Origin of the sequence: Gordonia otitidis, assembly GCF_020735545.1 — a bacterium.
Lineage (GTDB): Bacteria > Actinomycetota > Actinomycetes > Mycobacteriales > Mycobacteriaceae > Gordonia > Gordonia otitidis.
The window spans coordinates 3,915,452-4,146,137 of record NZ_CP085974.1 but is presented as its reverse complement, the minus strand read 5'-3'; the positions used below and the strand labels follow the sequence as shown (position 1 = coordinate 4,146,137).

Below are 230,686 nucleotides of genomic sequence, written 5' to 3'. Positions count from 1 at the left end.
GGCGATCAGCAAGAGTCGCAAGCACATCCGCAAGGCGCAACGCACGCTCGCCGAGTTGCCGGAGGGTTCACACGAATGGGCAGAACAGCTGCACGTCATCCGTAAGCGCGCCAAACGTCTGCGCTACAGCACCGACGCTGCCGAACCTCTGCAGAAGAAGAAGTACACGAAGGTCTCCAAGATGGCCAAGGAGATACAGTCAGCGCTCGGCGACTACAACGACTCGCGCATCAATCGTGCCCGACTCGCCGAACTCGCAGCATCCGGTGAACTGTCCGGCATGGACTTGTTCGTACTCGGCCGCATCGACGCACGTGAGCAAGCCGACGCCCACCGGGCGATCGCTGCCTACCGCGAGGCATCCAAAGACCTGTAGCCCCGCACTACCTCTGCTGCGCCCGCGTTCCCCTGATGCGGCGCCATACCTCGTGCGGCGCAGCCGCTGCCGAGGCTAGGTCAGTGTGCCTGTGTCTCCGCGCCGACCGGCGCGAAGCGAACGGTCCGCGACGTGGGGTCGGCCTCGGTGACCACGACCTCGACGCGTGTGGCAGCGGCGAGATCTCCGTCGCAGTCGGCGAGAATCGGCGGGTCGGCGATGAAGATCTTGGCACGCTTCTTCGGCTGGGCTCCCGCCAGGACGACCGCGTCGAAGTGCTCGCCGAGTCGATCGGCGAGGATGACCGCTTCGGCGAGGTCGATGCTCTCCCTGTCCGCCGACGACCCGAGCGAATCCGCCGACCGCAGTATGCCGGGCAGCACCGGCAGTGCACGTGACACCCATTCGGGCACAGGAGTTCCCGACGTGACGGCCAGACACACCTCGGTGGCGAACCGGTCCCCGAGCCGCCGCAGTGGCGCGGTCACGTGTGCGTAGACGCCACCGATGGCCGAATGCACCATGTCGTCGCGGCTGGGCGCAGTGGTCGAGGGCGCGGTGGTCGAGGGCGCGGTGGTCGTGGCCGCGTCGTCGACGCCGAGCGCACGGTATCCCGCGCCCCGCATCAGCGAGCTTGCGCGCGACATCAGCGCCAGGGTCTCCGGCTGGTCGACGGGCAGCTCCGCGAGGAACTGCCCGGGTGTCAGACCCTGTGGCCACTGCACGCCGAGGGCGTCGGCGGTCGCCCTGAGTTGCTCGACCGCATCGACAGGAGCGGGCGGCAGTGTGCGCAGCAGACCGACACCCGCGTCCGCCATGATCGTTCCCGCACACATCCCGGTCAGCAACGACACCTGCGAATTCCACATCTCGGCGGGTGTGCGGGCGGCCAGCGCCAGCACCCACCCGTCGTCGGTGCGAGCGACCTCCTGGTCGGGCAGATCCAATTCGATCGCCCCGCGCGCCAACGCAACTCGACGGCGTAGCTCGGCGAATGCCGGTAGAGCGGAGATCGACGGATGCAGCGTGCGGGCCGCGGCGTCGGCCGACACTCCCGCATAGTCGAGTCGCGCGATCGATTCCACGAGCGCCCGACCCACCCCGACGTCGGTGACCTCGCCGTCGGGGGCGACCCGGATGCTCCACAGCACCGCGGGGCGCGCCACACCGGGCAGCAGCGAGCCCGATCCCTCCGACAGCACTCGCGGGTGCAGTGGCACCGAACCGTCCGGGAAGTAGATGGTCGCACCGCGACGTCGACTCTCGGCATCGAGCGCGCGTTCTGGCAGGACGAGGGCCGCAACGTCGGCGATCGCATAGTGGACGAGGAAACCGTCGCCGTCGAACGACAGCGCAACGGCTTGGTCGAGATCCATCGAGCCGGGCGGATCGATGGTGACCAGCGGGATGTCGCGCCGATCCACGCGGTCCGCCGCGTACGCATCGACAGCATGTTCCGCCTCGTCGAGCGCCGCGGCACCGTAGTCCTCGCAGATCCCGAGTTCGGTGCGGACCGACTCGAAATCGATGTCCGGGGCGGAGAATCTGCGCTGCACGCTTCCGACACTATCGGCGCGACGATACTCATGGTGGCGCTCGTCCATCCCCGCACGTCGACCGGGCACGCCTTGCCGCCGACCGTGCACTCTCTGCCGCCGACCGTGCACTGCCGCGCGTCCACTGTGCGTTCGAGTCGTGCCTGCCGGCGGGCTAAACTACATGGGCGAACGAGTCGGCCGGGCGGCCGCGGCGAGCGGAACGGCCAGTCACTGGAGATGCCGCTCGCCGAGGAAAGTCCGGACTCCGCAGAGCAGGGTGGTTGTCAACGGCAACCCGGGGTGACCCGCGGGACAGTGCCACAGAGAACAGACCGCCGACCGAGGTCGGTAAGGGTGAAACGGTGCGGTAAGAGCGCACCAGCGACGTGGGTGACCATGTCGGCTTGGTAAACCCCACCCGGAGCAAGGCCGAAGCACGGACCGACAGGTGCGTGTGCACGGATGATCGAGGGCTGCTCGCCCGAGTCCGTGGGTTGGCTGCTCGAGGCACCCGGCGACGGTGTGTCCAGATGGATGGTCGCCGCCGACGTCATGTCGGCACAGGATCCGGCTTACACGCCGACTCGTTCGCCCTCGGCCGGGGTCACCCCAGGTGCGCGGTCTCGTTGACCGAACGCACCACCGATCCGCCGTCGGGATAGAACTCGGTCACCGACACCGATGCGAGATCGAGGTGGAGGTGGAACAACAGTTCGGGACCCACTGTGAGGGCGTGCTGCAGCAGGGTCTTGATGGGAGTCACGTGCGACACCACGATCACGGTCTGGCCCGGATATCGGTGAAGCAGTTGGTCTTTCGCCGCGATCACTCGTTGGGCAACCTGGGTGAAACTCTCGCCGTCCGGCGCCGGAACGTCGGGATCACCGAGCCAGCGTGCGTGGATCTCGGGGTCGCGAGCTGCAGCCTCGCTGAACGTCAGCCCCTCCCAGCCACCGAAGTCGGTCTCGATGAATCCGGGCTCGACCGTCACCTCACCGCCGATCCGGTCGACGACGGCCTGCGCGGTCTGGCGTGCACGCTCGAGCGGCGAGCTGACGACGGCCGCGACTCCGGTCTCGGCCGCGATCCGCGAGGCCGCGCCCAACGCCTGCCGCTCCCCCAGTTCCGTGAGCCGGGGATTGCCCCGACCCGAGTAGCGTCGCTCCACCGACAGCGGTGTCTGGCCGTGGCGCAGCAGCACCACGCGCGTGGGGTCTGTTCGCTGCCCCTGCCACGACGGTGCGGTCGGCGTCGCCGCCCCGGTGGTGGCCCTGGTCTGCCCCACCGACGTCACAGCCCCGATTCGTTGGTGCGGACCAACACGGCCCCGCACTCCTCGCAGCGGACGACGTCGTCGGCCGCGGCAGCAGCGATCGACGCGAGGGTGCCGCGATCGAGCTCCATTCGACACGCTCCGCAGCGTCGGGCCCGGAGCAAACCGGCCCCGACCTTGCCTGCGGACCGCTGACGGTCGTAGATGGCGAGGAGTTCTGCGGGCACGTCGCCTGCGATCGCATCGCGCCGCGTCGCGGCGACCTCGCGGTCTGCGTCGATGGTCGCGGAGGCGTCGTCGCGCCGTTTCCGGGCGTCGGCGAGCTGATCCTCGAGGTGTTGGACTGTCGCCGACGCGCGCTGCCGTTCGGATTCGACGGCCTCCTGCCGCTCCATGATGCCGAGAAGATCGTCCTCGAGCATTGCGCGACGTCGTCCGAGACTGGCGAGTTCGTGCTGCAGCTCCGACAAGGCCTTGGGCGCCAGCCCGCCGCCTTCGAGCAGCGCCGAATCCTTGCGTTCGCGGTCGGCCATCCCGGTGACCTCGCTGTCGACGCGCCGGTACTCGCGGGTGAGGTCTTCTGCCGAGATGTCGGCACGCACCAGATCGTCGCGAGTCGAGTCGATCTTGGTGGTGAGCTCGGCGATCTCGACGTCCTCGGGAAGCGACCGCCCCCGATGGTCGACGCGGGCCAGTACGGCATCGGCATCGGCAAGGTCGAGCAGTAGTCGCTGCGCTGACGGATCGGCCTTCACGCGGCGTCGACTTTCATGGGGCCTCCTCGGTACACAGGTTCGGTCAACGGTACGCGGTGACCACGGTGGTTCAGCAATCCGCATGCACCGTGAACGGGTCGGTGGGGGTGGCGAAGACCTCGACGTCCAGCGCGAGCTCAGCCGACAGCAGTTCGGCAACCTGTGTGCACCACGGGAACTCGGTGGCCCAGTGTCCGGCGTCGACCAGCACGGGTCCGCCCACGCGCAGCGCTTCGTCGACGGGGTGATGCCGCAGGTCGCCGGTGAGATAGAGGTCGACGCCGAGACCCCGCACGGTGTCGAGCAGCGAGTCACCCGCGCCGCCGCACACCGCGATCGTCTCGACGACACGGTCGGGGTCGCCGGTCGCGCGAACGCCCCACGGCGACCGCAGCGCGCCCGCCGCCCGTGTCACGAACCGCCCCACTGTCGAAGGTGTGGCGAGTCTGCCCACCCTCCCGAGACCTGTGTCGGCGTCGATGGGTGCCTCGGCGAGGATGTCGAAGGCCGGTTCCTCGTAGGGGTGTGCGGCGCGGAGTGCGCCGAGCACCGATCGTCGCAATCGTCGCTCCGCGACCATCTCCACCCGCGCCTCGTCGACGTGCGTTCGTTCGCCGAGCGAGCCGATCGTCGGATTGGCGGCACCCCGCGCCTCGAACTGCCCGACCCCCACCACCGACCACGCGCAGTCGCGGTACTCGCCGATGGCTCCGGCGCCCGCGGCGAACATCGCCTCGCTGACCTGCTCGGCACTGCCCTCGGGCACCATGACCACCCATTTGTCCATGGGCGGCATGGGGGCGGGATCCACCGGCGACGTGTCGATCACCCCGAGCACCTCCGCGAGCGCGTCCGATACACCCGGCCGCGCGCTGTCGGCGTTGGTGTGCGCGGTGAACAGGGCCGTGTGCGAGCGGATGAGCCGGTGCAGCACACGCCCTTTGGCGGTGTCGGCGGCTACCGTGTCGACACCGCGCAGCAGCAACGGGTGGTGGGCGACGACGATGTCGACGTCCGTCGCGATCGCCGCGTCGACCACCGCGTCGGTGACGTCCACACAGATCAGCGCGCGACCGACCGGTTCGGTGCGGTCGCCGCAGACGAGACCGACCGAATCCCACGATTCGGCCAGCGATGGCGGATAGACGGCGTCGAGTAGATCGGTCACCGTTCCGACCGACGTCGTGCTCGGGGTCGACACGCGCGGGGTGTGATCATCGTCGGTCATCGTCGAGTTCCTTTCGAGCGCGGATCAATGCATCGACCATCAGTCCGACTGTGGCGTCGTCACGCACCGCGAGCCGCAGGTGGTCGGTGCTCAGGCCGACGAAGTTGGCGCAGCTGCGGACGCCGAATCCGGCTGCGCGTAGCGCCTTCTTGACAGCGATCGCCCCCGGGATGTCGATGAGGACGAAGGGAGCGGCGGGGCCGGTGCACACCTCGATTCCTGCGAGGGCGAGTCGGTCGACCATGGCGGCACGGTCGGCGGCGACGACCCGCGCCGCGTCGTCGCAGAAGCGTTGACCCGCGGGCCCGACGCACTGGGTGAGCGCCACCAGCGAGGGAGTCGACAACGGCCACGGCCGACGTCCCCTGTTCAGCCGCGCGACGATCCCCGGCGCAGCGAGCAGGTATCCGGCGCGCAGCCCTGCGAGGCCGAAAGTCTTTGTGATGCTGCGGATCACGACGAGGTCGTCGCCGCGGTCGGATGCCAGTGATTCCGGTTCACGCTCACCGGTTTCCGGATCGAGGGTGAGATCGGCGAACGCCTCGTCGACGACGAGGATTCGGCCGGGTCTGCGCATCGCGTCGAGCGCGGCTCTGCTGTGCAGCACCGACGTCGGGTTGGTCGGGTTGCCGACGACGACGAGATCGGCGTCGTCGGGGATGCGCGTGCCGATGTCGTCCGGATCGATACGCCACGGCGGCGCCAACTCGATCTGTGTGATGCGGATTCCCGCTGCGCGCAGCGCGAGCTCGGGTTCGGTGAAGGACGGCTGCACGAGGGCGGCGTGGCGAATACCGAGTCGCGGCAACATCTCGAATCCATCGGCCGCGCCCGCGAGCAGGAGCACCTCGTCGCGCTCGCGCCGATGGAGTGCGCAGATCGCCTCGAGCGCCGCATCCGTGTCAGCGGCACTCGGATAGGACGCGAGCCGCGAGCAGGCCTCCTCCAGCGCTGTGCGCACGAAATCCGGCGTCCCGCCGCGCACATTGACCGCGAAGTCGACGAGTCCGCGTTCCACGTCGGCGTCTCCGTGCCGGCCGGGGCGGTACACGTTGTCGTCCGGAATCGACTCTGCTGTCATGACTGTCGAGCCTAACCGCCCGGTGCCGGGGTCCCCTGTGGTGCGCGGCAACGCCCGTCCACCCGTGCATGGGGGCATCTCCGCGCGCCCGCGGTCGACCGCACATGTAACGATGGAGATGTGACACACCCGGCAGATCCGCGTGATTCGCGGACCCTCCTGTTGTTCGACCTCGATGGCACCATCACCGACAGTTTCTCCGGCATCGTCAACAGCTTTCGGCACGCTCTTGCCGCGGTCGACGCACCGGAACCACCTGACGACGTGGTCGCGGGGGTTGCGGGGCCACCGATGATCGACACGCTGCTCGGTCTCGGGCTCGACCGGGAGACCGCGGACGAGGCGATGCGGGCCTACCGCGCGCGCTATACCGACGTCGGGTGGCTCGAGAACTCCGTCTTCCCGCACATGAACGAGTTGATCGACGATCTCGCGGCAGCGGGCCGCACGATGACCGTAGCGACGTCGAAGAACGAGAACACCGCACGCGCCATTCTCGAGCACTTCGGACTCGCCGATCGCTTCACCGCGATCTGCGGTGCAAGCGACGACGGCTCGCGCCGCAGCAAGGCCGATGTGATCGCGTGGGCGCTCCGGCAATCAGGAATCAGTCCATCGCCCGAGAGCGGTCTGCCCGACCACCCCGTGGTCATGATCGGCGACCGCTCGCACGACGTCGAGGGCGCGGAGAGCTTCGGAATTCCGACAGTCTTCGTCTCGTGGGGTTACGCTCGGGCGGGGGAAGGGGACGCTGCCACGTGGCGCGTCGATTCTGTCGTCGATCTGCGTGAGGTCTTGGGTGTCTGATCAACTACATGTTTGTTTCGTGTGCACCGGTAACATCTGTCGCTCCCCGATGGCCCAGAACATCTTCCGGTCGGCCATCGACGACGCCGGGCTCTCCGAGCAGGTGCGCGTGACCAGCCGCGGCACGAGCAGTTGGCATGTCGGCGAACCGGCGGACAATCGCGCACGCACCGAGTTGCTCGGTCACGGCTACTCCGACGCACACACCGCGGCCCAGCTCGCACCCGACGACTTCGACGCCGACCTGCTCGTCGCCATGGATTCGGGCCATGCCAGAGATCTCGAACGCAAACGGCTCGGCGATCGTGTCCGTCTGCTGCGCAGCTTCGACCCTGATGCGGGCGACGACCTCGACGTCGCCGATCCGTACTACGGCACCCAGGATGATTTCGCCCTCACCCGCCAACAGATCGAGGCCGCTGTGCCCGGCATGTTGGCGTGGGTCACCGAACGCCTGGACGACCGGCCGTGAGCACCGCACCGGCGACGACCACCGACCCGTCGTGGGTGTGATCAGAAAAGGCGACCAGCACGACATCCAGCCGCGTCAGCTCGGTACCGTTGATGCATGCGCGTTCTGCGGACATTCCTGCGACCTGGGTGGATAGCCCTGGCGGTCGTGGTCGTGGCATTCGCGGCGCTGTGCTTCTCCATCCTCGCCCCGTGGCAGTTGGGCAAGAACAGCAGAACCAGTGAGCGCAACCATCTCATCGAGCAGGCCGTGTCGATAGCACCGGTGCCACTGGCCTCGGTCGCACCTGCCGGCAGCGGATTCCGGTCCGACACAGAGTGGCGTGAAGTGCACATCACCGGGACGTTCCTCACCGACCAACAGGCGCTCGTCCGGTTGCGCTCGGTCGACGAGCGTCCGGCGATCGAGGTCCTCACGCCCTTCCGGGTCGCGGGGTCGGACAGGGTGCTCGTCATCGACCGCGGGTACGTGCGGCCCGAGCAAGGTCAGACGCCCGCCGTTCCGGCACCGCCCGCGGGGCAGGTGACGATCGACGGTCGGATCAGGGCGAGCGAGGGCACGACGCCGGGGCGCGGTGCGGCAACGGTCGACGGCGCCCTGTCGATGTACACGATCGATCCCACCGAGCTGTCGCGTGCCACGACGACGGCGATGGATCCGTTCTACATCCAGATCTCGCCGAACCAACCGGGGGCGCTCGGCGAGATACCGCTGCCCCAGCTCGACTCCGGCCCCTACCTGTCGTATGGGCTGCAGTGGCTCGCGTTCGGCATCATGGCTCCGCTGGGAGCTGGTTACTTCATCTACGCCGAGGTGAGGCAACGTCGACGTGCACGTGCCGGTACGGCCGTCACGCCCCAGACCGCATCGTCGGCCACCGCCACCCGCGCCGACTCCGCAGAGGCGGCCGAGACGGCGTCGGCTCGCGCGGCGTCGATCACGTCGGCGGCCACCTCCGACCGCGCTGCTCGCCGGAAACGGCTGCGGGCCGAGCTGCGCGGCGACACCATCGCCGACGACGCCGTCGACCACGACTCGTCGCGGATCGGGTTGGGTCCTGACACCGATCACGCACCGGACGACGTGCGTGACAAACTCACGCAGCGCTACGGCGGATAGCGTCGCGGCGTGCGCGCACCACGCCGATCACGAACGCCACCACCACGGAGGACACCAGCGCACCGTCCTGCACGCGATGGGACAGGCGCGTCGTCGAATACAGGTCGGCGACCTCGGGAACGCGACCGTCGCCCAGTGTGGGGCGGTCTTCGACACCGTGCGGGTACACGGTCAGACCGCCGAGTCGCAGACCGAGTGCACCGGCAAACGACGATTCGACGACCCCGGCGTTCGGACTCGGGTGGGCCGCGGCGTCGCGCTGCCACGCGCGTCTCGCGCCGACACGGTCGGGTCCCAGCAGAATGATCAGCACGGCGGCCAGGCGAGCCGGCACGACGTTGGCGAGATCGTCGAGCCGTGCCGACGCCCAGCCGAAGCGTCGATATCTGTCGTTGCGGTAACCGACCATCGAGTCGAGTGTGTTGATGGTTCGATACGCGATCAGCCCCGGCACACCTGCTACCGCACCCCAGCACAACGGCGCCACGGCGGCATCCGAGGTGTTCTCGGCGATCGATTCGACTGCGGCGCGCACGATTCCGGCGGTGTCGAGTGCCTCGGGATCACGCCCGCACAGGCTGGGTACGAGAGCGCGAGCGGCATCGACGTCGCCGGCGGACAGACTGTGGGCCACCTCGAGCCCGACACGGTTGAGCGTGGTGCCGCCGAGCACCGACCACGTGGTCGCGGCAACGAGCGCAATGCGCAGCGTCGACGAGTCGCAGCGCCTCGCCAACCGATCGGCACCTGACCCCGCGCCCGTCGCCGCACAGATCGACGTCAGGGCGAACACCACGCCCGCCGCCGTCGAATCGGCGTACCCACGCCGCTCGAGCCCGCCGATCATGCGGCCGAGGCCGGCAACCGGATGCCACCGGCGCGGGTCGCCGAGCGCACGGTCGAGAACGTAGCCGAGCCCGAGTCCCAGCGGTACGTCGAGCGTCGCGGACCGGGGGCGTCGGAGCTGACCGATTCGCGTGAGGGGCCTGGGTCGGACGGCGAGCACCGCGCGATCGTATCGTCAGGGCATGGCCAAGCCGCGCCCGACGCCCGCCCCGGGCAGCCACCCGATCGACACCGGCACCGCCGAAGTGATCACCGACCCGATCTCCGGCGGCTGGTTGCTCCTGATCAACGGAACGCACAGCTCACACATCCATCCCGACGACCCGCTGGCTCTCGACTTCGAGTACCTCCGCCAGATGGCCGCGGTGATCGACGACCGATATCCCGACACCTCGACGCAGCTGCGGGTTCTGCACCTCGGCGGTGCCGCATGCGCACTCCCCCGCACGCTGGCCGCCCGCTATCCGCGAGCGAGGCAGGTCGCCGTGGAAGTCGACGCCGAACTGGCCCGCCTGGTGCGCGAATGGTTCGACCTTCCGCGCGCACCGCTGCTGCGCATCCGTGTCGGGGACGCGCGCGCGGTGACCGAGTCGCTGACAGAAGGCTCGCGCGATGTGGTCGTCCGGGACGCGTTCTCCGATGCGCGTACGCCGTCACATCTGACGACGGTCGAGTTCGTCGGCGCGGTCAAGCGGGTGCTCACACCCGGCGGGCTCTATCTCGCCAATTGTGGCGATGCCAGCACCCTCGAGCTGGTGCGGGCCGATGCCGCTGCGGTCGCCGAGGTCTTCGCTCACGTGATGCTGATCGCCGACCCGTCGATGCTCAAGGGTCGACGCACAGGCAACGTCGTCGTGGTGGGCAGCGACGACGATCTCGGCCCCTCTGCGGCATTGGTCCGCACGCTACTCAGCGATCCACTGCCTGCGAGAACGATTGCTGGTAGCGAAGCACGGCGGTTCGGACGCGGAAGATACCTTCATGATCCCGAATGATGTGCGCCACGGCACACCAGATGTGTGGCCGATACCCTCGGAATCGACTGTTTGAATGACAGTTTGTTGCGCACCGAGAATCGTCGAATGTGCGATCCCGAAGACGTATCGAACATGAGTTCGCCAGGTCAGATCACGTAGTCGAGTCGGTCGATCACGGCCTTGGCAAGGGCTTCGTCGCCGGTGACCTCGACAGCGCCGGGATCGGCGTCGCGGCGTCCTCCCACGAGTCGCGCCAGCTCGACACCGTCGACGCGCAGGGTCAGGTCCGCCGCGTCGTCCCCGTCAGCGAACGACTCGACGAGCGTTGCGCGTCCATCCACAGCGATCCGTACGTCACGAGGCGCGAGCCCGGTGATCTCGAATCGGACGGTGCTGCCCGCCGGCGCCGACGCCCGCTTGCCCACCACGAACGGGAGCGATGAGGAGATCTCCTCGAGCGCCGCGTCCGCAGACGCCGGATCGGTCGGAGTGGAGCCGTCTGCGAGGGCGTCGCGCAGATCGATCTCGTGTATCCAGCAGTCGAACACGCGGATGCGCATGAAACGTCCGTAGGTGTCCGGCCCGGCAGGTGTGATGGCGTCCGCCTCGAACTCCTCCGGCGACATCGCCGTCAGCGCGGCGGTCCGTGTTTCGATGATGTCGTCGAGCGCGGCGAGCACCTCCGGGCGCGGGCGGGTCCGGAAGTGGTCGGCCCAGCGTTCGTTGAGTTCACCGATCGGATTCTTGACGTGTTCCCGATCGGCGATGTCGTCGGCGGCCACCACATCGCGACCGTCGAGCATGCTCTCGGTGCCGATGATGTGGGCGACGATGTCGGCATTGGTCCAGCCCGGCAGCACCGACGGCGCTGACCATTGTTCGTCGGTCAGCTGCCCCGCGAGTGCGCGAAGCACAGACCATTCCGCGATCAGCGCGGACGTGATCGCGTCCTTGTCGACGACTGTGTGTGCCATGTGTTCACCTTCCGGTGTCTCGGTCGTGCGCCTGTCTCGGCTGTGCGTCTGTCTCGGTTCTCGAGCGTGTCGGTCTTCGGCAGGTCCGGCGGGTCGGTCAGCGCACCGGCTGGGTACAGCTCGCAGGCGCGGCTGCCAGTGAGCACCACTGGGCGGGCCGAGTCGGACGGTACGCCGCCCCTACCCCGTTGTGTGCGGTGACCTCCCGATAGGCGGCCACCGCGTCGGTAGGTTGCCGACGCAGCGTCGGATCCGTCTTGACGTCGACGGTGTACAAGCCGAATCGCGGTGTGTACGAACCCCATTCGTAGTTGTCGGTGAGGCTCCAGTAGTTGAACCCCATGACCGGGTATCCCTCGGCATATGCCCGCGTGACCCAGTACACGAGGTCGCGTAGGTGATCGCCGCGGCGGTAGCCGTCACGCCGCGGTCCACCGTTCTCGGTCGGCATGCCCGTTTCGACTACATAGAGCGGTGTGCCCGGGAAGCGGCGCGCGAGGTCGCGCAACGAGTAGTAGATGCCGTCGGCGGATAGTGGGGCCTTCCACGGCTTTCCGGTTGCGGCGTTGATCGCGCCGAGGTCGGTGACCGAGGCCGAGTAGTAGTAGTCGAGCCCGATGAAGTCCAGTGACGAACGCACCAGGTCGACGAACGCGGCGTCGAGGATCGGTTCGACCGTCGGGACGTAGGCGATGTTCGTCGACACCAGGGCACCGGGCTGCCGTTGGTGGATGTATCGGTAGATCGACGTGTGCACCTCGACGAGCCTGTCCCGCATGGCCGCACTCGCCGTCGCGGGTAGTCCGCCCATGCGTACCTCGTTCAGGATGTAGACCTCAGGCTCGTTGATCGTGATCCACAGCGGGTCGTATCGCGCATACCGGTCGACGACGAATCGCGCGTTGTGCAACCACGCCGTCGGGGTCGAGGCAGCGGCCCACCCGCCACGCGCGGCGATCCAGCCCGGATAGACCCAGTGGTCGAGTGTGATCATCGGGCGCATGCCTGCACTCACGATCGCGGCGATCATGTCGTCGTAGTAGGCGAGTTCGCGGCGGTCGATCACCCCCGGCCTCGGTTCGATGCGCGCCCATTCGACCGAGACGCGATAGACCCTCACGCCGAGAGACCTCGCGAGCGCGATGTCGGAGCGATAGCGGTGGCGGAAGTCGACGGACGAGCCCACGGCGTCATCTGTCTTACCCGCGGCCACGTACCTGCTCCAGTTGCTGTCGGGAAGCCGGCCTCCCGCGTGCAGACCCCCGGGGTCCATCCCCTCAGACTGGAAACCCGACGACGACACACCCCACAGGAACCCCGGCGGGAGACCCCGGGAGCTCACGTGCCCCGACGGCGCTGCGTCCGCCCGCGCGGGGAGCACGAAAGCGGCGGCGAGGGCGACGAGCGCGGCGACGACGACCGCCGCCACTGGCGTGGATGCCCTGGTCTGGTGCCGACTCGGGGTCGGATTGGGCGCGGACCCGGCGTCGTACGCATCACCCGACATGGGCCAAGCATCGCAAATGTAGACGCGACGTACCGCCGATTCGCCGCGAGTGTACGGGGATCGGCGCGGTCACGTCACCGTCGACGGCCGCACCCACTATTCTTGCCGGGTGCCGCGATCAGCCCGACGCCGTGCCAGGCGCACCTTGTCCTCCACCGTTGTCGGTGTCCTGACCGGGGTCCTCTGCGTCCTCGTCGCCTCGCTTCTCGCGGCCCCTCCTGCCGCGCACGGCGCGCCGCCGCAGCGGCAGGTGGCCGAACTCACAGGCTGCGCGGCCACCGACCGGCTCGGCCAGGGAACGTCGAGGCACACGACACGCGTCGACGGCGTCGAACGGAGTTACAGCGTCAACGTTCCGGCCGGGTACTCGGGACGGTCACGCTATCCCTTGATCCTGGCCTTCCACGGTCACGCCGAGCCTGCGGCGACGTTCGCCCGGTTCACGCGCCTGGCATCTCTTCCCGCGATCGTCGTCTATCCGGACGGGCTGCGCGGCACCGACGACCTCGTCTCCTGGCAGGGCGCGCCGTATTCGTCGCCCCGCGCCGACGACATCGCGTTCACGAGGACGATCCTGCGGGAGGTGCGCGCTGCTGCGTGCGTGGACCCGCACCGCACATATGCTGCCGGTCGGTCGAACGGCGGTGGGTTCGTCGCCATGCTCGCCTGCCGCATGTCCGGCGACTTCGCCGCGTACGCGGTCGTGAGTGGAGCGTTCTACGACATCGGACGACCGGATTGTGCCGGCGCCCCGCCCGCGTCGATCATCAATTTTCACGGGACGGCTGACCAGACGATCCATTACGACGGCGGCGTCCGCCACGGCGGCGCCTACCTGCCGGTGATGGACTGGCTGTCGGGCTGGGCGGGCCGTGACGGCTGTGTGGGGACGCCGCTCGAATTCCCCGCGACCAGGTACGTCACCCGTGTCGACTGGCCGTTCTGTGCCGCGTCGGGTCACGAGATCACCCACTACCGCGTCAACGGTGGCGCACACGTGTGGCCCGGCTCCACGGGAAGTCCCTCCGAGAGCGGATACATGAGCAATTCGCTGTCGGCTACGTCGCTGATCTGGCAGTTCTTCACCCGACACACCGCCTGATCCCACGCGGTGGCGATTGCGGACCGTAATTGTCCGCGAAGCGCGCGACAATGAGCACATGCTCGATTCGTCGGCTCGCCTCCTCCAACTGTTGTCCCTGCTCCAGCTGCGTCGGGAGTGGTCTGGCGACGACCTCGCGCAACGCCTGAACATCACGACGCGGACGGTGCGCCGCGACGTCGACAAGCTGCGCGACCTCGGATATCCGGTCGACTCGACGGTTGGCGTGGGAGGCGGCTACCGGTTGGGACCGGGAGCGGAGATGCCTCCGCTGCTGCTCGACGACCAAGAGGTCCTCGCTGTCGCACTGGGTCTCAATGCCATCACCAGCGCCGCGGTCAGCGACATGACGGAAGCCTCCGCCGGAGCGCTCGCCAAGTTGCGACAGGTGATGCCCTCACGTCTGCGCCACCGCCTCGACGCCCTCACCCTCGATTCTTTGCCCTTGGGACGCAACGACACGGAGGTGGCCGCGGGTGTGCTGTCCGACATCGCGACAGCATGCCATCGCGCCGAGCACCTCCGCTTCGACTATCAGCGCCGCGACGGCATCGTCAGTCGCCGGGAGGTGGAGCCATACCGTCTGGTGCGCAAGGGTTCTCGGTGGTATCTGGTGTCCTGGGATCCCGATCGCGACGACTGGCGCTCGTTTCGTGTTGACCGGATGACGGTGAAGACCCCCAACGGAGCGCGCTTCGTACCCCGCGAACTGCCGGAAGGAGGCGCTGCCGCGTACCTGGCACGCAGTCTCGGCGCGGCTTATCGGGCAGCGACCGCGCGTGTCCGGGTGCACGCACCGCTCGACGTCGTCGAGCCGATGGTCGACGACGCCTGGGGCACAATAGAATTCGGCGACCAATCGAGTTGTGATCTCACCCTGTACAGCACGTCGCTCACCTCCATCGCCCGCTGGCTGCATGCGTTCGACGCAGACTTCTCCGTTCTCGAGCCCCCCGCGCTGCGTGACGAGTGTCGCGCAGTCGCGCAGCGACACCTGCACCTGGCCGAGCGCTATCGCCGCGCCTGAGGCCGCTCGGCGTGCCCTCCCATCGACGCACAGATCACCGTGATGTTCTCGTGACCACGCAATCACGAGTGGGCCACGTCCTGCGGCGCTCGCTATCGTTGCGCAAATGCGGCTATTGGTAACCGGCGCCACGGGATACGTCGGCTCACGACTCGTTCAAGCACTTCTCGACGAAGGCCACGACGTCGTCGTCGCGTCGCGCTCACCGAAGCGACTGGCGCAGTACGGATGGGCTGACGAGGTGAGCGCCGTCGACATGGACGTCAACGACGCCGACTCGGTGCGCGCCGCCCTCGACGCCGCGAGCTCGGACGGGCAGCCGGTCGATGCGATCTACTACCTCGTACACGGCATCGGGCAGGCCGATTTCGCCGACGGCGACCGTGCGGCAGCGCGCAATGTCGCTCAGGCGGCACGCAACCTCGGCGTGAAGCGCATCATCTACCTCGGCGGTTTCGTACCCGACGGTGACGAGATGTCGGCACATCTGCGCAGCCGCGCCGACGTCGGTGAAGGGCTCGCCATCGACGACGGCGCAGAACTCGTGTGGTTGCGCGCGGCGGTCATCCTCGGCGCCGGCTCGACGTCGTTCGAGATCCTGCGTTACCTCGCCGACCGCTTTCCGGTGATTCCCGAGCCGGGGTGGATGGACAATCCGATGGACCCGATCTCCATCCGCGACGTGATCCACTACCTCGTCGCCGCAGCCGACCCCTCGCTTCCCGCCGGTTCGTATGACATCGCGGGCCCCGATACCGGGGTCTATCGCTCGATTCTCGACGAGTACCTGCGCGCGATCCGGATGCCACGTGCGCGCATCCCGCTCCCGTCGATCCCCACGCGGCTGGCAGGTAAGGTCGGGGGCATCGTCACTCCCGCCCCGGCATCTCTCACCGAAGAGCTGGTCACCTCCCTGCGCTACCCGATGCGTGCCTCAGAGCACCGCATCCAGGAGTTCGTGCCCGCTCCCGCGGGCGGACTGACGCCCATGCGTGAGGCCATCCGCTCGGCCGTCGGTTCCCCGTATCCGCGCCCGGTCTCGGAACTGGCCGATCTGCACCACCTCGCCGACACCGATCCCGACTGGGCAGGCGGAGACTGGTTACGCGCGCGCCGCACAGCCGTCGGCGCTCTCGTGGGAGTGGTCGGGACGGCCGCGGGTGTCGCGCTCATCGGTCGCCGCATACTCGGACGACTTCTCACCTGATGGCGACGACGTCCCTGCCGCCGTCGGTGGCGCGGCTCCGCGACGCCGTCTCCGTCGACCGCAACATCGACGCTCCGCTGTACTCGACTCGACGTCGTCTCGGCGTACTGGCCTTCGTTCTCCTCGGCGCCGCCCTGCTCGGGGTGTCGCTGTCGGTCACCCCCGGCGATACCGCGTTCTACCCGCTCACACTCGGCCTCGCCGCGACCTGGATCGTCGGCGCCGTGGTCACCGGCCCGCTCCCCGCCGGTCGGTTCTCCCTCGACCGCTCCGCGGGATCGGTGTCCAACGCGGTCTGGCTCGGGGTGATCGCCGGAGCCGCGCTGGGTGCGGTCTTCGTCGTCGGCGCTTTCCTCACCCGCCTGATCCCCCCGCTCAGCGATCTCGTCAGCCAGGTCCTCGCGTTCGCCGACTACGGCAGCATCGGCGTCGTCACGGCGATCACCCTCATCAACGGTGCAGCCGAGGAACTGTTCTTCCGTGGCGCCGTGTACTCGGCCGTACGGCCCTACCATCCCATCCTCGTGTCGACGGTCGTCTACGTCATCGCGACACTGGCCAGCGGAAACGTGATGCTCGGGTTCGCGGCCATACTGCTCGGCAGCCTGTGCGCGGTGCTGCGCCGCTGCACGGGCGGCATCGTCGCGCCGGTCTGCACCCATGTCGTGTGGTCGACGATCGTGCTGTTCGCACTGCCGCCGATCTTCAACTGAGTATGCGACGCAACCGATCGGGACTGACGTCACCGGGCAGCGAGCACATGTGGGTCGCAGACCATCGGTACCGCCGCGGTTTGGGTTCCGACCCACCGACCGGCTAGATTCGTGTGTTGACGCGCGGCCTCGATGGTGACGCGTCGAGCGCGTATAGCTCAGCGGTAGAGCTCTGGTCTTACACACCAGCGGTCAGGGGTTCGAATCCCTTTGCGCGCACTCACCTCTCCCTTCCCCCGCATAGGAATTCCCGCGCACCACGAAGATTGTCGGTGGCGCCTGATACGTTTCGCTCATGCTGAACAGACGCGGTTCCCGTCGTATCGACTTCGTGTGGCCCGTCGCGGTGACCGTTGCCGTGGCCGGGACCTTACTGCCCGCCGCCGAGGCCGGGACCGCCTGGGCTGCGCCGGCACCAGCCGCCCCCTCACAGGTCGCGGCCTCGAGTGCATGGACGACGCTCGACACTCTCCAGGTGAAGGGACGCGCACCGAAGACCGGGTACTCGCGTTCGCAGTTCGGACAGGCATGGTCCGACGACGTCACGGTCGCCGATGGGCACAACGGCTGCGATACCCGCAACGACATCCTCCGACGAGACCTGACCGACGTCGTACTCAAACCGAACACCCACGGCTGCGTCGTGATGTCCGGCACGCTCGACGATCCGTACACGGGCACGTCGATACCGTTCACGCGGGGCGCCAGCACGTCGTCGAAGGTGCAGATCGACCATGTCGTGGCGCTGTCCGACGCGTGGCAGAAGGGCGCGCAACAACTCTCGGCTGAGCAGCGTCGGAATCTGGCGAACGATCCGCGCAATCTGCAGGCCACCGACGGGCCGACCAATCAGGCCAAGGGGGCAGGCGACGCAGCGACGTGGCTGCCACCGAACAAGGCGTACCGATGCACCTACGTCGAGCGGCAGATCCAGGTCAAGGCCGTCTATCACCTCTGGGTGACTGCGGCCGAGAAACAGGCGATGATCCGCATCCTGTCGAACTGTGATGCACCCGATGCCGCTCCCGTCACCCCAGCGCCGCGGCCAATCGTCCCGGCTCCCCAGCAGTCGCAACCGGGGCCGTCGAGCGTGGCATATGCGAACTGCTCACAGGCACGCGCCGCGGGCGCCGCGCCGCTTCGTCGCGGGCAGCCCGGGTACTCGACGCGCCTCGACCGTGACGGCGACGGCATCGCGTGCGAGTGAGCTCGCACACCAGCTGAGCGCACAGGCCGCTCCGTCAGCGATTGACGCTCGACGACCGCTCGACTCAACTCGGCGCGTCGAGGTTCATGTCGTCGGGATGCATACCGACCCGCTCACCACTGTCGAGCGATGCGATCCGCTCCATGTCCTCGTCGTCGAGTTCGAAATCGAACACGCTGATGTTCTGCTTGATCCGGTCGTCATGCACCGACTTGGGGATCACGATCAGGCCTGACCTGATGTGCCACGCGATGACGATCTGGGCGGGTGAGCGCCCGTATTTGGCGGCGATGTCGCCGATGGTCGGATTGGACAAGACCGTGTTGGGTTTGGAATTCGGCCCCCACCCCGATCCGGACGTTCCACCGAGCGGACTCCAGGACTCGATCGCAATTCCGTGCTCCCCCGCGAACTCCCGGAGTTCACGCTGCTGCAGGTGCGGGTGCAGTTCCACCTGGTCGACAGCGGGGAGCACCCCACCTCGATCGATGAGCGCCTGCAGGTGGTGCGGTTCGAAGTTGCACACCCCGATCGAATGCGCTTTGCCGTCGGCGAGGATCTTCTCCATCGCGTCCCAGGTTCGCATCAGCTGATCTCGGTCCTGCAGCGGCCAGTGGATCAGATACAAGTCGACGTAGTCGGTGCCCAGCGTCCGCAGGCTGGTGTCGACGGCCGCGAGCGCGCGCTCGTAGCCGTGGTCGGCGTTCCACAGTTTGGTCGTGAGGAACACGTCCGCCCGCAGCACCGACGACGACGCGATACCTTCTCCGACACCCGACTCGTTCCCGTAGGCCGCCGCCGTGTCGATATGCCGATAGTGGGCCTCGTCGATCGCGAAACGGACCGCCTGCTCCGCCTCGTCCGACGTCGCCTGCCATACGCCCAACCCGAGCTGCGGGATCTCGACACCTGAATTGAGTTCGATCAGAGGAGCGCTCATGTGTCCGGTGTACCAGAGACCACTCCGGCACAGCGGGCCTTCGTCGCGGCGCAACCTGCGAGCACCACGACCAAGGCCGGTCTGACGTATCGTCACCGTCAGCGACATCTGCACGCGCGCCTGCCACCGCGCTCATTCGACGAGAAGGGATCCCGATGACCGGGACCATCCGACCCGGGGACCCGTCGACACTCGGAGCAACCGTCACCGACCGGGGCACCAACTTCGCGGTGAGCTCAGGCGGAGATGCGGTGTGGCTCTGCCTCTTCGACGACGCCGGTGCGGAGACACGCCTCGCGCTTCCCGGGCGCGAGGTCGATGTATGGCACGGGTTCGTCGAGGGTGTGCGCGCAGGGACCCGCTATGGGTTCCGGGTCGACGGTCCCTTTGCACCCGACCGTGGGCTGCGCTACACCCCGACCAAGCTCCTCCTCGATCCCTATGCCCGGCGCATCGTCGGCGGGGTGGAGTACTGCGACGCAGTCCTCGACCACGACGTCGACGCCCCCGCGATGCCCAGCACGCTCGACTCGGCCCCGTTCGTCCCGCGCAGCGTCGTCGTCGATCCGCTCCCACCCGGCCCGCGTCGCCGGCCCGCAGTGACTGCGGGTCCGCGACGGCCGGCGTCCGAACTGGTGATCTACGAGCTGCACGTACGCGGATTCACCATGACGCACCCGGACATACCCGACGATCTGCGAGGTACGTTCGCCGGGCTCGCACATCCCGCGGCGATCGACTACCTCTGCTCGCTCGGCGTGAATGCGGTCGAACTCCTGCCCGTACATCGCAGCGTTGCCGAACCCGAACTCGTCTCGCACCATCTGACGAACTACTGGGGTTACAACACCATCGGCTTCTTCGCACCGCACAACGACTACTCGGCCGCCGAACGCGCAGGGCGCGGTGCCGAGACGGTCGCCGAGTTCCGCGACATGGTCGACGCCCTGCACGATGGCGGGATCGAGGTGATCCTCGACATCGTCTACAACCACACCGCCGAGGGCGACGGCTCGGGCCCGACCCTGTGCCACCGCGGACTCGACAATCGCGCGTACTACGTCCTCGACCCCGAGGACGGTTCGTACGTCGACACCACCGGATGCCGCAACTCCGTTGCGGTGACCCATCCGACCACGTTGCGTATGATCACTGACTCGCTGCGCTACTGGGTGTCGCTGGGAGTCGACGGCTTCCGGTTCGACCTCGCACCGACGCTTGCCCGGCGCGGGGTCGAGCACGATGGCGGCACCTTCGACCCGGCGGCGACGTTCCTGCGGGTGCTCGGCCAGGATGAGATCCTGTCCCGGGTGCGGTTGATCGCGGAGCCGTGGGATGTGGGCCGCAACGACAGTCACCAACTCGGAGCGTTCGGTCAAGAGTGGGGCGAGTGGAACGACCGCTACCGCGACTGCGTTCGTGACTACTGGCGCAGCCACGAGGGCATGCTCGCCCCTCTGGCCCGTCGCCTGACCGGCTCGGCCGACGTGTTCGGTGGCCGCACCCATGACCCACACATAGTTGACCGACGCCGCGCGGCGTCGGTCAACTATGTGACATCGCACGACGGCTTCACGCTGCGCGACCTCGTCTCCTACGACCGTAAACACAACGAGGCCAACGGTTTCCACAACTCCGACGGCACTGACGACAATCGATCGTGGAACTGCGGTGCCGAGGGACCGACCAGCGACCCCGCGATCGTCGAGTTGCGCCGTCGGCAAGCACGCGCGATGCTCGCAACCCTGTTGCTCTCCGCAGGCACACCGATGCTGCTCGGCGGGGACGAACGCGGACGCACCCAACGCGGCAACAACAACCCCTACTGCCAGGACAACGAGATCAGCTGGTTCGACTGGACCTCGGGCGACGAGAACCTGATCGCTTTCACACGCGACCTCATCGCGCTGCGCCACGGGCACAGTGCGCTGTGCAGAGCAGCGGTCGCACGCGCCGACACTCCCGACTGGTTCACACCCGACGGCACGGCGATGACCGACGACGACTGGCGGGACCCGCGCGCGCGAGCGCTCGTGTGGGCGGTCGCACCACCCGAATCCTCGGGCGCGACGAGAACTCTGGCCGACAACCTCTTCGTCGTACTGTTCAACGGCTGGTGGCACGGAATCGACGTGACCCTCGCACCCCATCTCGCACAACACCGGTGGAGCGTCGTCGTCGACACCTTCGCTCCCGACGACCCGTCAACCCTCGTCGCCGGGCGGTGTCACGTGCGAGCACGATCGGTCGTCGTCCTGCGCAGCGCCACCTCGTAGTGAAGCGGGCGCGGCGCGGGTCACTGAGTAGCGACCGCGCCGAGTGCAATCTCCCAATGGGATTCGGTTCTCGCCTCACCGGGTCCGACGATGTCGCAGAACACGATTCGGCCGTCGCGCCCGACGAGGAACGTACCGCGCTGCGCGAACCCGCGTTTCTCGTCGAACACCCCGTAGGCCCGTGCGATCTCGCCATGTGGCCAGAAGTCGGACAGGATCGGGAACAGAAAGCCCTGCGCCGCCGACCACACCTTGTGGGTCGGTGGTGGTCCGACCGAGATAGTGACGACAGCGACGTCGTCGTTGACGAAACGGTGATAGTGGTCGCGGATGAACCCGAGCTCACCCTGACAGGTGCCGGTGAATGCGAGTGGGAAGAAGACGATCAACACCTGACGGTCGCCGAGCAACTGCGACAGACGGACCCGCTGGTTGTTCTGGTCGCGTAGCTCGAAATCCGGTGCGAGAGAGCCGACCGACAACACGCAGTGCGATCGCTGGGACGACAGGTCGGCGACCGATGAATCCGAGGCACGAGTAACCGTCGACACCTCGGGGGTCGAGTCGTCGCTCATGCCCGCTTTCCGGGCCGGGCCTTCGGTTGCACCAGTCGCGAACCCGACCACTCACCAAGACTCACGACGTTGGTCTGTGTGAGTCCCGCTGTCGGGGCGGCCTCGGCGATGTCACTCGGATCGACGTACCCGGGATTGCCGGTCTTGGGTGACACGACCCAGACGTACCCCTCGTCGGAGAGCGGTGTGATGGCGTCCATCAGGCGATCCACCAGATCGCCGTCGTCGTCCCGCCACCACAGCCATACGACGTCGACCACGTCGATCGCATCCTCATCGAGCATCTCGGCGTCGATCGCGTCCTCGATATCGGCGCGCAGATCGTCGTCGGTGTCCTCGTCCCAACCGAGCTCCTGCACCACCATTCCGGGCGCGAACCCGAGTTTCTGGGCGTTGCTGCCCTCGGAGCCATTGCCCCCTGTGGCGGCTACCACCGCGTGTCGACCTCCTACGGGTACGTTGTCAGATCTTATTGCGCTTCTCAGCTTAGGGGACAGCGTAATGGACCTCAGTGCAACACGAGGAGACTCCACGCACCAACATCGACACGTTCGACGCACGTGGTGACACTCACCGGGTTGGTGTGGGCGACGGCGCGCTCGGAGTCTGGCGATTCGGGTCACTCGGCGAGCTCGATGACGGCGTCTGGACGGCGGAGGTCGCAGGCGGCGCGGGCAGGTAGGTGCGGCACACGTCGAGAACCGATCTCCTGTCATCGGTCCACGTCGTCGATGCCGCATTGAGTCCTGCGGTCTGACGACGCCCGATCACATCCCCCAGGGCGCCACTACTCGCAACGAACGACGCGACGACGCCTGCCAGATCATCCGGCACCTCGGCGGTCTGTTTCGGTCGGACCATGTCCGTTCCCGCGATGAGCGCGGCACGGGCCCTGTCGCCGAGATCGCCGATCTTGTCGTAGGACTGCTTCGCGTTCAACCCCGCGATGAACGCGTTGTACCCGCGCAGCATCACCACCATCGCCTTCGTCGACTCGCCGCAGAGTTCGGCACCCGCCTTCGCCGATTGCGCCGCCCGCGACGTCGACAGTTCTGATTGGTAGGCCGCCGCCTCGCCCGGGCCCGGTCCGGCACTGCCCTGCACAGAAGAACAGCCCTGCAGGATCAGCAGCGTCGTCGCCGCGATCAACGTCAGAGACATCCCCGTCGCACGGGCGATCGGCCCACGAGGGGCCTCTGTCGGACCACGCCGACCCCGTCTGTGTCCCGCGCCGATCATCCGTCGCGCCGTTCGTCTCGTCATGTCTCCCCTACGGCCGTTCCCCCGACGCCGCTCCACCTTCTGGCACCAAACACCGAAACGCTACCGCAGGTGGGAAGCGAATCCCCCACACGACAGTGGGTGACCGGTGCCAATACACGTGACATGGGGCACGATGTGAGGTGGACGATGGAGTCTGCACACACCCAACGCACCTCGTCGCCAATTGTCGTCATGCCGAGCACCACCGTGTCCCGGCCGAACGTAGGAGTGGGCATCACCGTGACCGAACAGGCAGCCAGCACCGACAGCACCGGCGTCCCGAGCGCGACCGAAGCCGCGCCGACCGACCGGCCAGAGTCGAACCAGCAGGGCAGCCAGCAGAACGCCGGGGTACGCGTCATCCGTGAAGGCGTCGCGTCGTATCTTCCCGACAACGACCCCGAGGAAACCAGCGAATGGCTGGAGTCATTCGACAAGCTCGTCGAGGAACAAGGTCCTGCACGCGCGCGCTACCTGATGCTCCGCCTACTCGAACGCGCGGGTGAGAACCGAGTATCGATTCCGGCGCTGACCTCGACCGACTACGTCAACACCATCGCGACCGAGAACGAGCCGTACTTCCCCGGTGACGAGGAGATCGAGCGACGGTTCCGCAACTACATTCGCTGGAACGCCGCGATCATGGTGCATCGGGCGCAGCGGCCGGGCGTGGGCGTCGGCGGTCACATCTCGACGTACGCATCGTCGGCGTCGCTCTACGAGGTGGGTTACAACCACTTCTTCCGCGGACTCGACCATCCCGGTGGCGGCGACCAGGTCTTCATCCAGGGACATGCATCGCCCGGGATCTACGCGCGCGCCTTCCTGGTCGGCAGGATCAGTGCCGACCGCTTGGACGGCTTCCGCCAGGAACACAGTCACGCAGGCCTCGGCGGCGGGTTGCCCTCGTATCCGCACCCCCGTCTCATGCCCGACTTCTGGCAGTTCCCGACCGTCTCCATGGGCCTGGGTCCGATGAACGCCATCTACCAGGCTCGTTTCAACCAGTATCTGCACCACCGCGGCATCAAGGACACCTCCGACCAGCATGTCTGGGCATTCCTCGGCGACGGTGAGATGGACGAGCCGGAGTCGCGCGGGCTCCTGCAGCTGGCCGCCACCAATGCGCTGGACAACCTCACCTTCGTGGTCAACTGCAATCTGCAGCGACTCGACGGTCCCGTGCGCGGCAACGGCAAGATCATCCAGGAACTCGAGTCGTTCTTCCGCGGTGCGGGATGGAATGTCATCAAGGTCGTATGGGGCCGCGAGTGGGATGCGCTGTTCCACAACGACAAGGACGGCGCGCTGGTCAATCTGATGAATGCGACCGCAGACGGCGACTTCCAGACATTCCGCGCCAACGACGGCGCCTACATCCGCGAGCACTTCTTCAACCGTGATCCCCGCACCAAGGAACTGGTCAAAGACTGGTCCGACGATCAGATCTGGAATCTCCACCGCGGCGGACACGACTACCGCAAGGTGTACGCCGCCTACGCGGCAGCGATGGCGCACAAGGGCCAACCGACCGTCATCCTCGCGCACACGATCAAGGGCTACACGCTCGGTCCGCACTTCGAGGGCCGTAACGCCACCCACCAGATGAAGAAGCTGACCCTCGACGATCTCAAGGCGTTCCGCGACCACACCGAGATCCCGATCAGCGACGAAACACTCGAAGCCGATCCCTACCTGCCGCCGTACTACACGCCGGGATCCGACGCACCCGAGATCGAGTACATGATCGAGCGACGAAACGCGCTCGGCGGGTTCATGCCCAACCGACACACAGCGCCGAAGGCACTCAAGGCCGATACCGGACGGATGCTGCAGACGATGGCCAAGGGATCGGGCAAGCAGCAGGTCGCCACCACGATGGCACTGGTCCGTGTTTTCAAAGATCTGTTGCGCGACAAAGAGATCGGTGGCCGAATCGTGCCGATCATCCCGGATGAGGCGCGTACGTTCGGGATGGACTCCTGGTTCCCGACACTGAAGATCTACAACCCGTTCGGCCAGCTCTACACCTCGGTCGACGCCGACCTGATGCTCGCCTACCGGGAGAGCCCAGAAGGTCAGATCCTGCACGAGGGCATCAACGAGGCCGGATCGGCGGCGTCGTTCACTGCTGTCGGCACGTCGTATGCAACGCACAACGAGCCGATGATCCCGCTGTACATCTTCTATTCGATGTTCGGTTTCCAGCGCACCGGCGACAGCTTCTGGGCGGCGGCCGATCAGATGGCCCGCGGGTTCATCATCGGCGCGACGGCGGGCCGTACGACGCTGACCGGCGAGGGACTCCAACACGCCGACGGGCATTCCCCGCTACTCGCGGCCACGAACCCCGGGGTGGTCTCCTACGATCCGGCGTTCGCCTACGAGCTCGCGCACATCGTCGACGACGGCTTGCGCCGGATGTACGGCGAGGAACCGGAGAACATCTACTACTACCTGACGGTCTACAACGAGCCGATCTCGCAGCCGGCACAACCCGAGAACCTCGACGTCGCCGGCGTGCTCAAGGGCATCTACCTCTACCAGCAGGCGCCGTCGGACAAGAGTCTCTACGCCAACATCCTGGTCTCGGGCGTGACGATGCCCGACGCATTGAAGGCCGCTCAGCTCCTGGCCGACGAGTGGGGGGTCGGAGCGAATGTCTACTCCGTGACGTCGTGGGGAGAACTGGCCCGCGACGGCATCGCGTTCGACCGCAACGTCGTTCGCGAACCCGGCGTCACGCACCCGCAGCCGTACCTGACCGAGGTGCTTGCAGATACCGTCGGCCCGTCGATCGCGGTAAGTGACTACATGCGCGGCGTCCAGGAGCAGATCCGCGCTTACGTGCCAGGGACCTATCTGACACTCGGCACGGACGGATTCGGATTCTCCGACACGCGGCCGGCAGCACGTCGGGTGTTCAACGTCGATGCCGAGTCGATCGTGGTCGCGACCCTGGTCGGGCTGGCGCGTGACGGCAACATACCGTTCTCGACGGCCGCGCAAGCCGCGGACAAGTACCAGATCACCGACGTCCACGCGGCCGCAGTGTCCTACGCCGACACCGGTAGCGCCTGAGCGTCGCCTGCCTCGACGGCGGACAACCCGTCCGCCGTCGGGGGCCGACATCACCGCGGGCGGTGACTACATTGAGAATGTGTCCGAGCCCAGCATGACGCCCCCGCCCGCCGATGTGTTCGGCGCGCGGGGTGCTCATGTGCCCGCGCCGGCAACCGTCCACGACGCCCTACCCGACACGCTGCTGCGTCGCGTCAAGCAATACAGCGGACGACTGGCCACCGAGGCCGTGCACTCCATGGCCGACCAATTGCCGTACTTCTCCGATCTCGACGCCGCGCAGCGCGCGAGTGTGCAGTTGGTCGTTCAAACCGCAGTCGTGAACTTCGTGGAGTGGATTCAGGACCCGGAAGGCAACGTCAAATTCACGGTGCAGGCGTTCCAGGTGGTCCCGCAGGATCTCGCCCGACGTATCTCGCTGCTGCAGACCGTCGAGATGGTCCGCGTGGCGATGGAATTCTTCGAGAAGTGGCTACCGTTGCTCGCCCGCAACGATGCGCAGCTGCGCGCGCTGACCGAATCGGTGCTGCGCTACGGGCGTGAGATCGGCTTCGCTGCCGCGTCCATCTACGCGTCGGCCGCCGAATCCCGAGGTGCCTGGGATTCGCGGCTCGAAGCGCTCGTCGTCGACGCTGTCGTCCGCGGTGACAGCGGACCTCAGCTGATGTCGCGCGCGGCGGCGCTCAACTGGGATTCGGATGCACCCGCGACAGTCATCATCGGGGCACCACCGCCCGAACAGAACGTGTCGGTGCCCCTCGCGATCCACAACACCGCGAAGCAGTACGACCGTGCAGCACTCTCGGTGGTGCAGGGATCGATGCTGGTTGCGATCGTCAGCGGTCCGATCGTCACGAGCGACGACTTCGGGTTGGCACTCCTCGGCCATTTCGCCGACGCTCCCGTGGTGATCGGCCCCACGATGCCCAATCTCACTGCCGCCCACGCGAGCGCCACCGAGGCCATGGCGGCGATGGCGGCGGTGGACGGTTGGCCGAACGCTCCCCGTCCGGTGCACAGCGTCGAGTTGCTGCCGGAACGGGCGCTCAACGGTGACCACTCGGCGATCACTGCGCTCATCGACACGCTCGTCCGACCGCTTGCCAAGGGCGGCCCTACTTTGGCGACCACACTCGAGACCTATCTCGATGCGGGCGGGTCGGTTGAAGCGTGCGCACGCGAACTGTTCATTCATCCAAATACTGTTCGCTATCGACTCAAGAAGATCGCCGAACTGACCGGACGTGATCCAACACACTCCCGAGATGGCTATGTACTTCGCATAGCAGCGACAGTAGGTCGTTTGACACACTTCAAGAACGAAACGTCGTCACGAGCCACATGAGAAACACTGTTAACAGGACTCCCGTACCGTTTTCGCAGGCAGATGCCATATGGGCACATTTGTGTAACGAATCTCAGAGTGGTGACGATGGGATAGCCACTCAGGTCACCATTGTGGGAACCCTACAAAATCTGCCGTGAAGGTTCATTGGCCTCGACACCCACACTTCCGCCACAAAAGGTGTTCTCTGGTCACGTGCTTTCCTTGCTAGCGCCCGGACAGGGCTCACAGACACCCGGCATGCTGACTCCTTGGCTGGAGCTTCCCGGCGCGCGTGACCAGCTGGCCATCTGGTCCAAACTGGCAGGACTCGACCTCGAGCGCCTGGGCACGACGGCCACTGCGGACGAGATCACCGATACCTCCGTCACCCAGCCGCTGGTCGTGGCGAGCGCGCTCCTCGCGTACAACGAGTACGCCAAGAGCCGCGAGTTGTCCGCCGACGCAGTGGTCGCAGGCCACTCGGTCGGCGAACTCGCCGCAGCGGCCATCACCGGCGTCATCACGTTCGACGAGGCGGTCACGCTGGCCGCGGTCCGCGGCGCGGAGATGGCCAAGGCGTGCTCGCTCCAACCGACCACGATGGCAGCGGTTCTCGGCGGAGACGAGCAGGAGGTGCTCGCTCGTCTCGACGAGCTCGACCTGGTGCCTGCGAACCGCAACGCCGTGGGCCAGATCGTCGCCGCGGGCGACGTCGCGGCGATCGACGAACTCATCGCGAACCCTCCGGAGAAGGCGCGGACGCGCAAGCTCGCCGTGGCCGGCGCGTTCCACACGCGATTCATGGCGCCTGCCCGCGACGCCGTCGCCAAGGCTGCCGAGTCCATCACTCCGGGTGATCCCACCCGTACCCTGCTGTCGAATTCGGACGGACAGCCGGTCACCACAGGCGCTGAAGCACTGCACAAACTGGTCGAGCAGGTGACCTCACCGGTGCGGTGGGATCTGTGCTCGGCGTACCTCCGGGAAGCGGGCACCGACAGCATCGTCGAGCTGACCCCGGCGGGGACTCTGGTCGGCATCGCCAAGCGCGAACTCAAGGGCGTTCCGTCCGTCGCGCTCAAGGTGCCAGCCGACCTCGACAAGATCTAGAGCTTGGATAGCGGTCGCGCTCACCCCGCGACCCCCGGAAACCGGATTGACCGGTGGTCCAAACACCTGCGGGCCGACGCTCGCGGTGTTCCGGAGTCATTCACATTCACCAGTACAACGAAGGGAACCACACAGTGGCTGCCACCCAGGAACAACTCATCGCCGGCATCGCCGAGATCATCGAAGAGGTCACCGGCATCGAGCCGTCCGAGGTGACCATGGAGAAGTCGTTCGTCGACGACCTCGACATCGACTCGCTGTCGATGGTCGAGATCGCCGTGCAGACCGAGGACAAGTACGGCGTGAAGATCCCCGACGAGGATCTCGCCGGACTGCGCACCGTCGGTGACGCCGTCTCGTACATCCAGAAGCTGGAGTCCGAGAACCCCGAAGCTGCCGCAGCGATCCAGGCCCAGGTCGAGGCGGATCAGAAAGCCGGCTCGTGACCTCATCGCTCCGCGACTACTCCACGCTGGGGGGCAACTTCCCCAGCGTGGTGGTCACGTCGATGGTTGCGTCGACCTCCCTCGGTGAGGACCTCGATTCGACCTGGAAAGGTCTCCTCGCAGGCGAGACGGGCATTCGGCAACTCACGGACGATTTCGTCACGAAGTACGGTGAGCTCCCCTGCCGCGTCGGTGGCCGCATGGTCAAGGACCCCGCAGAAGAGGTGACCCGGGTCGAGGCCCGCCGCATGGCCTACGTCGAGCGGATCGCTCACGTGATGAGTAAGCGGCTCTGGGCGCAGGCAGGCGAGCCCGAGGTCGATCCCGACCGCCTGGCGGTCGTCATCGGCACCGGCCAGGGTGGCGGCGACGCCATGGTCGACGCCGTCAAGGCGATTGAGCAGTCGGGCAACTACCGCAAGGTCTCCCCGCTGGCCGTCTCGATGGCGATGCCGAACGGTCCCGCTGCAGTTGTCGGTCTCAACGTCGGCGCCCGCGCCGGTGTCATCACCCCGGTCTCGGCGTGCTCGTCGGGGGCCGAGGCGATTGCCCACGCGTGGCGGCACATCGTGCTCGGCGATGCCGACATGGTGGTCACCGGCGGCGTCGAAGGCCACATCGATGCGATCCCGATCGCGGCTTTCTCGATGATGCGCGCGATGAGCACCCGCAACGACGACCCCGCAGCAGCGTCGCGCCCGTTCGACAAAGATCGTGACGGCTTCGTCTTCGGCGAAGCCGCGGCGATGCTGATCGTCGAGCGTGAAGACCACGCCAGGGCACGCGGGGCGCACATCCACGCACGCATCCTGGGCTCGGGTATCACGTCCGACGGATTCCATCTGGTCGCACCCGACCCGAGCGGTCAGGGCAACGCTCGAGCCATGGCCCGTGCAATCCAGACGGCGGGGCTGCAACCCTCCGACATCACCCACATCAACGCTCACGCCACCTCGACCCCCATCGGCGACACCGCCGAAGCTGCGGGGATCGCTGCGGCGGTCGGCAATCACGCCGCCATCTATGCGCCGAAGTCCGCGCTCGGTCACTCGATCGGTGCGGTTGGTGCGCTGGAGTCGGTGCTGACCATCAAGAGCGTGGAAGAGGGCGTGATCCCGCCGACGCTGAACCTGGAGAACCTCGATCCCGAGTGCGGCGACATCGACGTCGTGCACGGCGAGGCACGTTATGGGCAGATCGACTACGCCCTGAACAACTCGTTCGGATTCGGTGGCCACAACGTGGCGCTCGCCATCGGGCGTTACTGATCACCACTCCGACGACCGCGACGTCGACGACGACCATGTCCCAGCCGGCATTCCCGTCGTCGACGTCGCGGCCGGTCTTCCCGGCACCGCGGCAGTAGGAGACATCGATGACCACACTGGCCCCGATCACCGGCCACCAGGACTCCGTCGATCCACGCGATCCGATGCTGCGCCTGACCAACTTCTTCGACGAGGGCACTCTCACGCTGCTCCATCCGCGTGACACGTCCGGCGTCCAGGCCGCCATCGGCCTCGTCCACGGCGTCCGTACGGTCTCCTACTGCACCGACGGCACCGTCATGGGCGGAGCGATGGGCATCGTCGGGTGCGCGCACATCGTCAACGCCATCGACACCGCGATCGCCGAACAGGCTCCCGTCGTGGGTATCTGGCACTCGGGTGGGGCTCGCCTCGCCGAAGGCGTGGAGGCATTGCACGCTGTCGGCGGCGTGTTCGAGGCCATGGTCCGAGCGTCGGGTTATGTTCCGCAGATCTCGGTAGTCGTCGGGTTCGCGGCGGGCGGGGCCGCCTACGGACCCGCGCTCACCGACGTGGTGATCATGGCGCCGGAGGGTCGCGTTTTCGTGACCGGCCCGGACGTCGTCCGCAGCGTGACCGGCGAATCCGTCGACATGGAGTCCCTCGGCGGACCACGTACCCACGGCAAGAAGTCGGGCGTCAGTCACATCACCGCCGACTCCGAGTCCGATGCGTACTGGCGCGCACGACGACTCGTCTCGACGTTCGGCAAGCAAGGACTCTTCGATCGTGACCTGGCAGAGGCGGGCGATTCCGACCTACAGGCCCTGCTACCAGAATCACCGCGACGCGCCTACGACGTCCACCCCATCGTCCACGCACTCCTCGACACGCAGCGTGCTGCCGACGGCGATACAGAGATCTCGAGTTTCGAAGAGCTGCAAGCCAAGTGGGCTCCCAACATCGTCGTCGGCTTCGGCAGACTCTCCGGACGCAGCGTCGGCGTCGTCGCGAACAACCCGCTGCGCATGGGCGGCTGCCTGAACTCCGAGAGTGCCGAGAAGGCCGCTCGATTCGTACGTCTCTGCGACGCCTTCGGCATCCCGCTCGTCGTCATCACCGACGTTCCCGGCTACCTTCCGGGCGTCGGTCAGGAATGGAACGGCGTGGTTCGACGCGGCGCAAAACTGTTGCACGCGTTCGCCGAATGCTCGGTCCCCCGCGTGACCCTGGTGACACGCAAGATCTACGGCGGCGCCTACATCGCGATGAACTCGCGCTCACTCGGCGCTACCGCAGTCTTCGCGTGGCCGGGTTCCGAGGTCGCGGTCATGGGCGCCAAGGCCGCCGTCGGCATCCTGCACAAGAAGGCTCTCGCAGCCGCTCCCGAAGACGAACGCGACGCACTCCACGACAGGCTCGCCGTCGAGCACGAACAGATCGCGGGCGGACTCGACCGCGCCCAGTCGATCGGTGTGGTCGACGAGGTCATCGACCCCGCCAAGACGAGGAGCATCATCACACAGGCCCTCGCGACGGCACCTGCTCGGCGCGGACGCCACAAGAACATCCCGCTCTAGTCTCGGCTCGCCCGTCGCGCCGACGGGCGGCGCACCCCTCGAACACGATTCGGCCCCGGCAGTGATCTGCCGGGGCCGAATCCGGTGTCGGGGTTGGTGATCGGAGGTTGCTCACCAACCGCCGTGTGGAGTCAACCGACGCGTTGCGTCAGCCAGGTCACTTCTGCCCCCGCACCGCCCATGCGGTAGGCCTCGAGTGCGTCGTCCCAGGCGGTACCGAGCGCGGCTTCGAGCTCACCCGCGAGTCCCGCGCTGTCCGGCTGGGCCTCGATGAGTGAGCGCAGTTGCATCTCGCCGATGATCACATCACCGTTGGCGCTCGTCGATCCCCGCCACAAGCCCAGACCGGGTACATAACTGAAGCGTTCTCCGTCGACGCCCTCACTGGGATTCTCGGTCACCTCGAAGCGCAGCGACGACCACTCGCGAAGGGCGTTCGCCAGGCGCGCAGCAGTGCCGACCGGTCCCGTCCAGTCAACGGTCGCCCGTTGCATGCCGGGGTCGGCTTCTTGCGCGGACCACTTCAAGTTGGCCCGCGCATTCAGGGTTGACGACAGAGCCCACTCCACGTGCGGGCACAGCGCAGCCTGCGCTGAGTGGATGTACACCACTCCGGTCGTCATGTCCGCAAACTGGTTCAGATTGCGCACCTTGTTCACCTCCGTTGTCGACGAGGAACGTCTTCCCCAACACACCTCACGACAGCGGATATCACACTCGTGTTGTTTATTGTGCCTGATGTTGTACGTGTTGCGCTAGTTTCCGGAGATGATTGATGTGAATTACTGATTCACAACTTTGGCCGTCGGCGCATCGGCGGACGTCTCACTCGTCGGCGACGAGAGTGTCAACAATCGTGTCGTTGAACTCCGTCCACAGCGGTTTCGCCCACGCACCGAATGGCCGGTCGGTCAGTACGACGCACGCGGCAGCCAGTTCCGGATCGACCCACAAGTAAGTACCCGACTGGCCGAAGTGACCGAAGGTCGACGGCGAGTTGCGTGTTCCGGTCCAGTGCGGCGACTTGTGCGCGCGGATCTCGAAGCCCAGTCCCCAATCGTTCGGCCTGTGCTTGCCGTATCCGGGTACGAAACCGTCGATCCCCGGGAACCACACCGAGTGCGCGCTCTCGGCGAGTTCCGCCGAGAGCAGGCGCGGTTGTAAGAGATCTGCCGCAAAAACGGCGAGGTCGTCGACGCTCGATCGCGCACCGTGCCCAGCGGGTCCGTCGAGCGTCGTCGACGAGAGTCCGAGCGGCGCACAGACCGCCTCGGCCAGGTAGTCGGCGAAGGGGATGTCCGTTGCCGTTTCGACGACCTCGGCGAGCACCTCGAACCCGGCGCTGGAGTAGATGCGCTTATCCCCCACCGGGGCCTCGACCTCACGCTTGTCGAACGCGAGCCCTGACGCATGGGCGAGGAGATGCGCGATGGTCGCACCGGGAGGGCCCGCGGCGTCGTCGAGTTCGACGGCCCCCTCCTCGACGGCAACGAGAATCGCCTCGGCCACCAGAAGCTTGGTGACCGAGGCGAGTTCGAAGACCTGAGCGGTGTCGCCGTGTGCGACCACTCCGTCCGTGGTGATGATCGCGGCGGCGACATTGTCGACCGGCCAGGAGTCGAGGGCGTCGAGAACACTCACGACATCCCACGTTACCGTTGCGTCGAGTTCAGTGGTCCTCGTCGGTGTAGCGGATGACGCCGCGAATGTTCTTGCCGTCGAGCATGTCCTGGTAGCCCTGGTTGATCTGGTCGAGTCGGTACTGCCGGGTGATCATGTCGTCGATGTTGAGCTTGCCGATCTTGTACATCGAAAGAAGTTGCGGGATGTCGAGTTTCGGGTTCGCGCCACCGAAGATGGTGCCCTGCAGGTTCTTCTGCAGCAGGGTGAGCATCGACAGGTTCAGCGTCACGTCCGTCTCGAGCATGTTGCCCATGCCGGTCAGCACACACGTACCCGCTTTGGCGGTGATACCCATCCAGCTGTCGACGTCCTTGCCGTGTACCTCACCGACGGTGACGATGACCTTCTGGCACATGGCACCGTGCGTGGTCTCGGCGATCGCGCCCGCGGCCTCCTCGATCGACGCGAAGGCGGCGGTCGCACCGAACTTCAGCGCCTGTTCGCGCTTCCACTCGACCGGATCGATCGCGAAGACGTTGCGCGCGCCCGCTATCACCGCACCCTGCAGTGCCGCGGTTCCGACACCGCCGACACCGACGATTGCCACGTCCTCGCCCGGGCGCACGTCGCCGCTGCGGGTGGCCGATCCGTAGCCGGTGGGGATACCGCACCCGACCAGCGCCGCCACCTCGAACGGAACGTCCTTGTCGATCTTCACCACCGACGCCTCGTGCACCACCATGTACGGAGCGAACGTACCGAGGAGCGTCATCGGATAGACGTTCTCACCCTTCGCCGTGTGGATACGGAACGTGTTGTCGGAGACTGCTTCTCCCTGCAGGAGCATGGCGCCGAAGTCGCACAGGTTCGCCAGACCCGATCGACACGACGGACACTTGCCGCACGACGGGATGAACGAGAGGACCACGTGGTCGCCGACCTCGAAGTCGGTCACGCCCTCGCCGAGCTCCTCGATGACGCCCGCACCCTCGTGACCGCCGAGGATCGGGAAGCCCGCCATCGGGATGCCACCGGTCATGAGGTGATGGTCGGAGTGACACATCCCGGCTGCTTCCATCCGGATCTTGATCTCGTGCGCTTTGGGATCGCCGATCTCGATCTCCTCGATCTCCCACGGCTGGTTGAGTTCCCGCAGCAGCGCACCCTTGGTCTTCATTCATGTCCTCCGCTTGTCGTCGTACACGCCGGGTCTGTGCCTCCGTGATGAGGCCACCCGAGCGCCCTCCTGAGACGATAGTCACTTTTCGTCGAAAATGAAACGTGTTCTACTTTTGTTCGACGATCAGTCCGCCAGTCCCGCGTCTTTGCTTCCGTACGTCTCGCGTAGGCGGGGTTTGACGACCTTGCCACCCGCGTTTCGAGGCAATTCCTCGACGAGCACGATGTCCTTCGGCTGCTTGAACCTCGCGAGGTTCTCGTCGAGATATGGTCCGAGTTCGTCGAGAGTCAGGTCGGCTCCGTCGACGGTCACCACCACCGCGACCGGGACCTCGCCCCACTTCGGGTCCGCTCTGCCGATCACCGCGGCCTCGGCGATCCTGGGGTGGCCGTAGAGCACGTTCTCGACCTCTGCGCAGTACACGTTCTCTCCACCGGAGATGATCATGTCCTTGGCCCGGTCGACCACGTAGAGGAAACCCTCATCGTCGCGTCGAACGAGGTCACCGGAGTGGAACCAGCCCCCGCGGAAGGCGTCCTCGGTGCCCTGCGGGTTCTGCCAGTACCCGAGCATCATGTTCGATCCGCGGTACACGATCTCGCCGACCTCCCCGTCGGGCACGTCGTTCATCATCGGATCGACGACGCGCGCGGTGACCGCAGGCACCACCCTGCCGATCGACCCGAGTTTGCGCAGCGCGTCAACGCCGTCGAGCACACACGTGATCGGCGACATCTCGGTTTGTCCGAACACTGCGACGTTCAACGCATCCGGAAACGTCTCGTTCATCGCCCTCAGTACAGTGTCCGATGCGGGTGCCGCGCCCCAACTGATGACGCGGAACTTCACGTCGCGCGGTTTCGCCTGTTGCGCGGCGCAGACCGCCTGCCACTGCGCGGGCACGAGGAAGATCGACGTGATGCCCTCCCGCTCACACATGTCGAGCATCGCATCGGGGTCGAACGCCCCGAGCGGATGGATGACCGACGTCGCACCCATGTAGAACAGCGGCGCCATGGCACCGATACCCGCGATGTGGAACAGCGGCGCGACGCCGGCGCCGATGTCGGCACGATTCGTGCGCAGCGCCTGCAGACAGGTGAGCGCCTGCGACTGCATGTTCGTGTGGGTGAGCATGGCGCCCTTGGGTTTTCCCGTGGTGCCCGAGGTATACATGATCAGCGCCACGGTCTCTTCGGGGATGTCGATCTCGGGCAGGTCCGCCGCGTCCTCGGCGACGAGGTCGGCGTAGTCAAGATGTGACTCGTTGTCCGAGCCGCCGACGACGATCACCTGGTCGACGTCTCCGGTTGCGGCGATGACCGCGTCGGCCAGTGGCGCCAGCATCGTCTCCGTCACGATCGTGCGAGCACCGCTGTCGGTCACCAGGTAGGCCACCTCGGCCGGACTCATCCTGACGTTCACCGGCACGGGGATCGCGCCGATGATGTTGGCGCCGAGGATGGCTTCGACGTACTCGGTTCTGTTGAGTAGCACCATCAGCACTCTGTCGCCGAAACCCACTCCCCGACGACTCAGCGCCGCAGCGAACGCGCGGGTGCGCTCGTCGAGCTGCTTCCACGTCGTCGTCTCGCCCATGAATTTCAGTGCTGGGGCGTCGGGCTGCATCAGTGCGTGCCGCCGGACCTGGTTGTTCCAATGGTTGCGGCGAGACCGCAGTGGTTCGGTGCTGAGATCTTGCCCGGAGTCAACGGTCGCGGTCATGGATACTCTCCTCGGTTTCTCGACGTCAGTGACGGCGTGTGGTGGTGAACGCGGCGATGGCCGCCTGGAATTCGTCGGATTGCAGCAGTAGGGTCTGCCCGTCGGTCTCGCGTTCGAGTGTCGCCTCGAACCCCGCCAGGGTGTTGGCGTCGAGTGCGGTCTTGGCCAGTCGCAACGCCTGGCTCGAGCTCTGCGCGAAGCGCGCGGAGACGGCGGCGATCTCCGCGTCGAGAGCGGTTCTGTCGTCGACGAGTCCACTGATCAACCCGGCATCGAAAGCTTCTGTCGCGGGCAGCCTTTCCCCGAGCAGGACAAGTCTGTTGGCGCGCGCGCGACCGACAGCGGCCGCCACCGTCTGCGTGGCACCACCGTCTGGCATGAGACCGATGTTGGTGAACGCCAGAAGGAAGTACGAACGCCTGGTGGCGATGATGAGATCGGACGCGAAGGCCAACGACGCTCCGATTCCGACGGCGGCGCCGTCGACCGAGGCGACCACCGGAACCGCCACGGAGCGCACCGCGCGGGCCAGCGTCGACCCGCCGCCGATCACCGACGCGGCACTGCTCTCGTCGATCCCTCCGTTCTTGGCCGAGTCCGCAGCGATGTCGCGGATGTCGGCGCCGGTGCTGAAGTTCCCACCCGCGCCGTCGATGATCACCGCTCGGACGTCCGCTGCCGCGCATCGGGTGGTCAGGAAATCGACGAGGGCAGCAGCCGCCGTGCCGTTGAGCGCGTTCATCCGTTCCGCGCGATCAATGGTGACGCGGGCGATGCCGCGATCATCGACCTCGGTCACGATGCCGGTGCCCGTCGTGTGATCAGACGCCGCGACCGAAGCCGCCGGGGTATCAGACATGGGCCGCTCCCTCGGTGGCACAGCGTCGGGCTGTCGAGTGATCCATGCCGCAACCATACCTGCACATGAGATGTGCACCACAGGAATCGCAATTAACTTACGGTTCTCTCACACAGTCACAGCCAGCGGTTTTAGACGATTTCACCATTTACTCTCTGGCGAATACGCGGTCGCTCTACTCTGGACCGATGAGCAGTCAGCCCGCGAGTGACGACGTTGCACCGCCGCGTCGACGACCCGCCGACCGTCGGGCACTGATACTGCGGACCGCGGCGACGGAGTTCAGCGATCGCGGCTACCACGCCGTGCGCCTCGAGGAGATCGCCGAGCTCGTCGGAATCTCCACTCCCGCGCTCTACCGCCACTTCCCGACGAAATATGCACTGTTCGCCGAAACCACCGCACTCCTCGCCGAAGCACTCACCGACGCACTCGACGCAGCCGACGATGACCTCGAGTCGGCACTGACCGCCCTCGCACAGTCCGCCATCGATCACCGCAGAACCGGCGGCCTCTACCGGTGGGACCAGCGTTTCCTACGTGGCGACGACGCCGCGACCGTGAGATCGGTTCTGGTCGACCAGCACCGACGCATCCGTGCGGCACTTCTCGAACTGCGGCCCGACACTCCCCGACCACACGCAGACGTCGTGGCAGCCGCGATGATCAGCGTCGTCGCGAGTCCGACGACACATCGCACAACACTGCCCGACCGCGACATCCGCCGACTGCTCGTGGCAACCGCGCTCTCGCTGGCCGACGTTCCTCCGACGGCCGCCGCCGGCCCAACGGTCAGCACCGCACCATCGGGCCTCGCACCGGCATCCAAGCGTGAACTCGTGCTTGCCGAATCGATCTCGTTGTTCGCCGCCAAAGGCTTCGGCGAGGTCACCATCGACGAGATCGCCGCCGCTGCCGGAATCCCCGCATCGGGTGTCTACCGGCACTTCGACGGCAAGTCCGCGATCTTGTCGGCGGCCTTCTGGCGCGCATCCGACCGCGTCAGCGCGGCAAACTCCGAAGCACTGGCGGCAGCGACAACCAGTCGAGCCGCGCTCGCGGAGCTCGTCGACAGGTACGTGCGACTCTTCTTGCGCGACAACGCACTTCAGTCGTTGTATCTGAGCGAGATCGGACACCTCCCGCCATCGGAACGCAGCGCACTGCGTCGACAACAACGCGCCAACGTCGACGAATGGGCCGCGTGGGTCACACGTGATCGCGGTGATGCCATCAGCCGTGCGCAGGCGCGTTTTCTGGTTCACGCGGCGCTCGGTGTCACCTCCGACCTGCTGCGACTCCCGCGGTCGCCGTCGGCCGAGCAGGTCATCGATCTGTGCTGCGCAATTCTCATCGGCCCGCAGCGGACGTGACTCCCGCGCGGTTCGTCGCAGGACCGCTCACACGGTTGCGAGGTCGTCGAGCAACCACGTGCCGTTGCGCTTGGCGAGGGTGATCTCGACACGCGACTGGTACGGGATACCGTCGGGCACCTGCGCCGCGATCTCTGACGACTTGACCGTCTGGTCCAACGCCACCAGAACCACCGCACGCTCGGCGCTCATCGATTCGATACCTGCGCGCTGCGCCTTCGCTGTCGACACGCCCTTGGCGTTGGAGTTCCCCTTGCGCGCATCCTGCGATGACGCGATGTAGGTCTTACCGAATTCGGGTGTGGAGATCTCGGTGATCCGCCGATCGAGGTCGGCGTAATTCGACGGGTCGTAGGTGGTCAGTTCGACGGCGTAGCGGCGCGCGGTGTCGAGCACCGTGGCACGGTCGGCGTCCGACGGCCCGGCGTTCGCCGCCCGATCGTCGGCCCGCACGTACAGGTAGGCCAGCCCCCCGGTCGAGATCGCGAGAGCAACCACCAACACCCCCAGGATCCCGACCAGCGTCCGCCCACGGACAAGCCTCCGCGCTCGTCCCGTCGCGCCGACGTCGTTCGTCGTGTCGAGTCTGCGGGGCACGCGGTCGGCCGCCTCGGCACGCAGTTTCTCGCGCCTGCCGCGATTGGCAGCAAGGAATTCCTCACCGTCGAGTGGCGTGACGTCGGCGTCGGCGTCGGACCGTGAACGCGACTGGTGATGGCCCGCCGGCGACTCGATCACTTCGTCTGCGGGGCGCGTCTGCTCGGCCTGCACGTCGTCAGAGGGGACACGCGATTTGGGCATGGCAACCAATGTAGCCACCGGTGGTGTGTCCCAGACCACCGGTCGAAATATCAAATATATGACCGTGTGTAAGGATGGTCACATCCCAGCCCGTTCCCCAGCGAGAGGACACCAGTGAAGTTCACAGAGGAACAACAGGCATTCGCGACGTCGGTCGCCGATTTCTGCCAGCGCGAACTCGGTACCCGTGAGCAGCGCAATCGCTACACCAGAAGCGGACGAGAGCTCCACTCCCGCGAGCTCTATCAGAAGATGGCCGACGTGGGTTGGACTGGCATCATGCTGCCGGAGACCTACGGCGGGTCCGGCGCGGGCAACGTCGAGATGTGCATCCTGCTCGAAGAGGCGATGCGCGGCATGGCGCCCATCGGCGGCATCGGACCCACCTTCATCACGGCACTGGCCTACAACCGCTTCGCCGACGATCAACTCAAGAAGGAGGTCCTCACCGGCGTCGTCAACGGAGATGCACTCTCGATCTCGATGTCGGAACCCGAGGCGGGCTCCGACGTCGCGAATCTCACCTGCCGTGCGGAAAAGGTCGACGGCGGATGGATCATCAACGGTCAGAAGACCTGGTGTTCCAATGCGCACTTCGCGCGGTCGATCCTGCTGATCGCCCGCACCTCGAACACCGGCAAGAAGCACGAGGGCATCACGCAGTTCCACATCCCCGCCGACACACCGGGTTTGGTCATCAAAGGTATCGACACGCTCGGCGGCCGCGAGGTCAACGACCTGTACTTCACGGACTGTCGAGTACCCGACTCCGCGGTCGTCGGCGAGGTCGGCAATGGTTGGAATCAACTGATGGCCGGACTCAACACCGAGCGTCTGATCCTCGCTGCCATGCAACTGGGCGTGGCAGAGCGGTCGTTCGCCGACACGCTGGCTTTCATCACCGAGCGCAAGCAGTTCGGGCGTCCCATCGGCTCGTTCCAGGCACTGCGGCACCGCATGGCCGATCTCGCCACGGAGATCGAGTGCACCAGACAACTCGTCTACTCGGTGGCACAACTCGCCGACGACAGCCCCACCAAGCTCCTCCCCCGCGAAGCGTCGATGGCGAAGCTCAAGGCCACCGAGACCTCGAAACGCATGACCATCGACGCCATGCAGATGATGGGAGGCTACGGTTACGCAACCGAATTCGACGCCGAGCGCTTGATGCGCGGCGCGATCATCTCGACGGTCTACGGTGGCACGAATGAGATCCAGCGCGACATCATCGGCAAGACCTTCGGACTCTGACGGGTCGAGGGCGTCGCGTCGGATCCCGCGGCGCCCTCAACTGTCCGAAGAAGTGGCCGCCCACATTCGGCACCGCATCATGACCGCCGACATCCGACCCGGCGACTTCATCAGACTCGACGACGTCGCAGCCGAGTTGGGTGTGAGTGTCACCCCGGTACGAGAAGCGCTGTTGACTCTCCGCGGCGAGGGCATGGTCGACCTCGAGCCGCACCGCGGCTACCGCGTGGGTCCACTCGATCGAGTCGACGTCGACGATCTGTTCTGGTTGCAGGGCGAGATCGCGGTCCGACTCGCGCTTCGCACCGCGGCAGCGGTGACACCCGCCGACCTCGACGAACTCCAGTGGTGGATCCGACAACTCCGCGCAGCCGTCGAGGCAGGGGACGAGCAGCGGGTGATGGAGGCCGAGTTCGAATTCCACCGCACCCACAACGTCATCGCCGGCGGCACCAAGTTGGCGTGGTTTCTACTCGCGGCCACGCGGTACACACCGGCGCGGCTCTACGCGAACGACCCCGAGTGGGGCAACACCGCCGTCGACAGCCATGAGCGGCTGGTCGACGCCTACCGGCGCGGCGACGTCGATGAGGCCGTGACGCAAACGCGTCGCCAATTCACCGACGGCGCAGCGCGCTTGACGCACCACCTCGAGCGGAGCGGTATCTGGACCGCTCCCGCCTCAGACCGAACCCAAATCTGAGGCTACCCACTGTTGCGGTCGGACGACGACCTTTGTCTGCGCACCGTGATCGGACGTGGCGAATTCGACGTAGCCCGCCACTTTCTCGGCGGGCAGATATCGTGTCGCCATCTCGACGAGATCGTCCTTCGTGCCGTCGACATAGTCGATGACAGGCCCCGACACCGCGGCGTAGGCGATTGTCGGCGAGACAACTTCCGCCATCATCGTGCAGCGTCCGGCCTCGCGAAGCAGCGTGATCTTGCGCGACTCCGCACCGGTCAGAAACCACAGATCGCCGCCGGGCTCGTACTGATACCAGATCGGCACCACGAGTGGCGCCCGGTCCGGGCCCGCCTCGACCGAAAGCGCGCCGATATGCGGCTGCGCGAGGAATGCCTGCCGTTGTTCACTGTTCATCGCCATGATCGCGAGAGTAGTTGCGACTCCCGACGCATGTCGGCGACTCAGTGCGCGAGTTTCAAACCGACGACCGACGCGACAATGAGGAAGATCAGTCCGATCTTGAGCAACGACGCCGATTCCGTGCCGGTCACCATCGCATAAGTGACCGTCAGCGCGGCGCCGATGCCCACCCAAATCGCATATGCGGTACCGGTCGGCAACTCGCGCAATGCAAATGCAAGACCAGCCATCGAACCGAATAACGCCACCGCGAAAATGATGGTCGGAACGACCTGTGTGAAGCCGTGGGATTTACCGAGCGCAGTTGCCCACACCGCTTCGAGAACCCCAGAAATGATCAGTACGATCCACGACACGAGACGTCAAACCTCCGAGCGCCGTCTTGTCGCTGGCCGGGTACGGCGCGCCTCGTCCGGATGTCACCATTGACACCAAAAATTGTAGCAAATCTTGTATTCCCAGATGTCGGCGTACGCGGCCGCACCATTGGGGCACGGCCGGTTTCCGCTCGCCGAAGACGGAGCGTTACCCAGATGAACTGTATTACCCAGATGAACTGTCTTACTCCGATGAACTTCCGCGACTCACACCGATCACTCCGGCGCCGACGAGAACGACCACCAGGCCGACGATCGTGTAGAGCCAGGCCGCAACTCCGCCACCGTAGTTCGCGATGTCGCCGATCCCCGCCGCAGCGAAGATAAGGCCCATCGCGATCGCCAGTCCGGGCAGAACATAGAAAAGTGGTGAATGCGACGACATGGTGTCGACCTCCTGACGTGTCTTCTTCGGATGAGACGCCTCTACACACGACGTTAGGAGTTGCTTGACCATCCAGAAAGGGTCTTTCGTCCAGAAGGCCCGCGAATCCGCGGGTATGTCACAGATGTTTCGTCGCACTTCCCGGCAATGCCCGAAATATCCTTCTGATGGACGAGAGATGTGAGAGTATTCGCCACAGATTCGTAGAATTCTCCCCTTTGCCGAACCCCACCGGCGAGTCAGAGGACTTAGACATGAGACGACCCGCTCTCCTCGTCGCCGGAGTCACGTCGGCGCTTCTCTGGCTGACCGGTTGTGCCGGCGCCGATTCGACCGGGCCCGCGTACTCTTCGTCTGCGTCCTCTTCGGCTGCGTCGAGCAGCGCGCCCGGCGCCTCGCGATCCGTTACCACCACAACGGTCGAGGTGCCGCAGACAACCCCTGATGCTCCGCAACAGGCAGCAGGACCGGCGATCGGTGATGCGTGTATCGGAGCCGACATAGGCCGTCGCGCCGTCGACGCCAACGGCACCGCGATCGTGTGTGACAACTATGAGTGGACCGTCGACAACGGGCAGACTCCGCGACATCCTTGGGCCGACGACCAGACACAATCACCGACACCGACAGCTCAGTGCAACGACGGAGCCGTGATCAATGACGGCGGAGGCAATTACACGACGTGTGAGAACGGGCAGTGGAGGTCGGTGAGACCGACCTACGATCCGAACTCCGCTGACGGTTACGGTCCCAACCAGCCCCTGCCACCGCTGTGCGTCCGGTTTCCGGACCAGTACACGTGCTGAGAGAGCACTGATCGTCTGGACCATGCACGCCGTGGTGCTCCCGACAGCAGCAGAGGCGGTCCCGATTGCCTCGGGGCCGCCTCTGAACTGCTACTTCTCTGCTCCCCCAACTGGACTCGAACCAGTTTGCCCGGTGTGATGCTTTTGTAGGGGTGACCTCAGGAATTAGCTCTTTACCTGCGGTCATGGCTGACAGTACATGTGGAAAACTGCGGAGGCAAGCGGAACGTGATGTAAGTTCTTATTGCACGATTGTTGCACGAGAACAAGGGGCGGGATGGCGAAGCCGAGACGACAGCGACGCGAGTTCGGGGCAATTCGCAAGCTCCCCAGTGGTCGCCATCAAGCCCACTACACCGGCCCCGATGGTGCCAAGCACACCGCTCCGCACACGTTCGCCGCGAAGGTCGACGCCGAAGCTTGGTTGACCGACCGTCGCCGAGAGATCGATCGTGGGCTCTGGAACCCCGCCACCGCAGACCAGGCAGAGTCACCGATGTTCGAGCCTTACGCCGACGACTGGCTACGTACGCGCCTAGTGCGTGGCCGCCCCTTGAAGATCCGCACCCGCGACCACTACCGCAGCCTGCTCGACCTCCATGTGCTGCCAACGTTCAAGGCCAAGCGCCTCGACGAGATAACGCCTGCCGACGTCCGCAAGTGGCACGACCAACTACTCCCAGACGCCCCGACCATGCGCGCACACGCCTACTCACTCCTGCGCACCATCATGACGAGCGCCTACAACGCCGAACTGATCACAGCGAATCCTTGTCGCGTCGAAGGCGCGGGATCGTCACGACGTCGATCGCGCACGGTCCCGGCCACCATCGACGAGCTCCAGACCATCGTCAACGCGATGCCTGCGCGCTACCAGCTCATGACGTTGTTCGCCGCCTGGTGCGCGCTGCGCTTCGGTGAGCTCATCGAAATTAGACGCCGCGACGTCACACTCGAGTACGAGGCGGACGAGGACACGGGCGAACGACGCCTCGTGGCCGGCGCGGTGTCGGTGACCCGCGGCGCCGTGTGGGACGCCGAGAAGAGCGCCTACGTTGCCCAAGACTCGGCGAAGTCCGAAGCTGGTACCCGGACCGTCCACGTTCCCCCGCACGTGCTTGGAGCAGTCGAGACACACCTCAACGAGCACACCGGGCCGAAGCAGGATGCACTGCTCTTTCCTGCGCCGAAAGGCGGGTATCTCACTCCCACAACGCTTTACAGCTACTTCTATCCAGCACGCGACGCTGCGAAGCGCAGCGACCTTCGGTTTCACGACTTGAGGCACACCGGTGCCGTCCTCGCGGCTGCAACTGGCGCCACCCTGGCGGAACTACAGGCACGCCTTGGGCATTCGACGGTATCGGCGGCGATGAGATATCAGCACGCCTCCAGAGGGCGCGATAAGAAGATCGCCGAAGCACTTTCCAGGATGATCGGCGACACTCCGAGCGAATGACTTGCGACAGACGGAATCTCATGCTGTTCTATAAGAGTGACGTGGAAGCACACGGAACAAACAATCGAACATCGAAGCTAGGTCAGATTCACCCTGGAGGTTAATCGGACCGAACGGCGTCGGAGGCCGCCGATATAGGCCCCTCTCCTGAAAGACCCTGGTGGTCGAACAGACGTGATCGGAGAGCGTCGAGTAACCGCACTGCAAGCAGATCTTGCGTGAGGTTTCTCGGTGTTCTCCATTTTCGTCTCTGGAGGTTCTGGTGGCCAAAACCACCCTGCCCCGACGTTGGGCAACAATCAACGTCGCCGCCGACTATCTCGGCGTCACCGACCGCACTATTCGCCAAATGATCGCGGATGGCCGAATCTGCGGATACCGCAACGGGCGCAGAGTCATTCGAATCGATCTCAACGAGGTCGACGCCTCGATGAAGCCTTTCGGTGGTGCCGCATGAGCAGCCCCGACTACACACACCTTGAGCAGCAAGCCGACCTACTCGATACCGAGTACCAGGCGGACGAGATCGGCGGCGATGTCGAGTGATCGCAAAGCGAAACCCCGCTGCGGCTGGCAACCGCAACGGGGCTCAAAAATCCTGGCGAATGGACTATCTCAATAATAAACCAGACGCCCGCACCACGTCACGCACTGCGGACGAGATCTACGAACAAGCCGTCGTCGAAGCTGCCTCAGAGCTGGGCTTCACCGTGTCATTGCCCTGCCGAGTTTGTGGGCACCCGCTGACCGATCCGAAGAGCGTGGCTGTCCAGGTCGGTCCCCGCTGCCGAAGCAAAGCGGGAGGTCGGCTGTGAACTACGACGAAGCAAATGCGCTGCGGTACCAACTCCTCGACGTCGAACTCCCTGAAGGTGTCGACCGTGCCCGATACCACTCGCTACTCACCTGCGGTGTGCTCTGCTGCCTTCAACAAGGACTAGACGCCATCGAGGAACGAAGGCTCGCACTCAAGGAAGCCGCCCGCGAGGTCTCTCAGGCCGCGGACTGGGCGGCAGTCGCACAACGGGTTCGTAACCGAGACAGCGCAATCCGCTCAGGTGCATACGTGGAGCGGGTGGTCTCGTGAACGGAGACATAGTGCTTGGAGACATAGTGCTCAAGAAGATCGAGACTTTTGTGTCACGCTTTGTGTCATACCCCTCGGAGGCGGCGCTCGTCGCGCACGTGCTCTGGATCGCGCATACGTGGTTGATTGACAAGTGGGAGTCGACCCCGCGGCTCGCGTTCCTGAGTCCTGAACCGGGTAGCGGGAAATCTCGTGCGCTGGAAGTCACCGAACCTCTGGTTCCGCGCCCGGTACACGCCGTGAACACAACTCCTGCTTACCTTTTCCGCAAGGTCGCCGATGAGGGTGGCAAGCCCACCATCCTCTACGACGAGGTCGACACTGTCTTTGGTCCCCGCGCCAAGGACAACGAGGACATTCGCGGCATGTTGAATGCCGGTCACCGCAAAGGCGCCACAGCAGGTCGCTGCGTGATCCGCGGGAAGAATGTCGAGACCGAAGAGCTCGAGGCTTACTGCGCTGTTGCTCTCGCTGGCCTCGACGATCTACCCGACACGATCATGACCCGTTCGGTGGTCGTGCGGATGCGTCGTCGAGCTCCGGGCGAGAAGGTCGAGCCGTGGCGGCTGCGGATCAACGGACCCGAGGCTGCCGAGCTCGCTGACGAGATCCACGGGTGGACAGCCAGTGTCGCCCAGCAGGCAGTGGATGCGTGGCCTGAGATGCCGGACGGTGTCGAGGACCGAAACGCTGATGTGTGGGAGGCCTTGTTGGCTGTCGCTGACCTTGCCGGTGGTGACTGGCCTGAGCGGGCACGGGTAGCGGCGGTAACACTGGTAACGGCTTCGCAGGATCGCACCCCCAGCCTTGGTGTGATGCTCCTTCGCGACCTACGCGCCGTCTTCGGCGACACCGATCGGATGTCAACCGAGAGCATTTTGACTGCCCTCAACGACCTCGATGAGTCTCCGTGGTCCACGATTCGTCGGGGTGATCCACTCGACGCCCGCGGCCTTGCAAACAGGTTGGGCAAGTACGGGATCAAACCCCACTTGTACAAGATAGAAAACTCCCCGATCCGCGGTTACTCCGCAGCATCGTTGGCGGACTCGTGGGAAAGGTACCTACCCCAGGTAGGGCCGGATGAATCCGTTACTGCCGTTACTCCCGCTACCTCGGTAACGGAGGTAACGCCGGTAACGCAGGAACCCCGGCCTCCCCAGTGCGCCATCTGCCGTTTCCCAATGACCCTCGCCGACGACATCGCCGCGGGCCTCCACCTCTCATGCAAGAAGGATTAATCATGCAATCACCGAACCTCGCGACCGACATGCTGATTCACGCCGCGCTCGAGACAGTCGACACCCACGCCTGGACGATCGATGTCCTCTCTGATCATGGCGTCTGCGACCAGCACCCTGACGAGACGGACGCGCTTGCCAGCACTGTCGCCGATCTCCAGCGCGCAACATTCGAGTTCACTCATTACAGCGATGGCCGGGTCATCCGCGCGACCGAGATGGTCGACAACCACGTTCACATCAGCCACATCTTCGCGGCTGTGCCGGAGCATCGCGGCGAACGGCTGCTGTTCACCGATCGACGACCACACGACCCCGGCACACCCGACCGGGGGCATTACAGGGTCTACGTCGACGACGCCGCGGCGCGGCTGCGCGTGGAGGTTTTTGGCCCGCTGGAGGCGATGTGAAGTGCCAACGCTGCGGTGGTCCGTGCCGCGCCCACGCCGGAAGCGTGCATGGCTGGACGTGCCGAGCCTGCCTCCAGAAGTACATCGACAAGCAGCCGGACCCACCACGCCGACGAATCAACGCCGCCCAATCGGAGGAACAGAAGTGAACGAATCAGATCGCGAGCAGTACCGACTCGCCGCGAATCGGGCCGCGACACTCCTCGCCGCAGCCTCCCGACACGACGACCTCGGACCCGTCATCAATGACCTGAACATCGCGCCCGAAGAGGTCGGCACCCTCCTGTTGTTCCTCGCGACGACATGCTGGGAGTACATGTTGAAGGCGTCGCCGAACTATGACATCGCGGCGTTGAAAGTGGAAGCGATACGCCGTCTAGGTGCGCCGTGATCCCTGACCGGCACGAGGGGTCGGCGAGGTATGCCATCGCGTGTTTTGTGCGTGAGCGCGTTCTCGCCGGCCGCTCGGTTCCTTCGGAGGTCGTCGCTCTCGACGAGTGGTTACGCACACACCCCATGTCATGTAGCGGACACGAAACTGTCTCCGCCACAGCTGATCTGGACATGATGACCTCAGCAGAAGCAGCCGACATCCTCGGCACCACACAACGCCATATGGCGCGCCTGGCACCCACCCTCGGCGGCGTCAAACGCTCCAACCGGTGGTGGATACCGCGCCGAGAGATCGAAAGAAGAGGGCATGGCGACATCGAAAGCGTTACTCGCAGTTGAGCAGTCGCTCGCCTCCCTCGACGAGCCGGACTGGAAAGCGTTCGTCGCGGCAGTGCGCGGCGACGACGCCACCTTCGCAGCCTTCGTCGCACGCCTCCGACCACCCGAACCCACCTACCCAGCGAACTGGACACCCCGAAAGGGCTAGCAATGGACATCAACATCAGCACCCCCGGCGAACTCAGCGAACTCGTCACCGCACTCGGCGGCACCATGCCCGACGAGCTCAACGCCATCGCCGACACCATCAAGCAAGTGCGGAACTGGCACGGCCCCGACACCTTCGACATCTCGGTAGCAGCACGCACCGGAGCACTCACCAGCGACACCGCCGTAGACCTGCTCGACCAAGCCGTCAGGCAACCGACCATCGAGCCCACAACCGTCCGCGCGCAGGCAGTTCACGGGCTGCTACAACGCTATTCAATCCTCGTCGCCGGTAGCGCTGGCGATTCGATCATCGAGTCCGTTCGACCTGCATTCACCGAAGCATCCGCAGCCATCGCCGAAGCTGCGAATCTTGTGCTACCGAACGCCACCGCAGCGGACCTCTCCGAGGCCGACGACGACTACATCGCCGCCTGGCGCGCTCTCGGTGAACACCGCGGCACCCTCGACAAAGTCGGCGCACTCATCGAACTTCTCGCAGTCACCGGATTCAACGTTCTCGGCGGACTCCAGCCGTGGCACACGCCACGAGCACGGGAGGCTGCGTTCTTCGCAGGCGAAACCCGGTGGCTGCTCGACGTTGGTCGCGCTCTCACACTTCCGAACGGAAGCGGTGGACCACGTGGTGGCAAGTGGCACCAAATCAGTTCGGCCCTCGTGCTCAACACAGTCACCGAAGCCCGCCTCATCCTCGCCGAAGCACAACGCGAACGAGAAGAAACCCAGGCCAAAGAACGCGCCACCATCTACTCCTGAAAGGAACCACGATCATGGCGAACGAAACCAAACCACTCTTCCGCCCAGGAGCCAGCGTCACCATTCGCGCCACCACCGCACTCAGCGGTGGACGACTCGTCGCAATCGCATCCGCCTATGACGGGAACTTCCCCACCAAACTGTGTCCCGCAGGCGCCAAACCATTCGGCGTCGCAACCGCCGACATCGCCTCCGGCGCACTCGGAACCGCACTCCGCGAGGGCATCATCCCACTCATCGCAGGAGCCAGCATCACCGCGGGAACCCAAGTCGAATCAGATGCACAAGGCCGAGTCATACCCCTCAACACTGGTATCCCAGTGGGCACAGCAGTCGAGGCGGGCACAACTGGACTACCCGTCGCAGTAGCCCTCGACGTCTGATGACCTGCGTGGCGTCAGCGCCCGCAGTCCGCTGACACCACGCACCGGCTGGCCCTGACACGCAGACCCAGGAGGTCGTCAGGGCCAGCCACAACCAACCACCGACAAGGAGAAGCGATGCCATCCCACAACTGGGGCGCAGGTGATCCCCGCACCAGCACAGCGAACTGGCGGCGACTCCGACGCGCAGTCATCGTCCGTGACGGCAACCGCTGCGCCCAATGCGGTGCAGACGGACGCATCCACCGCTTGGACCTCGACCACATCATCAACGTCAAACGTGGAGGCCAAGACACCCTCGACAACGCGCGACTGCTCTGCCACGCCTGCCACAAACCCAAGACCCAAGCCGAAGCACGCGCAGGAATCGCCGCACGCAAAGCGCGTCTCCGACTCCCCACCGAGCCACACCCCGGAGCAGGCGCATGGGGCTGGTGCACGAGTAGGTGACATCTGATCTGGCTTGCCCTGCCGGGCGGCCTGGAAGGATGCCAGCTGTGCCCAAGCCCTATCCCCAGGAGTTCCGCGACGACGTTGTCCGCGTCGCCCAGAACCGTGAAGACGGTGTGACTCTCGAACAGATCGCTGCCGACTTCGGTATCCACCCGATGACCCTGAACAAGTGGATCCGCAAGGCCGACGTGGAGGCCGGGATCAAGCCCGGCACCACGTCGGCCGAATCGCGTGAGCTGCGCGAGGCCAAGCGGCGTGTGCGCCTGCTTGAACAGGAGAACGAGGTCTTACGCCGGGCGGCGGCGTACCTGTCCCAAGCGAATCTGCCGGGAAAAGGTGGTACCCGCTCGTGAGTGAGCTGGCCGCTGACGGCATCCCCGTCACGGTGGCGTGTCGGGTACTCAAGATCGCTCGCCAGCCCTACTACCGGTGGCGCAAGAACCCGATCACCGACGCCGAGCTCGCCGAGGCGTACCGGGCCAACGCCCTGTTCGACGCCCACCGCGAAGACCCGGAGTTCGGCTACCGCTACCTCGCCGACGAGGCCGAAGCCGCAGGCGAGAAGATGTGCCGGCGGACGGCGTGGCGGATCTGCTCCGCCGGCGGCTGGACCAGCACCATCAGCAAGAGAGGCCGCGGCAAGCACCGCAAGGCCGGCCCGCCTGTACACGACGATCTCGTCAAGAGAGACTTCACCGCGCCCGGCCCCAACGAGCTGTGGCTGACCGACATCACCGAGCACTGGACGGCCGAGGGCAAGCTGTACCTGTGCGCGATCAAGGACGTCTACTCGGGCCGGATCGTCGGGTACTCGATCGACTCGAGAATGAAGTCCCGCCTGGCCGTGGCCGCCCTGAACAGCGCTGTCGCCAGGCGAGGGGACGTGGCCGGCTGCGTTCTGCACAGCGATAGAGGGTCTCAATTTCGTTCGAAGAAGATGCAGAAGGCCATCACCCGGCACGGCATGCTCGGGTCGATGGGCAGGGTCGGTGCGTGTGGTGACAACGCGGCGATGGAGAGCTTCTTCTCGCTGCTACAGAACAACGTCCTCGACCGTCGATCCTGGGCCACCAGAGACGAGCTCCGGGCCGCCATCGTGCACTGGATCGAACGGACCTACCACCGCCGCAGACGACAGGACCGCCTCGGCAGATTGACCCCCATTGAATTCGAGACCATCATCAACCACGAGGCCCCTCAGGCCGCGTGACTAACCCTGTCACCTATCCGTGCACCAGGCCCCACCATCTGCGTGCGCCGTTTCGCTTGGTTTGGGGGTCTTGTGATGGGTAGCGAGTATCCGGATGCGTGGAGGCCTGCTGCGGGTCATCCGGGGGCTGAGAAGAAGGATCGGGCGCCTAGGACGGGTGGTGGTGAGCGGATTCCGTGGGATGTGGCGTCGCCGTCTGCGTATCCGTCGTCGTGGCCGGAAGCTCGTGAGCGGGTGGAGCTTTCCTCGGAGAGCGTTGAGGAGGACTGACCGTGGCAACGTATAACGCTGGCTCAGCATCGATCGACATTCATGGTGATACGTCGAATCTGGCGACGGAGATCAAGGAGAAGCTCGAACGCATCAAGGTTGAGTACGACATTGACGTCGGTGCTGACCTGACTGGGTTTCGTGCTCGTATGGATGAGTTGCGGGCCGAGACACGTGACATCGAGATCGGTGTTGATGTGGATGACGCTGCTGCTCGTGCACGGTTGGATGAGTTGTCTCGGGATCGACGTGTTCGTATCGATGTCGATGGTTCCGGGTTGCGGGGTGTGGCGTCGGGTGCGGATGACGCGAACCGTGGGTTGTCGGCGATGGCTGCGATCAAGTTCGGTGCACTCGCGGTCGGCATCGCCGCGCTCACTCCTGCGCTGCTCGGTGTGGCGGGCGCTGCTGCGGGCGCGGGTGCGGCGATTGGTGCGATCGGTGCCGCGGGCCTGATTGGTTCGTCAGGGATTATCGGCGCTTTCAAGGCTGCGAACACCGAGGCTGCGGGGGCCGGTAAGGCTGCAGAGGATGCCGCTGACCGTGTTGCTTCGGCACAGGAGAAGGTGCGGGATGCTGTCGATCAGGTGGCGAATGCGCACCGTGATGTGGCGGACGCACAGCAGGGTGTGGTGGAGGCTGAGCGGAAGGCTGCTGATGCTCAACGGGATTTGAATGACTCGTATCAGGAGGCGACCCGCTACTTGCGGGACATGAACGACCAGCTTGCGGATGCGGAGATTTCGCAGGAGCGCGCCGAGATTGCTTTGGCGCGTGCTCGTGGGGATCAGGCAAAGACTGCTGTTGATCCGAAGGCGACGGGTCTGGATCGTGCCGAGGCGGCGTTGAATGTGCGTGAGGCGCAGCAGCGTTTGGATGAGGCGAAGTCGCGGACGGCGGATCAGCGGACGGATACTGCTGCGGCGAATGCGAAGGGTGTCGGTAACTCCGACATCGTGAATGCGGCGCACGACAAGCTATCCGAGGCTGATCGTGGTGTGGTTGATGCGCGGAATGGTTTGGTGGAGGCCAATCAGCGTCTGGCGGATTCGAACCGCAATCTCGCTGATGCGCAACGGGATCTCGCGAAGGCTGCCATTGAAACTGGTGCCGGCGCTGGTGGGGTGGACAAGTTTGCGGAGGCGATGGCGAAGCTGTCGCCGAACGCACGTGACTTTGTGACCCAGATACGTGCGCTTGGTCCGGCGTGGAATCAGATGAAGACGACGGTCCAGGACCGCCTGTTTGAGGGGTTGGGGGCGTCGGTCACCCAGTTCGCGAACCAGAATCTGGGTGGGTTGCAGTCGTCATTGACGCAGGTCGCCGGGTACATGAACTCAACGTTCAAGTCCACTTTGTCGTCGCTGTCGGGTGTGTTCGCCCAGTTGTCGGCGAATGGCACGATGCAGCAGTTCATTTCGGGTATCGGTGGCGCCCTGTCGGGGATGGCGCCGATGATTGCCGGGTTCACGTCGGCGATGATTCAGATGGGCGCTGCGGTGGGTCCGTCTATGGGTCCGCTGTTTGCGTCGTTGGGGCAGTTCGCTCAGACGGTGGCTCCCGCGTTGGGGGGTGTGGGTGCGCAGTTGGCGCAGACGTTGACGACGATTATGCCGACGTTGGCGCAGTTCATTTCGGCTCTCGCGACCGGGCTGCAGCCTGTGCTGCCGGTGCTGGGGCAGTTGCTGCAGTCGATGATGGCGGCGTTGATTCCGGCCATCCCGGCACTGTCGCAGTCGGCGCAGGTCATCGGGGGTGCTCTGGCGACGGGGTTGAAGTTGATAGCTCCACTGCTGCCCGTCATTGCTCAGTATTTGCCGCAGATCATTGCGGGCATCATCGCGTTCAAGGGATTGCAGACCCTGGCGAGTGCAGTGACGACCATTCAGCAGATGGCTGAGGCGTTGAAGCTGGTGAAGGTGGCGACGGCAGCGTGGAGCGCTGTCCAGTGGGTGCTGAACGCAGCGTTGAACGCCAACCCGATCGGTCTGATTGTGATCGCGATTGCAGCACTGGCGGCGGGAATCATCTACGCGTACAAGCACTCTGAGACCTTCCGCAACATCGTCCAATCGGTGTGGGAGGGCATTCAGACCGCGATTTCGTTCGCCTGGAACAACGTCATCAAGCCCGTCATCGACGGTTTGGTTCAAGGCTTTCAGTGGGTGTGGCAGAAGGCTCAGGAAATGGGCGGGTTTGTTGCCCAGGTGTGGGAAACCTTCAAGAACGGGATTACGGCGGCAAAGGACTGGGTAGGAGCACGGGTTGGTGACATCGTCAACTTCTTCACGGGTCTACCGCAGCGCATCACAAACGCCGTGTCAGGCGCGTGGGATGGGTTGAAGAACGCGTTCAAGGGCGCCATCAACTGGATCATTCAGGCGTGGAACGACTTCCACATCTCCATGCATATCCCCGATAGCATTCCGCTCATTGGCGGCAAGGGCGTCGACATCGAAACTCCCGACTTGCCGCTCCTTAAGGCTGCGGGTGGTGCGATCTCGGGTCCGGGTGGTCCTCGCGACGACCTGATACCCGCCATGCTGTCTAACGGCGAGTACGTGATTCAGGCTGCAGCGGTCTCGAAGTACGGTGTCGGATTCTTCGACCGAGTGAACGCACGACGATTTGCCGATGGTGGCGCAGTCACCGATGAGACGTATGGTTTGCCGACTGGCACGAACACGGGCGGCTATGGCAGTGGTGGCGATATTTTCCCTGCGTGGGTGCATTCGCTCGAGAGTCATGGTGTTAAGCCGTCGACCTATCCGGGGCATCAGGAGTCTGACCGCAATGAGGCGGGTTATGCGCCGAATCCGAATCACCTGAATCGTGGTATTGACTGGTCGGGCACTCAGGATGCGATGCAGAAGTTTGCCGAGTATCTATTCAGTGTCGCACCGAACTCGCCAACCCTTGAGCAGATCATCTGGCAAAACCCGAACACTGGGCAGAAGATCGGCTGGCATGGTCGTCAGCCGGACACTGATGGTTCGTACTTCGCGTCCGACTATCCGGGCCATCAAGACCATGTGCACACCCGCTTCAGTGGCCCGCTGAATGCGAAGCCAAAGCCGAACCCGTTCGACAAGAACCCGAACGCCATCGGATCAGCGACAGATCCGAGCTGGTCGGGTACTGGTGTGCCGCAAGTCGACCAGCTTAACCAGCAGTCGGGGAGAGGTGCCTCTCCCGAGTATGCGCCTGATGCGTCGTCGTCGGGGAAGAAGGACTATCCGACGTCGTTCTCCGGGTGGGCCGGGTTTATGGCGCAGCAACTGATTGCTGGGCAGGTCAAGGACGCGTTCGATATGTTCGGTGTCAACGATTCTCCCGGCTGGTTGAAGACAGCGACCGATATTGGATCGACAGTTCAGTCGAATGTGGACCAACAGAAGATGTCTGGCATCAGTGGCGCACTGGTGTCGTGGGAGACCCCCGAGGCTCGCGACAAGCGGCTGAAGGCGTTCTCCGATAAGCAGGCCGCAGAGAAGCAAGCGCAGCAGGGATCGGCGGCGCAGTCCACCACTGCTGCGCCGATCACTGATGCGGCGGCGACGAATGTTCAGCCCACCTATGACCTGCCGACGCCCGACCCGAACGCGAAAGCTGGTGTGCAGTATCAGCAGCCCGTTGTTCCGGCGATGCCGACGAACACCCCCGAGGGCGGTATTGCTGCGGGGTCTCCCGGTGGCAAGGAAGCGTTTTGGGCTGAGTGGGTGAAGCGTGGCTGGACAGGTAACCAGTGGTTGGACACATTGCGTCTCTACAACGGCGAATCATCTTGGGATGCGAATGCGCAGAATCCGGGGTCTACGGCGTTCGGTATCCCACAGTTCCTGGATTCGACGTGGGCAACCGTGGGCGAGTCGAAGTCGCCTGATCCGAAGGTGCAGGCCCGTGCGGCGGCGAAATACATTGCGGGGCGTCCCGATTACGGCAATCCGTCGAAGGCGTGGGAGTTGTGGCAGTCACGGTCCCCACACTGGTACCACAGCGGTGGTGAGGTTTACGGCCACGGTGATATTCCTTCCTGGCTGGAAGGTGGCGAGTACGTGGTGCAACGCGAAGCCGCCCAGGCGAATCTGCCGATCCTTGAGTCGATCAACGCTCGCAGGCCGCTGCCGTCGATCCGGCAGCAGGCTCCTGCGAACGCTGGCGGCTACCGCGATCACGTCGAGTACCACGTGTCGACAGCTCGAGTGGAGGACGCGTTCAACGAAGCACGCCGGCAGGAGAACCGACGCGCAATGGCAACCATCGGGAGGTACTAGGGGGGGTGTCACCGACGATGGACACCCTGCGGGTGGCCGCGCGTTGAACCCCATCCCGTTCGACCCACGACAACCATGCCCCTATCGCGTCCGGCCACGACTCCTAGCACCGTGCCCGATGGGCAGGTGTGATCGTCATGGCACCGCGTCTCGGTTCGCGAGGTCGGGACTGGTGGCCTCAGAGCACGGCTGAGGACTGGGCTACGTGCTGACCGCTGGTTTTCGTCGGGCTGGTCGGAGACGACGGGCACGCGGTTGGAGTGGTTGCGTGCGCTGAATGCCCTTGCCGGGAGTCGAACCCGGCAACCGTGGTGATGATGAACACGGTTGAGCCGTTAGGGCAGTCGCGCGTTTGCCGCGCTCAGACCAGGCGCAGGTGTGTGGGCTGCGTGGAATCTGGAGCGGGTTCGTGTTCGTCTCCGCTGAGCGCTCTCAGGACCGCGGTGATCGCAGCCAACTGTGCGGTGCTCAGTTGGCTTGGCTCGAGACTTCGACAGGCAGCCGCTAACTCCAGCAGCCAGTAGTCGTGATCGCCGATCATCGCATTACCTCCAGGTGAGGTCGCCCGGTGAGAAGTCGGGTGGCTGTGTTCTGTCGGTCGGCGGCACCGCGCATGATTCCGAGTAGTGCGGCGACTTCCTCAGTTGATAGGTCGCGGAACCTGACTTGGCCCATCACGCTTTCGAGGTCGCGGAGTAGTTCGGTTCGCAGGGCGCCATCGATCATCGGACGACCTCGAGGTGAGGCCGATAGGTGAGGTCAGTTGCGGGCATGCTGGCCGTGACTGATTCGAGTGCCAATGCGAGTAGCACCATCTGCTCGTCGCTCAGCGGTTCGGAACGAACCCGGTGCAGTGCGTCCGCTGCACGGTCCGCCCAATGCTGGCGGTTGGCAATCATGACCGCACCAATTCGAGTAGCGGAGGTGTGGGGATGAACTCCACACCTAGACGGCGCGCGGCATGTTCAAGCACGACGACAATTGCGGCTACCTCGCTGTCGGTGAGGTCGCCGCGTTTGACGACGGACAGCAGCGCAGCGAGATCTTCGCGCGTGCTCATGAGTCACCCTCACTGCGAGCGTGGCGCGCGTCCCCTCGGTACCTGCCGGATGAGTCCCATAGGTCGTAGAGCCAATCGAGGAAGTCTGAGCAGTTGCCGCCGAGGCCGCTTCGTTCTGTCGCGGTCGGTGGGTACATCGTCGGGGCGCTCATGCGTGCCACCCGAGGTCGATGCAGAGTCGCAGGACGGCGAGCGGGATGAGGTAGAGGGCGACCGTCACGATGATCGTGACGCAGTCAGCAGCTAAGGTGTGATGACGATGCATCGGAATTGCCTCCGGTGAGTCGAGGCCCTGGAAGGTGTGGGAAGCACCAACCGGGGCCGATCTGTTTCACACCGGGCCGCGTATTGCACGCTAGTTGCACGTGCTACACCCTTGAAAGCAAAAAACCGCCTGTGACCAGGCGGTTTTCTTGCTCCCCCAACTGGACTCGAACCAGTAACCGTTCGATTAACAGTCGAATGCTCTGCCAATTGAGCTATGGGGGACTGCTCACGATCCGGGTGCCTCGAAGAGCACCAGAACCGAACGCTGACTCTAGCGTATCGAGTTACACAAGGACAAAACGCCAGGTCAGAACGGTGGGGCGGGCGGGGCTCGAACCCGCGACCTACGGATTATGAGTCCGCGGCTCTAACCAACTGAGCTACCGCCCCGATCGGGCATGTGCCCGAAGCAGAGTACCGCACATGTCCGCCGGCGAGGGTCCGCGGGTAGCGCTCCGCAGGTCGTCGGTGAGCCCCGGCCTCACCCCTCCCGGTGTCGCCGGATCGACGACCGCGCGCGGGTCGCCATCGAGTGACTGACGCCACTTTTCGCCCGCGTCGAGGAAAACCTCCCGTCAACTGGCCGATCGGTCAGGTAGCGCACCATACTTTCGGTAGGCCGTCAGGCCTCCTGTCCAGGCCGCTTCGCCGTTGCAGCGCCATCACCACCTGCCCGAGCCTCGAGGAGGCGAGACGATGAGTGCAGACCATATCTGGGGATGTCCCCGACCCACACCTGACCGCTGCTCAGGCGCCCACACGTACTCCGGCGGTTGCCGATACAACTCCGAGGATCCCCATCGGCCGATGTTCCCCGAGGAACTCCGCCCCGGTGGCAGGCTCAACGCCGCCTGACCACGCTCATCCGGCGTCGACGACAGGGTCGACGGCCTGCTCGAGCAGGCTGCGCCGATACGCTTCCAGGGCGACGAGGTCGCCGAACACCGCGTGGTATCCGTCGGGGTCGTCCGAGGGCGCCATACGTCGCAACCGCGACTTGATGTCGGCGATCTGCGACCCGACCCAGACCTCCTGCAAACGTGCCAGGACGCTGCCGATGTAGCGCGGGATGTTCTGCTCGCTGACCGGCATGGGTTCGACGGCGAGTTCGGTCACGATCGGTCCGACGACAGGGTTGTCTATCTCGTGGTTGACGGCGTCGATCCATTCGGTACCGCCCATGCCCGATGACGTTCCGCCCAACGCCGACATCGCATTCCGGACCACGGTGTAGGCAGGCTCGGTGAAGCACTCCTCAGGAAGCGAGTCGAAGACGGTCCCCGCGATAGCCGGGTATTGCAGTGCGGCCTTGAGCGCCTCGCGCTGCGGCCACAGCCGGGGATCGTCGGGACTCGGACGACCCGGACCGGGCGCCTTCTGCGCCTCTGGCCGGTCGCGTCGCATCTGTCGTCCCCGACCACTAGCCGATGGACGGCCGTGCGCACGGGAGACGCGTGCGCCCTCCTCACGGACCCGAGCCAGGACCTGTCCCACTTCCTCCCAGCCGACCCAACCGGCGAGTTGGCGCGCGTACTCGTCGCGTAGAGCCACGTCCTTGATCCGCGCCACCACCGGCACGGTGTCGCGCAGCGCGTGCACGCGACCCTCTGCGGTGTTGAGATCGAATCCCGCCAGAACCGCCTTGATGGCGAACTCGAACATCGGAACCCGGCGAGCGATGAGATCACGGACAGCCGCGTCGCCACGCTCCTGGCGCAATTCGCACGGGTCCATCCCCTCGGGCGCGATCGCGACGAAGGTCTGGCCCGCGATGGACTGCTCTCCTTCGAAAGCCTTGAGAGCAGCGGCTTTTCCGGCCTCATCGCCGTCGAAGGTGTAGATCACCTCGCCCCGGAAGTAGGAATCATCCATCATCAGTCTGCGGATGAGCGCCAGGTGATCCTCACCGAACGCGGTACCGCACGAGGCGACGGCGGTCGTGACGCCCGACATGTGCATGGCCATCACGTCGGTGTAGCCCTCGACCACGACAACCTGATGACTCTTCGCGATGTTCTTCTTGGCGTGGTCGAGCCCGAACAGCACCTGAGACTTCTTGTACAGCATGGTCTCCGGGGTGTTCATGTACTTGCCGAGGTTGTCGTCGTCGAACAGCTTGCGAGCTCCGAAACCGATGATGTCTCCACCGAGATTGCGGATGGGCCACAGAAGGCGACGATGGAACCTGTCGATGGGCCCCTTGCGTCCCTGTTTCGACAGGCCGGCGGCCTCGAGCTCGGCGAACTCGAAACCTTCCGAGAGTAACGCCTTGGTCATGGTGTCCCAGCCCGCAGGCGCATACCCGCAACCGAAGGTCGCGGCCGCGGCGGCATCGAAGTTCCGCTCGGTGAGGTAATCGCGGGCAGGCTGTGCATCCGGCGACCGCAACTGGGCGGCGTAGAACTTCTGGGCTGCGGCGTTTGCGGCGACCAATCGCGCTCGGGTGCCGCGATCTCGGGCGACCGACGTCCCCCCGCCCTCGTAGTGGATCTGGTAGCCGATCCGGTCGGCGAGTTGCTCGACCGCCTCCACGAAGCTGACGTGTTCCTGTTTCTGCAGGAAGCTGTAGACGTCGCCGCCCTCCCCGCACCCGAAGCAGTGGAAGTGCCCATGATGTGGACGGACGTGGAATGAGGGGGTCTTCTCGTCGTGGAAGGGACACAATCCCTTGAGTCGATCGGCACCCGCCGGACGTAGCGCGACGTAGTCGCCGATGACTTCCTCGATGCGTGTCTGCTCACGGATCGCCGTGATGTCACGATCGGGAATTCGGCCTGCCACGAACTCAGTGTAGTGACCCGGCGATCGACCGCGTCCGCAACGTCCACAGGCTTCCGACGTCGAATCGGCTACCGTCGATGGTGAGGGGGGCACGAGTCGTCGCACCGAGGAGTACTCATGGCTACACCGTCGTTGTCCACCGCGCAGCAAGCCCGGCTCACCAGTGGCAAGAACTTCTGGCAGACGAAATCAGAAGGTGGAGTGCCGTCGATCGCGATGACTGACGGCCCCAACGGACTCCGCAAACAAGAGGGCTCCGCCGATGCCCTGGGCCTGTCGCAGAGCGTTCCCGCAACGTGCTTCCCGCCTGCGGTCGGACTGTCCCAGACATGGAACCCCGAACTCGCAGCGCGTATCGGAGAGGCCATCGGTACCGAAGCGCTCGCCCGGCAGGTGTCGGTCGTGCTCGGTCCCGGCGTGAACCTCAAGCGCTCCCCTCTCGGCGGCCGCAACTTCGAGTACTACTCGGAGGATCCGGTGCTGTCCGGCGCATTCGGGGAGGCATGGGTGCGAGGAATCCAGAGCGTCGACGTCGGGGCGTCGCTGAAGCACTTCGCCGCCAACAATCAGGAAACCGATCGCATGCGGGTCAGCGCGGCAATCGACGAACGCACGCTGCACGAACTGTATCTCCGCGCGTTCGGCCACATCGTACGTACGGCGCGTCCATGGACAGTGATGTGCTCGTACAACCGCATCAACGGTGTCCACGCGAGCGAGAGCCGCGAGCTGCTCACCGGAATCCTGCGTGACACATGGGGATTCGACGGTGTGGTCGTCAGCGACTGGGGAGCCGTCGTCGACAGGGTCCGCTCGGTGGCCGCAGGACTCGATCTGATGATGCCGTTCGGTGGCGACGAACTCGACGACGACGTCATAGCGGCGGTCGACGACGGGCGTCTCGATCCCGAGGCGTTGTCCGAGTCGGCCAACCGCATGATCGCGCTCGCCGAGCGTGCGGCACCGCACATCCGGTCGGAGAACGGCACGTTCGACACCGACGCCCACCACGCGCTCGCGCGTGACGTAGCCGCGCAGGCGATCGTGCTACTGCGTAACGATGACGATCTCCTCCCCTTCGACAGCGCCGAGTCACTGGCAGTCATCGGCACACTGGCCGCCGAACCCCGCTATCAGGGCGGCGGTTCGTCGAAGGTCAACGCCACCAAAGTCGACATCCCGCTCGACGAGATCAAGAGCCATGCCGGCTCGGAGGTGGTCTACGCGCCCGGCTACACCACCGACGACAACGACTCCCACCAGCGCAGCGAGCTGATCTCCGACGCTGTGGCAGCCGCGCGGTCGGCGACGAATGTCGTGCTGTTCCTCGGGCTCGACGAGCACCAGGAGTCGGAAGGTTTCGACAGGACCACGATCGACCTGCCGTCCGATCAGATCGAACTCGCACAAGCCGTCCTCGCCGCGAACCCCCGTACAGCCGTCGTGCTCTCCCGGGGCGGTGTGCTCCGGGTCGCCCCGTTACTTGCGCCCGCGATCCTCGACGGCGCTCTTCTCGGTCAGGCCGGTGGGGGTGCCATCGCCGACGTCCTGTTCGGCGTGGTGAATCCGTCGGGGAGGCTCTCGGAGACGATCCCGCTGCAACTCGAGGACAACCCCAGCTACCTGAACTTCCCCGGCGAGTTCCAGCACGTCACCTATGGCGAGGGACTGTTCATCGGCTACCGCTGGTACGACGCACGCAAGATGAACATCTCTTACCCGTTCGGACACGGCTTGTCCTACACCGATTTCGACTACCGCGACCTCTCGGTTACTGCCTCCACCGAGGGTCTGACGGTCGAGGTGACCATCGCGAACGTCGGGAAGGTCGACGGCCGCGAGGTCGTCCAGGTCTACTCGGGCATGGAGAAGTCATCCGTCGCGCGACCGGTGCGAGAACTGAAAGCTTTTGCGAGCGTCGACGTCAAGGCGGGCGGGGAACAACGCGTCAGCATAGAGGTGCCACGGGATGTTCTGGCGTACTGGGATGTTCGCGTCCACAGGTTCGTCGTCGAGGGCGGAACCTATCGGATCGACGTCGGTGCGTCGAGTCGCGACATTCGTCTGCACGCCGACGTCGACGTCGACGGGGACGAGATCCACCTTCCGCTCACCACGAACTCGACGATCGCCGAGGTGGTGTCGGTTCCCGACGGGAAGGATGCGCTGACCGAGCTGGTCAAGAGCTCCTTCCCCGATGCCACCGAAGGCGACGGACCGGGACTACTGGCCATGGTGGGTTCGGTTCCGGTCGACAGGCTGCCCGAGTTCACCACTGGCACGGTCACGAAGAAGGCGTTGGCGGAGAAGCTCGACGCGATCAACAACTCAGCCGACTGACGTCGACGCCCCTGTCGCAGTTGCGGCGCCGGTGCTTCCGGGCGAGATCGCCTTCGGGGCGACGGACTCGGACGCACCGGCCTTCGCTGTGTCGGTCGCGGATGCGTCAGCCGAACCCGCTTGCGGGGTGGTGTCCGTCGGTGCCTGGACCGTCGGGCCGTCCGGTGTCGCCGCGTCCGGTGCGCTGTTGTCGGGAACCGACGGTGCACTGTTGTCGGGAACCGACGGTGCACTGTTGTCGGGAACCGACGGTGCACTGTTGTCGGGAACCGACGGTGACGTGGGCGCCGGGACCGACGGTGTGGCCGCGGTCTGCGGTGCGGTGGAGGTCGGGGTGACGACTGGTGGCACCTCCGTGGCCGACGAAGTATCGGGCACCTGCGCGTCGCTCGCATGCGCACTCCCGTCGTCTCTTGCTGACCGCGACTCGGTGGATTCGGTTGCGTCCCACCGGGCTTCACCGGCCGCTTCGGTCGATGACGCGGCCGAACTGCCACTCACCGCGTCGGCCTCCGCCTTCGTCTGGGGGTGGTCATAGGCGCCGTCGACGATCTTCTTCAGCGGGCCGTTGAGGGCGTCCGCGACAGCACCCAGCCCCATCACACGCAATGGCTGCAGGAGGGGCAGATCCTCGGACGGGATCATCACGTACGTGGTGTTCCCGATCGTCCAGGTGACGTTGGCCGGATCGTCTGGATCGGCGTCGACGTAAGCGATCGGGTGGACATACATCATCCCGGCGATCGCATTCGCGTAGGCGAGGAGATTGACGTGCGTCGGCCAGTCTGCCCAACCGTCGTACTGCCGCCAGATCTCGGTGACCGCATATCCCGAGTCCGTGGGAGTTTTCGGCAGCCACGGCGCGCTGTAAGTGTTTTCCGGATTACCGACGAACACGAATGAGGTACTCGCAGCAGGCGCATACGACGACGCATTCTCCCCAAGATTCCGCAGCCAGAATGCTGCGACCTGCGCACCCTGTGAGTATCCGAATACGACGACCCGCTTGTCGCCGTCGGTGCGTAGCGTCTTGTCCAACGAACCGGCGCCGATCGAGATCGGACCGACTTCCCCGATCACCCCGCGCAGATGAGACGGGTCGAGTGCTGCAGGCGTCCAGACCGCCGTACACCCGGGACCGGCCTTTGCACATGCACCCCGGAACAGGGTCTTCATCACGGGAAAGATGTTGTAATCCAAGGGCTCCAGCGTGTAGATGTGCGTGCCCGACGACGGTTCCGGCAACACCGAGGCTGCCGCGCGCGGGCTACCCACGACGAGCGCCACCGCGGTGACAGCGCACGCGAGGGCAGCGACGAGCCCAGATCGTCTGGAAGGCGTGCGAGACAGAGCAGTCGACCGAGTGGGAGATCTCATCCGGTGGAGCCTTTCGCGAAGCCCCCGGCGGTTTGCCTCCCAAACAGGACAATACACAGTGTTCTGTGCATCACAAGCGCGATGAGTGAAACATCGGGTGAATCCGGCCTGGATTGCCTCTCGATACCGCCGGAATCGCCAAACCCGCCCGCCGGAAAAAGCGCTCAGGAATCCGCGAAAACGTGTCGATGGAAACCGATCAGCCCAGATGCGCCTGAGCGCCGGAGTTCTGCTTGTCCATCCGTTCGAGGCGGCCTTCGGTCATCGATGCGATCTGATCGACGACGACGCGCAGTCGTGCGGCATCCGTTTCCGCGGCCTGCCACGTGGGCACGAAGATCGGATCGAGCCCTCCCGGCGCCGCAACTGTCAGCCAGCCGGCCACACGATGAATGCGTTCGCGCTGACGGGCTTGGTGCGACTTGTGTCGCTCGTTGGAGAAGATGAACCGCAGAGCAAGAGTCTTGAGTATCGCGACCTCGGCGGCGATCAGCGGTGGCACAGTCAGGTCGGCATCGTACCGGGAGAGGGATCTGCCGCCCACGTGCTCGCGGGTACCGGTGATCGCCGCCGACGCGAACCTCCCGATGAGTTCGCTGGTGAGGCGTTTCAACCGGACCGACGCGTCCAGGCTCCCATCGAACACCCCGACAGCCCGCACGATATCCATACGGGACAACCTCCCGGCAGCGTCGATCAGCGGCTCCGGCTCGAGCTCGGGGAACTCCGCGACGCCGATCGCGGCCAGAGTCCGCTGGTCGTCGGGGTCGCCGAGAGACCGCAGATCGATTCGATTGGCGATCACTCCGTCCTCGAGGTCGTGGACGGAGTAGGCGACATCGTCTGACCAGTCCATGACCTGGGCCTCGATGCACTGACGATCACCAGGCGCACCCTGGCGAACCCACGCAAGCGTGGCCGCGTCGTCGTCGTATGCGCCGAACTTGCGAGCAGGCGGCCGTCGCAGCCAGGGGTATTTCAGCGTGGCGTCCAATGACGCACGGGTCAGATTCAAACCCGCGGACGCCCCGTCGGCGTCGAGGAGTTTGGGCTCGAGCCGGGTCAGGATGCGAAGGTTCTGTGCGTTGCCCTCGAATCCGCCGATGTCCGCGGCTACCTCGTTGAGCGCGCGTTCGCCGTTGTGCCCGTATGGGGGATGCCCGATGTCGTGGGCCAGACCAGCGAGTTCGACGAGATCGGGTTCACAACCGAGCCCGATCGCGATCCCCCGACCTATCTGCCCCACCTCGAGCGAATGCGTGAGCCGCGTGCGCGGGGTGTCGCCCTCGCGGGGTCCGACAACCTGTGTCTTGTCGGCGAGGCGACGCAGCGCAGCCGAGTGGAGTACGCGCGCGCGATCGCGCGCGTACTCGCTTCGGTGGTCGGTCCTCGTACCGGGCAGGCTGGCGGTCTTGGCGCCCTCACGGACGATGCGCTCGATGGCCTCCTCGCCGTATTCGGCTGTCGGAGGGATGCCGGTCCGACCCGTGAGCGGGGTACTAGTCAAGCACCCAGCCCCGGCCGACCGCGAAGTCGGTGACCCGCTGCCGGATGGCGACGATCTGCTTGGCGGTCAAATCGCCCGAGGCGTCGAGGAGCACCTCGGTGATCTCCTCGGTGAATGCTGCGGCGTCCAATGAGCCGCCGTTGCCGCGCGGCCGACGCCGGTCGGTTCCATGCGATCGATCCGCGCCATGCGAACGGCCGTGATGATCGTGTGAGTCACGGCGATGCGGACGCGACGACCCGGACTCGTCGGCGGGTGCTTCCTCGGTCACCGCAACGTTGACCGCTTTGGCTCCCCGGTCTGTCTCCTCGATGTCGAACGAGACCTTGGCACCCGGCTTCAGCGAGTCCTCGTCGATGTCGATGTCGTTGATGTGCAGGAACACGTCGGCCCCACCCGACTCGGGGGCCAGAAAGCCGAATCCCCTGTTCGTGTCGTAATGCACGACTTTCCCGGTGACCGCCACGACTCCACTCACTCTCCTCGCCGCCTGCTCAGACCCCGTGTCCGATCACGTACGGCAACTCTTCTCAATTGTGACAGACCACCGCAGGTCAAGCCCAGTCAACGACGGACGGTCACCGCCCGCGACGACGGATCAGACGACATGTCGGTCGGGTCTGTTGTCACGACCCGAGCAGCTTGCTCCCCAGGTACTCGACGACACGGTCGAGTGCGATCCGCTCCTGGCTCATCGTGTCCCGTTCGCGAATGGTGACGGCCTGGTCGTCGAGGGTGTCGAAATCGACCGTCACGCAGAACGGGGTTCCCACCTCGTCCTGCCTGCGGTAGCGCTTGCCGATTCCCTGCGCGTCGTCGAAGTCGACGTTCCAGTACTTGCGCAGTTCCGCGGCGAGATCCTTGGCCTTCGGCGAGAGCTTCTCGTTGCGTGAGAGCGGGAGCACCGCGACCTTGACCGGGGCCAGGCGACGATCGAGGCGCAACACTGTGCGGGTGTCGGTGCCGCCCTTGGCATTCGGCACCTCCTCCTCGGTCAGTGCGTCGCAGAGGAATGCCATCACCGAACGGGTCAGGCCTGCTGCGGGTTCGATCACGTAGGGGGTGTAGCGCTCGCCGGTCGCCTGGTCGAAGAACGACAGATCTTCCCCCGAGTGCTTGGCGTGGGTCGACAGGTCGAAGTCGGTCCGGTTGGCCACGCCCTCGAGCTCGCCCCACGGGTTACCGGAGAAGCCGAACTTGTACTCGACGTCGACGGTGCGCTTGGAGTAGTGCGACAGCTTCTCTTTCGGGTGGTCGTAGAGCCGGAGGTTGTCCGGGTCGATACCGAGATCGGTGTACCAGGCGAACCGCTGATCGATCCAGTACTGGTGCCACTCCTCGTCCTCCCCCGGCTTGACGAAGAACTCCATCTCCATCTGCTCGAACTCGCGGGTGCGGAAGATGAAGTTGCCCGGGGTGATCTCGTTGCGGAAGCTCTTACCGATCTGCGCGATGCCGAACGGCGGCTTCTTGCGCGATGTCGTCATCACGTTCTTGAAATTGACGAAGATGCCTTGAGCCGTCTCCGGGCGCAGGTAGTGCAGCCCCTCCTCGTCGTCGACGGGTCCGAGGTAGGTCTTCATCAAGCCGCTGAACGCGCGCGGCTCGGTCCAGTTGCCCGGCTGACCGGTGTCCGGGTCGTTGATATCGGCCAGGCCGTTCTCCGGCGGATGCCCGTGCTTGGCCTCGTATGCCTCGATCAGATGGTCGGCGCGGAACCGCTTGTGGGTGTAGAGCGATTCGACGAGGGGATCGGTGAAGACCTCGACGTGGCCGCTGGCCTCCCACACCGGCCGCGGGAGGATGACCGACGAATCGAGGCCGACGACGTCGTCGCGGCTGGTGACCATGCTCCGCCACCACTGACGCTTGATGTTCTCCTTGAGCTCGACGCCGAGCGGGCCATAGTCCCATGCCGACCGCGTGCCGCCGTAGATCTCGCCACTCGGGTACACCAGACCTCGACGCTTGGCGAGGTTGACGACGGCTTCGACTTTGGACGGGGCAGCATTCGACGGGCGGGAGGCCACAGGGATCGTTTCTCCACGGACGTTGGGACAGGTCACGAGCATCTCACCGGCACTCGACCGGCAACCCCTACAGCGTAGCCGTCGCCCCACGACGCCTGAGGGGCCCCGTCGAGCGCTGGACACCTGGAGCGTCGACGATCAGGACGCACGGCGGCACTACACCTCGGGGCGCCGATCACAAATGACAACCACTTCCCATAAGATGGAGTGATGGAAACGCGCGGCCACTGTTCACAGAGCGTAGGCACCTGCGATGTTCATGCTCGTGAAGCGGCAAGCGATCTGCTCAGAGCGCTCGCGTCGCCGACGCGCATCGCCATCGTGCTGTCGCTACAGGAGAATGCCCGCTGCGTCCACGAACTCGTCGGCTCGCTGGGCCTGAGCCAACCACTGGTCAGTCAGCACCTCCGGGTACTCAAGGACGCGGGCGTCGTGCGCGGCGAGCGCAATGGTCGCGAGATCATGTATTCGCTGATCGACGATCACCTCGCCCACATCGTCACCGACGCGCTCGCGCACGCAACCGAGCCGCACAGCGCACGAGGCCCCGGCGTCAGCGCGGAAAACACCGCTGAAGAGGACACCACTGCGGAAGAAGCCTCTGCACACGAGGTTGCACCACGGGCCCATACTCCCAACGACGAAGTGAACCGATGAGCAGCACCGAGACCACAGCACCTAATGACGTCCCCGACGTCGAGGACTCCGCCGCGCGGGCGCGGCCCGTGACGGGAGTACGTTCCACCCGCCAACGGGCCGCGATCGCCGACGCGCTCTCCGACGGAGACGACTTCAGGTCGGCGCAGGAGCTGCACGAGGAGCTCAAGGCACGTGGCGAGTCGATCGGATTGACCACGGTCTACCGAAACCTGCAGGCACTGAGCCAGGCTGGCCAGATCGACGCTCTCTGGGACGGTACGGGCGAGATGCGCTACCGCAACTGTTCGTCTGTGCATCACCACCACCTCGTGTGTCGCGTCTGTGGCACGACTGTCGAGGTGCAGGCCGAACCCGTGGAGCGCTGGGCAGCCGCCATCGCCGCCGAACACGGCTTCAGCGAGATCCACCACACCGTCGAGGTGTTCGGGGTGTGCGCCGGGTGCCGCGCCACCGACTGACTCCCTGACCTCGCACTCCCTGACCTCGCACCGTTGTCCGAGCTCGGATGTTCGGCGGTTTCAGCTCGCGTCGACCAGCTTGCGGGCGATGTCGTCCCCCGCGGACAACACGATGTGCAGCACTGTCAGCAACGGGATGTCTGCGAGTCCGCCGACCGGAAACGTGTAGTACTGCAACACATCTGTCGTCACGCCAGTCGGATCGGAACGACGCAGATTTCCGAAGCTCAGCGTCGCGTCGAGTTCCTCGACGTCATCCCGGAGCGCGTCGGTGTTGGGCAGGTTGAGAGCCAGCAACTGCGTCACCGAGACCACGCGCAGGTCCTCGGCGAGCGCTATCACCCGAACAGAAGCGCGCGTCACCCCGACCTGCACAACCGCCGATTCGTCGTCGGTGTCGCCGACGTCGCCGATCTCGTCCAGCAGCGCGGCAACCCTGGCCACCAGCTCGTGCTGCGCGTCAACCGAGTCCGCGCCTTCCTCAGCACTCATCATCCGATCACTCCGTCGTCATCACTCCGCCGAACCGGCGGTCACGCGACGCGTACTCGACGCATGCGGCCCACAGGTCGCGTCGATCGAAGTCGGGAAAGAGCTTCTCCTGGTACACCATCTCGGCGTAGGCCGACTGCCACAGCAAGAAGTTGGAGATACGCTTCTCCCCCGAAGGCCGGAGGAACAGGTCGACGTCGGGCATGTCGGGTTCGTCGAGGTATTTCGCGAACGACGCTTCGCTGATCCGTTCCGGGTCGATCTCACCTGCGAGGGCGCGCCGTGCGATTTCTTTTGCCGCATCAGCGATTTCGGCCCGCCCGCCGTAGTTGACGCACATGGTGAGAGTCATGACCGTGTTGTCGGCGGTCAGCTCCTCGGCGACCTCGAGTTCTTTGATCACGCTGCGCCACAAGCGGGGTCGGCGACCGGCCCAGCGGACCCGCACACCCATTTCGTTCATCTCGTCGCGACGGCGTCGGATCACATCGCGATTGAAACCCATCAGAAATCGGACCTCGTCGGGGCTACGCGACCAGTTCTCCGTCGAGAAGGCGTACGCCGACAACCATGTGACTCCCATTTCGATACAGCCGCAGACGGTGTCCATGAGGACTGCTTCGCCGCGTTTGTGGCCCTCGGTGCGGGGAAGGCCCCGCTCGGTGGCCCACCGCCCATTGCCGTCCATCACCAGCGCGACATGCCGAGGAATCAGCTCCGCGGGAAGCGCGGGCGGCGTCGCTCCGCTGGGGTGCGGGTCAGGCGGCCGGATGTCGCGTCGACGATCCTGCGCGGCAGCCGCCCTGACACGTTCATCCCGAGCTGACCGCGGCCGTAGCGCCATCGCCGACTCCTCTCACATTCGGTGAAACCAGACTATGAGGGGCGGTGCGTTCGATGAGCGGCAGGGTGCGCAACTGCCGCTCGAGATGCCACTGCAGATGCGCGGCGACCAGTCCACTGGCCTGGCGTCGTAACGACTCCGTCGCGTCGGTGGTGTGTTCCCACTGTCCCCGATACAGCGCATCCATCAGGTCGAGCACACCAGGTGACGGCGTCGCGGCGCCCGGTGGACGGCAATGCAGGCACACTGCTCCGCCCGCGGCGACGTGGAAGGCCCGATGTGGTCCCGGCTGTGCGCACCGCGCGCACACATCCAACGCGGGCATCCAGCCCGCACACTGCATCGCCCTGAGCAGGAAGGCGTCGAGGATCAATCCACCCGGCCGTCGATCGTCGGCGAGCGCTTCGAGAGCACCGACTGTGAGGCGGTGCAACTGTGCCGCAGGCGCACGTTCTTCACCGGCAAGTCGTTCCGCGGTCTCGAGGACGGCGCACGCGGTGGTGTAGCGCGCGTAGTCGGCGACGATCGCGTCGGCAAACGCGTGGATCGAGTGGACCTGGGTGACGACGTCGAGATTGCGCCCCGGATAGAGGTGGATGTCGACGTGGGCGAACGGTTCGAGCCGGGCGCCGAACTTCGACCGCGTCCGCCGCACACCCTTGGCGACCGCGCGCACCAATCCGTGCTCCGCGGTCAACAACGTGATGATGCGGTCGGCCTCACCGAGCTTGTGCTGGCGCAGGACCACCGCCTCATCCTGGTAGAACCTCACCGCGCCATTCTTCCACCGGGTACCGACAACACCGACGTGACATGCCGCTGACGGGACGTCCGCGGGTGTCGATCTAGTCCCCGCCGGCCTCCGTGCCGTCCCGACTGTGCCGCGCTGTCGTCGCGGTGGCCACCGAGTTCCGACTACGCTCACTCACGCCGACGACGCCTGCGACGTGCTGCGGTGCAGGGGTGGTGATCGTCGGCAGGCTACCGCTGCCGCCGTCCAACAACTTCGCCATTCGCGGGCTCAGCCGCATGCCGCCGGGGAACCGGTGCCATCCCTTGTGGTCGTAATACCTGGTTCCGCCCCATCCGAGCAGAAGTCCCACTGCCAGTCCGACGAAGGTCTGGATCACCGCACGTCCCAGACCTGCATCCCAGTCCGCGTCGAAGTACAGAATCGCGCGGACACCGAGGTAGACAAGGTGCATCGGCTCGAACGCGGCGATCCACGCGAAGATGCGTGGACTGGCCTCCAACGGGACTGTTCCACCCGACGACGGCAGACCGAGGATCACGAAGAACACCAGGTTGAGGATCAGCCCAGGATTGCCGAACACGGCCATGGCCGATGCCGAGGACACACCGACGGCGAAGATCACCAGCACCGAATAGGTCCACAGCACGAACGCATTCGGTAGCGACGTCCCCACCGCGGTGCACACACCTATGTAGAGAGCCGATTGGATGAACGCGATCAGCAGCATGATCGTCCATTTGGCGGCGAGTGTGCCCCAGCGGGAAATGGCCAGCCGAACCCGTAGTTGGTAGAACGGGCCGAACTCGATCGGCGTCTGGCCCAGTGCGGCGTCGACGACGATGCTCACCATCATGGCGCCGGTGAATCCGGCGAGGATCAGCAACAGCGTGAAATAGAAGGCCGACAGTCCGTTGCCCGATCCGTCGGGTAGCGGATTGGGTTCGACGGTCTGCACGTCGACGGGCTGCGACAGCGCCAGCTGAGCGGCGCCGGTGAACGGCACGTTCGCCTTCGCGAGCTGTTCGCGCACCGACGCCGTCAACTGATCGCCGACCTGTTTGTTGACCTGCGCTGACACCCGCTGCGAGAACGTCGTCGTGATCGCGGAGGCGAACGTACCCGACCCGCGATTGATGTAGATGTCGATCGAGAGCTTCTCCGGCTTCGCCTGCAGCACAGCCGCCTGCCCCAGAGCCACAGCACGATTGGTGAAGTTCGGGCTGATGAGGACGACCCCGTAGACCTTGCCACTGTTCAACTCGTTGAGAGCGGTGGTCCGATCGGTTTGGTGGACGGCGATGCCACTCTTGGCCGCCTCGTCGGTGATGCCCTTGGCGATCTGGTCACCGTAGTTCTGTTTGTCGCTGCCGCCGTCGGCGTTGGGGACCTCACCGCCGTTGTCCTGGTTCGACAGGGCGATCGGGAAGTCGTGCAGGTTGCCCTCGGGGTCGGCGATCGCACCCATGTAGAGCGCCGACATGAAGGACATGATGACCACGACGAGAAGCAGCGGGGCCAGCCAGAACTTGGGGGCGCCGAGGACCTCCGAGATCGTGCCGACTGCCTGTTCCTCGTGAGGCGCCTTGTCCACCGGCGTCGACTCTTCGTGTGCGACGTCGGCAGAGCGGTCGGTCGTCTCCGTCCCGATGCTGCTCTCCGGATCCACCGAATCACTGCTCGTCGACTCGTCGTGCGTGACGTCGGCATCGTCGGCGGAGCCGGCCCCATCAGTCGTTTCTTCGTGCTTACCCACTGCGTCCTACCTCCTTCGAGAGATCGGCGGTCAGAAGCCCATTCGTCCCAACTGTTTGGGGTCTCGCTGCCAGTCCTTGGCCACCTTCACATGCAGATCCAGATACACCTTCACCCCCAACAGGCGCTCGATCTGGGCACGAGCAGTGGTACCCACCTGCTTGAGCCGCGCGCCCTTGTGTCCGATGATGATGCCCTTCTGGCTGTCGCGCTCCACGTAGAGGATGGCGTGGACGTCGACCATGGGCGCCTGATCGGGGCGGCGATCCTCACGCGGGATGATCTCCTCGATCACCACCGCCAGCGAGTGTGGTAGTTCGTCGTGCACTCCCTCGAGGGCGGCCTCGCGGATGAACTCCGCCATCAGCACCTGTTCGGGCTCGTCGGTCAGTTCACCGTCCGGGTAGAACGCCGGCCCGGGTTCCATCAACGACACCAGGACGTCGGTGAGTACGTCGAGTTGCTGGCCGCTCGTCGCCGACACCGGCACCACTTCGGAGTCAGTGCCCAGCAGTTCGCTCAGCGCGAGCAACTGCGCGGCGACCTTGTCCGGTGTCACACGATCGATCTTGGTGACGACGCCGACGACGGTGGTCTTCGGGGCCATCTGGCGCACCTGCGACACGATCCACCGGTCGCCCGGACCTATCGCCTCGTCAGCGGGTATGCAGATTCCGATCACGTCGACTTCTGAATATGTATCCCGGACAAGATCATTGAGACGTTGCCCGAGCAGCGTGCGCGGTCGGTGCAGGCCAGGAGTGTCGACGATGATCAGTTGAGCATCGGGTCGATTGACGATGCCGCGGATCGTGTGGCGGGTCGTCTGGGGACGATTGGACGTGATTGCGATCTTCTCGCCGACGAGCGCGTTGGTCAGCGTCGACTTGCCGGTATTGGGCCTGCCGACGAAACAGACGAAGCCTGATCGGAACTCAGCCGAACCGTGGTCGCCCCCGTTCATCTCCTCGGTCACGTCGACTCGACTCGATCGACGACGGCGCCCTTTCCGTCGGCGACGATCAGCGGTGCCGACGGGCTGATCTCACGCAGCGTCTCCAGACCGGGATCGTCAGCGCGTCCTCCGACGACGACGGCGGCCTCGAACCCGCGTGCACCGCTACCGAGTGCCGTGGCGAGCGCCACCTGCAGACCTGTCAGTTGCAGTGACCTGGTCTCGACATCGGCTCCGGCGTAGGTACGTCCGTCGTCGTCGCGGACCGCTGCGCCCGATGCCACCTCGGCCCGAGCGCGTGCTCCCCTGGCCAGTACGACGAGCTTGTGATCCTCGTCGTCGAGTGTCTGCGTCACCTGTGATCCTTGCCGTTGCGTGCGTGGACCGCGGTGCTGCGGTCGACGTCGTTCGGCTCAGAGTATTCCCCATCGGCGTCGGCTTGGGTGTCACGCACCCCGCGTCGCGCGGCGGTGTCGGACTCGTTGCGGTCACCGTTGCGGCGTCGGTCACGCCGCGTATCGCCCCCGTCGCGTGAGTCGGCGTCGGACTCGTCGTCGTGCGACTCGAGTTTCGTGACCAGCACGGTGGTGATGCGCTGACGCCCTTGGCGGTTCGGCCCGCCCTCGGCGACGAGTCGCAGCCCATGGGACTCCACGTCGGCGCCGGGCAATGGGACCCGACCGAGTTCGAGTCCGACGAGTCCGCCGACGGTTTCCACGTCGTCGTCGTCGATCTCGATGTCGAAGAGTTCCCCGAGGTCCTCGACGGGCAGGCGAGCCGAGACACGCATCCGCCCGTCGCCGAGGTCTTCGATGGGCGCGACCTCGTCGGTGTCGTACTCGTCTGTGATCTCGCCGACGATCTCCTCGAGCACATCCTCGATGGTGACCAGTCCCGCGATGCCCCCGTACTCGTCGACGAGCAGTGCCATGTGGTTCCGGGTGCGCTGCATGTCGGCAAGCACCTTGTCCAGGGGCTTCGAGTCGGGGACGAACTCCGCCGGACGCATCAGGTCCCGCACCCGGATGACGGTGATCGGGTCGCCGGCGTTCAACGTCGATGCGAGGTCTTTGAGGTAGACGACACCGAGCACATCGTCGGGGTTCTCGCCGATCACCGGTATGCGTGAATGCCCGGACCGCAGTGCGAGATTCAGCGCCTGCGCGACGGTCTTGTCTTCTTCGATCCAGACCATCTCCGTACGTGGGACCATCACCTCGCGCGCGTTGGTGTCCCCGAGATCGAACACCGACTGGATCATGCGGCGCTCGTCGGCAGCCACGACACCACTCGCTTCGGCGAGATCGACGACCTCACGCAGCTCGACCTCCGTCGCGAACGGCCCGTTGCGGTATCCCCGACCGGGGGTCAGCGCGTTACCGATGAGGATGAGCAGTCGGGTGACCGGCGTCAGCAGCACGCCGAGCGCCTGCAGGAACACCGCAGACGTGAGCGCAACGCTGTAGGCGTGCTGCCGACCGAGGGTGCGCGGTCCCACCCCGGCCGCGATGTAGGACAGCACTGTCATCCCCGCGATCGCGACGACCAGACCCCACCCGACTCCGAGGAGATCCACGAGCGCCACCGCGGCCAGCGCCACCGCGGCGGTCTCGCATGCCACCCGGAGGAAGACCGCGAGTCCGACGTAGGTGGCACGCTCGTCCAACACCGCCACGAGCCTGCGCGCTCCGGCGCGCTGTTCCTTGACCATGTCCTCGACGCGTGCGATCGACACTGTCGACACCGCGGTGTCGACGGCGGCGAACACACCTGCGGCAGCTAGTAGTACGAGAGCGAAAACGAGAAACCAGATGTCTTGCGACAAGGTCACTCGTCCTCGGAGGGCGGTTGCGTCGGTCCGGTCGCCTCAGGTCCCGCGTCGACGGGCGCGACGTCGGAGAATCCGATGTTGGTCAGCAGTTTGGTGTCGCGATCGGACTGCCGCTGCGCCTGGGCGATCCGGTGGCGCTCGGCGTAGAAGTCCTCGAGGAGGCTGTTCTGCAGTCCGAACATCTCCTTCTCCTCGTCGGGTTCCGCGTGGTCGTAGCCGAGGAGGTGCAGGACGCCGTGGATGGTCAGCATCGCGAGCTCGTGGTCATAGGAACGTCGGGCTTCCTTGGCCTGTCGTTTGGCGAACTCCGGGCAGATCACGATGTCGCCCAGGATCGCCGGACCGGGTTCGGCCGCGTCGGGACGCCCACCCGGTACCAGTTCGTCCATCGGGAAACTCATGACGTCGGTCGGGCCGGGCAGGTCCATCCACTGGACGTGCATGTCGGCCATCGTGTCCTCGTCGACGAGGAGCAGCGAGAGTTCGGCGGCCGGATTGACGTCCATGGCCGCGACTGCGAACCGAGCCGCTCCGATGATGAGCTCGGCCGGGGCGTCAACCCCCGACTCGTTGGCCAGTTCGATACTCATGACCGTCGTCCCTGCCCTGCTGCGCGTCGGGCGGCGCGGTTGCCCTGAGCTCCGGCATCGCGCAACCGTCCCGACGACCGATGCGCTTCGTCGTCGCGTCCGTAGGCATCGACGATGTCGGCCACGAGGCGGTGACGAACGACGTCGGAGCTGTTGAGGTGAGAGAAGTGGATGTCGTCGATGCCCTCGAGAATGCGGGTTGCCGCGTTGAGACCGCTCTGTGCCCCGCCCGGCAGATCCACCTGCGTGACGTCGCCGGTGACGACCACCTTCGACCCGAATCCGAGTCGGGTCAGAAACATCTTCATCTGCTCGCTGGTGGTGTTCTGCGCCTCGTCGAGGATGATGAAGGCGTCGTTCAACGTGCGGCCACGCATGTAGGCGAGCGGCGCCACCTCGATGACGCCTGCCGCCATGAGTTTGGGGATCGACTCCGGATCGATCATGTCGTGCAGCGCGTCGTACAGGGGGCGCAGGTAGGGGTCGATCTTCTCGCTGAGCGTTCCGGGTAGGAAGCCGAGGCGCTCCCCCGCCTCGACGGCCGGTCGTGTGAGGATGATGCGGTTGACGGTCTTGGCCTGCAGCGCTTGAACGGCTTTCGCCATCGCCAGGTACGTCTTGCCGGTGCCCGCCGGGCCGAGTCCGAACACGATCGTGTTGTTGTCGATGGCGTCGACGTACTTCTTCTGGTTGAGCGTCTTGGGTCGGATCGTCTTTCCGCGCCGGGAGATGATGTCGAGCGACAACACCTCGGCAGGCGATTCCGAGGTTCCCTCACTCATCATGGAGACGCTGTGACGCACCAGGTCGGGGGTCAGCGGTGTCCCACGACCGACGAGGTCGACCAGTTCGGCGACAACTCTTTCCGACGCCGCGACGTCGGCCTGCTGGCCCGTCAACGTGACCTGGTTGCCGCGTACGTGAATGTCGGCGGGGAGGAGTTTCTCCAGCGTGCGCAGGTTGATGTCGCTGGTCCCGAGCAGACCGAAGACCACCTCGGGAGAGATTTCCACGTTGGAGGTGACCACGGGTCTGCCCCCTGATGTTCCGCTGTTCGGCGCGTTCACGTCGGGGGTGCCGTCACTCACGTATGCAATCACTCCTGGGTTCGGTGGGATCCGCGGACACGGATGAGACCGTGTCCGTTACGAGTCTATCGCGCCACAACGGCCCATCAGCAGGGAATATTCCGGCGAACCCAGCGCACGGCTCCTCAGATCCCCAGCACCCGCAGAGTCTGCCGATTGCAGACGCTCCGGGGATCGACGAAGGCGTCGTGACCTTCGTCGGGCACCACGATGAGCTCCGCGGATTGTCCGCGGGCACTGACCGTGTCGACGTAGTGGCGGCTGACGTCGACCGGAATCGCGGTGTCGAGTGTCCCGTGGATCGCGACGACGTGCGCGTCGAAGGGGTCCTGCTCGACCGGTGAGGCCTGACGGTACCGCTCGGGAGCCTCTGCGTAGGGCGCGCCCATCAGCCCTTCGACGGATGGGCGTGCGACGCGGCCGGCTCCGACGAGATCCAGCGCGGACGCCTGCGCCACCACGGTCGTGATCACCGTCGACGAGGTCTTCGCGCCCAGTTGCGCGACTGTCCAGATCGCGAGTTGCCCGCCCGCGGAGTGTCCGACCACGGCCACGTCGGTCCAGTCGACGCACGCCCTGAGGTCGGCATCGAGCGCGTCGGGGACGACACCGTCGAGTGCTTCCACCGCTGAGCGGACATCGGTTCCGGAGGCTGGCCACCCACCGCCGGCTTCACCGACCCGGCGATATTCGACGTTCCAGACCAATGCGCCGCGTTCGGCGTACTGTCGCGCGATCGCCGACTCGATGGTCAGGCCGAACTCGGTCGTCCAGTAACCGCCGTGCACGAGGACGACGGGACGCATCCGGCCGGGACGGTCCGCGGGGTCGGCGACGTGGTAGAGGTGCCCGAACTGCGACGGCTGAGTGCCGTAGGCGGTCTTCGTGCGGTGCACAGCACACCGCTTCACCGGTCCCACCGGTCCGTCAGGACACCGATCGCACCGAGTGCGACGGCCGCGGCGGCCGATGTCCGCAGCACCTCGGGTCCCAGCACCACCGATGTCGCGCCCAACGCGGTCAGATCCGCGACCTCGGAGTCGTCGAGCCCGCCCTCGGGTCCGACAACGAGCGCGACCTCGGTTGCACCTGCCAGTGGCAGCGAACCGAAGGGCACGGCGCCGTCTTCGTGGAGCACGGCGACCACACCGCCGCCGGCGGCGACCTCGGCGCAGATCGCGCGGACGTCCATCGTTGTCACGAGGTCGCCGATGTCGGGAACCCAGGGACGTCGGCTCTGCTTGGCGGCAGCCGATGCCGCAGCCTTCCACTTCGCAATGCCCTTGTCCGCCTTGCCTGTCCACCGCGCGACACAGCGTGCGGACTGCCATGGCACGATACGATCCGCGCCCGCCTCGGTCGCGAGGTCGACGGCGAGTTCGGACCGCTCGGCCTTCGGAAGTGCCTGGATCACGGTCACAGTCGGACGTGGTCGGTCGGTGAAGGTGTAGGCGTGAGCGCGTGCGACGAGCGTGTCTTTCGACCGGATCGCCTCGACGACGCAGTCGGCCACCGAGCCCCGTCCGTCACCGACCATCAGCTGTTCGCCGACGCCCAGACGTGTGACCGTCACGGCGTGACGCCCCTCGCTCCCGGACAGCACGACCTCACCACCGACGCGCGGGACCTCGTCGACCCAGAACAGCGGAGGACTCACCGACGCCGACCTCTGCGTTCACGCCTCATCCGCTGCGCTTTTCAGCGACCGGCGAAGGCGTTGCGAAGGCGCGAGAACAGGCCGCCGGGCGCTGCTGCTGCAGCCGTCGTGACCAGGTCGATCTGCTCGCCCGACGTCTCGCGATACGCCGAGAGCGCAGCTGACTGACCCGCGTCGAGCTTGGTGGGCACGTGCACGTCGAGGTGGACATGCAGGGTGCCGCGCACCCCGCTGTTGACGTGCGGCATGCCCTGGCCCCGGACCTTGACGACCTGGCCCGGTTGGGTTCCCGGGTCGATGGCGACGGTGATGTCGTCGCCGAGGATCGACGTGACCGCGAACTCGGCACCGAGCGCGGCGTCGGCCATGGGCACGCGAAGCGTGCAGTGCAGATCGTCCTTGTCGCGGATGAAGACGTCATGGGGTCGTTCCGAGACCTCGACGTAGAGGTCGCCCGCGGGGCCGCCACCCATTCCGACCTCGCCCTGTCCGGCCAACCGAACACGCATTCCGCTTTCGATGCCGGCGGGAATGCGCACGGTCATGGTGCGGCGCGAACGCACCCGCCCGTCGCCACCGCACTTGTGGCACGGGTCCGGGATGATCTCGCCGGTACCGTGGCACGTCGGGCACTCGCGAACGGTCATGACCTGACCCAGAATCGAGCGTTGCACCGCCTGGATTTCGCCCGCACCCTTGCAGATGTCGCAGGTCACCGGCTTGGAGTCGCCGTTGGTTCCCGAGCCGTGGCACACGTCGCACAGGATTGCCGTGTCGACGGTGATCTCCTTGTTGACCCCGGACGCGCACTCCTCGAGTGTGAGTTCCACCGACACGAGTGCGGGCTCGCCGGGTTGTACGCGCCCCTTCGGTCCACGCCCGCCGCCGAACCCGGCGCCACCTCCGAAGAACGCTTCGAACACGTCACCGAGACCGCCGCCACCGAAACCTCCGGCGAATCCACCAGCACCCGGGCCGGCGAGCGGATCGCCACCCGCATCGACGATGCGTCGCTTCTCCGGGTCACTGAGCACCTCGTATGCGGTGGTGACCTCCTTGAAACGCTCCTCCTCGTTGGGATTCACGTCGGGGTGCAGTTCACGAGCCTTCTTGCGGTAGGCCCGCTTGATCTCCTGGTCGCTGGCGCCCTTCGCCACGCCCAGGATTCCGTAGTAGTCAGTTGCCACGCTTGTCGTCCTGGTCCTCTATATGTATGTCAGTGATCCCGTGTGTGTCAGTGATCCTGCGGGTGGGGGTCCTGCAGGCGATTCGGCGCAGCTCAGCGCTCGGAGAGGACCTCTCCCACGTACTTCGCAACGGCTGCGACCGAGGCGATTGTTCCCGGATAGTCCATGCGGGTCGGGCCGACAACGCCGACACTGCCGAAAATCGTTCCCGAAGCACCGTACCCTGTGGACACGACCGATGTTCCACGCAGGTTCTCCGCCTGTGTCTCCTCGCCGATCTGCACTGTGACCCTGCCCATACGCTGGGTGGTCGCGAGCAGTTTGAGCACCACGACCTGCTCTTCGAGCGCTTCGAGTACCGTGTCCATCCCACCGTTGAGCACGGCGAAGTCGGCAGCCGACCGCGCGAGATTCGACGTTCCGCCGAGCACCAGCCGGTCGACTCCACGCTCGACGAGGGTCTCCACGAGCACGGTGGCCACCCTGATGACCTCGTCCCTGATGTCGTCGGGCGCTTCGTTGGCCAACTCGGCGACGGCCGCCGAGGCCTCCTCGAGTCGCTTGCCGTGCAGCGCCGCCGAGAACATGTCGCGGAGCCGGGCGATGTCGTCCTCCGACCGATCGTCACCGAGAGCGACCATGCGCTGCTCGACGCGGCCAGTGTCGGTGATGACCACGAGCAACAGACGCGACGGCGACAGCGTGACCACCTCCAGGTGGCGCACGGTCGCCGTGGAGAGCACCGGATACTGGATGACCGCCACCTGCCGGGTGAGTTGCGCCAGCAGGCGGACCGAACGGCGCAGAACGTCGTCGAGATCGACGCCGCGGTCGAGCACCGACAGGATCGCGCGACGTTCCGCCGCCGAGAGTGGCTTGATCTCGCTGATCCGGTCGACGAACATGCGGTAGCCCTTGTCCGTCGGAACCCGACCAGAACTGGTGTGTGGCTGCGCAATGTATCCCTCGGCCTCGAGTACCGCCATGTCGTTGCGCACCGTAGCGCTCGATACCCCGAGGTGATGACGTTCCACCAGTGCCTTCGAACCGATCGGCTCCTGCGTGTCCACGTAATCGGTCACGATGGCTCGCAGCACCTCGAATCGTCGATCGTCGGTCGCCGACACCTTCGCCGCACCTCCTCGGGGCCTACTCTGCACTACGGTCGGGCAAATACACTCGGTTCCGATGACGGCCCCGGGCTGGGTGAACCGTCCCGAGCCGCCAACGTCTGAGGGCACTATCGTCTGGCCAATACAGTTGGTCGTATCCATCCTAGGTGACGACGGACATCGATCCGGTGGATCGCGGCGCGCACCGTCGTCGTAGAGGCAGCGGCCCGAGGGAATGACAGAGAGAGCGTCGGGATGATCTTCAAGGGTGTACGCGAGGGGAAGCCCTACCCAGACCATGGCTTGTCCGTGCGTGGTTGGGCGAAGATTCCCCCTCGCCAGCTACGCCTGGACGAACTGGTCACGGTCACCACGGTGCTCGCACTGGACAAGCTCCTCAGCGAGGATTCGACGTTCTACGGCGACCTCTTCTCCCACGTCGTGCGGTGGCAGGGCGAGCTCTACCTCGAGGACGGGCTCCATCGTGCGGTGCGCTCGGCGCTCCGGAATCGGCACATCATCCATGCGCGTCTGCTCGATCTCGACTCCTACGATCTCTCCGCCGACGCGCCGCCCCTTGAAGAGCAACTCGACGACACCGCGGAGATCCCGACCACGACGAACCGCCCGATCCGACCGGTCGACCACCCTGCGCGCAATTCATCCGCGCAGGGTGGTGCCCACCGCCGCAGCGGTCGCAGCACCGGCTGGTCGGCACCGCCGAACCCGCGGGGGTGGGGAGGATAGGCCGATACCCTCAGCCGGGCATCACACTTCCATGGTCTTCTCGGTCGGCAGATCGTAGACAGGGCATTCGGCCACACCTACGGTGTCCCGGGTGATCGCCTCGACGGCCGCTTGCGTGGCCTCGGCGTCGTTCACCCAGTTCTTGTAGAAGTCGAACGGACAGTCGGCCACTCCCTTGTCTCCGTCGCCACCTGCGAGCACGCCGGTGTAACCACGGTGGAGCAGCTTGAACAGGTGGTTCTGCGACTGGTCGTACTTACGTGCATCGCGGATCGTCGACAACGACAGCTGCGCATACTGGATGCCGTAGTCCTCCTCGCCACACTCACCGAGAGTCCTGCCGTCGAATCCGATGATCGAGCTGTGCCCGAAGTAGGTGTAGACGCCGTCCCATCCGGTGGCGTTCGCCACCGCGACGTAACAGTTGTTGGCCCATGCCATCGCCTTCGCCATGAGTACCTGCTGGTCCTTGGCGGGATACATGTAGCCCTGCGGCCGCACGATCAGCTCGGCGCCCTTCATCGCGCAGTCGCGCCAGATCTCGGGGTAGTTGCCGTCGTCGCAGATGATCAGCGAGATCTTCATACCCTTCGGTCCGTCGGTGACATAGGTCTGGCCGCCGGGGTACCAGCCCTCGATCGGCGTCCACGGCAGGATCTTGCGGTACTTCTGGACTATCTCGCCGTCGTCGTTGATCAGGACGAGGGTGTTGTACGGCGGCTTGTTCGGATGGTCTTCGTGGCGCTCGCCGGTGATCGAGAAGACGCCCCAGGTGCGCGCATCGCGGCAGGCCTTGGCAAAGATGTCGGTCTCGTCGCCGGGGATCGTCGCGGCCGTCTCGAACATCTCGTCGTTGTCGTACATGATCCCCATCGTCGAATACTCCGGAAACACGACGAGGTCCATGCCGGGCAGGCCCGTCTTCATGCCGACCACCATGTCGGCGATCTTCTGTGCGTTCTCGAGCACCTCGGCTTTGGTGTGCAGGCGCGGCATCTTGTAGTTCACCACCGCGACGCCGACCGTGTCCGGACTCGATGAGATGTCTCCGTGTCGCATGCTGTCTCCTCTGGCCCCACGGCCGTCGTCGGTATTGTTCCGAATGGAAGTACTATCACGTCGAGGCTAGATCCGACTGCGTTACGGTGCGATTGCGCGAATGTACGAATATCATTACTTGGCAGACGCTCTCGCGCCTCGGTTGCACGAGACCGGCTCGGCAACCGAGCGCGACGTCGATATTCCTGCTTTCATTCGGAAGCAGGGCACACGGCGAGGTCGACGATGACGACGGTGTCGGTATCTACAGCCAGCTCTACAGCCGGAGCCATGGAAGGGACGCGGAAGGGACGCACAGTGTCGGGATACCTGTCTCAGAAGGTCGACGACCTCAACTCCGGTCACCTGACCGCCGGTCGTGCACGCTCGTTCCGGATGGGACGCGCCAGTTCGCCGGAGCAACTGTCCGCTGCTCTGCGCGGATCGATCATCGGACAGGACCACGCGATCGACTCGGTGGTCCGCGGACTGACGATCGCCGCCGCGGGGATTCGCGACCCGCACCGCCCGATTGCCTCGCTGCTGTTCGTCGGACCGACCGGTGTCGGTAAGACAGAACTCGCCCGACGGCTCGCCGCGGAAATCGCGGGAGACCCGGACAAGCTGTGTCGAATCGACATGAACACACTGGCCCAGGAGCACTACGCGGCATCGCTGTCCGGCGCTCCGCCGGGGTATGCGGGCGCAAAGGAGCAGTTCACCTTATTCGACCGAGAACTGGTGGAGGGCAATCTTTCTCGTCCGGGCATCGTGTTGTTCGACGAGGTCGAGAAGGCTCACACGACCGTCCTGCGTTCGCTGCTGCAGATCCTCGACAGCGGCACACTGCGCCTCACCGCGGGCACGTCGATGATCGATTTCCGCAACGCGATCGTGTTGCTCACCTCGAACCTCGGCTCTGCCGAGCTCGCCGCGAACAGTCGTGTGCGCACGAGGGCGCCGTTACGCCGGCTCCTACCGCGACGCCTCGGCGGATCGCCGACAGCCGAATCCGACGATGACATCGTCGACCGGGCGGTAGAAGAGTTCTTCGACCCCGAGCTCTACAACAGATTCGACGAGGTGGTCCGATTCGCGCCGCTCGACGAACGCAACGCCGGACTCATCGTCGACCTCGAACTGGCCAGGCTGACCGAGAACCTGCACGCCCGCGGAATACGGTGGGAGTACGACGATTCCGTGCGAGCACACCTGATCACCGCGGGCTTCGATCGGGTCTACGGCGCTCGCAACCTCAAGCGGGTCATCCGACTCGAGCTGCATTCGTCGATCGCCGACATCATCGTGCGTCACGATCCCGGGGCAGGGCCACTCGTACTGCACACCAGCGCGGGCGGGAACGGCCTGACGACGAACGGTCAGGCGACGAACGGTCAGGCGACGTGAATCCGCTCGAGCACGTCGAGATCGAGGTGTCGCGCCGCGGCCAGGTACACGTCCTGGTCCGTGTCTCCGGAGCCGAGCCGAAGAACACCGCGCGCGCCCTCGATCCTCAGCCCGTGTGCGACCGCCTCCAGCGCGGGAACGGCGAGCGAACCCGCGCGTCCGGCCAGTTCGGCGAGGACGTTGATGGCCTCGTAACACGACTGGCCGATGCTGTTGAGCGACGGCGCGTCAACTCCGTGCAGACGGTGGTACCGGCCAGCGAAATCCATCGTCGCCGCTGTCGTGAGAGTGTCGAAATAGCCTGCGGCAGAGAACATGTTGGCCGTCGCGTTCGGTCCCATGCCGAGGACCTGGTTCTCCTCGAGAATCGGACTGAACCGCACCATGATCTCGTCGAGACCTCTGCGCGCGAACGCTCTACCGAACCGGACCGCGTCGTCGCCGACGAGGAGCACGAGTACCGCATCGGGTCCGCGTGCCTCCAGCCAGTCCAGAGTCCTGGTGAACTCCGATGTGCCCAACGGCGCGAAAACGGAGCCGCGATACGACATCCCGGCGCCGACGAGATGCGCCTCCGCCTGCGCGGCGATCTGCCTCGGCCAGACGTAGTCGTTGCCGACGACACACCACGTCCGCGCACCGAGTTGTCGGTGCAGCCAGTCGAGGGCGGGCAGGACCTGCGCATCGGGCGCCTCCCCGGTCATGAACAGGCCGGGTGTGCGAAACTCACCCTCATGCAATGCCGCGTACACATACGGCAGTTCACCGCCGACGTGGCGAAGGATCTCCTTGCGCACCGCGGAAATGTGCCACCCGACGATGGCATCGATCGCGCCCGCGCGCCACAGTGCCGCGACCTCCCTGGCCACGACATCAGGAGCGCGCCCACCGTCGACCGCGACGAGTTCCACCGGGCGCCCCAGGATGCCTGCACCACTGCACAATTCGAAGACTGCAAGGTCCCCGCACGCTTCGCACGACGGCCCGAAGATTCCCACCGTGCCCTGCAGGGGGACAACATAGGCGATGCGGACCGGCAACTCGCGATGCGACATCCGACTCCTCCGACATCCGCGATCGTCCACCCTGCGACGGTCGACCGCCACGTTCACATCGCTGCGACGAACGGGACCCGCATATGAGCCGTCAGACTACACCGCAGACACCGACGCTGCGCGACAACGCCGTCGAACTGCCCCTGCTCGCGCGTCTGCTGCGAGCGGCGAGGAATCTCGAGACATCGCTGGATGAGACGCTGTCGACGCTCGGGTTGACGCATGAACAGTGGCGGGTGCTCGCCGTCCTCGCGGCGGGCGGCGGTCACATCATGAGCGAACTCGCCCAGTTGGCGGTCGTGCCGCCCGCCACCGCCACCCGCATCGTCGACCATCTCGTCACGAACGGACTGGTGTACCGCCGCGCCGACCCGAGCGACCGACGCCGCGTCGTGGTCCACCTGAGCGCGCGGGGCGCACGGACCATCGAGCCGGCACTCGCAGCCGAGGCACACGTCGAGCGTGCGGTGGCCGACGCCCTCGGCCCCAGGGCCTACGTGGGATTCGTGTCGGCGCTCGACGCGGTGTCGGCACCTGCCGGCGGGCGGTAGGGCCGGCCACCTCCGCGAGCACGCGTCACGGTCGATGCTGCTCCCCCGGCTGTGGCGTCACCGCTGAGGAAAACGGGTGCCGTCGAGGGCATGGTGGCGACAACCATTACCACCCGACCGCTTCGCCTCGTACATCGCCCGATCGGCGACTGCGATGAGCTCGCCGAGTCGCCCCGACACCGGTGTGCCGGCGCCGCCACGGGCGAGCGCAACGGTTGCTGCGCCGACACTGGCCGTGATCCCGTACGGCGTCTGCGACACCGCCATCGAAAGGCGTCGGGCTCCGGCCATGGCCGCATCATCCGAGGCAACCACCTCGGCGATCACGAACTCTTCCCCACCGATTCTCGCCACGAGTGCGGAGTCGTCGCACTTCGCCTGGATCGCTCGGGCGACCGTGCTCAGGACCGCGTCACCGACCGCGTGGCCGTAGGTGTCGTTCACGCGCTTGAAGTCGTCGAGATCGACGAGATATACCGCGAGCACAGCACCACTCGACCCGGTGGAACCACTCGACCCAGTGGAACCGTCGAACACGTCGGCCGCCCGCGAGTGGAGGGCGCGTCGATTGAGCAGCCCGGTCAGCGCGTCGGTATCGGAATTGATCGCATCGGGTCCCAGCCGCTCGAGCAGCAACTGGCACAGAATCGGAATGACCGTGATGCCACCGAGCACCGCGAGCAGTTTCGCCACGGCGGTGACGGCGTCGATCTGCTCGGCGATGCGGATTGCGACGATCGTCGACACCGCGACGGCGACGGCGAGGTTCACCGCGAGCAGACGCACCGAGTGGAAGATGCCGATGTAGCCGCCGAGCACACCGTAGAGACCACACGCCGCGATCGCCGACATCGGGTCGGCCTCGACGACACAGGCCACCCCGATACACGCCGCCGACACGAGCACGAACACGGTCGACGCTGTCCGTGTCGGCCATCGTGGACGAATCCAGATCAGTGAGATCGCCACGCACACCGCCACGACCGCAAGTGCGCATCCGCGCTGCACCGCACCTGTCGGACCGGCGGGACTGAACATCATCAGCACCTCGATGCCGGCGAGGAAAAGCACACCGATGGCGATCACACGCGCTGCGGCTCGCTGCCGACCTCTCGTTGCGAGGTATCCGGACAACCACTCGTAGTGGTCGGGTCCCGACCACACGCGCTGCGCACGGCGGCGGTAGGTCAAGACCCGATCGCCGATCGTCATCGTCCCCCCTCACCTGCTGGCCGATCACTCCCCTGCCAGCAGTATCTCGCGTATCACCCCGTCCGCGAGCAATCTGCCCCTCTCGGTCAGAACCAGACTCCCGCCCGATCGCCTCAGGAGCCCCATCTGACACTGTCGATCCGCTTCGTCGAGCTCCGCGGGCGTCAGCAGTCTCGACGGCAACCCTGCGCGGCACCGCAGCTGCAACATGACCAGTTCGTTGTGCCGATCGGTCTCGGTGAGTTCTTCGGAGTCGGCCGCCGCACTGTGCCCCTCCGCGAGCTGCTGCGCATAACGCGCGGGATGCTTGACGTTCCACCACCGCACGCCGTTGACGTGCGAGTGGGCGCCGGGACCGAGACCCCACCAGTCATCGCTGCGCCAGTAGCCCAGGTTGTGTCTGCATGCCGCTGCCGGCGACCGCGCCCAGTTCGACACCTCATACCAGTCGAGACCAGCGGCGCGCAGCTGGGTGTCGAGCATGACGTAGCGATCGGCGAGTACGTCGTCGTCGGGCGCGGGGAGCTCGCCGCGCCGGATGCGTCGGGCGAGAGCCGTCCCGTCCTCGACGATCAGTGCGTAGGCCGACACGTGGTCGACCGGCGTGGCGAGCACGGCGTCGATGCTGGACTGCAGGTCATCGTCGGTCTCGCCCGGTGTGCCGTAGATGAGGTCGAGATTGATGTGCTCGAATCCCGCCGCAGCGGCCTCACGCGCCGCGGCAGCAGCCCTACCGGGAGTGTGCGTCCGATCGAGAGTTGCGAGAACGTGCCGGGCAGCCGACTGCATGCCCAGCGACACCCTCGTGAAACCCGCATCGAGTAATCCGTCGAAGAACTCCGGGGACGTCGATTCCGGATTGGATTCCGTGGTGATCTCTGCGTCGACCGTCAGATCGAACCGACGCCGCACCGAGGCGAGCAGTCGCCCGAGTCCGTCGGAACCGAGCAGCGACGGTGTGCCGCCGCCGACGAAGACCGTCGAGACGCGCCGAGCCGGGCCGAGCAGTGTTGCGGCAACATCGATTTCACGATCAATCGCCGCCTGCCATGACTCCGGAGACGACGACGACCCGAGTTCACCCGCCGTGTAGGTGTTGAAGTCGCAGTAGCCGCACCGCGTAGCGCAGAACGGGACGTGTAAATACAGCCCGAAGCCCGTGTCGGGGTCGGCGTGTGCGCAGGCGTCGACGATCGGCTCGGTCACGCGATTCGGCGCGGACCGCGACTCGACCATCGTCTCCACATGCACCCTTCCATGATGCGCGTCGACGCTCTCCACTCCTGTCCCGGGGCGACGACCACGGACTTCCCCGCGCCGTGGCTCGCATCATCGTCCCTGATCGCAGCTCCCGGCAGCGACGCCCCCGTCACCAGGATCGGTGCGCACACCGACTTTGCCTCAGCATGACGCAAAATAAGCGCAAGTAGACGACCGGTCACCTGGCGTGGCACTATGGATGGCGTGAATTTCCCCGGGGTGTGGCTCGCAGCGCGACGCCACGTCGATCTGAAGCGCGTCTGCAGCGCCACCTGTCGTCTCTAGACGACGAACGGCCCCGAGGGTTCCCCGCCAGCTGCGGGAACGCCGCCACGTCAGCGCGGCGCATTGCCGCCCAGTCACAGCCCAGACCGTGCGAAAGCCGGTGCACGTGTGCCCGGCAACAGGAGACTTCATGACGTCTACGACGGACATCACCTCGAACAGCGGCGCCAGTTCGCCCGACGAGCGCCCCACCCGCACGCCGCGCGCGACGGGCGGCGATCGACCGGCACGCAAGCCTCGGCCGACCAAGCGCCGCGCCGAGGGACAGTGGAAACTCGGCTACCGCGAGCCGCTGAATTCCAACGAGCAGGTCAAGAAGGACGACAACCCGCTCAACGTGCGCGCCCGTATCGAGAACATCTACTCCAAGCAGGGCTTCGACTCGATCGACAAACAGGATTTACGTGGCCGTATGCGCTGGTGGGGTCTCTATACCCAGCGCGCGCAGGGTTACGACGGCACGTGGACCGGGGACGAGAACATCGACGTCCTCGAAGACAGCCACTTCATGATGCGTATCCGGTGCGACGCCGGTGCCCTCAACGTCGAGCAACTCCGCACACTGGGCCAGATCTCCACCGAGTTCGCGCGCGACACCGCCGACCTGTCCGACCGGGAGAACGTCCAGTACCACTGGATTCGTATCGAGGACGTCCCGACGATCTGGGAGCGCATCGAAGGCGTCGGCCTCAAGACCACCGAGGCGTGCGGCGATTGCCCGCGCATCATCCTCGGATCGCCACTTGCCGGTGAGTCCGTCGACGAGGTCCTCGACCCGACCCCCGCGATCGACGAGATCGTTCGCCGCTACATCGGCGACCCGCAGTACTCGAACCTGCCCCGCAAGTTCAAGACCGCCATCTCGGGGCTGCAGGACGTCTCCCACGAGACGAACGACATCGCGTTCATCGGAGTGAATCATCCTGAGCACGGCCCCGGACTCGACCTCTGGGTCGGCGGTGGGTTGTCGACCAACCCGATGCTCGCCCAACGCGTGGGCGCCTGGATTCCGCTCGACGAGGTCCCCGACGTCTGGGAAGGCGTCGTGTCGATCTTCCGCGACTACGGCTACCGACGACTGCGCACCAAGGCGCGCCTGAAGTTCCTCATCAAGGACTGGGGCATCGAGAAGTTCCGCCAGGTGCTCGAGGACGAGTACCTCGGTCGCAAACTCATCGACGGCCCGGCACCCGAACCGCTGACGCAACCACGCGACCATGTGGGTGTCCAGAAACTGAAGAACGGCCTGAATTCCGTGGGCTTCGCCGCGATCGCCGGCCGCGTCACCGGCAGCAAACTCACTGCGGTCGCCGACGCCGCCGAACGTGTGGGCTCCGACCGCATCCGGTTCACGCCCTACCAGAAGCTGATCGTCCTCGACGTCCCCGACGACAAGGTCGAGGAGCTGATCGCCGACCTCGCGAAGCTCGGACTCGTCGCCCGCGCATCGAATTGGCGTCGAAACCTGATGGCCTGCAGCGGCATCGAATTCTGCAAGCTCTCCTTCACCGAGACCCGTAAGCGGTCACAGGTGTTGGTGCCGGAACTCGAGGAGCGCCTGGCCGACATCAACTCCACACTCGACGTCCCGATCACCGTGAACATCAACGGGTGCCCCAACTCCTGCGCGCGCTCACAGATCGCCGACATCGGATTCAAGGGACAGCTCGTCGAAGACGGCGAGGGCGGGCAGACCGAGGGATTCCAGGTCCACCTGGGCGGCAGCTTGGGCCAGGACGCCGGATTCGGCCGAAAACTGCGCCAGCACAAGGTGACCTCACCCGAGCTCGGCGACTACATCGAGCGCGTGGTCCGCAACTTCGTCGACCAGCGTCAAGAAGGTGAGCGGTTCGCACAGTGGGCAGTGCGTGCCGACGAGGAGGCATTGCGATGACAACCACGACACAGAACCGGACCGGGCGACGCTTCGACGAGGACGAGCTGCGTGCGATCGCCGAGCGCGGCGCGGCGGATCTCGGTGAGGACGCCACACCCGAAGATCTGCTGCGTTGGACCGCGCAGACGTTCGGCGACAACTTCGTCGTCGCGTCCAACATGCAGGATGCCGCTCTGGTGGATCTCGCGGTCAAGAACGTCGACCGTGAACTACTCGGTGGCGATGCCGTGAAGGTCTTGTTCCTCGACACCGGCTACCACTTCGCGGAGACGATCGGCACCCGTGACGCCGTCGAGCAGGTGTACGGAGTCGACCTCATCAATCTCACTCCCGAGCACACAGTCGCCGAGCAAGATGAACTATTGGGCCGCAACCTGTTCGCCAGCAACCCCGGCGAGTGCTGCCGACTGCGCAAGGTGGTTCCGCTCAAGGCTGGTCTGCGCAACTACGACGCCTGGGTGACGGGCATCCGACGTGTTGAGGCGCCCACCCGCGCGAACGCACCGCTCATCTCCTTCGACGAGGGTTTCGGCCTGGTCAAGATCAACCCGATCGCGGCCTGGTCCGACGAGCAGATGCAGGACTACATCGACGCCAACGGTGTGTTGGTCAATCCGCTTGTCGACGAGGGCTATCCGTCGATCGGCTGCGCACCGTGCACCGCGAAACCCGAACCCGGATCCGATCCGCGCAGTGGCCGGTGGGCCGGTCGCGCCAAGACAGAATGTGGGCTCCACGCATGACCATCATCGACACCTCAGCCAGCACAGGACGTGACGTGACCGAACCCGATGACTTCACCACGCTCGACGCTCTCGAGTCCGAAGCCATCCACATCTTCCGTGAGGTGGCGGGCGAATTCGAACGGCCCGTGATCCTCTTCTCCGGCGGCAAGGATTCGACGGTACTGCTGCACGTCGCACTGAAGGCGTTCTGGCCTGCGCCGCTTCCCTTCTCGCTGCTGCATGTCGACACCGGGCACAACCTGCCCGAGGTGCTCGACTTCCGCGACCAGGTGGTCGAGCGACACAACCTCCGTCTGCACGTGGCGAAGGTCGAGGATTACCTTGCCGACGGTCGGCTGACCGAGCGGCCCGACGGTGTGCGCAACCCGCTGCAGACCATCCCGCTTCTCGATGCGATCACCGAGAACCGCTTCGACGCGGTCTTCGGAGGTGGTCGCCGCGACGAGGAGCGTTCGCGCGCGAAGGAGCGGATCTTCTCGCTGCGCAACGCGTTCGGACAGTGGGATCCCAAGCGCCAGCGTCCTGAGCTGTGGAACCTCTACAACGGTCGGCACGCCCCAGGCGAGCACGTCCGCGTCTTCCCGCTGTCGAACTGGACCGAACTCGACGTCTGGCGTTACATCACACGCGAACAGGTACTCCTCCCCCCGATCTACTACGCCCACGAGCGCGAGGTCTTCCAGCGCGATGGGATGTGGATGACGTCGGGCTCGTGGGGTGGCCCCCGCGAGGGTGAAGAGGTACAGCGCCTCTCGGTGCGCTACCGCACCGTGGGTGACGGTTCGACGACCGGCGCGGTGCTCTCCGACGCCGCCACCAATGAGGCGGTCCTCGCAGAGGTCGCCGCATCACGACTCACCGAACGCGGCGCGACCCGAGGCGACGACCGCGTCTCCGAAGCAGCCATGGAAGACCGCAAGCGCGAAGGATATTTCTGATGGCATCGACCACCCAACACGTGCCCGACCTACTTCGCATCGCCACGGCGGGCAGCGTCGACGACGGCAAGTCCACCCTCGTGGGACGTCTGCTCTACGACACGAAGTCCGTACTCGCCGACCAGATCGACGCCGTCACGAAGGCATCGGTCGATCGCGGCCTCGAAGGTCCCGACCTCTCGCTGCTCGTCGACGGTCTGCGCGCCGAACGCGAGCAGGGCATCACCATCGACGTCGCATACCGCTACTTCGCCACTCCCGCACGGTCTTTCGTGCTCGCCGACACACCCGGCCACGTCCAGTACACGCGAAACACCGTGTCCGGCGCCTCGACCGCCCAACTGGTGATGCTGCTCGTCGACGCCCGCAACGGTGTCGTCGCCCAGACCCGCCGTCACGCAGCGGTCATGGCACTGCTCGGTGTGCCGCAACTCGTGCTGGCAGTCAACAAGATCGACCTCGTCGACGACGCCGCGTCGGTCTTCGCGGAGATCTCGGCCGAGTTCGGCGAGCTGACCCGCACGCTCGGCTGGTCGCCCGAGCAGGTCACCGCGATCCCGGTATCGGCTCTGCACGGCGACAACGTCGCCATCCGCTCCGAGAACACCCCGTTCTACGACGGTCCGACACTCATCGAGCACCTCGAGACGGTCCCCAATGCAGTCGAGCGCCACGACGAGGTCGGGCTGCGTTTCCCGGTGCAGTACGTCATCCGTCCCCGCACGCCGGAGTACCCCGACTACCGCGGCTACGCCGGGCAGATCGCTGCGGGCCGTGTCTCGGTGGGAGACGAGGTCGTCGTGCTGCCGTCAGGCGTCCGGACCACCGTCACCCAGATCGACACGGCCGACGGGCAGTTGGCCACCGCTCACACGGGCCGCAGCGTGACCCTGCTGCTCGCCGACGACGTCGACATCTCGCGCGGCGATCTCATCGCGGCGGTCACCGATGCCCCCGAGCCGATCCAACAGTTCACCGCGACGGTGTGCTGGCTCGCCGACAAGCCGCTGCGCCCGGGTGCACGTTTGCTCCTCAAGCACGGCACGAAGACCACTCAGGCCATCGTCGGTGGACTCGACACGCTGTTCGACGAGCAGAACCTGTCGCTCGTCGATGCGCCGGACACCGTGGAACTCAACCAGATCGGCCGCATCACGGTGCAGACCGCAGAGCCGATTCCGGCCGACGACTATCAGGTCAGTCGCGAGTCGGGCAGCTTCCTGCTCATCGATCCGCAGGGCGGTAACACCCTCGCAGCAGGGCTGGTGGGCGACGCGCTGTCGACGCTGCACCTCAAAGAGTTGGTGTGACCCCGACGCTGTTACTCGTCGCGCACGGTAGCCGAGATCCGAGGTTCGGTGACACGGCGCGGCGCGTTCGGTCGACGGTGGCGCGGCGACTGCCGGGTGTGTCGGTCGGTCTGAGCTTTCTGGACCTCGATACCCCCTCGGTGGCAGACGAACTCGCCGCCGTCGCGGGCGACTGCGTTGTGGTGCCGCTACTGCTGGCACCCGGGTATCACAGCGACGTGGACCTGCCTGCACTGGTCGACGAGCATCGTCGAGGAAGCGTCGTGATCACCCCCGTCGTCGGCTCGTATCGGATGACCGATGCCCTCGCCGATCGTCTCGACGAGGCAGGCACGCAACCTGGCGACGGTATCGTCGTCACGGCTGTCGGGTCGACCAATCCTGCTGCCGCACACGTGGTCCGACGCCGAGCCATCGAACTCTCGACCCGTCTGCACCGCCCCGTCGAGGTGGTGTTCGCGACCAGGCTCGGCCCCGACGACATCATGCTGCGCAACGCGATTCGACGACTCCGCACCGCGGGCGCGCGACGAATCGCCCTGAGTCCGTACTTCCTGTCCGCGGGCCTGCTGACGGAACGAGTCGAAGCCGCCCTCGACCGGTTGGTGTCGGATGCCGTGGTCGCGGGGCCGATCGGCACGCACCCCGCACTCGTCGATGCGGTCGCCGACTCCTATCGCAGCGCCGTCGCCCACCCACCGCTCGCGCCGGCAATCACGCAGTTCTGACGGCCACGGACCGCGGCAGCACTACCGCCGCGCGCCCACCATTCCGTCGAGTGCGCCGTAGTACACCTGCGTGAGGAACCGCATCGCCTCCGCCATGGTCATGCCTTCGGCGACGAGATCGAGAACCTCGCGGGGATCGTAGATCTGGTTGTAGAGGAACAGCGCGTGGTCGAAATGCTCGTCGCCGATTCCCTTGCTGCGCAACACCGCACGCACCGGACGCTCCCACGCGTCCCGGACCGTCTGGATCACCGGATCACCTTCGCGCAGTCGCTCGAGGAAACCCACGGGGCGACGAAGGTGGACCATCGCGGGACCGTTGACCTCGAGCACTTCGCCGAGCTTGCCGACCACGTCCTCGAACAGGTCGGTACCCGATTTCGTCGAATCATGGCTGTAGTCACGAAGCTTCACGATCACCCCGTGCAGGTACTCGCGCAGCAGACTCTCCAACGACGAGAAGTACCGGTAGACGGTGGCGGTGCCCACTCCTGCCCGCTCCGCGATCAACGGGATGCTGGCGTTCTGGAAATCGTCTCTCAGAACCTCGCCTGCTGCCGCGAGGATTCGACGACGATTACGCACCGCATCTTTGCGCGTCGGGGCCGACGTCGTCACCACGAATCTCTCCTTGCACAGCGCCGATCCCGCTGAGGACGCGAGATCTCCGCACGTCATGCTACCCCTGCTCTGATAGCACAACCTCCCCATAGTGAGAGCCGTGTCTCAGTGGGTCAGCTGAGTCCATCCACCCGTGAAGTGTCACGACACCGAGCAATTCGACAGTCGACGACGCCGAGCGTCTCACACCTCGGACAGCGCGGGCACCTTTGTCGCGCGAGCGTAGATCGCCTCCCCGGGCTGCAGGTGCAGCGCGTTGGCGTCGCCGCGAGTGATCTGTGCCTGGAACTCGTCACCGCTGGCGACCGCGATCAGTTCCACCCTCGTCTCGAACCCGAGGTTCACCACGCGCTGCACGGTCGCCTTGATGACGCCCGTGTCGAGTGACGCATCGGCGGCGGGTAGTGCGAGCTCAGGATTGCGTCCGATACGAATGTCGTGCGGACGAACGAGTTCTCCGTTGAGCCGTACAGTCGAACCGAGAAACGATGCCACGAAGGGATTGACCGGGCGATCGTAGAGATCGTCAGGTGCGCCGATCTGCTCGATCCTGCCCTTGTTCAGCACGGCGATCCGGTCGCTCACATCGAGCGCCTCCTGCTGGTCGTGTGTCACCAGCACCGTGGTCACCTGCATGTCCTCGTGCAAGCGGCGCAGCCACTTTCGGAGATCCTCACGCACCTTGGCGTCGAGTGCACCGAAGGGCTCGTCGAGCAGCAGCACCTTGGGGTCGACGGCCAGGGCACGGGCAAGCGCCATGCGCTGGCGCTGACCACCGGAAAGCTGTGCGGGAAAACGCTTCTGGAAGACGGTCAGTCCGACGATGTCGAGCAACTCGTCGACCTTGGCATCGATGTCCTTCTTCGATCGCTTACGGATCTTCAGACCGAATGCGATGTTGTCCCGCACGGTGAGGTGCTTGAACGCCGCGTAGTGCTGGAACACGAAGCCGATGTCGCGCTTCTGGGGTGACGCGCCCGACACGTCGTCGCCGTTGATGACGATCGTTCCCGAGTCGAGGTCGTCGAGTCCCGCGATCGCACGCAGCAGCGTCGACTTCCCGCTGCCCGAGGGGCCGAGCAGCGACGTCAGGGATCCGGCCGGGATCTCGATCGACACGTCGTCGAGTGCTGCGAAATCGCCATATCGCTTGTTGGCACCTACCACCGAGATGGACATGTCAGACTCTTTCTCTCTCGTGAAGCACCTGCTGCGAATCGATGTTCTCGGGCGCATACGGTGGGGTCAGATGGATGTCGTCCGGCGCGGTGTCGTCACCGGTGGTGGCGCTCGCCTCGGCATACCGGTTGCGGGCACGTCGGTCGACGAACGACATCGCCACCAGGACCAAGACGGCCACGAGCATCAGGAGTGTCGCGGCAGCGTAGGCGCCGTACTCGTTGTAGTCGTCGGTGTAGCGCGAATGCACCAGAAGTGTCAGCGTCTGGGAGATGCCCGGATAGTTCGACGACACCATCGTCACTGCGCCGTACTCGCCGAGTGCACGAGCGACAGTCAGCACAATGCCGTAGGTGAGTCCCCAGCGGATGGCGGGCAGAGTGATGCGCCAGAACGTCTGCCACCCGCTCGCGCCCAGGGTCGCCGCCGCCTGTTCCTGTTCGGTGCCGATCTCGCGGAGCACCGGCTCCACTTCGCGCGCGACGAACGGAAGCGTCACGAACAACGTTGCCAACACCAAGCCGGGGAATCCGAAGATCACGCGGAAGCCGAGACTCTCCACTCCTCCGAACCAGCCACCGTAGCCCCACAGCAGGATCAGGGCGACACCCGCGACGACCGGCGACACCGCGAATGGGAGATCGACGACGGCCTGCAGGAACCCCTTGCCCGGGAAGCGTCCGCGGGCGAGTGCGAGCGCGATGATGATGCCGAAGATCACGTTCAGCGGCACCACGATGACGACGATCAGCAGGCTCAGTTGCAGCGCCGAGATGGCCGCGGGTGTGGTGATCCACTCCCAGAACTGTCCGAGGCCGTGCTCGAAGGAGCGCCAGAAGATGAGTGCGACCGGAACGATCAACAGCACGAACAGATAGATGAGCGCGATGGCGCGCAACCCGTAGCGGGTCTTCGCCGACAGTTTCATCGGTCGAGCTCCTCACGCTTGGTCTGACGCCGCCCGACGATCCGCAAGACGAGCAGAGCGACGAAGGCGATCAGCAGGAGTACGACCGAGATGGCGGCGGCGTTGACCGGCTCGTCGATCTCGATCTGCTGCTGGATGTACTGAGAGGCGACCTGGGTCTTGCCCGGGATGTTCCCGCCGATCAGCACGACCGAACCGAACTCACCGATCGCTCTGGTGAATGCGAGGCCGGCACCCGTGAGGATCGCCGGGAGCAGCGCGGGGAGCACGATCTTGCGGAAGATGATGCCGTTGTTCGCCCCGAGTACCGCGGCAGCTTCCTCGACGTCGGTGTCGAGTTCGATGAGCACCGGCTGGACCTGACGAACCACGAAGGGCAGCGTGACGAACGTCAGCGCGATGATCAGCGCAGGCTTGGTCGCGGCGAGGTGGATGTCGACTGGACTGTTGGGGCCGTACAGCGAGAGCAGCACCAGGCTGGCGACGATGGTCGGCAGCGCGAAGGGAAGGTCGATGATCGCGTTGACAAAGCCCTTGCCGCGGAAGTCATCCCGCACCAGGACCCAGGCGATGATCGTTCCGAAGACCACATTGATCACGGCGGCGACAACCGAGACCAGCACCGTGATCCAGATCGCGTCGAGCGCGTTCTTGGCGGTCACCGCGTCCCAGAAGCCGCTCCACCCGTTGTCGAACGACTGCACGGTGATCGCAGCCAGCGGCAGCAACACGATGATGCTCAGCCACAGCCATGCCGTACCGATCGCCGCGGGGCTGACTCCGGCGAATGTTCGCGACCGTCCCAGAAATCCCTTGGGCGGCTGCGAACTCGACGACTGCGAGGTCGACGCGGACGCGGTCTCTTTCGCCACCTCTCCCGTGGCCGTCACTGCTTGCCGCCTTCGTTGTAGATCTTGGTGACGGCACCCTTGGTACCGAACAGCGCGTTGTCCACGGCCTTCCACCCCTTCAGGTCTTTGCCCTTGTTCTCGGCGGCGGTGCCTTTACCCAGAGTCTTCCCGAGTTCGTCGATTGTCCACAGCTTTGTTATGTCGCCGGGGAAAAGTGTCTTGGTCTCGGCGATCACCGACGGCGCGACGGGGCGGAACCCCTGCTTGGCCCAGATCCGTTGCGCCTCATCCGTGAACAGGTAGTCGACGAACGCCTTGGCAGCGGGCAGATCCTTCGATGTGTTCACGACCGCGACGGGATTCTCGATCTTGAACGTCTGCGGGGGAATCAGGTACTCGACCTGTGCGCTCTGCGCAGCACCGGCGTTCTTGCGCTGCAGCATGATCGCTTCGTTCTCGTAGCTGATCAGCACGTCGCCCTGGCCCTGCTGGAAGGTCGTCGTGGCCTCGCGTCCGGACTTGGGACGCACGGCGACGTGGTCGCGCACCAGCTCGCTGACGTAGTCGAGGCCCGCCTGCGGGTTGGCTCCGCCCTCGCTCTTCGCCGCGTAGGGTGCGAGAAGGTTCCATTTCGCCGACCCCGAACTCCCGGGGTCCGGGGTGATCACCTGAACGCCGGGCTTGAGGAGGTCGTCCCAGTCGTGGATGTTCTTCGGATTGCCCTTCCGCACCACGAGAGCGACGACAGACCCGAACGGGATGCTGTTGTGGGGTTCGGCCTTCTTCCAGTCCTCGTCGACGAGTCCTGCCTTGACCAGCCGCGTCACGTCGGGTTCGACCGAGAAATTGACCACGTCGGCGGGCACGTGCCGTGCGACCTTGCGTGACTGGTCGCCCGATGCGCCATACGACGCGGAGAAGCCGATGTCGCTGCCCTCGGTGGTCGCGCGAAAAGCGGGGATGACCTTGTCGAATCCCGGCTTGGGCGTCGCGTACGCGACGAGGTCGAGGTGACGACTGCCGCTCGAGATGTCGACACCGTCGGGCGTGTCCGTCGAGCCGCCACCACAACCGGCGACCAGTGCGACGGTCAGCGCCAGCAGGCACGCCACAATCGGGACACGCCTCTTGCGGGCCAGACTTGGACTCACGAATCCTCCACCACGGTTCCCGGCATGCGGGACTTCGCGGCCGGAGCAGAATCACGCTAGCAACGCCGAGCGCATGCCCCAAAGACGAGAACGGCGGCTCATCGGTGGTGGTTGACGACTCAGCGTGTGAGCAGCCAGGCCAGGACGACGAGAACGACGAGCGCGATCAGCGCCCAGGTCACCCGTGACTTGATCACCGCGGTCACAGCCCCTTTCCGTCGTCGTCGGCGAACCGTCGACGATCGAATACGGTCATCACGGCTTCCACCAGCACATTCAGGACCAGCGCGATACCGATGGCGACAGGGATCACCACCACGAGAGTGACCAGAAGCTGCGGGACGAACGACAGTCCTGTCAGCCACTCCTCGACGGAATCCCACCATGCGAGGAAGCTGTCCATGCCTGTCACCTCGTTCCGGCCCGGACTCTGCCGAGTTTTGTTCAGTGTGATTCGAATTCCGTGCCGAGTCGACGATCACCGGGGTTCGAACACCGTGATGAGCTCGAATGCCGCGAACCAGCGGCCTCTCCATGGTATCGAAAACGTTTACTCGGCTACCGGCCGCTCCCGTCAGCTCACCGCGACGACCAGCCGACCGTCGGCGCCCATCTCTCAGTCCAGCCGCCACGACTCGTACGCGCGCGGATCGCCGATCGGCTCCATGTGAATGCTGACACGCAGATGATCGAGTTCGGCGTGTAACTCGTCCTCGACGCGCTCTGCCAGGTCGTGGCCGCGCTCGACCGACCACGCGCCCGGAACGAGCATGTGCATCTGCACGAACCGCTCGTGGCCTGCTTCCCGCGTGCGCAGATCGTGGAAAAGCACCTCGTCCGAGCGGAATCGATCGAGCACCTGATTGACCGTGGCGAGATCGTCGGCGGGTAGGGCGGCGTCGAGTAGGCCGTCACCCGAACGCCAGATGAGGCGACCACCGACGACGAGGATGTTGACGGCGACGAGGATCGCCACGATCGAGTCCAGCGGCAGCCATCCCGTGACCGCGACCAGGAACACACCCACGATCACTCCGATCGTGGTCCAGACGTCGGTGAGCAGATGCTTGCCGTCGGCCTCGAGTGTCATCGACCGATGACGCTTACCGGCACGAAGCAGGACGACGGCGACGACTCCGTTGAGAACGGTTGCGGCGACCGAGATCGCGAGACCGAGTCCGACCGATTCCAACTCGGCGGGATGCAGGAGGCGATCGACGGCGGCGACGATGATCGCGATCGCGGCGGCGACGATCAGTACTCCCTCGAACACCGCCGAGAAGTACTCTGCCTTCGCGTGGCCGAAATTGTGTTCGGCGTCCGCGGGTTTGGCGACGACTCGCAATGCGACGAAGGCTGCGACAGCCGCCACGAGATTGACCAACGACTCCAGTGCGTCCGACAGCAGGCCCACCGAGCCGCTGACGCGCCAGGCAATCAGCTTCATCACGATCACCACGATCGCCGTGGCGATACTGAGCAATGCGTAGCGAGTGAGGTCGGGCCGACTCCCCGACGATGCGGTTGCCATTACCTCATCTCACCACGAAGTCGACGCTCCATCGCACCAACCGCGCTGTGCAGTCGGGCTCAGCTCGCAGCAACCAGCCCGCGCCGACGCATCAGCGGTTCGACCTCCGGCTTGCGTCCGATCAACTTCTCGTGCGCGGCAAGCGGATCGACACTGTCGCCGCGCGACAACGTCGAGTCCGCGAACCTCTTCCCGTTCTCTCGGCGTAGCCCGCCCTCGGCGAGGAACCACTGCTCGGTCTCGGCATCGAGAACCTCCGACCAGATGTAGGAGTAGTAGCCGGCCGAGTAGCCGCCCCCGAAGATGTGGTTGAAGTACGCCGTGCGATATCGCGGAGGAATGAGCTCCGTGCCGATGCCGGCTTCGCGCAACGCGTCGGCCTCGAATGCCTCGACGTCGTCGATGTCGTTGGCCTGTGCGCTGGACAGCCGATGCCAGGCGAGGTCGAGCACCGAGGCTGCGAGGTACTCGATGGTGCCGTGTGCCGTGTCGGCGCCGGCGTTGGCGCGGGCCGCGTCGGCGAGTTCCGACGGAATAGGGGCGCCGGTCTCGTGATGCCTCGCGTAATGGGCGAGGACATCGGGGTGCAACGCCCACATCTCGTTGACCTGCGACGGGAATTCGACGAAATCGCGCGGTACCGAGGTACCCGATTGCGACGGATAGTCGACCGTCGATAGCAAACCGTGTAGCGCGTGACCGAATTCGTGGAACAACGTCGTGAGCTGGTCGATGCTGAGCAGCGCGGGCGAGCCCTCGTCTGGCTTGGGCACATTGAGCACGTTCACGATGATCGGTTGCGCCGAGAGCACGGTGGATTGATCGACGATGTTGTTCATCCACGCCCCACCGCGCTTGGAGGGCCGCGCGAAGTAGTCGCCGAGGAACAAGCCGATGCTGGTTCCCTGCTCGTCGAACACCTCCCAGATCCGAACGTCGGGATGGTAGGCGTGGAGGTCGGGCCGCTCGCGAAAGGTCAAGCCGTACAACTGCCCCGCTGCGTAGAACACGCCATCGGAGATCACGGTGTCGAGTTCGCAGTAGTCGGCGAAACCGTCGAGATCGATCTCCGACGACGATTTGCGTTGCCGGGCAAGCCAATAGGTGTAATCAGAAGCGGTGATCTCGGCGTCGGGATCGTCCGCGTGCGCGAATTCGGTCAGGGAGGCCAGTTCGGCGCTGCCTGCTCGCGTGGCGGCTGTGATCAACTCACCGAGCAAGTCGTCGACAGCCGCCGGATCGGGGGCTGTCTGCTCGGCGATGACGTACTCGGCGTGATCGCGGTACCCCAGCAGCTCGGCTCGCCGCGCGCGCAGCCTGACGATCTCGAGGACGGTCTCGCGCGTGTCGAACTCGTTGCCGCGCGAGCAGCGGCTGACCGAGGCATCGAATACTCGACGGCGTGTCGCGGCGTCGTCGAGTTCACTCACCACGGACTGGCTCGTCGGGAGTTCAAGGCTCACAAGGTATCCGGAATCGTGGCCTGCGTCGGCTGCTGCGCGTCGGGCGGACGCGATCGCGCCTCGTGACATGCCCTGCACGTCGGCCTCGTCGGAAACCAGCACCGCCGAGTCGTTGGTGTCGTCGAGGACCATCTGCGAGAAGGTGGTCGTCAGATACGCCAGCCGCGACGAGATGGTGCGCATCTCCTCCTGACCTGCGTCGTCGAGGCCGGCGCCCGCCCGGATCGCCTCGCGGTACCGCGAATCGAGCAGACGGCGCTGCGGCTCGGTGAGGTCGAGGTCGTCGGCGTGAGCGTGCAGCGTCGAAATACGCGCGAAGAGACGGGGATTCATCGCGATCGCGTTTGCGTGGTCGGTGAGCAGCGTCGAGAGTTCCTGGGAAATCTCGTTGCGCTTCGGGTTGGTGTCGGGGCCGACCAGGTTGAAGAAGATGCCGGATGCGCGGGCCAGGTCGCGTCCGGACAGTTCCAACGCCTCGATGGTGTTGGCGAATGTCGGCGCGTCCGGATCGTCGGCGATCTTCTCGACTTCGGCGCGCTGCGAACTCATGGCCTCGCGAAAAGCGGGCAGAAAGTCGTCGTCGGAGATCGACGCGAAGTCCGGTAAACCGTGTGGCAGATCGCTGTGTGCGAGAACGGGATTCACGTCGCTTGTACCCATGACCTCACTTACCCTTCGGTTTGTCGCCCGCCGAATCGGTGGAGAGGGCGGCGACGAATGCCTCTTGCGGAACGTCGACACGGCCGATGGTCTTCATCCGCTTCTTGCCTTCCTTCTGCTTCTCGAGGAGCTTGCGCTTACGACTGATGTCGCCTCCGTAGCACTTCGCGAGGACGTCCTTACGGATCGCCCGGATGTTCTCGCGCGCAATGATCTTCGATCCGATGGCAGCCTGGATCGGCACCTCGAACTGCTGACGCGGGATGAGCTCCTTGAGCTTGGTGGCCATCTTGTTGCCGTAGGTGAATGCCGCGTCGCGGTGCACGATCGCGCTGAACGCGTCGACCGCCTCGCCCTGCAACAGGATGTCGACCTTGACGAGATCGGCTTCCTGCTCGCCGGCCTCCTCGTAATCGAGGCTCGCGTATCCGCGGGTGCGCGACTTCAACGAATCGAAGAAGTCGAAGATGATCTCGGCCATCGGCATGGTGTAGCGCATCTCCACGCGCGTCTCGGAGAGGTAGTCCATCCCGCCGAGCTCGCCGCGACGGGACTGACACAACTCCATGATCGCCCCGATGAACTCACTGGGCGCGATGATCGTCGTCTTCACGATCGGCTCGTAGATGTGGCGTGCCTTGCCCTCGGGCCAGTCGGACGGGTTGGTGACGATCTGCTCGCTACCGTCCTCCATGACGACGCGGTAGACGACGTTGGGCGCCGTGGAGATCAGGTTCAGATCGAACTCGCGCTCGAGACGCTCCCTCGTGATCTCCATGTGCAGTAGACCGAGGAAACCGCAGCGAAAGCCGAATCCGAGGGCGACCGAGGTCTCCGGTTCGTAGGTGAGCGCGGCGTCGTTGAGTTGAAGCTTGTCGAGTGCGTCACGCAGCACCGGATAGTCGGAGCCGTCGACCGGGTAGAGGCCCGAATAGACCATCGGGCGCGGTTCGCGGTAGCCGGTCAACGGTTCCGTGGCGCCGTTGCGCGCAGTGGTCACGGTGTCGCCGACCTTCGACTGCCGGACGTCCTTCACGCCGGTGATGAGGTAGCCGACCTCGCCGACGCCGAGCCCCTTGGTCGGCTTCGGTTCCGGGGACACGATGCCTACCTCGAGCAACTCGTGGGTCGCCCCGGTCGACATCATGGCGATCTTCTCGCGCGGGACGATCTTGCCGTCGACGACGCGGACGTAGGTGACGACGCCTCGGTAGGTGTCGTAGACGGAATCGAAGATCATCGCACGCGCCGGGGCGTCGGGGTCGCCCTGAGGTGCGGGCACCTGCTTGATGACCTCGTCGAGCAGTTCGGGGACTCCTGCACCCGTCTTGCCCGACACACGGAGCACGTCGTCGGGTTCGCAGCCGATGATGTGTGCGATCTCGTTCGCGTAGCGGTCAGGGTCGGCAGCAGGAAGGTCGATCTTGTTCAGCACCGGGATGATGGTGAGGTCTTTGTCCATCGCCAGGTACAGATTGGCGAGGGTTTGAGCCTCGATGCCCTGCGCGGCGTCGACCAGCAGAACAGCACCCTCGCAGGCTTCGAGTGCGCGCGATACCTCGTAGGTGAAGTCGACGTGGCCGGGGGTGTCGATGAGGTGCAGCACGTAGTCGGTCTGCGGTCCGTCGGGGCCGTCCGACTTCCAGGGCAGCCGCACGTTCTGCGCCTTGATGGTGATCCCGCGCTCACGCTCGATGTCCATGCGGTCGAGGTACTGAGCGCGCATCTGTCGCTCCTCGACCACGCCCGTGAGCTGCAACATCCGGTCGGCCAGCGTCGATTTGCCGTGGTCGATGTGCGCGATGATGCAGAAGTTCCGAATCCGTGCGGGATCGGTGAACGTGGTGTCGGCGAAGGTGGGAATCGAACTGCTCCTACAGGTACGCACCGATGCTCGGGGTGCGATGCGGGTGTGGTCGTCGAATCCAGTTTCTCACGGCTCGCCGTCGACGGGTCGCGGCCGGGTTGTCGGCGCTCGTCTGACGGCGGCTCTGTCGGCGTCGAGGACCTCGTGAAGCGAGCCAACCGACTCCGCTCGAGCTCGGAGAGAGTCCGCGTGCGCCCCCGCCGCCAGATGGGCGGTGGCGGCGACGATCCACACCACTCGTAACGCGCCGACGGCTGCGACTTATAGCGTGAGAGCCGTGAGCCCAGAGACCTTCACCGCCGACGGCGTCGTTGCAGATATCTACCGTCCGGATGTGCGCCCACGCGCCGTGTTGGTGTTAGCGCACGGCGCGGGCGGAAACCGACAGACCGCGATCATGCGGGCCTACGGCACGGAGTTCAGCGCCCGTGGGGTCTTCGTCGCGTGCATCGACCTGCCGTATCGGCAGCGCAGACCGAAGGGACCGCCGAGCCCGTCGGGTGCTGCCGGCGATCGGGACGGGATACGCGCGGCGGCGTCGTTGTTCGGTTCTGAATCCGACGGCCCGCTCGTTCTCTGCGGACATTCCTACGGGGGTAGGCAGGCATCGATGGTCGTCGCTGAGGATGGCGGCGCAGTCGACGTGGCGGGACTGTTGCTCTCGTCCTATCCACTGCACCCGCCTGGTAAACCTGAACGCGCGCGCACCGATCACCTCGGCGACATCACCGTCCCGACGGTCATCGTCCACGGGTCCACCGATCCGTTCGCGACGACTGCGGAGATCACCGATGCCATCGCGCTCATCCCCGCGCCCACACGACTGGTCGAGATCGAGAAGACGGGACACGACCTCAAACCAGACAAGAAGCCGACTGCGCAGCTCGCCGCCGACGCCGTCGATGATCTGATCCTCAGAGGGTCGCAACAATGACCGGCCGGTCACGGATGCGTCCGACCCACGAGGTCGCCCGCGAGATCGTCTACTCCCCCGACCTCGACGGCGCGGCCGATCCCGGCGAGATCGTCTGGACCTGGGTGCGCTACGAGGACGACCCGAGCAAGGGCAAGGACCGCCCTGTGCTGGTCGTCGGACGGGACCGCGGCGCAGAGCACACGCATCTGTTGGGGTTGATGCTCTCGAGCCAGGACTACCACCGCGACGACCCGAACTGGATGGAACTCGGAACCGGTGTCTGGGACGAGGAGCACCGGACCAGCTACGTCCGACTCGACCGGGTGCTGATCGTCCTCGAGAACGGCATCCGCAGGGAGGGTGCGATCCTCGACGAGGAGCGCTTCAACGCCGTCGCCGATCGCCTCCGACGCGAGTACGGCTGGCGATGAGTCGCCGATCCAGCTGATCGCCGACACGCCTTGGGACGACCGCGCGTCAGCCTATGTCCCTCCTCGACGTGACCGACTTCGGCGCAGAGTCGATCATGGCAACGCCCATCGGGCAATTTCGAGGAGACGTCACTGCCAGCGATCGGCACACCCTCGAGGCAATGGAGCGGCAGTATCGTAACCGATAACTCGGCCTTCGGCGATTGCTCGGCGATCGAAGTCGACAACTGAACGGCCGGAATTCTTCGGAGATTTCTTGTCGGTAGTGGGTCGTACTATGGGTACAAACGTTCGATCCGGCGAGGGCAAGGGGGTGTGGGATGTCGATCGAGTCAGTGGGCCCAGGAGCCGATTCGGCTGCGGGAGGTGATGATTCGGAAGGATTCGATCCGACGCCCGACGCTGTTCAGTCGGACTGGGCAACGGGCGTGCCGCTTGGATTGCTCGGTGGTGTCGATCCCGCCGCTCCAGATGGTTCGGACACGGTTGCCGTCCTAGAGGGTTTGACCCGATTGCGGTGCGGTGAGGCGTTTTTGGCGTGGGCGCGGTATCAGTCGATCGGGGTGCTCTACGACCGGCTGGTCGTCGAGCGTGCCGAGACGGATGGCCTGATCGTCGACGGCTTCTCGGATGCGGCAGCACGCATCTCAGGGATCTTCGCGGTGTCACGTCCGCAAGCGGAACGCCTGCTCGACGAGGCGATCGTGCTGCGGGATGATCTGCCGCAGGTGTTCGGCTGTCTGCGGGAGGGGATCATCGCGCTCGAGCAAGCACAACTGGTCATCTCACGTACCGATCTGGTGCGTGGGCCGGGCACCCCGCCCGAGGTGGTGGCCGCTGTCGACGAACAGATCGCGACCACGCTACGTACCCGGCGGGGGTCGTGGAAACGTCCACGCCTGCGGGACATGGTAGATCGGATCGTGTTCCGCCAGGATCCGGATGCGGTGCGTGAACGCCGTGAACGTGCCCTGGACAAGCGGGGCGTGTTCACCGACAACTGTGGTGACGGGGTCGGTGAGCTCACCGCCGTGATGTCGGCAGAGAACGTGCGGGTAGCGGTCGCGGCGGTACGACGCTTGGCCGACGCGGTGTGCGGCGGTGATGGTCGGACTCGTCAGCAACGCGCCTCGGATGCGATGTTCGCGCTGCTCTCAGGTTCACGGTTCGAATGCGGTTGCGGCAGTGACGACTGCACCGCCCAGATCCCCGAACCGGGCACCGTCCCGCCGGCCGATCCGCGGTTCGTCATCCACGTCGTGTGCAACGACGCCGCCCTCACCCCACCCGAAACCGCCGACGGCACCAAGAGTTCCGCCGACAGCACCGCCGCTTCCGCTCACGGCACCGGGAATCGCGTCGAGGGAACCGCTGATCTCGCCGACGGCACCGCTAAGCACGCCGACGGCATCGCCGCTTCCGCTGACGGCATCGGGAATCGCGTCGAGGGCACCGCTGATTTCGCCGACGGCACCGCAGAAACCGGTGGCAGAGCGGCGGATGCCGTTGACGGCGAGACGGATTCGTCGTCTGGTGGCGTCGCTCATGGCAGCAACGACGACGGCGCGTCCGACGGTGACGCGTCCGACGAGGACGCGCCCGGCGATGCCGCCGGTGGCCGACGGCCCGGGTTGCGTTATGCGCGCAAAGACGGTCACCAGACCGCCCAGACGTCCGAGGCAGTGCCGGTCGGATTCATGGACGGCTACGGCATCATCTCCGCCGAACACGTCCGTGACATCGCCGCCCGCCCGGACGCGGTGACCCACCGCGTGGTCCCGACAAACACCCCCGAAAACGCCGACGGCACCTACACACTGCCCGCACACGGCACCGACCCGTACCGCCCGTCGACTGCCTTGGATGAGGCGGTGCGCTGTCGCGACGGCTACTGCGCCGACCCCGGCTGCGCCCATTCGGCATGGACCGCCGACAACGACCACGTCACCGAATACGACCACCACAACCCCGAGGCCGGTGGGCACACCAGCTACGAGAATCTCAACACCAAATGCCGATACGGGCACATCCAGAAAACATTCGGCAACTGGATCGATGACCAATACCGCGACCCCGCCACCGGCAGGCTGGTTACCGAATACATCACCCCGGAAGGATTCGTCATCCCCGGCGACGCCGAAACCTTCGAAGACACCTTTCCCGGACTACGCCGACTCCGCTTCACCCCACCAGCCACCGGCGACCCACCACCGCGTCGAATCAAGCCACCCGAGGCCAACCCGCGCCATCGGACACGCGCGGCCAATAAACACGCCCGCCGCCGCGCCGAACGACACCGCAACCGCCAACGCCGCCTCACCCACGACAACGACCAGCCCCTCGTCGTCGATACAGGCGGACCACCACCGTTCTAGTGACGGCACAGCCTCGTGCGGCTCAAGCCAGTCGGGTGATCTCCACGACGACGTCGAGGTCGGTGGCCTTGCCTCCGGTGTAGATGCCCTTGAGTGGCGAGACGTCGGAGTAGTCGCGGCCTACGCCGACCGAGACGTGCTGCTCGGTGATGGGCATGTCGTTCGTCGGGTCGTAACCCCACCATCCCCCGGTCCACACCTCGATCCACGCATGGCTTTGTCCCTCGACGGTCTTGTCAATCTTCGCGTCGGGCTTGGGATGCAGATACCCGGAAACATATCGCGCTGGCACGCCGAGACTGCGGAGCATGGAGAGACTGACGTGCGCGTAGTCCTGACAGACACCCTTCCGCTCGTTCCACGCATCCACCGCGGTGCTGTGCACGCCGGTCGTGCCGGGTACGTACTCCATCTCCTCGTGCACGAACTTGCAGATGGCCTCCACCGCGTCCTCGGGGTCCAAGCCCTTGGCTATTCGACGCGCCGTCGAACCGAGTCGCCCATTCTTGGGTACATACGGGGTGAACGAGAGCATTTCGTCGTACCGGTCGGCGACGTAATCGCTCTGCAGTTCTTCCCAGGTCGCCGCCTTCTCCGGAGACGGACGCTCCCCCGGCTCGGTCTCGACCACCGACATCCCCGACACCTCGAGTTCCTCGTGCGGGGCATGGAGGTCGAACGCGGTGACGGCGGTGCCCCAGTAGTCGGTGTACCGGTAGGAACGCGTTGCGGGCACCGTCTCGACGCGGTTGACGATCACGTTCTGCCGCGTGTCACTTCGCGGAGTCAGACGAGCCTCGTTGAACGACGAGGTGACCGGACTCTGGTAGGCGAACCCCGTCGAATGCACGACTCTCAGACGCCAGCTCACAGTTCACTCTCCTCGATGACGTGGTCCTCACCATCGCTGACGCGAGCATCGGCCCACGAAACATACGGCGACACATGGAAATACTGGGCGGTGACAGCCTCGTTGACCGCGCGACAGGTGTCTTGCAGGTCGAGTAGCCGCTCCTGCAGCCCTTCGAGCAGCCGGCCCGGTTCGAGGAATTCCAGCGAACTGCGCGCCCGACCCAGCAGCAACAGCGCCTCGGCCTGCTCACCTACGCGACTGGGGCGCTTCTCGATCTCGGCGAGATTTTGCTCGGCGACACGCAGTGCGTGGAAGACCGATCGCGGAAACAGCCTGTCCAGCAACATGAACTGCACGATGTTCTCGGCGTCGAGAAGACCACGATAAGTCCGCAGGTAGGTGTCGTGTGCACCCGCAGAGACCAGGACGTTGACCCACGCCGGCGAATTGACGGTGTCGTTGGCCCGTGACAGGAGCATGCGAATGGTCATGTCCACACGCTCGACAGACCGGCCGAGAAGAAGGTAGCGGTACCCGTCGTCGTGGCTCATCGTCGCGTCGGCTAGTCCTGCGAACATCGCCGCACGGTTCTTCACGTACGAGAGGAACTCATGGGGCCCGAGTCGACGGCCCCGACGTTCCGCCTCGGCGAGCCCGTTGTAGGTGGTGTTCAGACACTCCCACATCTCACTCGACGTGACTTCTCGTGCGCCACGGGCATTTTCGCGCGCCGCTCGGATGAGGTCGACGACCGATCCTGCCGACCCCTTCGCATAGGCGACGTGCTCGGTCAATGCCCACACGTCGAGTGGATCGTCGGTGTCGGGGACCTCGAGCCCGAGGACCTGGATGACCATGCGCACGGCGCCGTCGACGTCAGCGGACGTGTCTTCGAGTAGCTGGTGGATCGCCACGTCGAGCAAACGCGCCATGTCGTCGGCACGTTCGACATAGCGGCCGATCCAGTAGAGGGATTCGGCGTTGCGGGCCAACATCATCGGTGATCACCGCCCGTATTCTGAGTCGTGGACGTGCCCTGACTCTGCGTCATCCCCGGCATGCTCTGGGACTGCGCCATCGAGCCGAGGCCCTGCTGTTGCTGTTGCGTCTGTTCGAAGACGGGATCGGGCGCGCTCTCCGCGGGCCGTGCTGCCTTGGCCGCACTGGAAGTGACGACCTTGCCACCACCGAGTTCACGCTCGCTCTGCGTCGCGCGGCTCGCGAGGACCCAGGTGTCCTTCGAACCGCCACCCTGACTCGAGTTCACCACCAGAGAGCCCTCGGGAAGGGCGACGCGGGTCAGTCCGCCCGGTAGCACCCAGACTTTCTCACCGTCATTGACTGCGAACGGACGCAGATCGACGTGACGAGGCCGCAGCGAGTCTCCCACCTTCGTGGGCACCGTCGACAACTGCACGACAGGCTGCGCGATCCATCCGCGCGGATCGTTGCGGACCTTGCGCGCCAATGTGTCCAACTCGGCCTTGGTGGCGTCGGGTCCGAAGACGATTCCGTAACCGCCCGATCCCTCAACGGGTTTCACGACGAGTTCGTCGATCCGGTCGAGCACTTCCTCGCACTCCTCCGGAAGCCAGCAGCGCAGCGTGTCGACGTTGCCGATGATCGGCTTCTCGCCGAGGTAGTAGTTGATGATCTCCGGCACATAGGTGTAGATCAGCTTGTCGTCACCCACACCATTGCCCACTGCACTCGAGATGACGACGTTGCCTGCGCGCGCGGCGTTGAGCAGACCCGCCACCCCGAGCATCGAATCGGGGCGGAATTGCATGGGGTCGAGGAAGTCGTCATCGATGCGTCGGTAGATCACGTCGACGCGCTGCTCACCCTCGGTGGTGCGCATGTACACGACGTTGTCGCGGCAGAACAGGTCTCGACCCTCGACCAGCTCGACGCCCATCAGGCGCGCGAGCAGCGAGTGCTCGAAGTACGCCGAGTTCGCCACACCGGGCGTGAGCACGACGATGTTGGGATCTGCCTCGTTGAACGCGGCCGATGCCCGCAGGGCGCGCAGCAGGTGGCTCGGATAGTCGGCGACGGGGCGCACTTTGTGGGTGGAGAACAGGTCGGGGAACACCCGCGCCATGGTGCGGCGATTCTCCATCACATACGACACCCCCGACGGCGACCGCAGGTTGTCCTCGAGAACCCGGAAATCGCCGTTGGCGTCGCGGATCAGGTCGATACCTGCGACGTGGATGCGAACACCGTTGGGGGGACGGATGTTTGCGGCCTGTCGGTGGAAGTGCTCGCACGAGTGGACCAGCCGCTTGGGGAGGACGCCGTCTCGTAGGATCTCCTGCTCGCCGTAGACATCGTCGAGGAAGAGTTCGAGGGCCTGCACGCGCTGGGTGATCCCCGCCTCGAGTTTGTTCCACTCCGCTGCCGAGATAACCCTCGGCACAACGTCCAACGGGAACGGACGCTCCATTCCCGAGAGCGAGAACGTGATGCCCTGGTCGATGAACGCCCGACCAAGCGCGTCGACCCGGGCCTCGAGGTCGGCGCGATCGGACTCGGCCATGACCTTGAAGATGCCCCGATAAGCAGGACGCACCTCGCCGTCGGCGTCGAACATCTCGTCAAAGGCCTTGCCGTACGGCCCTTTCGAATAGCCCTTGAAGATGCCTGTCTCTGTCGGAGGTGTCTCGCGCGCGACCTTGACCTTGCCGCCCTTGGCGGCCTGCCCCGGCTCGGCGCCCTTGCCACTGGCCGACTTGGCTCCGTTGGCGGATTTCGACGACGAGGGCACGGACTTGCGCGCCGCCTTCTTGGCGGGCGCTCCGGTTGACGCGGGACTCATAGACACACATGGTGCCTCACATCGCGCCGCTCGGCATGACGTCTGCGCAGGCGCGTCGCACATCTCTCATCGACGTCGGTGCAATTGGCTTACCACGAACGGGCGAGACGACTACCCCGCTAGCCGAGGCGCCGACGCACCGAGACCACGCGGCGACCGACGCGGCGCACGACGTTCGCTGCGCGCGTCTGCATACGGGCTCCCGTCTCGGGATAGGGCATCGTCTTCGCGACACCCGCAACCGCGTCTAGCGAGGCATCGAGAATCTCGTCCACGGTGGGAGGCCGGGAGTCGTCGCCGGACGTCCTGGCCACCACGAGATCGCCGAGATCGCCGGTCACCGGGTACCCGGCGACCCGCACGGCGTCGACCATGGCCTCGGCTTCTTCGGCGACCCAGCCACGCTGTTCTGTCGAGAGCCCGAGCGGAGTGCCCCCCTTCTGCGCGAACAGCACCTTCGCGATGATGTGTCCCTTCACGACGCGCTCGTATCTTTCCCATTCGATGTCGTCGGGTTGCAGGCGCGAGTTCAGACGGCGCAGGAACTCTGCCTGTGCCGCCGACAGCGAGGTGTTGTTGGTCGGGACGTCGATGGTCATCGGCGCCGGATCGACGTCGAGCACGGACAAGAAGCGCTCCCACAACGACGACCCGGCCGTCCCCGGGCTGGCCACGGTGACCAGATGCGCCCTTTCGGGTCCGACGAACTCCGCCCACCGGCCGAGGATGCCGACGTAGTCCTGGAACTCCCAGAACGGTTCCTCTTCCATATCGCCGCCCCACGACCCCGTTCGACGCGGCGCGTGCCGACGTACCGACGCCACGAAGTCATCGAACGACGCGAGGCGCTGGTTCTTGACGTTCTCCTGCCACACCGACGGCAGTTGGCGGGCGAGGTCGCGCACGGTCACGATCACGTGGACCTCGTCTGCGAACGACAGATCGTTCACCAGTGACTCGATCTGGTCGTCGCGCGTTGTCGCGAACAACTCGTGCGACACCAGCGACTTCCCCGGCCATGCCCGCATCTGCGAGACCATCGTCGGCCAGCTGTGGGCAAACGCCGGATCGACCCAGTCGAGATATCTGTCGGGCTGCAGATGTGTGGCGGCGTGGAAGTGATCGACCATCTCGTTTCCCGGGTAGAGCAGACCCGAGTGGCGAAAGGCGAGGTCGCGGTTCCACCACAGCCGATCCTGGAGATGGGTGGTCCCCGTCTTGGGTAGTCCGACATGAACGTAAACAACTGACATGATGTGTCGAGCCTAGATCCGGACATCACGAACATGTGTAGCCCGGCGCACCGTCACACCGATTCACAGGAGATCGATACCCGCACGGTTGCCAGCCACCGGACGCCACGGATTTGGGACCCCCGTTTCCGGCTGGTAAAGTAGACCGCTGTCGCAGAGTCGACGGTCGGTACAAGGCTGCCACCCGTTTGACCTGCTCAGGAACACAACCAGCAACAACAACTGATAGGTACACACGCGTGGCAAACATCAAGTCCCAGGTCAAGCGGAACCGCACCAACGAGATCCGCCGGCAGCGCAACCAGTCGGTGAAGTCCTCGCTGCGCACCGCGATCCGTAGCTTCCGTGAGGCTGTCGACGCCGGCGACAAGGACAAGGCAGCCGAGCTCGGACAGTCGGCCAGCCGCAAGCTCGACAAGGCAGCCAGCAAGGGCGTCATCCACGCCAACCAGGCTGCCAACAAGAAGTCGGCCATCGCTGTGGCCGTCAACAAGCTCTGAGGTAGCCCTTCCGGCACGTGCCGGAGCTCGACGAGTCCGAGCGCGCACCCGCAGCGTGGTCCAACCTGCAACACGTGATGGGTCGCAGCGCCGACCGTCTCCTCGTTCTAGCCAACTCACCCCGGCGACTTCCACGCGGTCGCCGGGGTGAGTTGCGTTGCTCAGCGAGGGTCAGCGTCGACGCGAGGTGGGGCGCAGAGAGGCAACAGCATCGACTGCGTGCAGCAGCGCATAGTCGGCGTCGGCAGCCTGCCCCTTGACGTCTCCGTTGAGCCCGGCCACCACGACGACGGCCTGCGCTATCGACGACGAATCCCAGGCACGCGCCTGCGATTGCACCTTCTTCACGCGCGATGGGGGCACACCCAGCTCCGACGCTGCAGCGTACTGATCCATCGACCCGATCCCCCGTACGCGAGCGATGGCGTGCACAGCCTCGGCGAGAGCATCGGCCAGAAGAACTCGCGGCACCCCGTGATGCACCGCCCAGGCCAGTGACTCCAGCGCTCCGGCGCGATCGCCCGTGACCGCCTTGTCGGCGACCTCGAAGCCGGTGACCTCGGGGCGGCCCTGGTAGTAGAGCCGGACCGCATCACGATCGATCTTCCCGCCGGTGTCGGCAACGAGCTGACTACACGCGGCAGCGAGCTCCCTGAGTTCGGCACCGACGCCCTCGACGACCTGCTCGACGACGTCGGCACTCACCTTGGCACCCAGGTCGCGAAACTCTTTGCGGACGAAGTCCATCCGCTCCGACGGCCACCGCGGCGCCGCACAATCGTGTTCGACGGCACCGGCCTTGCGCAGTTCGGCGACCATCGACTTCGCGCGACCGCCCCCGGTGTGGATCACCATCAGCGTGATGCCCTCGGGCAGTTCGCGTGCCGCCTGGGTGATCAGCGCAGCCGGCTCCTTGCCCGCCTCGGCCGCTGACTCGACGACGACGACGCGGTCCTCGGCGAACAACGACGGACTCAGCAACTCGGCCAATTCGTGCTCGCTGACATCACCCGCCCGCACTCGCGTCACCGGGATATCGGCACCGACATGCTCTGACAGTTCGTTGGTCACGCCCGAGATCACGCGTCCGGTGAGGAAATCGTCGTCTCCGAGGAGAAGATGCAGGCGGTCGGTCACGCCATTCATCGTGCCAGACGGCCCTGACACGCAGACTTCCGGCGCGCGGCTCAGCTGGCGAAGAGGAGTGCAGGTAGCACCGAGCTACCGATCACTGCGCTCCCTACTGCACCCGCACCCAGCGCCGCGCTCCCGAGTTCCGCACTGCCGCCGGATTCACCAGAACTCTCGTCGATCCCGCCATGACTCGAACACGCACCCTGACGATGCGCAGCATGACTGAAACTGCCGTCCTTGCAACGAATCCCAGTTGCCGAACCATCCGGGCGGGGCGTGCACACACCATCCGAGTTCTCGTAGTAGCGCGACCCACACACGCTGTGACGTGCGACGGTGTCGGCAGCCGCCTGCGGGGAACCCATATACGCTTGACCGGTCAGGACGCCGACACCGATGGCACCGGCGAAACCCGTCGCGACGATGGCACGACGCACAATTCTGTTCTGCACCCGAACAGTGTCGCGCATGCAGGTCCGAATTCTGCGGAAGACATCCGCCGTTCAATCGACCGGACGACAACCAGAACCCGCGCGGTTGACAGCACCGACGATCCGCCTACCGCAAGCGATCCCCACGCCGACGCACGTGCACAGCAGCACCAGTGCCATTCCCGCGACCCCATCCGGGACATCCACTGCGGCCCAACTCAATCCACCCAACCACCTGGCGACGGCCAGCATCCACCACAATTCCGGCGCGGTCGCACGCAGCAACAACTGAGCACACACCGATCCGACCTCACCCGCCATCCCGATCAGAGCCGCCAACGTCCCCATCACACTGATCACGCCGACGACCGGGGCCACGACGACGTTCGCCAGCACGGACACCACGTTGAACGTTCCGCTGATCAACGCGATCACCGGTGCCGTCACTATCTGCGCAGCAATCGCGATGGCGAGGACCTCGGCCAGAACCGGCGGTACTCTCCAGTCGCGCAGTCTGTCTCGAATGGCAGGCGCCACAAGCACCAATCCTGCGGTAGCGACAACCGACAACGCGAAACCCGGTGAGCTTGCGAGTTCCGGCCACCAGAGCAGACCTGCGAGCACTGCCACTCCTAGCGCCGGCAACGCATGAGCCCGCCGCGTCGACAACAACGCCAGCAACCCGACACCACCCATCATCGCCGCCCGCACCACACTCGGCGACGGCCTGACCAGGATCACGAACCCGACTATCACGACCATCCCGCACACGGCCGCGACTTTCGGCGACGCTCCCGCCAACCGGATGGCGACGATCGCCGCTCCACAGATCAACGCGAAGTTGGCACCGGACACGGCCGTCAGGTGGCTCAGACCTGCTGCCTTGAACTCGTCGCGCACCGTCTCCGAGAGCGCACTCTCGTCGCCGATCACCAGGCCGGGCAGCAAACCGGCGGACTCGCCGCCCAGCGCAGCGGCAGAGTTCTGCTGCAACCTCGACCGCACGGCACCCGCACCCCGTTGCAGCGGCGGAGGCCGCCCCACCAGCGTCGGTGATCCCGATGCCGTCAGCCGCGCGACGGTCAGATCGCCGCCGCGCGGCGCACGAACACTCATCAACGCACGCACACGTTGTCCCGGCAGCAACCCCGACCACGCCGACGAGCGAGCGACGACATCGGCGACAGCACTCCGGACCCGCCGCTCCCCGATCGCCGAGACCGAGACTCGCATCGTCACCTGCCCCCGCTGCGCGGGCCCGAAGTTGCGAGGGTCGTCGCGGATCGTCATGGTGATCGTCGCCTTACCCGACATCCCTACCAGCGGATGCGCGTCGCGTGTCTCAAGCCGCATCCACAGAGCGAGGGCACATGTCGCCGCCATGCCTGCACCGATGACGACGATTCCGATCGTCTGCCAGTCGAGCACCCGTCGGCGACAGCCGAATACTGCCGTGGCCAAGACGGTTCCGGAGAAGCACACGATCGTCGGCATCGACCACGACGGTCCGAGCAGACCGAGAAGCGTGACCGACCACACCACTAGAGCAGGCGTGACAAGCCGGAAATCCACTGTAGCGTCAGCCCACGGTCACGAGATCGCGCAGCTTTGCCAGCCGAGCTGGTCCGATGCCGTCGACCTCGCCGAGTTGATCGACCGACGTGAACTTCCCGTGCTGCGCACGCCAATCGATGATGGCCTTGGCGGTGACCGGTCCTACGCCCGGCAGCGTGTCGAGTTGCTCTGCGGTCGCGGTGTTCAGGTCCACCTTCCCACCCGAAGGCCCGGAGCCGGCGGAACCAGTTGTCCCAGAGCCGGACTCGGATGCACTGCCGGTGTCGGGTGCGGCTGCCGACGCGCCTCCGCCGGTTCCAGCGGCCACCACTGCACTACGCAGCGACAACTGGCCGTTCTTGCCTGCGTAACCGACCAGCACCTGGTCGCCGTCGTTGAGCACCTGGGCGAGATTCAGCGATGTCGTGTCGGCCCCGGCACGCGCACCACCCGCGCGTGCCAGCGCGTCGGCCACCCGCGAACGGGGCGCGAGGTGCACGAGCCCCGGCTTGTTCACCAGACCGACGACACTGACCACCATCGTCGTCGGCGAGACCGAGGGCGCGCCGGGCGCAGTACCCGGTTGCGCCGCGCCCTCGGGCCGGTCCGCACTCCCGGGTGATGCACCAGACGACGGACCTGCAGATGCCGGAAATGCCACCGTCGGCACGACGTCGTCGCTGCGAAAGAGACCGAAACCAGCTGCCGCACAGGCGATCACACCAACGAGTATCAGAGCGATCGCACCCGCGGGAGCGACGGCGAATCGGCGTCGCGGTCGTGACGCGTCGTCCTCGTCGTCCTCGTCGTCCTCGTCGACACCGTCCCCATGCGCGGCGAAGGGATATCTCTGGTGGCGGTCATCGCCGGGTGCGAGCCATCCTGGTGTCGCGTCGACGCCCCACCCGACTGACGCGGGGTCGTCGACAACGGTGTCGACCATGTCCGGCGGAGCAACCGCGGGGGTGGCGTCGAGCTCAGCCGACCCCGCGCGATCACGAGCGCTCGGGACTCGCCCCTCGTCGACCTGCACGGTTGCGGGTGCCGTCACCGACAACCGGTCGAGCGCGGACCGTCCGCGGTCGGGACCGCGACCCGATCCCCGCCCGCCACCACCCCGCGCCGCCGACGCGCGCGCCATCCGGATTGGTTTGTCGCTCATACTGTCTGACGGTAGGTCGCCGCAGACCCGTTCCTGCGTGCAGCCGAGTGCGCTGAGAGAGTCTGTGGAACGGGGCCCGATTGTGGACAGCACGTGAGCGTGCATTCGTTAGGACGGGTCGTGCGGAGCTTCGAGGGAAGCGACAGATGGCCAGAGGCGGCAGCACGTCAGCTGACCGACGGCCCCCTGGTGATGGGGTGGAGTTGGGTACCGATCACCACGCCGACAGCGCCGGGACCGACGTGACAGCCGAGCACCGGACCCAGATCCACCGTGATACTCGACGTCACACTGCGCAGACTTTCACGTAGTCGAACGACGAGATCGGCTGCGGCAGCGGGAGCTTGGCAGTGCTGCACACCGAGCGTCACCGGACGGCCATCGGCGTAGTCGACGGCCGCCTCGGACATCTTGTCGAGCGCCTTGGAGAAGGTGCGTGTCCGTTCGCGCAGGGTCAGCGTGCCGTCGACTACGTGAAGGATCGGCTTGATCGACAGTGCCGACCCGAGCATCTTGCTCGCTGCGCTGATGCGTCCACTGTTGCGGAGGTTGTCCAGATTCTGCACACACAGCAACGACTCGACGGTCGCAGCCTGACGAATGGCGGTTTCGTAGGCGCGATCGCGATCGGCACCGTCTTGGGCTGCCTGTGCCGCGGCGATCGCGACGAATCCCACGGCGAGTCCGACCGAGCGTGAATCGACCACGCGGACCTGGCCCGAATAGTCTTCCGCGGCGAGCCGTCCCGCGCTCCACGTGCCCGACAGCTTTCGAGACATGTGGACCGCGACGACGCCATCGCCCTTGCTGAGTTCGATGGCTTCGCCGTAGGCCTGCACGAGGTCGTGCGGTGCAGCACCCGCCGTGGTCACGCCGGGCGTCGACACGATGTCGGCGGGGACGTTCTCGTCGTCCTCGAGGTAGTCGTTGCCGTCGAGGGTCAGGTGCAGCGGAACCTGGATGATGCCATAGCTGTCGGCAACGGCTGCGGGCAACCGTGCGGAGGAATCTGTGACGACGACGACAGGCACGAGTCCTACGTTAGCGGGTTCTCCGCGCGTCCCGGACAGCCGGATCGTCGAGGGCCCTCAGAACCGGCTGCGCCACGACGTCGGCGACGGCTCGATGGCATCCGAACCCCCAGTGGATGCCATCGGGGTTCATCTCGACAGCCGGATTGTCGTAGGCGTCGCGGGTCGGCGGATAGAAGTCGGCGTACGCGAGCGCGTTGCGCTCGCACCACGCGCGCATCGCCGCTGTCGTGGGGACCCGTCCGGTGTGCACGTAGCCGTAGTAGGGGCTCCGATGGGTGGACGGCAGACAGACGACGATCGGCAGGTCAGGGCGCAACTGCGTCAGCGCGTCAAGGATCTTGTCGAGATACTCGACGGTCACGGCCGGAGGCAGCGCAACGGGCCAACCGATCATCGACGCACGCGGCTGCACCCACTGGTAGGCGGACCGGACGAGCTGCCGTAGACGTCCCGGTCGCACGTATCTGATCTGCTCACGCAGGGCGGTCGGCAGCGGCGACGGCAGCGAGTCCATCCCGCCGAACGCCAGAATCACCGCACGTGCGTGCGGCACAGCCGCCCAGATGTTGGGATCCTGGGTCATCGCCCACCACACGTCTCGGCTCGTCCAGCCGATCCGTCCGAACAACCGCACGGACAGACCGCACTGCGCTCCGACGATGTTCGGCCAGATACGTGCGTCGTCGGCGGGCAGCCCGCCCTGCGGCCCGAAGTACGCCAGCGAATCGGACAGGACGAGCAGACATCCGTCCACCCCGTCCGCCCCAGCCCCGTCGGCGAGAGCCTCGTCGGTCACAGCCTCGTCGGTCACTGCACCCCCGCGTCGGCCACCTCGGCCGACGCGTTCCACACGTCCAGCCGCCACCGCGGCTTCTCATCGGGAAGTCCGTGCCCGGACAGTTGCACCCAACTCGTGTTGGCGAGACCTCCGAACACCGGCCAATTGGCGACGGGGAGGTCGAGGAGTGCTGCGGTCATCGCCGCGATCACTCCACCGTGGGCGACGAGGACGACGGGGGCCTCCGGTGTCTCACCGCTCCCCCAGCCGTCGACGCTCGTCAGCAGTTCGTCGACGACAGGCAGAGCCCGGGCTGCGACGTCGACGCGACTCTCGCCGCCGGGCGGACGCCAGGTGGCGTCGTCGCGCCACAGGGCGCGCGCTCCGGGCATGACGTCGTCGACCTCGTGATGGGTCATGCCCTGCCACTCGCCGAGGTGGGTCTCCCGCAGCCGGGGATCTGTCTCGACCGGAAGGCCCGTGAGCACCGCGAGAGCTTCTGCAGTGTCTCGGGCACGCTGTAGATCCGACGACCTGATGAGCATCGGCTCGCGTTGCGCGAGTGCGGCAGCAGCCGACTTCGCTTGCCGCACACCGAGGTCGGAGAGCTCGGTGTCGAGCTGCCCCTGCATCCGACTGGCCGCGTTGAACTCGGTCTGCCCGTGCCGCAGCAGAATCAGTCTGCGCACCACCGGGGTCAGACGTTCGACTGAGGTGTCGTGGTCGTCCGGGCCTCCGCTCACGCGCGGCTCTCCAGGTCGACCACCGGGCAGTCCTGCCACAGCCGGTCGAGCGCGTAGTAGGCCCGCTCGTCCGCATGTTGGACGTGGACCACGATGTCGACGTAGTCGAGCAGCGCCCAGCGCCCTTCGCGTGTGCCTTCACGGCGAACCGGCTTGTAGCCCGCTTCACGCATCTTGTCCTCGATCTCGTCGGTGACGGCGTTGACCTGTCGCTCGTTGTCGGCCGACGCGATCACGAACAGGTCGGTGATGACGAGTTGCTCGGACACGTCGATCACCGTGACATCGGTGGCGACCTTGTCCTGCGCGGCAGCGACTGCCACCTTCGCCATGGCCAGCGACTCGGGTGCTGCTGTCACATCTGTCCTTTCGAGCGTTGCGCGTGGGCGCCACGTGGTGGGGTGTCAGGTGTACTCGCGCTGCGCGAGTCCACGTCGTGCGATTCGGGCAGTTCCTCATCGCTCTTGAGTGGTGCGGAGACTCCGGGCGAATTCACCCGCGGCCGACGGTAGAGCCGACGCTTGGCGATGTACTGGACGACTCCGTCGGGCACGAGATACCAGACCGGTCTTCCCGTGGCGGCGCGAGCCCGACAGTCCGTCGAGGAGATCGCCAAGGCGGGAATCTCCATCAGGTGCAGCGTATCCGGTGGCAGATTTCTCAGGTGCGTGGAGAGATGGCTGGCGTTCAACTCGTAACCCGGCCGGCTCACGCCGACGAAGTTGGCCAGTTCGAACAGTTCTTCCCAGTCCTGCCACGACAGGATGGACTCCAGGGCATCGGCGCCGGTGATGAAGTAGAGGTGGGCGTCGGGAAGGGTTGCGCGAAGATCGCGCAGTGTGTCGACGGTGTAAGTGAAGCCCGCTCGGTCGATGTCGACGCGGCTCACGCTGAACTGCGGATTCGACGCCGTCGCGATCACCGTCATCAGGTAACGGTCCTCGGGCGGACTGACCTGCTTGGTCCGGTCGGGAACTGCGCCGGAATCCGCGGGCAGCTTCTGCCATGGACGCCCTGTCGGGACGAAGATGACCTCGTCGAGCGAGAAGCGATCGGCGACCTCACTGGCGGCGACGAGGTGCCCGTTGTGGATGGGGTCGAACGTTCCGCCCATCACGCCGATCCGGCGCGCACGCGGACGGTCATGTGCCATGAGGCGTCAGTTTACGCGAGCGGTCACACGGGCAGCAGATCGGCGATCACCGCTGACAGTTGGGTGGCGTTACGGCACTCGAACATGTCGATGATCTCGGCGTAGTCGTCGGCCGCCGAATCGCCGGTCCCCCACTCGCCGTGAGCCTCGGGATTGAGCCAGTAGGCGTGGCGGGCGCGGTCGACGAGTTCGCGCAGAGAATCCTCAGCGGCGTCGTGGTAATTGTTCCGCGCATCGCCGAGAATCAGCAGCGCTCCCCGGTGCGTCAAGGTGTCGCCGTACGAATCGACGAACCCGCGGAGCATGTGTCCGTAGTCGGAGTGCCCGTCACGCGTGATCAGCCGCGCCTGAGTCAGCATGCGATGCATCGCCGCGCCGATATCGGTACCGCCGAACCCCTCGTCGTCGTCGAAGTATTCGGTCACGTCGTCGACCGTGTCGACGAAGGCGAACACCCGAACCTTCGCGAACTGCTGCCGCAGGGCGTACACGAGCTGCAGCGTGAACTGGGAGAAGCCGGACACAGACCCCGATACGTCGCAGATGATCACCAGTTCGGGCCGGCCGGGGCGGGGCTTGCGGGTCTTGAGTTCGATGGGCACACCGCCCGTCGACATCGATGCGCGAAGCGTCGCCCGCACATCGACAGCCCCCCGATGAGCGCGGCGTCGTCGAATCTCGAGGCGTGAGGCCAGCAACCGTGCCAGCGGTGCGACGGTACGGCGGATCTCGGTGAGGTCCTTCTTGCCCGCCGAGAGGAAATTGATGTTCTCCGGCAACGTCGGAACCGCGTAGTCGCTGACCTTGTCGCGTCCGTTGCGATCGGCCATTCTCCGCTGGGTCTCCACCTCGATCGCTGTGCGCAGACGGTTGGCCCGCTCGCGAGCGGCTCGACGATACGTCGGATCGTCGCCGACGCTGAGGTCGTCTCCCGACCCACCAGCCATGGCGGCCGCGATCCTCGCGATCAACGTCTGCGGATCGATGCTCGACAGCGCTTGATACGCGGAGTACGCCTCTCCGCGACTGGATTGGTAGCGGCCCATCTCGTCGACCACCTGGGCCACCGCCCGCGACAATCGACCGTCGGCGTCCGCGGATTCGTCGGCGAGCAGATCGGCGAGCATCTCACGCACTGCTGCCACATCGACCTCGCCGGACTCTGTTCGCGGCAGTTCCTCGTCTGCCGTGCGCGCACCGATCGCGACCGGGAACCAGAGGTCGAAGAGGCGATCGAACGCGGGGCGGTGCATGTGGTCGTCGACGAGCGTCGCCGCGAGCCCTTCACGCAGACTGCTGCGATCGAGTAGATCCAGGACCTCCATGGCACGCGCCGCGTCGATCAGTGCCGACGGGCCGACAGCTATCCCCCGTCGCCGCAGCGCGTCGACGAAGTCGGTCAGATGCGCGACAAGTGGCACTGATGGCGTCGTGGCGGCATCGTTGCCCCGATCGGCCCGTGACATCAGCCCAGCTTGAGTTCTTTGACGGCCAGTTTCAGGTCGGGGCGGTGTTTGAGGACCACACCGAGGGTGCGTGCGATGAGGCCCTCGTCGAGGCGCCCACCCTGTCCTCGCTCCTCCCCCGCGCCCAGCGCGAGCAGGGTGTTGGCCCAGTCGATGGTCTCGGCGACCGACGGCTTCTTGCGGATATCGAGGGTGCGCAGCACACCGACGATGCGCACGAGCTCGGACGCGAGCGCATCCGGTAGGTTCGGCACCCGCGACGCCAGGATCTCTTTCTCCCGTGCGGCGTCGGGGAAGTCGATATAGAGGTAGAGACAGCGTCGTTTGAGCGCCTCGGACAACTCCCGCGTCGCATTCGACGTCAGGATCACGATCGGCCGACGTGAGGCCACTACGGTCCCCATCTCGGGGATGGTGACCGCGAAGTCGCTGAGTACCTCCAACAGCAGTCCTTCGACGTCGACATCTGCCTTGTCGACCTCATCGATCAGCAGAACCGTGGGGTCGTCGCGCGAGATGGCCGTCAACAGGGGGCGAGGCAGCAGGAACTCCTCGGAGAAGATGTCTGTCTTCGCCTCGGCCCAGTCCCGGGTGCCGGTGGCCTGGATGTGCAGGATCTGCTTCGCGTGGTTCCACTCGTAGAGCGCGCGCGCCTCGTCGATGCCCTCGTAGCACTGTAGGCGGACGAGCTCGGCATCGGTGGCTGCCGCGATGGCACGCGCGAGTTCGGTCTTGCCCACTCCCGCAGGGCCTTCCACGAGCAGCGGTTTGCCGAGACGGTCGGCGAGGAACGTCGACGTCGCGGTCGCGTCGTCGGCGAGGTACCCCGTGGCGCGCAGCGCGGTCACGACGTCGGGCACCGAGGCAAACGACGGGACGATGGGGGCGGCTTCGGCGGCCGAGGGGCTCTGCGGCGAGTGCGAACTGCTCATCATGCGGGCCGGATCTGCCCGTCGCCCCACACGATCCACTTGGTGGAGGTGAGTTCGGGCAGGCCCATCGGTCCGCGCGCGTGCAGTTTCTGGGTGGAGATACCGATCTCCGCGCCGAATCCGAACTGCTCGCCGTCGGTGAACGCGGTCGACGCGTTGACCATGACGGCCGCGGCGTCGACCCGGTTGGTGAACTCCTCCGCGGCAGCGAGGTCGGTGGTGACGATGGCCTCGGTGTGCCCGGTTCCGTAGGTGTCGATGTGTGCGACCGCTGCGTCGAGGCCGTCGACGACCTTCATCGCGATGTCCATCGACAGATATTCGTCGGACCAGTCGGCCTCGGTGGCCGCTTCCATCTCTGGCTCGTCACCGTGGATCACCACTCCCTGCGACTGCAGGGCCTGACTGATCTTGGGGAGTGCCTCGGCGGCAATGGCCTTGTCGACGAGGACGGTTTCGGCCGCGTTGCACACGCTCGGCCGCCGCGTCTTGGCGTTGAGGATGATGCGGGTCGCGACGTCGACATCGGCGAGGGCGTGCACGTAGACATGGCAGTTGCCGGTTCCGGTCTCGATCGTCGGGACCGTCGCGTTGGCGACGACCGCGCTGATCAGCCCGGCACCGCCGCGCGGGATGACGACATCGACCAAGCCACGCGCCGTGATCAGAGCCGTGACACTCGACCGATCCTCGCTGGGCAACAACGACACCACATCGGCGGGCAATCCCGCGCCGGCGACCACATCACGCAGAATCCGGACGAGCTCGGCGTTCGACGACGCCGCCGACGACGATCCGCGCAGCAACACCGCGTTTCCCGACTTGAATGCGATACCGAAGGCGTCGACCGTCACGTTCGGCCGTGCCTCGTAGACGATGCCGACTACGCCGAGCGGCACGCGCACCTGCCGCAGCCGCAGACCGTTGGGCAGCGTCTTGCCCGCGATGACCTCACCGATCGGATCCGGCAGTGTCGCAACCTGACGCAGCCCGTCGGCGATGCCCGCGACACGCTCCGCAGTCAGCCGGAGCCGGTCGATTAGGCTCACCTCGGTGCCCGCGGCCTCCGCGCGTGCCACGTCGTCGGCGTTGGCCGAGAGGATCGACTCGGTGTGTGCGTCGACAGCGTCCGCAGCGGCCAGCAGTGCTGCGTTCTTGGCTGCGGTGTTGAGCCCTGCCAGCGTCCGCGACGCCGTGCGCGCAGCTCGGGCCTGCGCGTCCACGATCTGCGCGACGTCGACTCCGGTCGCGGCCTCGGTTCCGGCCACTGTGGGTGCACTCATGAATTCCTCTGTTTCGCGTACTCGGCAGACGATCGCATCGTGAGCCGAGGCGGGACCACTCGGACGACGACAGCCGGGTCGGCCGACGTCGCAGCTGCGGACATCCTCTCCAGACTACGTCGCGGCGTCACGCCCACCCAAGCCGCCTGTCGAGCAGTTCCGATGGTCAGCACCGGCTCAGAACGCGTGCGAGTACCTCGCGCGAGGCGGCGTCGAGCATCAGTCCGTATGCGCGTGTGACGACAACGAACTCGATCGCGTACTGGCAGTGGAAGCCTTTGTTGGGCGGTAACCATCGGCCGGGTTCGCTGTCGCTCTTGTCCTGATTCGACGCCGCGTCGACAGCGACGAGATTGGCCGGATCGTTGGCGAGATCGGCGCGACGCGCGGCCGACCATCCGAACGCACCCATGTCCCAGGCGAAAGCGAGCGGCACGATGTGGTCGATCTGCACCGCGGTTGCGTTGCGGTCACGCCGGAAGACCACCGTTTCGCCGGTGTACGGGCTGCGCAATTCGCCGGCGAGCACCCCACGCGGGCACGAGGTGACCGGTCCGACACGAACGTCGCCGAGATCACGCGCGAGGACGTCGTTTCTGGTGTCGCAACCATTTCCGCCCCCGACGACACCGGTGTCGTCCGTCCACGGCGGCCCGAACGCCGACCGTTCGTAGTCATCTCTCCCGGACCGTGCTGCGACGATCGTCACCGAGGCGAGTGCGTGCAATGCCTGCTGGGCACCCGGATGCCACTGCCCCACGCGGGTGCGCGGTAGGTCCCGGTACACACCGGCGGCCACGACGACGGCGGTCAGTACGCACCCCGCGGTGATGGCCCACCGACGCGCCGGCCACTGCGCGTCTCGCCGGGCGTGCCGATAGCGCATTCGCAGTCGGTACAGCGGCACAGCGATGGCAGGATTCACGCCATCTTCGACGCTGCGGGGCCGTCGGCGGTTCCCCTATCTGACGGGTCGTCGCAGACGCGGCTCGATCTGGTGGACGCGGTCGGTACACCAGCCGCGTTTGCGGGTTCGAGCAGCGTTTGCGGGTGCGGGCGGCGTTTGGCGGGTTCGGAGGTGCGCAGCCGAGCCCGGGTCAGGACTTGTCGAGGTAGCGGACCTTGTTCGGCACGAGGATCGAGTCGACGAGGTCGGCGAGTGGGCGGTGATCGGCCAGTGGGAGGTCGGATGCCACAACGGACTCGGCGAGTTCGCGGGCATCGGCGATCACGTCGACGTCGTCGAGAAGCGAGAGATGACGCAGTGACGACACCCCTCCCGACTGCAGCGAGCCGAGCAGATCGCCCTCGCGGCGCTGCACCAGGTCGACGCGCGCGAGTTCGAAACCGTCCGTCGACGCCTCGACCGCTCGCAGGCGCTCCATCGCCTGCGAGACCGGCTTCGCCGACGTCATCAGCAGACACAGACCGGGATGGCCGCCACGGCCGACACGACCGCGGAGCTGGTGGAGCTGACTCACACCGAATCGCTCGGCGTCGACGATGATCATCATCGAGGCGTTCGGCACGTCCACGCCGACCTCGATCACGGTCGTCGACACGATGGCGTCGATCTCGCCGCGCCCGAACGCATCCATCACCTCGTTCTTCTCGTCCGCCGGAAGCCTGCCGTGCAGGATCGCGATGCGGTAATCGCCGAGCGGCCCGGCAAGCAGTTCGTCGTAGAGGTCGAGCACCGACGTCGTCTGCTGTTGTGCGGTCGCCTCGTCGTCGGCGTCGCCCTTCCGGGACGCGCTCTTGGCCCCGACCGGCTCGACGTCGCCGATGCGTGAGCAGACGATGTAGACCTGACGACCCGCCTCGATCTCTTCCGCGGCGCGACCCCACGCACGCTCGATCCACTGCGGCTTCCCGGTCGGCACGACGGTTGTGGTGATCGGCTGACGTCCCCTGGGCAGCTCGGCGAGAACAGAGGTGTCGAGATCGCCGAAGGCCGTCATGGCCACCGTCCGCGGTATGGGCGTGGCAGTCATCACCAGAAAGTGCGGCATGAGGTGGTCACGACCACGCCCGCGCAACACATCCCGTTGCTCCACTCCGAATCTGTGCTGTTCGTCGACGACGACCATGCCCAGGTCGAAGAACTCCACCTTCTCCTCGAGCAGTGCGTGCGTGCCGACCACGATGCCCGCCTGACCGGTCACGACGTCGAGGAGCGTTTGCCGTTTTCCCTTGGTCTTCATCGAGCCGGTCAGCAACACCACGCTCGTCGCATGGTCGGCGGCACCGAGTTCGCCCGCCATGCCCAGATCGCCGAGCATCGACGTGATGGTGCGGAGGTGCTGCGCGGCGAGAACTTCCGTCGGGGCGAGGATCGCGCACTGATGCCCGTTGTCGACGACGCGCAGCATCGCCAGCAGCGACACGAGTGTCTTACCCGAGCCGACCTCACCCTGCAGCAGTCTGCTCATCGGGGTGGCCCGCCCGAGATCGTCTGCGATCTCCGAGAGCACGAGTTGTTGGCCATCGGTGAGTGTGAACGGAAGCCGTTGGCGCAGCCTGTCTTCCAGTCCGCCCTCCACATGCGGACATGCGGGTGCGGCCTCCGCCCGCCCGGCGAGGCGCCGTTGCGCGAGAACCGTCTGTATCGCCAGCGCCTCGTCGAACTTCAGGCGCCGGTCCGCGGCGGCGATCTCGTCGTCGGACTCCGGCAGGTGGATCGCGCGGATCGCGGTGTCGAGCGGCATCAGTCCACGCGCGACGCGTTCGTCCTCGGACAGCGGATCGACGAACGACTCCACGTCGTCGAGAACCTGTCGGACCGACGCCCAGATGTCCCACGTCTGGATCTCGCGGTTGGCGGGATAGAGCGGCACGATCGCTCTCTCGAACGCGGCCGCGAGGTCCGCAGAGTGCGCACCCGGGCTACGCTGCTCGCCGGTGATCTCCGCCTCGGCCTGGTACATCTCGGCGAGCATGGCCGATCCGACGACCCGATCGAGTGCGACGTCGCCGTCGGGCAGCACCATCCACTCGGGATGCGACAGCTGCGGCTGATTGCGGAAGAACTTGACGGTGCCGGCCACCATGAGGCGCGTTCCCGGTCTGAGCGCGTTCTTGATGAAGCGCGGGTTGAAGAAGCTGACCTCGTATGTACGACTGCCGTCGTCGACGGTGACCTTGAGGAACTGGCCGTTTCGCTTCTTCATGCGGATCAGGTCGGCGCGTGTGATGCGCCCGACGACGGTGATCCACTCACCGTCGTTGAGTGCCTGCTCCTCCGACGACTGCCCGTGCACGAGGTAGCGACGAGGCGCGTAGCGCAGGAGTTCGCCGACAGTCGAAAGCCCCAGCGAGGCAAGGCCCGTCGCCCTCGCGGGGCTCAACACGTCGGTCAGCGAGTCGGATGCGACGACCACTACTCGATACCCACCTGCATCAGATCGTCGTGTTGTCCGGTCTCGTAGACAGCGAGTTCGACGCCAGGATAGGCCCTCCGGATCTGTGCCTCCAGCGCGGTCAGCGCCGCTCGGTCGACCTCCGATCCCGCCAGTACCGTGACCATCTCACCGCCGGTCGCCAGCATCAGATCGACCAGCGACACCGCAGCCGCGGTCTGGTCCTGGGCGATCACAAGCACATCGGAACCGATGAGTCCCAGCACATCTCCGACATCGCATGTGCCGGCCAACGTGATCATCCGCTCGTCGGCCAGCAGCAGCGACCCCCAGCGCGCCCCCGCCGCCGCCTCCGCCATCGCGTAGGCATCGGCGTCGGCGGACTCCGCGGGATCGTGGACCGCCAAGGCTGCCAGGCACTGCGCCATCGACGACGTCGGCAGCGAGATCACCGATCGTTGCGCCGACCGGACCTCCGTGGCGACGCTGACGAGGTCCTGAGATGTCAACGAGCCGTTAGCCATGACCACGACGTGCGCCGAGTCGGTGGCGCGAATCGCCGCGGCGAGCGCCTCGGGCGTCACACCCTCGTCGGCACGCACCACCGCGGCACCGGCGTCGGAAAACAGTTCGGCCGCACCGTCGCCGCGCACGACGGCGACGACGGCGCGTCGGTGTCGAGGCGGCGGCTCCATCGAATCGGCTTGCGCACGAATAGCATCCAATGCGAAGCAGGAGATCCGGATGTCGGATATCTGGCCGAGCCCGATCGCGGCCTCGACCGCCGCTCCCGGCTCGCAGGTGTGGACGTGTACCGAGAAGCGCTCGCCCGAGGCGGAGCTGTCGCCGACGATCACGACGGCGTCGCCGAGTTCGTCGAGTCGGCTGCGCAGTGCCGCGATACTCTCACCCGCGGCACCGGTGAGCAGGTACATCACCTCGAAGTCCATGTCGCCGGGGCCGTCGCACGTCTCGTCGACGGGATGGCCGGGCTGACCCCCGCCGGTGAGGATTCCGCGGTAGCGCCGACGTCGCTGCGTGACCCCGGTCAGCACACCGACCATCGCGTCGAGGATCGCGAGGAACCCACGCCCGCCCGCATCGACCACTCCCGCCGACGCCAACTCGGGTAACTGTTCGGGTGTGCGTTCCAGACCGTCTGCCACGTCGTCGGCGATCGCCCGGGCCTGGTCGGCGGCACGCTCGTCGGCGTGACGGGCCGCCGACTCCGCGGCGATCGCGATCAGGGTGAGGACCGTGCCCTCTCGCGGGTCACTCACTGCCCGCGTGGCGGCCAGGGATCCCAGTCGCAGACCGGAGACGGCGAGTTGGGAGAACGTGAGCAGACCATCGGGCGCCGCGATCTCCACCGCGTCGGCGAGGCCGACCAGAATCTGCGACATGATGATCCCGGAGTTGCCGCGTGCGTTCGCCACGGCTCCCTCGGCCATCGCGCGCGTCACCGCAGCGGCGTCGGCGTCGGCGGGCAGTTCCCGCGCGGCGTCGGCGGCACACCGCATGGTGAACAGCATGTTGCTGCCGGTGTCGGAATCCGGGATGGGAAAAACATTGAGATCGTTGATCTCGCCGCGCAGTTCATCGAGGCGGACCACACATTCTTGGGCCCAGTCGCGAAGAACCTGCGGATTCATCACGCGGATGAGACCGCCGTCGGTCGACATGCGTCCTCCTTCCTCGCCGGGGGCTCACACGCTGCGCGCGCCCAGCGGCGTTCGCGGGACTGTCACGTCCCACGACACCCGTTGCCCAGGATGTGTGAGAGATTACTCGGAGCGCCCGACACGGGGACTCTCGGCGTGAGTCGTGCACTCGCACCGGCCACCAATCCGCGCATCTCCGGCGAGGATTTGGCGCTGACGCACCGGCCCGGTTATCCTTGCAGGGTTGCCTTGCCGCCGCTGTGGACGCCGATGTGCTTTCCGCGAGCAGAGGCTGGCGTAACCGCAAAGACCATTCCATCTATCAAGGGAGTTCGACAATGGCTGCCGTCTGTGACGTCTGCGGCAAGGGTCCGGGCTTCGGCAAGTCCGTTTCGCACTCGCACCGCCGTACCAATCGCCGCTGGAATCCCAACATCCAGTCGGTTCGCGTCGAGGTGGCCCCGGGCAACCGCAAGCGCAAGAACGTCTGCACCTCCTGCCTGAAGGCCGGTAAGACCACCCTCGCCTGACAGCGAGAAATCAGACAACCCGACCCCGACCGAGCGAACGCTCGGCCCCGGGGTCGGGTTGTCTGCATCTGCGGGTTAGGGTGTCGGGCATGACCTCGACCACAACCTCCCCCGCAGACTCGTCTGTGACACAGGACGGCGACGTCCTGGTTCTCCGTATCTCCGATCCCGACAAGGGATCAGCGCTCGACGGCTCCGCCCTGACTCTCGCAACCGCAGCGCTCCGCGAGATCGCGCGCGGCGAACGCGAGATCGGTGCGATTCTGATACTCGGCGCCGGTCGTAATTTCTGTGCCGGCGGCAATGTCCGCGATTTCGCGTCGGCACAGCACCGACCCACCTTCATCAGGGCTCTCGCCGACTCGTTCCATGATTTCGTCACCGCGCTCCTCGACGCCGACCGCCCCGTCGTCGCCGGTGTGCGGGGATGGGCCGCCGGAGCCGGACTGAGCGTCGTGCTGCACGCCGACATCGCGGTCGGCGGGCCCTCGACCAAGCTGCGGCCGGCATACACCGGAATCGGCCTCTCCCCCGACGGGGGCATGACCTGGACGTTGCCGCGCGCCGTCGGCGCAGCCCGAGCACGTGACATCATCCTCACCGACCGCGTGGTCAACGCCGACGAGGCACTCGCGTGGGGCATTCTCTCGCGTCTTGTCGATGACGATGCAGAGGTCGAGGCCACAGCCACACAGATCGCCCGCACCCTGGCTGCGGGCCCGCGTGCGGGTCTGTCGGCGACCCGGTCGCTGCTGTCCCGGTCGGCCACCGCGACGCTGCGAGATCAACTCGCCGCCGAAGCGCATGCGATCTCGACGAACAGCGGCACGCGGGAAGGTATCGAGGGCGTCGACGCTTTCGTCGGGAAACGCGCTCCCGACTTCGCGACCGCACGCGATCAGTGACGGGATTCGACGACTCGTTCGTCGCCGAGCTCGACACATTGCTGGTGTGGCGCCGTGACGTCCGACATTTCCGAACCGATCCGCTTGCTCCGCACCTACTCGACGAGTTGATCGCGCGGGCCGAACTCGCGCCGTCAGTGGGCAACAGTCAGCCGTGGCGGTGGGTGCGCGTCGACTCACCCGAGGCGCGCGCCCGGGTCCGCGGCAACTTCTTGACGTGCAACGCGGAGGCGCTCGAGGGCTATTCGGGCGAACGCGCACGGTCGTACGCACGCCTCAAACTCTCCGGACTCGACGACGCCCCGGTCCAACTCGCCGTCTTCACCGACCATGGAAGCGACCAAGGTCATGGACTCGGCAACCGGAGCATGCCCGAGACGCTCGACTATTCGACGGTCACAGCCGTCGCGACGCTGTGGCTCGCGGCCCGTGCGCGCAGCGTGGGCGTGGGATGGGTGTCGATCCTCGATGCAGGCTCCGTGGCAGACGATCTCGAGGTCCCCGACTCTTGGAGGCTCACGGCGTACCTGTGCCTCGGGTACCCGATCGATGACGACGACGTTCCGGAACTCGAGCGTGCGGGCTGGCAGGAGCGCACCGGTGCCGAGCACCGGCGGTTCGTCCGCTGAGCGCGGACTCCCAGATCCGTGCTCTCGACGTCGGCGTCAGGAGGGCAGGCGCCAATCGACCGGTTCGCCCCCGAGGTCCTCGAGTTCGCTGTTGGCACGAGTGAACGGACGCGAGCCGAAGAATCCCCGGCTCGCCGACAATGGAGACGGATGCGGCGACACGATCGCGGGGACGTCGGGCATCCACTGCTGTAGGTCTGCTGCGTCGCGCCCCCACAGAATCGCCACGAGCGGTTCGTCCCGGGACACGAGTGCCTTGATCGCACACTCTGTCACCGTTTCCCAGCCCTTACGACGGTGCGACGCGGGCTGTCCGGGTGCGACGGTCAGCACTCTGTTGAGCAACAGCACACCCGATGTCGCCCACGGGGTCAGATCGCCGTTGGCGGGCTTGGGATAGCCGAGGTCGGCACAGTACTCGGTGTAGATGTTGGCCAGGGACCGCGGAATGGGCGACACATCGGCTGCCACAGAGAAACTCAGCCCCACTGCGTGTCCGGGCGTCGGATAGGGATCCTGCCCGACGATGAGGACGCGGACGTCGTCGAACGGTTGCGTGAACGCGCGCAACACGTTTCGTCCCGCCGGGAGATAACCGCGACCGGCGGCGTTCTCCTCACGGAGGAACTGGCCCATCTGCGCGATGACGTCTTCGACCGGCGCGAGCGCCTGTGCCCAGCCCGGGTCGACGAGTTCGCTCAACGGTTGTGCGGCCATGATCAGTCGAGTCTCCTGAGCTTCGATCGGTAGTGCAGGGCATTCTGGTAGTACATCTCGACGTTCATGTCGACATGATCGGCGGCCACCTCGAAGCCCTCCCGGACACGGGCCGGAACGCCGAGCGCCATGGCCCGCGAGGGCACCGAGAATCCGAACGGCACAACAGCGCCCGCCCCGACGACCGCACCGTCACCGATCGACGAGCCGTTGAGAACGACCGATCCCGACGCGATCAAACAGTTGTCACCAATCGTCGCCCCCTCGATGTGCGCATTGTGGCCGACGACGCAACCGGCACCGATGACGGTCGGATGAATGGGTGTGCAGTGGATGACCGTCCCGTCCTGAATGTTGGTGCGCGACCCGATGGTGATGGTCCCGTAGTCGCCGCGCAGCACTGCTCCGGGCCACACGGAGGCTCCGTCGGCGAGCGTGACCGCGCCGATCACCGTTGCGTCCGGGTGGATGTACACGTCCTCGCCGAGGACGGGTTCGCGGTCGTCGAGCGCGTAGATGGCCATGAGTCGATCTAATCATCGAGCTCGCGGCGGCCGTCTACTGGCGTCCGAAGGACTGCCACCCACGCAGTCCGCGCGTATCGACGCCGTCGACGGACACCTCCGCGCGCTCGGCCGTGCGGGCTTCGACGCTCCCGATGACCGTCCAGCCCTGCGGAACATCGGCTGGCGCGAAGGCGGCGAGCAACTGGTGGTCCTCGCCACCGGTGAGAGCCCAGATGTCGGCGTCCTCGCCGAGCGCATCTGCTGCGCGGGTCGTCGCCGCTGTTCGAGGCACTCGCGAACCGTCGACTGCCAGCGCGACTTTCGACGCCTGCGACATGGTGGTGAGTTCCTCGATGAGGCCGTCCGAGACGTCGGTCATGGCGTGCGCACCGGCACGCGCAGCCTGCGCCCCGGCCGACAGGTCGGGAGTCGGCAGGCGGTAGGCATCCACGACGGCGCCGTGCTCTGCACGCAATCGGGCACCGTGCTCTGTTGTCGATTCTGCGGCGAGTAGGACCGCGAGTCCGGCTGCTGCCCCGCCGAGGGGTCCGCTGACGGCCAACACGTCGCCGACCTGTGCGCCGGTCAGTGCGACGGGCGCGAGGCCGTCGAGTGCGCCCACCGAGGTGACGGTCAGGACCACCTGGTCTGCGGCGACGAGATCACCACCGAGTACACGTCCGCCGAGGCGGTGCGTCGCCGCGACGACACCGTCGTTGATTCCCGACACCGTCGACGCACGTGTCGTCACAGGGCATGCGATGGATACGACGACTCCGACGGTTCGCGCTCCCATGGCCGCGATGTCGGCAGCACTCTGGATCACGGCGCGTTCGCCGATCTGTTCGGGCGTCGACCAGTCGAAGCGGAAGTGGCGGCGTTCGACGGCGGTGTCGGTGCTGATCACGGTGGGACCACCGGCATCGAAAACGGCGGCGTCGTCGCCCGATCCGATGACGATGTCACGATCGCTGCCCGTTGATGCTGCGGAGGTGAACACCGAGATGAGGGCCCGCTCGCCGAGGTCACCGACCGTCGTGTCGACGGTGAACGCTGGTTCGGATGTCGTGGCGTTCTCGTCGCCACCTGCCACAGTCAACTCCTCGTCGGCTCAACGGTTATTGGTTTCGGTTCGCGCTCTCGCGGGGTTGTGGTGACAATATCTCCACAGTGTATTGACTTCGCGTGGCGGTTCGGCGCGTGAAGAGGCTTCCGGGAGACCGGGGGCCAGATGTCCGCGGCGCTCGTCGTGGCGTCGTTTCGCCGCTCCCCAAGCCCGGGGCCGACGGCACAGTGGATACGAGAGGATGGCCGTGGTTCAGGCATACATACTGATCCAGACGGAGGTCGGACGAGCTGCACTGGCGGCTGCGACGATCGCAGAGATCTCCGGGGTCGCCTCGTCCGAGGAGGTCAGCGGGCCCTACGACGTGATCGTGCGGGTCGAGGCCACCGATGCCGGCCACCTGACCGACGATGTCGTGCCACAGATCCAGAAGGTCGACGGAATCACCCGCACGTTGACCTGCCCGGTGGTGAACGCCGCACGCTGACACTGGTCACTGCGGTGGCGTCGTAGATCGGCTCTGTAGATCGGCTCCCTAAATCGGCTCCGAGGTGATGTTTTGTCGCCGAGGTGATGTCCTAGGGTTGTCGTCGTGACTTCCTCCGGACCCGACGATCCCGACGACAGCGCCGAGCATCGCGCACCCGACGCCGACCTCGAGCCCGGCGCCGACCCCGAACCCGGTGCTGATCTCGAGTCGGATACGGGGGTCACCTCCGATCCCGACGAGGCCTCCCATGCGCGCTACGGCGGCTCCGGCCCGCGGCTGAATCCAGCACTGATCGCGACACTGGTGACGATTCCCGTCATGGTGATCGTCGGCTTCATCGTTTTCGCGGCGTTGCGTCCCGAGCAGACCGATTCGACGCCCGTCGAGTCATACGCCGCGGACTCGTCGACGCCTGCCGAATGTCCGAGGTTCCTCGCTGCGCTCCCGCAGACCTTCGAGGGATACGGCGACAAGGAGGTGTCGGGCACCCAGGCCACGTGGCGCTCGACCACGGAGGGCGACCCGGTGATCGTGCGATGTGGCGTCTCACGCCCGTCGGAACTCTCTCCTACCAGCAACCTGCAGGTGGTCAATCCCGTGCAATGGTTCATCACCGATTCGATCGAGGGTTCCGGACAGGCATTCGTGTGTGTCGATCACCGTCCGTACGTCGCGCTCTGGGTTCCGGTGAACGCAGGCAACGGGCCGATCACCGACGTGTCGGCCACCATCGAACGCACCTTGCCCAGGGGCCCACTCGACTTCGGCTGAGCGGCAATCGCTTTCCACCGGCGGCGCGACCCGGCGCCATCACGACCCGGCGACATTCTGCGACAGCGGTCGTCTGCACCGCGCGGCGTCGGATGGATCAGACCTCGCCGCGGTGGAACTCCGGCTTGGTCTTGCGTCCGAGTAGCGAACTGACCGCCTCTGCCACAGGCATTCCCGCATGACAGACGTTGTTCACCGCGTCGGTCAGCGGCATGGAGACCTGATACTTCTCGGCAAGAGCAGTGACCGACATGCACGACTTCACGCCTTCGGCGACCTGGCCGGAAGCGGCCTCCTGCGCTTCCTCCATCGTCGCGCCCTGTCCGAGGTGTGCACCGAAGGTGCGATTGCGCGACAGCGGTGACGAGCACGTTGCGACGAGGTCCCCGATGCCCGCGAGACCGGCGAGAGTCTCGATCTGCCCGCCGACAGCACTCGACAGCCGGATGGTCTCGGCGAGTCCCCGCGTGATGATGGTCGCGAGTGTGTTCTGCCCGAATCCCACACCGCTGGCCATGCCGCAGGCGAGCGCGATGACGTTCTTGACCGCGCCACCGATCTCACAACCGATCACATCGGTGTTGGTGTACGGCCGGAAGTAGCCGGTGTTGAAGGTCTGCTGGAGTTGCTCGGCACGCGCGATGTCCGTGCATGCGATCACCGTCGCCGCGGGCTGTCCCTCGGCGACCTCGCGCGCGAGGTTGGGCCCGGTGAGCACCGCGATCTGTCGGGACGGGATCTCGGCGACCTCTGCGATCACCTCACTCATCCGCATGAGTGTCGACGTCTCGATCCCCTTGGCGAGCGAGACGAGGGTGGCGTCGTCACGCAGGTACGGCCGCCAGTCGGCGAGATTTTCCCGCAGCGATTGTGCGGGCACCGCACACACGACGAGCTCGGCGTCGGTCAGGACTTCGGCCACGTCGCTCGACGCGGTGAGATTCGACGGCAAGGTGATACCGGCGAGATAGTCGGCATTCGTATGTGATGCGTTGATCCGTTCGGCGAGCTCACTTCGTCGGCACCACAACGTGGTGTCGGTTCCCGCGTCGCTGAGTACCTTTGCCGTCGCCGTGCCCCATGAACCGGCGCCCATCACTACCGTCCGCACAACTCTCCTCATCACCAGACGTCGCTTCGACTCAGGGTAGACCGCCGACGATGCCCGCCCGACCGATTCGCGATCATGCGGCGCGATCACCTCGCGCACGCCCATGGGTCATCATGTGTAGATGACCCTCTCGTGTCTACGCGGTCAGTCCGGTGAGCGACGGCGCGTGCCCGCCGACGCCGCTGCGCCCGCGAACGACATCGAGCACGCTTCCGACGCGGCCGGCCACTACGTTCTCGACAACATGGCTGCCGTCCTCGCTGTCAAACATCTCGGCGACGCCAAGTCGCGGCTCGTCGCCACGTTGCACGACGAGCCCGACGACTTTGCGGTGCACGTGGACTCCCCACCGCACGCCGCGATACACGATGCGGCAGGCGTCCTCTCCCCTGTTCAACGGGACCGCCTCAAGGCCGACCCGGGTGCATTCGTGCTCGCCATGCTCGCCGACACGATCGGTGCGCTGCACGACGCAGGCGTGGGAGACGTCGTCGTCGTGACTCCCGACGACAGGGTTCGCGCGACCGCGTACGGCCTGGCCGCGCAGGTGGTGTCCGAATCCACCGATGGCACCGGCGGCCTGAACGCCGCGTACGCACTCGGGGCGTCAACTGCTCGTCGGCTGTGGCCGGAGCGCCGGTGGATTCTGATGATCCAGGCCGATCTGCCGGCTGCCGAGCCACAGAGCCTACGTCAGATCGTCTCCGCTGCCGCGGCACAGGGCGAGTCGATGGTCACCGACCGCGCCGGAACCGGGACGTCGCTTCTGCTGCGCAGAGCATCGAACAACGATGCGCCGTGTTTCGGCCCCGATTCAGCTGCGGCGCACCGCGCAGCGGGGGTCGCCGAACTCGACCCCGATCATCACCTGTGGCCGGACATACGAACCGACGTCGACACCGTGAGTGATCTCACCGCGGCCATCCGACTCGGCGTCGGCGATCGCACGCGGTCGGTACTCGGAGATCTCTGACCTCCCACTCGACGGCCAGCGGTGTCGGCGATCAGTCGGATGCGTCATGATTGAACCGTGAGCACAGCCGACGACACTGCGACCACCAAGGTCACCACGCAGCCGATCAGTGCGATTCCCGGTGCGCCGCCCGCGGCAACTCTCGAACCGGGCGAATCCGCCGATCTTCCCGAGGACCGGTATCTCAATCGAGAACTGAGTTGGCTCGACTTCAATTCGCGTGTGCTCTCGCTCGCCGAGGACACGTCGATCCCGCTTCTCGAGCGGGCCAAGTTCCTTGCCATCTTCGCGTCGAACCTCGACGAGTTCTTCATGGTCCGCGTTGCAGGACTGAAGCGACGCGACGAGACCGGACTCTCGGTACGGTCTGCCGACGGTTTGTCTCCGCGGGAGCAATTGCTGCGTATCGCGGGCCGCACCCAGACCCTCGCAGATCGACACGCCAGGGTATTCCTTGATTCAGTACGTCCGGCGTTGGCGGACAACGGAATCTACGTCGTCGGGTGGTCGGATCTCAACGACGCCCAGAAGACCCGGATGGTCGAGTACTTCCACGAGGACGTCTTCCCGGTGCTGACGCCGCTCGCCGTCGACCCGGCGCACCCGTTCCCGTACATCAGCGGACTGAGCCTCAATCTCGCGGTCACCGTGCGTGATGCCGGCGAGGGTGGCGAGCACTTCGCCCGGGTCAAGGTGCCCGACAACGTGAATCGTTTCGTGCGCGTCGATCAGCTCATGCCCCCGACAGGCGAGACCGACGACAAGGGACACCGCACAGCGATCTTCCTGCCGATGGAAACCCTGATCGCCGCCAACCTCGGACACCTGTTCCCCGGCATGGAGATCGTCGAACACCATGCGTTCCGTATCACGCGCAACGCGGATTTCGAGGTCGAGGAGGATCGCGACGAGGATCTGTTGCAGGCGCTCGAACGCGAACTCGCGCGTCGCCGTTTCGGGTCACCGGTGCGTCTCGAGGTCGCCGACGACATGACCGAGCACATGCTCGAACTGCTGCTGCGCGAACTCGACGTCAATCCCGCTGACGTGATCCAGGTTCCGGGGCTGCTCGATCTGTCTTCTCTGTTCGAGATCGGTTCCCTCGACCGCCCTCAACTCAAAGACCGACCATTCATCCCCGCAACGCACCCCGCATTCGGCGAACGCGAGACCCCGAAAAGCGTGTTCTCGACGCTGCGCGAGGGCGATGTGCTCGTGCACCATCCCTACGACTCGTTCTCGACGAGTGTCCAGCGTTTCATCGAGCAGGCCGCCGCCGACCCGCAGGTGCTCGCGATCAAGCAGACCCTCTATCGCACGTCGGGCGACTCCCCGATCGTCAACGCCCTCATCGATGCCGCCGAGGCTGGCAAGCAGGTCGTCGCACTCGTCGAGATCAAGGCGAGGTTCGACGAGCAGGCCAACATCAAGTGGGCGCGTCAGCTCGAGCAGGCGGGCGTGCACGTCGTCTACGGTCTCGTCGGACTCAAGACACATTGCAAGACATGCCTCGTGGTCCGTCGTGAAGGGTCGTCGATCAGACGCTACTGCCACATCGGGACCGGCAACTACAACCCGAAGACCGCCCGGCTCTACGAAGACGTCGGATTGCTCACTGCCGCACCCGACATCGGTGCCGATCTGACAGATCTGTTCAACACACTGACCGGGTACTCCCGCAAGCGTGAGTACCGCAACATCCTGGTGGCCCCCACGGGCATCCGCTCCGGCATCATCGAGCGCATCAACCGCGAGATCGAGCTCAAGCGCGACGGCGACCCGAATGCTCGGGTTCGTCTGAAGGCCAACGCACTTGTCGACGAGCAGGTGATCGACGCCCTCTATCGCGCGTCTCAGGCGGGCGTGCCGGTCGAGATCGTCGTACGAGGGATCTGTGCGTTGCGTCCGGGCATGCCCGGTGTCAGCGACAACATCCATGTCCGGTCGATCCTCGGCCAGTTCCTCGAGCACTCGCGCATATTCCACTTCGGTGCGCAGGACGAGTACTGGATCGGTAGCGCCGACATGATGCACCGCAATCTCGATCGACGCATCGAGGTGATGGTGCAGGTGCGCGACGATCGACTGACCGCAGAGCTCGGCGACATCTTCGACTCGGCCCTCGACCCACGCACCAGGTGCTGGGTGCTGCAACCGGACGGAAGCTGGGTTGCCTCTCCGGCAGCGGGTGAAGAGGTGCGCGATCACCAGCGCCAGATGATGCGTCGCACGCGGCAGCGCGATGCGGGCATGTGACCCTCGGGCGTATCGCCGAATGTCGTCAGCTGGTTGTGGGCGCGGTGAACGCACCCGTTTCGTAACCTTCCACCACTAAGCTCACAGTCGATGTCCAAGACACACAAGACGATCTGGGCCGCAGGCGGTGTGCTGTGGAGGCCGCGGGACAACGACGGTGTCGAGATCGGTGTGATCCATCGACCCCGCTACGACGACTGGACGCTGCCCAAGGGGAAGCTCGAACCCGACGAGACGCTCGTGATGACAGCGGCACGTGAGATCGGCGAGGAAACCGGGTACCACGTGCGGCTCGGCAGACATCTTCGCGACGTCGCGTACGACATCTCCAGCGGACACAAGCGCGTGCGGTACTGGTCCGCACGCGCCGCCGACGGTGCGTTCGTCGAGAACCATGAGGTCGACACCATGGAGTGGCTGGGCGTCGAGGCAGCGGACCGGCTCCTGAGCTATTCACAGGATCGTCGGGTTCTGCGTGAATTCACCAGGCTCCCAGCCGATCTCGACACGCTACTTCTGGTACGGCACGCCAAGGCCGGCAGTCGATCACGCTACCGCGGCGACGACCGGTTGCGACCGCTCGACGCCGAAGGCCGCGTCCAGGCCGACGCGCTCGCGGCCATGCTTCCGGCCTTCGGCGCCAACGAGGTCCACAGCGCCGACCGGACTCGCTGTGAGCAGACGGTGGCCCCGACCGCGGAGGCCCTCGGCGTGCCGATCATCACGGAGCCGACACTCTCCGAAGAGATGTATCGCGACGATCCAGTCGCCGCACAACGGCGGATCGTCGCCCTGGCAGCGGATTCAGGCGCTGTGGTACGCGCAGTGTGTAGTCAGGGCAAGGTGATTCCACCGCTACTCGAATGGTGGGCCACACAGGACGGTGTGTCCCTACCACCCGCGCGTAACCGCAAAGCAAGCGTATGGGTCATCTCGACACACCAGGGCAAGCTCGTCGCGGCCGACCACATCGACAGCCCGCTGCCACAGCACGACAGGGAGTGAATCGCGCCGGATACAGCTCACCCCCGACGGGGGAAGACCATCGGGGGTGAGGTGATCGAGGAGTCGGTCGCTGTGGACCCTCAGCGACGGGTCGACTTCTTGGCTGCCGTCGTCTTCTTCGCCGTGGTCTTCTTGGCCGCGGTGCCGGTCGACTTCTTGGCGGCCGTGGTCTTCTTGGCCGGGGTCGTGGTCTTCTTGGCGGCCGTGGTCTTCTTGGCCGGCGTCGTCTTCTTGGCGGCCGTGGTCTTCTTGGCCGGCGTCGTCTTCTTGGCGGCCGTGGTCTTCTTGGCCGGAGTCGTCTTCTTGGCGGCCGTGGTCTTCTTGGCCGGCGTCGTCTTCTTCGCGGCCGTGGTCTTCTTGGCCGGAGTCGTCTTCTTGGCCGCCGTGGTGGTGGCGCCGCTGCCACGCTTCACTGCCGGGCCGGACGAGGCGAGCTTCTGCTTGCCCGAGACGACTGCCTTGAACTGAGCGCCGGGACGGAACGCGGGCACGGACGTAGCGCGCACCTTCACCGTCTCGCCCGTCCGCGGGTTGCGTGCGACGCGCGGTGCGCGACGACGCTTCTCGAAGACACCGAATCCGGTGATGGTGACACTTTCACCCTTGTTGACCGCACGCACGATGGAGTCGACCATCTGCTCGACCGCCTGGGTCGCGGTCTTTCGATCCGTGTCGAGCTTTGCTGTCAGCTCATCGATGAGCTCTGCCTTGTTCATTGGATACCTCCGCAAGCCGATCTGGCCCACTTATCAGGCCAGCTACCACCACACGGTAAACGTCGACGTCGAAAAGTTCCATCTTCCACGCCAATTAGCGCGACGTGTCACCAATTCGTCACGCTTTCTGGCACTTCCGACGCTGTCGCGCGGAAAGGCTTTTCCGGCCGTTACATCAGCGCGGCAATGTGGTGGGCTTCCACGACGGACGGCGCGACTCGTACTCGGAAATGGCGTCTACCTGCCGCAATGTGAGTCCGATGTCGTCGAGACCCTCCATCAGACGCCACCGCGTGTAGTCATCAATTGTCAACGGCACCACGAGGTCTCCGGCAGTGACAGTCCGGTCCTCAAGGCTGACCGTGAGTTCGAGCCCCGGCTGCTCCTCGAGGCGCTTCCACAGCAGCTCGACGTCGGATTGTTCGACCTGCGCGGCGACGAGACCGGCTTTTCCGGCGTTCCCGCGGAAGATGTCGGCGAAGCGCGACGAGATGACGACCCGAAATCCGAAGTCCGACAGTGCCCAGACAGCGTGCTCGCGCGACGACCCGGTGCCGAAGTCGGGCCCCGCGACGAGAACCGAGCCGCGCTTCCACGGCTCGGCGTTCAGGATGAAGTCCGGGTCGGTCCGCCAGCCTGCGAACAATCCGTCCTCAAAACCTGTGCGGGTCACGCGCTTCAGGTAGACGGCGGGGATGATCTGGTCGGTGTCGACATTGCTGCGACGCAGCGGGACGCCGATTCCCGTGTGGGTGATGAACGGTTCCATGATGTTGTGGCCTTCGGATCGGGGATTGCGTGGTGGTGGCGGAGTCAGGCGTCGCGACGGGCGGGGCTCACAGATCAGCGGGCGACGACAACGTGCCGCGGATCGCGGTGGCCGCTGCGACGGCAGGCGACACGAGGTGGGTACGCCCACCCTTGCCTTGGCGCCCTTCGAAGTTGCGGTTCGACGTCGACGCGCACCGTTCGCCCGGGGCGAGCTGATCGGGGTTCATGCCGAGACACATCGAGCATCCGGCCTGACGCCACTCCGCACCGGCCGCCGTGAAGATCTCGCCGAGTCCCTCCTCATCGGCCTGTGCACGTACCCGCATCGATCCCGGGACCACAAGCATCCGAACACCTTCTGCGACCGTTCGACCATCGAGGATCTCGGCGACGGCACGTAGATCCTCGATGCGGCCGTTGGTGCACGAGCCGACGAAGACCGTGTCGACACTGATGTCGCGCAAGGGTGTGCCGGGGGTGAGATCCATGTACTCAAGCGCTTTCGACGCCGCGCCGGCCGCGTTCTCGTCACCGAAATCGGCAGGATCGGGTACCTCCGCCGAAAGCGGTGCGCCCTGGCCGGGGTTCGTGCCCCAGGTGATGAACGGACTCAGCGACGCGGCATCGATGTGCACTTCGGCGTCGAACTCGGCGTCGGGGTCGGTCCGCAGCGACGTCCAATAGTCGACGGCCGCGTCCCAATCTGCTCCCGTGGGGGCATTCGGACGCCCCTTCAGGAACTCGAAGGTCGTCTCGTCGGGTGCGATCATGCCTGCGCGAGCCCCCGCCTCGATGGACATGTTGCAGATCGTCATCCGGGCTTCCATCGAGAGCTTCTCGATTGCGCTGCCGCGATACTCGAGGACGTAGCCCTGTCCCCCGCCGGTACCGATCTCGGCGATCACGGCGAGGATCAGGTCCTTACTCGTGACACCGGACGGCAGTTCACCGTCGACCGTGATGGCCATGGTCCGGAACGGCCGCAACGACAGTGTCTGCGTCGCCAGCACGTGCTCGACCTCCGAGGTGCCGATACCCATGGCGAGCGCCCCGAAGGCACCGTGCGTCGAGGTGTGGCTGTCGCCGCACACGACCGTCATCCCGGGCTGGGTCAGGCCGAGTTGCGGTCCGACCACGTGGACGATGCCCTGTTCTTTGTCGCCCATGGGATGCAGGCGAATCCCGAACTCCTCGCAGTTGGCTCGCAGTGTGTCGACCTGTGTGCGCGAGACCGGGTCCGCGATGGGCAGCATGGTGTCGACGGTGGGCACGTTGTGGTCCTCGGTCGCGATCGTCAGATCCGGGCGGTGCACGGGCCGACCGGCGAGTCGCAGTCCCTCGAAGGCCTGCGGACTGGTGACCTCGTGAACGAGGTGGAGATCGATGAAGATCAGATCGGGGTCGTTCGCGTCTCCACGCACGACAACGTGGTCGTCCCACACCTTCTCGGCGAGAGTACGAGGCTTACTTGCACTGTTCGTCATCACTGCACTCATTCTGGCTGTAGCACTTGTGGTTTCGCGTGGGGTGCGACGGGACCCGGCGGGCCGTGCCGGTTCGCGTGTGCATCTCACGATGTGGACCGCTAGTATCGTCCTATGGGAAAGGATAGCGCACCGGAACCGCAGAGCGGAATCGGCGTCCTCGACAAGTCCGTGATCGTATTACGGGCCATCGCCGAGGCTCCGGCCAACCTCACCGAGCTCTGTGAGCGCACCAATCTGCCACGCGCGACGGCCCATCGATTGGCCGTCGGCCTGGAGACACATCGTCTCCTGGCACGCAACGCTTCCGGACGGTGGTACCCGGGACCCGCGCTGGGCGAATTGGCCTCCAGCGCCCACGATCCGATCCAGGAAGCCGCGCTCATGGTGCTCCCCCGACTACGTGAGATCACCGGCGAATCGGTCCAGGTCTATCGCCGGGAGGGCTCCGAACGGGTATGCATCGCCGCGATGGAGCCACCGACCGGATTGCGCGACACCGTTCCGGTCGGGACCCGCTTTCCCATGAGTGCGGGCTCTGCCGCGAAGGTGCTGCTCGCCTGGGCCGAACCGTCGACGCAGCGGGCGCTGTTACACGACAGCGTCTTCAGCGAGCGCGCACTGTACGAGATCCGTCGTCGCGGGTGGGCGCAGAGTGCAGGTGAGCGCGCCGCGGGCGTGGCCAGTGTCTCGGCGCCGGTTCGCGACGCCAACGGCGACGTCGTGGCGGCGATTTCGGTCTCGGGTCCGATCGACCGGATGGGGCGAAGGCCCGGCGCACGGTGGGCCGCCGACCTGCTCGCCGCTGCCGAGGCCATCCAGAAACGGCTACTGCCAACCGCGCGAACCTGATTCGGTTAGCGTCGTGGCATGGGAACAAACCAACGCCGACAGATCGTCATGTCCGACGCAGAGATCACCGACTTCGTCGAACGCAGCCGCACAGCGACTCTCGCGACTTACGGCGCCGACAGCAGCATCCATCTCGTCGCCATGTGGTACGGCGTCGTCGAGGGCGAGATCTGGTTCGAGACGAAAGCGAAGTCACAGAAGGCCGTGAACCTCGGTCGTGATCCACGGTGCTCGGTCCTCATCGAGGACGGCGACACCTACGACACGCTGCGAGGCGTCGCGTTCGAGGGTGTCGCGGAGATCCACGACGACCCCGACAACTGCCATCGCGTCGGCGTGAGCGTCTGGGAACGCTACACCGGGCCCTACTCCGACGAGATGAAGCCCTTCGTCGACCAGATGATGCACAAGCGGGTGGCGGTGCGCGTGGTTCCGTCGCGTGTGCGGTCGTGGGATCACCGCAAACTCGGCCTCGATCCGATGCCGGTCGCCGGGTCGACGGCCGCTGCGGTCACGGCGGAAGCCGACTAGACGGACACCCGAGGCGATTACGCAAACGACAGCACCCCCTCACCACTGGCTGATGGTGAGGGGGTGCTGTGTTGTAGCCCCGACGGGATTCGAACCCGCGCTACCGCCTTGAGAGGGCGGCGTCCTAGGCCGCTAGACGACGGGGCCATGACTCGATATTCAGTTGGAAAAACCGGGGTGTGGTGTCCCGGCTTTCGCTGGGGTACCAGGACTCGAACCTAGAATGGCGGTACCAGAAACCGCTGTGTTGCCAATTACACCATACCCCAAAGGTCTTGTTCTCCGTGAGGAAAACAACCTGCGATAGCCTAGCAGAGGCCGACCCGGTTACTACAAATCGCCTGGTCAACGCACTAACTGGGCACCTACTCCCGCGCAGCGCGCAGTCGGGCGAGGCTCTTGTCGCGCCCCAACAGCTCCATCGACTCGAACAGCGGCGGACTGATGTGCGAACCGGTCACCGCCACGCGGATCGGCCCGAACGCCTTGCGGGGTTTGAGTTCCAGACCGTCGACCAGTGCGCTCGTGAGCGCCTCCTGGATCGCCTCGGTGTTCCAGGACGCGAGGCCGTCCAGTGCGGTGATCGCGGCGTCGAGGACGGGCGCGGCGTCGGCTCCGAGATTCTTCGACGCCGACTTCTCGTCGATCGCGAATTCGTCGTCGGACACATAGAGGAACGAGATCAGAGGCCACGCCTCGCCGAGAACCTGGATGCGGGTCTGGACGAGCTCGGCGATCGTGGTGAACTGCTCGTCGTCGATCGGCTCGGTGAGAAGCCCCTGTGTGACGAGATATGCCTTCAGTCTCGCCGTGAAGTCGCCGAGTTCGAGCATCCTGATGTGCTCGGCGTTGATTGCATCGGCCTTCTTCTGGTCGAAGCGTGCCGGATTGGAATTCACGTCGCGCACGTCGAATGCGTCGATCATCTCGTCGAGACTGAAAACGTCGGTCTCATGTGAATATCCCCAGCCGAGCAGCGCGAGATAGTTGAGCAGCCCCTCCGGAATGAAGCCGCGATCGCGATGGTGGAAGAGGTTCGATTGCGGGTCGCGCTTGGAGAGCTTCTTGTTCCCCTCCCCCATCACGAACGGCAGATGGCCGAACTCCGGGACACGCTCTGCCACACCGATGCGGATGAGAGCCTCGTACAGCGCGATCTGACGCGGTGTCGAAGAGAAGAGGTCTTCGCCGCGCAGCACGTGGGTGATCTTCATCATCGCGTCGTCGACCGGATTGACGAGGGTGTAGAGCGGATCGCCGTTGGCGCGGGTCAGTGCGAAATCGGGCACCGTCCCCGCCTTGATGGTCGTCGGTCCGCGCACGAGGTCGTTCCAGGTGATGTCGCGATCGGGCATCGGGAGGCGGACAACGGCTTTGCGGCCCTCCGCGCGGTAGGCCTCGCGCTGCTCGTCGGTGAGATCGCGATCGAAGTTGTCATACCCGAGCTTGGGATCCCGACCTGCGGCGCGGTGGCGTGCCTCGACCTCCTCGGGAGTCGAGAACGCTTCGTATGCCTCTCCCGCGGCGAGCAACCGCGCGACGACATCCTCATGGATTCCGCGTCGTTCGGACTGCCGGTACGGGCCGTAGGGACCGCCGACCTCCGGCCCCTCATCCCAGTCGAGCCCGAGCCACCGCAGAGAGTCGAGGATCGCGTCGTACGACTCCTGGCTGTCGCGCGCGGCGTCGGTGTCCTCGATACGGAACACGAAGGTCCCCTTGTCGTGACGCGCCTGCGCGAAGTTGAACAGCGCGGTGCGCACCATTCCCACATGCGGTGTACCCGTCGGCGACGGGCAGAAGCGGACGCGGACAGGATCGTTGCTGCTCATGGAGGTCAGCGTATCGAATACCGCAGCACCGACCGCTCGCACCGTGGTTTCGACCGGAGACGGTCCCGCCTACCGATGTCGCGCGAGGAAGTCGACCAGGAGACGGTTGACCTGGGCGGGCTGTTCGAGATACCCGAAATGCCCGGCCTTGTCGACCTGCGCGTACTCCGCGGCAGGGATCGCGTCAGCCACCTCGCGGGCGAGTTCGACGGGTAGCCTTCTGTCATCGGTGAATCCGACGACCAGGGTGGGAACCGCGATCAGCCGGTAGGCCTCGAGCCGATTGGGCTCGTTGGTGTGCACACCCAGTTGCGCGCGCATTCCCGGAGTCATCTTCTGCTGGGAGAACATCATGACGTCGAGCCAGTCGCGCGTCGTGCGGTCGTCGGCGAGCGTATGCCGAGACAGATTGAGTTCAGCGGTGATCGAGGCCTCGTACTCGGGCGGCAACTCGATGTTGCTGTCGTAGAGCGCACGCTCTCCCGCCGAGAACGTCTCCTGCAGTACTGTGGTGCGCCCGTAGGTCGCCATCATCACCGCGGCGCGCACCAGATCGGGCCGAGCGAGTGCCAACTCCTGGGTGATTCGCGCACCCAGGGAGGTTCCGACGACGAAAGCCGGTGCGATCCCCAACGTTTCGATGAGCTCGGCGGTGTCGGCGACCATGTCGTCTAGCGTGAACCCCTCCGCACACTCCGACGACGGTGCGATGCCGCGGTTGTCGAACGTGATCACCTCGTAGCCGGCGCTGACCAACGCAGGAGCCTGGTGCGCCCGCCACACCCTGCCGGGGCTGCCGCTACCCATGACCATGACCACAGCGGGGCCCGACCCCGACCGCTCGTAGGCGATGTCGATCCCGTTGACCTGCGCGGTTGCCGATCCACTCACGGCTTGTCGACCACCGGGTTGCTCAACGTGCCGATCCCCTCGACCGTGACCGACACTCGTTGTCCGGCAACCATCGGACCGACACCCTCGGGGGTTCCGGTGAGGATCACGTCACCCGGCAGCAGCGTCATCACGCGCGAGATCCATTCCACCACAGCACCTACGTCGTGCAACATCAGCGACGTCCGACTCCGCTGGCGAACCTCGCCATCGAGTTCGGTGGTGATCACAGCGTCCGACGGGTCGAACGAGGTCTCGATCCACGGCCCGAGTGGGCAGAAGGTGTCGTATCCCTTGGCTCTGGTCCACTGACCGTCGATCTTCTGCTGATCCCGAGCGGTCACGTCGTTGGCGACCGTGTAGCCGAGAATGACACCGGCGGCGTCGGCCGCCTTCACGTCCTTGCACGGGCGACCGATCACGACGGCGAGTTCGCCCTCGAAGTCGACTCTTTCGGACGACGGCGGACGCACGATCGGCACCTCGGGCCCGACGATCGACGTGTTGGGCTTGAGGAAGATCACAGGACTCTCGGGCGTGGCCGAACCCATCTCCGCCACGTGCGCCGCGTAGTTCTTGCCGATGCAGATCACCTTCGACGCCAGAATCGGCGCCAGTAGACGCACGTCGGCCAGGGGCCACGATCGACCCGTGAACGTCGGTGTACCGAAGGGATGTTCGGCAATCTCTTTGGCGGTCGCAGTACCGTCCGACTCGTCGATCGAGACGAATGCCACACCATCAGGACTCGCAATTCGGCCAAGACGCATACCCGAAACCCTAGCGCACCCGGCTTGTCCACTTCGTGGGACGTGAAATTGAGCGGGCAGCTACGCCGTCCTACAATATGAACTATTGATCTCAATATATAAGATTCAGTGAGGTCAGGCTGGAGAAGTTTCGGTTTCCGACGCGCCAGAGGGGGTCCAACGTTGACGACCGCGTCCACGATCACGAACACCAGGCGCTGGACCATGCTCGCGTGCTCGTTGATCGCTGCGATGACGACAGCGGTTGTGGTCGGCGGCGTCGCCTATCTGATTCCTGCGTTGCACACTCAGCAGGACATGTCGCTCGCCCAGGCCTCGGTGTTGGCGACCGTTCCGACGATCGGGCTCATGCTGGCGATCGTCGGGTGGGGCGCGCTGCTCGATCGCTACGGCGAGCGGACGATCCTGATGATCTCGATCTCGATCACCTTGGTCGGCACCTCCGCAGCCGCCATCGCGGCCTCCACGCACGCGTCGTACATCGTGATCGCCGTGTGTCTGTTCCTCGCCGGGCTGGGTTCCGGCGCCGCGAACGGGGCGAGCGGACGTATCGTCGTCGGTTGGTTCCCGCCCCGACTGCGTGGTACCGCGATGGGCATCCGACAGATGGCCCAACCACTGGGGATCGGCGTGTGCGCCCTCACGATGCCGGTGATCGCCGACCGACACTCCGTCGCAGCCGCATTCGCGGTGCCCGCCGTGGTGACCGCCATCGGTTTGGCAGCGGTAGTGTTCGGCGTGATCGACCCACCGAGCGCCGGCAACGGTTCGGCGGACCACGCGGCTCGTCGAAATCCCTACCGCGAGAGCTGGTTTCTGGTCAGGGTCCACGCCGTGAGTGTGCTTCTGGTGATCCCGCAACAGATGCTGTGGACCTTCGTCCCCACGTGGCTCATCGTCGCCCGGCACTGGTCGCCCGCGGCAGCAGGCATTCTGGTGACCATCACGCAGGTGATCGGCGCGCTGGGGAGAATCGCCGCCGGACGATGGTCGGATGCCTGGCTGTCGCGGATGCGGCCCATTCGCCTCATCGCGCTCGGTGCGGCGGCCGCGATGGCGCTGCTCGCCGTCACCGATTGGCTGCACACGCCGCTGGCACCCGCGTTGATGGTGGTCGCGTCGATCATCACCGTTGCCGACAACGGACTCGCCTTCACCGCCATCGCCGAATACGCGGGGCCGCAGTGGAGTGGGCGCGGTTTGGCAGTTCAGAACACCGCACAATATCTGGCGACGGCAGCGACGACGCCGTTGTTCGGCCTCCTCATCGGCGCAGCCGGTTTCCCTCTCGCCTTCCTGGTCAGCGCCGCAGCTCCAGTGGTGGCCACCCCGTTGATTCCCAGGGATCCGGCACCGCGCGAAGAACTGGTGGGTTGAGGTCGGTGTCAGCCGACCAGTCGCGTCAACGCCGCGAATGCGCCTGCGACACCGACGCGTTCACCAGCCCCGCCGCCACGGCGGCGTCGGGAACGACGACCAGGTCACGGCTTCCGTCGGACCGTGTGATCAACAAACCACTCCCGGACCGCAGGACAAGGCCGCGCACGCCGCGCAGGCGTCCGTACACACAGATGCGTTGGCCGTAGCCGCCGAAGTCCCGCAACGCGTTCACGTGTGCGACTTCGGCACGTCTGACGTCGTGCATCGGAATGGTCAGCCGCGGCCAGCCCACGACGCCTCGCACCGCCACGCCACCACGGTCGACGCTCACCCGGGCCGACCACAGGATCGCCGCAGCTGCCACGACGACGACGCACGGCAGCACGAGCCACGCGCTGCGCAGGACAACGGCAAGTGCGCCCATCGTCAGTAGCGCGACCCCGAGAACCACCAGCGATCCACTCGACGCCGACACCCTACGCTGCCACAGGAAGCGTTCTCCCACAGCAAGACTCTCAATCGGTTGTGCTCCGACCACCGGGGGCTGCGACAGGTGCGTCGGGCGCACGAGACTGGCGCTCGCGAGCGCGACCAGCAACCCGAGCACCCCCGCCAGAAGCAGCGCACCCACCGGTACGCCGACGTCGGATGTGTCGGTGCTGCCTCGTTGGGCGCCAACGGTTCCCACGAGACCGATCGTCACGAAGACGACGACACCATTGACCAGCGCGATGGCGACGCGAAGCACACGGGCCTCACGAATGAACCACCCCGACAGGCCGCCGACGAGGGCGGCAACCACTGCGACGATCACGACAGAAACCACCACGGTCCGCACGTCGGCCGTGCCGTTGACCCCGCCCGAACCCCAATGCGTGGCAACAGTTGTCGGCAACTCGGATCTCCACAGCCTCAACAGCACCACCCCGACGACGAGGACAACGACGGACGGCAGACTCCCCAGCAGGGCATACCCCGCGCGCCTCGGATGATGGGCCGACGAACCGTTCATGACATCCTCCTGGTGATCTCTCCGGACAACTCTGCGGCCCCCACGCCGAATCTGCGGGCGGTGTCGACGAGTCGGTCGAGTGCGTCTGCGAGTTCTGCGTTGCGCGGCGCGTCGCCCGAGACAACCGCTCCCCTGCCGCGGCGGAGTTCTACGAGCCCCTCATCGCGCAGTTCTTGGTATGCGCGAAGCACCGTATGGATGTTGACGTCGAGGGATGCGGCGAGGTCGCGCGCTGCCGGCAGTCGCTCACCCTGCGTCAGGTCGCCGCGCGCGATTCCGCCACGAACCGATGCGGCGATCTGGGTAAAGATCGGCGTGCGGTCTGCGGCGTCGATGCGAATGAGCACACAGCCATCCTATAGTTCTAGCTCAAATAGAACAATAGCCATCGTATTGAACAGCTACACAGACGACTCGGGCCGGAACCCGAAGGTTCCGGCCCGCGAGTTGTGGGACACTGCGCGGCTCAGAGCCGCCCGAGAATCCGCTTGCCGATCTCGCCGGTCGACAACGTTGCGCCGTCGCGGTCGAGGAGATCGTCGGCGACAGCCTTTTCCACGCGCCGCGCTTCGTCTGCGTACCCGAGATGATCGAGCAGAAGCGCCACAGACAGGATCGCGGCCGTCGGATCCGCCTTCTGCTGCCCGGCGATGTCGGGTGCGCTGCCGTGCACTGGTTCGAACATCGACGGGTTGGTGCCGGTGGCGTCGATGTTGCCCGACGCCGCGAGGCCGATCCCACCGCTGACCGCAGCAGCGATGTCGGTGATGATGTCGCCGAAGAGGTTGTCGGTGACGATCACATCGAAACGGCCCGGATCGGTCACGAGATAGATGGTGGCCGCATCGACATGGCAGTAGTCGACACTGACGTCGGGGTACTCCGCGGCAACCTGCTCGACGGTGCGGCTCCACAGCGAGCCCGCGAAGGTCAGCACATTCGTCTTGTGCACGAGCGTCAGGTGCTTCCGGCGCGCGGTCGCACGCTCGAAAGCATTACGTACCACGCGTTCGACGCCGTACCGGGTGTTGACGCTGACCTCGGTGGCGACCTCGTGCGCGGTGTCGACGCGAATGGCTCCACCGTTGCCGGTGTACGGCCCCTCGGTGCCCTCCCGGACCACGACGAAGTCGATGTCCGGATCGCCCGCGAGTGGCGACGGCACACCTGGGAAGCGGCGTGACGGACGCAGGTTGATGTGGTGATCGAGCGCGAACCGCATCTTGAGCAGCAAGCCACGCTCGAGCACACCGGACGGCACCGACGGATCGCCGATGGCGCCGAGCAGGATTGCGTCGTGCTCACGCAGCGACGCCAGATCGTCATCGGTGAGCAGTTCGCCGTTGCGATGGAAGCGGCGCGCGCCGAGGTCGTATTCGGTGACGGCGACGTCGGGGACGAGCGTCGTCAACACCTGCAGCGCTTCGGAGATGACCTCGGGCCCGATGCCGTCGCCTGCGATGACAGCGAGTTTCATGACAGATCCACCTGTTCGATCAGCGTTGCGTCGACCGCGTCCGAGATGGCCGAGACGACAGAGTCGTCGACCTTCGTGCTGACCCGGAGCAGCATGGTGGCACCGCCGCCCTCCGCGTCCTGCGACAGCGCGGCCGCGAGGATGTCGATGCCCGCGTTACCGAGCAGCGTGCCGATCTTGCCAAGCGAACCGGGCTGATCGACATAGCTGACAAGCAGATTGAGCCCTTCGGCACGGAGGTCGAAGTTGCGACCGTTGATGTTGACGATCTTCTCGACCTGACGTGGTTCGGTGATCGCACCCGACACGTTCTGCACCGAACCGTCGGCATACACGGCCTTGACGTCGACGACGCTGCGGTGGGTCGGGCTCTCGCTGTTGGTCACGACCTCACTGGTCACACCGCGCTCGGCGGCAACGGTCGGCGCGTTGACGAACGTGACCGGTTCGTCGAGGGCGGCAGAGAAGAGTCCACGCAGAGCCGACAGCCCGAGGACGTCGACGTTGCTCGAGGCGAGTTCACCGCGGACGTCGACGACGATGGACGACGGCAGTTCGGTGCTCAGCGCACCGATCATCACGCCGAGCTTGCGCGCCATCTCCAGCCACGGTGCGACCTCCTCGTCGACCGCACCGCCGGTGATGTTGACCGCGTCGGGGACGAAGTGACCGGCGAGCGCGAGGCGGACGCTCTTGGCGACGTCGGTACCCGCGCGGTCCTGCGCCTCGCTCGTGGAGGCACCGAGGTGCGGCGTCACGACGACCTGCGGCAGTTCGAACAGCGGCGAGTCGGTGCACGGCTCGGTGGCGAACACGTCGAGACCCGCGGCACGGACCTGACCGGAGGTGATCGCGTCGGCCAGCGCCTGCTCGTCGACGAGTCCGCCACGAGCGGCGTTGACGATGATCACGCCCTTCTTGGTTCGCGCCAGCTGATCCGCACCGATCAAGCCGAGTGTCTCGGGAGTCTTGGGTAGGTGGACGGTGACGAAGTCGGCACGCTCGAGCAGTTCGTCGAGGCTGACGAGCTCGATGCCGAGCTGCGCAGCGCGCGCGGGCGAGACATAGGGGTCATAAGCGATGACGTGCGTCTCGAAGGCTGCCAGGCGCGCGGCGACGAGCTGACCGATACGACCGAGCCCGACGACGCCGACCGTCTTGTCGAAGATCTCGACGCCGTTGAACGACGAGCGCTTCCACGTGTGTTCACGCAACGTTGCGTCGGCCGCGGGGATCTGGCGGGCGGCCGCCAGCATCAGCGTGACGGCATGCTCTGCGGCGGTGTGGATGTTGGAGGTCGGTGCGTTCACGACCATCACGCCGCGTGCGGTCGCTGCCGGCACGTCCACGTTGTCGAGGCCCACGCCCGCGCGCGCGATGATCTTCAGGTTCTTGCCCGCCTCGAGCACCTCTGCATCCACGGTGGTTGCGGACCGCACGAGCAACGCATCCGCATCGACCACTGCCTCGAGGAGCTTGGGGCGGTCTGGGCCGTCGACCCACCGCACCTCGACGCCATCGCCAAGGGCTTCCACCGTCGAGGGGGCCAGTTTGTCGGCGATCAGGACGACCGGACTGCCAGCTGAGGTCACAGTGAATTCTCCGTAGATCGGGTGCACAGGATTCGAGGACGTCAAAGACGTACGGCAACAGCTTAGAGGGACGCTCGACGCGCCTGAACAGCCGGTCTGCGTCGTCAAGGTGCTTACTCAGGAAACACCTGTACATTGTGATCGTCATTACGCGGCCCGACGAGCGTCATCACGGACTGGTTGCAAAGCAACCGCAGCTGGATTCCGAGTGGAGATCGACTGGGTCGCCGACCGTTACGGTGTGCATGACCCGCCGAACAGGCGGGACGAATGTTAACAAGAGTGGAGCATGTGAATGATGAGGAAGCTGACAGCAATGCTGGCTGTTCTCGCTGCGGTATTGCTGGCCGGCTGGGGGGCGGGTAGCGCCACAGCCGCCCCGGCGAAGATCTACATCGGCGGCGGCTCGGGAATCCTGGTCCTCAAGGGCGGCAACAGCGCGTCGGCGTGCACCCTCACCACGATCGGCCACGCCAAGACCGGGCAGTTGATCGGCATCACGGCCGGGCACTGCGGCAAGCCCGGACAGAAGGTCCTCTCGGAGACATTCCAGGATCGCGGCCAGGCCGGCGTCATCACCTACTCCGATCCCAAGGAAGACGTCGCGCTGATCGAGTTCGATCCGAATCGTGTCGTGCCGCTGCGATCCGTGCACGGCGTGACGATCAACAAAATCGACACCCGTCCCATCGGCTTCCCCACTGTCGCGTGCAAGCAGGGCCGCACCACCGGCAACACCTGCGGCATCTCATGGTTCTCCGACGGCGACGTCCACTTCTCCCAGATCTGCGTCATCGAGGGCGATTCCGGTAGCCCGGTCGTCGTCGGTGACCGGCTCGTCGGCATGGTCAACGCCTACTACTTCGTCGGCTGCATCGGACCGGAGACGGGAACCAACATCGGTGCGGTGCTCGACTACGTGAAAACGACCAGGTACAAGGGCTTCTCGCTGATCTGATCGGCTGATCCGAGAACCACCACAACACCCCGAGGCGGCAGTTCGCCTCGGGGTGTTGTGGTTTCGCTTGTCGGTCCGTCAGTCGGCACCGAGTGTCGTCGGCGCGCAGACACCGTCACCTTCGGGCACCTCGGGGAAGTACTCGAGATCCTCCAGCATCCAGAGTTCGGTCACTCGAGCAGTGTGGCAGAGCCGGTCGACCCACGAGCCGGAAACAACGCCGGCCCGGCTCCCTGACGGGAGCCGGGCCGGCGTTGGGCGCTTGTGACTCAGGCAGTTTCGGTGATCGGGCGATCCACCCAGCTCATCAGGTCACGCAGCTTCTTGCCGGTCACCTCGATCGGGTGCTCGGCATTCTTCTTGCGCAGCTCCTCGAGCTCCTTGTTGCCGCCCTCGACGTTGGCGACGAGCCGCTTGACGAAGGTGCCGTCCTGGATGTCGGAGAGGATGGCGCGCATGCGTTCCTTGGTGTCGGCGTCGATGACGCGCGGTCCCGACAGGTAGCCACCGAACTCGGCGGTGTCGCTCACCGAGTAGTTCATCCGCGCGATACCGCCCTCGTACATGAGGTCGACGATGAGCTTGAGCTCGTGCAGCACCTCGAAGTACGCCATCTCGGGGGCATAGCCGGCCTCGACCATGACCTCGAAGCCGGTCTTGACCAGTTCCTCGGTGCCACCGCAGAGCACAGCCTGCTCACCGAAGAGGTCGGTCTCGGTCTCTTCCTTGAAGGTGGTCTTGATGATGCCGGCACGACCACCACCGATGGCCGACGCGTAGCTCAACGCCAGCGCCTGGCCCTCACCCTTGGGGTCCTGGTCGACCGCGATCAGACACGGCACGCCCTTGCCGTCGACGAACTGACGCCGAACGAGGTGTCCCGGGCCCTTCGGCGCCACCATCGCGACCGTGACGTTCTCCGGCGCCTTGATGAGGTCGAAGTGGATGTTGAGCCCGTGACCGAAGAACAGCGCGTCGCCGTCCTTCAGGTTCGGCTCGATGTCCTCGGTGAAGATCTTGGCCTGGCTCGTGTCGGGCGCGAGCAGCATGATGACGTCGGCCCACTCTGCGGCCTCCGCGTTGGACATGACCTTGAGGCCCTGCTCTTCGGCCTTCTCACGCGACTTGGAGCCCTCACGCAGGCCGATCGCCACGTCGACGCCGGAGTCGCGCAGCGACAGCGAGTGCGCGTGCCCCTGGCTGCCGTAACCGATCACCGCGACCTTGCGGCCCTGGATGATCGACAGATCGGCATCGTCGTCATAGAACAATTCGATCGCCACAGTTGGATTCCCTTCGATATATCTCTTGGTGCCCCGGATGAAGACGGCTTCGGTGGAAGCGAACTCGTCGAACCGGGACGCTGCTGTTGTGTTGTGACAGTGATGTGAGTGCGTCAGCGATTGGCCGACATGCTCTTGGGACCCCGACCCAGCGTGACCGCACCGGACTGGGCGATCTCACGAATCCCGTACGGATCGAGCATCCGCAACAGGGCCTCCAGTTTCTCCGACGTTCCCGTCGCCTCGATGGTCAACGACTCCGGCGAGACGTCGATCACCTTGGCGCGGAACAGATTCACGACCTCGATGACCTCGCTGCGCACCGAAGCGTCGGACCGCACCTTGACCATCATCAGCTCGCGGGACACCGACGACGCCGGGTCCTGCTCGACGATCTTGATCACGTTGATCAGTTTGTTGAGCTGCTTGGTGACCTGCTCGAGCGGGAAGTCGTCGACCGACACCATGATGGTCATCCGCGAGACACCCTTCATCTCGGTCGGACCGACCGCGAGCGACTCGATGTTGAATCCACGGCGCGAGAACAGTGACGACACTCGCGCGAGGACGCCCGGTAGGTCCTCGACCAGAACGCTCAGGGTATGAGTACTCACTTGCGACCCTCCTGGCCGAGATTGGTCTGCTGGTTGACGATTTCGTGGATGTCGGCGACGTCCTCAGCCGCCGACTCGTCGTCGTCGAACAGTGGTCGGATGTCGCGGGCCGCCATGATCTCGTCGTTGCCGGTTCCCGCTGCGACCATCGGCCACACCTGGGCGTCGGCGCCGACGATGAAGTCGATGACCACCGGCCGGTCGTTGATCTCGCGCGCCTTGGCGATCACCTCGTCGACGTCGGCTTCGTTCTCGACGCGGAATGCCGCGCAGCCCAACGCTTCTGCGAGTTTGACGAAGTCCGGGATTCTGCGGGAGTGGGTCGAGAGATCGGTGTTGGAGTAGCGCTCCTCGTAGAAGAGCGTCTGCCACTGGCGCACCATGCCCAGGTTTCCGTTGTTGATCAGTGCCACCTTGATCGGGATGCCCTCGATCGCGCAGGTCGCCAACTCCTGATTGGTCATCTGGAAGCAACCGTCACCGTCGATCGCCCACACCTCGGCGTCGAGGTCGGCCATCTTGGCGCCCATGGCCGCAGGAACCGCGTACCCCATCGTGCCCAGTCCGCCCGAGTTGAGCCACGTGCGCGGCTTCTCGTAGGAGATGAACTGGGCCGCCCACATCTGGTGTTGGCCGACGCCCGCGCAGTACACGGCGTCGGGACCAGCGAGCTGCCCGATGCGCGAGATGACGAACTCCGGCGACATCGACCCGTCGGCGGGACGGTCGTAGCTGAGCGGATACGTGCGGCGGATGCGGTCCAGATACTCCCACCACGCGGTCAGATCCTGCGACGAATCGCTGGTGGCCCGCTCGTTGCGCAGGGTTTCGATCAGATCGGAGATGACCGCCTTGCAGTCCCCGACGATCGGCACGTCGGCAACTCGGTTCTTGCCGATCTCGGCCGGGTCGATGTCGGCGTGAATGACCTTCGCGCCGGGCGCGAACGAGGACAACTGCCCGGTGACGCGGTCGTCGAAACGGGCGCCGAGCGTGATCAGCAGGTCCGAACGCTGCAGCGCAGCAACAGCTCCCACGGTGCCGTGCATACCGGGCATTCCGAGGTGCTGCGGGTGCGAATCCGGGAAGGCGCCCCGCGCCATCAGTGTGGTGACGACAGGGATGCCGGTCAGCTCCGCGAGTTCGAGCAACTCCGGGGTGGCATTCGCCTTGATCACACCGCCGCCGACGTAGAGCACGGGGTTCTTGGCGGCGTTGATGAGACGTGCGGCCTCGCGGACCTGCTTGCCGTGCGGCTTGGTAACCGGGCGGTAGCCGGGCAGGTCGATCTGCGGCGGCCACGAGAAGGTGGTCTGTGCCTGCAGGATGTCCTTGGGGATGTCGACGAGGACGGCACCCGGACGGCCGCTCTCGGCGATGTGGAACGCCTCGGCGATGATCCGCGGGATGTCGACGGCGTTGCTCACGAGGAAGTTGTGCTTGGTGACCGGCATCGTGATGCCGGAGATGTCGGCCTCCTGGAACGCATCGGTACCGATGAGAGCGCGTCCCACCTGACCGGTGATCGCCACGACCGGGACCGAGTCCATCTGCGCGTCGGCGAGCGGCGTGACCAGATTGGTCGCGCCGGGCCCCGACGTCGCCATCATGACACCTGCGCGCCCGGTAACCTGCGCATAACCAGTGGCGGCGTGGCCAGCCCCCTGCTCGTGGCGAACGAGGACGTGACGCACCTTCTGCGAGTCGAGCAGCGGGTCGTAGACGGGCAGCACAGCACCGCCCGGAATTCCGAAGACGACCTCGACGCCGAGTTCTTCGAGCGACCTGACCACCGACTGTGCACCGCTGACGCGTTCGGGTGCAACGGTGTTCTGCTGCACGGCGCGGAGAGTGCCCGCCGCCGGTGACTGTTCGCGCAGCACAGTGGCTGCATTGCCATTACTCTTGGCTGCGGGCTCGGTCCTGGCGTCGGCCCCGCCGGCGGCGCGTGCTGTTGGTGCGCTCACTGCACGGTCCTCACATCTTCTGCTCGGTGTCCTGTGACGGACTGGGATTCAATTGGCTTGTGATGGCGTATGGAGATCGGGTCACCATGCCGTTGACAACAAAAAACCCCCGACAGCAAGGCTGTTCGAGGGTGGCGCGTCGATGCTGGCTGGGTCTACGAAGTGACCGGTCAGGCGACGACGCGCCGGCCGATTACTACGAGAAGATCCTTGTGCATCACGTTGTTCACGGTAGGACCGCGCCCATCGCAGAGTCAAACTACGGACACTTCAGTCCCACATCGTGAGAAAGTACTGCGTGACCGGGCGGTATCGTCCGGATGTCACAATGGGAGCGTGTCCTCCCCCTCCGACCACACGACGCACGACTCCGCCGCAGACGACTCCGCACGGCACAGCAGCCACGCGACCGCACGGGTCGACGCCACTGCGGGCGACGCTCACGCACATGTCGACGCCGAGGCTGTGCACGACGAGACGAGCGCTCCCGAGGTGGTCGAGCTCCCGCAGGTGTTCCGGGTCCAGAAGCTGGCCTACTTCACCATTCCGGCAGCGTTCATCGTGGTCATCATCCTCGCCGGCGCCTCGCTGGTGTGGCTCGGATGGACCCTGATCCTCCCTGTCCTCCTCGCCCTGTGGATCGCACGCGTGCGAACCGTCGTGACCGAGGCCGGGATCACCGCGGTCGGGACGTTCCGAACGAGACGAATCCCGTGGTCTGACATCGCCGGTCTGCAGTTCTCCAAGTGGGGGCCTGTCCGCGCTGTCCTGACCGATGATTCGACGGTGCGCCTGCCCGCACTGATGTTCCGCGATCTCCCCCGGTTGTCGGCTGCGAGCCGTGGTCGGATACCCGACCCCTATGCCGCAGCCGCTGCCGCCGAGGACTGACCCCGCGGACGCCATGGCCGACGTGCGGCGAGATCGCACGCGTGGCGTCGGTTCGCCACCCGGTGCCGGCGCGGCAACGCGTTTAGGGTCGGATCGTGCACACGCCGACGATCACGCCCCACGCCGTGAAAGAGCTCATCGATGACGGTGACCTCGCGACGCTGACGCGACTCATGCGCGACCTGCCGCCGACCGAGATCGCCTCGATCGGCAACCACCTTCCCCGTAAACAGGCGAGCATCGCCTTCCGCATGCTGCCCAAGTCGACTGCCCTCGAGGTGTTCGAGCATCTCTCACCACGGGTGCAACAGGGATTGATCGACGAGTTGGGCACCACCGAGGTCGGCGAATACTTCGCGGGTCTCGATCCCGACGATCGTGCCGAACTCCTCGACGAACTACCCACCCCCATCGCCCACGAACTGGTTGCGACGCTGCGCCGCGACGAGCGCGAGGCCACCGGCGTGGTGCTCGGATTCCCGCGCGGATCCGTCGGCAGGCGAATGAGTCCGGAGATCGTGCACGCCGTCGTCGACGACACCGCCGAGTCCGTCCTCAACCAGGTCAAAGCGGTAGGCGACCGTGTCGAGACCATCTACACCATCCCTGTCACCGAGCCCGACCGAGAACTCGCGGGGGTGGTGAGTCTGCGCGATCTACTGCTCGCCGATCCGGGCACCACGATGACCGAGCTCATGCGAAGCCCCGTGTCCGCCCGGGCAGACGACGACGCGGAACAGACCGCCCAACGCTGCGTCGAGCGGGGCATCCTCGCCACTCCCGTCGTCGACAGCGACAACAAGGTCGTCGGCGTCCTCACGCTCGACGACGCGATCGAGGTCATCGAGCAGGCCAGGGACGAGGACCAGGCGCGAGCGGGCGCCAGCGAACCCCTCGAGGAGCCCTACCTGCTGGCGTCGGTCTGGCGCATCACCCGATCACGGGTTGTGTGGTTGTTCGTCCTCGCAGTGTCGGCGATCCTCACGGTCAACGTGCTCGAGATCTTCGAGGCGACACTCGACGAGATGGTGGCTCTCGCACTGTTCATCCCGCTGCTCACCGGCATCGGCGGCAACGCCGGTTCGCAGGCCGCGGTCACGGTGACCCGCGCACTCGCCGTCGACGACGTGCGCACCCGCGACGTGGTGCGGGTGGTCTCCAAGGAATTCCGGGTGGGCCTCACCCTGGGCGCGTGTCTCGGTGTGGTCGGCTTCGCCGTGGCCTCGCTGGCCTATGACACCGGCATCGGCACGGTCATCGGCTTGACCATCGTCGCCATCTGCACCATGGCCGCGACCGTCGGCGGACTCATGCCACTGGCAGCGAAGTCCATCCACGTCGATCCTGCCGTCTTCTCGACGCCTTTCATCTCCACGTTCTGCGACGCGACCGGACTCATCATCTACTTCACCATCGCCAAAGCGGTGCTCAACCTCTGAGCCCTACCGGACGGCGGTCGGTTTTGTTCTCCCACGTCAGCGGGGAGTACCGTGGAATGTCGAGCCCGAGTCATCGCGTCGATCGGCGACGACGACCGGTTGCTCACAGCCCAGACGAACCCGGCGCGGACCCGCCGCGGTGTCAGGCGCGAATGTCTGAGATGAATATTTGCGCCGGGCGCGACGTTGACACGCACTACAACGCGCAGCGAGTCCACACGCTCCGCCTCTGTGCGGACACCGAAATGATCGAGGAATCTCCATGCCAGCCTTGAGGTCACGTACCACCACCGTCGGACGCGAGGCGTCCGGCGCTCGCGCGCTGTGGCGCGCAACCGGAATGACGGAGGATGACTTCGGCAAGCCGATCGTCGCCATCGCCAACTCGTACACGCAGTTCGTGCCGGGCCACGTTCATCTCAAGAACGTCGGAGAGATCGTCGCGGAGGCAGTGGCGGCCGCGGGCGGGGTATCCAAGGAGTTCAACACGATCGCCGTCGACGACGGAATCGCCATGGGGCACGGTGGGATGCTCTACTCGCTACCGAGCCGTGAAATCATCGCCGACTCGGTCGAATACATGGTGAACGCACACACCGCCGATGCCCTCGTCTGTATCTCCAACTGCGACAAGATCACTCCGGGAATGCTCAACGCGGCGATGCGTCTGAACATCCCGACGGTGTTCGTCTCCGGCGGACCGATGGAGGCGGGAACCTCCGTGGTCATCAACGGCGTCGTGCATCCGGGCACCGACCTCATCGACGCGATCACCGCCTCCGCCGACAGCAACGTCGGCGACGAGGAACTGCTCACCGTGGAGCGTTCGGCGTGCCCGACGTGCGGCTCGTGTTCGGGCATGTTCACCGCCAACTCGATGAACTGTCTGACAGAGGCGCTCGGGTTGTCGTTGCCGGGCAACGGATCCACCCTCGCGACCCAGGTCGCCCGCCGTGACCTGTTCACGAAGGCGGGCGAGTTGATCGTCGACATCGCCAAGCGCTACTACCACGACGACGACGAGTCGGTGCTGCCGCGCAGCGTCGCGACCCGGGAGGCCTTCGAGAACGCGATGGCGCTCGACGTCGCCATGGGCGGCTCCACCAACACGGTGTTGCACATCCTCGCTGCTGCGCAGGAGGGTGAGGTCGACTTCACCCTCAAAGACATCGACCGCATCTCGCGCAAGGTGCCCTGCGTGTCGAAGGTCGCGCCGAACTCGCCGAAGTACTACATGGAGCACGTGCACCGCGCCGGAGGTATCCCCGCGATCCTCGGCGAGCTGAATCGCGGCGGCCTACTCAACACCGATGTCCATCCGGTCCACGCCCCTTCGCTCGAGTCGTACCTGGCCGACTGGGACATCCGTAGCGGCACCGCGACCGACGCGGCGATCGAACTCTTCGACGCCGCGCCGGGCGGCGTTCGCACCACTGAGCCGTTCTCGACGTCGAATCGCTGGGAATCGTTGGACACCGACGCCGCCGACGGCTGCATCCGCGACATCGAACACGCCTACACCGTCGAAGGTGGCCTGTGTGTCCTGCACGGCAACCTCGCCGAGAACGGCGCGGTCCTCAAGACCGCCGGAGTCGACGAGTCACTGTGGCACTTCCAAGGCCCCGCGCGTGTCGTCGAGAGCCAGGAGGACGCGGTTCACGCCATCCTGTCGAAGGAACTCCAGGCTGGCGAGGTCCTGGTGATCCGCTACGAAGGTCCTGCCGGTGGGCCGGGTATGCAGGAGATGCTGCACCCGACGGCCTTCATGAAGGGCACCGGAATGGGCAAGAAGTGCGGACTGGTCACCGACGGGCGATTCTCCGGCGGATCGTCGGGACTCGTCATCGGGCACGCCTCCCCCGAGGCTGCCGCGGGCGGCGACATCGGGCTGGTCGAGAACGGCGACGAGATCCTCATCGACGTCAAGACCCGGACCCTGAAGATGCTCGTCGACGACGATGTACTCGCCGAGCGCCGCGCGAAGATGGAGGCCTCTGAGCGCCCATGGCAGCCCAGGGACCGCGACCGCAAGGTCTCGACCGCACTACGCGCCTACGCCAAGCTCGCGACGTCCGCCGATCAGGGCGCCGTCCGCAAGGTCGACTGATCGTCGTTCGGACTCGACCGGCCGAAATCGCCGGTCGAGTCCGCACTACCGGGGGTTGCCCGGTGAGCTGAACGGGTCGGTGCCGTTGCAGAAAATCCAGATCACGCACGCGACGGCGACACCGATCACCAGCCAGAGGACCGATCCCACAAACGGTCGTCGGGCCCACCCTCGCGGATAGTCCAGCGAGTAGAGGCCGGGACCGGTCAGGACGAGTGCAGCGGCCGCAGCGGCCATCATCAGCTCGAATTCGACGCCGTTCGCGCTCGCGAAGAACTCGAATCCTCCGCTCGTGGTCGTCTTGAACGCCGCTGCGAGCAACATCACCGCGAGTATCGCCGACGCGCCGATGGGCGTCAGCAGCCCCACGATCACCATCAGGCCGCCGATGGTCTCGGCGAGCGCGATACCCGCGGCCAGCGGCTTGGCCGCATCGGCTGCGAAACCGATCGCAGGGTTGGACGTATTGAGCAGCTCGTTCTGGAAACCGTCGAGTCCTGTGCCGTTCCACCAGCCGAACAGGTGCGACAAACCGTGTGCCATGACGACGGCTCCGACAGCCACACGCAGGAGTAGCAGACCGAGATCGAGCGTTCCGCGGCGAACACGGGGCGCCTGTGCGACACCGGTGGCGTGCTCATCGCCCCCTGTCGTCTCGTCTGCTGTTGTCTCGTCTGCTGTCGTCTCGCCTGCTGTCGCCGACGACGGGCCGTCCACGAGGGCCGCGCTCGGCGTCGCGCTCGAGGTGCCGACATCGCCGTCGTCAACAGCGTCGCCACGCCCGGTCTCGATGATCGCCGTGTCGTGACGCTCGGAGGCCACGGGGGCACCGGGTTCGACGACCCGCTGCGGAGTGGTCCGCGCCTGCTGGTCTCCGGCGACACCGGAACCCTCCACACGTTGTGGTGCGGGCCTGCGGCGACGTCGGTGTCCGGTGTCACCCCCTGTCCCTGCCGATGAGCTCGATGGTGCCGCGGGTTGCGGTGCCGGAGGTTGCGACGGCGACGCGGCCGGAGGGTTCGGGGTGGCCGGGAATCGACGCGTCTCCACGTCGTCCGGGTCGAGATCATCAAGCTCGTCGACGCGGGTCATTCGACGAGAGTGCTTGTCGTAGAACGCATCCCGGTCGGACGACGGGCGGCGCTGCACAGGGATGCGTCCTGTGGTCTCGTCGTAGGGACTTGCCGATTCGCCAGCGGACGCGTCGTAGGGATCGGTGCTGCCGGTCTCGGCGTTGCCTGTCGGCACGCCCTCCCTGCCCGCGGTGTCAGAGCCTGGACCATCGGAGCCCGGCGAGGTGGCCGTCGGCTCTGAGACGCCTTCGGCAGAACTTCGGTCGTCTCGTTGCGTCACACTCTCGACTGTAGATCGTCACCTCTGGACCACCCCCGAACAGCGCGCGGTGAGTCGTCGGGCATCGCCTACTGTGGTGTGCATGCGTGAGGGGCGGAGCGAGCGGCACCGGACGGCCGGTGGTCGGCGGCCGGACACCGCCGGCAGTCGACGGATGCATTGGTGGGCGCTGCTCGCGGCCACATTCGTCCTGGTTGCCGCCGCGCTCACCGGTTGCGCCGATTTCTCCTCGCAGGACCGCGACCAGGCCGCTGGGCAGTTCTCGGCCAACAACGATTCGTTCGAACAGAAGCAGAAGACCCCCTCACCCGAGCCGAGCGCACCACAGAATCCGGGGCCTCCGCCGACCGGCCCGTGCGTCGATCCCGACCCGCAGGTCATCGCGACGTGCCTCGCTTCCACCGGTGGCCTCATGCCGGGCGACGACCAGGCGACCACCACCGTCGTCGCCGAGCGAACCACGGGCAAGCTGATCACGGCCAAGCGTTACGGACCACAGCGGGCGATCGCCTCGTTCGACGTCGACGGTTCGGGCGACGGCGGTCTCGTCGACTTCGCCTTGTCGCCCACCTACAGCCAGGACCGCCTCATCTACGCGCTCGTCACCACGGCGTCGGACAACCGCGTCGTCCGCATCGCTCCCGGAGACGTCGCCAAACCCATTCTCACCGGCATTCCCAAGGGCGCCACGGGAAACATGGGAGCACTGTATTTCAGGTCCCCCACCGAACTGCTTGTCGCCACCGGCGACGCCGGTGATCCGGCATCGGCAGCCAACCCCACGTCACTCGCGGGAAAACTGCTGTCCGTGACGTCGTTCGGGTCGGGCGCCAACCCCCCACCGAAGATTCTCGCCGCTGGTTTCGGCTCGAACGTGGCGCTGTGCCACAACGACACCGGTTCGGTCTACGTCACCGACCGCACCCAGACCGAGGATCGGCTTCAGGCCGTCGGATCGGGAGCGCCGAAGGTGCTGTGGACGTGGCCCGACCGTCCCGAGGTCGCCGGCTGCGCGGTGTCATCCGGGCAGATCTTCGTGACGACCACCCGCACGCAGCAGATCCTCGCCCTCACCGAACCGACCCGCGACAAGCCGACTATCACCCCGCCGACCGTCGTGCTGGAAAAGCGCTATGGCGCACTGGGCAGGATCGTCAGCTCCACGAGCGGTGCGATGCTGTTCGCCACCGTGAACAAGGCCTCTGGTAACCCGGTCGGCACCGACGACCGTGTGGTGCGTTTCATCCCACCCGCGTCGTCGGAGAACAGGGCCTGACGGGGAGTGTGACACGCGGTCACGACGTGTCGATGCGCAGGGTGCAGACCCTCGGGGCATCTGGTGGTCAGGAGCAGGCGGCGATGACCAGTTCCTTGACGCGCGCCGGGTCGGCCTGACCGCGCGTCGCCTTCATCACGTCGCCGACGATCTTTCCGGCGGCAGCCACCTTGCCGCCCCGGATCTTGTCGGCGATGTCGGGGTTGGCCGCCAGCGCCTCGTCGACCGCCTTCTGCAGCGCCGAGTCGTCGCGCACCACCTCGAGTCCGCGGTCGGCGACGATCTGCGCGGGCTCGCCCTCGCCGTCGAGAACAGCGACAGCCACCTGCTGTGCGAGCTTCGTCGTCAGTTTTCCCTCGTCGACCAACCCGATGATCGTGGCGACCTGGGCGGGCGAGATCGACAGATCGACCAACTCGACCTCGCGGCTGTTCGCCTGCTGAGCGAGGAACGACACCCACCAGCCGCGGGCGGCCTCCGGTGCCGCCCCGGCGTCGACGGTCGCGATGATGAGGTCGACAGCGCCGACGTTGACCAGATCACGCATGACCTCGTCGGAGACGCCCCATTCGGCCTGGATCCGGGCGCGGCGTACCCACGGCAACTCGGGCAACGTACTGGCGATCTCGGCCACCCACGCCGAATCAGGTTGCACGGGAGGAAGATCCGGCTCGGGGAAGTAGCGGTAGTCCTCGGCGGTCTCCTTACGACGCCCCGCTGACGTGGTGCCGTCCGCCTCGTGGAAGTGGCGGGTCTCCTGCACCACCTCGCCACCGGATTCGAGAACCGCTGCCTGCCTGCGCATCTCGTAGGTGACCGCGACCTCGACGCTCTTGAGTGAGTTGACGTTCTTCGTCTCGGTGCGCGTGCCGAACTCGGTGGCGTCCTTGCGCATCAACGAGACGTTGGCATCGCAGCGCAGTGAGCCCTGGTCCATCCGGACGTCGGAGACGTCGAGAGACTTGAGCAGGTCACGCAATGCCGATACGTAGGCGCGCGCAACCTCCGGAGCTCGCGCACCCGCGCCGGTAACGGGCTTGGTCACGATCTCGACGAGCGGTACACCTGCGCGGTTGTAGTCGAGGAGCGAGTGGTCGGCGCCGTGGATTCGGCCGTCACCACCGACGTGCAGCGACTTGCCCGTGTCCTCCTCCATGTGCGCACGCTCGATCTCCACCCGCCAGGTCGTGCCGTCGGAGAGCACCACGTCGAGATGACCGTCGTAGGCGATCGGATCGTCGTACTGGGAGATCTGGTAGTTCTTGGGCTGGTCCGGATAGAAGTAGTTCTTGCGTGCGAACGTGCTCGACGGTCGGATCGAGCAGTTCAGCGCCAGGCCGATACGGATCGCGTACTCGATGGCCTTGGCGTTGGCCACCGGCAACGACCCCGGCAGTCCGATACACACCGAGCAGACCTGGGTGTTGGGATCTGCACCGAAGGTGGTCGGACACGCACAGAACATCTTGGTGTCGGTGCCGAGCTCGACGTGCACCTCGAGCCCCAGAACGGGATCGAACTCGTCGATGACCTGGTCGTAGTCCATCAGTTCGGCGGTCGCGGCAGTCATGGCACCCAGTTTATGCGTGCGCGCATCGACGGGTCGGTCGGGTCGTCAGCCGAAGATGACCCGCATCTCCTGATACTGCGCGGCGGGCACCTGCTTGTGGTTGGCCAGAGCTTCGTCGAACGTGGTGCGTTCGATCTCCGTCCCACGCAGCACGACCATCTGCCCCCAACCCTTGTCGGCGACGAGGTCGGTGGTGGCCATACCGAGTCTGGTGGCCAGTACCCGGTCGAAAGCGGTCGGAACGCCGCCGCGTTGCACGTGGCCGAGGACGGTCGCGCGAGTCTCGATTCCGGTGCGTTCCTCGATCATCGGTGCGAGGACCTCGGCGATGCCGCCGAGTCGGGGACGGTTGAATCCGTCGAGTCCCTTGGTCGAGTGCGCGGTCTCCATATCGGGCAGCTTGAAGCCCTCCGCAACGACGACCATCGGCGAGCGGCCGCGATTCTTGACGCTCGTGACCCACGCGCAGATCTGATTCAGGCTCTCGGGGTGCTCGGGAATCAGGATCGCGTGCGCACCACCCGCGATGCCCGAATGCAACGCGATCCAACCCGCGTGACGGCCCATCACCTCGAGCACCATGCAGCGCTTGTGCGAGTTGCCCGTGGTGCGCAGACGATCGATGGATTCCGTGGCGATCTCGACAGCGGTGTTGAAGCCGAACGTGTAATCGGTGGCGGCGATGTCGTTGTCGATCGTCTTGGGGACACCGACGATGTTGATGCCGTCCTCGTAGAGGCGCTGCGAGGCGGCAGCGGTGCCGTCGCCACCGATCGCGATGACACCGTCGATCTCGAGATTCTTGAGTACCTTCTTGATGTTCTCTGCGCCGCCGTCGGGTTCGGAATACGGACCGAACCGACTGGTACCGAGGATCGTTCCGCCCTCGTGGCTCAGGCCGCGGACGCGTGTGCGAGAGAGCTCGATGATGTCGCCGTACACCAGCCCGTACCAACCGTCACGGAAGCCGACGAACTCCTGTCCGTACACAGTTTCGCCCTTGAGGACCGCGCCACGGATCACCGCATTGAGACCCGGGCAATCGCCTCCGGAGGTGAGGATGCCGTATCTCTTCGCCATGTGTCTTCTTGCCTTCCGCCGTCCGGGTTGACGCTGTCCAATCTAGTGGGCCGCGGTGCACCGCGCCGGACGACGACGAATGCCGGCACCTCCGACGAGCCGCATCACTTCACGCCGTTCTCGTAGGCGTAGACGACCGCCTGAGCGCGATCACGCAACCCGAGTTTTCCGAGCAGTCCGCTGACGCGCGTCTTGACCGTCTGCTCGGTGACGAACAGGCCGGCGGCGATCTCGGCGTTGGACTTTCCCTCCGCCACGAGCTCGAGCACCTCACGCTCGCGCGGTGTGAGCGAGCCGAGCTCGGAGGAGGTGGCCCGGCGCTCGCGTCGAGCGGTCACCTCCGCGATGAGTCGTCGGGTGATCGACGGCGCGAGCAACGCGTCACCCGCGGCGACGACGCGTACCGCCCGGACGAGTTCGTCGGCGGGCGCATCCTTGAGCAGAAAGCCCGACGCCCCGATGCGCAGCGCCTCGTAGACATAGTCGTCGATGTCGAAGGTGGTCAGCATCAGGACTCGCGTATCCCCCGCTGCGCCGTTGGCCGGGTTACCCGCGCCCGCATCGGATTCGGTGTTCCTCTGTCCCTTGGGTCGACCGGCGAGAATCCTTTTCGCTGCCCACAGTCCGTCCCGCTTCGGCATCCGAACGTCCATGAGCACGACGTCGGGAGTCACCCGCGCGCACAGTTCGACGGCCTGGACACCGTCCGCGGCGTCGCCGAGCACCGAGAAATCGGGTTGCGCGGCGAGCAACGCCGAGAAGCCCTGTCGGACCATCGCCTGGTCGTCGACGATGACAAGCGTGATCGGCATTGGGTGCACGCTACCGTTCGGCGCCCGACGACCCGATCGCGGGCTTGCGCTCCTCTGATGGCGGCGCGATCAGCTCGCCCCCGGACCGGTACAGGGCGGTGTCGGCGGATGCGAACGCGGCGGGAAGCCACGCCCGCACGGCGAATCCACCGTCGGGTGTGTGACTCGTGACGAGCGCACCGCCGACACTGCGCGCCCGGTCGACCATGCCGGGTATCCCCGCGCCGTTGCCCGCCAAACCCAGTGGGGGCTCAGTGCCGATCCCGTTAACCACCGCGAGTTCGAGCTGACCGACAGCCCCGTCACGGAGCCAGATGTCGACGCGTGCGCCAGGTGCGTGCCGGGTCGCGTTGGCCAGCGACTCCTGGACGATCCGGTAGACCGCGAGACCCGACGCCTCGCCGACGTCGACCGCCGACGCGCTGTTGTGCAACCGCACATCGGCTCCCGCCCGACGTGTCGCTTCGACCAACGATTCGATGTGTTCGAGTCCGGGATTCGGTGTGGTCCTGGTTCCACCGTCGGACTCGCGCAGCACACCCAGCAGCTGCCGTACCTCGTCGAGCGAGGTACGCGCAGCGGTCGCGATCGCGTCGAATTCGGCTGCGACATCGTCGCCGACATCGGGGAGTCGATACCGCGCCGTCTGGGCCATCACCACCACCATCGACATTCTGTGCGCGACGACGTCGTGCAGGTCGCGGGCGATGCGTGCGCGCTCCTGCAGTACCGCGGTCTCGGACTCCGCGGCTCTGGTCTCCTGTGTGCGCTGGGCGAGCTGCACACGTGACGCCAGGAGGCCGCGCAGCAGCGCGATCACGATCGCACCGAAGGTCAGCCCGAAGATCCAACCGGGCCGATATGGCTCTGGCGCCGCATTCACCACGACAAGTGTCGACGCCAGCCAGATCACCGGTAACCATCGCAGCGGACTTCGCACGGCGGCCATGAACGAGAGCACGAGCAACGCGATGATGTGCGTCACCTGGATCGACCACTGCCAGCCGTGTGCTGTCGGGACAACCGCACCGATCACCATCGCGGCGATGAGCGAAACAACCCATCCGACAACGGGAGCCGACCACCCGAGTGCAACCGGCCAGGCGATGGCGGCCGCCGTGGCCGGCATCGCGTACGCCGGGATGTCGTGGGTCAGACTCGACGTCGGCCACGCCACGGCGAACAGCACGATCGCGAACAGCAGGAAGAACAGATTCATGCGGGACGCGAAGTAGCGTCGCAGATCAGGATCCGACAGCGCAGGAATGGCACGCACCTCGTCGACGAAGGCGGTACCGGCCCTGCACATCCCGGTCCGTACGCGTTGGAACATCTGATCACCTCGCCGTCCACCGTATGCGAGCGATTCCGACATGTCCTCATACCCGAGAGGGAGATCGAACTCGCTCTCTGGTTGGAGGTCCGACCCCCTGAACGACGCGAATGTGCTGTGTCGTAACCCCACTCGCGACCGATGTGGTGCAGTGCCCTGTATTCCTAGCGTCGATCGCATGACAGCTAGCCGCCCACACGCCCACCCTGTTCGCAGACATCGCGGATGGCCATGGGTGACCCTGCTCTGTGCTGTGGTCATCGTCGCTGCGCTCCCGATCCTGCCCGCGGGCCATGCTGCCGCACACTCGACGACCATCAGCTCGACGCGCGACAGCGCCACGTCACACCGTGGACAGCCGGCGGGGATCGGCGAGGACCCCGCGTCAGCCGAGGTCATCAGGCACGTACTCGACGGGAACGGCGCCCGGGCGTTGGCAGCGCTCCCACCCGGCTTCGAATCGACCATGGGTTACCGCCCTGTCATCGAAGGAGGCACCGCGAGCAATCCCGACGGCGACTGCTCGTCACCGATACCGCTGCCCGACAAGTTCGAACCTTTCTGTCGCACACATGATTTCGGCTACGACGTGTTGCGCTATTCGGCTCGCACAGGTCATCCGCTCGGCGCGTGGGCCCGCCTCGGCCTCGACACGATGCTGGTGACGCGCATGCACGACACCTGTGACGATCCGATCTGCGATGCCGCGGCGGAGCTCGCACGGGTCGGACTCGCGGTGAACACGTGGAACGAGGGCGATGGTCCCCCACGCGACCGCCTCACGCCCCTGACCGCAGCCGCGTCGGCGGTTCGCCACCTCATCCACGACGACCACCGAGCCGACGAGAACCACGGGACCGACGAGAACCACGGGAACACGCACGGCGCAGCTCAGAGTTCGTCTGACGCACAACCCGCAGTAGCTGCACGATGAACGACCTCGCCGCCCGCAACGACTGCGATGCACCCACCCTCGCCGCCGGCCGCCGGACCGGATCTGCCGTCGGCCCCCTCCATCCGGCCGTCGCCTGCGCGGTGGTGATCGCAACGGTGGTCGGACTCTGGCCCTCACCTCTGCCCCGGACGCCCTGGCTCGCGGGCACGGTGGTGTCCGTCTGCGCTGTGCTCACCGTGACGTGCACGATGGTCTGGACGGCATATCGGCGCCGCCCACCGTTCGCCGCCCGCTGGTGGCCGACGGTGACCGCCGGAAGTGTTCTCGTGCTCGGCGCTGCGGCGAACATGTGGTGGCAGAACGGTATTCGCGCCGAGCTCGGCTACGACAGAGTCGGTATCGAGTGGATCGTCGCTCTCGTCGTCCCGACGACCGTGGTGGTCGCGGCGATCGTGTGGCTCCCCCGGCAGACTGCGGTTGCTGTCGCAGGGATCGCTGCGGTCGTCGTCGGTCTGCTCACCCCGACGACGGGACAGGCGTCGGCATCGGGATCGTCAGCGACGCTGCAGGAGCAGATCACGAACGACCGCGATGCACGTGCACTCGTCGAGCGCTGGGTCGACGAGGGCGGCCTCGACGACGACGCCGTGCTGGTGGCGGTTCCGACGGGGTCGGGGTGGGTGGACACCGGGGCCGTCGATGCGATCGCTGATCGCGTCGGGCGCATGCACACGATCTCGCCCCGCTACGCCTCGGTCGCGTCGTGGCGTGCATTCGTCACCGCTCGCGACGCGGCAGGCCGCGCATCCGTCACCCTGCTGTCGGCGCTGACCACCACTCTCGAGACCGTTCCGGCACACCGTCGTCCGCGCATCGTCCTGTACGGCCAGAGCCTCGGAGCGATCGGAGCCGAGGCTGCGCGGGTCTGGGCCGACGAACACCGACCCGGCATGGTCTGGGCGACGGTGCTCTCCGGCGTTCCGGCAGACACCATCGCCACGCATGCACACGGATCGTCACGCACCGTGATCGCCAACGCGACCGATCCGGTGACCGTCTGGTCGCCTGCGGTCAGCTGGCGCGCTGCTGATCGACCAGCCGACACTGTCACCGTCGGTAGGCAGACCCGGCATCTCCCGTGGCTGCCGCTGGTCACATTCGTCCAGACCTCCGCAGACCTGCTCGGATCGCTCGACGGCCCCGTCGGGGTCGGCCACCGCTACCGCGGCACCGATCAGGTTCCTCCGGTTCCCAGGCGAGCGCCTGCCGACCTCACATCATGCGACGTCGACGCCTCAGCAGCGAATGCGCCCGCCGAATGCGTATCCGTGACCACACCGCCTGTTGGAACAGCAGGGTCAGCCATCCGGCGAGGGCCATACCGATGAGATTCACGACGAGTTGCTCGGCACTGCCCCACACCGTGGCGCTGAGCCCGAACGCCGTGCCCAGAGCGATGTTTCCTGCCGCGGGGACCATGGTCACGGAGATGAACACACCCGTCAGTCCACCCAGTTTCGACGAGGTGACGGAGATGACGCCCGCCGCTCCGGCGACGAGTGCGACGATGAACGACCACCGGTCGGGGCTCGCGATGAACGCCACATTCGGATGCGGCGAGCGTAGTTCGTCAACCGTGACCCACCCGAGCAGTCGCACGACCAGCGCAAGAACGGCCGTGATCGCGATCGCCGCCACGAAACCAAGGATCAACGTCCGCGTCGCGAGGGCGAGCAGCACCCAGCGTCGCAGCACGAGCGCAACCCCCAGAGCCGCCACAGGTCCGAACTCGGGACCGAGAACCATCGCCCCGATGACGAGGATCTGGGAGTCGAGGACGATCGCGATCGCCGCGAGCACTGTCGCGAGCGTCATGAACGTGAGGTAGGTCCAGTTCAGCTCCGACTCGTCGTACGAGCGCTGGGCGACCTCCGACCAGACCACCGCGTCGGCGCTGCTGCCGGGAGCCTCGAGCTCGGCATCGAAGCCCGACCGCGACAGCCATGTGGCGACCGTGTCGATGTGAATCGTGCCGTCGTGATGCACACCCGTCGCGCGAAGACGGTCGACGAGGTCGTTGGCCACCTCACGCGGGATGTCGGCCTCGACGACGTCGCCGGCCGGTCGCGTCGCGACCCCGCGCAGCACAACGAGGCCGATCGCCGTCGGTTCGTTCGAGATGATCGCCTCGACCTCATCGGTCAGCGCGGTCGGCGACACGACGCGCAGGTGCAACATCGCTGAATCGTCACCGTCCCCGGGCCATCGTCACGCCGTCACCACTCGGTCGTGTGCCGTCTCGATCAGACGATCGGGCCGCGCGCCGCCTCGTACGCCGCGCCCACGCGATAGAGCCGGTCATCGGCGAGTGCCGGAGCCATGATCTGCAACCCGACCGGCAGACCGTCGTCACCCGACAGTCCGGACGGCACCGACATCGCCCCCACACCGGCGAGGTTGACCGGAAGTGTGCACAGGTCGAACAGGTACATGCTCAGCGGGTCGTCGACCTTGTCACCGATGGGGAATGCCGTGGTCGGCGTCGTGGGAGACACGAGGACGTCGACGTTCTCGAAGGCGGCGGTGAAGTCGCGGGCGATCAGCGTGCGCACCTTCTGGGCCTGACCATAATAGGCATCGTAGTAACCCGACGACAGTGCGTAGGTACCGATCATGATGCGCCGCTTGACTTCTGGACCGAATCCGGCCTCGCGCGTCAACGCCATCACTTCTTCTGCGCTGTGCTTGCCGTCGTCACCGACGCGCAGCCCGTACCGCATCCCGTCGAAGCGGGCGAGGTTTGACGACACCTCACTCGGCAGGATCAGGTAGTACGCACCGAGCGCATAGGTGAAGTGCGGGCACGACACCTCCACCACTTCGGCGCCGCGGTCGGTCAGAGTTGCAACGGCCCGCTCAAATGACTCCAGGACGCCCGGCTGGTAGCCCTCACCCTGCAGTTCGGTCACGACGCCGACGCGCACACCGGACAGGTCTCCGGACGCTCCCGCACGGGCAGCGCCGACGACATCGGGGACCGCGACGTCGATCGAGGTGGAATCGCGCTGATCGTGGCCGGCGATCACCTCGTGCAGCAGCGCGGTGTCGAGCACGGTTCGACCGCACGGGCCGCCCTGATCCAGCGACGACGCGCAGGCGACGAGTCCGTATCGGGACACCGTGCCGTAGGTCGGCTTGACGCCCACTGTCGCGGTGACCGCGGCAGGCTGGCGGATCGAGCCGCCGGTGTCGGTGCCGATGGCCAGCGGCGCCTGGTACGACGCGAGCGCTGCGGCGCTGCCACCGCCTGAACCTCCCGGGATGCGCGAGGTGTCCCAGGGGTTGCGCGTCACCTGATAGGCGGAGTTCTCGGTGGAACTGCCCATGGCGAACTCGTCCATGTTGGTCTTACCGAGAATCGGAATGCCCGCGGCGCGAAGCCGCGCGGTGACCGTCGCGTCGTACGGGGGTACCCAACCCTCCAGGATCTTGGACCCGCAGGTGGTCGGCGCGTCGGTCGTGGTGAACACGTCCTTGAGCGCCAACGGGACTCCCGTCAACGGTGACGACGCCTCGCCCGCGGCGACCGCGTCGTCGGCGGCTTTCGCGGCGACGAGCGCCTCGGACCCGCTGACGTGGAGAAATGCGCCGAGTTGATCGTCGATCTCGGCGATACGGTCGAGGTGCGCCTGGGTGACCTCGACTGACGACAGTTCGCGTGCGGCGATCTTCTCGCCGAGTTCCGCGGCCGACAGTCCTGTGATGTCGCCCGCCGCTCGGGTGGCAGGTGTCTGGGTACTCACTGTTCCTCCCCGAGGATCTGCGGGACGGCGAATCGGTCCTGCTCGACGGCAGGCGCACCGGAGAGCGCCTGCTCGGTGGTCAGGCCGGGCTTGACCACGTCCTCACGCAGGACGTTGGCCAGAGCGGCGGGATGTGCGGTCGGCGGGACGTCGTCTGCTGCGACCTCGGAGACCTGCGCGACATGCGTCAGGATCGAATCGAGCTGCTGCGCATAGAGATCGAGCTCGTCGTCGCCCAACGCCAGCCGTGACAGCCGCGCCAGGTGCGCGACCTGTTCGCGCGAGATGGCCGACCCTGCGTCCTGTGACCCAGATCCGTCAGACATTTGAAGAGATCACGTCCTTCCTCACCTGCGGGTGCGGTTGCTCGTCCGAGCGCCCACCGGCAACCCCATCAAGACTAGGCGACTGCCACCGCGCGTTCCTCAGTGGAGCCACCGCTTGAGTCGTTGCGTGATCCACGGCAGCACGAGATAGACCATGATCGGCGTGTTGATGAGTGTGGCGATCAGGGTCTTCACCACCAGCGGCAGAGCACCGAGATGCGGGATCACCAGGAAGTTGATCAGCAACGACAGCGGAAAGAAGCCGAGCCAGATGGTGATCGCCTGCTTCCATCGCGGCGGTGGGGCACCCATCACCCGGACCGCGTTCGTGAGGGTCGACTGCGGCTCGAACCACCCCTCGATGCCGGAGAGCCGATGAGTCGCGTAATCGACGGCCACGCCCTCACCACGGGACAGCCATGCCCTGCGCACCGGTGACGAGTTCCAATCGTCGAGCGCGGCGTCGTCGACGAAGCGGTACACGACGTAGTACTCGTCGGGTTTGGTGCTCGAGCGCAGCCAGCCACCACCGAGGAATCCGGGAAACGTCCGGGCCAACGCGATACCCGCGTCTGTCCAGGTGACGAAGTCGTGCTCACGGCCGGATTCGATGCGCCGGGCGACCGATGTGGTGACGTGGGTCGCAGGCTCGTCGTCGTGCGTGTGATCAGGGGCGGAAACCATGTACTCCATCGTGGATCCAGTGCGCGGCCGGTGCCATCCGAGCACGCCCGCTGTCACGGTGCGACAATGTCGCACGTGTCTTACCTGCTGCGCGTGTACCTCGAGGACCGCCCCGGCAGCCTCGGACTGCTCGCCGTGCAGCTCGGGTCCGTGGGCGCCGACATCCTGTCCCTCGAAGTCGTCGAACGCGGTGACGGTTATGCGGTCGACGACCTCGTGGTCGACACCGCGCCCGGATCGCTCCCCGACGCACTCATCACCGCCGCCGAAAAGGTGACGGGCGTGCGCGTCGACTCCATCCGCCCCTACAGCGGATTGCTCGACACCCACCGCGAACTCGAACTCGTCGACCAGGTGGCGACCGCCGACCACGACCGGCTCCAGGTACTCGTCGACAACGCGCCGCGCGTGCTGCGGGTGTCGTGGGCGATGGTCGTCACCCGGGCGGCGAGCGGGGTGCTACAGCTCTACGGAAGTTCTGGTGCGCCCGAGACGCCGCTGACCAGCGCCGACTGGTTGCCGCTGCAGGAGGCCGCTCAGTTCGCTCCGGATGCCGACTGGGTACCGGGTGCGTGGCAGGACATGGACACGCGGTTGGCCGCAGCGCCCCTCGGCGACGGCCGGAAGGCTGTGCTGCTCGGCCGGATCGGCGGCCCGGACTTCCGGCCGTCGGAGATCGCGCGGCTGGGTTATCTCTCGGGCATCGTGAGCACCGTGCTCCGCGCAGAATCCTAGCGCTACATCGAGACTCCCTGCGCCGCAACGGAAATGCGGAGTATGTGCAGGGCTCTGTGCGCGCAGGGCATACCGGCGTAGCGTGCAGGCATGGCCTGTATCGAGCTCGTACGCGGTGACATCACCGCGCAGCGCGTCGACGCCATCGTCAACGCGGCGAATTCGTCACTTCTCGGCGGCGGGGGTGTCGACGGCGCGATTCACCGCAGGGGTGGGCCGGCGATCCTTGCCGAGTGCCGGGAGCTGCGCGCCACTCGCTACCCCGACGGCCTGCCCACCGGTGCCGCGGTGTCGACGACCGCGGGCGACCTCGACGCGCAATGGGTGATACACACGGTCGGACCGGTGTATTCGAGGTCGACCGACCGATCAGAGCTCCTCGCCTCCTGTTACCGCGAATCACTCCGTGTCGCAGACGGACTCGGCGCGGACAGTGTGGCCTTCCCCGCCATCTCGACGGGCATCTACGGCTGGCCCATGGACGACGGCGCCCGCACAGCGGTGAGGACCGTCCGCGACGCCGACACCGCGGTCACCACCATCCGTTTCGTCCTGTTCGACGACGCCGCGATGGCCGCCTTCGAGACGGCCACCGCGGAATGAGTGACTTAGTTACTCGCGAATCGTCATGCGCGACAACTTGTCTCCGCTGACGGTGTAGGTGAACGTCGACGGTCCGTTGAAGCCGTCGCCTCGGTGACCGCGAGCGTCACGTTCTTGCCGATGAACTCGTTGTCGCTCCATCCGGCGATCTCGGCAGGTCCGGTGAAGACGCGACCCCAGTCGTCGACGGCACCGTCGGGTGTGAAGACGTCGAGAAATGCCTGCAGGTCACCGGCATTCGTCGCGTCGATGGAGGCCGCGACCGGAGCGGGTAGTGACGTGGTCATGTGAACTCCTCATGTCTTTCGGGTTGGCGGTGTGCTTACTTCACGATGATCCGCTTCACCGCGTTGTGTATCCACCGTTGGCGAAGATCGTCTGACCGGTGATCCAATGTCCCTCTGTCGCAAGGAAGGTCACAATCGGTGCGATGTCCTCGATGTCAGTCAGCCGGTTTCCCATGGCCTGCGACTTGTGGAATTCGACGCGCTCGGGGGTCTCCTGCGGGTAGAAGAACGGTGTGTCCATCGGCCCCGGCCCGATGCTGTTCACCGAGATTCCGCGATCGGCGAACTCCTTGGACGCTGCCCGCGTGAAGTGTTCGACCGGAGCCTTTCCACCCGCATACGTCGAGTAACCGTCGGTGTACGCCGCAAGCAGCGAGGTCACGATGCTGATGACCGTACCGTTGTCGTTCAGTCGCTTGCCGGCCTGCTGAATGAAGAAGTAGGCAGCCTTGGCATTGATGTCGAACATCGAATCGTATTCCACTTCAGTGGTTTCCACGATCGGCTTGCGTAGTACCCTGCCGACGGTGTTCACCGCGATGTCGACGCCACCGAACGCGTCGACAGCCGCGTCGAAGAGCGCCGACACGTTGTCCGGCACGGTGAGATCGCCCTGCACGATGACAGCCTTGCCGCCCTGCTCCTCCACCGCGGCTGCGGTCTTCTCGGCATCGGATCGGCTCGAGTCGCTGTTGTAGTGGACTGCGACGTTCGCACCGAGCGCAGCGAGGTCGCGCGAGACGAGTCCACCGAGATTTTTGGCACCTGCCGCAACGACAGCACTCTTGCCGTCGAGCTTGCGGGTGGTGGTCGCTGACAGATCCTGTGTCTGAGTCATGTGTTTCCCTGTCCTTTTTCGTATCCCTGCCTGCGTCTGACGCCCGGGCCGCCAGCGTCGCGCACGGTCGGTCTCGGACGAACACCGTCGACGTTAGGAACACCAACAATCAAATTCAATCGAAACCAAATGAATGTTTCTCAAGTAGGATTTGTGTATGAAGGATGCCGGAGACTCGCCAGCACTCGACACCCGACGCCTGGAGCAGTTCGTCGCTGTGGCCCAGGCGGGCACACTCTCTGCTGCCGCGGAACAGATGTTCCTCACACAACAAGCGCTCTCGACTGCGTTGCGACAGCTCGAGCGCGAGGTCGGTGTGCCGCTCTTCGACCGCTCCGGCCGCAGACTCGTATTGACGAGCGCAGGCGAAGCCCTGCTGGAGGGAGCGCTACCTCTCCTCGCGGGCGCGCGCGAGCTGGCGCGGTCGGTTCAACGACGTGCCGCAGGCACCACGCAGGCGTTCGTCATCGGGCACTCGCCCGCACTGTCGAGTGACGAAGCGTTCTCGCTCGTCGAACCTGCGCTCCAGCTGCGCCCCGACGTCTCGGTGACCTTCGTCCAGACGTTTCCCCGACACTTAAAGGACGGCCTTCTCGCCGGCGAACTCGACCTCGTACTCCGACGTGGCGTGGAGCCGCCGCCACAACTGACGTCGTCGATCGTCACCTATCACCCGTTGCGGTTGGCCATCCCCGCCCACCATCGCATCGCCGACCACGACCCGATTCGGGTTCGCGACCTCGCAGATGTGCCGATCGTCGTCTGGGCGCCGGAGCGACGCTCGTTCTATACGGACTTTCTCGTCGCCCATCTCCGACGCGGCGGCGTCGAGCCGCGCCTGCGCGTGTGTCGTATCCAGGGGGCGCCACCGGCGACCGCGGTCCTCGTCGACGACGATGCCGTCGCATTTGTCACCGACCCGCCGGGAACGACGCACGGCGGCCGCATCGTCGTGCGGGACTTCGACAGTCCGCCGCTGACCCCGGTTCAGGCTCTGTGGTTGCCGCACACGATATCCGAGTTCCGCGACACCGTGCTCAGCTCGATTCCTCAGCACTCGGGGTAGACGATTCGGCAGCACGCGCTGGGGGCTCCCCCGTCTCCAGGAGATGTGTGAACTCGTCCTCGTCGAGCACCGGCACACCGAGTTGCTCGGCCTTCGCCGCCTTGCTCCCCGGGGAGTCCCCGACGACGACGTAGTCGGTCTTCTTCGACACCGAGCCCGACGCCTTGCCACCGCGCGCCAGAATGGCTTCTTTCGCCCCGTCGCGCGAGTAGTTCTGCAGCGAACCGGTCACCACGACGGTCTTGCCCTCGAGCGTGCGCACGATCGACTCGTCACGCTCGTCCTCCATGGACACCCCTGCGGCACGCCACTTCTCGATGATCTCGCGATGCCAGTCGACGGCGAACCAATCGTGAATGCTCTGCGCGAGTGTCGCGCCGACGCCGTCGACGTCGGCCAGCTGTTCCGGGCTCGCGTCCTCGATTGCCTGCAGTGAGCCGAATTCGGTTGCGAGAGAGCGAGCGGTCGGCGGGCCGACGTGTCGGATCGACAACCCGACCAGGACCCGCCACAGCGGTGCGTGCTTCGCGTTCTCGAGATTGGCGAGTAACGCTCTGCCGTTCTGTGACAGTTCGCCGTCCTGGGTGGTGAACAGATCCGTCTTCCGGAGGTCATCCTCGTCGAGCGAGAACAGGTCGCCCTCATTGGTGATGACTCCGGCAGCCAGCAGCGAGGACGCACCCTTGTAACCGAGAGCCTCGATGTCCAGTGCGCTGCGCCCCGCCAGGTGGAACAGCCGTTCGCGCAGCTGCGCCGGGCAGGTTTCGGCGTTGGGACAGCGGATGTCGGCATCACTGTCCTTCTCCGGACGCAGCGGAGTGCCGCACTCAGGACACCGGTCGGGCATGACGAACTCGCGCTCGCTGCCGTCGCGCATCTCGACCACGGGGCCGAGCACCTCGGGAATCACGTCTCCTGCCTTGCGGATCGTGACGGTGTCGCCGATCAGCACGCCTTTGCGGCGTACCTCCGACTCGTTGTGCAGCGTCGCCCGTGACACCGTCGAACCAGCGACCAGCACCGGTTCCATGAATGCGAAGGGGGTGACACGTCCGGTCCTCCCGACGCCCACCTTGATGTCGAGCAGCTTTGTGGTCGCTTCTTCCGGAGGGTATTTGTAGGCGATGGCCCACCTCGGCGCCCTCGAGGTGGAGCCCAGGCGGCGCTGCTTGGCGAAATCGTCGACCTTCACGACGATTCCGTCGATCTCGTGCTCGACGTCGTGGCGGTGTTCGCCCCAGTAGGCGATGCGGTCGAGAATGGCGTCGGCACCAGAGACCTTGGTGGTGTGCGTGGATACCGGCAGACCCCATGCCCCGATCGCGAGATAGGCGTCGTGCAGCGACGCGGGCTTCCATCCCTCGGTGTGGCCGAGTCCGTGACAGATCATCCGCAGGCGGCGCTGCTTGGTGATCTGCGGATTCTTCTGTCGCAGCGACCCCGCCGCCGAGTTGCGCGGATTGGCGAACGGGGCCTTGCCGTCCTCGACGAGTGCTGCGTTGAGCGCCTCGAAGTCCTCGACCCGGAAGAACACCTCGCCGCGGACCTCGAGCACGTGCGGGATCGGGTAGTCGTCGGTGGACGTCAGGCGCCCCGGGACGTCTTCGATGGTGCGCGCGTTGAGGGTGACGTCCTCACCGGTCCGCCCGTCGCCGCGCGTCACCGCATGGTCGAGGACGCCGTCGATGTAGACGAGCGCGAGCGCCACACCGTCGATCTTGAGTTCGCACAGGTACTCGGTGCCTGCCCCGACCTCGTCCTCGACGCGTGACACCCATGTCCGCATCTCGTCGGCGTCGAAGACGTTGTCGAGCGACAGCATTCGTTCGAGGTGGTCGACGGGAGTGAACGCCGTCGAGAAGCCACCGCCGACGAGTTTGGTCGGTGAATCGGGCGTGGCGAGTTCTGGGTGGTCATCCTCGAGTTCTTGCAACTGACGCAGCAGGCGATCGAACTCGCCGTCAGAGATGATCGGCGCGTCCTTGACGTAGTAGCGGAACTGGTGGTCGCGGATCTCCTCGGCGAGCTTCGACCACTGCTCACGCACGTCAGCGCTGGGATCAGTGGTGGGGTCCGCAGAGCTGGAGTCCGTGGTGTTGGAGTCTGCGGTTCCGACGTCTTGTGCCACTCTCAAAGCCTAGCGAAGCCCACCGACACGCCCGCCCGGTCGGTGTCGGTGCCCTATCGTCACCCATATGCCGCACCCGATCGTGTTCGACGACGCCGACCCGGTCCTCATCCGGGTGCGCTCGATCGCGCTCGCACTCCCCGACACCAGCGAGGTCGTCGCCCACGGGCGTCCGACGTTCCGCTGCGGAAAGATGTTCGGAAACTACGGGGGCAGCGTCAAGGGCGGTGAGCGCCACGATCAGTCACTGTTGTTTATCCCCGACGCGTCCGAGCGGGAGGCTCTGCTCGACGATCCCCGTTTCTACCTCCCCGCCTATCTCGGTCCCCACGGCTGGCTGGGACTGCTTCTCGAGGACGGGTCCGACTGGGACGAAGTGGCCGAACTCCTCGACGCCAGTTACCGCCGGGTTGCGCCGAAACGGTCGCTCGCGAAGCTGTCGTCGATCGGCGACGACCCCGCCGAACGCTGAGCGAGACCGCCTGATCCGGAACTCTCGGACAAACCGGACTTCCGTTGGGAACGGCCACTTTTCGCCTGGCGAAGGGTTTAGCGTGAAGACATGGGCGCACCGTCGACCTCTCGTCGCGAACCGCTGACCGCCGATCAACGAAACTCCTTCGCGGCGGCCTACCTCGGCTGGGCGATGGATGCCTTCGACTATTTCCTCGTCGTGCTGATCTACGCCGACATCGCCAAGGACTTCGACGTACCGCTGGCGCGGATGGCGCTGATCACCACCATGACCCTGATCATGCGCCCGGTCGGCGCCTTCCTGTTCGGGTATTGGGCGGACAAACGCGGTCGGCGCATACCGCTGATGACCAATGTCGCGTTCTACAGCCTCATCGGATTTCTGTGCGCATTCGCGCCCAACTTCTGGATCCTCATGGTGCTACGCATGCTCTACGGGATCGGGATGGGCGGCGAGTGGGGCCTCGGCGCAGCACTGGCCATGGAGAAGATCCCCGAATCGCGCCGCGGATTCTTCTCCGGTTTCCTGCAGAGCGGCTACTCGATGGGATACCTCTGCGCTGCTCTGGCATTCCTTCTGCTGAACACCTGGTGGGGGCTGAACTGGCGCTGGATGTTCGCGCTCTCCATCATCCCGGCACTCATCACCCTGCTCATCAGGGCACGCGTCAAGGAATCCGCAGCGTGGGAGGCATCGCGCGAGCGGATCAAACTCACCCAGACCACCGCGCGGCAGATCTGGTCGAACCCGGCGATCTGGCGTCGCTTCATCTACCTGATCGCCCTGATGACGGCCTTCAACTGGATGAGCCACGGCACCCAGGACGTCTATCCGACCTTCCTCAAGGCTACCGACGACGACGGCGCCGGCCTTGCGGATAGTGAGGCGACATGGATCGCCGTGATCTACAACGTCGGCGCGATCATCGGGGGTTTGATCGCGGGCGCGTTGTCGGAACGCTACGGCCGCAAGGTGATCATCATCGCGTGCGCGCTCCTGGCGTTGCCGATTGTCCCGCTGTTCGCGTATTCGACGACGGCGGGCAGCCTGGCTCTCGGGTCGTTCCTCATGCAGATGATGGTTCAGGGCGCGTGGGGGGTCATCCCCGCACATCTGAGCGAACTCTCACCCGACGAGATACGTGGTTTCTATCCTGGAGTGACCTACCAGCTCGGAAACTGTCTCGCCGCGTTCAATCTCCCGATCCAGGAAACGCTCGCGGCATCGCACGGTTACCCGTTCGCGTTGACCGTGACCATCGTGCCGGTGCTGATCGTGGTGATCGTGCTGACTGCGCTGGGCTCCGAACGCAAAGGTGTCACCTTCGGAAGCGGTCAGGCGAGCGCGGTTGCACAGCGCTCGGCCTGATCGCCGTCAGAGCGCCTCCGGATCCTCGGCGAGCAATTCGCCCGCGCGTGCACACACGCCGAGCGCTGTGCGCGCCCACGTCGGCGTCGCACCGGCAAGACCGCACGTCGGCGTCACGATCACGTTCTCGGACAGAACTTTTCGAGCCAACCCGATCCGATCCGTCAGCGCGGCCAACGCGGTGGCGACCGTCTCCGCCCGAGCGCGTCGATCCTCACGCTGCGCCGAGAGCACACCTGCGACGAGAGCATCGCCGCGCTCTATCAGATCGCCGATACCGTCGAGCGTCGCGGTGTCGAGGACATCCGGGCCACTCGAGACCGCGCGGTCGAGCACGACCGAATGCGCTACTCCACGTAACCGTCCGATGAGATCCCAGCGGGGCGCACCGCAGTTGTGCACGATCGCCGGTCTCCCCACCTGCTCGACGATGCTCGCGAGCGCGTTCGCGACCTCGGGCAGGGGGATCGCACGGATCGGGTCAAGCCGCGTCAGCGGGGTCACCGTGCCGTCGAGAACGGCACCGATCAGCGGTTCGTCGAGTTGCACGGTCACGTTCGCACCAAGCCGTCGGGTGACCTCGGAGACGTGCTGGCTGAGGCCTTCGGCGGTCGACGCAACGACATCGTGCCACGCCCCGGTATCGCGTACCACCTTGTGCCCGTTCGGTAGCTCTACCGACGCCGCGAAGGTGAACGGCCCGCACACCGCGACCTTGACCGGGCGCCGGGTACCGATGAAACCTGCTGCGTCCCAGAGCTCCTCGATCGCATCGAGGTCGAATCTCAGATAGTCCGACGCCGCACGCGTGACTCCGGACGGGCGCGCCGACAGCCGGTAACCCCACGGTCCGGCGTCGATGGGCATGTCGACGAGCAGTGTGCCCATTCGCCCGACCATGTCGGCACCCACACCTCGAGCCGGCAACTCGGCGAGGTGGGTGAAATCGAGTTCCCCGTTCACGACTGCCGCGGCTTCGCGGGCGTCGGTTCCCGGCATGGAGCCGACGCCGGTACCGGTGCCGGTCGGCAGCGACGTCATCGACTCACCGGCGATCAGTGCGAGCCGGACGGTGCGCCCGCGGCGACTTCGTCGTCACGGGGTACATGCGAGGTTCCCACGATGCGTCCCGAGCCGACGACGAGGTCGCCCCTCTCCGCATCGGGTAGATAGAGCACCGCCGCCTGACCACGGGCGACGCCGGTCAGCGGTTCGCGTAGTGCGATGTCGATACCGGGCTGACCGTCCGCACGCGTCGTCGGGCTCGCGACCGCGCGCGCCAGTCCTCCGTGTGCACGCACCTGCACAACACACTCGAGCGGACCGCTCGGCTGCTGCCCGGAAGTCCACACCGCCTTGGTGGCGCTGATCGAGAACACCTGCAGATTCTCCGCGGAGCCGACGGTCACGGTGCCCGACTCGGGGTCGATGTCGGTGACGTAGCGCGGGCGACCGTCGGCCGCCGGTGCGTCGATACCGAGTCCCTTGCGCTGGCCGATGGTGAAACCGTGGACGCCCTCATGGTCGGCGAGGCGCTCACCGGAATCGGCGTCGACCACGGCACCGGGACGCACACCGATACGCGCGCCGAGGAAGGCGCGGGTGTCGCCGGTGGGGATGAAGCAGATGTCGTGCGAATCGGGCTTCGACGCCACGGACAGCCCGCGGCGAGCGGCCTCGTCGCGGATCTGTGGCTTCGAGGTGTCGCCGACCGGGAACATCGCGCGAGACAGTTGCTCCCGCGTGAGCACCGCCAGCACATACGACTGGTCCTTGTCGTCGTCGGCAGCGCGCCGCAACTCGCCGTCGGCGAGACGCGCATAGTGGCCCGTCGCGAGCGCGTCGAAACCGAGCGCGACGGCCTTCTCCGCCAGCGCGGAGAACTTGATCTTCTCGTTGCAGGTCAGGCACGGATTCGGAGTCTGCCCGGCCGCGTATGCCTCGACGAACTCGTCGATGACGTCGTCCTTGAACTTGTCGGCGAAATCCCAGACGTAGAACGGGATACCGAGCACATCGGCGGCGCGTCGCGCGTCGTCGGCGTCCTCCCGTGAGCAGCACCCACGCGATCCGGTGCGCAGCGCACCCGGAGCCGTCGAGAGTGCGAGATGCACACCGACCACCTCATGGCCTGCATCGACGGCGCGCGCCGCTGCGACCGCGGAGTCGACGCCTCCGCTCATGGCTGCCAGTACGCGCATCAGTTCCCCCTGCCTGCGGGAGCGGAGACCAGGCCTGCAACCCGCGCACGATCGACGACCTCGCCGATGATCTCCGCGACCGCATCGATGTCTGCCTCGGTGGTGGAATGGGCGAGCGAGAATCGCAGCGATCCCCGAGCGTCGGCCATACTCACCCCCATGGCCAGCAACACGTGGCTGGCCTGCGCGACTCCGGCGGTACACGCCGAGCCCGTCGAACACTCGACACCATTGGCGTCGAGCAACATCAGAAGCGAGTCTCCTTCGCAACCCGCGAAGGAGACGTGCACGTTGCCGGGTAGCCGACGATGATCGCGCGGCCCGTTGGCGCTGGCACCGTCGATCGACAGCAAGACGTCGAACAGACGATCGCGTATCGCCGCGACCTGCGGCATCGTCTCGTCGAGCGCGTCGACCGACAGGCGCAGTGCGACAGCCATCCCGACGATCCCCGGCACGTCCTGGGTCCCTGACCGCAGATCCCGTTCGTGCCCGCCGCCGTGCTGCAGTGGCTCACAGTCGACGTCTCGGCCGAGGAGCAGGGCACCGCATCCGTACGGTCCGCCGAACTTGTGTCCCGCGATACTCATCGCGGAAAGCCCGCTACCGGTGAAGTCGACCGGTACGTGACCGGCCGCCTGCACCGCATCGGAGTGCACGGGAACGCCGAACTCGGCGCCGAGTGCTGCGATCTCACCGATCGGTTGGATCGTTCCGACTTCGTTGTTGGCCCACATGACCGAGATCAGCGCAGTCTGCGCGGCATGCTGCTCGAGTTCTGCGCGAATGTGCGCCACGGAGACCGTCCCGTCGGCGTCGACCGGGATCACCACGAGTTCGGCATCGTCGTGGTCGGCGAGCCACTGCGCGGCGTCGAGCACCGCGTGATGCTCCACCGCGGACACCAGGACTCGTCGACGCTCGGCATCGTCTCGTCGCCGCGCTCGGTAAATACCCTTGACGGCCAGGTTGTCGGCCTCGGTTCCGCCGCTGGTGAAGATCACCTCCGACGGGCGCGCTCCGAGTGCCGCGGCGACGGTCTCACGCGCCTCCTCGAGGTGGCGCCGGGCGCGGCGGCCCGAGCCGTGTAGCGACGACGCATTACCCGGCTGCAGGTAGCAGGCGGTCATCGCCTCGAGCGCCTCCGGCAGCAGAGCTGTCGTCGCGGCGTTGTCGAGGTAGATCGGGGCGCGGGATGACGTGGACATACGCACCCCAGGATAAACGCGTGATCACCCGTCACCAATTCCGTGACGAAGCAATCCGGTGCCCGACCCGCCGTGCTCGCTCCGCTGCCGGTGTCAGCGGACCACCTGGCCGACCGCGAGCGCCCCGCACGGATCGTGCTGGCGGGCCAGCGCTGCGAGCCAGGCCGCTGTCTCCTCGTCGTAGCAGGAGCGGACAGTCCGTGGATCGGCACTGGCGGTGAAGTTGGGTAGCCGTCCGCCCGTCGCCCACGCCGACATGTCGCCGACCAGGCGCGTCGCATGTTCGGGCACGATGTCGGCGATGGGGCCGACGAGCGCACCGATGATGTGCAGATTGACGGCGGCGTCGCGGTGGCAGACCGCGCTGTCGGGTCCGCGCTGCTCGGCGAAGGCACCCCCGAGCAGCCGGAGCTCCACGACGAGCAGCGGCGAGGCCGCGGCGGGCCCTACGTGACGGAGCAACGTGGTCACCGCCTCGTCGGTCAGATCCGACAGCAAGATGCCGTCGTCGTGCGTCGGCAGCGGGTCGGTCGGGTCGGCGTGGATCATGCCGACGGCCGCGTACGGCATCGTGTCCACCATGTCCAGGATGGGGGTCGCGACAGCGCGCATCGGGGCGAACGTGGCCGCTGCGGTGTCGACGTCGGCGACGCTGGCATAGCGCACGGCCACGGTGAGCTTTCCCGCGAGCATCGGCGGGACCCCCGGCATGTCCGGCAGTCGGAGAAAAGCGACCGACGTCGACGCCTCACGGGGCAGCTCCTGCGCCCAGCGCTTCCATGCCGCAAGAACAGCCGACGCATCGGCACCGTCGAAATAGACTGCACCACCGTAGAACTGAGCAATGGGCAACAGTTCCACCTCCACCTCTGTGATGATGCCGAGCGTTGATTTTCCGCCGCGCAGACCCCAGAACAGGTCCGGATCCACGTCCGCAGTGACCCGACGGAGGCGTCCGTCGCCGGTGACCACCTCGAAGGCACGCACGTAGTCCGAAGACACCCCGACCGTGCGGACCAGGGGTCCGATGCCACCGCCCGAGAGGAACCCGGCGACCCCGACACCGGGCGCCGAACCACACAGCGGCGCAAGCCCGTACGGGGCGGCGGCGTCGATGACCCGCTGCCACCGGACGCCCGCTCCGATCCGTGCAGTGCGGGTGTCGGGATCGACGTCGCAGGTGTCGAGGGCCGCGGTTCGAACCAGCAGCGACTTCCCGTCGACCGATGTCGCCCCGTGTCCCGTCGCGTGAACCGCGACGGTCATGGAGTTGTCTGCCGCGAACGACACCGCAGCGGCCACATCGTGAGCGTCGGCGGCGTCGATGACCGCCCACGGACGCCTTGACACCGCGGGATTGAAGCCGACGGTCGCGTATCCCTCCTGGCTCGGGCGGAGAACGTCTCCGCGGATTCTGGCGCGCAGGTCGGCGATGTCGGCCTGGTCGATGGGGGTCGGTGTCTGGGTCATCACGAAGCTCCTCGAAGTGTGCGAACTGTTGGCGGCTCGGGCCGGTTGCGTCCGGTCTGTGTCGTGCCGCCGGGCCGTGTTCTCACCATGTCCGCACACCCTTGTGATGATCTTGCTGTCTTCTTGGAGTCGGCGCGACTGCAATGTCAGTCGATCGACTGGTGCGGGTCGGAGGGCTCAGCGGGTGCGCGCCGCAGTGGCAGCCGACGCCAGAGCCGTCATGTTGGCCGCGGTCGCCAACGCCGCGATGTCGGCGAGTTCACGGTCGCGTCGCGGTCCCGCGGGCGCACGGGACGCCGCGGCCATCCGGCACCGCAGTACCCCGGGCACGCTCCCCGCGGACTCCGAGAGCTGACGGGCTCGATCCAGTGCCTCGATGGCCGCATCTTCGTGGCCGAGAAGGAAGTGGAGCTCGGCGAGAGCCAGGTCGACCGGACCGATGCAGCCGACCTGACCGACGGTGGCGATGGCACCCGCGAAGGGTTCGAGGTAGTCGACCAAGAGCTGTGCGCGATCGGCCAGGTCGAGTTCGACGACCACTCCGGAGAGGATCACCGCCTGCGCGAGCGACGTCCACATCATCGGCTCCCGATCAGCCAGCCACGCATCGACCATCGCAATGGCGAGTTCTGTGTCGCCGTGCACGCCAGCGACGGTGGCGACACCCGAAGCCAGCAGCGTCGCAACGGAATTCCCCGCGGCCCCGGACACCACCGTCCGCACCCATTCCAGTCTGTCGTCACGGTCGATGCCGAGGACGTCGTCGACGAACTGCTCGAACATCCCCTCCTGCGTGGCCATCGCCATCATCGCGAGCGCCCCACTGCCGGCGACGTAGAGCTGCGTCTGTTGGTGGACGGCGAAAGCGGTGTCGAAATGCTCTCGCGCACGATCGAATTCGCCGTACCACACGGCGAGAGCGGCCTCCATCCAGCGGAGCTGTGCACGCAGGATCGGCAGACGCATCCGTTCACTGCCGACGATTCCGCGACGGAGGTGCCGCTGTGTGGCATCGAGGTCGCCGAGTGTCATCGTCGCCATCGTCAGCACCGAATCGACGATCACCTCGTCGAACGCCGACAACGTATGCGCCATGTCGCGGATCGAGTTACCCAGGGCAACGGATTCCGCCGCCCGCTCGGCGACACCGGAGTACGTGATCAGCCGGGCGATCATGACATCGGCGAGCACGTCCACGTCGCCGGCTCGCTGCGCGCATGCCTCCGCGCGGGCGAGGAGCGTCGCCGGGACGTTCGCGTCACGGCTGTAACAGGAGCCGATCGCCAACGCTCCCAGTACGCGTGCGCTGCTCGCGGCGTCTCCGTCGGTGAACTCGCCGACCGTTCTCAGGACCTCCTGCAGCGGACCACTCTCGACACCCGGCGGAACCCACGGCCATCCCCCACCCGATCGAATCAGCGTCGCCGCGAGCCGTCCGGCGGTCTGCGTACTCCCCGAGCGCATGGCATCCGTCAGACGCTCGGCGACGGTGTCGAGGACGGTCGCTACGTTTCCGGCTCGCAGGTGCGCATCGAGGAGATCGACGAGGAGATCGTCGCGCACCGTGACATCTTGCACCTCGGAAGCCAGCGACTCGTAGGTGCGCAGCGCGGCGTCGAGCCAGTAGGCGGCATTGACCGAGTCCCAGCGCGACGTGGCGTCGGCGGCAACCCGACGACACGCGGCGATCACCTCGGAGACCTCCGCCAACGGCAGTGCGTTGAGCAGGTGCCCTGCCCGACGCACCGTAGAATCGGCACCCGTCGTGGTTGCGAGGATCTCGGCCGTGCGGAGATGAATTCTGCAGCGGCGCAACGTCTTGATGCCCGCCATCGCCTCCTCGCGGAGGAGCGCGTGCGCGAACACGGTCCGATTGTGGCCGACGCCTGCCACTACGATCCGTTCGTCTACCGCGTCGTCGATGCAGTCGGCGACCTCGTCGACGTCGCGTCCCATCACCGCGGCGAGCAGCGTCACGTCGATCTCATCGGAGATGACCGCCGCGTGTCCGAGCACCTCGCGGGTGGTGGGATCGAGCGAGACGAGCCGGCGGTCGAGCACAGAACGCACTGCAGCCGGAATAATCTCTCTGCGTTGCGAATTCGGCAGGCGCGCATACTCGGCGACGAACAACGGGTTACCGCCGGTACGGTCGAAGAGCCCGTCGAGTTCGGCGGCGGACAGCTCGTCGTCGGATGTCTGCCGTGCCAGGGCGGTCACCTCGTGGCGTGTCAACGCCGGAACGTCGACGACGCGGCCGCCTGCGCGAACCAACGCGCCTCGTAGACGGGCGAGTTGCGCGTCGACCTCCTCCTCTCGGACCGTGAGGATCACGCGCACCGCCACGTTTCGCAGCGCCGTGGTCAGATACACCAGCAGGTCGATCGACATCGGGTCGGCCCACTGCGCGTCGTCGACGATGATGGTGACAGGGCGTGCCGATGCGCGTGATTCGATGAGGGCCTGCACCCGTTCGTACACCGCGAAGCGCGCAGCGTCGGCGTCGACTCCCGGCGGTACCGACAGCATTGCCGCCGCGTCGGCCTTGAGGTCACGGCACAGCTGTCGCATCGGCCACCATGCCGGAATGCCCTGTGCGTCAGGGCATCTCACCCACACGACATCGTCACCGTTGCGCGCTGCGACGTCGGCTGCCTCCTCGGCGAGCCGGGTCTTGCCGATCCCGGCCACGCCCGACAGAGCGAGCCAGCGAGTCGCGGGGCCCGAGCTGTCGTCGAACAGTGCGGTGAGCGTGGTCATCTGCGCCTCACGCCCAACCAATGTGCTGACGGATTTCTCTGACAGTGCTTCTGTCGTCGGGGATTCGAGGTCGGAGACGAGAGACGAGGATCGCGTGGGCGAGGACACCGGAGACGCCCCGGACCAGTGCGGCTGTCTCGGCCACGCGGCGATTTCGGCGTCGTGGCGGAGGATGGCTCCCTGCAACTCGCGCAGCTCACGGCCGGGGTCGAGGCCGAGTTCGTTGTCGAGTCGCCGCACGTGGTCGGTGTAGGTGGCCAGCGCATCGGCCCCGCGTCCGGCGCGGTACAACGCAACCATGTGCAACCACGCGGCTCGATCACGCAGCGGGTCGATGGCGCGCAAGGCCACCGTCTCGGTCAGCGCCTGACCGGTGTCGCCGTGCGCGAGGAGCGTCGTGATGTGCGCCTCGGTGACGGCCAGCCGCGTCTCGGTCGCCGCAACGGAATCGGGCACGACCCACTTCTCGTCGGCCATGTCGGCGAGAAGCTGCCCACGCCACAGCGCCAGGGCCCGCTCGCAACCCTCCCGCGCGTCGCGCCAGCGCGCGGCATCCACGTGATCGCGGATCTCGCGCGCCAGCGCGGTGTACTCGACGAGGTCGACCGAGTCGTCGGCGATGTTCAACCGGTATCCGGGACTGACACGTTCGATGGGCGACGGACCGCCGGATTCGCCCCGCAGCGCGCGCCGCAGATTCGAGATGTAGGCCTGCAGGCTGGTCGTCGCCGCAGGAGGCGGATGTGGGCCCCACACCGCATCGATCAGCCGATCAACCGACACGACGGCTCCGCGCGCGAGCACAAGTGCACCGAGCACGGCCCGCTGCTTGGGCGACCCGAGGTCAAGGACCTCGCCGTCGCACCGGACCTCGAGCGGACCGAGTATCAGATACTCCCGCATCTTCTCCCCTCACTCGTGCGGTCCGGAATGCCGGAAATCCGGCGATCTCGAGTCTACGACCAGCAACGACGCCGTGTCCCGTGTCCGCGTCGGTTCACCGCCTGCCGTGCGAGCGGCGTGCGTCGCAGCCGTGCTCGTCCGACCGGAAGCCACCTGGCCGGTTGCCTGGTCTGTGGTGGCGCGGGCGCGACGCATCGCGGCGACCACCACGAATGCGCCGACCACCGCGATGGCGGCGCTGATCCAGAGGGCGACGCGCAGGGCGTCGACATAGGCGCCCGCGTCGCCGCCGTGCAGCACCGATGCCGCGGGGAACACGGCGCCCAGCGCTGCCACACCGAGCGCGATCCCCGACTGACGGAAGACGTCGTTGACACCAGCGGCCAGCCCTGCGTCGTCGTGCTCCGCCTCGGCAAGTACGACCCCGCTCATCACGGGATTGAACACGCCGGCGCCGATGCAGGAGAGCAGGAATCCGGGCACCATGACCCAGCCACTGCTGTGCTCACCCGCGATGGTCATCCAGGCCAGACCCGCGGCAACCGCGACGAGCGCGGCCGACAACAGCACCCATGCGGGCACCCGGCCGACCGCTTTGTCCGTGAGTCCCGCGACCACGAGCATGACCATCGTTCCCGGCAGGTAGACGAGGCCGGCGGCAATGGCCGACATACCGAGCACACCCTGCAGGTAGATGGTCACGTACACGAACACCGCGAACATCGACGCACTGATCGCGAACGTGGCGACCTGTGCGCCGGCGAACGCAGGGTTGGCAAACATCGTGAGTGGCAACATGGGCTGTGCGACAACACTTTCGACAGTCAGAAAGACACCGAAAGCGACGACCGCGACACCGAAGGAGGTCAGGGTCACCCCGTCCGTCCAGCCGCGCGAATTGGCCTCGAAGAACCCGTAGGTCAACGCGCCGAGCGCCACGATCGCACTGAGCTGACCCCAGATGTCTCCCCGTCGCGGACTCCTGCTCGCCGACTCCTCGATCCAACGGGTCGCGTACAGCATCGCGACACCCAGGGGGATGTTGACGACGAAGATGGCTCGCCAGTCGATCCAGTCAGTCAGCACACCCCCGAGCAGTGGTCCGATGGCGAACGAGGCGCCGATGGTCGCCCCGTAGGCGGCGAGCGCCCTGGTCCTGTGTTCTCGGCCCGGAAATGCGTGCGCCAGCAGCGCCAGCGACGACGCGAACAGTAACGCGGCGCCCAATCCCTGTACGACGCGGGCCGCGTTCAAGGTGGCGATATCAGCGGCGACGGTGCAGAGCACCGAGGCAGCGGTGAACACTAGGGCTCCGACGACGAAGACGCGGCGTCGACCGATGCGGTCGGCCCACGCTCCCGCGCTCAAGACAACGGTCGCCAGCGCGAGTGTGTATCCGTCGATCACCCATTTCAGCGAGTTCATGCTCGCGTCGAACTCGCGCGCCATGGACGGCAGTGCGGTGTTGACCACCGCGATGTCGAGCATGAGCATCGCCGTGGCCGCGCAGACGACCGCGAGCGTGATGCGTTGGACCGTGCTGAATGACCCCGCGCCGTCGGTGAGCGGTGCGCTCCGGATCCATGGCGGGTTCGTGTGTGCCGGCGGGTTCGTGTCTCTCGGCGGGTTCGTGTGTGTCGGTTCGGTATGCGCCATGGCTTCTGCCTTCGTGTCGATCCTTCAGGGACGACGACAGAGTGCGGTGAGGCGCTTGGCGATCACTTGCCGACGGCTTGACGTCGACGCCGGAGGCAGCTCGGCGTGGACGGGGCCCTGCGATCGATGTGGCTCTGCGAACGATGTGGCTCGGCGAACGATGTGGCCCTGCGATCGATATGGCTCTGCGAACGATGTGGCTCGACGATCGGGACGGCTCAGGAATCCCGCTCGAGGTAGAAGTAGAAGTGACGACCACCGATGAGTCCGCCGCTACCGTTCATGATCCCCATCACGGTGGTGTCGTCGACGCGTTTGAAGTGGTCGATCACCGGCTGGCCGTCGTAGACCATCGACGCGGTGACCTCGCCGCGGAACTCGACGGCCCACAGCGACGCCTCACCCTTGCCGACCTCGGTGTTGGAGTACAGTTCGCCCGCATCGTTGCGGCAGACCAACGGCTGAACCTCGCTGGTCGAGATGAAGTTCTTACCGTACCAACCGATCTTGGTGAGCAATCCGTTCATCGCGTGACCGGTCACGAACTCGCCGCCGTGCCACCGTCCGAGCATGTCCGCGGGTCTGATCGTGTCCAAGTCGGCCCACACCGCGTCGAGATCGGCGTCGGCGACGGGCGTTCGGGCGGTACGCAGTTCGGCAAAGCGCGCCTGTGCGGCGTCGCGACGTGCGTCGACGTCGTTCTCGATCGGTGCCTGCGAACTCGCGGTCACGAAAGCCTCCCGACGGTTGGGCGCGCCCGGGGACGGTGCGCTGTTCTCACCGTAACCGATCCGCCCGCAGGGTGTGTCGGCGATCACCCGTGCCCCGCCACGCGTCCGCGCACCCCGCCGGTTCACCGATGAAGGTGCCCGACCGGGCCTCCGATGAGTTCGGCGCACCGGTCGGCGAGTTCCCTACGGTCGGATCGGGGGAGCTGGGACTCGTGCACTCGGATACGCACCGCGAGTCCACGGGTGCGCAACACGCGCCGCAACGTGTCGGCGGGCGAGTCGTCGCCGATGAAACCCGCTGCGGTGGTGACCGTCCCGGAGACGGTGAACTCCACATGCAGCGGGATGACCGGGACGCCCGCATCGATGGCGGCTTGGAAGAAGGCAGGCCGGAAGTCGCCGCGGGCGCGACCGCACCAGGTGGTCCCCTCCGGGAAGACCGCGACCGAGTTGTCGGCCTGCAGTTCGGTGACAGCCCTGTGCACCGTCGCGGGCAGGGCGCGCAACGAGCCCCGGTCGATCGATATGATGCCGAGCCTGCGTGCGAGAGTCGACACCACCGGCATCGACATCACGTCGCATTTCGCCACGAATCGGGCAGGGTTGACCACCGCGACCGCGAGGATGTCGAGATACGAGATGTGGTTGGCCACCACGAGCCCTCTGGTGTTCGTGGCGAAGGGTCGACGGTCATCGATGACCACCCGAATCCCCAAGGACCACAACAGGGTTCGCGCACTGGTACGGATGTATGCACGACGCAGGAGTCGCGGCAGGAACGCGACCAGGGATCCCGTCAGCAGAAACAGCGTGGTCGACGCCGCGAGTAGCACGACGCGGGTCACGACGGTGAGCATGTTCGCCGTCGCTCGCGGATCGTCGGCGTGGCACTCGTCGCCGCAGGGACTCGCCGGGAACCAGGCGTGGCGCACGTCCTCGTCCGACGACGCGCCGTGCTCAACACTCACGCCTGGAAGCGCGGACGGAACCGGTGTCGGCGAGAGCGGTGCCGGTGGCGTCGGGGTGTCCGGCAGCGTGGGCACGGGGATGATCGTGGCGGCCGTCATGGGGACCTCACTCTCGGGTGGGTACTGCGAGTCGCGCGCCTGTCGCACGAAGTCTGTCGAGGTAGCGGATGTTGGCGGTCTCGCGATCGAGAACCGTGACGAAGTCGCCGACGTCGAAGATCTCGTCGATCGCGGGTTGTCCGCAGACCGTTGCGCCCAGCCGCAGATAGGCGCGCAGAAGCGGCGTGATCGTGAGCGTGACGGGCGGCTCGATCTCGTCGAGGGTGCGACCGTCGACGAGGGGGTCGCGCAACGGAGTGGCTCGCCAGGGCGCCGGATGGCGGTCGAGCACGTGGTCGCGGACGCCGCGCAGCGTCGCACCCCGTGGTTGCCCGCCCGGTCCGCACAACGGAACCGAGACGCAGCCCATCACGTAGCGGTAATCGGCGTCGTCGAGATATCGGACGAGAGCCGCCCACAGCAGCGCGGTGATCGCCCCGTGTCTGTGCCCCGGCGCCACACACGCGCGCCCCATCTCGACCAGTGACCCTCCGATCTGGTCGATCTCGCGGAGGTCGAACTCGCTCGCGGAGTACCACCCGCCGGCGGCGATAGCGCGCGGCGGCGGGAGCAGCCGCGCGCAACCCAGCACACCGTGCTCGTCGTCGACAGCGACGAGATGCTCTGCGAACTCGTCGACGTGGTCGGCGTCACGGCCCGTCGTGTGGTCACCGATGCGGTCGGAGAAGCCGGGCTCCTCGGCGAACACGTCGTAGCGCAGTCGCTGGACCGCGTCGATCAGCTCGGCCGACTCGGTCAGGACGATCCGCAGGCGTCCGGCGTCGACGAGGGTGCGGGTGTCGCTGCGGCCGAGCTCTGACGAGCACGCGATGCGGCGCCCCACAACCGAAGAGGCCAGTACGTCTGTCATGTCCCAGATGAAAGCCAGTCGCAACGACCGTGCTGCTACGTGGGCGTGACGTGTCGGGGCGTGCTCGGTGAACAGAAAGCAGCGATCCCCGGCCCAGATGGGCCGGGGATCGCTACGAGTGGTTTCGACAGGCTCAACCAGCGGCAGGCAGCTCAACCAGCGGCAGGCAGCTCAACCAGCGGCAGGCAGCTCAACCAGCGGCAGGCAGCTCAACCAGCAAGCCCGCTGATCGAGCTTGTCGAGATCACTTGCGCTTCTTGACCTCTTCGGTCAGCTGCGGTGCGACGTTGAACAGGTCGCCGACGATGCCGTAATCGGAGATCTCGAAGATCGGCGCTTCCTCGTCCTTGTTGACGGCGACGATGGTCTTCGAGGTCTGCATACCCGCGCGGTGCTGGATCGCACCCGAGATGCCGAGCGCGACGTAGAGCTGCGGCGACACGGTCTTGCCGGTCTGACCGACCTGGAACTGGCCGGGGTAGTAGCCCGAGTCGACGGCGGCACGCGAGGCACCGACTGCTGCACCGAGCGAGTCGGCGAGCTCCTCGACGACCGAGAACTTGTCGGCGCTACCGACACCGCGACCACCGGAGACGACGATCGATGCCTCGGTGAGCTCGGGACGGTCACCACCGACGTTCGGCTCGACCTTGGTGATCTTCACGCCACCCTCCTGCGCCGGAACCTCGACGTCGACGCGCTCACCCGCGCCTGCCTGCGGGGCGGCCTCGACGCCGCCGGGGCGCACCGAGAAGATCGGTGTGTCGCCCTTGGCCTGCGCATCGACGGTGAACGCGCCACCGAAGATGGAGTGGACGCCCACGGCGCCCTCCTTGACGTCGACGACGTCGGCGAGCACGCCCGACCCGAGACGAACCGCGAGACGTCCCGCGATCTCCTTGCCGTCGGCGTTGGCCGCAACGAGGATGCCCGCGGGCGATGCCTGCTCGGCAACCGACGACAGCACGTCGACCTTGGGGCTGATCAGGTAGTTCGCGGCGTCGTCGGACTCCGCGACGTAGATCTTCTCGGCGCCTGCGGCCTTGAGGTCGTCGATGATGCCGTCGGCACCACCCGGTGCGCCGACCACGACGGCCGACGGCGTGCCGAGTGCACGAGCGGCGGTGATCAGTTCGTTGGTCACCTTCTTCAGGGCGCCCTCGGCGTCCTGCTCGACCAGAACGAGTACTTCTGCCATTGTTTTTGCTCCTGGATGTCTGGGTGGCCTGCGGCGAGCTAGGTGGCTGCGCGGGCCGGTGAGGTGGTCTGGTTACGCAGCGGCGCCTAGATGATCTTCTGGCTCACGAGGTACTCGGCGACCTTCACGCCGCCGTCGCCCTCGTCGGTGACACGCTCGCCCGCGGTCTTCGGGGGCTTCGGGGTCGAGCTGGTGACGGTGGTACCGGCGTTCTCCAGACCCACATCCGACGGCTCGACGTCGATCTCGGCGAGCCCGACGACCTGAACTTCCTTCTTCTTGGCGGCCATGATGCCCTTGAAGGACGGGAAGCGCGGCTCGTTGATCTTCTCGTTCACGCTGACGATCGCGGGAAGCTCTGCCTCGATGTGGTAGATGCCGTCGTCGGTCTCGCGCTCACCCTTGAGCGACTCGCCCTCGACGGTGAGCTTGCGCAGGTGCGTCAGGTGCGGCAGTTCGAGGTACTCGGCGATCATCGCGGGGATGGCGCCGACACGACCGTCGGTGGCCTCGTTACCTGCGATGACCAGCTCGACGCCCTCGACGGTGCCGAGTGCGCGTGCAAGCACGTAGGCGGTCTGCACCGCGTCGGAGCCGTGCAGCGCATCGTCCTGGATGTGGATGGCTTTGTCGGCACCCATCGACAGTGCCTTGCGGATGGCCTCGGTGGCACGCTCGGGGCCTGCGGTCAGGATGGTGACCTCGCCTCCGTTGGCTTCCTTGATCTGCAGCGCTTCCTCGACCGCGCGCTCGTTGATCTCGTCGAGCACGGCGTCGGCGGCCTCACGATCGAGCGTGAAGTCGCTCTCGGAGAGCTTTCGCTCGGACCAGGTGTCCGGAACCTGCTTGATCAGAACGACAATGTTTGTCATGGGTCTTCGTCGACCTCCTGCGTCGGGTTCGGCAACTTACCGGCGGGTAAGGCCATCGGTCTCCACCCACTTTAGCGCCTCCGAATTAGCCGCAGAACATCGCCTACCTCACACTATGCCCACGATCCGACCGCCGCGACCGCGCGAGTGCACCGGAGGGGGTTCGTGGGACGACCCCGGGTACTAGTCTCGTGGGGATGAGCGACGCACAGGGCTCGACCACACAACGTCGGTCGACGGTGAGCACCGAATCCGCTGCCGCCACAGGCGCGGCGAGCTTGGCCACGTTGAGCACCGAGACGCAGCTCGCGCTGACCGGGGAACGCACGGTTCCCGGCATCCCCGCCGAGAACTACTGGTTCCGGCGCCACGAGATCGCCTACCGCTTCATCGCCGAATCGTGTCGAGGTCTGCACGTACTCGAAGCGGGGTCCGGAGAGGGATACGGCGGAGCGATGCTCGCAGCGGCGGGCGCGACGGTCACCTGTGTCGACTACGACGCGTCGGCCGTCGAGCACACGCGTCGGCGTTATCCGCAGCTGACGATGATCCAGGGCAATCTCGTCGACCTGCCGTTGCCGGACGAGTCGGTCGACGTGGTCGTCAATTTCCAGGTCATCGAGCATCTGTGGGACCAGGCGGCATTCATCGCGGAGTGCAGACGCGTGCTGCGCCCCGGCGGACGCCTGCTGATCTCGACACCCAACCGCATCACCTTCTCACCGGGACGCGACACCCCGTTGAATCCCTTCCACACACGTGAGCTCGACGCAGCAGAGCTCACCGATCTGCTGATCGAGGGTGGGATGGAAACCGTTGTGATGCATGGCGTCTACCACGGTGCAGGTTTGTCGACACTCGACGAGAAGTGGGGCGGGTCGCTCATCGATGCGCAGATCGACCGTGCGCTTGCGGGCGAGGACTGGCCGGACGAACTGGTCGCCGACGTCGCCGCCATCACAGCCGACGACTTCACCATCGTCGCCGCCGACGAAGTCGACATCGACGCCTCGCTCGATCTGTTCGCCGTCGCGGTCCGGCCCTGACGACGCCGATGACCTCTTCTCCCGTCGCAGGTTCTGCGCACCCGATCGGTGGCGATTCGCCCGTGCCCGGACAGTTCACTCTGGTGCTGCACTCTCATCTGCCGTGGTTGGCCAACCACGGCAGATGGCCGGTCGGCGAGGAATGGCTGTACCAGTCGTGGGCTGCGTCCTATCTTCCAGTGTTCGCCATGTTGCGACGCCTTGCCGCCGACGGTTTCACCGATCAGCTCTCCCTCGGGATCACACCTGTACTGGCCGCCCAGCTCGACGATCCGTACTGCCTCCGCTCGATGCACGAATGGCTTGCCGACTGGCAGCTGCGGGCGATGCAGGCGACCGAAACGCCCGACGCCGCGCGGCGCGAGCTCGCACGTCACGAGTTCCGTTGCGCCGCACAAGCAATGGCAGAGTTCGAACGCCACTGGCAACATGGCGCGAGCCCTCTCGTCAGAGCACTGACCGAGACCGACGTGCTGGAGATCCTCGGGGGTCCGCTGGCTCACCCGTTCGGCCCACTACTCGACCCGCGCCTGCGTCGATACTCCCTCGCCGAGGGACTCGCCGACGCTCGCGGACGATGGGGCTTCGCGCCGCAGGGCATCTGGGCTCCCGAGTGCGCCTTCACGCCGGGAATGGAGACCGAGTACGCGGCGGCCGGCGTCGGACACTTCATGGTCGACGGCCCCGCGCTCCACGGCGACACCGCGCTCGCGCGGCCCGTCGGCGACTCCGACGTACTCGCGTTCGGTCGGGATCTGACGGTGAGCTATCAGGTGTGGTCGCCCAAATCGGGCTATCCGGGCCATCCCGCCTACCGCGACTTCCACACCTACGATCACTCGACAGGGTTCAAGATGTCGCGTGTGACAGGCAAAACCGTTGCGGGACAGGACAAAAAGCTCTACCAGCCCGATCGCGTCGCCCCGGTCATCGGCCGTCACGTCGACGATTTCGTCGAGCACGTGCGCGGACGGCTGGTGTCGGAGTCCGAGCGTATCGGACGACCAGCGCTCGTCGTCGCGGCCTTCGACACCGAACTGTTCGGGCACTGGTGGCATGAGGGACCGCAATGGCTCGAGCAGGTACTCCGACGCCTGCCGAAGGCGGGCGTGCGCGTCGGGACGATGGCGTCGGCCGCAGCCAACGGGTTCGTCGGCGAGCCGGTCGCACTCACCGACAGCTCGTGGGGATCGGGCAAGGACTGGCGGGTCTGGAACGGCCCACAGGTCGAGCACCTGGTCGACCTCAACGCCGAGGTGGTCGAGACCGCACTCGACACCATCGACAAGCTGCTCGACGCCGGATCGGTGCGCGACCACGTCGCCGACCAGATCGTCCGGGAGACGCTGCTGACCGTGTCGTCGGACTGGCCGTTCATGGTCTCCAAGGACACCGCCGCCGAGTACGCCGTCCGCAGAGCACACACCCATGCGCACGCTGTGCGCGAGATCGCCGACGCTGCCCTGCGCGGCCGAACAGCGCAGGCCGGCCGACTCGCTGCCGGGTGGAATCTCGCCGACGGACTGTTCGCCGACCTCGACGCCCGACGCCTGCGCGGGAGCGAGCGCGCATGAGGGTTCTGCTGGTCTCGTGGGAGTACCCGCCGGTCGTGGTGGGCGGTCTCGGCAGGCATGTGCACCATCTCGCCACCGAACTCGCCGCAACCGGGCACGACGTCGTGGTGCTGACGCGCAGACCGTCGGGGACCGACGCACTGACCCATCCGACCACTGACACCCGTGTCGAGGGTGTCCGCGTGATCGCCGTCGCCGAGGACCCACCGGAGTTCGAATTCGGGCAGGACATGATGGCGTGGACGCTCGCCATGGGTCATGCGTTCGTGCGAGCGGGGTTGCGCATCCTCGCGGCGGATCCCGACTCGCGGTGGACCCCGGACGTCGTCCACGGACACGACTGGCTGGTCGCCCATCCCGCGGTCGCGCTCGCAGAACTGTTCGACGTCCCGCTCGTCTCGACCATCCACGCCACCGAGGCGGGTAGACACAGTGGCTGGGTCAGTGGGCGCACCAATCGACAGGTGCACTCCGTCGAGTGGTGGCTCGCCAACGAATCCGATGCACTCATCGCATGCTCGACGTCGATGCGCGACGAGGTCAATCGGTTGTTCGGTCCGGGACTGCCCGACGTCCAGGTGATCCACAACGGCATCGACGTCGACCTCTGGCCGTATGCCGAACGGACACGCACTGCCCAAGGGCCTGCGGAACTGCTGTTCGCGGGCCGCCTCGAGTACGAGAAAGGGGTGCAGGATCTTCTCGCCGCGCTCCCCCGGATCCGCCGCACGCACCCCGGTACGACGCTGACGATCGCCGGCGATGGCACCCAGTACGACTGGCTCGTCGAGACCGCCCGTCGACACCGGGTGTCGCGTTCGGTGCGGTTTCTGGGTGCGGTCGGGCACGACCGACTCGTCGACCTCATGCACCGATGCGACGCGATCGTCCTGCCGTCGCGGTACGAGCCGTTCGGCATCGTCGCCCTCGAAGCGGCGGCCACCGGAGCACCGCTCGTCGTCTCCACGGCCGGCGGGCTGGGCGAGGCGGTGTCGGTGCACCCCGACGCCGACCCGACCGTGTCGCCGACCGGCCTGTCCTTCGCCCCGGGCGACGTGGCGGGACTGACAGCGGCCGTTCGGTCGTGTCTGTCCGATCCCGCAGAGGCCGGCGCGCGTGCCCGACGCGCCCGGCAACGCTTGACCGAGGAGTTCTCCTGGCGGGAGGTCGCCGAACGCACCAGCGGCGTCTACCTCTCGGCGAAGCGTCGTGTGCGGCACCCGGTTGGGCGCCCGTTCATTCCCGAAAGGCCGCTGCCCGAACGCGATCCGGGGCATTAGCGTCCCTCGACACTCACCGGCGGCTGACCACCGCCAGGCTCGAACTCAGTGCCCGTGCGCGCGGGCCTCGGCCTTCTTGCGCTCGATGTCGGCCAGCGCACGTTCGAGTTCCGCACGCTCCTGCGCGTTCGCAGCCCAGTCGTCCTTGCGGTTCTTCACCACTCGTGCGGGTGCTCCGACGGCGATCGAATAGTCGGGGACCACACCCTTGACCACCGCGTGCGACCCCAGCACGCATCCGCGCCCGACGATGGTGTTGCGCAGGACCGACACCTTGGCAGCGACCCAGGTGTCCGAGCCGATCCGCACCGGTCCCTTCACGATGCCCTGGTCCTTGATCGGCAACGTGATGTCGTCGGTCTTGTGGTCGAAGTCGCAGATGTAGCACCAGTCGGCGATCAGCACCGAACCGCCGATCTCGAGGTCGAGATAGGAATTGACGACGTTGTTGCAGCCGAAGACGGTCTTGTCTCCGATGCGGAGACTTCCTTCGTGACATCGGATCGAGTTGCCGTCGCCGATGTGCACCCAGCGTCCGATCTCCATCCTGCTCAACTCGGGTGTCGCGTGGATCTCGACATTGCGGCCGAGGAAGAGCATTCCGCGCAGGACGATGTGGGGGTTGGCCATACGGAACCGGGCCAGCCGGTAGTACCGGACGAGGTACCAGGGTGTGTATGCCTTGTTGCGCACCACCCAGCGCAGCGAGTCGAGTGTGACGAATCGCGCCTGGCGCGGATCGCGGCGGCGTCCGGCCCGCCAACGAGACCGGTAGGAGGCGTTCCACATCGTCGTCATGACGACTCACCCTAATCGACGCCGCGGTCCGGATCGGCGGCGGAGCGTCGCACGATAGGCTCTACTGCTGGCGTCCCGGTGCAGTGCCGGGAGCCGAACACGACGGGAGCAGGATGGCTGTGGTTGGCCGCCGGATTCGGGCACCGCGACGAGTTCTGGCTTCGCTGGTGCTCCTGCTCAGCGCCGTGCTGGCGATCAGCGCCTGTTCTGACGGACACATCGATGTACGTTCGGTCGCGAGCCCGGGCTGGGCCAGTTACGGCGGCAACGGCGCGAATTCGAACTACGCCTATCCGTCGATCCCGGATGATCTCGCGCTGAGCTGGACCAGACCGACCGGCGGACCGGTGACTGCGCCGGTCACGGTGTCGAACCACTCGAACGTGAACGTCACCGCGGCTACCGCCAACGGGTGCAACCTGCTCGTTCTCGACCCCAACTCCGGTCGCATGAACTTCTGCAAGCGCATGCGCGTGGGCATCGAGGCGAACTCCACACTGCTCGACCAGTTCGACCAGCCCTACGTCGGCGAGGAGGCGACCTTCCTGTCGCTCAACGCTGGTGGCGCGATCCGGTGGCGGATGCCGGTCATCGGCGTGCCGCTGTCTGCGAAGTTCGCGGCTCCCGGTGAGGTCCTCGTCGTGACGACACAGGGCCAGATTCTGATGCTCAACACCCAGACCAGCGACTTCACCGCCCCGGAGGTGCGACTGCGTCCCGAGGCCGACCCCGGCGATCCCCTCTGGGGTTACGGCGACTGCGTGAGCAACGGTCCGCGCTGCGCCGTGCCCGCCCCTCCCGCTGTCGACGAACAGCACAGCCGCTTCTTTCTGAACTTCTGGCCGACGGGCGCCATCGCCTCCCAGATCCGGGGCTTCTCGTACGCGAAGCAGGGCGATACGCGAACGATCCGCGAGATGTGGCACGCCGACGTTCCCGGTGGTGTGATCGGCGCGCCGACGCTGTCGGCCGACGGGACCACGCTGTACACGTTCAGCCGTCTCGGGCAGATCGTCGCGCTCGACGCCGCGAACGGGAAGACCAAGTGGACCTACGACAACGGCGGCTACGGATTCGCGTCCATGACCGTGTCACCCGATGGCCTGATCATTCCGACCGGTGTACTCGGTGCGCCGCTGACGCTGCTGCGTGATCGCGGCGACCGCGCCGAGCAGGTGTGGCAACGCAAGGATCTCGCGGCCGTGAGCCTGTCGACCCTCACCTCGTCCACGAGCGTCTGGACGGTCGTGCGCAGCGAGGATCAGAAATCGCTGTCGCTGGTCGAGGTCGACACCGCCAACGGGAACACGAAACGCACGCTGGCGATGCCGGGCGCCACCGGCTTCGCGACGGGTGTCGCGGTGTCCGCCTCCGGCCAGATCGCCACCGCCACGAACATCGGTGAGGTGTTCTTCTTCGATTCGAAGAAGAACATCGACTAGCTGCACACGGCAGCCACTAGAGTGGGCGCGATGACGACAACCACGCCTGCCTGGGTCGCCACGTCGATCTGGTGGCACGTCTACCCTCTCGGCGCGCTCGGCGCCGACACCACCGGAGTGGATCGGCACTGCCGTCGCCCGCTGTCGGCACTGATCGACTGGCTCGACCACGCAGTCGCGTTGGGTGTCAACGGAATCGCGCTCGGTCCGATCTTCTCGTCGGCCACTCACGGATACGACACGCTCGATCACTTCACGATCGACGAACGCCTCGGCGACAGAAGCGATTTCGACGCTCTCGTCGCCGCGTGCCGGTCTCGCGGCATCCGCATCATGCTCGACGGCGTCTTCAACCACGTGTCGCGCCAGCATGATCGGGTGTCCGACGACGTGGCTGAAGGGGGCTGGGAGCGTCGTGGCCGGGATGGACACGAGCAGACGTTCGAGGGCCATGGCGACCTGGTCACGCTCGACCACCGCAACCCCGCGGTGGTCGATCTGGTGGTCGAGGTGATGTGCCACTGGCTTGCGGCGGGCGCCGACGCGTGGCGCCTCGACGCCGCCTACGCCGTCCCGCAGGAGTTCTGGCGCACCGTCCTGCCACGTGTCCGTAAGCGGTTCCCGGACGCCTACGTGATGGCAGAGGTGATCCACGGCGACTATCCCGGCTACGTCGCCGACACCGGGGTCGACTCGGTGACTCAGTACGAGCTGTGGAAAGCGTTCTGGAGCAGCATCATCGACGCCAACATGCATGAATTGCAATGGGCCCTCGTGCGCCATGGCGAGATGCTGCAGACCTTCGTCCCGTGGACGTTCGTCGGCAACCACGACGTGACCAGGACGGCGACGCGTCTTGCCGAGCACTCTGCCGACCTCGCCGTGGTTCTGCTTGCGACGCTCTCGGGCACCCCCGCGGTCTATTACGGCGACGAGTTGGGATGGACCGGAACCAAAGAGGATCGCGTCGGTGGTGACGATGCGGTCCGTCAGATGTTGCCCGACACACCGCCTGTCGACGGGGAACTCCCGCCCGTCTATCGTCTTCACCAGCGACTCTTCGCGATTCGGCGCCGATTCCCCGACATCGAGCACGCGCAGGTACGTGTTCTGACCGTCGATCAGGGGTTGCTCGTGTACGAGGTGTCCACTGGTCCCCCGATCATCGTGGCACTCAACGCGAACCGGACCGCCACGGACGTGACGGTCGACCTCGGCGACACCGGACATCTCGCCTCCGAGGCGAGCCACCGGGACGGCAACAACATTCGACTCGAGCCAGGCGGCTGGTACATCGCGGGCACCGAGTCCTGACCGCTAGCGTCGAATCAACCGATCCGACATCACCTGCCCACGAAGACCTTTCGGTATGCACTCGGCGCCATGCCGAGATGCCTACGCAGATGGTGCCGCAGCGTGTCGGCAGACCCCAGACCGGATCTCGCAGCAATCACGTCAATGGACAGCTCACCGGCCTCGAGTAGTTCGCGAGCAAGGTCGAGACGTCGCTCCCGTACCCAGACGCCCGGAGACACGCCGGTCTCCTCTTGGAATCTGCGGCTGAAGGTCCGCTGGCTCATCTGTGCGCGGCGTGCAAGTGCGCTGACCGAGAGGTTCTGGTCGAGGTGGTGGACTGCCCACTCGCGCGTCGCGGCGGTTGTCGGGCCCCCGACGCCGGGGACCTGACGTTCGATGAACTGTGCCTGTCCTCCCTCGCGCCAGGGAGGGACCACACAGTGCCGGGCAACGGCGTTGGCCACCGCGGTGCCGTGATCACGTCGAATGATGTGCAGACACAGGTCGATTCCCGCGGCGAGACCGGCCGAAGTCAGGACGTCACCGTCGTCGACGAAGAGCACCGACTCGTCGAGATCCACACGTGGGTACAGCCTTCGGAAGTCGTCGGCGTAACGCCAATGCGTCGTGGCCCTGCGCCCGTCGAGATAGCCGCCCGCCGCGAGCACGAAAGCCCCCGTGCAGATCGACACGACGCGGGCCCGCGGCCGGATCAGTGTGAGCGCTTCACGCAGATCGTCGGGAATGGTCCCGTCGATGCGGCACGACGCCAGTTTTGTCCCCGGCACGATCACCGTGTCCGCCGTGGCCAAGGCCGAGACGTCAGCGCTGGGCGTGATTTGGTAGGCCGTCGTCGTCTGCAATGGCGACGGTCCGAGTCCGACCGTCTCGACCTCGTAGAGCGACCGACCGGCATCGTCGACGGCCTGCCCGAAGAGCAACGGCGGAATCGTCGCATCGAACCCGACCACCGGCTCCAGCAGCAAGACGGCGATGCGATGGATGGCAGATTCTTCCGACATATTGGCGATTATGCCACTGGCACTCGGGACAGCTGGGCCCGATTCTTGATATGTGACCGTGACACCAGAGCGCGACCCCCTGAGAACACCCCTGCGTCAACGTTTGGGCGGCCGTCGGCCGCATTGGGCGTGGCTGGTCGCGGGCGCGAGCTTCATCGCGATTCTCGGCGCCGCCGGATTCCGGGCCGTGCCGAGCGTGATGATGGATCCCCTCCACATGGAGTTCGGCTGGTCCCATGCGACGATCGGCGCAGCGATGTCGATCAACATGGTGTTGTTCGGAGTCACCGCACCATTCGCCGCAGCGCTCATGGACCGGTTCGGCGTACGTCCGATTCTGACCGTCGCACTTGGATTGATCGCTGCGGGAACAGGTCTCGGAGTCTTCATGACGTCGAGCTGGCAGTTGTTGCTTCTCTGGGGCGTGCTCGTCGGGTTGGGTACCGGGTCGATCTCCATGGGATTCGTCGCGACGGTGTCCACTCGCTGGTTCGTGGCCAGACGCGGCGTCGTCACCGGTGTGCTCACGGCCGCGAGCGCCACCGGACAACTGATCTTCCTGCCGGTCGTCGCACACATCACCGATGTCTACGGGTGGCGGTGGGCCTCGATCGTGGTCACGGTCGCCGCAGTAGCCGTGATCCCGGTCGTGCTGCTGTTCATCAGGGACAGACCGTCCGATGTGGCGAGCACGGCCTACGGGGCAACGTCGCACGACGCGATCGACACACTACCCAATGGCAGCTTCGGCGCAGCAGCCGCAGGGCTGCTCCAGGGAGCGCGTACACGCGCATTCTGGCTTCTGGCAACGAGTTTCGCAATCTGCGGTATGACGACGAACGGGCTGATCGGCACCCACTTCATTCCAGCGGCACACGACCACGGGATGCCGACGACCGTCGCCGCGTCGCTGCTGGCCACCATCGGGATCTTCGACGTCGCCGGGACCGTGTTCTCCGGTTGGCTCACCGACCGCGTCGACCCACGCGTGCTGCTGGTGATCTACTACCTGGGTCGCGGAGTGTCGCTCCTACTCCTGCCGCTACTGCTCTCACCCCACGCCGAACCGAGCACCTGGGTGTTCATCATCTTCTACGGACTCGACTGGGTGGCCACCGTGCCGCCGACCATTGCGATCTGCCGACACTACTTCGGCGCCAACACCCCGGTCGTCTTCGGCTGGGTGTTCGCCTCCCACCAGATAGGCGCCGCGATCGCCGCATTCGGCGCAGGCTACATCCGCGACGCGCAGGGCAGCTACGACAACGCCTTCCACATCGCGGCGGCACTCTGCGTTGTGGCCGCCATCTGCTGCGGTGCGATCAGGCTAGACCGCCCTGACACCGGCCTCGCACAGGAACCCGACGCCCTTGCGGCCGATGCGGGTGAGCACCAGGCTCAGGGACCGAGACCCCTTGAGACGTAGCCGCTTCCGCAGAGCATCGGGATCGACGTCGAGTCCACGGACAAGGATCTCCAATGTTCCGCACCCGTACGCGGCGACAGCCTTGCGTAGCGCCTTCTCCGACGTCGACACCTCCTCGAGCACCTCGAATCCGCGCTCTCCCGGAGGTACGTGGTCGCCTGTGAGGTAAGCGATCTGTGGATCGAGCTGATGCAGTCCGTGCCGTGCCGCGTACTGGCGAACAAGCCCCGCACGTACCACGGCGCCGTCGGGGTCGATGATCCACCTGCCGACGGGACCGCTGTGCTCGACATCGTCGGGTTCGTCGTCGCTGATCTCGAAGCCACTGACGGCGCCGTCGGTCCCGGTGCGCAGAACTGTCGCACGTGTGCGCTCACCGATTCCCGGTCCGCTCCACAGACACGCTTCACGAACTCCACCGTCGAGCGAGGTGACCTGCACTTCACCACTGAAGCCGAATCGGTTGCGCAGCGCCCGATAGTCAAGGCCCGGGGCACATTTGACGATCACGACACGATCGGCATAGGTCATCAACACGTCCGGCAGCGGCGGCGCGAGCTGGTCGAGCCGGAACACCCGCCCACCGCCTGAGCGGCGGGCGGGATCGGCGAGCACGACATCAGCGGTCGAGGTCGGCGTCAGGGCATCGGCGAGCAGCAGCGCCGAGGGTACGTCACCGCCGATCTCGCGACAATTGTATTGCGCCATGCCCACTCTCACCCGATCGAGGTCACTGCCGATGACGCCACCGATTCCGGCCGTCGCGGTCAGTTCCACCATCTCGCCGCCGATGGAGCACGTGACATCGTGGACAACCGCACCTGGAAATCTGTCGGCGATCTCGAAAGCGCGGTGCGCGGCAACCACACTCGGCGTCGCCTGTTGAAGCGCATCGTCGGTCAGCAGCCAGCGGTCGGCATCGCGGAGTTTGGCGGTTGCCCGACGCCGGCACCGCGTCGTCTCGATGAGCGCAGCGTCGTGTGGGGCGTAGCGCCCGCGTGCGTGTTCGACGTTGGCGATCATCGATGCAGACGTCAAGGGCATGCCCGACACCACATCGAGCGCCTTCTCGCCATAACGACCACGGAGAAACGCGACGTCGTCGAGCGTGAACCGATAACCCAATTGGCATCTCCCCTGGCAGGTGCGGGTTCCACAGACACCTTGGCACACCCCGGGCTCGCGACATCGCGCAGGTTGACCGGATGGAGGACTCAACACCGGAAACCATGAGGTCGGCCTAAGGAGTACGGGCGTATGACACCGGCCGACTGAGCAGCCGATACACATCGCGCCGCGGAGGAGTCCTCCGCGGCGCGATGTCTGTAAGGCGATCGGTCACTCAGTTGGCGGGTTTGGTTCCCGTCACGACGACGTTGTAGAAGAACTTGGGCGGTACGACCTTACGCAGCACGTTCTCGTCGAGCCAGGTCATCCGCTTCCAGCCTCCGAACGCGAAACCAGCCCAGCCCCAGCCGAGCTTCTCCGAGGGGACAGCGGCCTCGAACGTGCGGACAGGCCAGCCGAGCATCGCCGCGGCCAATTCTTCGGTCGCCGTCTCGACCTGCGCCGCTCCCGCGGAGCGTGCTATGTCCGCCAGCTCGTCCGGATCGAACGTGTGGATGTCGACGACGGCTTCGAGCGCCGCCGCGCGTGACGACTCGTCGAGTTCCTCCTGCGGTCGACGCCACGACTTCAGCGGCCCCAATTTGGTGACGTTGGTTGTCGCCCACCAGGTGGCCCGACTCATCCAGCGTGCGTAAAAGTCGCCGATCGTCGACGGCTCACCCGCGAACACGAAACGGCCGCCCGGCTTGAGGACGCGCAGCACCTCACTCAACGCCTGCTCGACGTCGGGAATGTGGTGCAGCACAGCGTGCCCGACCACAAGGTCGAAGGTGTTGTCGTCGTACGGAATACGTTCCGCGTCTGCGACACGGCCGTCGACTTCGAGGCCCAGGTTCTCGGCGTTGCGCAACGCGACCTTCACCATGCCGGGCGAGAGGTCGGTCACCGAGCCCTTTGTCGCAACACCCGACTGCATCAGATTCAGCAGGAAGAAGCCGGTTCCGCACCCGAGTTCCATCGCACGTTCGTACGGCAGCGGTTGGTCGGCTGCCACGGCGTCGAATCGGCCGCGCGCATAGTCGATGCACCGCTCGTCGAAGCTGATCGACCACTTCTCGTCGTAGGTCTCGGCCTCCCAGTCGTGGTAGAGCACCTGCGCGAGCTTGGTGTCCTCCAGGGCGGCCTTCACCTGCTCCTCGGTGGCATGCGGATTGGGAGCCGGATCGACGTGATCGGCTGCCGACTCGTTTTCGGTGGTCGTCATGGGTCTCCTACTCTCGCCCTGTGCTGTGTCCGCGACGGCGATACCTACTCGCCGGTAGGGCACGTTGCCGTTGAACCCTACCCGCGCGCATCACTTGCCGGTGAACTGCGCCTTGCCGGGGCCGTTCGCGACGAACGAGTCCATTCCGATCGTGCGGTCGTCCGTGGCGAACAGTGCGGCGAACTGCTGTTCCTCGATCCTGAGTCCGGTCTCGAGGTCGACGCCGAGGCCCTGGTCGACGGACTTCTTGGCCGCCGCAAGCGCCAGGCTCGCCGCGTTACGGAACTGCCCGGCCCACGCTACCGCGGCGTTGTAGACCTCATCGGGTGCCACGACCTCGTCGACGAGTCCGATCGCCAGGGCTTCTGCTGCGCCGACGAACCGTCCCGTGAAGATCATGTCCTTGGCTTTCGCCGGGCCGACGAGACGCGCAAGGCGCTGCGTGCCGCCGCCTCCGGGGATCACACCGAGAAGCGCTTCCGGGACACCGAGTTTCGCGTTGTCGCCCGCGATGCGACGATCGGCACCGAGCGCCACCTCGAGTCCGCCGCCGAGCGCATACCCGGTGATCGCCGCGACCGTCGGCTTGGGGATCTCGGAGATCGAACCAAGCGCGCGCTGCAGACGGCCGGCGACCTTCGACATCTCCGCGAACGTCATGTCGGTCATCTCTTTGATGTCTGCACCTGCGGCCAGCACCTTGGGGCCGCCGTAGACGACGACCGCCTTGATGTCGGAGCGATCGGTCGCCTCTCGTGCTGCGGCCTCCAATTCTGTCTGGACCTGGCGGTTCAACGCATTCATCGGGGGGCGGTTGAGCAGGATGGTTCCCACTCCGGGATGGTCGTCGGAGGTTTCGAGTGTCACGAACTCAGGCATGGTCGAAGGCTACCGTTCACGACGCCGGGCTCGTGATCTGGGCCACCACTGTCACCTGTGCCCACCTACAGTTGGCTCATGGTCCCGTCCGCGTCCACGTCCGCAACCGGAGAGCCGGTTGAGCTCGCCGTAGGCGACCGCATCATCCGCCTGTCGAGTCCTGACCGCGTCTACTTCTCGGACCGCGGCGAGACCAAACTTGATCTCGCGGAGTACTACATGTCCGTCGGCGACGGCATCGTGCGCGCGCTGCGTCGGCGACCGTGCATGCTCCATCGATTTCCCAAGGGTGTCGACGGCAAGAAGGTCCACCAGAAAAGGGTGCCCGCCGGCGCCCCGGACTGGTTGGAGACCACCGAGATCTACTTTCCGCGGTTCGGCCGCACCGCCGACGAGTTGTGCGTCACGGAACTCGCCAGCGTCATCTGGGCTGTGCAGATGTCGACGGTGGAGTTCCACCCATGGAACTCGCGGTGTTCGGACCCCGAACTGCCCGACGAATGGCGCATCGACCTCGATCCCATGCCGGAGTGCACTTTCGACAGAGTTCAGCGGGTGGCGCACATCGCCCACGAGGTGCTCGACGAGCTCGGTGTGCGCGGCTTCCCGAAGACCTCGGGAGGACACGGCATGCACATCTACGTGCGCATCGAGCCGGAGTGGAGTTTCGCGCAGCTTCGTCGAGCCGCGTTGGCGTTCGCCCGGGAGGTGGAGCGACGAGCACCCGACGAGGTCACCACCGCGTGGTGGCGCAAGGATCGAGACCCCGCGGCGCTGTTCGTCGATTACAACCAGAACACCCGCGACCACACGATGGCGTCCGCGTACTCGGTGCGCGGCAACCCGCGCGCGACCGTGTCGGCGCCGATCATGTGGTCGGAAGTCGACGACGTGGCACCTGACGACTTCACCATCGCCACCATGCCCGCCCGGTTCGCCGAGACCGGCGACCTACACGCGGAGATCGACGACGTCGCCTACCGCATCGACACGTTGCTCGAGTGGGCCGAACGCGACGAACACAACGAGACCGACAAGACCGTCGACCTCGACGGTTGACCGGGCAGTCCGTTGTCCGACACGGACGCTCGATCGACGACGAAGGTTTCAGTCTCGACGTCTGTCAGAGCTTGATGTCAGGAACACCCTGGTCGGACATGCTCGCGAAGTAGTCGTCCGACCCCGCGAAACTCAAGCCCCGTATGCCGTGACCGGCACTCACGCTCGGCTCGATCGGTTCGATCGTGCGTTCGGTCGCGAGCAATGCTGAGACGGAGTCGAATCGCGCGACCTCGGTGAGCTGCGACCATGTGGGTGGCAGCAGGAAGTGTCTGCCCGCGGCCCATGCGTCGATGGCGTCAGCGGCACCCACCCAGCGGGCGACGTCGGCCTCGGAGGTCGCGTCGTCGGCGATCTGCCCGTCGGGCATGGCGGCCAGGAAGAATCGCGTGTCGTATCGACGCTTCTCGTTCTTGGGGGTGATCCAGTGAGCCAGTGGACGGAGCAGGTCGGTGCGCAGGGTGAGGTCGTGTCCGCGGAGGAATTCGGCGAACGAGATCGTCTTGTCGACCAGCTTCTCCCGCTCTCCGCGCAGCGTCGTCGGATCGGCGAAGGAGCCGTCGGGACGTGACGCGAGCAGCACACCGCACTCCTCGAATGTCTCGCGCACAGCGGCACAGACGAGCGCCTGAGCCAGTTCTCCCGTGGTGCCGAACTGCTCGGCCCACCACGCGGCCTCGGGACCGGTCCACGCGAGGTCGGCGTCGGCGTCGCGCGCGTCGACGCCACCGCCAGGGAACACTGTCATGCCGCCCGCAAAAGCCATCTGCTTGACGCGGCGTTGGAGAAAGACCTCGATGGAATCGTCACCGTCCCGTACCAACACCACGGTGGCGGCGTCGCGCAGCGGTGCGACGGATTCCGTGGACTGTGGCGCGGTGGTGTCGGGCATCTCGGTCTCCTCGTCTGGGTACTCGATGCACACCTGTGGTGCGCATCACCAGAATCGACCCTATCGCTGCTGACCGGCACTCCGACGATGGGATCCCGGACGCCGCGACCGACGGGCGAAGAAGCGGGAGCCGTCCTTGGTCAGCGTGATCTGCTGACGGAACGTGTCGGAGAGGTTCTTGCTCGTCAGGACGTCCTCGAGCAAACCCTGCGCGACGACACCACCTTCGGACAGCAGCATGACGTGGGTGAAACCCGGCGGGATCTCCTCGACGTGGTGGGTGATCAGCACCGTCGCCGGCGCGTCGGGATCCTGCGCGAGCGTCGACAGCCGATCGACGAGTTCCTCGCGCCCTCCCAGGTCGAGGCCGGCAGCGGGTTCGTCGAGCAACAGCAGTTCCGGATCGGTCATGAGCGCCCTGGCGATCAGCACACGTTTGCGTTCGCCCTCCGAGAGCGTGCCGAAGCGACGATCGGCGAGGTGCTCGGCGCCCATCGACTCCAACGATTCGACGGCCTGCGCTCGGTCGACGTCGTCGTAGTCCTCGCGCCAGCGACCCAATACCGAGTACCCCGCGGAGATCACCACGTCGCTGACGATCTCGTCGGCGGGCACCCGATCGGCCAGCCCGGGACTGCTCACACCGATCCGAGTCGACAGCTCTCGAACCTCCACGCGGCCGAGTGGTTCGTTCAGCAGATAGGCGGTGCCGGAGGTGGGGTGCAATTCGGCGGCAGCCATGCGCAGCAACGAGGTCTTGCCCGCCCCGTTTGGTCCGATGATGACCCACCGCTCGTCGAGCTCGACCTGCCAGGTGATCGGCCCGACGAGGGTCTTGCCGCCGCGCACGAGGGTCACGTCGCGAAAATCGACGAGCAGATCCGGGTCCGAGGTTGCTGTGTCGTTCACCCGTCCCATCGTGCCCTACTCCACGGGCTCGCAGATGCCCGACACAGACTTCTCCCCGACGTGTTCGCCCTCACCGAAATGGGCCGGCGGAGGGAATACCTTCGACGCCGCGGTCCTTGCCCTAGGTATGTCCGTTGATCTTTCCATTCTCGACCTCGCCCAGGTCGGCCGCGACGAGACCGTCGCCCAATCCCTGGCTGCCTCAACAGAAATGGCCACCAAGGCCGAACAGTGGGGCTACCGGAGGATCTGGTACGCCGAGCATCACAACATGCGTTCGATCGCCTCGTCGGCGCCCGCAGTACTCATCGCCCACGTCGCCGCGCACACCTCGACCATCCGTCTTGGAGCAGGCGGCGTCATGTTGCCCAACCACGCGCCGCTGACGATCGCCGAGCAGTACGGCACTCTCGCCGAATTGCACCCCGGCCGTATCGATCTCGGCCTCGGCCGCGCCCCTGGCACCGATCAGCAGACCTTCACCGCGCTGCGCCGCGACATCGCATCGGCCGACCGGTTCCCGTCGGACGTGCTCGAATTACAGGGATATCTGCGTGGTGAGTCGCGAATCCCAGGGGTCGGCGCAACACCCGGCTCCGGAACCGACGTGCCGCTCTACATCCTCGGCTCGTCGCTCTTCGGAGCACAACTGGCCGCAGCCCTCGGTCTCCCCTACGCGTTCGCCTCGCACTTCGCACCGCAGGCGCTCACCGAGGCCGTCGCGCTCTACCGCGAACAATTCCAGCCATCCGACGTCCTCGCCGAACCGTATGTGATCGCGGGCGTCTGTGTGATCGCCGACGACGATCCGGACGTCGCCGCGGCCCAGCTGCGTCAGGCCAAACGGCAGCGGGTCACCGCTCTCCTCGGTCGTGGCGGGCGGCAGTTCACCGACGAGGAGGCCGACGCCATCCTCGACATGCCGCAGGGCAGGCAGATCGATTCGATGCTGACCTACGCGGGCGTGGGCACGCCCACCGAGGTCCGTGACTACCTCGACTGGTTCGCCGGACACGCTGACGCCGACGAGTTGATCGTTGCGTCCATCGCGCCCGACCGAGACGTATGGCTGAGCACGCTCGGTCACCTGGCGCCGGCGCTGAGTCCGTCGACACCGTCTGCGTGACCTGCTCTGACCGACACCCGGCCAGCCGCGAAAGCACTCCGTCGGCAATCAGGTCATACGCCACCGGCATCGATGTATGATCAACCTCGTCGAGTGATGTGACGGCCATACCGTCGCATCGTGGGAACACGAGTCGCGATGAGGAGTTGTCGATGTCCGACCTGAAGGTCCGCAGGGTCCGGTTCGATCTCGCGGGCGACGACATACCGTTCAACTGGCACCCGCAACGTCCGGCATTCGCCATGCAATGCAACGTCGTCTCGTTCTTCGCGCCCGGTTTCGAGAAACTGATCGTGCAGTCGACACGTGAGGCACTGCCCCTGATGCGCGACCCCGAGATGGTCGACGAGGCGACCGACTACATCAAGCAGGAGGGCCAACACACTGCCGCGCATCTGGCCCATCTGCGCGCGCTGATCCGTCGTTGGCCGGGTCTCAAGGACACGATGGACGAGGTCGTCGCCTCCTACGACCGCCTGCTCGAGACGAAACCACTTGCGTGGCGGCTGGCATACGCGGCGGTCGTCGAAGCGACATTCACACCGTATTTCCGGGTCTTCCTCGACCACGACGACAAGCTGTTCGAACCCGGCGACGAGCGTGTCTCCTCGTTGTTCATCTGGCACTTCGTCGAGGAGATGGAGCATCGCAGTTCGGCGCTGAAGGTCTACGACGCCGTGCACGACAGCTACCTCTACCGGGTCAAGACCATCGCGGGCGTGGTGAAACACATGAACGAGATGCTCACGATCGTCGGCGAGGGTTTCCGCGCGCATGTGCCCGTCGGCGAAGGTGGCGAGTTCGCCGAACTCATCCCCGCCGGAGTGACTCTCCGGTCGATCGCCGACGTCCGCCGATTCACGCGGGCGCACCCCGAATACGACGCAACCTATGCGGGCGTACCCGCGCGCGACCTGGTGGAGATGTTCGTGGGACTCGTGCGCTCACAGGGGCCAGGGCACGACCCGTTCTACGAACGGCTCCCCGCCTTCGCAGCCCGCTGGTTCCGGCGCTACGACGAGGATCCGCGTGCGGCAGCACGCTGGTATTCGATCGGCGTGGGTGAGATCGCGAAGCGGGTGCCCGACGGTCATGGGGACGGGCGGGCGGTGGAAGCCACAGCCTGACTCGCGCCGCGGTTGCCGTTCGATCGGCACCGACAAGGTGACCATCGTCGCCGACACACGCGGCTGCTCGCTGCTTCTGGTGGATTACCGCGGTTCGTGCAGCGCGAAGTCGGCGAAGTCGAATCCTGGAGCGACGATGCAACTGACCAGCGCGGCGGAGTCTCCGACAGCGCGCGCCCGCTGCCAGTGACCCGGAGGCACCAGCGCCTGCGGCCGATGACCGGACTCGACATCCGGCCCTACGACGACGGTCTCGACGTCGCGGGGCTCGTCGGCGTCACCACCGAGATCCAACTCGACCGCCGCACCCCGATGGAACAGCCAGATCTCGGCACCTCGCACGGTGTGCCAGGCAGATTCCTCACCCGGCAGCAGCAGGAAGTAGATCGCTGTGGCGGCGGCGCGCTCACCGATGTAGCCGTCAGGCAGCACTGTGGACGGAATGTCGACCGCACTGCGCCAGGTCTCGCGGAACCAGCCGCCCTCCGGATGCGGTCGGAGATCGAGTCCGAGCGCCCACTCCGGCAGTCGGGACTCACTCATCGGCCACTTCCCTGTCACCGAGCGCGTCGTCGGCGCCAGTGATGACCTCGGCGATCACGGTGACCGACCCGGGAGCGATCTCGGTGAAGCCTGCGTCGCGGACGGCGACGGCCCGGCCGTCGGCATCGGCGGTCAGCAGATCGTGCCAGCGAGCTGCCGAGGCGAGACAGATCTGAAGCGGACATCCGGCATCGCGCCACGCACGCGCCGATGCTTCGTCGAGAAGAGTGACGGCGAGCATCGACCCGTGACCGACCTGCGCCGCGAGCTTGCCGACGGTCATCTCGAGTTCGGGATTGACCCACAGGCACACGCCGTCACCATCGGGCGTAGACGGGAGCGTTCCCGCGACGTCCGTTCCGCCGATCTGCAAACGCGCGATTCGACGGTCATTGTCCCCTACCCGTCCCGGCACGAACGCGCGAGCCTGCGCGTCGCCGTCGGACGCCGTGATTCCCCACACCTCCTGTGCCGCAGCCCACTGTGTGCCGCGCGCGCGTCGTGCGATCTTGCGGATTCGTGCGTCACACCATGCCGACATCGGTGCTGCCCACGGGCCGTCGCCGCCGGATCGGTCGTCGAGGCACAACAGTGCAACGGCTCGTGCCGCCGCCGTGAGCAATTCTCTCCGGTCGGGCGGATCGGTCTTCTCGATCCGCAACACCATCTGCATGGCCAGGACGTCGGCAGGGTCGTCGGGGTCGTCGGCGCCACCCACGTAGTCGACGATTCGCCTGTACGCGTCCCGAAACGGATCACCGTCCGGGCCATCGGGTCCTGCTGCTGTCATGGCAGCGGAACACGGCGCATGACGCCGTCGGCGGCGTCTGCTGCCTCGATCTCATCGCGCGTCACGCCGAGGATGAACAGCACGGCGTCGAGGAACGGGTGATTGAGCGCAGCGTCGGCGACCTCGCGTAATGCCGGTTTCGCATTGAACGCGATCCCCAGTCCGGCAACCGACAGCATGTCGATGTCGTTGGCCCCATCGCCCACGGCAACCGTCTGCTCCATGGGAACGCCGACCTGATCGGCGAACGCACGCAACGCGCGTGCTTTGCCCGGTCGGTCGATGATCTCACCGATAACGCGGCCGGTGAGCTTCCCGTCGACGATCTCGAGGGTGTTGGCGCGGACGAAGTCGAGTTCGAGGTCGTGTGCGAGCCCGTCGATCACCTGGCGGAACCCGCCGGACACCACTCCGCAGCGATAACCGAGGCGGTGCAGGGTCCGAATGGTGGTCCGGGCGCCGGGAGTCAATTGCAGTGACGCAGCCACCTCGTCGAGCACACGTGCATCCAAGCCCTCGAGCGCCGCCACACGTTCACGAAGAGACTCAGCGAAGTCGAGTTCACCGCGCATCGCTGCCTCGGTGACAGCCGCAACCTCTGCCTCACGACCAGCATGCGCCGCGAGCATCTCGATGACCTCACCCTGAATGAGTGTGGAGTCGACGTCGAAGACGACGAGCCGCTTGGCGCGCCGCGCCAGACCGCCACGCTCGACGGCGATGTCGACGCCGTACCGGGCAGCGATGCCTGCGAGTCCTTTGCGGAGGTCGGCGTCGGCGGCGACGCTGTTGCGGCGTCCTTCCACACTGACCATCAGCTCGAGCCCGGTCACGGGGTAATCAGCAACTCCACGGATGGAATCGATGTTGCCGCCCTGGCCGGCGAGTTCTGCCGCTACCGCCCGGAAGGCCCTGGCCGTGACCGGACTTCCGAGGAGAACCACGGCGTGGGTCGACGGTCGGTGGCCGGCAGGCGTACCGCCGACCTCGACGATCACGTCCATGCCGATCGACCCCATCGCCTGTTCGACGACGTCCTGTACCTCTTCGGGATCGGTGTCGACCGAGACCATGACACCGAGCGTGAGGCGATCGTTGATCACCACCTGCTCGACGTCGAGCAGGCTCACCTGCTGCGCCGCGAGTGCGCCCATCAGGACGGACGTGACGCCAGGCTTGTCCGGACCGGTGACCGTGATCAGTACCGGTGTGGGTTGCACCATCGAGACGATGTGGGAACGACGATCAGCGGTCGCGGTCCCCGGATGCCTCGTGGCTGCCGGTGGTCAGCGGATCGCGTCGGATATCCTCGGCCACCCTGCTCTCGTGGCCGTGGCCACCGCCGACGTGCGCTTCCGCACGCATGCGTTCGACCATGTGCGGATAGTGCAGCTCGAACGCCGGACGCTCCGACCGGATGCGGGGCAGCTCGGTGAAGTTGTGACGCGGCGGCGGGCAGCTGGTCGCCCACTCGAGCGAGTTGCCGAAGCCCCACGGGTCGTCGACGGTCACGACCTCGCCGTAGCGGTAGCTCTTGAAGACGTTCCACAGGAACGGCAGCGTCGAGAGTCCGAGGATGAACGCGCCGACGGTCGAGATCTCGTTCAGGCGGGTGAACCCGTCGGACGGGAGGTAGTCGGCGTAGCGACGCGGCATGCCCTCGTTACCCAGCCAGTGCTGCACCAGGAAGGTGGTGTGGAAACCGATGAAGGTCAGCCAGAAGTGCCACTTGCCCAGTCGCTCGTCGAGCATGCGCCCGGTCATCTTCGGAAACCAGAAGTAGATGCCCGCGTAGGTGGCGAACACGATGGTGCCGAAGAGCACGTAGTGGAAGTGCGCGACGACGAAGTAGCTGTCGGAGAGGTGGAAATCCAGGGGCGGGCTGGCAAGCAGCACACCGGTGAGGCCACCGAAGAGGAACGTCACGATGAAGCCGACGGAGAACAGCATCGGCGTCTCGAACGTGATGTTTCCCTTCCACATCGTGCCTATCCAGTTGAAGAACTTCACACCTGTCGGCACCGCGATGAGGAACGTCATGAAGGAGAAGAACGGCAGGAGCACCGCACCGGTCACGTACATGTGGTGCGCCCAGACGGCCACCGACAGCGCCGCGATCGCCAACGTCGCGTACACGAGTCCGGAATAGCCGAAGATCGGCTTGCGACTGAAGACCGGGAACACCTCGGAGACGATGCCGAAGAACGGCAGCGCGATCACGTAGACCTCAGGGTGTCCGAAGAACCAGAACAGGTGCTGCCAGAGGATCACACCACCATTGGCGGGGTCGTAGAGGTGTGCACCGAACTGGCGGTCCACCTCGAGTCCGAGTAGCGCCGCGGTCAGCAGCGGGAAGATCAGCAGGATCAGCACGCTGGTCACCAGGATGTTCCAGGTGAAGATCGGCATGCGGAACATGGTCATGCCCGGTGCGCGCAGACACACGACGGTCGTCACCATGTTGACCGCACCGAGGATGGTGCCCAGACCCGAGACACCGAGACCCATGATCCACAGGTCGGCGCCGACGCCCGGCGAGTGAACGGCGTCGGTCAGCGGGGTGTAGGCGGTCCAACCGAAGTCGGCGGCACCACCGGGGGTCAGGAAGCCACCGATCGCGACGGTCGACCCGAACACGAACAGCCAGAAGCCGAATGCGTTCAGTCGCGGGAACGCGACGTCGGGCGAGCCGATCTGCAGCGGGAGCACGAAGTTGGCGAAACCGATCACGATCGGCGTCGCGTACATCAGCAGCATCACGGTGCCGTGCATCGTGAAGAGCTGGTTGAACTGCTCGGTCGACAGGAACTGCATGCCCGGGTGGGCGAGTTCGGCGCGCATCAGCAACGCCATGAGACCGCCGATCAGGAAGAACGCGAAGCAGGCGGTGATGTACATCATGCCGATCAACTTGTGATCGGTGGTGGTGATCAGCTTGTAGATGAAAGAGCCCTTGGGCTGGTAGCGCGCCGGGTACGGGCGCGCTGGAGCCAGATGGGTTGTGGGCTGGTCTACCGCGGTCACAGATCCTCCTCTAACCGACCGTGAGCTCGGGACGGCAACGAACGAAAAACTACCGCTGGCAATGACACACCGAGCGCTGGTTACCGATCGTAGCCCCTTGGACCCGGCTGAGCCGACTGGGTCCTACGATCTGTCGTACAAAATCTGCCCCACCCCCGATACGGCCAGTTCACCGGCCATATCCTGGCCTCCACTCGACGTGTCGCGCGCGGGCTTTCGGGGTGTCACCGCCCATGGCCAGGACCGTGACGGTCTGCTCCGGGAACGGCGGTGTCGCGATGCTAGGTTGATCTGCGTGTCACGCGGGAAGCAGAGTGCGGGCGGTGCGGGCCGTACACGCAAGGTCGGTGGGCGCCTCGGCGCCCTGATGGTCGCGGGCACGCTCGCCGTCGCACTGGCCGGTTGTTCCGACGACAACACGGCACTGACCACACCCGACGGCAAGACCATCAGCACGACGACGACCCGGATCGCCGACGTCAACGTGGTCTCGCCCGACCGGGATTACAGCAAGACATGCCTGGCACCGACCCCCGCCGACGATCCTCAAACCGACGTCAAACGCATCGTGGTCACCGATCCCGCCCTGCTCGACGCCGTCTGCGCGCTCGGCATCGGCCCCAAGGTCGTCGCCGTGACCAGCGCACCGGGCAGCATCCCTGCCTATCTCGGTCCGCAGCTGACGTCTGTACCCACCATCGGCTCCTCCCCCGACGCCTCCGCCGTCGGCACCGCGGCACCCGACATCGTGCTCACGACTCCGGACACCTCGACGTCGGCCAAAGCCTTCGGTTCGGCCAGGGTCGCCACCATCGACCCCGCGGACTGGGAGAAGCAATTCATCGCGGTCGCCGACGCACTCGGGCGGACCTCGCAGGGCCCGCGTCTGATCGACGAGTTCCGGACCGAGGCACAGAAGACCGGCACCCGGATGGATGCCGCACACTCGCAGGTCTCGCTGGTCCGGTTCGGCAAGGATTCCGAAGTCCTGGCGGGAACCGACAGCTTCGCGGGGCAGATCCTCTCCATGGTCGGGGTGCAGCGACCGGCCGCGCAACGCACCGCAGGCCCCACGGTCCTCACCGACAAGAATTTCAAGGACGCCGACGCCGATCTCATCTACGTGTCTTTCGAGGGCGCCGACGGTCTCACGCACGGCAAGGAAGTGCTGCTCAGCGACCGATGGTTGGACATGGGCGCACCGACGTGGAAGCGCGTGCTCATCGTCGACGACGACGTCTGGTATCGCAGTTCGGGGCTCGCAGCCGCCTGGCTCGTCCTCAACGACGTGAAGGGTTCGCTCAACGGCAACTCCGGAAGCTACTGACGCCCACTTCGGGCCGCCCTCTGCTGTCGCGCGGCGCGCACCTGATCGATTCACCGTGATCGCAAGGCTTCCCGTCGGCGTACGGCATCGGCAAGGCACAGCCCCTTCGTCACCAAGACCAGTTCGCTGCGGGGATTCGTGTTCGACGTCGCGACCGGTCGTCTCACCGAGGTCGACTGACCCGGTGCCGATGCGGCGTCACGGCCAACCCGGAGCGGACTCGACGGTTCCGTCGTCGATCGCGGCGACGAGTTGGGCGTGGTCGCGTTCGGTCTGGTCCGCATACGCCCGCGCGAACGCCACGACGGATTCCTCGGAACTGGCGGAACTCCCGAAGTACTCGTCGATCGTCCTGGCGTCACCACTGCGTGCATGTGCACGCGCGAGGACGTGCCCGCATGCACTCGCAAATGCTCCGAGACGCGGCGCCACGGATTTCCCGTCCGGGATGACCTTCCCGTCACGGAACTGGCGGACGTAGAAGTCCCAGTCCCGAATCGTCGACCACCCGAGAAACGAGTCCGAAGCGCTCTGGATCAATCGTTGGCCGTTGACGACGCGTTGCCCGTGGTTGGGATACACGCTGGGACCGAGGAACTTCTCGTATACCGACGGAGCGGCCTGTTTGATCTGGAAGAAGAGCGGATCACCGGTCTGGTGCTCCTCGGTCAGTGTCAGATAGACACGCATACCGACACTGCCGACGCCCACCACCTGCTGCACGATGTCGACGAGGTCGAAGCGGCGCAGCAGGGCCGCGATGTTCTCCTGGACCGATCCGTAGTAGCTGACCAGCACGTCGTTGAGCACATCGTCGAACTCCGACAGCGAGTGGACGCGATACGGGGGTGCTTCGGTGATCATGCGTCGACCGTCGACGAGGTGGGTGAACTTCTTCGACGTCCCCCTGTTGCTGCGCTTCTTGGCCCGCTTGCTGATGTATTTGTCCAACTGCGAGCCCTCTTCGGGCGCGAGATAGCCCGCGAGGTCGTCGGCCGAGACCTTCGCCGACCACACGTCGAGGATCGGCCACGTCGCGTACGTCGCGATCGACGAGCGATAGCCGGCGAATCCCCTGCGCACAGCGTCGAGTGCCGTCTTCTCGTCGACGTCGTTGTCCCGGGCGAGTACGACGAGGCTCGTGAGGAACCGCAGCAGATCCCATTCGAACGGGCCGGGCAGTGTCTCGTCGAAGTCGCGCAGGTCGAAGGCCAGTGTCCGCTCGGGCGTGTTCCACATCCCGAAGTTCAGAACGTGCGCGTCGCCGCACATCTGGACGTGGATGCCGGTGTCGGGCCGCGACGCGAGGTCGGCGGCCATCACCGCGGCCGCTCCCCGATAGTAGGTCCAAGGCGAAGCCGACATCCGTCCGTGCCGCATCGGAACGAGTCGCTGGTCGCGGATCTCGTTCTGCGCCAGAATGGTCTGCAACGCATCGTGGCCACGCGTCGCCGGATCCCAGTCCCCCAGTGACGTGCGCGGCACCTTTTTGCGCGCCGCCTTGCCCCGGGACACCTCGGTGGTGTCGTAGCGGGTCGGTCCGGCGGCCAACGCGGCCGACTGCGTGGAAGGCGTGCCGGCGGCAGTCGGCACCGATGGAAAGTGCGCGACGCCCTGTGCCTCGGTGTCGGACGTGTCTGCCGATGTGCTCATCCAACCAGTGTGGCGCGGGTGGCGTCCGAGCGTGCGGTGCGCATCCACGTCGGCGGAACCGGACGCGGCCGCCGACCGCGCCGCCACGACGTGTCCGACCCTGCCGTTAACCTCGATGCATGGCATCCACCAGCAGGCAAGGCGGATGGCACATGCTCTGGCGCCCGGGCATCGGCTTGGCCGTGTGGCTCGAGCACGACGCCCGACTGCCCGACGATCTCGCTCAGTTGCTGGCGGGCAAGCGATTCCGCCGTGACATCGGGATCATCGGACCGAGCGGACGCCGCGAGTTCGTCTCAGCGATCACCCTGGGTACCTCGTCGGCCGTCGCCGTCCTTGATGCCTCGCGGTCGTTCTCCGTGGCTGGTGACGTGCGGTGGTATCGGATGATGCTCGACGGTGTGCGCCGATTCGTGGCAGCGGGATCGGTCGCCCCCACCGTCGCCGACCTCTCGGGCGAGACCGTGGTCCGCTGGGTGCCGATTCCCACCGCATCGTGGCGTAGTTGGTTCACCGTCATCAGCGCAGGCGCGCCGGATGCGCTCGTCGACAACGGCGGAGCCGAGGCCCTCGCCGACCTCGCCGATGAGTTCGTCGATCATGAATGCCGTGCCCGACTGAGCGCCTCCGAGGTCAGACTCGGACCGCTGCGCCCGACGACACCGTTCGTCTCAGCACTGGTCGGCGACGCCGCGGCACCCGCGGCAGCGCGCGGGCCCGCTGCACAGACTGCGTGGGGTCAGTGGGCAGGCAGCGCGCCCCGCGACGAGTCACTGCTCGTGTTCCGCCTCTTCGAACCGGAGGACCTACCCGACCGCGACGACCTGTTCGATGCCTGGGACGACGAGCCACTCCCCGATGTCCGGTGGCGACTCCAGGTGTGTCGACGCGCACCAGACGGCCACACCGAACCTGTTGCGCCACATCGCCTCGACGCGCACGAGCTCGACCAGGTGACCACCGAACTGGCCTCCGCGGTTCGAGCGTTCGGTGAGCTGTCCCACGCGGAACCCGACCGCAGCACCCTCGACTTCCTGTTGCCGACCGACATCGTCGAACAGCTTCTGGCCACGGGCACCGCCCTCTTGTCCGACGCCGGTTTCCCGGTCCTGCTGCCACGCTCCCTCGCCGACGTTCGCCCGACACTCGGCCTGCGCGCCGCCCCGGTGCCCGGCGGCGGCGCACCAGCGCGCATGGTCGGATTGCGCGAGATGCGTGAGTTCGAGTGGCGCCTTGCACTCGGCGATGGACCGGATGCGATCACCCTCACCGACGCCGATCTCGACGAACTGTCAAGGCAGAAAGGCGATCTCGTTCGCATACGCGGCGTGTGGATGCGGGCCGAGGGAGCAGCACTGACCCGCGCCGCCACGTTCATCCGCACCCAACGCGCGTTACGCGACTCCGGGACACCCGCCGACATGGGCGAGTTGTTCGGCCTCGTCACCGACACCGCCGGCACGCTTCCCGTGCCCGTCACCTCGGTACGCGGGCTCGGCTGGCTCGACGACCTCGCCGACGGCTCCGCACTCCGGCCCGTTCCTGTGCCGACACCGACCGGGCTCGTCGCCCGATTGCGTCCCTATCAACAACGGGGTCTCGACTGGCTCGCGCACCTCAGCGCCCTCGGCATCGGCGGCGTCCTCGCCGACGACATGGGCCTGGGCAAGACCATCCAGGTGATCGCGCTCCTGTGTGCCGAGCGTGACGTCGACGACTGCGGGGCAGGAACGACGCTCGTGGTCTGTCCGATGTCGTTGGTGGGCAACTGGTCCCGCGAACTGAGCCGTTTCGCGCCCGGGCTGCGCGTCCACGTCCACCACGGTTCCGACCGCGCGCGGAGCACTTCGTTCGCCGCCGTGGTAGCCGACACCGATGTGGTCATCACGACCTTCGCACTCGCCGCGCGCGACCGCGAGATCCTGGCCGCACTCACGTGGCGACGCGTCGTCGTCGACGAGGCCCAGCACGTCAAGAATGTGCGCACCGCGGCCGCGAAAGCACTGCGCGCGCTTCCGGCGCGGCATCGCCTCGCACTCACCGGTACCCCGGTGGAGAATCGACTCGAAGATCTGAGGGCGGTGATCGACCTCGTCAATCCCGGGCTGTTGGGGTCTGCGTCGACGTTCCGAGCGCGTTTCGCCGAGCCCATCGAACGAGACCGCGACCCGGACGCGCTGCGCCGGCTCAACCGCACGACCCGACCGTTCATTCTCCGACGGGAGAAGACGGATCCGGACATCGTCGGCGATCTTCCCGAGAAGACAGAGATCACCGTGCGCGCCAACCTCACTGTCGAGCAGGCGGCGCTCTACCGCGCGATCATCGACGATCTGATGGCCGCACTGCGCGACAAGCAACAGCGCGCGATGCGCAGAAGAACCGTGCTCGCCGCGCTGACCCGCCTCAAGCAGGTGTGCAATCATCCAGCGCACTACCTCGGTGATGGATCGCCGATGATGCGTCGCGACAGGCACCGCTCCGGCAAACTCGAATTGCTCGGCGACATCGCGACAACTCTGGTCGCCGACGGCGACAAGGCACTCGTCTTCACACAGTTCGCGGCGTTCGGCGAGATGCTCGCCGCCTGGCTCTCCGAACAGGTCGGCGCTGCGATCCCGTTGCTGCACGGAGGTGTTGCCCGCACCGAGCGCGACCGAATGGTCGCCGAATTCCAGGGCGATGACACGTCTGCGCCCGAAGGTCCGCCGATACTCGTCGCAACTCTCAAAGCCGGTGGCACCGGGCTGAACCTGACGGCTGCCACGCACGTGGTGCACGTCGACCGCTGGTGGAATCCCGCGGTCGAGGACCAGGCGACCGACCGCGCGTACCGCATCGGCCAGCATCAGCGGGTGCACGTACGCCGATTCGTGTGCGTGGGCACGCTCGAGGAGCGAATCGACGACATGATCGCCAAGAAGCGCGAACTGTCGCGGCTGACGGTGTCGGCCGGCGAGAACTGGATCGGCGACCTCGGCGACGACGAGTTGTTCGACCTGTTCCGACTGCGCGACGAGGCGGTCAGCGAATGAGCGGACAGATGCTGCGCGGACACGTCCCGCACTGGCACACCACCGTCGGACGAGGAATGAGCACACACACTCGATCGCGACGAGGAGGTTCGAGGCGATGAGACGGGGTACGGTGCCGGTGCGCGGCTACGGGGTGACCCGCTGGGCGCGTGCCTTCGTCGACGTCGTGGAAGGTCGTACCGACATCACGGGCGAAGGCGGGCCGCGAAGCGACTCCGTCACCGAGTCAGCGGACAGTCGTCGAATCGGTAAGGCGCGAAGCTACTTTCGCGATCGCCACGTACACCGCCTGTCGATTCGGCCCGGGGAGGTGACCGCCTCGGTCGAGGGGAGCCAGCTCGAGCCCTTCGAGGTGATCCTCTCGATGCGGACCGTCGACGTCGACACCGTCGCCGCCCTGCTGCGCGATCGCGGCGGGGTCGGCGAGTTGATGGCGGTGGCTCGCGGTGAGCAACCGCCGGTCGTCGGCGAGCTGCTCGGGCCCACCGAATCGGCCGACATCGCCTCGCACTGCACGTGCCCCGACGAGGCGGTCAGGTGTATCCACGTACTCGCCGTCGCCTACGAGGTGGCCGCCGAGATCGACCGTTCACCCCTCGCGCTGTTCACTGTCATGGGAACCGACCTGTCGTCTCTGCTCGATGCGCTCGGTGAGCAGGGCTCGAATGCCACCGAGTCCGATCGCGCCGACGACGAATCCGCACCGCTCGATCGCGCCGACTTCTTCGGCGACCGAGCAGCGCTTCCACCGCTTCCGAGACCATCGCGGACCAACCCGCTCACCGATCTCGACGGCATCGCACTGCGCGCCGCGTTGCGGGCCTCGGGAGTCGCACCCGGCGACATCGCCGAGGCCATCGACGAACTGGGCGACCTCTACGACCGACTCATCGACGAGTGATCAGAAGTCCCAGTCCTCGTCCTCGGTGTTGACCGCCTTACCGATGACGTACGAGCTACCCGACCCGGAGAAGAAGTCGTGGTTCTCGTCGGCGTTTGGCGACAGCGCCGACAGGATCGCCGGGTTCACGTCGATGTCGTCGCGTGGGAACATCGCCTCGTAGCCGAGATTCATCAGCGCCTTGTTCGCGTTGTACCGCAGGAACTTCTTGACGTCCTCGGTCAGCCCCACCTCGTCGTAGAGCGCCTCGGTGTAATCGGATTCGTTGTCGTAGAGGTCGAACAGCAGCTCGAAGGTGTAGTCCTTGAGCTCCTGACGACGCTCGGGTGTCTGCGTCTCGAGTCCGCGCTGATACTTGTACCCGATGTAGTACCCGTGCACGGCTTCGTCGCGAATGATCAACCGGATGAGATCAGCGGTGTTGGTCAGCTTGGCCCGGCTCGACCAGTACATCGGAAGGTAGAAACCGGAGTAGAACAGGAACGACTCGAGCAGGGTCGAGGCGACCTTGCGCTTGAGCGGATCGTCGCCGCGGTAGTAATCCATGACGATCTGCGCCTTGCGCTGGAGTTGCTCGTTCTCCTCCGACCACCGGAACGCCTCGTCGATCTCCTTGGTGGAACACAGCGTCGAGAAGATGGAGCTGTAGCTCTTGGCATGCACCGACTCCATGAACGCGATGTTGGTCAACACCGCCTCCTCATGAGGTGTCGTGGCATCGGGAATCAACGAGACGGCACCCACCGTGCCCTGGATGGTGTCGAGCAGCGTCAAACCGGTGAAGACACGCATCGTGAGCTGCTTCTCGTAGGCGGTCAACGTGTTCCACGACGGGATGTCGTTGGAGACCGGGACCTTCTCCGGCAGCCAGAAGTTGCCGGTGAGGCGGTCCCACACCTCCGCGTCCTTCTCGTCGGGCACGCGGTTCCAGTTGATGGCCGACACACGGCTCACCAACTTGATCGGTGCGCCGTCTGCTGGGCTGTGGCTTTCGGTGGAGGTCATCGGGTCTCCTCTGGGAAGGTTCTGCCAAGGTCTCGAGAGTGGAGGACGGTCATAGCATGCAGCTGACGCAGCCCTCCACCTCGGTGCCCTCGAGAGCGATCTGACGCAGTCGGATGTAGTACAACGTCTTGATTCCCTTGCGCCACGCGTAGATCTGAGCCTTGTTCACGTCACGTGTGGTGGCGGTGTCCTTGAAGAACAGGGTGAGACTCAAACCCTGGTCGACGTGCTGCGTCGCGGCGGCGTAGGTGTCGATGATCTTCTTGTAGCCGATCTCGTACGCGTCCTGGTAGTAGTCCAGGTTGTCGTTGGTCATGAAGGGCGCCGGATAGTAGACGCGCCCGATCTTGCCCTCCTTGCGGATCTCGATCTTGGCCGCCACCGGATGTATCGAACTCGTCGAGTGGTTGATGTAGCTGATCGACCCGGTCGGCGGAACCGCCTGCAGGTTCTGGTTGTAGATGCCGTCACGCTGCACGGCCGCTTTGAGTTCACGCCAGTCGTCCTGGGTGGGGATGTCGATCTCGGCCTCCGCGAACAACTCCCGCACCCGTTCGGTGGCAGGTTCCCACACCTGTTCGGTGTACTTGTCGAAGAACTCGCCACTTGCGTACTTCGAGTTCTCGAAACCGGCGAAGGCATGGCCGCGCTCACGGGCGAGCGCGTTCGAGGCGCGGAGCGCATGGAACAGCACGGTGTAGAAGTAGATGTTCGTGAAGTCGACGCCCTCGTCACTGCCGTAGAAGATCCGCTCCCGCGCGAGATATCCGTGCAGATTCATCTGCCCCAGACCGATCGCGTGGGATTCGTTGTTGCCCTTCTCGATCGACGGCACCGAGGTGATCGCGGTCTGATCGCTCACCGCGGTCAGGCCACGGATGGCGGTCTCGATGGTCTGACCGATATCCGGCGAGTCCATCGTCTTCGCGATGTTCAGCGACCCGAGGTTGCACGAGATGTCTTTGCCCACATGTGAATACGACAGATCGTCGTTGTAGGTCGACGGAGTCGACACCTGCAGGATCTCCGAACACAGGTTGGAGTGGGTGATCTTGCCGTCGATCGGGTTGGCCCGGTTCACCGTGTCCTCGAACATGATGTAGGGGTAGCCCGA

General features: G+C 65.9%; 211 protein-coding genes, 5 tRNA genes, 1 other RNA gene, 2 pseudogenes and 1 riboswitch (2 of these 220 cut by a window edge). Of the genes and pseudogenes, 88 read left to right on the top strand and 131 right to left on the bottom strand.

Annotated features, from left to right (window positions below; genetic code table 11):
- On the top strand, positions 1-376 hold the 3' portion of the coding sequence (locus tag LK459_RS19035) for a CYTH and CHAD domain-containing protein (protein ID WP_227920064.1). 1,121 nt of this gene lie to the left of the window's left edge; the window shows 376 of its 1,497 coding nt (coding positions 1,122-1,497); the start codon falls outside the window, past its left edge; the stop codon is at positions 374-376.
- Between the two features lie 80 nt (positions 377-456).
- On the opposite strand, the gene LK459_RS19030 is transcribed toward LK459_RS19035, so the two are convergent.
- On the bottom strand, positions 457-1,932 hold the full coding sequence (locus tag LK459_RS19030; protein ID WP_227920062.1) for an RNB domain-containing ribonuclease: 1,476 nt from the start codon (positions 1,930-1,932) through the stop codon (positions 457-459).
- 172 nt (positions 1,933-2,104) lie between these two features.
- On the opposite strand from LK459_RS19030, the gene rnpB reads away from it, so the two are divergent.
- An RNA gene (gene rnpB / locus LK459_RS19025) (RNase P RNA component class A) lies at positions 2,105-2,505 on the top strand.
- 13 nt (positions 2,506-2,518) lie between these two features.
- Here the strand turns inward: rnpB and LK459_RS19020 are convergent.
- From LK459_RS19020 to cobC, 4 genes are all read right to left on the bottom strand, one after another.
- The gene (locus tag LK459_RS19020) at positions 2,519-3,208 is read right to left on the bottom strand and encodes a histidine phosphatase family protein (protein WP_227920060.1); all 690 of its coding nucleotides are present in this window, start codon (positions 3,206-3,208) and stop codon (positions 2,519-2,521) included.
- Positions 3,205-3,942: a zinc ribbon domain-containing protein gene (locus LK459_RS19015; RefSeq protein WP_007237724.1), complete on the bottom strand. Its 738-nt coding sequence runs from the start codon at positions 3,940-3,942 to the stop codon at positions 3,205-3,207. Before LK459_RS19015 ends, LK459_RS19020 begins: the two co-directional genes overlap by 4 nt.
- A 70-nt stretch (positions 3,943-4,012) precedes the next feature.
- Entirely contained in the window at positions 4,013-5,170 is a 1,158-nt protein-coding gene (locus tag LK459_RS19010; protein ID WP_227920059.1) for a Nif3-like dinuclear metal center hexameric protein, read from the bottom strand.
- Complete coding sequence (cobC, locus tag LK459_RS19005; protein WP_227920058.1) at positions 5,157-6,251, bottom strand: Rv2231c family pyridoxal phosphate-dependent protein CobC; 1,095 nt, start codon at positions 6,249-6,251, stop codon at positions 5,157-5,159. Before cobC ends, LK459_RS19010 begins: the two co-directional genes overlap by 14 nt.
- Before the next feature lie 120 nt (positions 6,252-6,371).
- On the opposite strand from cobC, the gene LK459_RS19000 reads away from it, so the two are divergent.
- The 3 genes from LK459_RS19000 to LK459_RS18990 all read left to right on the top strand — a co-directional run bounded on the left by LK459_RS19000 (position 6,372) and on the right by LK459_RS18990 (position 8,649).
- Complete coding sequence (locus LK459_RS19000; RefSeq protein ID WP_227920057.1) at positions 6,372-7,058, top strand: HAD hydrolase-like protein; 687 nt, start codon at positions 6,372-6,374, stop codon at positions 7,056-7,058.
- On the top strand, positions 7,051-7,530 hold the full coding sequence (locus tag LK459_RS18995) for a low molecular weight protein-tyrosine-phosphatase (RefSeq protein WP_227920056.1): 480 nt from the start codon (positions 7,051-7,053) through the stop codon (positions 7,528-7,530). The genes LK459_RS19000 and LK459_RS18995 overlap by 8 nt, the downstream gene beginning before the upstream one ends.
- 96 nt (positions 7,531-7,626) lie before the next feature.
- Positions 7,627-8,649: an SURF1 family cytochrome oxidase biogenesis protein gene (locus tag LK459_RS18990; RefSeq protein ID WP_227920055.1), complete on the top strand. Its 1,023-nt coding sequence runs from the start codon at positions 7,627-7,629 to the stop codon at positions 8,647-8,649.
- On the opposite strand, the gene LK459_RS18985 is transcribed toward LK459_RS18990, so the two are convergent.
- Positions 8,627-9,655, bottom strand: coding sequence for a cobalamin biosynthesis protein (locus LK459_RS18985; RefSeq protein WP_007237718.1), 1,029 nt, complete (start codon positions 9,653-9,655; stop codon positions 8,627-8,629). The two genes, LK459_RS18990 and LK459_RS18985, sit on opposite strands and share 23 nt — an antisense overlap.
- 22 nt (positions 9,656-9,677) lie before the next feature.
- Here LK459_RS18985 and LK459_RS18980 point away from each other — a divergent pair, with 22 nt between their 5' ends.
- Positions 9,678-10,490, top strand: coding sequence for a spermidine synthase (locus LK459_RS18980; RefSeq protein ID WP_227920054.1), 813 nt, complete (start codon positions 9,678-9,680; stop codon positions 10,488-10,490).
- Positions 10,491-10,618: 128 nt separating this feature from the next.
- Here LK459_RS18980 and LK459_RS18975 read toward each other — a convergent pair whose 3' ends face one another.
- Positions 10,619-11,446: a maleylpyruvate isomerase family mycothiol-dependent enzyme gene (locus tag LK459_RS18975; RefSeq protein ID WP_227920053.1), complete on the bottom strand. Its 828-nt coding sequence runs from the start codon at positions 11,444-11,446 to the stop codon at positions 10,619-10,621.
- A 97-nt stretch (positions 11,447-11,543) separates the two neighbouring features.
- Complete coding sequence (locus tag LK459_RS18970; protein ID WP_227920052.1) at positions 11,544-12,953, bottom strand: family 1 glycosylhydrolase; 1,410 nt, start codon at positions 12,951-12,953, stop codon at positions 11,544-11,546.
- Positions 12,954-13,098: 145 nt separating this feature from the next.
- Between LK459_RS18970 and LK459_RS18965 the strand changes: the two genes are divergently transcribed.
- The 6 genes from LK459_RS18965 to LK459_RS18940 all read left to right on the top strand — a co-directional run bounded on the left by LK459_RS18965 (position 13,099) and on the right by LK459_RS18940 (position 18,209).
- Positions 13,099-14,055, top strand: coding sequence for an alpha/beta hydrolase family esterase (locus tag LK459_RS18965; RefSeq protein ID WP_407648817.1), 957 nt, complete (start codon positions 13,099-13,101; stop codon positions 14,053-14,055).
- A 58-nt stretch (positions 14,056-14,113) separates the two neighbouring features.
- Positions 14,114-15,082, top strand: coding sequence for a helix-turn-helix transcriptional regulator (locus tag LK459_RS18960; RefSeq protein WP_227920051.1), 969 nt, complete (start codon positions 14,114-14,116; stop codon positions 15,080-15,082).
- A 106-nt stretch (positions 15,083-15,188) separates the two neighbouring features.
- A complete protein-coding gene (locus LK459_RS18955) occupies positions 15,189-16,289 on the top strand; it encodes an SDR family NAD(P)-dependent oxidoreductase (protein ID WP_227920049.1) in 1,101 nt (366 codons plus the stop codon).
- Positions 16,289-17,002: a CPBP family intramembrane glutamic endopeptidase gene (locus tag LK459_RS18950; RefSeq protein ID WP_227920048.1), complete on the top strand. Its 714-nt coding sequence runs from the start codon at positions 16,289-16,291 to the stop codon at positions 17,000-17,002. Before LK459_RS18955 ends, LK459_RS18950 begins: the two co-directional genes overlap by 1 nt.
- Before the next feature lie 147 nt (positions 17,003-17,149).
- Positions 17,150-17,221 (top strand) — tRNA-Val (locus LK459_RS18945).
- A 76-nt stretch (positions 17,222-17,297) separates the two neighbouring features.
- On the top strand, positions 17,298-18,209 hold the full coding sequence (locus LK459_RS18940; protein WP_227920046.1) for a GmrSD restriction endonuclease domain-containing protein: 912 nt from the start codon (positions 17,298-17,300) through the stop codon (positions 18,207-18,209).
- A 64-nt stretch (positions 18,210-18,273) separates the two neighbouring features.
- Here the strand turns inward: LK459_RS18940 and LK459_RS18935 are convergent, their stop codons facing one another.
- A complete protein-coding gene (locus LK459_RS18935) occupies positions 18,274-19,149 on the bottom strand; it encodes an aldo/keto reductase (protein ID WP_227920045.1) in 876 nt (291 codons plus the stop codon).
- Positions 19,150-19,304: 155 nt separating this feature from the next.
- Here LK459_RS18935 and glgX point away from each other — a divergent pair, with 155 nt between their 5' ends.
- Positions 19,305-21,425: a glycogen debranching protein GlgX gene (glgX, locus tag LK459_RS18930; RefSeq protein ID WP_227920043.1), complete on the top strand. Its 2,121-nt coding sequence runs from the start codon at positions 19,305-19,307 to the stop codon at positions 21,423-21,425.
- 20 nt (positions 21,426-21,445) lie between these two features.
- Here the strand turns inward: glgX and LK459_RS18925 are convergent, their stop codons facing one another.
- The 3 genes from LK459_RS18925 to LK459_RS18915 form a co-directional block, all read right to left on the bottom strand.
- Positions 21,446-22,000, bottom strand: coding sequence for a peroxiredoxin (locus tag LK459_RS18925; RefSeq protein ID WP_322590794.1), 555 nt, complete (start codon positions 21,998-22,000; stop codon positions 21,446-21,448).
- Positions 21,997-22,434: a DUF3052 domain-containing protein gene (locus tag LK459_RS18920; RefSeq protein ID WP_007237706.1), complete on the bottom strand. Its 438-nt coding sequence runs from the start codon at positions 22,432-22,434 to the stop codon at positions 21,997-21,999. Before LK459_RS18920 ends, LK459_RS18925 begins: the two co-directional genes overlap by 4 nt.
- A 136-nt stretch (positions 22,435-22,570) precedes the next feature.
- On the bottom strand, positions 22,571-23,161 hold the full coding sequence (locus tag LK459_RS18915) for a hypothetical protein (protein ID WP_227920042.1): 591 nt from the start codon (positions 23,159-23,161) through the stop codon (positions 22,571-22,573).
- A 294-nt stretch (positions 23,162-23,455) separates the two neighbouring features.
- On the opposite strand from LK459_RS18915, the gene aceE reads away from it, so the two are divergent.
- The 6 genes from aceE to LK459_RS18885 all read left to right on the top strand — a co-directional run bounded on the left by aceE (position 23,456) and on the right by LK459_RS18885 (position 32,054).
- A complete protein-coding gene (gene aceE, locus LK459_RS18910) occupies positions 23,456-26,344 on the top strand; it encodes a pyruvate dehydrogenase (acetyl-transferring), homodimeric type (RefSeq protein WP_227923860.1) in 2,889 nt (962 codons plus the stop codon).
- A gap of 94 nt (positions 26,345-26,438) precedes the next feature.
- Positions 26,439-27,689 (top strand): PucR family transcriptional regulator, encoded by a 1,251-nt coding sequence (locus tag LK459_RS18905; protein WP_007237703.1) that lies wholly within the window; start codon positions 26,439-26,441, stop codon positions 27,687-27,689.
- A gap of 195 nt (positions 27,690-27,884) precedes the next feature.
- Positions 27,885-28,781, top strand: a complete 897-nt coding sequence (locus LK459_RS18900) for an ACP S-malonyltransferase (RefSeq protein WP_227920040.1) — start codon at positions 27,885-27,887, stop codon at positions 28,779-28,781.
- Positions 28,782-28,915: 134 nt separating this feature from the next.
- Positions 28,916-29,227 carry a meromycolate extension acyl carrier protein AcpM gene (gene acpM / locus LK459_RS18895; protein ID WP_005180631.1) on the top strand — a complete coding sequence of 104 codons (312 nt, stop codon included), beginning with the start codon at positions 28,916-28,918 and terminating at the stop codon, positions 29,225-29,227.
- Positions 29,224-30,495: a KasA/KasB family beta-ketoacyl-ACP synthase gene (locus LK459_RS18890; protein ID WP_227920035.1), complete on the top strand. Its 1,272-nt coding sequence runs from the start codon at positions 29,224-29,226 to the stop codon at positions 30,493-30,495. The genes acpM and LK459_RS18890 overlap by 4 nt, the downstream gene beginning before the upstream one ends.
- Before the next feature lie 107 nt (positions 30,496-30,602).
- Positions 30,603-32,054, top strand: a complete 1,452-nt coding sequence (locus LK459_RS18885; protein ID WP_227920033.1) for an acyl-CoA carboxylase subunit beta — start codon at positions 30,603-30,605, stop codon at positions 32,052-32,054.
- Positions 32,055-32,185: 131 nt separating this feature from the next.
- Here the strand turns inward: LK459_RS18885 and LK459_RS18880 are convergent, their stop codons facing one another.
- The 5 genes from LK459_RS18880 to LK459_RS18860 all read right to left on the bottom strand — a co-directional run bounded on the left by LK459_RS18880 (position 32,186) and on the right by LK459_RS18860 (position 37,441).
- A complete protein-coding gene (locus tag LK459_RS18880; RefSeq protein WP_007237699.1) occupies positions 32,186-32,704 on the bottom strand; it encodes a DUF3145 domain-containing protein in 519 nt (172 codons plus the stop codon).
- A gap of 175 nt (positions 32,705-32,879) precedes the next feature.
- A complete protein-coding gene (locus tag LK459_RS18875; RefSeq protein ID WP_007237698.1) occupies positions 32,880-33,695 on the bottom strand; it encodes a serine hydrolase domain-containing protein in 816 nt (271 codons plus the stop codon).
- A gap of 28 nt (positions 33,696-33,723) precedes the next feature.
- The gene (locus tag LK459_RS18870) at positions 33,724-34,854 is read right to left on the bottom strand and encodes an NDMA-dependent alcohol dehydrogenase (protein ID WP_007237697.1); all 1,131 of its coding nucleotides are present in this window, start codon (positions 34,852-34,854) and stop codon (positions 33,724-33,726) included.
- 126 nt (positions 34,855-34,980) lie between these two features.
- On the bottom strand, positions 34,981-36,582 hold the full coding sequence (gene fadD5 / locus LK459_RS18865) for a fatty-acid--CoA ligase FadD5 (protein ID WP_227920032.1): 1,602 nt from the start codon (positions 36,580-36,582) through the stop codon (positions 34,981-34,983).
- Between the two features lie 25 nt (positions 36,583-36,607).
- Positions 36,608-37,441: an enoyl-CoA hydratase-related protein gene (locus LK459_RS18860; RefSeq protein WP_227920030.1), complete on the bottom strand. Its 834-nt coding sequence runs from the start codon at positions 37,439-37,441 to the stop codon at positions 36,608-36,610.
- Positions 37,442-37,629: 188 nt separating this feature from the next.
- On the opposite strand from LK459_RS18860, the gene LK459_RS18855 reads away from it, so the two are divergent.
- Entirely contained in the window at positions 37,630-38,814 is a 1,185-nt protein-coding gene (locus LK459_RS18855) for a TetR/AcrR family transcriptional regulator (RefSeq protein WP_227920029.1), read from the top strand.
- Between the two features lie 27 nt (positions 38,815-38,841).
- Here the strand turns inward: LK459_RS18855 and LK459_RS18850 are convergent, their stop codons facing one another.
- The gene (locus tag LK459_RS18850) at positions 38,842-39,615 is read right to left on the bottom strand and encodes a hypothetical protein (RefSeq protein ID WP_227920028.1); all 774 of its coding nucleotides are present in this window, start codon (positions 39,613-39,615) and stop codon (positions 38,842-38,844) included.
- A gap of 114 nt (positions 39,616-39,729) precedes the next feature.
- On the opposite strand from LK459_RS18850, the gene LK459_RS18845 reads away from it, so the two are divergent.
- Both LK459_RS18845 and LK459_RS18840 read left to right on the top strand, forming a co-directional pair.
- Complete coding sequence (locus LK459_RS18845; RefSeq protein ID WP_227920027.1) at positions 39,730-40,866, top strand: acyl-CoA dehydrogenase family protein; 1,137 nt, start codon at positions 39,730-39,732, stop codon at positions 40,864-40,866.
- Positions 40,823-41,569 (top strand): GntR family transcriptional regulator, encoded by a 747-nt coding sequence (locus tag LK459_RS18840; protein ID WP_227920026.1) that lies wholly within the window; start codon positions 40,823-40,825, stop codon positions 41,567-41,569. Before LK459_RS18845 ends, LK459_RS18840 begins: the two co-directional genes overlap by 44 nt.
- Here LK459_RS18840 and LK459_RS18835 read toward each other — a convergent pair.
- The 3 genes from LK459_RS18835 to LK459_RS18825 all read right to left on the bottom strand — a co-directional run bounded on the left by LK459_RS18835 (position 41,549) and on the right by LK459_RS18825 (position 42,736).
- Positions 41,549-41,974 (bottom strand): pyridoxamine 5'-phosphate oxidase family protein, encoded by a 426-nt coding sequence (locus LK459_RS18835; protein WP_007237690.1) that lies wholly within the window; start codon positions 41,972-41,974, stop codon positions 41,549-41,551. The genes LK459_RS18840 and LK459_RS18835 overlap by 21 nt on opposite strands.
- 41 nt (positions 41,975-42,015) lie before the next feature.
- A complete protein-coding gene (locus LK459_RS18830) occupies positions 42,016-42,330 on the bottom strand; it encodes a DMT family transporter (RefSeq protein WP_007237689.1) in 315 nt (104 codons plus the stop codon).
- Between the two features lie 15 nt (positions 42,331-42,345).
- Positions 42,346-42,409: riboswitch (guanidine-III (ykkC-III) riboswitch) on the bottom strand.
- Between the two features lie 126 nt (positions 42,410-42,535).
- On the bottom strand, positions 42,536-42,736 hold the full coding sequence (locus tag LK459_RS18825; RefSeq protein ID WP_039993617.1) for a hypothetical protein: 201 nt from the start codon (positions 42,734-42,736) through the stop codon (positions 42,536-42,538).
- Between the two features lie 254 nt (positions 42,737-42,990).
- Here LK459_RS18825 and LK459_RS18820 point away from each other — a divergent pair, with 254 nt between their 5' ends.
- From LK459_RS18820 to LK459_RS18755, 14 genes are all read left to right on the top strand, one after another.
- A complete protein-coding gene (locus LK459_RS18820) occupies positions 42,991-43,542 on the top strand; it encodes a hypothetical protein (protein ID WP_227920025.1) in 552 nt (183 codons plus the stop codon).
- 277 nt (positions 43,543-43,819) lie between these two features.
- The gene (locus LK459_RS18815) at positions 43,820-45,001 is read left to right on the top strand and encodes a tyrosine-type recombinase/integrase (protein WP_227920024.1); all 1,182 of its coding nucleotides are present in this window, start codon (positions 43,820-43,822) and stop codon (positions 44,999-45,001) included.
- Positions 45,002-45,263: 262 nt separating this feature from the next.
- A complete protein-coding gene (locus LK459_RS18810; RefSeq protein WP_227920023.1) occupies positions 45,264-45,458 on the top strand; it encodes an excisionase family DNA-binding protein in 195 nt (64 codons plus the stop codon).
- Positions 45,459-45,606: 148 nt separating this feature from the next.
- Entirely contained in the window at positions 45,607-45,816 is a 210-nt protein-coding gene (locus LK459_RS23365) for a DUF6011 domain-containing protein (RefSeq protein ID WP_227920022.1), read from the top strand.
- Entirely contained in the window at positions 45,813-46,088 is a 276-nt protein-coding gene (locus tag LK459_RS18800) for a DUF2742 domain-containing protein (RefSeq protein ID WP_227920018.1), read from the top strand. Before LK459_RS23365 ends, LK459_RS18800 begins: the two co-directional genes overlap by 4 nt.
- Positions 46,085-47,329 carry a DUF3631 domain-containing protein gene (locus LK459_RS18795; RefSeq protein ID WP_227920017.1) on the top strand — a complete coding sequence of 415 codons (1,245 nt, stop codon included), beginning with the start codon at positions 46,085-46,087 and terminating at the stop codon, positions 47,327-47,329. The genes LK459_RS18800 and LK459_RS18795 overlap by 4 nt, the downstream gene beginning before the upstream one ends.
- 2 nt (positions 47,330-47,331) lie before the next feature.
- Positions 47,332-47,739, top strand: coding sequence for a hypothetical protein (locus tag LK459_RS18790; RefSeq protein WP_227920016.1), 408 nt, complete (start codon positions 47,332-47,334; stop codon positions 47,737-47,739).
- A gap of 145 nt (positions 47,740-47,884) precedes the next feature.
- A complete protein-coding gene (locus LK459_RS18785) occupies positions 47,885-48,130 on the top strand; it encodes a hypothetical protein (RefSeq protein ID WP_227920014.1) in 246 nt (81 codons plus the stop codon).
- 309 nt (positions 48,131-48,439) lie between these two features.
- A complete protein-coding gene (locus tag LK459_RS18780) occupies positions 48,440-48,619 on the top strand; it encodes a hypothetical protein (RefSeq protein ID WP_227920013.1) in 180 nt (59 codons plus the stop codon).
- A gap of 2 nt (positions 48,620-48,621) precedes the next feature.
- Entirely contained in the window at positions 48,622-49,395 is a 774-nt protein-coding gene (locus LK459_RS18775; protein ID WP_227920012.1) for a hypothetical protein, read from the top strand.
- A 14-nt stretch (positions 49,396-49,409) separates the two neighbouring features.
- Complete coding sequence (locus LK459_RS18770; RefSeq protein WP_227920010.1) at positions 49,410-49,778, top strand: DUF2190 family protein; 369 nt, start codon at positions 49,410-49,412, stop codon at positions 49,776-49,778.
- A 117-nt stretch (positions 49,779-49,895) separates the two neighbouring features.
- Positions 49,896-50,228, top strand: a complete 333-nt coding sequence (locus LK459_RS18765) for an HNH endonuclease (protein ID WP_227920009.1) — start codon at positions 49,896-49,898, stop codon at positions 50,226-50,228.
- Between the two features lie 47 nt (positions 50,229-50,275).
- A protein-coding gene (locus LK459_RS18760) for an IS3 family transposase (protein WP_085948641.1) occupies positions 50,276-51,441 on the top strand; the annotation gives its coding sequence in 2 pieces (ribosomal slippage) (positions 50,276-50,560 and positions 50,563-51,441; 1,164 coding nt in all).
- 272 nt (positions 51,442-51,713) lie between these two features.
- Positions 51,714-55,985 (top strand): aggregation-promoting factor C-terminal-like domain-containing protein, encoded by a 4,272-nt coding sequence (locus LK459_RS18755; protein ID WP_227920008.1) that lies wholly within the window; start codon positions 51,714-51,716, stop codon positions 55,983-55,985.
- Between the two features lie 722 nt (positions 55,986-56,707).
- Here the strand turns inward: LK459_RS18755 and LK459_RS18750 are convergent.
- The 4 genes from LK459_RS18750 to LK459_RS18735 all read right to left on the bottom strand — a co-directional run bounded on the left by LK459_RS18750 (position 56,708) and on the right by LK459_RS18735 (position 57,702).
- Positions 56,708-56,884, bottom strand: a complete 177-nt coding sequence (locus LK459_RS18750) for a hypothetical protein (protein WP_227920007.1) — start codon at positions 56,882-56,884, stop codon at positions 56,708-56,710.
- Positions 56,881-57,045 (bottom strand): hypothetical protein, encoded by a 165-nt coding sequence (locus tag LK459_RS18745; RefSeq protein WP_227920005.1) that lies wholly within the window; start codon positions 57,043-57,045, stop codon positions 56,881-56,883. The genes LK459_RS18750 and LK459_RS18745 overlap by 4 nt, the downstream gene beginning before the upstream one ends.
- Positions 57,046-57,461: 416 nt before the next feature.
- Positions 57,462-57,534 (bottom strand) — tRNA-Asn (locus tag LK459_RS18740).
- Between the two features lie 94 nt (positions 57,535-57,628).
- Positions 57,629-57,702, bottom strand: a tRNA-Ile gene (locus LK459_RS18735).
- Between the two features lie 306 nt (positions 57,703-58,008).
- On the opposite strand from LK459_RS18735, the gene LK459_RS18730 reads away from it, so the two are divergent.
- Entirely contained in the window at positions 58,009-58,167 is a 159-nt protein-coding gene (locus LK459_RS18730; protein ID WP_169315792.1) for a hypothetical protein, read from the top strand.
- 6 nt (positions 58,168-58,173) lie between these two features.
- On the opposite strand, the gene dnaG is transcribed toward LK459_RS18730, so the two are convergent.
- On the bottom strand, positions 58,174-60,093 hold the full coding sequence (dnaG, locus tag LK459_RS18725) for a DNA primase (protein ID WP_227920004.1): 1,920 nt from the start codon (positions 60,091-60,093) through the stop codon (positions 58,174-58,176).
- Between the two features lie 117 nt (positions 60,094-60,210).
- Here dnaG and LK459_RS18720 point away from each other — a divergent pair, with 117 nt between their 5' ends.
- The gene (locus LK459_RS18720; RefSeq protein ID WP_227920003.1) at positions 60,211-62,433 is read left to right on the top strand and encodes a glycoside hydrolase family 3 C-terminal domain-containing protein; all 2,223 of its coding nucleotides are present in this window, start codon (positions 60,211-60,213) and stop codon (positions 62,431-62,433) included.
- On the opposite strand, the gene LK459_RS18715 is transcribed toward LK459_RS18720, so the two are convergent.
- From LK459_RS18715 to LK459_RS18700, 4 genes are all read right to left on the bottom strand, one after another.
- Entirely contained in the window at positions 62,422-63,708 is a 1,287-nt protein-coding gene (locus LK459_RS18715; RefSeq protein WP_227920001.1) for a PE-PPE domain-containing protein, read from the bottom strand. The two genes, LK459_RS18720 and LK459_RS18715, sit on opposite strands and share 12 nt — an antisense overlap.
- 301 nt (positions 63,709-64,009) lie before the next feature.
- A complete protein-coding gene (locus LK459_RS18710; protein WP_007237669.1) occupies positions 64,010-65,317 on the bottom strand; it encodes a deoxyguanosinetriphosphate triphosphohydrolase in 1,308 nt (435 codons plus the stop codon).
- A complete protein-coding gene (locus LK459_RS18705) occupies positions 65,310-65,783 on the bottom strand; it encodes a cold-shock protein (protein ID WP_007237668.1) in 474 nt (157 codons plus the stop codon). The genes LK459_RS18710 and LK459_RS18705 overlap by 8 nt, the downstream gene beginning before the upstream one ends.
- A gap of 160 nt (positions 65,784-65,943) precedes the next feature.
- Entirely contained in the window at positions 65,944-67,347 is a 1,404-nt protein-coding gene (locus tag LK459_RS18700; RefSeq protein WP_227920000.1) for a glycine--tRNA ligase, read from the bottom strand.
- Positions 67,348-67,557: 210 nt separating this feature from the next.
- On the opposite strand from LK459_RS18700, the gene LK459_RS18695 reads away from it, so the two are divergent.
- Both LK459_RS18695 and LK459_RS18690 read left to right on the top strand, forming a co-directional pair.
- Positions 67,558-68,004, top strand: coding sequence for an ArsR/SmtB family transcription factor (locus tag LK459_RS18695; RefSeq protein WP_227919999.1), 447 nt, complete (start codon positions 67,558-67,560; stop codon positions 68,002-68,004).
- Positions 68,001-68,465 carry a Fur family transcriptional regulator gene (locus LK459_RS18690; RefSeq protein WP_227919998.1) on the top strand — a complete coding sequence of 155 codons (465 nt, stop codon included), beginning with the start codon at positions 68,001-68,003 and terminating at the stop codon, positions 68,463-68,465. The genes LK459_RS18695 and LK459_RS18690 overlap by 4 nt, the downstream gene beginning before the upstream one ends.
- A 60-nt stretch (positions 68,466-68,525) precedes the next feature.
- Here LK459_RS18690 and LK459_RS18685 read toward each other — a convergent pair whose 3' ends face one another.
- The 13 genes from LK459_RS18685 to hrcA form a co-directional block, all read right to left on the bottom strand.
- Complete coding sequence (locus LK459_RS18685) at positions 68,526-68,960, bottom strand: hypothetical protein (RefSeq protein WP_227919996.1); 435 nt, start codon at positions 68,958-68,960, stop codon at positions 68,526-68,528.
- A gap of 4 nt (positions 68,961-68,964) precedes the next feature.
- Positions 68,965-69,801, bottom strand: coding sequence for an isoprenyl transferase (locus LK459_RS18680; RefSeq protein ID WP_007237663.1), 837 nt, complete (start codon positions 69,799-69,801; stop codon positions 68,965-68,967).
- On the bottom strand, positions 69,770-70,573 hold the full coding sequence (recO, locus tag LK459_RS18675; protein ID WP_227919995.1) for a DNA repair protein RecO: 804 nt from the start codon (positions 70,571-70,573) through the stop codon (positions 69,770-69,772). Before recO ends, LK459_RS18680 begins: the two co-directional genes overlap by 32 nt.
- Positions 70,574-70,646: 73 nt before the next feature.
- A complete protein-coding gene (locus tag LK459_RS18670; protein WP_407648643.1) occupies positions 70,647-72,308 on the bottom strand; it encodes a YhgE/Pip domain-containing protein in 1,662 nt (553 codons plus the stop codon).
- Positions 72,309-72,338: 30 nt separating this feature from the next.
- On the bottom strand, positions 72,339-73,271 hold the full coding sequence (gene era, locus LK459_RS18665) for a GTPase Era (protein WP_227923857.1): 933 nt from the start codon (positions 73,269-73,271) through the stop codon (positions 72,339-72,341).
- Positions 73,272-73,279: 8 nt separating this feature from the next.
- Positions 73,280-73,618 carry a cytidine/deoxycytidylate deaminase family protein gene (locus LK459_RS18660; protein WP_007237659.1) on the bottom strand — a complete coding sequence of 113 codons (339 nt, stop codon included), beginning with the start codon at positions 73,616-73,618 and terminating at the stop codon, positions 73,280-73,282.
- Positions 73,615-75,087: a hemolysin family protein gene (locus tag LK459_RS18655; protein WP_227923855.1), complete on the bottom strand. Its 1,473-nt coding sequence runs from the start codon at positions 75,085-75,087 to the stop codon at positions 73,615-73,617. Before LK459_RS18655 ends, LK459_RS18660 begins: the two co-directional genes overlap by 4 nt.
- Before the next feature lie 2 nt (positions 75,088-75,089).
- On the bottom strand, positions 75,090-75,683 hold the full coding sequence (gene ybeY / locus LK459_RS18650; RefSeq protein WP_007237657.1) for an rRNA maturation RNase YbeY: 594 nt from the start codon (positions 75,681-75,683) through the stop codon (positions 75,090-75,092).
- Positions 75,680-76,771, bottom strand: a complete 1,092-nt coding sequence (locus LK459_RS18645) for a PhoH family protein (RefSeq protein ID WP_227919994.1) — start codon at positions 76,769-76,771, stop codon at positions 75,680-75,682. Before LK459_RS18645 ends, ybeY begins: the two co-directional genes overlap by 4 nt.
- A gap of 125 nt (positions 76,772-76,896) precedes the next feature.
- On the bottom strand, positions 76,897-77,667 hold the full coding sequence (locus LK459_RS18640) for an alpha/beta hydrolase family protein (RefSeq protein WP_227919992.1): 771 nt from the start codon (positions 77,665-77,667) through the stop codon (positions 76,897-76,899).
- An 11-nt stretch (positions 77,668-77,678) separates the two neighbouring features.
- Positions 77,679-78,428 (bottom strand): 16S rRNA (uracil(1498)-N(3))-methyltransferase, encoded by a 750-nt coding sequence (locus LK459_RS18635; RefSeq protein WP_227919991.1) that lies wholly within the window; start codon positions 78,426-78,428, stop codon positions 77,679-77,681.
- 41 nt (positions 78,429-78,469) lie between these two features.
- Entirely contained in the window at positions 78,470-79,615 is a 1,146-nt protein-coding gene (gene dnaJ, locus LK459_RS18630; protein WP_007237653.1) for a molecular chaperone DnaJ, read from the bottom strand.
- A gap of 92 nt (positions 79,616-79,707) precedes the next feature.
- The gene (hrcA, locus tag LK459_RS18625; RefSeq protein ID WP_227919990.1) at positions 79,708-80,742 is read right to left on the bottom strand and encodes a heat-inducible transcriptional repressor HrcA; all 1,035 of its coding nucleotides are present in this window, start codon (positions 80,740-80,742) and stop codon (positions 79,708-79,710) included.
- Between the two features lie 240 nt (positions 80,743-80,982).
- Between hrcA and LK459_RS18620 the strand changes: the two genes are divergently transcribed.
- On the top strand, positions 80,983-81,474 hold the full coding sequence (locus tag LK459_RS18620; RefSeq protein WP_007238950.1) for a type II toxin-antitoxin system VapB family antitoxin: 492 nt from the start codon (positions 80,983-80,985) through the stop codon (positions 81,472-81,474).
- A 21-nt stretch (positions 81,475-81,495) separates the two neighbouring features.
- Here the strand turns inward: LK459_RS18620 and LK459_RS18615 are convergent, their stop codons facing one another.
- Positions 81,496-82,533, bottom strand: coding sequence for an aliphatic amidase (locus LK459_RS18615; protein WP_007238949.1), 1,038 nt, complete (start codon positions 82,531-82,533; stop codon positions 81,496-81,498).
- Positions 82,534-82,830: 297 nt separating this feature from the next.
- Here LK459_RS18615 and LK459_RS18610 point away from each other — a divergent pair, with 297 nt between their 5' ends.
- Positions 82,831-83,919: an AAA family ATPase gene (locus LK459_RS18610; protein WP_227923853.1), complete on the top strand. Its 1,089-nt coding sequence runs from the start codon at positions 82,831-82,833 to the stop codon at positions 83,917-83,919.
- On the opposite strand, the gene LK459_RS18605 is transcribed toward LK459_RS18610, so the two are convergent.
- Entirely contained in the window at positions 83,907-84,974 is a 1,068-nt protein-coding gene (locus LK459_RS18605) for a substrate-binding domain-containing protein (RefSeq protein WP_227919988.1), read from the bottom strand. The two genes, LK459_RS18610 and LK459_RS18605, sit on opposite strands and share 13 nt — an antisense overlap.
- Positions 84,975-85,057: 83 nt before the next feature.
- Here LK459_RS18605 and LK459_RS18600 point away from each other — a divergent pair, with 83 nt between their 5' ends.
- Positions 85,058-85,525, top strand: coding sequence for a MarR family winged helix-turn-helix transcriptional regulator (locus LK459_RS18600; RefSeq protein WP_227919987.1), 468 nt, complete (start codon positions 85,058-85,060; stop codon positions 85,523-85,525).
- A 57-nt stretch (positions 85,526-85,582) separates the two neighbouring features.
- On the opposite strand, the gene LK459_RS18595 is transcribed toward LK459_RS18600, so the two are convergent.
- Positions 85,583-86,737: a GGDEF domain-containing protein gene (locus tag LK459_RS18595; protein WP_227919986.1), complete on the bottom strand. Its 1,155-nt coding sequence runs from the start codon at positions 86,735-86,737 to the stop codon at positions 85,583-85,585.
- 24 nt (positions 86,738-86,761) lie between these two features.
- On the bottom strand, positions 86,762-87,973 hold the full coding sequence (gene hemW / locus LK459_RS18590; RefSeq protein ID WP_227923852.1) for a radical SAM family heme chaperone HemW: 1,212 nt from the start codon (positions 87,971-87,973) through the stop codon (positions 86,762-86,764).
- Between the two features lie 439 nt (positions 87,974-88,412).
- Between hemW and LK459_RS18585 the strand changes: the two genes are divergently transcribed.
- From LK459_RS18585 to LK459_RS18565, 5 genes are read left to right on the top strand one after another with little or no spacing between them, the layout of a single operon-like run.
- Positions 88,413-90,176 carry a nitrite/sulfite reductase gene (locus LK459_RS18585; RefSeq protein ID WP_227919984.1) on the top strand — a complete coding sequence of 588 codons (1,764 nt, stop codon included), beginning with the start codon at positions 88,413-88,415 and terminating at the stop codon, positions 90,174-90,176.
- Positions 90,173-90,922, top strand: coding sequence for a phosphoadenylyl-sulfate reductase (locus tag LK459_RS18580; RefSeq protein ID WP_227919983.1), 750 nt, complete (start codon positions 90,173-90,175; stop codon positions 90,920-90,922). Before LK459_RS18585 ends, LK459_RS18580 begins: the two co-directional genes overlap by 4 nt.
- A complete protein-coding gene (gene cysD / locus LK459_RS18575) occupies positions 90,919-91,863 on the top strand; it encodes a sulfate adenylyltransferase subunit CysD (protein WP_005180517.1) in 945 nt (314 codons plus the stop codon). The genes LK459_RS18580 and cysD overlap by 4 nt, the downstream gene beginning before the upstream one ends.
- Entirely contained in the window at positions 91,863-93,173 is a 1,311-nt protein-coding gene (locus LK459_RS18570) for a sulfate adenylyltransferase subunit 1 (protein WP_227919982.1), read from the top strand. Before cysD ends, LK459_RS18570 begins: the two co-directional genes overlap by 1 nt.
- Positions 93,170-93,901 carry a sirohydrochlorin chelatase gene (locus LK459_RS18565; RefSeq protein WP_227919981.1) on the top strand — a complete coding sequence of 244 codons (732 nt, stop codon included), beginning with the start codon at positions 93,170-93,172 and terminating at the stop codon, positions 93,899-93,901. Before LK459_RS18570 ends, LK459_RS18565 begins: the two co-directional genes overlap by 4 nt.
- Positions 93,902-93,922: 21 nt before the next feature.
- On the opposite strand, the gene LK459_RS18560 is transcribed toward LK459_RS18565, so the two are convergent.
- The 9 genes from LK459_RS18560 to lepA all read right to left on the bottom strand — a co-directional run bounded on the left by LK459_RS18560 (position 93,923) and on the right by lepA (position 104,173).
- Complete coding sequence (locus LK459_RS18560) at positions 93,923-94,579, bottom strand: TetR/AcrR family transcriptional regulator (RefSeq protein WP_227919980.1); 657 nt, start codon at positions 94,577-94,579, stop codon at positions 93,923-93,925.
- Positions 94,580-94,705: 126 nt separating this feature from the next.
- On the bottom strand, positions 94,706-95,701 hold the full coding sequence (locus tag LK459_RS18555) for a sulfate/molybdate ABC transporter ATP-binding protein (RefSeq protein WP_007238938.1): 996 nt from the start codon (positions 95,699-95,701) through the stop codon (positions 94,706-94,708).
- 1 nt (position 95,702) lies between these two features.
- A complete protein-coding gene (gene cysW, locus LK459_RS18550; RefSeq protein WP_227919978.1) occupies positions 95,703-96,629 on the bottom strand; it encodes a sulfate ABC transporter permease subunit CysW in 927 nt (308 codons plus the stop codon).
- Positions 96,626-97,501, bottom strand: a complete 876-nt coding sequence (gene cysT / locus LK459_RS18545; protein ID WP_227923850.1) for a sulfate ABC transporter permease subunit CysT — start codon at positions 97,499-97,501, stop codon at positions 96,626-96,628. The genes cysW and cysT overlap by 4 nt, the downstream gene beginning before the upstream one ends.
- Before the next feature lie 14 nt (positions 97,502-97,515).
- A complete protein-coding gene (locus LK459_RS18540; RefSeq protein WP_407648816.1) occupies positions 97,516-98,592 on the bottom strand; it encodes a sulfate ABC transporter substrate-binding protein in 1,077 nt (358 codons plus the stop codon).
- Between the two features lie 241 nt (positions 98,593-98,833).
- Positions 98,834-99,034, bottom strand: a complete 201-nt coding sequence (locus LK459_RS18535) for a hypothetical protein (RefSeq protein ID WP_007240015.1) — start codon at positions 99,032-99,034, stop codon at positions 98,834-98,836.
- Positions 99,035-99,247: 213 nt separating this feature from the next.
- Entirely contained in the window at positions 99,248-100,162 is a 915-nt protein-coding gene (locus LK459_RS18530; RefSeq protein ID WP_227919976.1) for a cation diffusion facilitator family transporter, read from the bottom strand.
- Between the two features lie 59 nt (positions 100,163-100,221).
- A complete protein-coding gene (locus LK459_RS18525) occupies positions 100,222-102,285 on the bottom strand; it encodes a M3 family metallopeptidase (RefSeq protein ID WP_227919974.1) in 2,064 nt (687 codons plus the stop codon).
- A gap of 4 nt (positions 102,286-102,289) precedes the next feature.
- Positions 102,290-104,173, bottom strand: coding sequence for a translation elongation factor 4 (lepA, locus tag LK459_RS18520; protein ID WP_007240012.1), 1,884 nt, complete (start codon positions 104,171-104,173; stop codon positions 102,290-102,292).
- A 256-nt stretch (positions 104,174-104,429) separates the two neighbouring features.
- On the opposite strand from lepA, the gene LK459_RS18515 reads away from it, so the two are divergent.
- The 3 genes from LK459_RS18515 to LK459_RS18505 all read left to right on the top strand — a co-directional run bounded on the left by LK459_RS18515 (position 104,430) and on the right by LK459_RS18505 (position 107,874).
- Positions 104,430-105,086 carry an alpha/beta hydrolase family protein gene (locus LK459_RS18515; RefSeq protein WP_227919973.1) on the top strand — a complete coding sequence of 219 codons (657 nt, stop codon included), beginning with the start codon at positions 104,430-104,432 and terminating at the stop codon, positions 105,084-105,086.
- Positions 105,083-105,499, top strand: a complete 417-nt coding sequence (locus LK459_RS18510) for a type II toxin-antitoxin system PemK/MazF family toxin (protein ID WP_039994050.1) — start codon at positions 105,083-105,085, stop codon at positions 105,497-105,499. The genes LK459_RS18515 and LK459_RS18510 overlap by 4 nt, the downstream gene beginning before the upstream one ends.
- A 320-nt stretch (positions 105,500-105,819) precedes the next feature.
- On the top strand, positions 105,820-107,874 hold the full coding sequence (locus LK459_RS18505; protein ID WP_227919971.1) for a DUF222 domain-containing protein: 2,055 nt from the start codon (positions 105,820-105,822) through the stop codon (positions 107,872-107,874).
- Between the two features lie 22 nt (positions 107,875-107,896).
- Here LK459_RS18505 and LK459_RS18500 read toward each other — a convergent pair whose 3' ends face one another.
- The 4 genes from LK459_RS18500 to LK459_RS18485 all read right to left on the bottom strand — a co-directional run bounded on the left by LK459_RS18500 (position 107,897) and on the right by LK459_RS18485 (position 112,801).
- On the bottom strand, positions 107,897-108,745 hold the full coding sequence (locus LK459_RS18500; protein WP_007239001.1) for a transglutaminase family protein: 849 nt from the start codon (positions 108,743-108,745) through the stop codon (positions 107,897-107,899).
- On the bottom strand, positions 108,742-109,722 hold the full coding sequence (locus tag LK459_RS18495) for an alpha-E domain-containing protein (protein ID WP_217997291.1): 981 nt from the start codon (positions 109,720-109,722) through the stop codon (positions 108,742-108,744). Before LK459_RS18495 ends, LK459_RS18500 begins: the two co-directional genes overlap by 4 nt.
- Positions 109,722-111,548, bottom strand: coding sequence for a circularly permuted type 2 ATP-grasp protein (locus tag LK459_RS18490; RefSeq protein WP_227919970.1), 1,827 nt, complete (start codon positions 111,546-111,548; stop codon positions 109,722-109,724). Before LK459_RS18490 ends, LK459_RS18495 begins: the two co-directional genes overlap by 1 nt.
- A gap of 119 nt (positions 111,549-111,667) precedes the next feature.
- Positions 111,668-112,801: a sulfotransferase family protein gene (locus tag LK459_RS18485; protein ID WP_227919969.1), complete on the bottom strand. Its 1,134-nt coding sequence runs from the start codon at positions 112,799-112,801 to the stop codon at positions 111,668-111,670.
- 239 nt (positions 112,802-113,040) lie between these two features.
- On the opposite strand from LK459_RS18485, the gene rpsT reads away from it, so the two are divergent.
- Entirely contained in the window at positions 113,041-113,301 is a 261-nt protein-coding gene (rpsT, locus tag LK459_RS18480; protein ID WP_005180469.1) for a 30S ribosomal protein S20, read from the top strand.
- A gap of 171 nt (positions 113,302-113,472) precedes the next feature.
- Here the strand turns inward: rpsT and holA are convergent, their stop codons facing one another.
- From holA to LK459_RS18405, 15 genes are all read right to left on the bottom strand, one after another.
- Positions 113,473-114,447 (bottom strand): DNA polymerase III subunit delta, encoded by a 975-nt coding sequence (gene holA, locus LK459_RS18475; protein WP_227919968.1) that lies wholly within the window; start codon positions 114,445-114,447, stop codon positions 113,473-113,475.
- Between the two features lie 41 nt (positions 114,448-114,488).
- Positions 114,489-114,887 (bottom strand): DUF3761 domain-containing protein, encoded by a 399-nt coding sequence (locus tag LK459_RS18470; protein ID WP_227919967.1) that lies wholly within the window; start codon positions 114,885-114,887, stop codon positions 114,489-114,491.
- A 51-nt stretch (positions 114,888-114,938) separates the two neighbouring features.
- Positions 114,939-116,438: a ComEC/Rec2 family competence protein gene (locus tag LK459_RS18465; RefSeq protein WP_227919966.1), complete on the bottom strand. Its 1,500-nt coding sequence runs from the start codon at positions 116,436-116,438 to the stop codon at positions 114,939-114,941.
- A 7-nt stretch (positions 116,439-116,445) separates the two neighbouring features.
- Complete coding sequence (locus LK459_RS18460) at positions 116,446-117,582, bottom strand: ComEA family DNA-binding protein (protein ID WP_322590793.1); 1,137 nt, start codon at positions 117,580-117,582, stop codon at positions 116,446-116,448.
- A 167-nt stretch (positions 117,583-117,749) separates the two neighbouring features.
- Complete coding sequence (locus LK459_RS18455) at positions 117,750-118,613, bottom strand: DegV family protein (RefSeq protein WP_227919964.1); 864 nt, start codon at positions 118,611-118,613, stop codon at positions 117,750-117,752.
- Between the two features lie 10 nt (positions 118,614-118,623).
- Positions 118,624-119,412 (bottom strand): diglucosylglycerate octanoyltransferase, encoded by a 789-nt coding sequence (gene octT, locus LK459_RS18450; protein ID WP_227923847.1) that lies wholly within the window; start codon positions 119,410-119,412, stop codon positions 118,624-118,626.
- An 11-nt stretch (positions 119,413-119,423) separates the two neighbouring features.
- On the bottom strand, positions 119,424-120,137 hold the full coding sequence (locus LK459_RS18445; protein ID WP_227919962.1) for a histidine phosphatase family protein: 714 nt from the start codon (positions 120,135-120,137) through the stop codon (positions 119,424-119,426).
- Complete coding sequence (rsfS, locus tag LK459_RS18440) at positions 120,134-120,496, bottom strand: ribosome silencing factor (RefSeq protein ID WP_227919960.1); 363 nt, start codon at positions 120,494-120,496, stop codon at positions 120,134-120,136. Before rsfS ends, LK459_RS18445 begins: the two co-directional genes overlap by 4 nt.
- Positions 120,493-121,290, bottom strand: a complete 798-nt coding sequence (gene nadD, locus LK459_RS18435; RefSeq protein ID WP_227919959.1) for a nicotinate-nucleotide adenylyltransferase — start codon at positions 121,288-121,290, stop codon at positions 120,493-120,495. Before nadD ends, rsfS begins: the two co-directional genes overlap by 4 nt.
- Before the next feature lie 23 nt (positions 121,291-121,313).
- Positions 121,314-122,756, bottom strand: coding sequence for a vWA domain-containing protein (locus LK459_RS18430; RefSeq protein ID WP_227919958.1), 1,443 nt, complete (start codon positions 122,754-122,756; stop codon positions 121,314-121,316).
- On the bottom strand, positions 122,756-123,691 hold the full coding sequence (locus LK459_RS18425) for an AAA family ATPase (RefSeq protein ID WP_227919957.1): 936 nt from the start codon (positions 123,689-123,691) through the stop codon (positions 122,756-122,758). The genes LK459_RS18430 and LK459_RS18425 overlap by 1 nt, the downstream gene beginning before the upstream one ends.
- Positions 123,688-124,971, bottom strand: coding sequence for a glutamate-5-semialdehyde dehydrogenase (locus tag LK459_RS18420; protein WP_227919956.1), 1,284 nt, complete (start codon positions 124,969-124,971; stop codon positions 123,688-123,690). Before LK459_RS18420 ends, LK459_RS18425 begins: the two co-directional genes overlap by 4 nt.
- Before the next feature lie 166 nt (positions 124,972-125,137).
- Entirely contained in the window at positions 125,138-125,896 is a 759-nt protein-coding gene (locus LK459_RS18415; protein ID WP_227919955.1) for an HNH endonuclease family protein, read from the bottom strand.
- A 172-nt stretch (positions 125,897-126,068) separates the two neighbouring features.
- Complete coding sequence (recG, locus tag LK459_RS18410; RefSeq protein ID WP_227919954.1) at positions 126,069-128,351, bottom strand: ATP-dependent DNA helicase RecG; 2,283 nt, start codon at positions 128,349-128,351, stop codon at positions 126,069-126,071.
- Entirely contained in the window at positions 128,351-130,012 is a 1,662-nt protein-coding gene (locus tag LK459_RS18405) for a DAK2 domain-containing protein (protein ID WP_227919953.1), read from the bottom strand. Before LK459_RS18405 ends, recG begins: the two co-directional genes overlap by 1 nt.
- Before the next feature lie 317 nt (positions 130,013-130,329).
- Here LK459_RS18405 and rpmB point away from each other — a divergent pair, with 317 nt between their 5' ends.
- The 3 genes from rpmB (at position 130,330) to bluB (ending at position 132,055) form a co-directional block, all read left to right on the top strand.
- Positions 130,330-130,521 (top strand): 50S ribosomal protein L28, encoded by a 192-nt coding sequence (gene rpmB / locus LK459_RS18400; protein ID WP_005180428.1) that lies wholly within the window; start codon positions 130,330-130,332, stop codon positions 130,519-130,521.
- An 89-nt stretch (positions 130,522-130,610) separates the two neighbouring features.
- Positions 130,611-131,426, top strand: coding sequence for an enoyl-CoA hydratase/isomerase family protein (locus tag LK459_RS18395; protein ID WP_227919952.1), 816 nt, complete (start codon positions 130,611-130,613; stop codon positions 131,424-131,426).
- Positions 131,423-132,055 carry a 5,6-dimethylbenzimidazole synthase gene (bluB, locus tag LK459_RS18390; RefSeq protein WP_227919951.1) on the top strand — a complete coding sequence of 211 codons (633 nt, stop codon included), beginning with the start codon at positions 131,423-131,425 and terminating at the stop codon, positions 132,053-132,055. Before LK459_RS18395 ends, bluB begins: the two co-directional genes overlap by 4 nt.
- Before the next feature lie 36 nt (positions 132,056-132,091).
- Here the strand turns inward: bluB and LK459_RS18385 are convergent, their stop codons facing one another.
- The 3 genes from LK459_RS18385 to thiL are packed head-to-tail and all read right to left on the bottom strand — an operon-like array spanning position 132,092 to position 134,371.
- Complete coding sequence (locus LK459_RS18385) at positions 132,092-132,772, bottom strand: uracil-DNA glycosylase (RefSeq protein ID WP_227919949.1); 681 nt, start codon at positions 132,770-132,772, stop codon at positions 132,092-132,094.
- Positions 132,773-132,774: 2 nt separating this feature from the next.
- Complete coding sequence (locus tag LK459_RS18380) at positions 132,775-133,296, bottom strand: gamma carbonic anhydrase family protein (RefSeq protein ID WP_007238979.1); 522 nt, start codon at positions 133,294-133,296, stop codon at positions 132,775-132,777.
- Between the two features lie 34 nt (positions 133,297-133,330).
- Positions 133,331-134,371: a thiamine-phosphate kinase gene (thiL, locus tag LK459_RS18375; RefSeq protein WP_227919948.1), complete on the bottom strand. Its 1,041-nt coding sequence runs from the start codon at positions 134,369-134,371 to the stop codon at positions 133,331-133,333.
- 214 nt (positions 134,372-134,585) lie between these two features.
- Here thiL and LK459_RS18370 point away from each other — a divergent pair, with 214 nt between their 5' ends.
- Positions 134,586-134,831, top strand: a complete 246-nt coding sequence (locus tag LK459_RS18370; RefSeq protein WP_007238977.1) for an Lrp/AsnC ligand binding domain-containing protein — start codon at positions 134,586-134,588, stop codon at positions 134,829-134,831.
- Positions 134,832-134,936: 105 nt separating this feature from the next.
- On the top strand, positions 134,937-135,605 hold the full coding sequence (locus LK459_RS18365) for a DUF3515 domain-containing protein (RefSeq protein WP_227919947.1): 669 nt from the start codon (positions 134,937-134,939) through the stop codon (positions 135,603-135,605).
- 97 nt (positions 135,606-135,702) lie between these two features.
- Here LK459_RS18365 and LK459_RS18360 read toward each other — a convergent pair whose 3' ends face one another.
- A complete protein-coding gene (locus LK459_RS18360) occupies positions 135,703-136,716 on the bottom strand; it encodes an NAD(P)H-dependent glycerol-3-phosphate dehydrogenase (protein WP_227923846.1) in 1,014 nt (337 codons plus the stop codon).
- A gap of 121 nt (positions 136,717-136,837) precedes the next feature.
- On the opposite strand from LK459_RS18360, the gene cofC reads away from it, so the two are divergent.
- The 3 genes from cofC to LK459_RS18345 all read left to right on the top strand — a co-directional run bounded on the left by cofC (position 136,838) and on the right by LK459_RS18345 (position 140,950).
- Positions 136,838-137,689 carry a 2-phospho-L-lactate guanylyltransferase gene (cofC, locus tag LK459_RS18355; protein WP_227919945.1) on the top strand — a complete coding sequence of 284 codons (852 nt, stop codon included), beginning with the start codon at positions 136,838-136,840 and terminating at the stop codon, positions 137,687-137,689.
- A gap of 57 nt (positions 137,690-137,746) precedes the next feature.
- Complete coding sequence (locus LK459_RS18350) at positions 137,747-139,945, top strand: RNA degradosome polyphosphate kinase (protein WP_007238973.1); 2,199 nt, start codon at positions 137,747-137,749, stop codon at positions 139,943-139,945.
- A gap of 90 nt (positions 139,946-140,035) precedes the next feature.
- The gene (locus LK459_RS18345; RefSeq protein WP_227919944.1) at positions 140,036-140,950 is read left to right on the top strand and encodes an NUDIX hydrolase; all 915 of its coding nucleotides are present in this window, start codon (positions 140,036-140,038) and stop codon (positions 140,948-140,950) included.
- 80 nt (positions 140,951-141,030) lie between these two features.
- Here the strand turns inward: LK459_RS18345 and LK459_RS18340 are convergent, their stop codons facing one another.
- From LK459_RS18340 to leuC, 3 genes are all read right to left on the bottom strand, one after another.
- Positions 141,031-141,666, bottom strand: a complete 636-nt coding sequence (locus tag LK459_RS18340) for an HU family DNA-binding protein (RefSeq protein WP_227919942.1) — start codon at positions 141,664-141,666, stop codon at positions 141,031-141,033.
- A 175-nt stretch (positions 141,667-141,841) separates the two neighbouring features.
- Complete coding sequence (gene leuD, locus LK459_RS18335; protein ID WP_007238970.1) at positions 141,842-142,435, bottom strand: 3-isopropylmalate dehydratase small subunit; 594 nt, start codon at positions 142,433-142,435, stop codon at positions 141,842-141,844.
- Between the two features lie 67 nt (positions 142,436-142,502).
- The gene (gene leuC, locus LK459_RS18330) at positions 142,503-143,921 is read right to left on the bottom strand and encodes a 3-isopropylmalate dehydratase large subunit (protein WP_227919941.1); all 1,419 of its coding nucleotides are present in this window, start codon (positions 143,919-143,921) and stop codon (positions 142,503-142,505) included.
- 114 nt (positions 143,922-144,035) lie between these two features.
- On the opposite strand from leuC, the gene LK459_RS18325 reads away from it, so the two are divergent.
- Both LK459_RS18325 and LK459_RS18320 read left to right on the top strand, forming a co-directional pair.
- A complete protein-coding gene (locus tag LK459_RS18325; RefSeq protein ID WP_007238968.1) occupies positions 144,036-144,773 on the top strand; it encodes an IclR family transcriptional regulator in 738 nt (245 codons plus the stop codon).
- 18 nt (positions 144,774-144,791) lie between these two features.
- Positions 144,792-145,304 (top strand): PPOX class F420-dependent oxidoreductase, encoded by a 513-nt coding sequence (locus LK459_RS18320; RefSeq protein WP_227919940.1) that lies wholly within the window; start codon positions 144,792-144,794, stop codon positions 145,302-145,304.
- A gap of 74 nt (positions 145,305-145,378) precedes the next feature.
- Here LK459_RS18320 and LK459_RS18315 read toward each other — a convergent pair.
- The 5 genes from LK459_RS18315 to LK459_RS18295 all read right to left on the bottom strand — a co-directional run bounded on the left by LK459_RS18315 (position 145,379) and on the right by LK459_RS18295 (position 148,797).
- A tRNA-Glu gene (locus LK459_RS18315) sits at positions 145,379-145,451 on the bottom strand.
- A gap of 50 nt (positions 145,452-145,501) precedes the next feature.
- Positions 145,502-145,573 (bottom strand) — tRNA-Gln (locus LK459_RS18310).
- 96 nt (positions 145,574-145,669) lie between these two features.
- Positions 145,670-147,136, bottom strand: a complete 1,467-nt coding sequence (gltX, locus tag LK459_RS18305; protein ID WP_007238966.1) for a glutamate--tRNA ligase — start codon at positions 147,134-147,136, stop codon at positions 145,670-145,672.
- Positions 147,137-147,205: 69 nt separating this feature from the next.
- Entirely contained in the window at positions 147,206-148,027 is an 822-nt protein-coding gene (locus LK459_RS18300) for an alpha/beta fold hydrolase (RefSeq protein WP_227919938.1), read from the bottom strand.
- The gene (locus LK459_RS18295; RefSeq protein WP_007238964.1) at positions 148,024-148,797 is read right to left on the bottom strand and encodes a fumarylacetoacetate hydrolase family protein; all 774 of its coding nucleotides are present in this window, start codon (positions 148,795-148,797) and stop codon (positions 148,024-148,026) included. The genes LK459_RS18300 and LK459_RS18295 overlap by 4 nt, the downstream gene beginning before the upstream one ends.
- 162 nt (positions 148,798-148,959) lie before the next feature.
- Between LK459_RS18295 and LK459_RS18290 the strand changes: the two genes are divergently transcribed.
- Entirely contained in the window at positions 148,960-150,174 is a 1,215-nt protein-coding gene (locus LK459_RS18290; RefSeq protein ID WP_227919936.1) for an MFS transporter, read from the top strand.
- A gap of 25 nt (positions 150,175-150,199) precedes the next feature.
- Here the strand turns inward: LK459_RS18290 and LK459_RS18285 are convergent, their stop codons facing one another.
- The 4 genes from LK459_RS18285 to serA all read right to left on the bottom strand — a co-directional run bounded on the left by LK459_RS18285 (position 150,200) and on the right by serA (position 154,258).
- A complete protein-coding gene (locus LK459_RS18285) occupies positions 150,200-151,189 on the bottom strand; it encodes a hypothetical protein (RefSeq protein WP_227919934.1) in 990 nt (329 codons plus the stop codon).
- Complete coding sequence (locus LK459_RS18280) at positions 151,186-151,536, bottom strand: GntR family transcriptional regulator (protein ID WP_007238961.1); 351 nt, start codon at positions 151,534-151,536, stop codon at positions 151,186-151,188. The genes LK459_RS18285 and LK459_RS18280 overlap by 4 nt, the downstream gene beginning before the upstream one ends.
- A 119-nt stretch (positions 151,537-151,655) precedes the next feature.
- Complete coding sequence (locus LK459_RS18275) at positions 151,656-152,666, bottom strand: 3-isopropylmalate dehydrogenase (RefSeq protein ID WP_227919933.1); 1,011 nt, start codon at positions 152,664-152,666, stop codon at positions 151,656-151,658.
- A complete protein-coding gene (gene serA, locus LK459_RS18270) occupies positions 152,663-154,258 on the bottom strand; it encodes a phosphoglycerate dehydrogenase (RefSeq protein ID WP_227919932.1) in 1,596 nt (531 codons plus the stop codon). Before serA ends, LK459_RS18275 begins: the two co-directional genes overlap by 4 nt.
- A gap of 295 nt (positions 154,259-154,553) precedes the next feature.
- Between serA and LK459_RS18265 the strand changes: the two genes are divergently transcribed.
- Positions 154,554-155,216, top strand: coding sequence for a chymotrypsin family serine protease (locus tag LK459_RS18265; RefSeq protein ID WP_039994044.1), 663 nt, complete (start codon positions 154,554-154,556; stop codon positions 155,214-155,216).
- Positions 155,217-155,485: 269 nt separating this feature from the next.
- On the opposite strand, the gene ilvC is transcribed toward LK459_RS18265, so the two are convergent.
- The 3 genes from ilvC to LK459_RS18250 form a co-directional block, all read right to left on the bottom strand.
- Positions 155,486-156,499: a ketol-acid reductoisomerase gene (gene ilvC, locus LK459_RS18260; RefSeq protein WP_007238957.1), complete on the bottom strand. Its 1,014-nt coding sequence runs from the start codon at positions 156,497-156,499 to the stop codon at positions 155,486-155,488.
- Positions 156,500-156,612: 113 nt separating this feature from the next.
- Positions 156,613-157,113 carry an acetolactate synthase small subunit gene (ilvN, locus tag LK459_RS18255; RefSeq protein WP_007238956.1) on the bottom strand — a complete coding sequence of 167 codons (501 nt, stop codon included), beginning with the start codon at positions 157,111-157,113 and terminating at the stop codon, positions 156,613-156,615.
- Positions 157,110-159,080, bottom strand: coding sequence for an acetolactate synthase large subunit (locus LK459_RS18250; RefSeq protein ID WP_227919930.1), 1,971 nt, complete (start codon positions 159,078-159,080; stop codon positions 157,110-157,112). Before LK459_RS18250 ends, ilvN begins: the two co-directional genes overlap by 4 nt.
- A 336-nt stretch (positions 159,081-159,416) precedes the next feature.
- On the opposite strand from LK459_RS18250, the gene LK459_RS18245 reads away from it, so the two are divergent.
- From LK459_RS18245 to ilvD, 3 genes are all read left to right on the top strand, one after another.
- The gene (locus LK459_RS18245) at positions 159,417-159,971 is read left to right on the top strand and encodes a PH domain-containing protein (protein ID WP_227919928.1); all 555 of its coding nucleotides are present in this window, start codon (positions 159,417-159,419) and stop codon (positions 159,969-159,971) included.
- Positions 159,972-160,066: 95 nt separating this feature from the next.
- The gene (gene mgtE / locus LK459_RS18240; RefSeq protein ID WP_227919927.1) at positions 160,067-161,410 is read left to right on the top strand and encodes a magnesium transporter; all 1,344 of its coding nucleotides are present in this window, start codon (positions 160,067-160,069) and stop codon (positions 161,408-161,410) included.
- Positions 161,411-161,672: 262 nt separating this feature from the next.
- The gene (gene ilvD, locus LK459_RS18235) at positions 161,673-163,517 is read left to right on the top strand and encodes a dihydroxy-acid dehydratase (RefSeq protein ID WP_227919926.1); all 1,845 of its coding nucleotides are present in this window, start codon (positions 161,673-161,675) and stop codon (positions 163,515-163,517) included.
- Between the two features lie 45 nt (positions 163,518-163,562).
- Here ilvD and LK459_RS18230 read toward each other — a convergent pair whose 3' ends face one another.
- Positions 163,563-164,765 carry a DoxX family protein gene (locus tag LK459_RS18230; protein WP_227923845.1) on the bottom strand — a complete coding sequence of 401 codons (1,203 nt, stop codon included), beginning with the start codon at positions 164,763-164,765 and terminating at the stop codon, positions 163,563-163,565.
- Positions 164,766-165,024: 259 nt separating this feature from the next.
- Between LK459_RS18230 and LK459_RS18225 the strand changes: the two genes are divergently transcribed.
- On the top strand, positions 165,025-166,146 hold the full coding sequence (locus LK459_RS18225) for a PQQ-dependent sugar dehydrogenase (protein WP_227923844.1): 1,122 nt from the start codon (positions 165,025-165,027) through the stop codon (positions 166,144-166,146).
- 67 nt (positions 166,147-166,213) lie between these two features.
- Here LK459_RS18225 and gatB read toward each other — a convergent pair whose 3' ends face one another.
- The 4 genes from gatB to LK459_RS18205 form a co-directional block, all read right to left on the bottom strand.
- Entirely contained in the window at positions 166,214-167,716 is a 1,503-nt protein-coding gene (gene gatB / locus LK459_RS18220; RefSeq protein WP_227919924.1) for an Asp-tRNA(Asn)/Glu-tRNA(Gln) amidotransferase subunit GatB, read from the bottom strand.
- Between the two features lie 45 nt (positions 167,717-167,761).
- Entirely contained in the window at positions 167,762-168,796 is a 1,035-nt protein-coding gene (locus LK459_RS18215; RefSeq protein ID WP_007239661.1) for an ATP-dependent 6-phosphofructokinase, read from the bottom strand.
- A gap of 104 nt (positions 168,797-168,900) precedes the next feature.
- A complete protein-coding gene (locus tag LK459_RS18210; RefSeq protein WP_227919923.1) occupies positions 168,901-169,608 on the bottom strand; it encodes a response regulator in 708 nt (235 codons plus the stop codon).
- 10 nt (positions 169,609-169,618) lie between these two features.
- The gene (locus LK459_RS18205; RefSeq protein ID WP_227919922.1) at positions 169,619-170,941 is read right to left on the bottom strand and encodes a sensor histidine kinase; all 1,323 of its coding nucleotides are present in this window, start codon (positions 170,939-170,941) and stop codon (positions 169,619-169,621) included.
- A 178-nt stretch (positions 170,942-171,119) separates the two neighbouring features.
- Here LK459_RS18205 and LK459_RS18200 point away from each other — a divergent pair, with 178 nt between their 5' ends.
- Positions 171,120-171,875, top strand: coding sequence for a hypothetical protein (locus LK459_RS18200; RefSeq protein WP_227919920.1), 756 nt, complete (start codon positions 171,120-171,122; stop codon positions 171,873-171,875).
- A complete protein-coding gene (locus LK459_RS18195) occupies positions 171,872-173,224 on the top strand; it encodes an alpha/beta-hydrolase family protein (RefSeq protein WP_227919919.1) in 1,353 nt (450 codons plus the stop codon). The genes LK459_RS18200 and LK459_RS18195 overlap by 4 nt, the downstream gene beginning before the upstream one ends.
- Here the strand turns inward: LK459_RS18195 and LK459_RS18190 are convergent.
- The 4 genes from LK459_RS18190 to LK459_RS18175 form a co-directional block, all read right to left on the bottom strand.
- A complete protein-coding gene (locus LK459_RS18190; RefSeq protein ID WP_227919918.1) occupies positions 173,109-174,074 on the bottom strand; it encodes a DUF389 domain-containing protein in 966 nt (321 codons plus the stop codon). The genes LK459_RS18195 and LK459_RS18190 overlap by 116 nt on opposite strands.
- 65 nt (positions 174,075-174,139) lie before the next feature.
- Complete coding sequence (gene gatA, locus LK459_RS18185; RefSeq protein ID WP_227919916.1) at positions 174,140-175,639, bottom strand: Asp-tRNA(Asn)/Glu-tRNA(Gln) amidotransferase subunit GatA; 1,500 nt, start codon at positions 175,637-175,639, stop codon at positions 174,140-174,142.
- Positions 175,636-175,965, bottom strand: coding sequence for an Asp-tRNA(Asn)/Glu-tRNA(Gln) amidotransferase subunit GatC (gene gatC / locus LK459_RS18180; protein ID WP_227919914.1), 330 nt, complete (start codon positions 175,963-175,965; stop codon positions 175,636-175,638). Before gatC ends, gatA begins: the two co-directional genes overlap by 4 nt.
- A 99-nt stretch (positions 175,966-176,064) precedes the next feature.
- Positions 176,065-176,658 carry an antibiotic biosynthesis monooxygenase gene (locus LK459_RS18175; RefSeq protein WP_007239653.1) on the bottom strand — a complete coding sequence of 198 codons (594 nt, stop codon included), beginning with the start codon at positions 176,656-176,658 and terminating at the stop codon, positions 176,065-176,067.
- 57 nt (positions 176,659-176,715) lie between these two features.
- Here LK459_RS18175 and LK459_RS18170 point away from each other — a divergent pair, with 57 nt between their 5' ends.
- Both LK459_RS18170 and LK459_RS18165 read left to right on the top strand, forming a co-directional pair.
- A complete protein-coding gene (locus tag LK459_RS18170) occupies positions 176,716-177,384 on the top strand; it encodes an ACT domain-containing protein (RefSeq protein ID WP_007239652.1) in 669 nt (222 codons plus the stop codon).
- A gap of 90 nt (positions 177,385-177,474) precedes the next feature.
- Positions 177,475-177,987, top strand: a complete 513-nt coding sequence (locus LK459_RS18165; protein ID WP_227919913.1) for an O-acetyl-ADP-ribose deacetylase — start codon at positions 177,475-177,477, stop codon at positions 177,985-177,987.
- Positions 177,988-177,996: 9 nt separating this feature from the next.
- Here the strand turns inward: LK459_RS18165 and LK459_RS18160 are convergent.
- Together LK459_RS18160 and LK459_RS18155 are read right to left on the bottom strand one after the other, a co-directional pair.
- Positions 177,997-178,274, bottom strand: a pseudogene (locus LK459_RS18160) (nuclear transport factor 2 family protein).
- Positions 178,275-178,329: 55 nt separating this feature from the next.
- Positions 178,330-179,112: an SDR family oxidoreductase gene (locus LK459_RS18155; protein WP_227919912.1), complete on the bottom strand. Its 783-nt coding sequence runs from the start codon at positions 179,110-179,112 to the stop codon at positions 178,330-178,332.
- A 157-nt stretch (positions 179,113-179,269) separates the two neighbouring features.
- Here LK459_RS18155 and LK459_RS18150 point away from each other — a divergent pair, with 157 nt between their 5' ends.
- Positions 179,270-180,178 carry a LysR family transcriptional regulator gene (locus LK459_RS18150; protein WP_227919911.1) on the top strand — a complete coding sequence of 303 codons (909 nt, stop codon included), beginning with the start codon at positions 179,270-179,272 and terminating at the stop codon, positions 180,176-180,178.
- Here the strand turns inward: LK459_RS18150 and ligA are convergent.
- The gene (ligA, locus tag LK459_RS18145) at positions 180,150-182,306 is read right to left on the bottom strand and encodes an NAD-dependent DNA ligase LigA (protein WP_007239647.1); all 2,157 of its coding nucleotides are present in this window, start codon (positions 182,304-182,306) and stop codon (positions 180,150-180,152) included. The genes LK459_RS18150 and ligA overlap by 29 nt on opposite strands.
- 67 nt (positions 182,307-182,373) lie before the next feature.
- Here ligA and LK459_RS18140 point away from each other — a divergent pair, with 67 nt between their 5' ends.
- Both LK459_RS18140 and LK459_RS18135 read left to right on the top strand, forming a co-directional pair.
- Complete coding sequence (locus tag LK459_RS18140; protein ID WP_227919909.1) at positions 182,374-182,778, top strand: MmcQ/YjbR family DNA-binding protein; 405 nt, start codon at positions 182,374-182,376, stop codon at positions 182,776-182,778.
- Between the two features lie 90 nt (positions 182,779-182,868).
- On the top strand, positions 182,869-184,149 hold the full coding sequence (locus tag LK459_RS18135; RefSeq protein WP_227919908.1) for an MFS transporter: 1,281 nt from the start codon (positions 182,869-182,871) through the stop codon (positions 184,147-184,149).
- A gap of 6 nt (positions 184,150-184,155) precedes the next feature.
- On the opposite strand, the gene LK459_RS18130 is transcribed toward LK459_RS18135, so the two are convergent.
- The 11 genes from LK459_RS18130 to LK459_RS18080 form a co-directional block, all read right to left on the bottom strand.
- Positions 184,156-185,190 carry a uroporphyrinogen decarboxylase/cobalamine-independent methonine synthase family protein gene (locus LK459_RS18130; protein WP_227919906.1) on the bottom strand — a complete coding sequence of 345 codons (1,035 nt, stop codon included), beginning with the start codon at positions 185,188-185,190 and terminating at the stop codon, positions 184,156-184,158.
- A gap of 14 nt (positions 185,191-185,204) precedes the next feature.
- Positions 185,205-186,350: a tRNA 2-thiouridine(34) synthase MnmA gene (mnmA, locus tag LK459_RS18125; protein WP_227919905.1), complete on the bottom strand. Its 1,146-nt coding sequence runs from the start codon at positions 186,348-186,350 to the stop codon at positions 185,205-185,207.
- On the bottom strand, positions 186,350-187,558 hold the full coding sequence (locus LK459_RS18120) for a cysteine desulfurase family protein (protein ID WP_007239641.1): 1,209 nt from the start codon (positions 187,556-187,558) through the stop codon (positions 186,350-186,352). The genes mnmA and LK459_RS18120 overlap by 1 nt, the downstream gene beginning before the upstream one ends.
- 93 nt (positions 187,559-187,651) lie before the next feature.
- Positions 187,652-189,028, bottom strand: coding sequence for an FAD-binding oxidoreductase (locus tag LK459_RS18115; RefSeq protein ID WP_227919904.1), 1,377 nt, complete (start codon positions 189,026-189,028; stop codon positions 187,652-187,654).
- Between the two features lie 177 nt (positions 189,029-189,205).
- Complete coding sequence (locus LK459_RS18110; RefSeq protein ID WP_227919903.1) at positions 189,206-192,691, bottom strand: AfsR/SARP family transcriptional regulator; 3,486 nt, start codon at positions 192,689-192,691, stop codon at positions 189,206-189,208.
- Positions 192,692-192,700: 9 nt separating this feature from the next.
- The gene (locus tag LK459_RS18105) at positions 192,701-194,347 is read right to left on the bottom strand and encodes an MFS transporter (RefSeq protein ID WP_227919901.1); all 1,647 of its coding nucleotides are present in this window, start codon (positions 194,345-194,347) and stop codon (positions 192,701-192,703) included.
- 218 nt (positions 194,348-194,565) lie between these two features.
- Complete coding sequence (locus tag LK459_RS18100) at positions 194,566-195,078, bottom strand: DUF4334 domain-containing protein (RefSeq protein WP_227919900.1); 513 nt, start codon at positions 195,076-195,078, stop codon at positions 194,566-194,568.
- A 122-nt stretch (positions 195,079-195,200) separates the two neighbouring features.
- Positions 195,201-196,145, bottom strand: a complete 945-nt coding sequence (locus tag LK459_RS18095) for a lysophospholipid acyltransferase family protein (protein ID WP_227919899.1) — start codon at positions 196,143-196,145, stop codon at positions 195,201-195,203.
- Positions 196,146-196,152: 7 nt separating this feature from the next.
- Positions 196,153-197,040 (bottom strand): GNAT family N-acetyltransferase, encoded by an 888-nt coding sequence (locus tag LK459_RS18090; protein ID WP_407648636.1) that lies wholly within the window; start codon positions 197,038-197,040, stop codon positions 196,153-196,155.
- Between the two features lie 220 nt (positions 197,041-197,260).
- Positions 197,261-198,214 carry an electron transfer flavoprotein subunit alpha/FixB family protein gene (locus tag LK459_RS18085; RefSeq protein ID WP_007239634.1) on the bottom strand — a complete coding sequence of 318 codons (954 nt, stop codon included), beginning with the start codon at positions 198,212-198,214 and terminating at the stop codon, positions 197,261-197,263.
- 86 nt (positions 198,215-198,300) lie between these two features.
- Positions 198,301-199,086 (bottom strand): electron transfer flavoprotein subunit beta/FixA family protein, encoded by a 786-nt coding sequence (locus LK459_RS18080; RefSeq protein ID WP_007239633.1) that lies wholly within the window; start codon positions 199,084-199,086, stop codon positions 198,301-198,303.
- Positions 199,087-199,283: 197 nt separating this feature from the next.
- Between LK459_RS18080 and LK459_RS18075 the strand changes: the two genes are divergently transcribed.
- From LK459_RS18075 to LK459_RS18065, 3 genes are read left to right on the top strand one after another with little or no spacing between them, the layout of a single operon-like run.
- Positions 199,284-200,132 (top strand): class I SAM-dependent methyltransferase, encoded by an 849-nt coding sequence (locus LK459_RS18075; RefSeq protein ID WP_227919897.1) that lies wholly within the window; start codon positions 199,284-199,286, stop codon positions 200,130-200,132.
- An 8-nt stretch (positions 200,133-200,140) separates the two neighbouring features.
- The gene (locus LK459_RS18070) at positions 200,141-201,706 is read left to right on the top strand and encodes a 1,4-alpha-glucan branching protein domain-containing protein (protein WP_227919895.1); all 1,566 of its coding nucleotides are present in this window, start codon (positions 200,141-200,143) and stop codon (positions 201,704-201,706) included.
- Entirely contained in the window at positions 201,703-202,986 is a 1,284-nt protein-coding gene (locus LK459_RS18065; RefSeq protein WP_227919894.1) for a glycosyltransferase family 4 protein, read from the top strand. The genes LK459_RS18070 and LK459_RS18065 overlap by 4 nt, the downstream gene beginning before the upstream one ends.
- A gap of 45 nt (positions 202,987-203,031) precedes the next feature.
- On the opposite strand, the gene LK459_RS18060 is transcribed toward LK459_RS18065, so the two are convergent.
- A complete protein-coding gene (locus tag LK459_RS18060) occupies positions 203,032-203,784 on the bottom strand; it encodes an acyltransferase (RefSeq protein WP_007239629.1) in 753 nt (250 codons plus the stop codon).
- Between the two features lie 113 nt (positions 203,785-203,897).
- Between LK459_RS18060 and LK459_RS18055 the strand changes: the two genes are divergently transcribed.
- Positions 203,898-205,226: an outer membrane protein assembly factor BamB family protein gene (locus tag LK459_RS18055; protein ID WP_227919893.1), complete on the top strand. Its 1,329-nt coding sequence runs from the start codon at positions 203,898-203,900 to the stop codon at positions 205,224-205,226.
- Between the two features lie 30 nt (positions 205,227-205,256).
- Positions 205,257-206,540 (top strand): alpha-amylase family glycosyl hydrolase, encoded by a 1,284-nt coding sequence (locus tag LK459_RS18050; RefSeq protein ID WP_227919892.1) that lies wholly within the window; start codon positions 205,257-205,259, stop codon positions 206,538-206,540.
- A 29-nt stretch (positions 206,541-206,569) separates the two neighbouring features.
- Here the strand turns inward: LK459_RS18050 and LK459_RS18045 are convergent, their stop codons facing one another.
- A complete protein-coding gene (locus LK459_RS18045) occupies positions 206,570-207,544 on the bottom strand; it encodes a GlxA family transcriptional regulator (RefSeq protein WP_227919890.1) in 975 nt (324 codons plus the stop codon).
- A gap of 52 nt (positions 207,545-207,596) precedes the next feature.
- Here LK459_RS18045 and LK459_RS18040 point away from each other — a divergent pair, with 52 nt between their 5' ends.
- On the top strand, positions 207,597-208,970 hold the full coding sequence (locus tag LK459_RS18040; RefSeq protein ID WP_227919889.1) for an MFS transporter: 1,374 nt from the start codon (positions 207,597-207,599) through the stop codon (positions 208,968-208,970).
- On the opposite strand, the gene LK459_RS18035 is transcribed toward LK459_RS18040, so the two are convergent.
- The 3 genes from LK459_RS18035 to LK459_RS18025 all read right to left on the bottom strand — a co-directional run bounded on the left by LK459_RS18035 (position 208,872) and on the right by LK459_RS18025 (position 212,181).
- The gene (locus LK459_RS18035) at positions 208,872-210,095 is read right to left on the bottom strand and encodes a THUMP-like domain-containing protein (protein ID WP_227919888.1); all 1,224 of its coding nucleotides are present in this window, start codon (positions 210,093-210,095) and stop codon (positions 208,872-208,874) included. The two genes, LK459_RS18040 and LK459_RS18035, sit on opposite strands and share 99 nt — an antisense overlap.
- Before the next feature lie 217 nt (positions 210,096-210,312).
- Positions 210,313-211,302: a class I SAM-dependent methyltransferase gene (locus LK459_RS18030; RefSeq protein ID WP_227919886.1), complete on the bottom strand. Its 990-nt coding sequence runs from the start codon at positions 211,300-211,302 to the stop codon at positions 210,313-210,315.
- Between the two features lie 90 nt (positions 211,303-211,392).
- Positions 211,393-212,181: an enoyl-CoA hydratase/isomerase family protein gene (locus LK459_RS18025; RefSeq protein WP_227919885.1), complete on the bottom strand. Its 789-nt coding sequence runs from the start codon at positions 212,179-212,181 to the stop codon at positions 211,393-211,395.
- A 78-nt stretch (positions 212,182-212,259) separates the two neighbouring features.
- Here LK459_RS18025 and ligD point away from each other — a divergent pair, with 78 nt between their 5' ends.
- Positions 212,260-213,240, top strand: coding sequence for a non-homologous end-joining DNA ligase (gene ligD, locus LK459_RS18020; protein WP_039994538.1), 981 nt, complete (start codon positions 212,260-212,262; stop codon positions 213,238-213,240).
- Between the two features lie 64 nt (positions 213,241-213,304).
- Here ligD and LK459_RS18015 read toward each other — a convergent pair whose 3' ends face one another.
- Complete coding sequence (locus tag LK459_RS18015; RefSeq protein WP_227919884.1) at positions 213,305-214,132, bottom strand: NUDIX hydrolase; 828 nt, start codon at positions 214,130-214,132, stop codon at positions 213,305-213,307.
- A 60-nt stretch (positions 214,133-214,192) separates the two neighbouring features.
- Positions 214,193-215,050 carry an ABC transporter ATP-binding protein gene (locus LK459_RS18010; RefSeq protein ID WP_227919882.1) on the bottom strand — a complete coding sequence of 286 codons (858 nt, stop codon included), beginning with the start codon at positions 215,048-215,050 and terminating at the stop codon, positions 214,193-214,195.
- Between the two features lie 118 nt (positions 215,051-215,168).
- Between LK459_RS18010 and LK459_RS18005 the strand changes: the two genes are divergently transcribed.
- Both LK459_RS18005 and LK459_RS18000 read left to right on the top strand, forming a co-directional pair.
- Entirely contained in the window at positions 215,169-216,167 is a 999-nt protein-coding gene (locus LK459_RS18005; protein ID WP_227919881.1) for an LLM class flavin-dependent oxidoreductase, read from the top strand.
- Between the two features lie 152 nt (positions 216,168-216,319).
- Positions 216,320-217,294: a metal-dependent hydrolase gene (locus tag LK459_RS18000; protein WP_227919880.1), complete on the top strand. Its 975-nt coding sequence runs from the start codon at positions 216,320-216,322 to the stop codon at positions 217,292-217,294.
- An 84-nt stretch (positions 217,295-217,378) separates the two neighbouring features.
- On the opposite strand, the gene LK459_RS17995 is transcribed toward LK459_RS18000, so the two are convergent.
- The 4 genes from LK459_RS17995 to ctaD are packed head-to-tail and all read right to left on the bottom strand — an operon-like array spanning position 217,379 to position 221,651.
- Entirely contained in the window at positions 217,379-217,837 is a 459-nt protein-coding gene (locus LK459_RS17995) for a cupin domain-containing protein (protein ID WP_007240683.1), read from the bottom strand.
- The gene (locus tag LK459_RS17990; RefSeq protein WP_227919878.1) at positions 217,830-218,627 is read right to left on the bottom strand and encodes a peptidyl-tRNA hydrolase; all 798 of its coding nucleotides are present in this window, start codon (positions 218,625-218,627) and stop codon (positions 217,830-217,832) included. Before LK459_RS17990 ends, LK459_RS17995 begins: the two co-directional genes overlap by 8 nt.
- A complete protein-coding gene (gene serB, locus LK459_RS17985; protein WP_007240685.1) occupies positions 218,624-219,850 on the bottom strand; it encodes a phosphoserine phosphatase SerB in 1,227 nt (408 codons plus the stop codon). The genes LK459_RS17990 and serB overlap by 4 nt, the downstream gene beginning before the upstream one ends.
- A gap of 22 nt (positions 219,851-219,872) precedes the next feature.
- Positions 219,873-221,651 carry an aa3-type cytochrome oxidase subunit I gene (gene ctaD, locus LK459_RS17980; RefSeq protein ID WP_227919877.1) on the bottom strand — a complete coding sequence of 593 codons (1,779 nt, stop codon included), beginning with the start codon at positions 221,649-221,651 and terminating at the stop codon, positions 219,873-219,875.
- Between the two features lie 295 nt (positions 221,652-221,946).
- Here ctaD and LK459_RS17975 point away from each other — a divergent pair, with 295 nt between their 5' ends.
- Both LK459_RS17975 and LK459_RS17970 read left to right on the top strand, forming a co-directional pair.
- The gene (locus LK459_RS17975; protein ID WP_407648633.1) at positions 221,947-222,978 is read left to right on the top strand and encodes an ABC transporter substrate-binding protein; all 1,032 of its coding nucleotides are present in this window, start codon (positions 221,947-221,949) and stop codon (positions 222,976-222,978) included.
- 93 nt (positions 222,979-223,071) lie between these two features.
- Positions 223,072-223,158: pseudogene (locus LK459_RS17970) on the top strand (carbonic anhydrase); the annotation flags it as partial.
- Positions 223,159-223,176: 18 nt separating this feature from the next.
- On the opposite strand, the gene LK459_RS17965 reads toward LK459_RS17970, so the two are convergent.
- Positions 223,177-224,631 carry a DUF2252 domain-containing protein gene (locus tag LK459_RS17965; protein WP_227919876.1) on the bottom strand — a complete coding sequence of 485 codons (1,455 nt, stop codon included), beginning with the start codon at positions 224,629-224,631 and terminating at the stop codon, positions 223,177-223,179.
- A gap of 119 nt (positions 224,632-224,750) precedes the next feature.
- On the opposite strand from LK459_RS17965, the gene LK459_RS17960 reads away from it, so the two are divergent.
- Together LK459_RS17960 and LK459_RS17955 are read left to right on the top strand one after the other, a co-directional pair.
- Positions 224,751-227,666, top strand: a complete 2,916-nt coding sequence (locus LK459_RS17960) for a DEAD/DEAH box helicase (protein ID WP_227919875.1) — start codon at positions 224,751-224,753, stop codon at positions 227,664-227,666.
- Positions 227,667-227,763: 97 nt separating this feature from the next.
- The gene (locus LK459_RS17955; RefSeq protein ID WP_227919874.1) at positions 227,764-228,567 is read left to right on the top strand and encodes an SWIM zinc finger family protein; all 804 of its coding nucleotides are present in this window, start codon (positions 227,764-227,766) and stop codon (positions 228,565-228,567) included.
- Here LK459_RS17955 and nrdF read toward each other — a convergent pair whose 3' ends face one another.
- Positions 228,568-229,572, bottom strand: coding sequence for a class 1b ribonucleoside-diphosphate reductase subunit beta (gene nrdF, locus LK459_RS17950; RefSeq protein ID WP_005174658.1), 1,005 nt, complete (start codon positions 229,570-229,572; stop codon positions 228,568-228,570).
- A 49-nt stretch (positions 229,573-229,621) separates the two neighbouring features.
- Positions 229,622-230,686, bottom strand: partial view of a class 1b ribonucleoside-diphosphate reductase subunit alpha gene (nrdE, locus tag LK459_RS17945; protein WP_227919873.1) — the final stretch only. Its footprint extends 1,146 nt past the window's final position; only the last 1,065 of its 2,211 coding nucleotides appear in the window; the start codon falls outside the window, past its right edge; the stop codon is at positions 229,622-229,624.

Coding starts and splice junctions, on each gene's coding strand:
- LK459_RS19010 (WP_227920059.1), bottom strand. CDS start 5,170: ATGACCGACGATGATCACACCCCGCGCGTGTCGACCCCGAGCACGACG.
- cobC (WP_227920058.1), bottom strand. CDS start 6,251: ATGACAGCAGAGTCGATTCCGGACGACAACGTGTACCGCCCCGGCCGG.
- LK459_RS18990 (WP_227920055.1), top strand. CDS start 7,627: ATGCGCGTTCTGCGGACATTCCTGCGACCTGGGTGGATAGCCCTGGCG.
- LK459_RS18980 (WP_227920054.1), top strand. CDS start 9,678: ATGGCCAAGCCGCGCCCGACGCCCGCCCCGGGCAGCCACCCGATCGAC.
- LK459_RS18975 (WP_227920053.1), bottom strand. CDS start 11,446: ATGGCACACACAGTCGTCGACAAGGACGCGATCACGTCCGCGCTGATC.
- LK459_RS18970 (WP_227920052.1), bottom strand. CDS start 12,953: ATGTCGGGTGATGCGTACGACGCCGGGTCCGCGCCCAATCCGACCCCG.
- LK459_RS18960 (WP_227920051.1), top strand. CDS start 14,114: ATGCTCGATTCGTCGGCTCGCCTCCTCCAACTGTTGTCCCTGCTCCAG.
- LK459_RS18955 (WP_227920049.1), top strand. CDS start 15,189: ATGCGGCTATTGGTAACCGGCGCCACGGGATACGTCGGCTCACGACTC.
- LK459_RS18950 (WP_227920048.1), top strand. CDS start 16,289: ATGGCGACGACGTCCCTGCCGCCGTCGGTGGCGCGGCTCCGCGACGCC.
- LK459_RS18940 (WP_227920046.1), top strand. CDS start 17,298: ATGCTGAACAGACGCGGTTCCCGTCGTATCGACTTCGTGTGGCCCGTC.
- LK459_RS18935 (WP_227920045.1), bottom strand. CDS start 19,149: ATGAGCGCTCCTCTGATCGAACTCAATTCAGGTGTCGAGATCCCGCAG.
- glgX (WP_227920043.1), top strand. CDS start 19,305: ATGACCGGGACCATCCGACCCGGGGACCCGTCGACACTCGGAGCAACC.
- LK459_RS18925 (WP_322590794.1), bottom strand. CDS start 22,000: ATGAGCGACGACTCGACCCCCGAGGTGTCGACGGTTACTCGTGCCTCG.
- LK459_RS18915 (WP_227920042.1), bottom strand. CDS start 23,161: ATGTCTCTGACGTTGATCGCGGCGACGACGCTGCTGATCCTGCAGGGC.
- aceE (WP_227923860.1), top strand. CDS start 23,456: ATGCCGAGCACCACCGTGTCCCGGCCGAACGTAGGAGTGGGCATCACC.
- LK459_RS18905 (WP_007237703.1), top strand. CDS start 26,439: ATGACGCCCCCGCCCGCCGATGTGTTCGGCGCGCGGGGTGCTCATGTG.
- LK459_RS18885 (WP_227920033.1), top strand. CDS start 30,603: ATGACCACACTGGCCCCGATCACCGGCCACCAGGACTCCGTCGATCCA.
- LK459_RS18870 (WP_007237697.1), bottom strand. CDS start 34,854: ATGAAGACCAAGGGTGCGCTGCTGCGGGAACTCAACCAGCCGTGGGAG.
- fadD5 (WP_227920032.1), bottom strand. CDS start 36,582: ATGACCGCGACCGTTGACTCCGGGCAAGATCTCAGCACCGAACCACTG.
- LK459_RS18860 (WP_227920030.1), bottom strand. CDS start 37,441: ATGTCTGATACCCCGGCGGCTTCGGTCGCGGCGTCTGATCACACGACG.
- LK459_RS18855 (WP_227920029.1), top strand. CDS start 37,630: ATGAGCAGTCAGCCCGCGAGTGACGACGTTGCACCGCCGCGTCGACGA.
- LK459_RS18850 (WP_227920028.1), bottom strand. CDS start 39,615: ATGCCCAAATCGCGTGTCCCCTCTGACGACGTGCAGGCCGAGCAGACG.
- LK459_RS18840 (WP_227920026.1), top strand. CDS start 40,823: ATGAGATCCAGCGCGACATCATCGGCAAGACCTTCGGACTCTGACGGG.
- LK459_RS18835 (WP_007237690.1), bottom strand. CDS start 41,974: ATGGCGATGAACAGTGAACAACGGCAGGCATTCCTCGCGCAGCCGCAT.
- LK459_RS18825 (WP_039993617.1), bottom strand. CDS start 42,736: ATGTCGTCGCATTCACCACTTTTCTATGTTCTGCCCGGACTGGCGATC.
- LK459_RS18820 (WP_227920025.1), top strand. CDS start 42,991: ATGAGACGACCCGCTCTCCTCGTCGCCGGAGTCACGTCGGCGCTTCTC.
- LK459_RS18815 (WP_227920024.1), top strand. CDS start 43,820: ATGGCGAAGCCGAGACGACAGCGACGCGAGTTCGGGGCAATTCGCAAG.
- LK459_RS23365 (WP_227920022.1), top strand. CDS start 45,607: ATGGACTATCTCAATAATAAACCAGACGCCCGCACCACGTCACGCACT.
- LK459_RS18790 (WP_227920016.1), top strand. CDS start 47,332: ATGCAATCACCGAACCTCGCGACCGACATGCTGATTCACGCCGCGCTC.
- LK459_RS18780 (WP_227920013.1), top strand. CDS start 48,440: ATGGCGACATCGAAAGCGTTACTCGCAGTTGAGCAGTCGCTCGCCTCC.
- LK459_RS18775 (WP_227920012.1), top strand. CDS start 48,622: ATGGACATCAACATCAGCACCCCCGGCGAACTCAGCGAACTCGTCACC.
- LK459_RS18770 (WP_227920010.1), top strand. CDS start 49,410: ATGGCGAACGAAACCAAACCACTCTTCCGCCCAGGAGCCAGCGTCACC.
- LK459_RS18765 (WP_227920009.1), top strand. CDS start 49,896: ATGCCATCCCACAACTGGGGCGCAGGTGATCCCCGCACCAGCACAGCG.
- LK459_RS18750 (WP_227920007.1), bottom strand. CDS start 56,884: ATGATTGCCAACCGCCAGCATTGGGCGGACCGTGCAGCGGACGCACTG.
- LK459_RS18745 (WP_227920005.1), bottom strand. CDS start 57,045: ATGAGCACGCGCGAAGATCTCGCTGCGCTGCTGTCCGTCGTCAAACGC.
- LK459_RS18730 (WP_169315792.1), top strand. CDS start 58,009: ATGAGTGCAGACCATATCTGGGGATGTCCCCGACCCACACCTGACCGC.
- LK459_RS18720 (WP_227920003.1), top strand. CDS start 60,211: ATGGCTACACCGTCGTTGTCCACCGCGCAGCAAGCCCGGCTCACCAGT.
- LK459_RS18695 (WP_227919999.1), top strand. CDS start 67,558: ATGGAAACGCGCGGCCACTGTTCACAGAGCGTAGGCACCTGCGATGTT.
- LK459_RS18690 (WP_227919998.1), top strand. CDS start 68,001: ATGAGCAGCACCGAGACCACAGCACCTAATGACGTCCCCGACGTCGAG.
- LK459_RS18685 (WP_227919996.1), bottom strand. CDS start 68,960: ATGATGAGTGCTGAGGAAGGCGCGGACTCGGTTGACGCGCAGCACGAG.
- LK459_RS18680 (WP_007237663.1), bottom strand. CDS start 69,801: ATGGCGCTACGGCCGCGGTCAGCTCGGGATGAACGTGTCAGGGCGGCT.
- era (WP_227923857.1), bottom strand. CDS start 73,271: ATGAACGGGGGCGACCACGGTTCGGCTGAGTTCCGATCAGGCTTCGTC.
- ybeY (WP_007237657.1), bottom strand. CDS start 75,683: ATGAGTATCGAACTGGCCAACGAGTCGGGGGTTGACGCCCCGGCCGAG.
- LK459_RS18620 (WP_007238950.1), top strand. CDS start 80,983: ATGATCTTCAAGGGTGTACGCGAGGGGAAGCCCTACCCAGACCATGGC.
- LK459_RS18615 (WP_007238949.1), bottom strand. CDS start 82,533: ATGCGACACGGAGACATCTCATCGAGTCCGGACACGGTCGGCGTCGCG.
- LK459_RS18605 (WP_227919988.1), bottom strand. CDS start 84,974: ATGTCGCATCGCGAGTTGCCGGTCCGCATCGCCTATGTTGTCCCCCTG.
- LK459_RS18600 (WP_227919987.1), top strand. CDS start 85,058: ATGAGCCGTCAGACTACACCGCAGACACCGACGCTGCGCGACAACGCC.
- LK459_RS18595 (WP_227919986.1), bottom strand. CDS start 86,737: ATGACGATCGGCGATCGGGTCTTGACCTACCGCCGCCGTGCGCAGCGC.
- hemW (WP_227923852.1), bottom strand. CDS start 87,973: ATGGTCGAGTCGCGGTCCGCGCCGAATCGCGTGACCGAGCCGATCGTC.
- LK459_RS18585 (WP_227919984.1), top strand. CDS start 88,413: ATGACGTCTACGACGGACATCACCTCGAACAGCGGCGCCAGTTCGCCC.
- LK459_RS18580 (WP_227919983.1), top strand. CDS start 90,173: ATGACAACCACGACACAGAACCGGACCGGGCGACGCTTCGACGAGGAC.
- cysD (WP_005180517.1), top strand. CDS start 90,919: ATGACCATCATCGACACCTCAGCCAGCACAGGACGTGACGTGACCGAA.
- LK459_RS18570 (WP_227919982.1), top strand. CDS start 91,863: ATGGCATCGACCACCCAACACGTGCCCGACCTACTTCGCATCGCCACG.
- LK459_RS18560 (WP_227919980.1), bottom strand. CDS start 94,579: ATGACGTGCGGAGATCTCGCGTCCTCAGCGGGATCGGCGCTGTGCAAG.
- LK459_RS18555 (WP_007238938.1), bottom strand. CDS start 95,701: ATGTCCATCTCGGTGGTAGGTGCCAACAAGCGATATGGCGATTTCGCA.
- cysW (WP_227919978.1), bottom strand. CDS start 96,629: ATGAAACTGTCGGCGAAGACCCGCTACGGGTTGCGCGCCATCGCGCTC.
- LK459_RS18535 (WP_007240015.1), bottom strand. CDS start 99,034: ATGGACAGCTTCCTCGCATGGTGGGATTCCGTCGAGGAGTGGCTGACA.
- LK459_RS18530 (WP_227919976.1), bottom strand. CDS start 100,162: ATGGCAACCGCATCGTCGGGGAGTCGGCCCGACCTCACTCGCTACGCA.
- LK459_RS18525 (WP_227919974.1), bottom strand. CDS start 102,285: ATGGGTACAAGCGACGTGAATCCCGTTCTCGCACACAGCGATCTGCCA.
- LK459_RS18510 (WP_039994050.1), top strand. CDS start 105,083: ATGACCGGCCGGTCACGGATGCGTCCGACCCACGAGGTCGCCCGCGAG.
- LK459_RS18505 (WP_227919971.1), top strand. CDS start 105,820: ATGTCGATCGAGTCAGTGGGCCCAGGAGCCGATTCGGCTGCGGGAGGT.
- LK459_RS18495 (WP_217997291.1), bottom strand. CDS start 109,722: ATGTTGGCCCGCAACGCCGAATCCCTCTACTGGATCGGCCGCTATGTC.
- LK459_RS18490 (WP_227919970.1), bottom strand. CDS start 111,548: ATGAGTCCCGCGTCAACCGGAGCGCCCGCCAAGAAGGCGGCGCGCAAG.
- LK459_RS18485 (WP_227919969.1), bottom strand. CDS start 112,801: ATGTCAGTTGTTTACGTTCATGTCGGACTACCCAAGACGGGGACCACC.
- holA (WP_227919968.1), bottom strand. CDS start 114,447: ATGAATGGCGTGACCGACCGCCTGCATCTTCTCCTCGGAGACGACGAT.
- LK459_RS18460 (WP_322590793.1), bottom strand. CDS start 117,582: ATGAGCGACAAACCAATCCGGATGGCGCGCGCGTCGGCGGCGCGGGGT.
- nadD (WP_227919959.1), bottom strand. CDS start 121,290: ATGGCACATGACCGTCCGCGTGCGCGCCGGATCGGCGTGATGGGCGGA.
- LK459_RS18430 (WP_227919958.1), bottom strand. CDS start 122,756: ATGTCACGGGCCGATCGGGGCAACGATGCCGCCACGACGCCATCAGTG.
- LK459_RS18425 (WP_227919957.1), bottom strand. CDS start 123,691: ATGATGAGCAGTTCGCACTCGCCGCAGAGCCCCTCGGCCGCCGAAGCC.
- LK459_RS18420 (WP_227919956.1), bottom strand. CDS start 124,971: ATGAGTGCACCCACAGTGGCCGGAACCGAGGCCGCGACCGGAGTCGAC.
- LK459_RS18405 (WP_227919953.1), bottom strand. CDS start 130,012: ATGTCGACCGACGGCGGTCTCATCCGCGTGATGAATCCGCAGGTTCTT.
- rpmB (WP_005180428.1), top strand. CDS start 130,330: ATGGCTGCCGTCTGTGACGTCTGCGGCAAGGGTCCGGGCTTCGGCAAG.
- LK459_RS18395 (WP_227919952.1), top strand. CDS start 130,611: ATGACCTCGACCACAACCTCCCCCGCAGACTCGTCTGTGACACAGGAC.
- LK459_RS18385 (WP_227919949.1), bottom strand. CDS start 132,772: ATGGCCGCACAACCGTTGAGCGAACTCGTCGACCCGGGCTGGGCACAG.
- LK459_RS18380 (WP_007238979.1), bottom strand. CDS start 133,296: ATGGCCATCTACGCGCTCGACGACCGCGAACCCGTCCTCGGCGAGGAC.
- LK459_RS18370 (WP_007238977.1), top strand. CDS start 134,586: ATGGCCGTGGTTCAGGCATACATACTGATCCAGACGGAGGTCGGACGA.
- cofC (WP_227919945.1), top strand. CDS start 136,838: ATGACCCTCTCGTGTCTACGCGGTCAGTCCGGTGAGCGACGGCGCGTG.
- LK459_RS18345 (WP_227919944.1), top strand. CDS start 140,036: ATGTCCAAGACACACAAGACGATCTGGGCCGCAGGCGGTGTGCTGTGG.
- LK459_RS18340 (WP_227919942.1), bottom strand. CDS start 141,666: ATGAACAAGGCAGAGCTCATCGATGAGCTGACAGCAAAGCTCGACACG.
- leuD (WP_007238970.1), bottom strand. CDS start 142,435: ATGGAACCGTTCATCACCCACACGGGAATCGGCGTCCCGCTGCGTCGC.
- leuC (WP_227919941.1), bottom strand. CDS start 143,921: ATGACGAACAGTGCAAGTAAGCCTCGTACTCTCGCCGAGAAGGTGTGG.
- LK459_RS18325 (WP_007238968.1), top strand. CDS start 144,036: ATGGGAAAGGATAGCGCACCGGAACCGCAGAGCGGAATCGGCGTCCTC.
- LK459_RS18320 (WP_227919940.1), top strand. CDS start 144,792: ATGGGAACAAACCAACGCCGACAGATCGTCATGTCCGACGCAGAGATC.
- gltX (WP_007238966.1), bottom strand. CDS start 147,136: ATGAGCAGCAACGATCCTGTCCGCGTCCGCTTCTGCCCGTCGCCGACG.
- LK459_RS18295 (WP_007238964.1), bottom strand. CDS start 148,797: ATGCGTCTTGGCCGAATTGCGAGTCCTGATGGTGTGGCATTCGTCTCG.
- LK459_RS18285 (WP_227919934.1), bottom strand. CDS start 151,189: ATGAACGGTTCGTCGGCCCATCATCCGAGGCGCGCGGGGTATGCCCTG.
- LK459_RS18275 (WP_227919933.1), bottom strand. CDS start 152,666: ATGAAACTCGCTGTCATCGCAGGCGACGGCATCGGGCCCGAGGTCATC.
- LK459_RS18265 (WP_039994044.1), top strand. CDS start 154,554: ATGATGAGGAAGCTGACAGCAATGCTGGCTGTTCTCGCTGCGGTATTG.
- ilvD (WP_227919926.1), top strand. CDS start 161,673: ATGCCAGCCTTGAGGTCACGTACCACCACCGTCGGACGCGAGGCGTCC.
- LK459_RS18225 (WP_227923844.1), top strand. CDS start 165,025: ATGCATTGGTGGGCGCTGCTCGCGGCCACATTCGTCCTGGTTGCCGCC.
- gatB (WP_227919924.1), bottom strand. CDS start 167,716: ATGACTGCCGCGACCGCCGAACTGATGGACTACGACCAGGTCATCGAC.
- LK459_RS18215 (WP_007239661.1), bottom strand. CDS start 168,796: ATGGCGAAGAGATACGGCATCCTCACCTCCGGAGGCGATTGCCCGGGT.
- LK459_RS18210 (WP_227919923.1), bottom strand. CDS start 169,608: ATGCCGATCACGCTTGTCATCGTCGACGACCAGGCGATGGTCCGACAG.
- LK459_RS18205 (WP_227919922.1), bottom strand. CDS start 170,941: ATGTTCCAACGCGTACGGACCGGGATGTGCAGGGCCGGTACCGCCTTC.
- LK459_RS18200 (WP_227919920.1), top strand. CDS start 171,120: ATGACAGCTAGCCGCCCACACGCCCACCCTGTTCGCAGACATCGCGGA.
- LK459_RS18195 (WP_227919919.1), top strand. CDS start 171,872: ATGAACGACCTCGCCGCCCGCAACGACTGCGATGCACCCACCCTCGCC.
- LK459_RS18190 (WP_227919918.1), bottom strand. CDS start 174,074: ATGTTGCACCTGCGCGTCGTGTCGCCGACCGCGCTGACCGATGAGGTC.
- gatC (WP_227919914.1), bottom strand. CDS start 175,965: ATGTCTGACGGATCTGGGTCACAGGACGCAGGGTCGGCCATCTCGCGC.
- LK459_RS18175 (WP_007239653.1), bottom strand. CDS start 176,658: ATGGAGTACATGGTTTCCGCCCCTGATCACACGCACGACGACGAGCCT.
- LK459_RS18170 (WP_007239652.1), top strand. CDS start 176,716: ATGTCGCACGTGTCTTACCTGCTGCGCGTGTACCTCGAGGACCGCCCC.
- LK459_RS18165 (WP_227919913.1), top strand. CDS start 177,475: ATGGCCTGTATCGAGCTCGTACGCGGTGACATCACCGCGCAGCGCGTC.
- LK459_RS18155 (WP_227919912.1), bottom strand. CDS start 179,112: ATGACTCAGACACAGGATCTGTCAGCGACCACCACCCGCAAGCTCGAC.
- LK459_RS18150 (WP_227919911.1), top strand. CDS start 179,270: ATGAAGGATGCCGGAGACTCGCCAGCACTCGACACCCGACGCCTGGAG.
- LK459_RS18140 (WP_227919909.1), top strand. CDS start 182,374: ATGCCGCACCCGATCGTGTTCGACGACGCCGACCCGGTCCTCATCCGG.
- LK459_RS18135 (WP_227919908.1), top strand. CDS start 182,869: ATGGGCGCACCGTCGACCTCTCGTCGCGAACCGCTGACCGCCGATCAA.
- LK459_RS18130 (WP_227919906.1), bottom strand. CDS start 185,190: ATGACGTCGCTGCCGACCGGCACCGGTACCGGCGTCGGCTCCATGCCG.
- mnmA (WP_227919905.1), bottom strand. CDS start 186,350: ATGCGCGTACTGGCAGCCATGAGCGGAGGCGTCGACTCCGCGGTCGCA.
- LK459_RS18120 (WP_007239641.1), bottom strand. CDS start 187,558: ATGTCCACGTCATCCCGCGCCCCGATCTACCTCGACAACGCCGCGACG.
- LK459_RS18115 (WP_227919904.1), bottom strand. CDS start 189,028: ATGACCCAGACACCGACCCCCATCGACCAGGCCGACATCGCCGACCTG.
- LK459_RS18110 (WP_227919903.1), bottom strand. CDS start 192,691: ATGCGGGAGTATCTGATACTCGGTCCGCTCGAGGTCCGGTGCGACGGC.
- LK459_RS18105 (WP_227919901.1), bottom strand. CDS start 194,347: ATGGCGCATACCGAACCGACACACACGAACCCGCCGAGAGACACGAAC.
- LK459_RS18095 (WP_227919899.1), bottom strand. CDS start 196,145: ATGACGGCCGCCACGATCATCCCCGTGCCCACGCTGCCGGACACCCCG.
- LK459_RS18085 (WP_007239634.1), bottom strand. CDS start 198,214: ATGGCAGAAGTACTCGTTCTGGTCGAGCAGGACGCCGAGGGCGCCCTG.
- LK459_RS18080 (WP_007239633.1), bottom strand. CDS start 199,086: ATGACAAACATTGTCGTTCTGATCAAGCAGGTTCCGGACACCTGGTCC.
- LK459_RS18075 (WP_227919897.1), top strand. CDS start 199,284: ATGAGCGACGCACAGGGCTCGACCACACAACGTCGGTCGACGGTGAGC.
- LK459_RS18070 (WP_227919895.1), top strand. CDS start 200,141: ATGACCTCTTCTCCCGTCGCAGGTTCTGCGCACCCGATCGGTGGCGAT.
- LK459_RS18065 (WP_227919894.1), top strand. CDS start 201,703: ATGAGGGTTCTGCTGGTCTCGTGGGAGTACCCGCCGGTCGTGGTGGGC.
- LK459_RS18060 (WP_007239629.1), bottom strand. CDS start 203,784: ATGACGACGATGTGGAACGCCTCCTACCGGTCTCGTTGGCGGGCCGGA.
- LK459_RS18055 (WP_227919893.1), top strand. CDS start 203,898: ATGGCTGTGGTTGGCCGCCGGATTCGGGCACCGCGACGAGTTCTGGCT.
- LK459_RS18050 (WP_227919892.1), top strand. CDS start 205,257: ATGACGACAACCACGCCTGCCTGGGTCGCCACGTCGATCTGGTGGCAC.
- LK459_RS18045 (WP_227919890.1), bottom strand. CDS start 207,544: ATGTCGGAAGAATCTGCCATCCATCGCATCGCCGTCTTGCTGCTGGAG.
- LK459_RS18030 (WP_227919886.1), bottom strand. CDS start 211,302: ATGACGACCACCGAAAACGAGTCGGCAGCCGATCACGTCGATCCGGCT.
- LK459_RS18025 (WP_227919885.1), bottom strand. CDS start 212,181: ATGCCTGAGTTCGTGACACTCGAAACCTCCGACGACCATCCCGGAGTG.
- ligD (WP_039994538.1), top strand. CDS start 212,260: ATGGTCCCGTCCGCGTCCACGTCCGCAACCGGAGAGCCGGTTGAGCTC.
- LK459_RS18015 (WP_227919884.1), bottom strand. CDS start 214,132: ATGCCCGACACCACCGCGCCACAGTCCACGGAATCCGTCGCACCGCTG.
- LK459_RS18010 (WP_227919882.1), bottom strand. CDS start 215,050: ATGGGACGGGTGAACGACACAGCAACCTCGGACCCGGATCTGCTCGTC.
- LK459_RS18005 (WP_227919881.1), top strand. CDS start 215,169: ATGTCCGTTGATCTTTCCATTCTCGACCTCGCCCAGGTCGGCCGCGAC.
- LK459_RS18000 (WP_227919880.1), top strand. CDS start 216,320: ATGTCCGACCTGAAGGTCCGCAGGGTCCGGTTCGATCTCGCGGGCGAC.
- LK459_RS17995 (WP_007240683.1), bottom strand. CDS start 217,837: ATGAGTGAGTCCCGACTGCCGGAGTGGGCGCTCGGACTCGATCTCCGA.
- LK459_RS17990 (WP_227919878.1), bottom strand. CDS start 218,627: ATGACAGCAGCAGGACCCGATGGCCCGGACGGTGATCCGTTTCGGGAC.
- serB (WP_007240685.1), bottom strand. CDS start 219,850: ATGGTGCAACCCACACCGGTACTGATCACGGTCACCGGTCCGGACAAG.
- LK459_RS17965 (WP_227919876.1), bottom strand. CDS start 224,631: ATGAGCACATCGGCAGACACGTCCGACACCGAGGCACAGGGCGTCGCG.
- LK459_RS17960 (WP_227919875.1), top strand. CDS start 224,751: ATGGCATCCACCAGCAGGCAAGGCGGATGGCACATGCTCTGGCGCCCG.
- LK459_RS17955 (WP_227919874.1), top strand. CDS start 227,764: ATGAGACGGGGTACGGTGCCGGTGCGCGGCTACGGGGTGACCCGCTGG.
- nrdF (WP_005174658.1), bottom strand. CDS start 229,572: ATGACCTCCACCGAAAGCCACAGCCCAGCAGACGGCGCACCGATCAAG.